General features: G+C 53.8%; 262 protein-coding genes, 9 tRNA genes, 1 other RNA gene and 2 pseudogenes (2 of these 274 only partly in view). 161 read left to right on the top strand and 113 right to left on the bottom strand.

What is annotated here, in order from left to right; genetic code table 11:
• The 20 genes from ACZ47H_RS06715 to ACZ47H_RS06620 form a co-directional block, all read left to right on the top strand.
• A protein-coding gene (locus ACZ47H_RS06715) for a 30S ribosomal protein S3 (RefSeq protein WP_464932918.1) crosses the window boundary here: on the top strand, positions 1-291 show its 3' end. The gene continues 417 nt to the left of window position 1, outside the view; the window shows 291 of its 708 coding nt (coding positions 418-708); its start codon lies beyond the left edge, outside the window; it ends in the stop codon at positions 289-291.
• Positions 278-478 (top strand): 50S ribosomal protein L29, encoded by a 201-nt coding sequence (rpmC, locus tag ACZ47H_RS06710; RefSeq protein ID WP_464932917.1) that lies wholly within the window; start codon positions 278-280, stop codon positions 476-478. Before ACZ47H_RS06715 ends, rpmC begins: the two co-directional genes overlap by 14 nt.
• Positions 479-496: 18 nt before the next feature.
• Positions 497-634 carry a ribonuclease P protein subunit gene (locus ACZ47H_RS06705; RefSeq protein ID WP_464932915.1) on the top strand — a complete coding sequence of 46 codons (138 nt, stop codon included), beginning with the start codon at positions 497-499 and terminating at the stop codon, positions 632-634.
• Entirely contained in the window at positions 600-779 is a 180-nt protein-coding gene (locus ACZ47H_RS06700) for a ribonuclease P protein subunit (protein WP_464932913.1), read from the top strand. Before ACZ47H_RS06705 ends, ACZ47H_RS06700 begins: the two co-directional genes overlap by 35 nt.
• Before the next feature lie 8 nt (positions 780-787).
• The gene (locus ACZ47H_RS06695; RefSeq protein ID WP_464932912.1) at positions 788-1,132 is read left to right on the top strand and encodes a 30S ribosomal protein S17; all 345 of its coding nucleotides are present in this window, start codon (positions 788-790) and stop codon (positions 1,130-1,132) included.
• 40 nt (positions 1,133-1,172) lie between these two features.
• Positions 1,173-1,592, top strand: a complete 420-nt coding sequence (locus tag ACZ47H_RS06690) for a 50S ribosomal protein L14 (RefSeq protein ID WP_464932911.1) — start codon at positions 1,173-1,175, stop codon at positions 1,590-1,592.
• A gap of 13 nt (positions 1,593-1,605) precedes the next feature.
• Positions 1,606-2,013 (top strand): 50S ribosomal protein L24, encoded by a 408-nt coding sequence (gene rplX / locus ACZ47H_RS06685; RefSeq protein ID WP_464932910.1) that lies wholly within the window; start codon positions 1,606-1,608, stop codon positions 2,011-2,013.
• On the top strand, positions 2,013-2,774 hold the full coding sequence (locus ACZ47H_RS06680) for a 30S ribosomal protein S4e (protein ID WP_464932909.1): 762 nt from the start codon (positions 2,013-2,015) through the stop codon (positions 2,772-2,774). The genes rplX and ACZ47H_RS06680 overlap by 1 nt, the downstream gene beginning before the upstream one ends.
• Positions 2,765-3,334, top strand: a complete 570-nt coding sequence (locus ACZ47H_RS06675) for a 50S ribosomal protein L5 (RefSeq protein ID WP_464932908.1) — start codon at positions 2,765-2,767, stop codon at positions 3,332-3,334. The genes ACZ47H_RS06680 and ACZ47H_RS06675 overlap by 10 nt, the downstream gene beginning before the upstream one ends.
• A 14-nt stretch (positions 3,335-3,348) precedes the next feature.
• Positions 3,349-3,513, top strand: a complete 165-nt coding sequence (locus ACZ47H_RS06670) for a 30S ribosomal protein S14 (RefSeq protein WP_464932907.1) — start codon at positions 3,349-3,351, stop codon at positions 3,511-3,513.
• A 13-nt stretch (positions 3,514-3,526) separates the two neighbouring features.
• Entirely contained in the window at positions 3,527-3,928 is a 402-nt protein-coding gene (locus ACZ47H_RS06665) for a 30S ribosomal protein S8 (RefSeq protein WP_464932906.1), read from the top strand.
• A gap of 168 nt (positions 3,929-4,096) precedes the next feature.
• Positions 4,097-4,648: a 50S ribosomal protein L6 gene (locus ACZ47H_RS06660; protein ID WP_464932905.1), complete on the top strand. Its 552-nt coding sequence runs from the start codon at positions 4,097-4,099 to the stop codon at positions 4,646-4,648.
• A complete protein-coding gene (locus ACZ47H_RS06655) occupies positions 4,645-5,049 on the top strand; it encodes a 50S ribosomal protein L32e (protein WP_464932904.1) in 405 nt (134 codons plus the stop codon). The genes ACZ47H_RS06660 and ACZ47H_RS06655 overlap by 4 nt, the downstream gene beginning before the upstream one ends.
• A gap of 25 nt (positions 5,050-5,074) precedes the next feature.
• Positions 5,075-5,242 (top strand): 50S ribosomal protein L19e domain-containing protein, encoded by a 168-nt coding sequence (locus ACZ47H_RS06650; protein ID WP_464933968.1) that lies wholly within the window; start codon positions 5,075-5,077, stop codon positions 5,240-5,242.
• On the top strand, positions 5,172-5,540 hold the full coding sequence (locus tag ACZ47H_RS06645; protein WP_464933967.1) for a 50S ribosomal protein L19e: 369 nt from the start codon (positions 5,172-5,174) through the stop codon (positions 5,538-5,540). The genes ACZ47H_RS06650 and ACZ47H_RS06645 overlap by 71 nt, the downstream gene beginning before the upstream one ends.
• A complete protein-coding gene (locus tag ACZ47H_RS06640; RefSeq protein ID WP_464932903.1) occupies positions 5,540-6,175 on the top strand; it encodes a 50S ribosomal protein L18 in 636 nt (211 codons plus the stop codon). The genes ACZ47H_RS06645 and ACZ47H_RS06640 overlap by 1 nt, the downstream gene beginning before the upstream one ends.
• Entirely contained in the window at positions 6,172-6,810 is a 639-nt protein-coding gene (rpsE, locus tag ACZ47H_RS06635) for a 30S ribosomal protein S5 (protein WP_464932902.1), read from the top strand. The genes ACZ47H_RS06640 and rpsE overlap by 4 nt, the downstream gene beginning before the upstream one ends.
• Positions 6,811-6,829: 19 nt before the next feature.
• Positions 6,830-7,312, top strand: coding sequence for a 50S ribosomal protein L30 (locus tag ACZ47H_RS06630; protein WP_464932901.1), 483 nt, complete (start codon positions 6,830-6,832; stop codon positions 7,310-7,312).
• A gap of 21 nt (positions 7,313-7,333) precedes the next feature.
• Entirely contained in the window at positions 7,334-7,795 is a 462-nt protein-coding gene (locus ACZ47H_RS06625) for an uL15m family ribosomal protein (protein WP_464932900.1), read from the top strand.
• 72 nt (positions 7,796-7,867) lie between these two features.
• The gene (locus ACZ47H_RS06620) at positions 7,868-8,869 is read left to right on the top strand and encodes an acyl-CoA thioesterase (RefSeq protein ID WP_464932899.1); all 1,002 of its coding nucleotides are present in this window, start codon (positions 7,868-7,870) and stop codon (positions 8,867-8,869) included.
• 21 nt (positions 8,870-8,890) lie between these two features.
• Here ACZ47H_RS06620 and ACZ47H_RS06615 read toward each other — a convergent pair whose 3' ends face one another.
• From ACZ47H_RS06615 to ACZ47H_RS06590, 6 genes are all read right to left on the bottom strand, one after another.
• Positions 8,891-10,018, bottom strand: coding sequence for a saccharopine dehydrogenase family protein (locus ACZ47H_RS06615; RefSeq protein WP_464932898.1), 1,128 nt, complete (start codon positions 10,016-10,018; stop codon positions 8,891-8,893).
• A gap of 227 nt (positions 10,019-10,245) precedes the next feature.
• A tRNA-Val gene (locus ACZ47H_RS06610) sits at positions 10,246-10,323 on the bottom strand.
• 56 nt (positions 10,324-10,379) lie between these two features.
• Positions 10,380-11,060: a UMP kinase gene (pyrH, locus tag ACZ47H_RS06605; protein ID WP_464932897.1), complete on the bottom strand. Its 681-nt coding sequence runs from the start codon at positions 11,058-11,060 to the stop codon at positions 10,380-10,382.
• Positions 11,061-11,073: 13 nt separating this feature from the next.
• Positions 11,074-11,469, bottom strand: coding sequence for a CBS domain-containing protein (locus ACZ47H_RS06600; RefSeq protein ID WP_464932896.1), 396 nt, complete (start codon positions 11,467-11,469; stop codon positions 11,074-11,076).
• A 74-nt stretch (positions 11,470-11,543) separates the two neighbouring features.
• A tRNA-Ala gene (locus tag ACZ47H_RS06595) sits at positions 11,544-11,619 on the bottom strand.
• Between the two features lie 53 nt (positions 11,620-11,672).
• Positions 11,673-12,755 carry a prenyltransferase gene (locus ACZ47H_RS06590; RefSeq protein WP_464932895.1) on the bottom strand — a complete coding sequence of 361 codons (1,083 nt, stop codon included), beginning with the start codon at positions 12,753-12,755 and terminating at the stop codon, positions 11,673-11,675.
• Positions 12,756-12,933: 178 nt separating this feature from the next.
• Here ACZ47H_RS06590 and ACZ47H_RS06585 point away from each other — a divergent pair.
• Positions 12,934-13,011 (top strand) — tRNA-Val (locus ACZ47H_RS06585).
• 62 nt (positions 13,012-13,073) lie between these two features.
• Entirely contained in the window at positions 13,074-14,450 is a 1,377-nt protein-coding gene (locus ACZ47H_RS06580; protein ID WP_464932894.1) for a dihydrolipoyl dehydrogenase family protein, read from the top strand.
• On the opposite strand, the gene ACZ47H_RS06575 is transcribed toward ACZ47H_RS06580, so the two are convergent.
• Positions 14,447-16,672 carry an alpha-amylase family protein gene (locus ACZ47H_RS06575; RefSeq protein WP_464933966.1) on the bottom strand — a complete coding sequence of 742 codons (2,226 nt, stop codon included), beginning with the start codon at positions 16,670-16,672 and terminating at the stop codon, positions 14,447-14,449. The genes ACZ47H_RS06580 and ACZ47H_RS06575 overlap by 4 nt on opposite strands.
• A 219-nt stretch (positions 16,673-16,891) precedes the next feature.
• Here ACZ47H_RS06575 and rnpB point away from each other — a divergent pair.
• Together rnpB and moaA are read left to right on the top strand one after the other, a co-directional pair.
• Positions 16,892-17,210, top strand: an RNA gene (gene rnpB / locus ACZ47H_RS06570) — RNase P RNA component.
• 30 nt (positions 17,211-17,240) lie between these two features.
• Positions 17,241-18,323 (top strand): GTP 3',8-cyclase MoaA, encoded by a 1,083-nt coding sequence (gene moaA / locus ACZ47H_RS06565; protein WP_464932893.1) that lies wholly within the window; start codon positions 17,241-17,243, stop codon positions 18,321-18,323.
• Here the strand turns inward: moaA and ACZ47H_RS06560 are convergent.
• Entirely contained in the window at positions 18,253-19,011 is a 759-nt protein-coding gene (locus tag ACZ47H_RS06560) for a hypothetical protein (RefSeq protein WP_464932892.1), read from the bottom strand. The genes moaA and ACZ47H_RS06560 overlap by 71 nt on opposite strands.
• A 16-nt stretch (positions 19,012-19,027) precedes the next feature.
• Positions 19,028-19,900 (bottom strand): heme o synthase, encoded by an 873-nt coding sequence (gene cyoE / locus ACZ47H_RS06555; RefSeq protein WP_464932891.1) that lies wholly within the window; start codon positions 19,898-19,900, stop codon positions 19,028-19,030.
• A 104-nt stretch (positions 19,901-20,004) separates the two neighbouring features.
• Between cyoE and ACZ47H_RS06550 the strand changes: the two genes are divergently transcribed.
• A complete protein-coding gene (locus ACZ47H_RS06550; protein WP_464932890.1) occupies positions 20,005-20,772 on the top strand; it encodes a rhomboid family intramembrane serine protease in 768 nt (255 codons plus the stop codon).
• Between the two features lie 140 nt (positions 20,773-20,912).
• Here the strand turns inward: ACZ47H_RS06550 and ACZ47H_RS06545 are convergent, their stop codons facing one another.
• Positions 20,913-21,743, bottom strand: coding sequence for a hypothetical protein (locus ACZ47H_RS06545; protein WP_464932889.1), 831 nt, complete (start codon positions 21,741-21,743; stop codon positions 20,913-20,915).
• 91 nt (positions 21,744-21,834) lie between these two features.
• Here ACZ47H_RS06545 and ACZ47H_RS06540 point away from each other — a divergent pair, with 91 nt between their 5' ends.
• Positions 21,835-22,164, top strand: a complete 330-nt coding sequence (locus tag ACZ47H_RS06540; RefSeq protein WP_464932888.1) for a hypothetical protein — start codon at positions 21,835-21,837, stop codon at positions 22,162-22,164.
• On the opposite strand, the gene ACZ47H_RS06535 is transcribed toward ACZ47H_RS06540, so the two are convergent.
• The gene (locus tag ACZ47H_RS06535; protein ID WP_464932887.1) at positions 22,093-23,319 is read right to left on the bottom strand and encodes an amidohydrolase family protein; all 1,227 of its coding nucleotides are present in this window, start codon (positions 23,317-23,319) and stop codon (positions 22,093-22,095) included. The two genes, ACZ47H_RS06540 and ACZ47H_RS06535, sit on opposite strands and share 72 nt — an antisense overlap.
• Before the next feature lie 124 nt (positions 23,320-23,443).
• On the opposite strand from ACZ47H_RS06535, the gene ACZ47H_RS06530 reads away from it, so the two are divergent.
• Positions 23,444-24,829, top strand: a complete 1,386-nt coding sequence (locus ACZ47H_RS06530) for an FAD-dependent oxidoreductase (RefSeq protein WP_464932886.1) — start codon at positions 23,444-23,446, stop codon at positions 24,827-24,829.
• Positions 24,830-24,948: 119 nt separating this feature from the next.
• On the opposite strand, the gene ACZ47H_RS06525 is transcribed toward ACZ47H_RS06530, so the two are convergent.
• Complete coding sequence (locus ACZ47H_RS06525; RefSeq protein ID WP_464932885.1) at positions 24,949-25,356, bottom strand: DUF120 domain-containing protein; 408 nt, start codon at positions 25,354-25,356, stop codon at positions 24,949-24,951.
• Positions 25,357-25,443: 87 nt separating this feature from the next.
• Here ACZ47H_RS06525 and ACZ47H_RS06520 point away from each other — a divergent pair, with 87 nt between their 5' ends.
• Positions 25,444-26,667 carry a hypothetical protein gene (locus ACZ47H_RS06520; protein ID WP_464932884.1) on the top strand — a complete coding sequence of 408 codons (1,224 nt, stop codon included), beginning with the start codon at positions 25,444-25,446 and terminating at the stop codon, positions 26,665-26,667.
• Between the two features lie 8 nt (positions 26,668-26,675).
• Here the strand turns inward: ACZ47H_RS06520 and ACZ47H_RS06515 are convergent, their stop codons facing one another.
• The gene (locus ACZ47H_RS06515) at positions 26,676-27,056 is read right to left on the bottom strand and encodes a hypothetical protein (RefSeq protein ID WP_464932883.1); all 381 of its coding nucleotides are present in this window, start codon (positions 27,054-27,056) and stop codon (positions 26,676-26,678) included.
• Positions 26,947-28,050, bottom strand: coding sequence for an MmgE/PrpD family protein (locus ACZ47H_RS06510; RefSeq protein ID WP_464932882.1), 1,104 nt, complete (start codon positions 28,048-28,050; stop codon positions 26,947-26,949). Before ACZ47H_RS06510 ends, ACZ47H_RS06515 begins: the two co-directional genes overlap by 110 nt.
• Before the next feature lie 142 nt (positions 28,051-28,192).
• On the opposite strand from ACZ47H_RS06510, the gene ACZ47H_RS06505 reads away from it, so the two are divergent.
• Entirely contained in the window at positions 28,193-29,212 is a 1,020-nt protein-coding gene (locus ACZ47H_RS06505) for a hypothetical protein (protein WP_464932881.1), read from the top strand.
• Here ACZ47H_RS06505 and ACZ47H_RS06500 read toward each other — a convergent pair.
• Both ACZ47H_RS06500 and ACZ47H_RS06495 read right to left on the bottom strand, forming a co-directional pair.
• Complete coding sequence (locus tag ACZ47H_RS06500; protein WP_464932880.1) at positions 29,187-29,795, bottom strand: tRNA-wybutosine modification methyltransferase TYW3; 609 nt, start codon at positions 29,793-29,795, stop codon at positions 29,187-29,189. The two genes, ACZ47H_RS06505 and ACZ47H_RS06500, sit on opposite strands and share 26 nt — an antisense overlap.
• On the bottom strand, positions 29,770-30,651 hold the full coding sequence (locus ACZ47H_RS06495; protein ID WP_464932879.1) for a class I SAM-dependent methyltransferase: 882 nt from the start codon (positions 30,649-30,651) through the stop codon (positions 29,770-29,772). The genes ACZ47H_RS06500 and ACZ47H_RS06495 overlap by 26 nt, the downstream gene beginning before the upstream one ends.
• Positions 30,652-30,721: 70 nt before the next feature.
• On the opposite strand from ACZ47H_RS06495, the gene ACZ47H_RS06490 reads away from it, so the two are divergent.
• Positions 30,722-30,991 (top strand): PolB1-binding protein PBP2 family protein, encoded by a 270-nt coding sequence (locus tag ACZ47H_RS06490; RefSeq protein WP_464932877.1) that lies wholly within the window; start codon positions 30,722-30,724, stop codon positions 30,989-30,991.
• Here ACZ47H_RS06490 and ACZ47H_RS06485 read toward each other — a convergent pair.
• The 3 genes from ACZ47H_RS06485 to ACZ47H_RS06475 form a co-directional block, all read right to left on the bottom strand.
• Positions 30,975-32,066 carry a hypothetical protein gene (locus ACZ47H_RS06485; protein WP_464932876.1) on the bottom strand — a complete coding sequence of 364 codons (1,092 nt, stop codon included), beginning with the start codon at positions 32,064-32,066 and terminating at the stop codon, positions 30,975-30,977. The two genes, ACZ47H_RS06490 and ACZ47H_RS06485, sit on opposite strands and share 17 nt — an antisense overlap.
• Before the next feature lie 63 nt (positions 32,067-32,129).
• On the bottom strand, positions 32,130-33,014 hold the full coding sequence (locus tag ACZ47H_RS06480) for a hypothetical protein (protein WP_464932875.1): 885 nt from the start codon (positions 33,012-33,014) through the stop codon (positions 32,130-32,132).
• Positions 33,015-33,039: 25 nt separating this feature from the next.
• Complete coding sequence (locus ACZ47H_RS06475; protein WP_464932874.1) at positions 33,040-33,489, bottom strand: hypothetical protein; 450 nt, start codon at positions 33,487-33,489, stop codon at positions 33,040-33,042.
• Between the two features lie 88 nt (positions 33,490-33,577).
• Here ACZ47H_RS06475 and ACZ47H_RS06470 point away from each other — a divergent pair, with 88 nt between their 5' ends.
• Positions 33,578-34,717 (top strand): tRNA sulfurtransferase, encoded by a 1,140-nt coding sequence (locus ACZ47H_RS06470; RefSeq protein ID WP_464932873.1) that lies wholly within the window; start codon positions 33,578-33,580, stop codon positions 34,715-34,717.
• 52 nt (positions 34,718-34,769) lie between these two features.
• On the opposite strand, the gene ACZ47H_RS06465 is transcribed toward ACZ47H_RS06470, so the two are convergent.
• Positions 34,770-35,642: a hypothetical protein gene (locus ACZ47H_RS06465; protein ID WP_464932872.1), complete on the bottom strand. Its 873-nt coding sequence runs from the start codon at positions 35,640-35,642 to the stop codon at positions 34,770-34,772.
• 121 nt (positions 35,643-35,763) lie between these two features.
• On the opposite strand from ACZ47H_RS06465, the gene ACZ47H_RS06460 reads away from it, so the two are divergent.
• A complete protein-coding gene (locus ACZ47H_RS06460) occupies positions 35,764-37,302 on the top strand; it encodes a PINc/VapC family ATPase (protein WP_464932871.1) in 1,539 nt (512 codons plus the stop codon).
• Here the strand turns inward: ACZ47H_RS06460 and hjc are convergent.
• Positions 37,299-37,739 carry a Holliday junction resolvase Hjc gene (gene hjc, locus ACZ47H_RS06455; RefSeq protein WP_464932870.1) on the bottom strand — a complete coding sequence of 147 codons (441 nt, stop codon included), beginning with the start codon at positions 37,737-37,739 and terminating at the stop codon, positions 37,299-37,301. The two genes, ACZ47H_RS06460 and hjc, sit on opposite strands and share 4 nt — an antisense overlap.
• A 123-nt stretch (positions 37,740-37,862) precedes the next feature.
• Between hjc and ACZ47H_RS06450 the strand changes: the two genes are divergently transcribed.
• Together ACZ47H_RS06450 and ACZ47H_RS06445 are read left to right on the top strand one after the other, a co-directional pair.
• Positions 37,863-38,666, top strand: coding sequence for a slipin family protein (locus ACZ47H_RS06450; protein WP_464933965.1), 804 nt, complete (start codon positions 37,863-37,865; stop codon positions 38,664-38,666).
• A 3-nt stretch (positions 38,667-38,669) separates the two neighbouring features.
• The gene (locus tag ACZ47H_RS06445; protein WP_464932869.1) at positions 38,670-40,100 is read left to right on the top strand and encodes an NfeD family protein; all 1,431 of its coding nucleotides are present in this window, start codon (positions 38,670-38,672) and stop codon (positions 40,098-40,100) included.
• On the opposite strand, the gene ACZ47H_RS06440 is transcribed toward ACZ47H_RS06445, so the two are convergent.
• The 5 genes from ACZ47H_RS06440 to ACZ47H_RS06420 are packed head-to-tail and all read right to left on the bottom strand — an operon-like array spanning position 40,097 to position 43,943.
• Positions 40,097-40,294, bottom strand: coding sequence for a hypothetical protein (locus ACZ47H_RS06440; RefSeq protein ID WP_464932868.1), 198 nt, complete (start codon positions 40,292-40,294; stop codon positions 40,097-40,099). The genes ACZ47H_RS06445 and ACZ47H_RS06440 overlap by 4 nt on opposite strands.
• A 2-nt stretch (positions 40,295-40,296) precedes the next feature.
• Positions 40,297-41,070 carry a hypothetical protein gene (locus tag ACZ47H_RS06435; RefSeq protein ID WP_464932867.1) on the bottom strand — a complete coding sequence of 258 codons (774 nt, stop codon included), beginning with the start codon at positions 41,068-41,070 and terminating at the stop codon, positions 40,297-40,299.
• A 51-nt stretch (positions 41,071-41,121) separates the two neighbouring features.
• Entirely contained in the window at positions 41,122-41,835 is a 714-nt protein-coding gene (locus tag ACZ47H_RS06430; protein ID WP_464932866.1) for a polysaccharide deacetylase family protein, read from the bottom strand.
• Positions 41,777-43,072, bottom strand: coding sequence for a glycosyltransferase family 4 protein (locus ACZ47H_RS06425; protein ID WP_464932865.1), 1,296 nt, complete (start codon positions 43,070-43,072; stop codon positions 41,777-41,779). Before ACZ47H_RS06425 ends, ACZ47H_RS06430 begins: the two co-directional genes overlap by 59 nt.
• Complete coding sequence (locus ACZ47H_RS06420) at positions 43,059-43,943, bottom strand: lysylphosphatidylglycerol synthase transmembrane domain-containing protein (protein WP_464932864.1); 885 nt, start codon at positions 43,941-43,943, stop codon at positions 43,059-43,061. Before ACZ47H_RS06420 ends, ACZ47H_RS06425 begins: the two co-directional genes overlap by 14 nt.
• A 118-nt stretch (positions 43,944-44,061) precedes the next feature.
• On the opposite strand from ACZ47H_RS06420, the gene speD reads away from it, so the two are divergent.
• Entirely contained in the window at positions 44,062-44,448 is a 387-nt protein-coding gene (gene speD, locus ACZ47H_RS06415) for an adenosylmethionine decarboxylase (protein ID WP_464932863.1), read from the top strand.
• A 178-nt stretch (positions 44,449-44,626) separates the two neighbouring features.
• Entirely contained in the window at positions 44,627-45,865 is a 1,239-nt protein-coding gene (locus tag ACZ47H_RS06410) for a M20 family metallopeptidase (protein ID WP_464932862.1), read from the top strand.
• 99 nt (positions 45,866-45,964) lie between these two features.
• Here ACZ47H_RS06410 and ACZ47H_RS06405 read toward each other — a convergent pair whose 3' ends face one another.
• Both ACZ47H_RS06405 and ACZ47H_RS06400 read right to left on the bottom strand, forming a co-directional pair.
• On the bottom strand, positions 45,965-46,567 hold the full coding sequence (locus ACZ47H_RS06405; RefSeq protein ID WP_464932861.1) for a hypothetical protein: 603 nt from the start codon (positions 46,565-46,567) through the stop codon (positions 45,965-45,967).
• A 92-nt stretch (positions 46,568-46,659) separates the two neighbouring features.
• On the bottom strand, positions 46,660-46,929 hold the full coding sequence (locus ACZ47H_RS06400; RefSeq protein ID WP_464932860.1) for a hypothetical protein: 270 nt from the start codon (positions 46,927-46,929) through the stop codon (positions 46,660-46,662).
• Between the two features lie 188 nt (positions 46,930-47,117).
• On the opposite strand from ACZ47H_RS06400, the gene ACZ47H_RS06395 reads away from it, so the two are divergent.
• Together ACZ47H_RS06395 and ACZ47H_RS06390 are read left to right on the top strand one after the other, a co-directional pair.
• A complete protein-coding gene (locus ACZ47H_RS06395; RefSeq protein ID WP_464932859.1) occupies positions 47,118-48,992 on the top strand; it encodes a CBS domain-containing protein in 1,875 nt (624 codons plus the stop codon).
• Positions 48,993-49,175: 183 nt separating this feature from the next.
• A tRNA-Ile gene (locus ACZ47H_RS06390) sits at positions 49,176-49,252 on the top strand.
• Positions 49,253-49,708: 456 nt separating this feature from the next.
• Here ACZ47H_RS06390 and ahcY read toward each other — a convergent pair.
• A pseudogene (gene ahcY, locus ACZ47H_RS06385) lies at positions 49,709-50,958 on the bottom strand (adenosylhomocysteinase).
• A 110-nt stretch (positions 50,959-51,068) separates the two neighbouring features.
• On the opposite strand from ahcY, the gene ACZ47H_RS06380 reads away from it, so the two are divergent.
• Both ACZ47H_RS06380 and ACZ47H_RS06375 read left to right on the top strand, forming a co-directional pair.
• Complete coding sequence (locus ACZ47H_RS06380; RefSeq protein WP_464932858.1) at positions 51,069-51,407, top strand: hypothetical protein; 339 nt, start codon at positions 51,069-51,071, stop codon at positions 51,405-51,407.
• On the top strand, positions 51,358-52,107 hold the full coding sequence (locus tag ACZ47H_RS06375; RefSeq protein WP_464932857.1) for a phosphoglycerol geranylgeranyltransferase: 750 nt from the start codon (positions 51,358-51,360) through the stop codon (positions 52,105-52,107). The genes ACZ47H_RS06380 and ACZ47H_RS06375 overlap by 50 nt, the downstream gene beginning before the upstream one ends.
• Here ACZ47H_RS06375 and ACZ47H_RS06370 read toward each other — a convergent pair.
• On the bottom strand, positions 52,094-52,387 hold the full coding sequence (locus tag ACZ47H_RS06370) for a MazG nucleotide pyrophosphohydrolase domain-containing protein (protein WP_464932856.1): 294 nt from the start codon (positions 52,385-52,387) through the stop codon (positions 52,094-52,096). The two genes, ACZ47H_RS06375 and ACZ47H_RS06370, sit on opposite strands and share 14 nt — an antisense overlap.
• A 153-nt stretch (positions 52,388-52,540) precedes the next feature.
• On the opposite strand from ACZ47H_RS06370, the gene ACZ47H_RS06365 reads away from it, so the two are divergent.
• Positions 52,541-52,702, top strand: a complete 162-nt coding sequence (locus tag ACZ47H_RS06365; protein WP_464932855.1) for a preprotein translocase subunit Sec61beta — start codon at positions 52,541-52,543, stop codon at positions 52,700-52,702.
• On the opposite strand, the gene ACZ47H_RS06360 is transcribed toward ACZ47H_RS06365, so the two are convergent.
• The 6 genes from ACZ47H_RS06360 to ACZ47H_RS06335 form a co-directional block, all read right to left on the bottom strand.
• Positions 52,643-53,119 (bottom strand): hypothetical protein, encoded by a 477-nt coding sequence (locus ACZ47H_RS06360; RefSeq protein ID WP_464932854.1) that lies wholly within the window; start codon positions 53,117-53,119, stop codon positions 52,643-52,645. The two genes, ACZ47H_RS06365 and ACZ47H_RS06360, sit on opposite strands and share 60 nt — an antisense overlap.
• Positions 53,061-53,705: a ribose 5-phosphate isomerase A gene (rpiA, locus tag ACZ47H_RS06355; protein WP_464933964.1), complete on the bottom strand. Its 645-nt coding sequence runs from the start codon at positions 53,703-53,705 to the stop codon at positions 53,061-53,063. Before rpiA ends, ACZ47H_RS06360 begins: the two co-directional genes overlap by 59 nt.
• Positions 53,706-54,122: 417 nt before the next feature.
• The gene (locus ACZ47H_RS06350; RefSeq protein ID WP_464932853.1) at positions 54,123-54,383 is read right to left on the bottom strand and encodes a hypothetical protein; all 261 of its coding nucleotides are present in this window, start codon (positions 54,381-54,383) and stop codon (positions 54,123-54,125) included.
• Position 54,384: 1 nt separating this feature from the next.
• The gene (locus ACZ47H_RS06345) at positions 54,385-55,506 is read right to left on the bottom strand and encodes a TiaS agmantine-binding domain-containing protein (RefSeq protein WP_464932852.1); all 1,122 of its coding nucleotides are present in this window, start codon (positions 55,504-55,506) and stop codon (positions 54,385-54,387) included.
• 37 nt (positions 55,507-55,543) lie between these two features.
• Positions 55,544-55,789 carry an Lrp/AsnC family transcriptional regulator gene (locus tag ACZ47H_RS06340; RefSeq protein WP_464932851.1) on the bottom strand — a complete coding sequence of 82 codons (246 nt, stop codon included), beginning with the start codon at positions 55,787-55,789 and terminating at the stop codon, positions 55,544-55,546.
• A 42-nt stretch (positions 55,790-55,831) separates the two neighbouring features.
• Positions 55,832-56,434: a hypothetical protein gene (locus tag ACZ47H_RS06335; protein WP_464932850.1), complete on the bottom strand. Its 603-nt coding sequence runs from the start codon at positions 56,432-56,434 to the stop codon at positions 55,832-55,834.
• A gap of 136 nt (positions 56,435-56,570) precedes the next feature.
• Here ACZ47H_RS06335 and ACZ47H_RS06330 point away from each other — a divergent pair, with 136 nt between their 5' ends.
• The 6 genes from ACZ47H_RS06330 to ACZ47H_RS06305 all read left to right on the top strand — a co-directional run bounded on the left by ACZ47H_RS06330 (position 56,571) and on the right by ACZ47H_RS06305 (position 64,918).
• Positions 56,571-57,695 carry an ABC transporter permease gene (locus ACZ47H_RS06330; RefSeq protein ID WP_464933963.1) on the top strand — a complete coding sequence of 375 codons (1,125 nt, stop codon included), beginning with the start codon at positions 56,571-56,573 and terminating at the stop codon, positions 57,693-57,695.
• Positions 57,696-57,709: 14 nt separating this feature from the next.
• A complete protein-coding gene (locus tag ACZ47H_RS06325; RefSeq protein ID WP_464932849.1) occupies positions 57,710-59,326 on the top strand; it encodes an ABC transporter permease in 1,617 nt (538 codons plus the stop codon).
• A 111-nt stretch (positions 59,327-59,437) separates the two neighbouring features.
• A complete protein-coding gene (locus ACZ47H_RS06320; protein WP_464932848.1) occupies positions 59,438-60,349 on the top strand; it encodes an ABC transporter substrate-binding protein in 912 nt (303 codons plus the stop codon).
• 1,855 nt (positions 60,350-62,204) lie between these two features.
• A complete protein-coding gene (locus ACZ47H_RS06315) occupies positions 62,205-63,170 on the top strand; it encodes an ABC transporter ATP-binding protein (protein WP_464932847.1) in 966 nt (321 codons plus the stop codon).
• A gap of 8 nt (positions 63,171-63,178) precedes the next feature.
• On the top strand, positions 63,179-64,321 hold the full coding sequence (locus tag ACZ47H_RS06310; protein WP_464932846.1) for an ABC transporter ATP-binding protein: 1,143 nt from the start codon (positions 63,179-63,181) through the stop codon (positions 64,319-64,321).
• A 135-nt stretch (positions 64,322-64,456) separates the two neighbouring features.
• Positions 64,457-64,918 (top strand): hypothetical protein, encoded by a 462-nt coding sequence (locus ACZ47H_RS06305; protein WP_464932845.1) that lies wholly within the window; start codon positions 64,457-64,459, stop codon positions 64,916-64,918.
• Between the two features lie 59 nt (positions 64,919-64,977).
• Here the strand turns inward: ACZ47H_RS06305 and ACZ47H_RS06300 are convergent.
• Both ACZ47H_RS06300 and ACZ47H_RS06295 read right to left on the bottom strand, forming a co-directional pair.
• Positions 64,978-65,055: transfer RNA gene (locus ACZ47H_RS06300), tRNA-Val, on the bottom strand.
• 50 nt (positions 65,056-65,105) lie between these two features.
• Positions 65,106-65,591 (bottom strand): Fur family transcriptional regulator, encoded by a 486-nt coding sequence (locus tag ACZ47H_RS06295; RefSeq protein WP_464932844.1) that lies wholly within the window; start codon positions 65,589-65,591, stop codon positions 65,106-65,108.
• Positions 65,592-65,750: 159 nt separating this feature from the next.
• Here ACZ47H_RS06295 and ACZ47H_RS06290 point away from each other — a divergent pair, with 159 nt between their 5' ends.
• From ACZ47H_RS06290 to ACZ47H_RS06275, 4 genes are read left to right on the top strand one after another with little or no spacing between them, the layout of a single operon-like run.
• The gene (locus tag ACZ47H_RS06290; protein WP_464932843.1) at positions 65,751-66,758 is read left to right on the top strand and encodes a methylcobalamin--homocysteine methyltransferase; all 1,008 of its coding nucleotides are present in this window, start codon (positions 65,751-65,753) and stop codon (positions 66,756-66,758) included.
• A 6-nt stretch (positions 66,759-66,764) separates the two neighbouring features.
• Entirely contained in the window at positions 66,765-67,754 is a 990-nt protein-coding gene (locus ACZ47H_RS06285; protein ID WP_464932842.1) for a methionine synthase, read from the top strand.
• Positions 67,735-68,751, top strand: coding sequence for an AIR synthase-related protein (locus tag ACZ47H_RS06280; RefSeq protein WP_464932841.1), 1,017 nt, complete (start codon positions 67,735-67,737; stop codon positions 68,749-68,751). The genes ACZ47H_RS06285 and ACZ47H_RS06280 overlap by 20 nt, the downstream gene beginning before the upstream one ends.
• 7 nt (positions 68,752-68,758) lie before the next feature.
• Entirely contained in the window at positions 68,759-69,022 is a 264-nt protein-coding gene (locus tag ACZ47H_RS06275; protein WP_464932840.1) for a hypothetical protein, read from the top strand.
• Between the two features lie 36 nt (positions 69,023-69,058).
• On the opposite strand, the gene ACZ47H_RS06270 is transcribed toward ACZ47H_RS06275, so the two are convergent.
• From ACZ47H_RS06270 to ACZ47H_RS06260, 3 genes and pseudogenes are all read right to left on the bottom strand, one after another.
• Positions 69,059-69,982: a malate dehydrogenase gene (locus ACZ47H_RS06270; RefSeq protein ID WP_464932839.1), complete on the bottom strand. Its 924-nt coding sequence runs from the start codon at positions 69,980-69,982 to the stop codon at positions 69,059-69,061.
• Between the two features lie 71 nt (positions 69,983-70,053).
• Positions 70,054-70,611: an endonuclease dU gene (locus ACZ47H_RS06265; RefSeq protein WP_464933962.1), complete on the bottom strand. Its 558-nt coding sequence runs from the start codon at positions 70,609-70,611 to the stop codon at positions 70,054-70,056.
• A pseudogene (locus ACZ47H_RS06260) lies at positions 70,608-71,828 on the bottom strand (Cdc6/Cdc18 family protein). The gene ACZ47H_RS06265 and the pseudogene ACZ47H_RS06260 overlap by 4 nt, the downstream one beginning before the upstream one ends.
• A gap of 170 nt (positions 71,829-71,998) precedes the next feature.
• On the opposite strand from ACZ47H_RS06260, the gene ACZ47H_RS06255 reads away from it, so the two are divergent.
• Positions 71,999-72,075 (top strand) — tRNA-Ala (locus ACZ47H_RS06255).
• Between the two features lie 7 nt (positions 72,076-72,082).
• Here ACZ47H_RS06255 and ACZ47H_RS06250 read toward each other — a convergent pair.
• Complete coding sequence (locus ACZ47H_RS06250; RefSeq protein WP_464932838.1) at positions 72,083-72,889, bottom strand: ZIP family metal transporter; 807 nt, start codon at positions 72,887-72,889, stop codon at positions 72,083-72,085.
• A 56-nt stretch (positions 72,890-72,945) separates the two neighbouring features.
• Positions 72,946-73,033, bottom strand: a tRNA-Leu gene (locus ACZ47H_RS06245).
• 90 nt (positions 73,034-73,123) lie between these two features.
• Here ACZ47H_RS06245 and ACZ47H_RS06240 point away from each other — a divergent pair.
• Complete coding sequence (locus ACZ47H_RS06240; RefSeq protein WP_464932837.1) at positions 73,124-74,089, top strand: isoaspartyl peptidase/L-asparaginase family protein; 966 nt, start codon at positions 73,124-73,126, stop codon at positions 74,087-74,089.
• On the opposite strand, the gene ACZ47H_RS06235 is transcribed toward ACZ47H_RS06240, so the two are convergent.
• The 11 genes from ACZ47H_RS06235 to ACZ47H_RS06185 all read right to left on the bottom strand — a co-directional run bounded on the left by ACZ47H_RS06235 (position 74,075) and on the right by ACZ47H_RS06185 (position 80,775).
• Positions 74,075-74,692: an XTP/dITP diphosphatase gene (locus ACZ47H_RS06235; protein ID WP_464932836.1), complete on the bottom strand. Its 618-nt coding sequence runs from the start codon at positions 74,690-74,692 to the stop codon at positions 74,075-74,077. The two genes, ACZ47H_RS06240 and ACZ47H_RS06235, sit on opposite strands and share 15 nt — an antisense overlap.
• Positions 74,655-75,350: a Kae1-associated kinase Bud32 gene (locus ACZ47H_RS06230; RefSeq protein WP_464932835.1), complete on the bottom strand. Its 696-nt coding sequence runs from the start codon at positions 75,348-75,350 to the stop codon at positions 74,655-74,657. The genes ACZ47H_RS06235 and ACZ47H_RS06230 overlap by 38 nt, the downstream gene beginning before the upstream one ends.
• The gene (kae1, locus tag ACZ47H_RS06225; RefSeq protein WP_464932834.1) at positions 75,323-76,342 is read right to left on the bottom strand and encodes a KEOPS complex N(6)-L-threonylcarbamoyladenine synthase Kae1; all 1,020 of its coding nucleotides are present in this window, start codon (positions 76,340-76,342) and stop codon (positions 75,323-75,325) included. Before kae1 ends, ACZ47H_RS06230 begins: the two co-directional genes overlap by 28 nt.
• A 1-nt stretch (position 76,343) precedes the next feature.
• Entirely contained in the window at positions 76,344-76,526 is a 183-nt protein-coding gene (locus tag ACZ47H_RS06220; protein WP_464932833.1) for a 30S ribosomal protein S27ae, read from the bottom strand.
• A gap of 19 nt (positions 76,527-76,545) precedes the next feature.
• Positions 76,546-76,884: a 30S ribosomal protein S24e gene (locus ACZ47H_RS06215; RefSeq protein WP_464932832.1), complete on the bottom strand. Its 339-nt coding sequence runs from the start codon at positions 76,882-76,884 to the stop codon at positions 76,546-76,548.
• Positions 76,885-76,945: 61 nt separating this feature from the next.
• Positions 76,946-77,464: a GTP-dependent dephospho-CoA kinase family protein gene (locus tag ACZ47H_RS06210; protein ID WP_464932831.1), complete on the bottom strand. Its 519-nt coding sequence runs from the start codon at positions 77,462-77,464 to the stop codon at positions 76,946-76,948.
• A gap of 1 nt (position 77,465) precedes the next feature.
• Complete coding sequence (gene spt4 / locus ACZ47H_RS06205) at positions 77,466-77,714, bottom strand: transcription elongation factor subunit Spt4 (RefSeq protein WP_464932830.1); 249 nt, start codon at positions 77,712-77,714, stop codon at positions 77,466-77,468.
• Positions 77,714-78,259, bottom strand: coding sequence for a DNA-directed RNA polymerase (locus ACZ47H_RS06200; RefSeq protein WP_464932829.1), 546 nt, complete (start codon positions 78,257-78,259; stop codon positions 77,714-77,716). The genes spt4 and ACZ47H_RS06200 overlap by 1 nt, the downstream gene beginning before the upstream one ends.
• 78 nt (positions 78,260-78,337) lie before the next feature.
• Positions 78,338-78,790 (bottom strand): PIN domain-containing protein, encoded by a 453-nt coding sequence (locus ACZ47H_RS06195; RefSeq protein ID WP_464932828.1) that lies wholly within the window; start codon positions 78,788-78,790, stop codon positions 78,338-78,340.
• Entirely contained in the window at positions 78,754-80,001 is a 1,248-nt protein-coding gene (locus tag ACZ47H_RS06190) for a translation initiation factor IF-2 subunit gamma (protein WP_464932827.1), read from the bottom strand. The genes ACZ47H_RS06195 and ACZ47H_RS06190 overlap by 37 nt, the downstream gene beginning before the upstream one ends.
• Before the next feature lie 57 nt (positions 80,002-80,058).
• Complete coding sequence (locus ACZ47H_RS06185; RefSeq protein WP_464932826.1) at positions 80,059-80,775, bottom strand: 30S ribosomal protein S6e; 717 nt, start codon at positions 80,773-80,775, stop codon at positions 80,059-80,061.
• A gap of 130 nt (positions 80,776-80,905) precedes the next feature.
• On the opposite strand from ACZ47H_RS06185, the gene infB reads away from it, so the two are divergent.
• Positions 80,906-82,753 carry a translation initiation factor IF-2 gene (gene infB, locus ACZ47H_RS06180; RefSeq protein WP_464932824.1) on the top strand — a complete coding sequence of 616 codons (1,848 nt, stop codon included), beginning with the start codon at positions 80,906-80,908 and terminating at the stop codon, positions 82,751-82,753.
• Here infB and ndk read toward each other — a convergent pair.
• Both ndk and ACZ47H_RS06170 read right to left on the bottom strand, forming a co-directional pair.
• Entirely contained in the window at positions 82,750-83,178 is a 429-nt protein-coding gene (ndk, locus tag ACZ47H_RS06175) for a nucleoside-diphosphate kinase (RefSeq protein WP_464932823.1), read from the bottom strand. The genes infB and ndk overlap by 4 nt on opposite strands.
• Positions 83,179-83,267: 89 nt before the next feature.
• On the bottom strand, positions 83,268-83,456 hold the full coding sequence (locus ACZ47H_RS06170) for a 50S ribosomal protein L24e (protein ID WP_464932822.1): 189 nt from the start codon (positions 83,454-83,456) through the stop codon (positions 83,268-83,270).
• A 96-nt stretch (positions 83,457-83,552) separates the two neighbouring features.
• Here ACZ47H_RS06170 and ACZ47H_RS06165 point away from each other — a divergent pair, with 96 nt between their 5' ends.
• Entirely contained in the window at positions 83,553-83,789 is a 237-nt protein-coding gene (locus tag ACZ47H_RS06165) for a 30S ribosomal protein S28e (RefSeq protein ID WP_464932820.1), read from the top strand.
• A gap of 7 nt (positions 83,790-83,796) precedes the next feature.
• On the opposite strand, the gene ACZ47H_RS06160 is transcribed toward ACZ47H_RS06165, so the two are convergent.
• Entirely contained in the window at positions 83,797-84,696 is a 900-nt protein-coding gene (locus tag ACZ47H_RS06160) for an MBL fold metallo-hydrolase (RefSeq protein ID WP_464932819.1), read from the bottom strand.
• Between the two features lie 150 nt (positions 84,697-84,846).
• On the opposite strand from ACZ47H_RS06160, the gene ACZ47H_RS06155 reads away from it, so the two are divergent.
• A complete protein-coding gene (locus ACZ47H_RS06155; protein WP_464932818.1) occupies positions 84,847-86,076 on the top strand; it encodes an acyl-CoA dehydrogenase family protein in 1,230 nt (409 codons plus the stop codon).
• On the opposite strand, the gene ACZ47H_RS06150 is transcribed toward ACZ47H_RS06155, so the two are convergent.
• Positions 86,073-86,429 carry a hypothetical protein gene (locus ACZ47H_RS06150; protein WP_464932817.1) on the bottom strand — a complete coding sequence of 119 codons (357 nt, stop codon included), beginning with the start codon at positions 86,427-86,429 and terminating at the stop codon, positions 86,073-86,075. The genes ACZ47H_RS06155 and ACZ47H_RS06150 overlap by 4 nt on opposite strands.
• Positions 86,426-86,827 carry an NfeD family protein gene (locus tag ACZ47H_RS06145; protein ID WP_464932816.1) on the bottom strand — a complete coding sequence of 134 codons (402 nt, stop codon included), beginning with the start codon at positions 86,825-86,827 and terminating at the stop codon, positions 86,426-86,428. Before ACZ47H_RS06145 ends, ACZ47H_RS06150 begins: the two co-directional genes overlap by 4 nt.
• A 74-nt stretch (positions 86,828-86,901) precedes the next feature.
• Here ACZ47H_RS06145 and ACZ47H_RS06140 point away from each other — a divergent pair, with 74 nt between their 5' ends.
• Both ACZ47H_RS06140 and ACZ47H_RS06135 read left to right on the top strand, forming a co-directional pair.
• Positions 86,902-87,642, top strand: a complete 741-nt coding sequence (locus ACZ47H_RS06140; protein WP_464932815.1) for a hypothetical protein — start codon at positions 86,902-86,904, stop codon at positions 87,640-87,642.
• A 13-nt stretch (positions 87,643-87,655) separates the two neighbouring features.
• Positions 87,656-88,207: an HD domain-containing protein gene (locus ACZ47H_RS06135; protein ID WP_464932813.1), complete on the top strand. Its 552-nt coding sequence runs from the start codon at positions 87,656-87,658 to the stop codon at positions 88,205-88,207.
• On the opposite strand, the gene ACZ47H_RS06130 is transcribed toward ACZ47H_RS06135, so the two are convergent.
• The 6 genes from ACZ47H_RS06130 to ACZ47H_RS06105 form a co-directional block, all read right to left on the bottom strand.
• Positions 88,196-89,479 (bottom strand): alkaline phosphatase family protein, encoded by a 1,284-nt coding sequence (locus tag ACZ47H_RS06130; RefSeq protein ID WP_464932812.1) that lies wholly within the window; start codon positions 89,477-89,479, stop codon positions 88,196-88,198. The genes ACZ47H_RS06135 and ACZ47H_RS06130 overlap by 12 nt on opposite strands.
• A gap of 69 nt (positions 89,480-89,548) precedes the next feature.
• Positions 89,549-89,657, bottom strand: a tRNA-Met gene (locus ACZ47H_RS06125).
• A gap of 40 nt (positions 89,658-89,697) precedes the next feature.
• Positions 89,698-90,015 (bottom strand): hypothetical protein, encoded by a 318-nt coding sequence (locus ACZ47H_RS06120; protein ID WP_464932811.1) that lies wholly within the window; start codon positions 90,013-90,015, stop codon positions 89,698-89,700.
• The gene (locus tag ACZ47H_RS06115) at positions 90,012-90,185 is read right to left on the bottom strand and encodes a hypothetical protein (protein ID WP_464932810.1); all 174 of its coding nucleotides are present in this window, start codon (positions 90,183-90,185) and stop codon (positions 90,012-90,014) included. The genes ACZ47H_RS06120 and ACZ47H_RS06115 overlap by 4 nt, the downstream gene beginning before the upstream one ends.
• A gap of 142 nt (positions 90,186-90,327) precedes the next feature.
• Entirely contained in the window at positions 90,328-90,729 is a 402-nt protein-coding gene (locus ACZ47H_RS06110) for a hypothetical protein (protein WP_464932809.1), read from the bottom strand.
• Positions 90,730-90,891: 162 nt separating this feature from the next.
• A complete protein-coding gene (locus ACZ47H_RS06105) occupies positions 90,892-91,179 on the bottom strand; it encodes a hypothetical protein (protein WP_464932808.1) in 288 nt (95 codons plus the stop codon).
• Between the two features lie 173 nt (positions 91,180-91,352).
• Between ACZ47H_RS06105 and ACZ47H_RS06100 the strand changes: the two genes are divergently transcribed.
• The 4 genes from ACZ47H_RS06100 to ACZ47H_RS06085 all read left to right on the top strand — a co-directional run bounded on the left by ACZ47H_RS06100 (position 91,353) and on the right by ACZ47H_RS06085 (position 92,960).
• The gene (locus tag ACZ47H_RS06100) at positions 91,353-91,676 is read left to right on the top strand and encodes a hypothetical protein (protein WP_464932807.1); all 324 of its coding nucleotides are present in this window, start codon (positions 91,353-91,355) and stop codon (positions 91,674-91,676) included.
• Positions 91,670-92,005: a hypothetical protein gene (locus ACZ47H_RS06095; protein ID WP_464932806.1), complete on the top strand. Its 336-nt coding sequence runs from the start codon at positions 91,670-91,672 to the stop codon at positions 92,003-92,005. Before ACZ47H_RS06100 ends, ACZ47H_RS06095 begins: the two co-directional genes overlap by 7 nt.
• 45 nt (positions 92,006-92,050) lie before the next feature.
• Positions 92,051-92,596, top strand: a complete 546-nt coding sequence (locus ACZ47H_RS06090) for a hypothetical protein (RefSeq protein ID WP_464932805.1) — start codon at positions 92,051-92,053, stop codon at positions 92,594-92,596.
• 166 nt (positions 92,597-92,762) lie between these two features.
• Entirely contained in the window at positions 92,763-92,960 is a 198-nt protein-coding gene (locus ACZ47H_RS06085) for a chromatin protein Cren7 (RefSeq protein ID WP_464933961.1), read from the top strand.
• 238 nt (positions 92,961-93,198) lie between these two features.
• On the opposite strand, the gene ACZ47H_RS06080 is transcribed toward ACZ47H_RS06085, so the two are convergent.
• Both ACZ47H_RS06080 and cdd read right to left on the bottom strand, forming a co-directional pair.
• Positions 93,199-93,633: an OB-fold nucleic acid binding domain-containing protein gene (locus tag ACZ47H_RS06080; RefSeq protein ID WP_464933960.1), complete on the bottom strand. Its 435-nt coding sequence runs from the start codon at positions 93,631-93,633 to the stop codon at positions 93,199-93,201.
• 161 nt (positions 93,634-93,794) lie between these two features.
• Positions 93,795-94,211, bottom strand: a complete 417-nt coding sequence (cdd, locus tag ACZ47H_RS06075; protein ID WP_464932804.1) for a cytidine deaminase — start codon at positions 94,209-94,211, stop codon at positions 93,795-93,797.
• A 90-nt stretch (positions 94,212-94,301) separates the two neighbouring features.
• Here cdd and ACZ47H_RS06070 point away from each other — a divergent pair, with 90 nt between their 5' ends.
• Both ACZ47H_RS06070 and ACZ47H_RS06065 read left to right on the top strand, forming a co-directional pair.
• Entirely contained in the window at positions 94,302-95,453 is a 1,152-nt protein-coding gene (locus ACZ47H_RS06070; RefSeq protein WP_464932803.1) for an AAA family ATPase, read from the top strand.
• A 15-nt stretch (positions 95,454-95,468) separates the two neighbouring features.
• Positions 95,469-96,776, top strand: a complete 1,308-nt coding sequence (locus tag ACZ47H_RS06065; RefSeq protein ID WP_464932802.1) for a vWA domain-containing protein — start codon at positions 95,469-95,471, stop codon at positions 96,774-96,776.
• Here ACZ47H_RS06065 and ACZ47H_RS06060 read toward each other — a convergent pair.
• The 3 genes from ACZ47H_RS06060 to ACZ47H_RS06050 are packed head-to-tail and all read right to left on the bottom strand — an operon-like array spanning position 96,748 to position 100,524.
• A complete protein-coding gene (locus ACZ47H_RS06060; protein ID WP_464932801.1) occupies positions 96,748-97,605 on the bottom strand; it encodes a TatD family hydrolase in 858 nt (285 codons plus the stop codon). The genes ACZ47H_RS06065 and ACZ47H_RS06060 overlap by 29 nt on opposite strands.
• A 17-nt stretch (positions 97,606-97,622) precedes the next feature.
• Positions 97,623-100,328 (bottom strand): leucine--tRNA ligase, encoded by a 2,706-nt coding sequence (leuS, locus tag ACZ47H_RS06055; RefSeq protein ID WP_464932800.1) that lies wholly within the window; start codon positions 100,326-100,328, stop codon positions 97,623-97,625.
• On the bottom strand, positions 100,297-100,524 hold the full coding sequence (locus ACZ47H_RS06050) for a hypothetical protein (protein WP_464932799.1): 228 nt from the start codon (positions 100,522-100,524) through the stop codon (positions 100,297-100,299). Before ACZ47H_RS06050 ends, leuS begins: the two co-directional genes overlap by 32 nt.
• A 158-nt stretch (positions 100,525-100,682) precedes the next feature.
• Here ACZ47H_RS06050 and ACZ47H_RS06045 point away from each other — a divergent pair, with 158 nt between their 5' ends.
• Positions 100,683-101,018, top strand: a complete 336-nt coding sequence (locus tag ACZ47H_RS06045) for a hypothetical protein (protein ID WP_464932798.1) — start codon at positions 100,683-100,685, stop codon at positions 101,016-101,018.
• 23 nt (positions 101,019-101,041) lie between these two features.
• Here ACZ47H_RS06045 and ACZ47H_RS06040 read toward each other — a convergent pair whose 3' ends face one another.
• From ACZ47H_RS06040 to ACZ47H_RS06025, 4 genes are all read right to left on the bottom strand, one after another.
• Positions 101,042-101,908 carry a PhoH family protein gene (locus ACZ47H_RS06040; RefSeq protein ID WP_464932797.1) on the bottom strand — a complete coding sequence of 289 codons (867 nt, stop codon included), beginning with the start codon at positions 101,906-101,908 and terminating at the stop codon, positions 101,042-101,044.
• A 19-nt stretch (positions 101,909-101,927) separates the two neighbouring features.
• Positions 101,928-102,197, bottom strand: coding sequence for a PhoH family protein (locus tag ACZ47H_RS06035; protein ID WP_464932796.1), 270 nt, complete (start codon positions 102,195-102,197; stop codon positions 101,928-101,930).
• Between the two features lie 70 nt (positions 102,198-102,267).
• Positions 102,268-103,041: a carbon-nitrogen hydrolase family protein gene (locus ACZ47H_RS06030; RefSeq protein WP_464932795.1), complete on the bottom strand. Its 774-nt coding sequence runs from the start codon at positions 103,039-103,041 to the stop codon at positions 102,268-102,270.
• Positions 103,013-104,125: a glycosyltransferase family 39 protein gene (locus tag ACZ47H_RS06025; protein ID WP_464932794.1), complete on the bottom strand. Its 1,113-nt coding sequence runs from the start codon at positions 104,123-104,125 to the stop codon at positions 103,013-103,015. The genes ACZ47H_RS06030 and ACZ47H_RS06025 overlap by 29 nt, the downstream gene beginning before the upstream one ends.
• 190 nt (positions 104,126-104,315) lie before the next feature.
• On the opposite strand from ACZ47H_RS06025, the gene ACZ47H_RS06020 reads away from it, so the two are divergent.
• Together ACZ47H_RS06020 and ACZ47H_RS06015 are read left to right on the top strand one after the other, a co-directional pair.
• Entirely contained in the window at positions 104,316-104,642 is a 327-nt protein-coding gene (locus ACZ47H_RS06020; RefSeq protein WP_464932793.1) for a hypothetical protein, read from the top strand.
• A 36-nt stretch (positions 104,643-104,678) separates the two neighbouring features.
• Positions 104,679-105,287, top strand: a complete 609-nt coding sequence (locus ACZ47H_RS06015; protein WP_464932792.1) for a hypothetical protein — start codon at positions 104,679-104,681, stop codon at positions 105,285-105,287.
• On the opposite strand, the gene ACZ47H_RS06010 is transcribed toward ACZ47H_RS06015, so the two are convergent.
• Entirely contained in the window at positions 105,259-106,323 is a 1,065-nt protein-coding gene (locus ACZ47H_RS06010; protein ID WP_464932791.1) for a geranylgeranyl reductase family protein, read from the bottom strand. The genes ACZ47H_RS06015 and ACZ47H_RS06010 overlap by 29 nt on opposite strands.
• Before the next feature lie 81 nt (positions 106,324-106,404).
• Between ACZ47H_RS06010 and ACZ47H_RS06005 the strand changes: the two genes are divergently transcribed.
• Genes ACZ47H_RS06005 through ACZ47H_RS05995 form a run of 3 tightly spaced genes read left to right on the top strand, consistent with a single transcriptional unit; the run spans position 106,405 to position 109,118 of the window.
• Positions 106,405-106,830 carry a hypothetical protein gene (locus ACZ47H_RS06005; RefSeq protein WP_464932790.1) on the top strand — a complete coding sequence of 142 codons (426 nt, stop codon included), beginning with the start codon at positions 106,405-106,407 and terminating at the stop codon, positions 106,828-106,830.
• Entirely contained in the window at positions 106,820-108,856 is a 2,037-nt protein-coding gene (locus ACZ47H_RS06000; protein ID WP_464932789.1) for a DEAD/DEAH box helicase, read from the top strand. Before ACZ47H_RS06005 ends, ACZ47H_RS06000 begins: the two co-directional genes overlap by 11 nt.
• The gene (locus ACZ47H_RS05995) at positions 108,792-109,118 is read left to right on the top strand and encodes a Zn-binding domain-containing protein (RefSeq protein ID WP_464932788.1); all 327 of its coding nucleotides are present in this window, start codon (positions 108,792-108,794) and stop codon (positions 109,116-109,118) included. Before ACZ47H_RS06000 ends, ACZ47H_RS05995 begins: the two co-directional genes overlap by 65 nt.
• Positions 109,119-109,159: 41 nt before the next feature.
• On the opposite strand, the gene ACZ47H_RS05990 is transcribed toward ACZ47H_RS05995, so the two are convergent.
• A complete protein-coding gene (locus ACZ47H_RS05990; protein WP_464932787.1) occupies positions 109,160-109,864 on the bottom strand; it encodes a peroxiredoxin in 705 nt (234 codons plus the stop codon).
• 198 nt (positions 109,865-110,062) lie between these two features.
• Here ACZ47H_RS05990 and ACZ47H_RS05985 point away from each other — a divergent pair.
• The 8 genes from ACZ47H_RS05985 (at position 110,063) to ACZ47H_RS05950 (ending at position 116,948) form a co-directional block, all read left to right on the top strand.
• A tRNA-Gly gene (locus tag ACZ47H_RS05985) sits at positions 110,063-110,141 on the top strand.
• A gap of 212 nt (positions 110,142-110,353) precedes the next feature.
• Positions 110,354-110,812 carry a 30S ribosomal protein S15 gene (locus ACZ47H_RS05980; RefSeq protein WP_464932786.1) on the top strand — a complete coding sequence of 153 codons (459 nt, stop codon included), beginning with the start codon at positions 110,354-110,356 and terminating at the stop codon, positions 110,810-110,812.
• Between the two features lie 70 nt (positions 110,813-110,882).
• Positions 110,883-112,160, top strand: coding sequence for a hypothetical protein (locus tag ACZ47H_RS05975; RefSeq protein ID WP_464932785.1), 1,278 nt, complete (start codon positions 110,883-110,885; stop codon positions 112,158-112,160).
• Positions 112,130-112,387, top strand: a complete 258-nt coding sequence (locus tag ACZ47H_RS05970; RefSeq protein WP_464932784.1) for a KEOPS complex subunit Pcc1 — start codon at positions 112,130-112,132, stop codon at positions 112,385-112,387. The genes ACZ47H_RS05975 and ACZ47H_RS05970 overlap by 31 nt, the downstream gene beginning before the upstream one ends.
• Positions 112,388-112,445: 58 nt before the next feature.
• Entirely contained in the window at positions 112,446-113,102 is a 657-nt protein-coding gene (locus ACZ47H_RS05965; RefSeq protein WP_464932783.1) for a 30S ribosomal protein S3ae, read from the top strand.
• 27 nt (positions 113,103-113,129) lie between these two features.
• Positions 113,130-114,269 (top strand): SPOUT family RNA methylase, encoded by a 1,140-nt coding sequence (locus ACZ47H_RS05960; protein WP_464932782.1) that lies wholly within the window; start codon positions 113,130-113,132, stop codon positions 114,267-114,269.
• Entirely contained in the window at positions 114,199-115,437 is a 1,239-nt protein-coding gene (gene glmU / locus ACZ47H_RS05955; protein WP_464932781.1) for a bifunctional sugar-1-phosphate nucleotidylyltransferase/acetyltransferase, read from the top strand. Before ACZ47H_RS05960 ends, glmU begins: the two co-directional genes overlap by 71 nt.
• Positions 115,431-116,948, top strand: a complete 1,518-nt coding sequence (locus ACZ47H_RS05950) for a radical SAM protein (RefSeq protein WP_464932780.1) — start codon at positions 115,431-115,433, stop codon at positions 116,946-116,948. The genes glmU and ACZ47H_RS05950 overlap by 7 nt, the downstream gene beginning before the upstream one ends.
• Here ACZ47H_RS05950 and ACZ47H_RS05945 read toward each other — a convergent pair.
• The 3 genes from ACZ47H_RS05945 to ACZ47H_RS05935 form a co-directional block, all read right to left on the bottom strand.
• The gene (locus ACZ47H_RS05945; RefSeq protein WP_464932779.1) at positions 116,935-117,570 is read right to left on the bottom strand and encodes a hypothetical protein; all 636 of its coding nucleotides are present in this window, start codon (positions 117,568-117,570) and stop codon (positions 116,935-116,937) included. The genes ACZ47H_RS05950 and ACZ47H_RS05945 overlap by 14 nt on opposite strands.
• Complete coding sequence (locus ACZ47H_RS05940) at positions 117,567-118,010, bottom strand: RNA-binding domain-containing protein (RefSeq protein WP_464932778.1); 444 nt, start codon at positions 118,008-118,010, stop codon at positions 117,567-117,569. The genes ACZ47H_RS05945 and ACZ47H_RS05940 overlap by 4 nt, the downstream gene beginning before the upstream one ends.
• Before the next feature lie 62 nt (positions 118,011-118,072).
• A complete protein-coding gene (locus ACZ47H_RS05935; RefSeq protein ID WP_464932777.1) occupies positions 118,073-118,750 on the bottom strand; it encodes a 50S ribosomal protein L15e in 678 nt (225 codons plus the stop codon).
• A 105-nt stretch (positions 118,751-118,855) separates the two neighbouring features.
• Between ACZ47H_RS05935 and ACZ47H_RS05930 the strand changes: the two genes are divergently transcribed.
• The gene (locus tag ACZ47H_RS05930) at positions 118,856-120,079 is read left to right on the top strand and encodes a redox-regulated ATPase YchF (RefSeq protein WP_464932776.1); all 1,224 of its coding nucleotides are present in this window, start codon (positions 118,856-118,858) and stop codon (positions 120,077-120,079) included.
• A 2-nt stretch (positions 120,080-120,081) separates the two neighbouring features.
• Here ACZ47H_RS05930 and ACZ47H_RS05925 read toward each other — a convergent pair whose 3' ends face one another.
• Entirely contained in the window at positions 120,082-120,567 is a 486-nt protein-coding gene (locus ACZ47H_RS05925) for an Rpp14/Pop5 family protein (RefSeq protein WP_464932775.1), read from the bottom strand.
• A gap of 158 nt (positions 120,568-120,725) precedes the next feature.
• On the opposite strand from ACZ47H_RS05925, the gene psmA reads away from it, so the two are divergent.
• The 27 genes from psmA to ACZ47H_RS05790 all read left to right on the top strand — a co-directional run bounded on the left by psmA (position 120,726) and on the right by ACZ47H_RS05790 (position 142,604).
• Positions 120,726-121,502: an archaeal proteasome endopeptidase complex subunit alpha gene (gene psmA / locus ACZ47H_RS05920; protein WP_464932774.1), complete on the top strand. Its 777-nt coding sequence runs from the start codon at positions 120,726-120,728 to the stop codon at positions 121,500-121,502.
• Positions 121,503-121,566: 64 nt separating this feature from the next.
• On the top strand, positions 121,567-122,271 hold the full coding sequence (locus tag ACZ47H_RS05915; RefSeq protein ID WP_464932773.1) for a ribosome assembly factor SBDS: 705 nt from the start codon (positions 121,567-121,569) through the stop codon (positions 122,269-122,271).
• Positions 122,271-122,972, top strand: a complete 702-nt coding sequence (gene rrp4 / locus ACZ47H_RS05910) for an exosome complex RNA-binding protein Rrp4 (RefSeq protein WP_464932772.1) — start codon at positions 122,271-122,273, stop codon at positions 122,970-122,972. Before ACZ47H_RS05915 ends, rrp4 begins: the two co-directional genes overlap by 1 nt.
• On the top strand, positions 122,972-123,706 hold the full coding sequence (gene rrp41 / locus ACZ47H_RS05905; protein WP_464932771.1) for an exosome complex exonuclease Rrp41: 735 nt from the start codon (positions 122,972-122,974) through the stop codon (positions 123,704-123,706). The genes rrp4 and rrp41 overlap by 1 nt, the downstream gene beginning before the upstream one ends.
• A gap of 2 nt (positions 123,707-123,708) precedes the next feature.
• Positions 123,709-124,563: an exosome complex protein Rrp42 gene (gene rrp42, locus ACZ47H_RS05900; protein WP_464932770.1), complete on the top strand. Its 855-nt coding sequence runs from the start codon at positions 123,709-123,711 to the stop codon at positions 124,561-124,563.
• Positions 124,564-124,579: 16 nt separating this feature from the next.
• Positions 124,580-124,843 (top strand): 50S ribosomal protein L37ae, encoded by a 264-nt coding sequence (locus ACZ47H_RS05895; RefSeq protein WP_464932769.1) that lies wholly within the window; start codon positions 124,580-124,582, stop codon positions 124,841-124,843.
• 24 nt (positions 124,844-124,867) lie between these two features.
• Positions 124,868-125,419 (top strand): Brix domain-containing protein, encoded by a 552-nt coding sequence (locus ACZ47H_RS05890; RefSeq protein WP_464932768.1) that lies wholly within the window; start codon positions 124,868-124,870, stop codon positions 125,417-125,419.
• Positions 125,416-125,664, top strand: coding sequence for a KEOPS complex subunit Pcc1 (locus ACZ47H_RS05885; RefSeq protein WP_464932767.1), 249 nt, complete (start codon positions 125,416-125,418; stop codon positions 125,662-125,664). Before ACZ47H_RS05890 ends, ACZ47H_RS05885 begins: the two co-directional genes overlap by 4 nt.
• 45 nt (positions 125,665-125,709) lie before the next feature.
• Positions 125,710-126,087: a prefoldin subunit beta gene (locus ACZ47H_RS05880; protein ID WP_464932766.1), complete on the top strand. Its 378-nt coding sequence runs from the start codon at positions 125,710-125,712 to the stop codon at positions 126,085-126,087.
• Positions 126,074-126,376, top strand: a complete 303-nt coding sequence (locus ACZ47H_RS05875) for a hypothetical protein (protein ID WP_464932765.1) — start codon at positions 126,074-126,076, stop codon at positions 126,374-126,376. Before ACZ47H_RS05880 ends, ACZ47H_RS05875 begins: the two co-directional genes overlap by 14 nt.
• Positions 126,288-127,328: a DHH family phosphoesterase gene (locus ACZ47H_RS05870; protein WP_464933959.1), complete on the top strand. Its 1,041-nt coding sequence runs from the start codon at positions 126,288-126,290 to the stop codon at positions 127,326-127,328. Before ACZ47H_RS05875 ends, ACZ47H_RS05870 begins: the two co-directional genes overlap by 89 nt.
• On the top strand, positions 127,321-128,028 hold the full coding sequence (locus tag ACZ47H_RS05865; RefSeq protein WP_464932764.1) for an ERCC4 domain-containing protein: 708 nt from the start codon (positions 127,321-127,323) through the stop codon (positions 128,026-128,028). The genes ACZ47H_RS05870 and ACZ47H_RS05865 overlap by 8 nt, the downstream gene beginning before the upstream one ends.
• A 78-nt stretch (positions 128,029-128,106) precedes the next feature.
• On the top strand, positions 128,107-130,326 hold the full coding sequence (locus tag ACZ47H_RS05860; RefSeq protein ID WP_464932763.1) for an elongation factor EF-2: 2,220 nt from the start codon (positions 128,107-128,109) through the stop codon (positions 130,324-130,326).
• A 158-nt stretch (positions 130,327-130,484) separates the two neighbouring features.
• Positions 130,485-130,898 carry an NADH-quinone oxidoreductase subunit A gene (ndhC, locus tag ACZ47H_RS05855; protein ID WP_464932762.1) on the top strand — a complete coding sequence of 138 codons (414 nt, stop codon included), beginning with the start codon at positions 130,485-130,487 and terminating at the stop codon, positions 130,896-130,898.
• Between the two features lie 6 nt (positions 130,899-130,904).
• Entirely contained in the window at positions 130,905-131,495 is a 591-nt protein-coding gene (locus tag ACZ47H_RS05850; protein WP_464932761.1) for an NADH-quinone oxidoreductase subunit B, read from the top strand.
• A 2-nt stretch (positions 131,496-131,497) separates the two neighbouring features.
• A complete protein-coding gene (locus ACZ47H_RS05845) occupies positions 131,498-131,971 on the top strand; it encodes an NADH-quinone oxidoreductase subunit C (protein WP_464932760.1) in 474 nt (157 codons plus the stop codon).
• 14 nt (positions 131,972-131,985) lie between these two features.
• Entirely contained in the window at positions 131,986-133,233 is a 1,248-nt protein-coding gene (locus ACZ47H_RS05840; protein ID WP_464932759.1) for an NADH-quinone oxidoreductase subunit D, read from the top strand.
• Between the two features lie 15 nt (positions 133,234-133,248).
• On the top strand, positions 133,249-134,274 hold the full coding sequence (gene nuoH, locus ACZ47H_RS05835; RefSeq protein WP_464932757.1) for an NADH-quinone oxidoreductase subunit NuoH: 1,026 nt from the start codon (positions 133,249-133,251) through the stop codon (positions 134,272-134,274).
• Positions 134,275-134,292: 18 nt separating this feature from the next.
• On the top strand, positions 134,293-134,847 hold the full coding sequence (gene nuoI, locus ACZ47H_RS05830) for an NADH-quinone oxidoreductase subunit NuoI (protein WP_464932756.1): 555 nt from the start codon (positions 134,293-134,295) through the stop codon (positions 134,845-134,847).
• Complete coding sequence (locus ACZ47H_RS05825) at positions 134,844-135,326, top strand: NADH-quinone oxidoreductase subunit J family protein (protein ID WP_464932755.1); 483 nt, start codon at positions 134,844-134,846, stop codon at positions 135,324-135,326. The genes nuoI and ACZ47H_RS05825 overlap by 4 nt, the downstream gene beginning before the upstream one ends.
• A gap of 6 nt (positions 135,327-135,332) precedes the next feature.
• Complete coding sequence (locus ACZ47H_RS05820) at positions 135,333-135,647, top strand: NADH-quinone oxidoreductase subunit K (protein ID WP_464932754.1); 315 nt, start codon at positions 135,333-135,335, stop codon at positions 135,645-135,647.
• 3 nt (positions 135,648-135,650) lie between these two features.
• Positions 135,651-137,216, top strand: coding sequence for a complex I subunit 4 family protein (locus ACZ47H_RS05815; protein WP_464932753.1), 1,566 nt, complete (start codon positions 135,651-135,653; stop codon positions 137,214-137,216).
• A 7-nt stretch (positions 137,217-137,223) separates the two neighbouring features.
• Positions 137,224-138,492 carry an NADH-quinone oxidoreductase subunit 5 family protein gene (locus tag ACZ47H_RS05810; RefSeq protein WP_464932752.1) on the top strand — a complete coding sequence of 423 codons (1,269 nt, stop codon included), beginning with the start codon at positions 137,224-137,226 and terminating at the stop codon, positions 138,490-138,492.
• Complete coding sequence (locus ACZ47H_RS05805) at positions 138,401-139,279, top strand: proton-conducting transporter transmembrane domain-containing protein (RefSeq protein ID WP_464932751.1); 879 nt, start codon at positions 138,401-138,403, stop codon at positions 139,277-139,279. The genes ACZ47H_RS05810 and ACZ47H_RS05805 overlap by 92 nt, the downstream gene beginning before the upstream one ends.
• 5 nt (positions 139,280-139,284) lie before the next feature.
• Positions 139,285-140,676: a proton-conducting transporter transmembrane domain-containing protein gene (locus tag ACZ47H_RS05800; protein ID WP_464932750.1), complete on the top strand. Its 1,392-nt coding sequence runs from the start codon at positions 139,285-139,287 to the stop codon at positions 140,674-140,676.
• A 129-nt stretch (positions 140,677-140,805) separates the two neighbouring features.
• The gene (locus ACZ47H_RS05795; protein ID WP_464932749.1) at positions 140,806-141,852 is read left to right on the top strand and encodes a pyridoxal-dependent decarboxylase; all 1,047 of its coding nucleotides are present in this window, start codon (positions 140,806-140,808) and stop codon (positions 141,850-141,852) included.
• On the top strand, positions 141,849-142,604 hold the full coding sequence (locus ACZ47H_RS05790) for a hypothetical protein (RefSeq protein WP_464932748.1): 756 nt from the start codon (positions 141,849-141,851) through the stop codon (positions 142,602-142,604). The genes ACZ47H_RS05795 and ACZ47H_RS05790 overlap by 4 nt, the downstream gene beginning before the upstream one ends.
• On the opposite strand, the gene ACZ47H_RS05785 is transcribed toward ACZ47H_RS05790, so the two are convergent.
• From ACZ47H_RS05785 to ppa, 4 genes are all read right to left on the bottom strand, one after another.
• Complete coding sequence (locus ACZ47H_RS05785) at positions 142,521-143,081, bottom strand: hypothetical protein (protein ID WP_464932747.1); 561 nt, start codon at positions 143,079-143,081, stop codon at positions 142,521-142,523. The two genes, ACZ47H_RS05790 and ACZ47H_RS05785, sit on opposite strands and share 84 nt — an antisense overlap.
• Positions 143,078-144,085 (bottom strand): MBL fold metallo-hydrolase, encoded by a 1,008-nt coding sequence (locus ACZ47H_RS05780; RefSeq protein ID WP_464932746.1) that lies wholly within the window; start codon positions 144,083-144,085, stop codon positions 143,078-143,080. The genes ACZ47H_RS05785 and ACZ47H_RS05780 overlap by 4 nt, the downstream gene beginning before the upstream one ends.
• Positions 144,086-144,152: 67 nt before the next feature.
• On the bottom strand, positions 144,153-144,785 hold the full coding sequence (locus ACZ47H_RS05775) for a hypothetical protein (protein WP_464932745.1): 633 nt from the start codon (positions 144,783-144,785) through the stop codon (positions 144,153-144,155).
• A gap of 2 nt (positions 144,786-144,787) precedes the next feature.
• A complete protein-coding gene (gene ppa / locus ACZ47H_RS05770) occupies positions 144,788-145,333 on the bottom strand; it encodes an inorganic diphosphatase (protein ID WP_464933958.1) in 546 nt (181 codons plus the stop codon).
• A 92-nt stretch (positions 145,334-145,425) separates the two neighbouring features.
• On the opposite strand from ppa, the gene rpl7ae reads away from it, so the two are divergent.
• The 21 genes from rpl7ae to mptA all read left to right on the top strand — a co-directional run bounded on the left by rpl7ae (position 145,426) and on the right by mptA (position 161,312).
• Positions 145,426-145,809, top strand: coding sequence for a 50S ribosomal protein L7Ae (gene rpl7ae, locus ACZ47H_RS05765; protein ID WP_464932744.1), 384 nt, complete (start codon positions 145,426-145,428; stop codon positions 145,807-145,809).
• An 89-nt stretch (positions 145,810-145,898) separates the two neighbouring features.
• Positions 145,899-146,348 (top strand): 30S ribosomal protein S13, encoded by a 450-nt coding sequence (locus tag ACZ47H_RS05760; protein ID WP_464933957.1) that lies wholly within the window; start codon positions 145,899-145,901, stop codon positions 146,346-146,348.
• Between the two features lie 16 nt (positions 146,349-146,364).
• Complete coding sequence (locus tag ACZ47H_RS05755) at positions 146,365-146,871, top strand: 30S ribosomal protein S4 (RefSeq protein ID WP_464932743.1); 507 nt, start codon at positions 146,365-146,367, stop codon at positions 146,869-146,871.
• Positions 146,872-146,890: 19 nt separating this feature from the next.
• The gene (locus tag ACZ47H_RS05750; RefSeq protein ID WP_464932742.1) at positions 146,891-147,292 is read left to right on the top strand and encodes a 30S ribosomal protein S11; all 402 of its coding nucleotides are present in this window, start codon (positions 146,891-146,893) and stop codon (positions 147,290-147,292) included.
• Positions 147,293-147,323: 31 nt separating this feature from the next.
• On the top strand, positions 147,324-148,184 hold the full coding sequence (locus tag ACZ47H_RS05745; protein WP_464932741.1) for a DNA-directed RNA polymerase subunit D: 861 nt from the start codon (positions 147,324-147,326) through the stop codon (positions 148,182-148,184).
• Positions 148,181-148,543, top strand: a complete 363-nt coding sequence (locus ACZ47H_RS05740) for a 50S ribosomal protein L18e (protein ID WP_464932740.1) — start codon at positions 148,181-148,183, stop codon at positions 148,541-148,543. The genes ACZ47H_RS05745 and ACZ47H_RS05740 overlap by 4 nt, the downstream gene beginning before the upstream one ends.
• Positions 148,544-148,555: 12 nt before the next feature.
• Positions 148,556-149,017, top strand: coding sequence for a 50S ribosomal protein L13 (rplM, locus tag ACZ47H_RS05735; RefSeq protein WP_464932739.1), 462 nt, complete (start codon positions 148,556-148,558; stop codon positions 149,015-149,017).
• Positions 149,014-149,463 carry a 30S ribosomal protein S9 gene (locus ACZ47H_RS05730; protein ID WP_464932738.1) on the top strand — a complete coding sequence of 150 codons (450 nt, stop codon included), beginning with the start codon at positions 149,014-149,016 and terminating at the stop codon, positions 149,461-149,463. The genes rplM and ACZ47H_RS05730 overlap by 4 nt, the downstream gene beginning before the upstream one ends.
• Positions 149,464-149,470: 7 nt before the next feature.
• Positions 149,471-149,731, top strand: a complete 261-nt coding sequence (locus ACZ47H_RS05725) for a DNA-directed RNA polymerase subunit N (protein ID WP_464932737.1) — start codon at positions 149,471-149,473, stop codon at positions 149,729-149,731.
• The gene (gene rpsB, locus ACZ47H_RS05720) at positions 149,728-150,348 is read left to right on the top strand and encodes a 30S ribosomal protein S2 (protein ID WP_464932736.1); all 621 of its coding nucleotides are present in this window, start codon (positions 149,728-149,730) and stop codon (positions 150,346-150,348) included. Before ACZ47H_RS05725 ends, rpsB begins: the two co-directional genes overlap by 4 nt.
• Before the next feature lie 59 nt (positions 150,349-150,407).
• Positions 150,408-150,683, top strand: a complete 276-nt coding sequence (amrB, locus tag ACZ47H_RS05715; RefSeq protein WP_464932735.1) for an AmmeMemoRadiSam system protein B — start codon at positions 150,408-150,410, stop codon at positions 150,681-150,683.
• Positions 150,661-151,272 carry an AmmeMemoRadiSam system protein B gene (gene amrB, locus ACZ47H_RS05710; protein ID WP_464932734.1) on the top strand — a complete coding sequence of 204 codons (612 nt, stop codon included), beginning with the start codon at positions 150,661-150,663 and terminating at the stop codon, positions 151,270-151,272. Before amrB (ACZ47H_RS05715) ends, amrB (ACZ47H_RS05710) begins: the two co-directional genes overlap by 23 nt.
• A 29-nt stretch (positions 151,273-151,301) precedes the next feature.
• Positions 151,302-152,081, top strand: a complete 780-nt coding sequence (locus tag ACZ47H_RS05705; protein ID WP_464932733.1) for a hypothetical protein — start codon at positions 151,302-151,304, stop codon at positions 152,079-152,081.
• 6 nt (positions 152,082-152,087) lie between these two features.
• The gene (locus ACZ47H_RS05700) at positions 152,088-152,879 is read left to right on the top strand and encodes an isopentenyl phosphate kinase (RefSeq protein ID WP_464932732.1); all 792 of its coding nucleotides are present in this window, start codon (positions 152,088-152,090) and stop codon (positions 152,877-152,879) included.
• On the top strand, positions 152,863-154,026 hold the full coding sequence (fni, locus tag ACZ47H_RS05695; protein ID WP_464932731.1) for a type 2 isopentenyl-diphosphate Delta-isomerase: 1,164 nt from the start codon (positions 152,863-152,865) through the stop codon (positions 154,024-154,026). The genes ACZ47H_RS05700 and fni overlap by 17 nt, the downstream gene beginning before the upstream one ends.
• Positions 153,993-155,018: a polyprenyl synthetase family protein gene (locus ACZ47H_RS05690; protein ID WP_464932730.1), complete on the top strand. Its 1,026-nt coding sequence runs from the start codon at positions 153,993-153,995 to the stop codon at positions 155,016-155,018. Before fni ends, ACZ47H_RS05690 begins: the two co-directional genes overlap by 34 nt.
• Positions 155,019-155,522, top strand: a complete 504-nt coding sequence (locus ACZ47H_RS05685) for a DUF2118 domain-containing protein (RefSeq protein ID WP_464932729.1) — start codon at positions 155,019-155,021, stop codon at positions 155,520-155,522. It abuts the gene before it with no gap.
• Between the two features lie 24 nt (positions 155,523-155,546).
• Positions 155,547-157,253 carry a glutamate--tRNA ligase gene (locus ACZ47H_RS05680; protein WP_464932728.1) on the top strand — a complete coding sequence of 569 codons (1,707 nt, stop codon included), beginning with the start codon at positions 155,547-155,549 and terminating at the stop codon, positions 157,251-157,253.
• A gap of 99 nt (positions 157,254-157,352) precedes the next feature.
• Positions 157,353-158,816 (top strand): phenylalanine--tRNA ligase subunit alpha, encoded by a 1,464-nt coding sequence (gene pheS / locus ACZ47H_RS05675; RefSeq protein WP_464932727.1) that lies wholly within the window; start codon positions 157,353-157,355, stop codon positions 158,814-158,816.
• A gap of 10 nt (positions 158,817-158,826) precedes the next feature.
• Positions 158,827-160,485 (top strand): phenylalanine--tRNA ligase subunit beta, encoded by a 1,659-nt coding sequence (gene pheT / locus ACZ47H_RS05670; protein WP_464932726.1) that lies wholly within the window; start codon positions 158,827-158,829, stop codon positions 160,483-160,485.
• Entirely contained in the window at positions 160,452-161,312 is an 861-nt protein-coding gene (mptA, locus tag ACZ47H_RS05665; protein ID WP_464932725.1) for a GTP cyclohydrolase MptA, read from the top strand. Before pheT ends, mptA begins: the two co-directional genes overlap by 34 nt.
• 4 nt (positions 161,313-161,316) lie before the next feature.
• On the opposite strand, the gene ACZ47H_RS05660 is transcribed toward mptA, so the two are convergent.
• Positions 161,317-161,832 carry an N-acetyltransferase family protein gene (locus ACZ47H_RS05660; protein ID WP_464932724.1) on the bottom strand — a complete coding sequence of 172 codons (516 nt, stop codon included), beginning with the start codon at positions 161,830-161,832 and terminating at the stop codon, positions 161,317-161,319.
• A gap of 90 nt (positions 161,833-161,922) precedes the next feature.
• Between ACZ47H_RS05660 and ACZ47H_RS05655 the strand changes: the two genes are divergently transcribed.
• Positions 161,923-162,843 carry a BUD32 family EKC/KEOPS complex subunit gene (locus ACZ47H_RS05655; RefSeq protein WP_464932723.1) on the top strand — a complete coding sequence of 307 codons (921 nt, stop codon included), beginning with the start codon at positions 161,923-161,925 and terminating at the stop codon, positions 162,841-162,843.
• A 75-nt stretch (positions 162,844-162,918) separates the two neighbouring features.
• On the top strand, positions 162,919-163,824 hold the full coding sequence (locus tag ACZ47H_RS05650) for a DUF2797 domain-containing protein (RefSeq protein ID WP_464932722.1): 906 nt from the start codon (positions 162,919-162,921) through the stop codon (positions 163,822-163,824).
• A 15-nt stretch (positions 163,825-163,839) separates the two neighbouring features.
• Here the strand turns inward: ACZ47H_RS05650 and ACZ47H_RS05645 are convergent, their stop codons facing one another.
• Complete coding sequence (locus ACZ47H_RS05645; RefSeq protein ID WP_464932721.1) at positions 163,840-164,547, bottom strand: phosphorylase family protein; 708 nt, start codon at positions 164,545-164,547, stop codon at positions 163,840-163,842.
• A 40-nt stretch (positions 164,548-164,587) separates the two neighbouring features.
• On the opposite strand from ACZ47H_RS05645, the gene ACZ47H_RS05640 reads away from it, so the two are divergent.
• The 6 genes from ACZ47H_RS05640 to ACZ47H_RS05615 all read left to right on the top strand — a co-directional run bounded on the left by ACZ47H_RS05640 (position 164,588) and on the right by ACZ47H_RS05615 (position 172,603).
• On the top strand, positions 164,588-165,547 hold the full coding sequence (locus tag ACZ47H_RS05640) for an ROK family protein (RefSeq protein ID WP_464932719.1): 960 nt from the start codon (positions 164,588-164,590) through the stop codon (positions 165,545-165,547).
• 236 nt (positions 165,548-165,783) lie between these two features.
• Positions 165,784-168,873, top strand: a complete 3,090-nt coding sequence (locus ACZ47H_RS05635) for an N-6 DNA methylase (RefSeq protein WP_464932718.1) — start codon at positions 165,784-165,786, stop codon at positions 168,871-168,873.
• 297 nt (positions 168,874-169,170) lie between these two features.
• The gene (locus ACZ47H_RS05630) at positions 169,171-169,728 is read left to right on the top strand and encodes a hypothetical protein (protein WP_464932717.1); all 558 of its coding nucleotides are present in this window, start codon (positions 169,171-169,173) and stop codon (positions 169,726-169,728) included.
• Positions 169,700-170,956, top strand: a complete 1,257-nt coding sequence (locus ACZ47H_RS05625; RefSeq protein WP_464932716.1) for a UbiD family decarboxylase — start codon at positions 169,700-169,702, stop codon at positions 170,954-170,956. The genes ACZ47H_RS05630 and ACZ47H_RS05625 overlap by 29 nt, the downstream gene beginning before the upstream one ends.
• Positions 170,957-170,964: 8 nt before the next feature.
• Positions 170,965-172,179 carry an aconitase X catalytic domain-containing protein gene (locus tag ACZ47H_RS05620; RefSeq protein WP_464932715.1) on the top strand — a complete coding sequence of 405 codons (1,215 nt, stop codon included), beginning with the start codon at positions 170,965-170,967 and terminating at the stop codon, positions 172,177-172,179.
• Positions 172,180-172,195: 16 nt separating this feature from the next.
• Positions 172,196-172,603: an aconitase X swivel domain-containing protein gene (locus ACZ47H_RS05615; RefSeq protein WP_464932714.1), complete on the top strand. Its 408-nt coding sequence runs from the start codon at positions 172,196-172,198 to the stop codon at positions 172,601-172,603.
• On the opposite strand, the gene ACZ47H_RS05610 is transcribed toward ACZ47H_RS05615, so the two are convergent.
• A complete protein-coding gene (locus tag ACZ47H_RS05610) occupies positions 172,575-172,823 on the bottom strand; it encodes a hypothetical protein (protein WP_464932713.1) in 249 nt (82 codons plus the stop codon). The two genes, ACZ47H_RS05615 and ACZ47H_RS05610, sit on opposite strands and share 29 nt — an antisense overlap.
• 7 nt (positions 172,824-172,830) lie before the next feature.
• The gene (tmk, locus tag ACZ47H_RS05605; protein WP_464932712.1) at positions 172,831-173,235 is read right to left on the bottom strand and encodes a dTMP kinase; all 405 of its coding nucleotides are present in this window, start codon (positions 173,233-173,235) and stop codon (positions 172,831-172,833) included.
• 55 nt (positions 173,236-173,290) lie between these two features.
• Between tmk and ACZ47H_RS05600 the strand changes: the two genes are divergently transcribed.
• Positions 173,291-175,711, top strand: coding sequence for a DNA-directed DNA polymerase (locus ACZ47H_RS05600; RefSeq protein WP_464932711.1), 2,421 nt, complete (start codon positions 173,291-173,293; stop codon positions 175,709-175,711).
• On the opposite strand, the gene dnaG is transcribed toward ACZ47H_RS05600, so the two are convergent.
• From dnaG to ACZ47H_RS05585, 3 genes are all read right to left on the bottom strand, one after another.
• Positions 175,708-177,006, bottom strand: a complete 1,299-nt coding sequence (gene dnaG / locus ACZ47H_RS05595) for a DNA primase DnaG (RefSeq protein ID WP_464932710.1) — start codon at positions 177,004-177,006, stop codon at positions 175,708-175,710. The two genes, ACZ47H_RS05600 and dnaG, sit on opposite strands and share 4 nt — an antisense overlap.
• A gap of 160 nt (positions 177,007-177,166) precedes the next feature.
• Positions 177,167-178,270 (bottom strand): tyrosine--tRNA ligase, encoded by a 1,104-nt coding sequence (locus ACZ47H_RS05590; protein ID WP_464933956.1) that lies wholly within the window; start codon positions 178,268-178,270, stop codon positions 177,167-177,169.
• Positions 178,271-178,359: 89 nt separating this feature from the next.
• On the bottom strand, positions 178,360-178,581 hold the full coding sequence (locus tag ACZ47H_RS05585; RefSeq protein WP_464932709.1) for a hypothetical protein: 222 nt from the start codon (positions 178,579-178,581) through the stop codon (positions 178,360-178,362).
• Positions 178,582-178,660: 79 nt separating this feature from the next.
• On the opposite strand from ACZ47H_RS05585, the gene udp reads away from it, so the two are divergent.
• Complete coding sequence (gene udp / locus ACZ47H_RS05580; protein ID WP_464932708.1) at positions 178,661-179,512, top strand: uridine phosphorylase; 852 nt, start codon at positions 178,661-178,663, stop codon at positions 179,510-179,512.
• Positions 179,440-180,381 carry a carbohydrate kinase family protein gene (locus ACZ47H_RS05575; protein WP_464932707.1) on the top strand — a complete coding sequence of 314 codons (942 nt, stop codon included), beginning with the start codon at positions 179,440-179,442 and terminating at the stop codon, positions 180,379-180,381. The genes udp and ACZ47H_RS05575 overlap by 73 nt, the downstream gene beginning before the upstream one ends.
• A 7-nt stretch (positions 180,382-180,388) precedes the next feature.
• Here ACZ47H_RS05575 and ACZ47H_RS05570 read toward each other — a convergent pair whose 3' ends face one another.
• Positions 180,389-180,688, bottom strand: coding sequence for a hypothetical protein (locus tag ACZ47H_RS05570; protein WP_464932706.1), 300 nt, complete (start codon positions 180,686-180,688; stop codon positions 180,389-180,391).
• Positions 180,689-180,765: 77 nt separating this feature from the next.
• On the opposite strand from ACZ47H_RS05570, the gene ACZ47H_RS05565 reads away from it, so the two are divergent.
• Together ACZ47H_RS05565 and ACZ47H_RS05560 are read left to right on the top strand one after the other, a co-directional pair.
• A complete protein-coding gene (locus ACZ47H_RS05565) occupies positions 180,766-181,041 on the top strand; it encodes an HTH domain-containing protein (protein ID WP_464932705.1) in 276 nt (91 codons plus the stop codon).
• A gap of 169 nt (positions 181,042-181,210) precedes the next feature.
• A complete protein-coding gene (locus ACZ47H_RS05560; protein ID WP_464932704.1) occupies positions 181,211-181,426 on the top strand; it encodes a hypothetical protein in 216 nt (71 codons plus the stop codon).
• 5 nt (positions 181,427-181,431) lie between these two features.
• Here ACZ47H_RS05560 and ACZ47H_RS05555 read toward each other — a convergent pair whose 3' ends face one another.
• The 3 genes from ACZ47H_RS05555 to ACZ47H_RS05545 form a co-directional block, all read right to left on the bottom strand.
• Positions 181,432-182,778, bottom strand: a complete 1,347-nt coding sequence (locus ACZ47H_RS05555) for an acetyl ornithine aminotransferase family protein (protein ID WP_464932703.1) — start codon at positions 182,776-182,778, stop codon at positions 181,432-181,434.
• A gap of 86 nt (positions 182,779-182,864) precedes the next feature.
• The gene (locus ACZ47H_RS05550; protein ID WP_464932702.1) at positions 182,865-183,587 is read right to left on the bottom strand and encodes a molybdenum cofactor biosynthesis protein; all 723 of its coding nucleotides are present in this window, start codon (positions 183,585-183,587) and stop codon (positions 182,865-182,867) included.
• A gap of 14 nt (positions 183,588-183,601) precedes the next feature.
• Positions 183,602-183,844 carry an eL24 family ribosomal protein gene (locus tag ACZ47H_RS05545; protein WP_464932701.1) on the bottom strand — a complete coding sequence of 81 codons (243 nt, stop codon included), beginning with the start codon at positions 183,842-183,844 and terminating at the stop codon, positions 183,602-183,604.
• Positions 183,845-183,971: 127 nt separating this feature from the next.
• Here ACZ47H_RS05545 and ACZ47H_RS05540 point away from each other — a divergent pair, with 127 nt between their 5' ends.
• The 3 genes from ACZ47H_RS05540 to ACZ47H_RS05530 are packed head-to-tail and all read left to right on the top strand — an operon-like array spanning position 183,972 to position 187,963.
• Complete coding sequence (locus tag ACZ47H_RS05540) at positions 183,972-186,800, top strand: DEAD/DEAH box helicase (protein WP_464932700.1); 2,829 nt, start codon at positions 183,972-183,974, stop codon at positions 186,798-186,800.
• 31 nt (positions 186,801-186,831) lie between these two features.
• On the top strand, positions 186,832-187,479 hold the full coding sequence (locus tag ACZ47H_RS05535) for a hypothetical protein (protein ID WP_464932699.1): 648 nt from the start codon (positions 186,832-186,834) through the stop codon (positions 187,477-187,479).
• Positions 187,460-187,963 carry a small multi-drug export protein gene (locus ACZ47H_RS05530; RefSeq protein WP_464932698.1) on the top strand — a complete coding sequence of 168 codons (504 nt, stop codon included), beginning with the start codon at positions 187,460-187,462 and terminating at the stop codon, positions 187,961-187,963. The genes ACZ47H_RS05535 and ACZ47H_RS05530 overlap by 20 nt, the downstream gene beginning before the upstream one ends.
• An 8-nt stretch (positions 187,964-187,971) precedes the next feature.
• Here the strand turns inward: ACZ47H_RS05530 and ACZ47H_RS05525 are convergent, their stop codons facing one another.
• On the bottom strand, positions 187,972-188,349 hold the full coding sequence (locus ACZ47H_RS05525) for a class II SORL domain-containing protein (RefSeq protein ID WP_464932697.1): 378 nt from the start codon (positions 188,347-188,349) through the stop codon (positions 187,972-187,974).
• Between the two features lie 206 nt (positions 188,350-188,555).
• Here ACZ47H_RS05525 and rgy point away from each other — a divergent pair, with 206 nt between their 5' ends.
• The 3 genes from rgy to ACZ47H_RS05510 all read left to right on the top strand — a co-directional run bounded on the left by rgy (position 188,556) and on the right by ACZ47H_RS05510 (position 194,619).
• Positions 188,556-192,173, top strand: a complete 3,618-nt coding sequence (gene rgy / locus ACZ47H_RS05520; protein ID WP_464932696.1) for a reverse gyrase — start codon at positions 188,556-188,558, stop codon at positions 192,171-192,173.
• Between the two features lie 65 nt (positions 192,174-192,238).
• On the top strand, positions 192,239-193,780 hold the full coding sequence (locus ACZ47H_RS05515) for a UbiD family decarboxylase (RefSeq protein ID WP_464932695.1): 1,542 nt from the start codon (positions 192,239-192,241) through the stop codon (positions 193,778-193,780).
• Positions 193,696-194,619, top strand: a complete 924-nt coding sequence (locus ACZ47H_RS05510; protein ID WP_464932694.1) for a UbiA-like polyprenyltransferase — start codon at positions 193,696-193,698, stop codon at positions 194,617-194,619. Before ACZ47H_RS05515 ends, ACZ47H_RS05510 begins: the two co-directional genes overlap by 85 nt.
• Here the strand turns inward: ACZ47H_RS05510 and ACZ47H_RS05505 are convergent.
• Positions 194,616-194,894 (bottom strand): AlbA family DNA/RNA-binding protein, encoded by a 279-nt coding sequence (locus ACZ47H_RS05505; RefSeq protein ID WP_464932693.1) that lies wholly within the window; start codon positions 194,892-194,894, stop codon positions 194,616-194,618. The genes ACZ47H_RS05510 and ACZ47H_RS05505 overlap by 4 nt on opposite strands.
• A gap of 70 nt (positions 194,895-194,964) precedes the next feature.
• Entirely contained in the window at positions 194,965-195,723 is a 759-nt protein-coding gene (locus ACZ47H_RS05500; protein WP_464932692.1) for an NAD-dependent protein deacylase, read from the bottom strand.
• Between the two features lie 317 nt (positions 195,724-196,040).
• On the opposite strand from ACZ47H_RS05500, the gene ACZ47H_RS05495 reads away from it, so the two are divergent.
• Genes ACZ47H_RS05495 through ACZ47H_RS05480 form a run of 4 tightly spaced genes read left to right on the top strand, consistent with a single transcriptional unit; the run spans position 196,041 to position 200,493 of the window.
• Complete coding sequence (locus ACZ47H_RS05495) at positions 196,041-196,862, top strand: DUF169 domain-containing protein (RefSeq protein WP_464932691.1); 822 nt, start codon at positions 196,041-196,043, stop codon at positions 196,860-196,862.
• Complete coding sequence (locus ACZ47H_RS05490) at positions 196,855-197,382, top strand: C-GCAxxG-C-C family (seleno)protein (RefSeq protein ID WP_464932690.1); 528 nt, start codon at positions 196,855-196,857, stop codon at positions 197,380-197,382. The genes ACZ47H_RS05495 and ACZ47H_RS05490 overlap by 8 nt, the downstream gene beginning before the upstream one ends.
• 5 nt (positions 197,383-197,387) lie before the next feature.
• Positions 197,388-198,779, top strand: coding sequence for a dihydrolipoyl dehydrogenase family protein (locus tag ACZ47H_RS05485; RefSeq protein ID WP_464932689.1), 1,392 nt, complete (start codon positions 197,388-197,390; stop codon positions 198,777-198,779).
• Positions 198,780-198,786: 7 nt separating this feature from the next.
• The gene (locus ACZ47H_RS05480) at positions 198,787-200,493 is read left to right on the top strand and encodes an AMP-binding protein (RefSeq protein WP_464932688.1); all 1,707 of its coding nucleotides are present in this window, start codon (positions 198,787-198,789) and stop codon (positions 200,491-200,493) included.
• 282 nt (positions 200,494-200,775) lie between these two features.
• Here the strand turns inward: ACZ47H_RS05480 and twy1 are convergent, their stop codons facing one another.
• From twy1 to ACZ47H_RS05460, 4 genes are all read right to left on the bottom strand, one after another.
• On the bottom strand, positions 200,776-201,852 hold the full coding sequence (gene twy1 / locus ACZ47H_RS05475; protein WP_464932687.1) for a 4-demethylwyosine synthase TYW1: 1,077 nt from the start codon (positions 201,850-201,852) through the stop codon (positions 200,776-200,778).
• Between the two features lie 47 nt (positions 201,853-201,899).
• Positions 201,900-202,922 (bottom strand): thioredoxin-disulfide reductase, encoded by a 1,023-nt coding sequence (gene trxB, locus ACZ47H_RS05470; protein WP_464932686.1) that lies wholly within the window; start codon positions 202,920-202,922, stop codon positions 201,900-201,902.
• Positions 202,923-203,196: 274 nt separating this feature from the next.
• Positions 203,197-203,508: a hypothetical protein gene (locus ACZ47H_RS05465; protein WP_464932685.1), complete on the bottom strand. Its 312-nt coding sequence runs from the start codon at positions 203,506-203,508 to the stop codon at positions 203,197-203,199.
• 78 nt (positions 203,509-203,586) lie between these two features.
• Positions 203,587-204,132: a hypothetical protein gene (locus ACZ47H_RS05460; RefSeq protein WP_464932684.1), complete on the bottom strand. Its 546-nt coding sequence runs from the start codon at positions 204,130-204,132 to the stop codon at positions 203,587-203,589.
• Between the two features lie 237 nt (positions 204,133-204,369).
• Here ACZ47H_RS05460 and ACZ47H_RS05455 point away from each other — a divergent pair, with 237 nt between their 5' ends.
• Positions 204,370-204,645, top strand: a complete 276-nt coding sequence (locus tag ACZ47H_RS05455; RefSeq protein ID WP_464932683.1) for a CDGSH iron-sulfur domain-containing protein — start codon at positions 204,370-204,372, stop codon at positions 204,643-204,645.
• Here the strand turns inward: ACZ47H_RS05455 and dps are convergent.
• Positions 204,642-205,196, bottom strand: coding sequence for a DNA protection during starvation protein (gene dps / locus ACZ47H_RS05450; protein ID WP_464932682.1), 555 nt, complete (start codon positions 205,194-205,196; stop codon positions 204,642-204,644). The two genes, ACZ47H_RS05455 and dps, sit on opposite strands and share 4 nt — an antisense overlap.
• Positions 205,197-205,414: 218 nt before the next feature.
• On the opposite strand from dps, the gene sucC reads away from it, so the two are divergent.
• Positions 205,415-206,551, top strand: a complete 1,137-nt coding sequence (sucC, locus tag ACZ47H_RS05445) for an ADP-forming succinate--CoA ligase subunit beta (protein ID WP_464932681.1) — start codon at positions 205,415-205,417, stop codon at positions 206,549-206,551.
• A gap of 13 nt (positions 206,552-206,564) precedes the next feature.
• On the top strand, positions 206,565-207,437 hold the full coding sequence (gene sucD, locus ACZ47H_RS05440) for a succinate--CoA ligase subunit alpha (protein WP_464932680.1): 873 nt from the start codon (positions 206,565-206,567) through the stop codon (positions 207,435-207,437).
• 26 nt (positions 207,438-207,463) lie between these two features.
• On the opposite strand, the gene ACZ47H_RS05435 is transcribed toward sucD, so the two are convergent.
• On the bottom strand, positions 207,464-209,086 hold the full coding sequence (locus ACZ47H_RS05435) for a DEAD/DEAH box helicase (RefSeq protein WP_464932679.1): 1,623 nt from the start codon (positions 209,084-209,086) through the stop codon (positions 207,464-207,466).
• A gap of 26 nt (positions 209,087-209,112) precedes the next feature.
• Complete coding sequence (locus ACZ47H_RS05430; protein WP_464932678.1) at positions 209,113-209,574, bottom strand: hypothetical protein; 462 nt, start codon at positions 209,572-209,574, stop codon at positions 209,113-209,115.
• Between the two features lie 181 nt (positions 209,575-209,755).
• Here ACZ47H_RS05430 and ACZ47H_RS05425 point away from each other — a divergent pair, with 181 nt between their 5' ends.
• On the top strand, positions 209,756-210,664 hold the full coding sequence (locus tag ACZ47H_RS05425; protein ID WP_464932677.1) for an Mrp/NBP35 family ATP-binding protein: 909 nt from the start codon (positions 209,756-209,758) through the stop codon (positions 210,662-210,664).
• Positions 210,665-210,712: 48 nt separating this feature from the next.
• Here ACZ47H_RS05425 and ACZ47H_RS05420 read toward each other — a convergent pair whose 3' ends face one another.
• The 4 genes from ACZ47H_RS05420 to ACZ47H_RS05405 form a co-directional block, all read right to left on the bottom strand.
• Complete coding sequence (locus ACZ47H_RS05420; RefSeq protein WP_464932676.1) at positions 210,713-210,973, bottom strand: 50S ribosomal protein L23; 261 nt, start codon at positions 210,971-210,973, stop codon at positions 210,713-210,715.
• Complete coding sequence (gene rpl4p, locus ACZ47H_RS05415) at positions 210,970-211,794, bottom strand: 50S ribosomal protein L4 (protein WP_464932675.1); 825 nt, start codon at positions 211,792-211,794, stop codon at positions 210,970-210,972. Before rpl4p ends, ACZ47H_RS05420 begins: the two co-directional genes overlap by 4 nt.
• 2 nt (positions 211,795-211,796) lie before the next feature.
• A complete protein-coding gene (locus ACZ47H_RS05410; protein ID WP_464932674.1) occupies positions 211,797-212,828 on the bottom strand; it encodes a 50S ribosomal protein L3 in 1,032 nt (343 codons plus the stop codon).
• A 62-nt stretch (positions 212,829-212,890) separates the two neighbouring features.
• A complete protein-coding gene (locus ACZ47H_RS05405; RefSeq protein ID WP_464932673.1) occupies positions 212,891-213,733 on the bottom strand; it encodes a putative RNA uridine N3 methyltransferase in 843 nt (280 codons plus the stop codon).
• A 269-nt stretch (positions 213,734-214,002) separates the two neighbouring features.
• Here ACZ47H_RS05405 and prpB point away from each other — a divergent pair, with 269 nt between their 5' ends.
• Genes prpB through ACZ47H_RS05380 form a run of 5 tightly spaced genes read left to right on the top strand, consistent with a single transcriptional unit; the run spans position 214,003 to position 218,835 of the window.
• Positions 214,003-214,911 carry a methylisocitrate lyase gene (gene prpB / locus ACZ47H_RS05400; RefSeq protein WP_464933955.1) on the top strand — a complete coding sequence of 303 codons (909 nt, stop codon included), beginning with the start codon at positions 214,003-214,005 and terminating at the stop codon, positions 214,909-214,911.
• A 57-nt stretch (positions 214,912-214,968) separates the two neighbouring features.
• A complete protein-coding gene (gene cedA1 / locus ACZ47H_RS05395; RefSeq protein WP_464932672.1) occupies positions 214,969-215,217 on the top strand; it encodes a DNA import protein CedA1 in 249 nt (82 codons plus the stop codon).
• Between the two features lie 6 nt (positions 215,218-215,223).
• Positions 215,224-216,600, top strand: a complete 1,377-nt coding sequence (locus ACZ47H_RS05390; RefSeq protein WP_464932671.1) for a hypothetical protein — start codon at positions 215,224-215,226, stop codon at positions 216,598-216,600.
• 19 nt (positions 216,601-216,619) lie between these two features.
• Positions 216,620-218,083, top strand: coding sequence for a helicase HerA domain-containing protein (locus ACZ47H_RS05385; protein ID WP_464932670.1), 1,464 nt, complete (start codon positions 216,620-216,622; stop codon positions 218,081-218,083).
• 35 nt (positions 218,084-218,118) lie between these two features.
• Complete coding sequence (locus ACZ47H_RS05380; protein WP_464932669.1) at positions 218,119-218,835, top strand: 50S ribosomal protein L2; 717 nt, start codon at positions 218,119-218,121, stop codon at positions 218,833-218,835.
• Between the two features lie 6 nt (positions 218,836-218,841).
• Here the strand turns inward: ACZ47H_RS05380 and ACZ47H_RS05375 are convergent, their stop codons facing one another.
• The 4 genes from ACZ47H_RS05375 to rnhB are packed head-to-tail and all read right to left on the bottom strand — an operon-like array spanning position 218,842 to position 222,127.
• The gene (locus tag ACZ47H_RS05375) at positions 218,842-219,519 is read right to left on the bottom strand and encodes a 16S rRNA methyltransferase (protein WP_464932668.1); all 678 of its coding nucleotides are present in this window, start codon (positions 219,517-219,519) and stop codon (positions 218,842-218,844) included.
• Entirely contained in the window at positions 219,507-220,379 is an 873-nt protein-coding gene (locus ACZ47H_RS05370; RefSeq protein WP_464932667.1) for an MBL fold metallo-hydrolase, read from the bottom strand. Before ACZ47H_RS05370 ends, ACZ47H_RS05375 begins: the two co-directional genes overlap by 13 nt.
• Positions 220,351-221,415 carry a tRNA (guanine-N1)-methyltransferase gene (locus ACZ47H_RS05365; protein ID WP_464932666.1) on the bottom strand — a complete coding sequence of 355 codons (1,065 nt, stop codon included), beginning with the start codon at positions 221,413-221,415 and terminating at the stop codon, positions 220,351-220,353. Before ACZ47H_RS05365 ends, ACZ47H_RS05370 begins: the two co-directional genes overlap by 29 nt.
• Before the next feature lie 25 nt (positions 221,416-221,440).
• The gene (gene rnhB / locus ACZ47H_RS05360) at positions 221,441-222,127 is read right to left on the bottom strand and encodes a ribonuclease HII (RefSeq protein WP_464932665.1); all 687 of its coding nucleotides are present in this window, start codon (positions 222,125-222,127) and stop codon (positions 221,441-221,443) included.
• Between the two features lie 86 nt (positions 222,128-222,213).
• On the opposite strand from rnhB, the gene ACZ47H_RS05355 reads away from it, so the two are divergent.
• Entirely contained in the window at positions 222,214-223,137 is a 924-nt protein-coding gene (locus ACZ47H_RS05355; protein WP_464932664.1) for a hypothetical protein, read from the top strand.
• A 3-nt stretch (positions 223,138-223,140) separates the two neighbouring features.
• Positions 223,141-223,912: the 5' portion of a phosphoglucosamine mutase gene (gene glmM, locus ACZ47H_RS05350; RefSeq protein ID WP_464932663.1), read on the top strand. Its footprint extends 602 nt past the window's final position; the window shows 772 of its 1,374 coding nt (coding positions 1-772); its start codon is at positions 223,141-223,143; its stop codon lies off the right edge, out of view.

Raw genomic sequence — 223,912 nt, 5'->3', positions numbered from 1 at the left:
AGCGAGAGGGCTAGGTTCGAGAAGTACTCGGCCGGCAAGGTTTACAAGTCAGGGCACAACGTCGACACTCTAGTCGACAGGGCAGTCGCCCACGCCAAGCTACCCAAGGGAGTCATTGGAGTAAAGGTAGTTATAGCCAAGCCCGGGAAGCCCGCGGACTATATTAGGATAAAGGATGAGGACGAGGTAAGGGACCTCCTAGCCCAGCTTAGGGGAGGAGAAGAGGAGGGAGAGCTGCCCTCAGAGCTAGAAGAACTGATCGAGGAGGTGGAGGAAGGTGGCGAAGCATAAGGTCCCAGCAAGAGAGCTCCGAGAGAAGAGCAGGGAGGAGCTGGAGGAGCTCCTCAAAGAGTTTAGGACAGAGCTGATAGTACTGAGGCACAAGGCCGCTGTAGGGGTGCTAGAGAACCCCGGCAGGCTGAGGGAGCTGAAGCGCAACATAGCCAGGATACTAACAATCCTCAGGGAGAAGCAGTAGGTCTAAGGGTCCCAATCCTTGAAGAGGAATCCCAGAAACATTATTTTCCACGAGCTTATAGGTTTAAACGTTGAAGTAGTAAACCACCCCGACCCCAGCCTCATCGGGGTTAAGGGGAGGATTGTTCTGGGAGACCCGCAACACCATCCACGTTGACACGGGTGAGAAGGTCCTGGTAATACTTAAATCCGGAGCACTATTCAGATTAAGCTTACCAGACGGGAAAACCACGCTGGTGAGGGGAGACCATATATTGGCTTCCCCTCCAGATAGGGCACGGAGGATAGTAAGGGGGAGGTAGGAGAAGGAATGCCTGCACCCAAGCCTGTAAAGGCGCTGAAGATACCCGGAGTAGTGCCGCCCGAGAAGGAGTGCAACGACCCCAACTGCCCATGGCATGGGAGCTTAAGGGTAAGGGGCATACTCCTGGAGGGCACAGTAGTCAAGGTTAGGGCTAAGAGGATGGCTGTAATAAGGCACGAGTACCTATACTATGATCCAAAGTACAAGAGATACGCTAGGAGGAGCAAGAAGATCCACGCCCACCTACCAGACTGCATAACGGTTGAACCCGGAGACAAGGTGGTAATAGGCGAGACAAGGCCGCTGTCGAAAACCGTCAAATTCGTAGTGCTAGGGAAGAAGTCCGGTTAAAACCCCCGTCATACCCGTGTTGATTGGAGGGAGGTAGAAAGTGGCCAAGAAGAAGTACGGGGCAGTGCTCTCGAGGACAGGAGTAAACGCAGGACTCCAGGTTGGAAGCTATGTGGAAGTAGCAGATAACAGTGGAGCAAGGGAAGTAATGATCATAAACGTTCCCGGCATCAAGACTAGGGTGAGGAGGCTCCCCTTCGCCGGGGTCGGGGACCTCGTGGTGGTTACTGTCAAGAAGGGGACCCCTCAGATGAGGAGGCAGGTAACCTACGCCGTAGTCGTCAGGCAGCGCCGCCCGTTCCGGAGGCCCGACGGCACCTGGGTGTCGTTCGAGGACAACGCTGTAGTCATCGTGTCACAGGACGGGACCCCTAGAGGAAGCGAGATAAGGGGTCCAGTAGCCAAGGAGGCAGCAGTTAGGTGGCCCAGGATAGCCAAGCTGGCCACAATAATCATATAGGGGGTGTAGATGGATGGCTAGGCTAACCATAAGCAAGCAACCTAAGAAGCAGAGGAAGGCCTACTACAACGCCCCCCTCCACAAGAGGCAGAAGCTAATGACAGCCCCCCTAAGCAGGGAGCTCAGGGAGAAGTATGGTGTCAAGAGGCTGCCTGTCAGGAAGGGGGACAAGGTAAGAGTTGTTAGGGGAGACTTCAAGGGAACCGAGGGAGAGGTTGTAAGGGTAGACCTCAAGCGCTACCGCATATTCGTTGACGGAGTAACAATCGAGAAGGCAGATAAGACCCCGGTCTTCAAGCCAATCCACCCCTCGAAGGTTGAGATTATAGACTTGAAGCTTGACGAGTGGCGTAAGAGGATTATTGAGAGGAGAAGCGGCACCGGAAGAGTAGAAGAGGAGACTGGTGAGGGTGAAGAGTAATGGCTAGGATGGGTGGACAGAGGAGGCTTAAGGCTCTAGCAGCCCCAAAGTTCTGGCCCATACTTAGGAAGGAGTACAAGTGGACAGTGAAGCCAAGGCCCGGCCCCCACCCGGCAGAGTTCAGCCTACCCCTACTACTGATAGTGAGGAATGTGCTGGGCTACGCCAAGACCGGGAGGGAGGCTAGGAAGCTAATAGGAGAGGGCCACTTCAAGGTAGACGGTAGGGTTAGGAAGGACTACAAGTACCCGGTAGGCTTATTCGACGTCATCGAGATAGTAGATACCGGTGAAGCCTACAGGGTTATACCATACCCTGTGAAGTTCTTCAAGCTACACCCAATACCGAAGGAGGAGGCAAGCCTCAAGCCCGTCAGGATCAATAATAAGACTACTGTGAAGGGAGGCCACATCCAGCTCAACCTACACGATGGAAGAAATATACTGGTGAAGGTGAAGGATCCAAGGAACCCCGTAGAGGACAAATATAAGACGATGGACACGCTCCTCATCACGATCCCAGAGCAGGAGATAAAGGACCACATAAAGTTCGAGACCGGCTCCATAGCCATAATCACTGCTGGTAGGAACGTTGGGAGAGTCGGCAGGCTAGTAGGACTGCAGCGCGGCTGGGGCCGCACGAGGAGCATAGTGACGATCGAGGACCAGCACGGAAACAAGTTCCAGACAAGCATGGAGTACGTGTTCATAATAGGCCGCGAGGAGCCCGTGATAAGTCTCCCGGAGGGTGCATGGTCATGAGCCTGCCGATAGAGCCTGAGAGGGTGGCCCAGATACTCGAGGAGTGGGAGAAGAAGCCTATGAGGAAGCCCCGGATAGCGAAGGTAACCGTCAACATAGCGCTAGGCTACAGCGGAGAGAGGCTGCAGAAGGCGGCACAGGTGCTGGAGGAGCTGACAGGTCAAAAGCCTGTGTTCCGGAGGGCGAAGAGGACTATAAGGGCATTTGGAGTTAGAAAGGGAGAGAACATAGCCGTAATGGTCACACTGAGGAGGGAGAAGGCGCTGAGGTTCCTTGAGAAGGCGCTTGAGGCTGTAGGGAAGAGGCTGAAGGCATCGAGCATAGACGAGCATGGAAACATAGCGTTCGGTATAGAGGAGCACATACTGATCCCCGGCGTCAAGTACGACCCAGAAGTCGGTATACTAGGCATGGACGTGATACTAACCATCGAGAGGCCCGGCCACAGGATAGTAAGGAGGAAGAGGATGCGTAAGAATCACATACCAAGGAGGCACAGGGTCACTAGGGAGGAAACAATGGTATTATTAAACCAAATGTTCGGAGTCACATTCATCTAGGAGGTGGAGACAGAATGGCTAAGATAAGGCCGCCCAAGCCCAAGAGGATGGGCAGGGGAGCGCAGAAGTGCCAGAGGTGCGGCACGCGCGATGCTGTGATTCAGAAGTATGGCTTATACTTGTGCAGGCAGTGCTTCCGCGAGATAGCACCATTGCTCGGCTTTAGCAAGAATAGGTGAGGTGATGCGAGGAGTGGTGATGCTAGATACTCTTGCAAACGCTCTGGCAACGATCCAGAACGCGGAGATGAGGGGTAAGAAGGAGACCATCATAATGCCCGCATCGAAGCTTATAGCGGCGGTTCTAAGAGTCCTCCAGCAGGAGGGCTACATTGGAGAGTTCGAGTACATAGACGATGGGAGATGGGGCAAGTTCAGGGTGCAGCTCCTGGGAAGGATAAACAAGACCAACGTGATCAAGCCGAGGATCCCCGTCTCTTATAGAGAGTTAACCGCGATGCCCGAAGCCCTCAGGAAATACCTTGCTAGCAGGGACATAGGTATACTGATACTATCCACAAGCCAGGGTGTAATGAGCCACAGGGAGGCCATAAAGAGGAAGATCGGCGGGGTCCTACTAGCCTACGTATACTAGCGTAGCAGGGACCCTCCCAATCCCAGACAGCGGCGTATTTTAAAACTCTTCTCCTCTCCACTGATAAGGAAGTATTATAGCCTCCTCGTATTACCTTCCCTCATCGAAGCAAATAGCCTATAAAGGGGGATTGCAGGGGGTAAGAAGAGGCGGGTAGGTGAAGGTAGCATGGCAAAAGACGTCCACGTAGAGAAGATAGTAGAGATACCTGAAGGAGTAGAAGTTGACATAGACGGGTTAAAGGTGACCGTTAAGGGTCCCAAGGGAACGCTGACCAGGGAGCTCCCCTCGGTTAAAGGGGTCTTCATTAGGAAGGAGGATAACAAGGTCATTGTTGAATCCTATTTCGCAGACGCCAGGAAGAGGGCTATGGTGGGCACTCTAGCCGCTCATATAAGGAATATGATTACAGGTGTCACTAAGGGGTACAGGTATAAGCTTAAGATCATATACAGTCACTTCCCCATAAACGTTAAGATCGATGGCGACAAGTTCATAGTCAGCAACTTCCTGGGAGAAAAAGCTCCCAGAGTAGCAAAGATCCTCCCCGGGGTAAAGGTAACCGTTAAGGGGAGCGACGTGATAGTGGAGGGTATTGACATAGAGGCTGTAGGGCAGACTGCCGCAAACATTGAAAGGGCGACTAAAATAACCGGGTTCGACAGGAGGAAGTTCATGGACGGGATCTACATCTATGAGAAGGGGGTGGCTGAGGCATGAGCAGTGGAGAGGCTGTAGCGAGGCTGAAGGAGAGGAGGAAGCTGCAGAGGAGGATAGCTAAGAAGAGGGGCAAGCCGGTATTCCGCAGGTACCTCTCATGGAGGTTCTGGAAGTTCGAGAGGAGAGAGTACTGGAGGAAGCCCAAGGGTAATGACAGTAAGATGAGGCTCCAGCTAAAGGGCTATCCGCCGATAGTAAAGGTCGGCTACGGCAGCCCCGCTGAGGTGAGGGGCCTCCATCCAAGCGGCCTCATACCCGTGAGGGTAGCCTCGGCTAAGGACCTAGAGGGCCTAGACCCAGGGAAGCATATAGTCATTATAGCCTCCCAGGTCGGACTCCGTAAGAAGCTGGCGCTCGCCAGCGAAGCCAGGGCTAGAGGGTTAAAGGTGGCAAACGCTTAGGAGCCGTAGAAAAGGGGTGTATGGTATGGACTACCGGTTGCAGAGGAGGCTCGCCGCCCAGGTATTCGGCGTGGGCGAGAGCAGGATTCTGGATAAACCCCGACCCAGAGTACGAGGAGGACATCTCCCAGGCAGTCACAAGAAGGGATATAGTGGCGCTGGTCAAGAGAGGCCTCATAAGGATAGAGCCTAAGAAGGGCAACAGTAGGGAGAGGTGGCTTAAGAGGCACATCCAGAGGACGAAGGGGCGCAGGAGGGGCTATGGTAAGAGGAAGGGAGCCTCCACAGCCAGGACCGACCCCAAGGAGCAGTGGGTGAATAGGATAAGGAAGATGCGCCGCTACCTGAAATGGCTGAGAGACCACGGGGTTATCGACAGGAGTACTTATAGAAGGTATTACAGGCTAGCTAAAGGCGGGTCGTTCAAGAGCCTCGGCGACCTGAGAAGGCATATGATAGAGGCTGGTGTATTGAAGGAGGGTGGAAGGTAATGGGTCACGGACCACGCTACAGGGTACCCTGGCGGAGGAGAAGGGAGGGTAAGACTAACTACTATAAGAGGCTAAAGCTGATACTCTCGGGAAAGCCAAGGATGGTTGTAAGGCGGTCGCTCAAGTACGTGATCGTACAGTTCGCTGAAGCACAGCTCAACGGCGACAAGATCCTAGCAGCGGCCCACAGCAGGGAGCTCGTCAAGAAGTACGGGTGGCAGGGCGGAACCTCCAACACGCCCGCAGCTTACCTGACAGGGCTCCTAGCAGGATACAGGGCCAGGCTGGCGGGGATAGAGGAGGCTGTACTGGACATAGGCCTAGCGGATCCCGTACCAGGCTCAAGGGTATTCGCGGCGTTGAAGGGCGCTTTAGACGCTGGGCTAAAGATCCCGCACGGCGAGGGCATATTCCCCAGCGAGGAGAGGATAAAGGGGGAGCACATAGCCCTCTGGGCTGAGGAGCTCGCTGAGAAGGACCCCGAGAAGTATAAGAGGCAGTTCTCAAAGTACCTGGAAAGGGGCTTTAAACCCGAGGCACTACCAAGCCACTTTGAAGAGGTGGCGGAGAAGATCCGGAGAGAGTATGAAATTAAACTCGCCCGTGCGAGCGCCACTGGGGGTGTTGAAGAGTGAGCGTGGCTAGCCAGGGACTAGAGAACTGGGTGCCAAGGACAAAGGTTGGAAGGCTCGTATTAGAGGGCAAGATCACGAGCCTAGAGGAGATCTTCCGGAGGAACCTCCCCCTACTCGAGCCAGAGATCGTAGACTACCTGATAGGGGACCAGCTCCAGCACGAGGTAATAGACGTCACGATAGTCCAGAAGATGACCGACGCCGGCAGGGTCACCAAGTTCAGGGCTGTGGTGGTAGTAGGTAACGGTGACGGCTACGTGGGGCTAGGCAAGGGGAAGGCCAGACAGTTCAGGGAGGCGATAAACAAGGCACTGAGGAACGCGAAGCTCAACATCACACCGGTTAGAAGAGGCTGTGGTAGCTGGGAGTGCACCTGCGGAGAAGCCCACAGCGTCCCCTTCACGGTAAGGGGGAAGAGCGGGAGCGTGGAGGTCATACTAAAACCCGCCCCGAAGGGTACAGGGCTCGTGGCAGGAGACGTTGCAAAGAAGGTGTTGAAGCTCGCAGGGATAAGGGATCTGTGGACCTTCACCAAGGGGGAGACGAGGACCAGCTACAACTTCGCCAGAGCAGTATTCCTAGCACTGAGGAACACGTACAGGTTCATGACGCCGCTAGACTGGTACAGGTCCTAGACTGTGGAGGTGTGACGTGATGCCATTATACCTCGTGATAAGGTTAAGGGGTACAGTCGACGTCCACCCAGACGTGGAGAAGACCCTATACCTGCTGAGGCTGAGGCAGAGGTACGCTGCGAGCCTATACCACAGCAGCCTCCCCGGCATACAGGATATGCTGAGGAAGGTCCAGGACTGGGCGACGTGGGGAGAGATCGAGAGGGACCCGCTGATCCAGCTCCTAAGAACCAGGGGCAGGCTAATCGGAGACAAGCCCCTCACCGACGAGTGGGTCTCGCAAAACCTCGGACTATACGGTGGCATCCCCGAGCTCGCGGACAAGCTGCTGGCAGGAGAGATCCACTACCACAAGCTGGAGGAGAAGGGGGTCAAGCCCTTCTTCAGGCTCCACCCGCCAAGGGGCGGATTCAAGAAGACTATAAAGAGGCACTACACCAACGCTGGAGAACTCGGCTACAGGGGATCCAGTATAAACCAGCTAGTAATACGCATGCTCTAAGCCAGGTGGAGGTGAAAGGGGATGGTTGTTAGGAGGAGGAAGAAGACCAGGAAGCTGAGGGGCAGGACAAGGAGCATGAGCTGGGGAAGGATAGGCCAGCACAGGAAGAGCGGATCACACGGTGGAAAGGGAGCCGCCGGGCTTGGAAAGCACGAGTGGACCTGGACCATAAAATACGCTCCAACATGGTATGGGAAGCACGGCTTCAACCCGCCAAGGATAAGGGTAGGGTTCAAGCCCAGACTACTAAACCTAGACGAGCTAGCGGAGCTCGTAGACAAGCTCTCTAGGAAGGGAGGCCTAGCATACGAGGGAGACACCCCAGTAGTAAACCTGGCCGAGATGGGATACCACAAGCTACTAGGCTATGGCAGGATAACCAAGCCCGTAAAGGTGATCGTGCCAAAGGCCAGCGAGCAGGCTGTGAAGAAGATAGAGGAGGCAGGAGGCAAGGTACAAGTCCTAGAGGAGACCGAAGAGTAGCTATCCCCATACTACAACCATTCATCCTAAAATTCTACTCGCATCACAATACTCTTACCCGGTTGAAGCTTCATGACTAAAAGGTGCTTGAGAGAACTGAGCATATCAGACACACTCATCGAGACGATCCACCTAGTAAGCCCGAGCCACATCAACCCCCTCGGGATCCTCCACGGCGGCGTGGGGTTAAGGTGGATGGTCACAACTGCCAGCATGGCTGCCGCGAGAGTCGCCCGAGGGCCAGCATTCATAGTACACCTAGACCACGTCTTCTTCCTCAACCCAGTCCACCTCGGCATGAACGCTGTAGTAACGAGCTGGGTCGAGTACATTGGGAACACGAGCATGGAGCTAACCACCCTGATGGAGGAAGAGAACCCTATAACCGGGGAGAGAACCCTAACCACCGCGGCCCACATGACCTACGTGGCTGTGGATGAGGGGATAAGGCCCAGGCCAGTGCCAACATGCTTGAACCCGCGTGGAAGCCTGGAGGAGGAGCTCTATGAGAGGGCTGCTGAGAGGAGGAAGATGAGGGGCCCCCGGTTAAGCCCCGAGGACCTGGAACCACCCAAGCCCCTACTACCTGGGATGAAGCTGACCTCCTACAAGCTAGTCAACCCCGAAGACACTCTAGCATTGAACGCTATGCACGGCGGGAGGCTGCTATACCTCCTAGACGAGCTGGCAGGGATAACGGCGATAAGATACGCCCATGGAACAATGGTGACCGCTGGAATCGATGCCACAGACTTCGTATCACCAATATGGGTATCAGACATACTAGAAATCCATACAGCGATAACCTATGTGGGTAGGACTAGTGTAGAAGTGACTGTGAAGGCAATAACACAGGATCCAGCAGGGGAGCGTAGGAGGCATGCCACGACAAGCTACTTCACACTAGTACACCTGGGGAGCGATGGGAGGCCGAAGAGGGTCCCGCAGTTCAAGCCAGTAGAAGAATGGCAGAAGAAGCTGTTCAGGGAGGCAGAGGAGAGGAGGAGGAAGAGGATGGAGCTACTAGAATTCTTCAAGAGGGAAGTAGAATACATAAAACCACCTAAGAGGTAGAGGGTATTTCTTAATAAGACATTAGAGCTTCAAAACCCTCCATTCGCCCTTGCTCCACTCAAGAACATTAACCCCTCTATTCTCCAGCTCTCTTATGAAATCCACTGGCTCTATAATGCCCTCCGGCGGGAACACCCCGTATTCGTTGATTCTATCCCTGGACAGCCATGTAGCGCCAATAGCTGCGGGGAGACCTGTCAACTTATACATTCTATCAATCACTGCGTATGATAGGTTTAGAGTAGACCCGCCGTGCTCCCCTAGAATATCGACTCTAGCCGCGCTGACGGGCTTCCCTCCCGCCCTGAATATTGATTCGATGCGGTAGATTAGCTTCGCCAACCTAACTCTTCTTTTATGTGTTTTGGTGAGCCCTAGCTTGGCGAAGGCCTTAGCGAGGAAGTTCTGGTATTCTGGAACGAGAGCTCCTCTCAAGGTTACCCTATCCCTCACACTAATGTATTTGGGTATAGTGATAGGTTCCGGGTGGCCTGTGTAGAATACCTTAACCTTTCCTATGGGTGGGGGGAACTCCACCGATATCGTACCTCCTCCAGCATCGACAAGGGTCTCCCTACCGTTAAGGTACATGGGGACTTTACCCGTCACGGCATAGAATACATGTATTATTACTGCGAACCCTTTAGAGTCAGCAGCGGAGCCAACCCAAGAAATGTCTATAGCAACTGTGTCTTCGAGCTGTTGTGAACCATACCTTGCAATTACGTTCGTTATTCCAGGCGTCCATCCTAAACCTGTTATAATGGTTACTTTTCTCCTGGATGCCTCTTCTGATAGGGCCAAAACACGTCTTGCCCCCTCGTAATCGTCGCATATATCCACCAGGTGTACCCCGGCCTCTATTGCTGCTTCAGCGATTCTTTCAGCCCAGTAATAGAATGGGCCAATAGCATTAACCGTTACATCATATTTCTTCATAACCCTTACAAGACTCTGTTTCTTCGAGGCATCTACCTCGAGATACTCTACTTTACTACCATAATCGCCGAGACCTTCTATTACTCTCTGTGCTCTTGCTTTAGAGATATCACCTATTACCACCTTATCTACTTGTTCGTCTTCTGCCAGGAATCTAACTATACCAGAACCCATATCTCCAGCTCCACCAAGAACCAATATGTCCGGCAAACATCTCACCCACTAATATCCCATTAATTAATTTAATTGAAAATCTAAGGTAAAATACCTTTTGCTTAATATGAAGAGTTCTCACGGAAATATCGGGAGAACTATCCTAAAATCCTAAAACCACACATAAACTATAAAATTTTGAACATTAATTATAACTACTTTACTATAGATCACTGAATTGGATTTTAGTGATCTTAGAATTCATTTAATTCATCCAATTGTATTGGTGGGCCCGCGGGGATTTGAACCCCGGACCTCCGCCGTGTAAGGGCGGCGTCCTAACCAGGCTAGACGACGGGCCCTCGGGCCGCCGATAACAAGACTTTGCGGGCTCGGATCTTATAAGGGTTGCCTTAGTCTAGCCTGGGACAACGATGGTCCCTATCCTCTCCCCCCTGAATGCCTTGTAGAGGTTGCCCGGGTCGGAGCCGTCTATGAAGTGTATTGTTATCCTGCTACGCCTCGCTATCTCGACCGCCATGTGATCTATTAACGCGTATTTCCCGGCCTCCTGCTCGTAGGACGAGACTATTTCTTCGAGTTTAGAGAGTGTAATTTCGTCTAGGAGCCTAGCTCCGGGAGCCTGGGGATGCCTATCGTATACTCCCTCGACCCTGTTTAGGAGGTTGAACACTCGACTCGCTCCTATAGCCTCGGCTATTATGAGGGCTACCGCATTTGTGCTCTGGCCCGGCTCGAACCCCCCCGCTACCGGGATCCTGCCCGTGGCTATGATCTCTAATACCTCCTCGACTCTCTCGGGGACCCTCAGTGGGCTCAGGGGGTAGAGGAGGCTTGATAGGAAGTAGGCGTTGAGCCTGGAGGACATTATTCCGGCTAGGTCTTGAAGGGACTGGTTCGCCCCCAGCTCCCTCAACACCCGGATATACTCTCTGGCTAGGGGGCCTCCCCCCACAACCACAGCTACCCGGGTGCCCGATTCGTGTATCCTGGCAATCTCCTCTACTAGCCTGCCAACATACTCCTTCCTCGGCGGGTATACTAGGGAGCCGCTGACCTTCACCACTACTGCTTCCAAGCTCTACACCGCTTCAAGCCTCGACATACTCTATATCCTTTATAGAGATGATTCCGATCAGCCTCCCCTCCTCATCCACCACGGGGAGGTGTCTTGCCTTGATCTTAGCCATGAGCCTCCTAGCAGTTTCAATAGGCTCATCAGGCCCTATGGTGACGGGGTTGGGGGTCATAACCTCCCTGATCCTAGTAGTCTCGGGGTCCCTCCTCTTCGCTACAACCCTCCTAAGGAGGTCCCTCTCCGTGAATATCCCTACAAGCTTACCCTCATCGTTAATCACGGGCATGGCGCCTACTCCAAGCTTGTCCATCTTCACGACGGCCTCCCAAACAGTCGACTCAGGCTTAACAGCTACAACGCTAGTAGTCATTACATCGCGTACCCTATATTTTATAGTCCCATACGTCATGCTAAGCACCATTCAATGCTTAGAGGAGGTGGTTGTATTATTTTTGAGGTGGGGGTTTGGGCCGCTCGACCGCTTGGTGGACCGGCCGGGATTTGAACCCGGGGCCTCCGCCGTGCGAGGGCGGCGCTCTTCCAGCTGAGCTACCGGCCCATCCCCCCACGGGGCCGGTATCTGGATCTTGCGCGTCCAGGGTTATAAAACCACTACCGGCTCTCGTTTCGCAGCATCTTTATCCCGGAAAGGATCTCGAGGAGAGCTAGCAGCCCTGCCGCTATTAACGCTGCCTGGGGGTGTCCGTGGAGGCTCAGGCCGTAGGCTAGAAGGGACCATATTGTAGTCCTCCCGAGAGCGTCCATCACCATGTACGCGGCTGCGACGTACCAGAGGGGCCACACATCCCATCCCTTAGGGGGTTCTCTAGGCTTTTCGCGGGATAGGATCCTGTACGCGTAGAAGTAGAGTGGCAGGGATGCCAATGGGAGGAGTGCTGCGGGGCTGTGCTCGTACATGTAGAGGGCTATGACCCCCGCGATAGGCAGGGCTAGTGCTAGGAATGAGGCAACAATCCTAGTTGCACCCAGCCCCAGCCTAACTGGTAGGGTTCCAACACCCTTCACGGAATCGTACTCGTACTTGTCCATGTGCTTCCCGATCAGCACCAGTGAGACGGCGATGGCGAAGGGAGCGTATACTAGCCCCTGTAGGAGAGTATGCCTCCCTGTAAGGGCTATGAGGGTCCCTCCAGCCATAACGGGGCCCCATACTATTGCTACGAGGAGCTCTCCTAAACCCAGCTTCTTAGCGTCGAATGGGAACCCCGCGTATAGGAGCATAATTATACCGCCAGCCACTGCTAGCAGGCCTATCAGGGGGGTTCTAGTGAGACTCAAATAGACTGCGAGGAGCGCATCGTATAGTATGATGGCGGCTGTGAAGGCTGCTAGGGAGCCCGTGCTTATAATGTTGTCGAGGATCGGGTGCGGACCGTAGAGGGCCCTGAAGTAGCTGGGGTCATCTAGGCCTCTCCGGTAATCGTAATAGTCGTTTATGAGGTTGTCTAGAAGGTGCGCTCCGGAAAACCCTACAAGCAGTGCTATGTAGAGGTATGGGTTGAAGTCCCCGCTTGTCCAGGCTAGCAGGGCTCCAATAGTGACAGCGTATATTGTCATAGGGAGCACGCATAGCCTGCTGGCAGCTATGAGGCGCGCCGCCGGGGATCCCTCTCCCCGCTCGGGGACCCTGCACTTCCTGAAACTATACCATAATATCCGGAGGGAGCTAGCCATGGAACCACCATTTAGTGGTTTCACCAGGAGATAAAGGTATATCACCTTTTACTATGCAGGCGCGCGTATCCCCCCAGGTAGAGGTACCGGTTAAACCCCATCAAAGTAAGCTAAAGGAAAAATACCCCCAGCCTCCATTACGTGATTCAAGGCAGTAGGCTCCCCCGCAGGGTGGGGAGGGCCCGTCGTCTAGCCTGGTTAGGACGCCGCCCTGACACGGCGGAGGTCCGGGGTTCAAATCCCCGCGGGCCCACCATATGATTCTAAACTAGTATAATCCACTATGCAGGTTTACTCTGGAATATGAGGGACCCTCCGTTGAGCTACGATGTAATCATCTTGGGCGGCGGCCCCGGCGGTTATCCTGCCGCTATACGGCTCGCTAGGGCGGGGTTGAAGGTTGCACTGGTTGAGGCTGATAGGGTTGGAGGCGAGTGCACCAACTATGGCTGTGTGCCCACGAAGGCTCTAGTCGAATACGCTCATACTCTTTCATCTATGCGGCAGTTCGGGATAGAGCCTGCTAGGGACCCTGTGGAATACCTCAACCATGCCCTCGAGCATTCTCGCTCGATAGCTGGCGAGGTGTCGAAGAGCATAGAGGATCTGCTCTCCTCGAGCGGGGTGAGCGTATACTATGGCGAGGGCGTAGTCTCTGGGAGGAATACTGTAAGCGTTAATGGTGAGAGGCTCGAGTGGAGGAGGGCACTAGTCATCTCCACAGGCAGCGATCCCTACAATCCATTCAACACGCCGGTAGATGGGAGGCGGGTTCATGATAATAGGAGTATACTGGAGTGGGACTCCTCGAATGCGAGCCGCGTCGCTATCATAGGTGGAGGGTATATTGGGGTCGAGTACAGTTTCATATTATCCTCGTTCGGCCTCGTCGTCACACTGATAGAGGCGTTTAACAGGCTCCTCCCAGTTATGGATCGGGACTTCGGACTCCTGGCCCGGAGGCTCCTAGCTAAGAGGGGGGTTAAGGTGAGCCTCGACTCTCCCGTGGAGTCTATAAGCCCCATTGACGGCGGGGTGAAGATCTCGACGGGTAGAGGCGAGATCATTGCAGACGCAGCCCTAGTAGCGATTGGGAGGAGGCCCCGTAACAGGGAGGCGTTGAGGCTTGGGGTCGAGGTTGACGGTAAAGGCTATGTGAGGGTTGATGACTGCGGTAGAACTAATGTTAACGGGGTCTACGCTACCGGGGATCTAGCTGGCCCACCACTGCTCGCCCACAAGGCTATACACGAGTCGCTTAGGACTGCTGACTGCATACTCGGCGAGGGACCCTCTCCGTTAAAAGCGGTGCCTTCCGTCGTCTACGGGCCCTTAGACCTTGTCAGCGTGGGCTATACGCTTGATGAAGCCTCCAGTAGGGGGGTGAAGGCTGTGGAGGTTAGGATACCTACGGGGGCGCTGGCTAGGTCCAGGATCCACGGGGTGCCCGAAGGATTCGTTAAAGTGGTGTATGAGAAGGGATCGAGGAGGATCATTGGGGTGCACATGGCTTTCCCCTCAGCCTCCGAGGTTGCTGCATCCGCCACTGCCCTTGTGAGCCTAGGGGTAACCCTGGAGAGGGCGTTGGAGGTGGTATTCCCCCACCCGACTATGAGTGAGGCGCTCCAAGAAGCTGTTAATGCTGCAGTGGGGAGAATGGTTCACGTGAAGAGTGCTAGGGTGAGGGAGAACTAGGCTCTCGGCTCCACCACAACCATAGCGTGGACTTGGACTTCGGGGACCTCCACCTTCAGCCACCCATCCTCCCGGCGGGTAGCGTATTCATCGCCGCTGAGGGGGTTCCACGCCCTCACATCTCCATCAAGGAGTTTCTCGTCGATCATGAGTGTGAGGCCCCTCACCGGTATAATTGTGCGGGTTGGATGTACTCTGTATGCTGGGTCGAAGCCTGGAGGCGACTGTTTGCTCGGCCCTGTGGGGGCGCTTAGTATCCTCTGATTAGTGGTGTGGTTTACGAGGTGTACTATTATGGAGTCCTCTTTCCTGTAGGCCTCCATATGGACGGTCTCAGGGCCCTCCAGCCTTACCGGGGGCTTTGGCGCGTGCCTCAGCAGGGGTCGCAGCAGGAGGTGGGCGTAGTCTGGGAGGCCCAGCCTGGAATAGTGGGCTCCCAGCCTGAAGGAGTAGTAGAGGGTTCGCCCTTCACCGTACGTGTTGTAGGCTATCGCGGCGAGGCTGAGTACTGAGTCGGGTGCGGGGGTGCTCTTTCCGAGAGTGTATTCGTAGCCGTAGGCGCTCCTCCCCATCCTGGTGTAGGCGAGGGGCTTCCCAGTTGTAATCCTAGCCCTTACCACCTCTCCAAGCCTGGGCTCAACCCTCTCCCTGGCGAAGACTACGCTATGGTCTCCTATGGGTACTGCTTGAGGTAGCCCTTCCCAGTAGTCTCTAGCCTCTCCCGTATCAAGGTGTATGTAGGCGAAGCCGAAGCGGAGGGTCCCCTCATAGTTGAATCCTAGAATATCCTGTAGGATTACTGCCTCCCTGTAGGTGAAGTCGGGCCTCATGGTCCCGAACTCGTGGGTTGCAACAAGGAAGCCGCCCTCCGAGATATAGGCTCTCAGAGACTCCTCCACGTCATCCGGGAGGATCGTGGTGGCTCCGGCTATGAGCACCGGGTTCTTCTCCGGGTCGGCCTCGCGGTCGATGTCCTGTGTCGAGACTATGCTCCACGGTAGATGGCTGTGCATGAGCATTAGGGCGAAGCCCTCGACCTCCCCTATGTAGTATTCGGGCTTGTTCCAGTAGTGTTTATCGTGAGTGTCGGGGTCGAAGATTACACTGATATAGCGGATCGGCTCCCTACCCACCAGGTAATCCTCTACCCTTTCAAGCTCCTCGTAGACGCTTGCAACAACATCTACCGCCCTAGGGTCTGTGAAGAACTGCGAGGAGAAGATCGTGGCTTGGGGGTAGCCTCCGGCCGCAACGATCTCCCAGACCCCTAGCTTTATCGTTGGGTCGGGTGGGCTCTGGACCGGTCTTAGATCATAGAATAGGTTCCTGCTCACGAGAACGGGCTTCCCCGGATCGCCTAGCAGGGCCCTGGTGAGCTTTGTTATAATGGAGAGCATTCCGGGACCGCGCACATCTACCTCGCTCGCCTCTGCGAAGACTCCGTCAAGTATATTCCTAGCCCTAGCCACTACAATATTACCCCTACCCGCCCATCCAGCGGGATGGCTGTTGTAGAGGTATAGGGCTTCAGGGTTAGCCCTCTTGACAGCTTTCCTCATCCTCTCAATGGCTCGTAGGTTAACCTTGTACCTCCACTCCCAAGCATGTCTGGATGCCTCATCCTCCATGTCGATCTTGGAGGGCAGCTCCTCCCCGTACTCTGCCTTGAACTTCGCCCTGCAGTACTGGCAGAAGCAGGCCCTCTGGGGGTCGGGGAAGTAGCGGAAGCTGTCTAGGAGGAGGCCGTCTGCACCCGTTAGCCTCACAGCCTCCTCGACTTCTGGCACAAAGAACTGGTCTAGGGCTGGACTGTTGGGGCAGATCTGGGGCCAGTGGGGGTCCACGATCCTCGTCGCCCTAGGATAATGCTCGAGGACTAGGACCTCTCCATCAATGTTCCTCTGAGCCCAGCTTGGATGGAGCCTGTATATATAGCGGTTAGCAGTATGCGCGGCCATCACTATTACCCGGATCCCCTCCTCCCTGGCGAGGGAGACTAGCTCCCCGACATCGAGCGCGCTATTATGGTGTCGAGGGTAGAGCCTGCTGCCCTCGTAGAATACTCGGCCCCACCCGTCTCTAGCGAAGACAATCAATACGTTGGCATGCACTTTCTTCGCAAGACTCACTAGGCTCTTGGCAGTGATCTTGTCGGCGAAGAAACCATAGGGGTCCTCTATGTTGAATTGTAGCACTCTAAGGAAGCGATCACGCCACCACATCAATTAACCACCAGCCCGGATATACTGGCACGGCCCGTACCCGCTCTCTCACACAATCGCCGTTCTTCACCTATACAGTGGATAAAAGCCTTAGCATGATACAATATTGGGCCCAGGGCCATGAATATGTTTAACAGTCTTTTTAAGGAGATCCCTGCTCCCCCGCAAGATCTAAACAAACCTAGAATAGCCCTCCAGCATAATACAGAGAAGGGGGCCGGCCCCGGCTGGCGGCCCACGGGCGTATAGCCCGAGGAAACTCCGCCCTCCCCGCGGCAGCCAGGCCCCGTAAGGGGCGCGGGTGAGACCCGCGGCAACGGCACAGAAACGACACGGCCCCTGGTCTATGAATATGAAGCCTGGAGGCCCGCCAGGCGACTGGCGGGCAGGTAACCGGCGTAGGAGGCCAGGGGATGCGGTGAAACGGCCGCCCCTGGCGGAGCAAGGCCCTGGCCCGGTGAGGGCCGCGCGATGGGCTGGGGGGATACCGCTGAGTCGGATGCCGCCGTAGTACATAAGGCGGGTTATAGCCGGAGCCGGCCCCTGATAGTACGGGGAGGAAGCACGTATGAAGCTCTACGACGCGTACATGAGGCCCCTCGACAACCTGAGAGTAGTTGTGACTGTCGAGTGCAACTATCGATGCATATTCTGCCATATAGAGGGAGAGGATGTAGGCGGCCCTGTCAAGCCGGGGACCCTAAGCCCCCTCCTAACCCCGGAAGACTACTATGTCATAGCCAGGGCTGCTGAAGCTGTAGGTGTCACGAAGGTCAAGATTACTGGGGGAGAGCCCCTGATCCGAAAGGATATAGTAGATGTTGTCGGGGCCTTCAAGGAAGGAGCCCCAGGCCTCGAGCTATCAATGACTACAAACGGCTACCTCCTATCAAGACTCGCGGAAAAGCTGGCAGAGCAGGGACTGTCCAGGGTAAACGTTTCGATCCACAGCCTGAGGAGCAGCGTATACAAGTTCATAACGGGAGTTGATGGGCTTGAGAGGGCAATAGCGGGGCTTAAGGCCGCTATAGACGCTGGACTGGGACTCAAGATAAACATGGTCGTATTGAAGAATGTGAATGACAAGGAGGTGTGGGATCTCCTCGACCTCGCCCATAGGCTGGACGCAACCCTACAGTTGATAGAGCTCCACCCTGTTGGGCTTGGGGCTAGGTTCTTCCGGGAATACTACTATCCACTCTCCCGGATAGAGAAGCAGCTCCTCGAGGCTGGTGCGAGGGTGGTGAGGCGGAGCCTCCACAACAGGCCAGTCTATATACTACCCTCCGGTGAAAGAGTGGAGGTTGTCAAGCCCTACGGAAACCCCGTATTCTGCATGGGCTGCCAGAGGGTTAGGCTCGGCCCCTTCGGCAATCTATGGCCCTGCCTCAACTGGAGGGGGCCTAGGCCAAGCCTCCTACCCGGGATCCGGAAGGGGAGCATAGAGGAGAGGATAATCGCTGCGGCCGAGGCCCTGGTGAGAGTTAACATGATGAGGAGACCCTTCTTCCTACCCCGGATCGGGGATGGGGATACAAGCCTCGCCAGCAGGCATCCAAGCCTTACGAGGCTAGGTATCCCTAAGAGGAGGGTTTACGGTGAATTCCTTGAGGAACTAAGGCGCCGGCTTCAATATAGAGGAAGCCGGTGAGCCACACTATCAGCCAATAAGCCGTCCAGGGCCCAGTGAAGATGCCCATCAGCACTCCTATTATTGAGAGTGCCACTCCTATGAAGACTAGGCCAGAGTCCTGTGTAAAGGGGCACCCAAACCTCTCAACTATGCCAGCCAATACCCCGGCGAGGGCTAGAGTCGAGGCAGCAGCTGCTAGGGAGACAAGCGGGTTCACCATCAATGCTATGGGTGAGACAGCGGTTATCATTAGGGCATGGCCCCTCCCACCTTCAAGGTAGGCTAGCACAGAAGACAATAGTATGATCGAGGATGAGAATACACCCATCCACCCCAACCCTCCATACGCGTACGCAGGCACTGACACTATGGGCCAGTAGCTTAAGACCACCTCCAGGGAGCCGCTCCTAGCCATTAGCCAGGCGAGACCCGCGTAGGAGAGCGTGAGCCCCAGCTCGAGCCCGGCGAGGCTCCTAGGCATTATAATAGAGGTCGCTATAACTGCGACAGCCAAGAACATAGATACTAGCGTGTCCCTTAGAGTCTCAAGCTTGTAAACAGTAAGGCCGAGGCCCAGCAGGACTATTGAATACAATACTGGGACTGCGGCGTCATCGGCGAGCAGAGACGCTAGAGCTACACCCCCCGATGACGCCAGCATTATGCACCCAGCATAGTGAGCACGGCATTCACGCCTAGCACTCAAACCCTACACCCCAGGATCACAGGGTTAGAAGGTGCATCTCTATTGGCAGCAGTATGAATATTATCCCTACGAGTGGGCTGGCAAATTTTATCATTGCGAGTGCCATCTCCCTTCTAGGAGACCCCTTAAACCTCATAACAGCCCGCAGCGCTTGAACGCCTAGTAGGGTTGCTATACTAGCGGTCAGGTACCCCTCTCCAAGGTATGCTACGATCCCCCATATCAGTATAATTGTTGATGAGATGGAGAAGAGCGCCAGGTCTGCGAAGGCCTTGTGGCCGAGTCGCAACGGTATAGTCGGTATACCAGCCTCACTGTACTGGTCCTCGTAATAGTAGTGTATGAAGGCGACGTGGAGGGGCTGCCATACATAGACTATCCCCGCTAGGAGGACCCCTATAACACTATAGCCGCCTGTAGCAGCGGCCCAGCCCCCGAGAGCAGGCATGCTGCCAGCAACGCTTCCGAAGAGCAGGGCCCACTCGGTCCTCCTCTTAGCGAGCTCTGTATACGCTATTATGTCGAAATAGAGCCCGATGAGCGCTGCTAGTGCTACATACTTGTTGATGGCCGCCCCCGCCAGGGTACCCAGTACTATTAGTGCTGAGACGCCATAGAGGGCCTCCCTCTTGGAGAGGGCCCCACTAGGCAGCGGCCTGTCACGGGTTCGGGGCATTATGCTGTCGATGTCCTCTTCGAGGTACATGTTTAGGGCAGTCACTCCCCCGGCTGAGCCTATCCCGGTTAATGTGAGGAGGCCGAGCAGGACCGGGTCTAGGCCTCCCCCTCCAGCGAAGTATGCTCCATACATTGTTATCATTAACAGGGCTAGCTGCTTTGGCTTCGTCATCTCGAGCAGTAACCGCGTCTTACGCAGTACTCCTCTCATCTCAGGCTCTTTCCCTTGGTGAGGAGAATGCGGTGCGACTCTTATAAAAAGCCAATAAATATACCGTAGCTCCTGGACCATAATGTGGGAGAGGAGGCTACTATATGCTACCAGTAAGCGACACCGGGATTGAGGGGAGGAGAGGGTTCCCCCTAGTCAACACCACTCTGATACTCCTCAATATAATCGTGTACTTCATAGGGGTATCGGCTCCCAGCCTCCTCGTCCCAGGCGCGGTATCCTATGATGAGGTAGTGTATAAGCTTGGCATGGTCCCTGCCCGGTTAATGGCTGGGACAGGCCTCTACACAGTGTTTACCTCAATGTTCCTCCACGCGGGCCTAGTCCATCTATTTGGCAACATGCTCTACCTCTATATCTTCGGCGACGATGTGGAGGCGGCTATGGGTAGAGCTAGATATCTTCTATTCTACCTACTATCAGGGGTCGGGGCAACAGTCTTCCACTTGATGAGCCTAATCATTATGCCAGCCTCACTAATAGGTAACGCCGCACTAACTACGGGAATAAACCCCTACCTAATCCCAGCCATTGGAGCGAGCGGAGCCATAAGCGGGGTTCTAGGCGCCTACTTAGTCCTCTTCCCCTCGAGCGAGGTCGAGGTCCTCACCTTCTGGGGTTACCTCCCAATACCCATCCGGCTGCCAGCGAGCATCTACATACTCTTCTGGTTCATATACCAGCTCATACTCGGACTCTTCGTGGTGTTCACCGGCGTCCAGGCGGGAGTAGCGTTCTGGGCCCACATAGGAGGCTTCCTAACAGGGATGGCCCTCCTCCCCCTATTCGAGAAGAAGACTATGAGGAGCCCCCAGGGATACTATGAGGAACTTGAATGGTACAATTATTAATGAATGTAAAAATATATTTTATCATGGTCTATATAAAAGTTGGACTGGGTGATCCCCCTGTTGCTCTATCAAAATACGTCAGAGCTCCTGGGTAGCCTCCGTTAAAACGGACTTTGATTCAAGAGCATCCACGTGAGGCTCTAGGGTAGTGGGAGCCCTTTAGCAATGTGGACTAATCCGACGCTGAACAAGACTGCTCCTAGAAGGCGGTCGTTATCATACTTCTTCTTATACTCTCCCCTGTCAAGCTGCATGAAGTACCTCATTAGGCTGGCTCCTTCACTGAGCTTCTCGAACACCCCAAGCCTCTCACCGATATAATAGTAGGCTCTCAGTATGGCCTCCACCAGGTTCCCGCTTGAGGTTATTGTATTGGAGATCTCTTTTAGTAGGCTGTAGCCTCTAAGGTTGAATAGGAACCCCTTGTCTATTGAGGCGAGTTTCTCTGCGAGGTCGCCGATGGATAGGGCGTGGAGCCTAATACTATTCCTACTGATCCCCTCGCGGTCGAGGGCTAGAAGGTAGTCGCTCGCGCTTACCCCCTCAAGACCCTCTACAAGCGCTACTGCATCCTCAACGCTACTACCATAGGGGACCAGCCTCACTAGTTTATTCGCCTCCGAGACGGGGTCCCTGCCGGTCTCCCTCGAGTATCCAACTACTATGGAGAGCATGAGTCCCGAGTAGAATAGTCCTGGTATAGGGGGCTTGCCCGTGAACTCGAATGCGTCGATTAGGGCCTGCGAGTAGAGTCTTCCAGCACCCACGCCCTTAGTATCTATATCGCCCCTCGCGAGCTGAGAGCCCCTCTTATACGCCTCCTCCATGTACCTCGATAGGACTACTGCCTCCGAGAGCCTTGACTCGAACATGGCGTCGAGCTTCAGCCTGTGGGTCGCTCCCGGCTTTACAGGAACCGAGAGCGTGAGTAGTAGGGTCTGCCTAAGCTTGTCGAGATCCCTCTCCGGCAATTCTTCGAAACGCCCCCACACCACATGGTGTTGCTGAGGGCATAAAATTGAGTAAGCAATCAGACTCTGAAAGCGGAGGTCCTGACGAGGGTTGAACACGTGCCACAGTATTGGTTTAGAGCTTGAGTCGAGGGACCCCACCCTAATCCCAGGGATCCTTAAGAGCATCAGCGAGCTACTCCAGATCGAGTGTGATAGGAGCGTCCAGACACCTTCATGGTCCATACACGCTTGCATGGACTTGCTCGTCAGAGTGACCCCATTCTTCCCGAGCGGCGGAAGCCTGACACTGTCTGCTCCAGTAGTAAGAGTGGTTCTCGAGGGCCGCGATCCGCAGGCTATCACGAAGCTAGTATCGCTGATCCTGGGCGGGCTGGAGAAGGAATTCCCGGGACAGGTCTATTCTAGGCTCTCCCCCTAACCCTTCAACAATATCCCAAACATACTGGGGGCCCGGAACTAGCGGCGGCGTTCCATCCCCATAGACTTCTCCTACATACTTCGAGACCTCTAGGGTCTCCTTCTCCACATCATGCAGGGCCTCCCCAGTCTCGACAAGGACGCCCTCATCTACCACCACGCTTCCGGCAACCATTACTAGCTTGGGGATGGGCTTCCCAGTGAGTACTCTTCCAAGATCCTCGTCATAAGCCACTAGATCCCCAGTATGCGATACCCCGTAGTCCTGGTACCCGCCGGTCGTCGCCCTCCGAAGAACCTCTCCCAGCCTGCCGGGGTACAGCTTCATTATTAGGCCTAGGTGGCGGGGCACAGTCCCCACCAGGTGGGGCCAGTCGCTACCGAAGCTCGTAACCCCTCTCAGGCTCCTCCTAGATCTATTGTAGAGGAGCATGTTGGAGGCGGGGCACGATGAGCACCTTACCCCCAGGATATCAGGGTCATCGTCTATGCAGTGAACTGCAACGATCCTCGGCGGCCTGTCTATATGGGAGAGCCTGGCTAGGAACTCGCCGCCCTCACTCACCCCCTCCGAGAGGTGGAGGCCCAGCGGCATACGGCCCTTCGAGGCCAGCTCTACAGCTCCACGGAAGGTCTCTGGCCCAGCCCATTTAAGGCTGTGGACAAAGACCCCGATCTTAAGCAAGCTATCAGCGATGTACTTCCTATACTTGGCGTAGAGGCGCGAGACGTCCCTTGGAGTACTCCACCCCTTCTTATCCATGAGTGTGGGCAGCAGAACCAGTCTTGGACCGGAGGGGAATCTAAGCCTGGCTTTGAGGTTAGCCTCTAACACCCCTGTGAAGGCTATCAGGGTGACACCCTCAAGCACAGCCCTCTTTAACGCGAGCTCCGCGAGCCTCGCGGATAACCCGATGTCCTGCCTAACCATTACCTCGTCAATGTGGAGCCTTCGCTCGTCCAGCCACTCGTAGCTGTTCCTCCAATAGGATTCCTGGCTGTCGAGGCCCGCGTCAATGACTTGGGGGTGGGCGTGTGTATCGCTGAAGCCCGGGATGAAGACGGTCTCGAAGTATACGTCCTTGTAGAACGGGATCCTGAGGCCCTCAACTATTCTCCCATGAACTACTCCAACTCCTGCTTCCAGGTGCGGCAAGCGCCACAGTACCCCCCTTTTTGTTATCCCTATCGCTATCTCCGGGGCTAATTAACCCTCCCTAAGAACTCGTATTGAATAAATACAATAAACCCGTACCCCACTACTACTACATGGTGATTCCATGGCTAGACTAGTAGTTATCGGCGGCGGAGCCGCTGGGATGGCTGCTGCCTCTAGAGCTAAAAGGCTCAACAAGTCCCTCGACGTCGTAGTCTTCGAGAGGACCGGATGGGTAAGCTTCGCTCTCTGCGGGATACCCTACCATGTGGGCTGCATCGTCAAGAGGCTCGATGATCTCCTCTACTATCCCCCCGAAGAATTTATTAAGAAGAGGGGGATCGACCTCCGCCTCTACACTGAGGTCACAGGAGTAGACCTAGACTCTAAGACGGTATACTATAGGAACCTTAAGACCGGGGAGGAGGGGAAGATCGAGTTCGACTATCTACTCCTCGCGACCGGGGCGAGGAGCAAAGCACCCAAGATCTGGCCCGAGATAAACGAGGCTGAGAACGTCTTCTACATAAAGCACCTAGACTCGGCTAGGGAGATACGGGACTACGCTCTCAAGCTGAAGACTGGATCCAGGGCCGTAGTAGTAGGAGCCGGATACGTGGGCCTAGAGCTTGCAGACACCCTGAGCGGCCTAGGCTTGAAGGTAACGGTGGTTGAGGCCCTCGACCACGTGGCCCCGAGAACCCTGGACCCCGACCTAGCAGAGCAGGTTGAAGAGGAGCTGAAGACCAATGGGGTGGAGGTATACACGGGGACCCCTGTTAAGGAGTTTAAGATAAGCAATGGGAAGGCCACCGCTATAGTCACTGATAAGGGTGAGATAGAGGGGGACCTCTTCATAGTCGGTGTCGGTATAGAGCCCAACGTGGACCTCGCAAAGGAGATGGGGCTAAGGATCGGTGAGACCGGAGCTATATGGACCGAGGAGCACATGAGGACCAGTGTAGACTATGTATATGCTGTAGGCGACGCAGTGGAGCACAAGGACCTGGTAACAGGCAGGATGGTGTGGAGGCCATTCGCCCCCATCGCTAACAAGCAGGGATACGTGGCCGGGAGCAATATAGCTGGGAGGGAGGCGATCTTCCCGGGAAGCGTTGGCACCAGCACCTTCAAGACCTTCAACATGGTAGTGGCGAGGACGGGCCTCTCAAAGGCTGAGGCCGAGAAGCTAGGCTATAATGCCATAGAAGCCAAGCTAAACGCTAGGACTAAGGCACACTACATGCCCGGTTCAGCCCCTCTAACCCTTAAGGTGGTAGCAGACGCGGATACAGGAAAACTCCTTGGAGCGCAGGCTGTTGGAAAGAGCGATACGATCCTGTGGAGGATCAACGTTATAGCATCACTGCTCACCACAGGCGGCACAGTGTGGGACCTCTTCGCATCCGACATAGGATACGCTCCCCCACTAGCACCGGTCTGGGACGCCCTGATAGTCGCGGCGAGGCTGCTCATGAGAACGCTGGGGGAGAAGCCGAGGAAGCAGTAATTAGGAGGATCCCAAAGCTATATACTCTCTTAACCGGTGGCCGCGGCCCCGCCCTCCCACGACGACCCAAGCTGGGGTGGATGAATGGGAGGTTCCCCGCGGCCCCCACTCCCCTCTCATCACCGGGGATCATCGAGGTAGATCTCTATAGTGGATCCATCGCTTAGGCCGAGGAGGTCCCGTAGCCTAACATCGGCTATTAGCTCCACTACATCTCTCTTATACACCGTTATCATTGGCCTCACGATCCAGGCGGGATAGCCGCTGACACTAGCCTTGTAAGCGATCACTGGAGCCAGCTTAGCCCCTGGGATCGGCGGAGGATCTACGCGCACCCCCCTAATCCTGCTAAGGCAGTCGTTGAAGTCCCTTACATCATCCTCGACTAGCCTCGCGTTCAATGTTCCAGGATAGGGTGTAATGCCTAGCTTCAGCCGGAACCCCCGGCTATAGATGCTTACATAGAACTCGCCCTCGCCTAGACCGCTGAACACTACCGCCCTGAAAGGCCTCCTACACTCCTCCAAGACGCCTACTCCACCACTACTAGTGGAGTGGCTCTTCTAAACAATAATAAACCAGATAGAACTCCCATTCACTCCCCGGTGTAGATGTTGAAGAAGGGTGCGGCTCTCCTAACAATACTGGTGCTTGCGGGGCTGGTTGCGAACGCGCCGGTATCGATGGCTCAGGGCTCCAACCCTGTGCAGGTAGAGACGATTCCCAACCCGTACCTTTACATTAATGAGACTAACCAGACCATCATAATTAACACTACCTACTACGAGATAATTGTAGGCAAGACCTCCCACACTGTTACCGCAATATACTCGCTCAAGGACACGAACCCCCCGCTGGAGGTCAACCCGGCAAGCCTGCCAGCCCTAGACGTCATCTACGTCCAGAATGGTGAAGTCTATAGAGTTAACTGGACAAACCACCAGGTAATCCAGAGATCCCAGGACCTCGTAGAGGTAGACCTAACCGGGCAGGTTAGCAATGGAACACTTACCCTAAGGCTCATAACTGGCAGCCTAAAGCCGTACATTGACGTCGTACTCACCGCCCCCCAGGGGCCTACAATGTACTATCTAGCAGTCCCGGTTAGCGAGAACATATCCGGGAGATGGGTGCAAGCAGTATCATATTACTCTGGTGAAACCCTATTATCTCAGGTTATGAACGTCTCACTAACCTCCACAGGCCTAGGACTAGACTCGATAGCACTCCTAGGCCTCACAGGTCCGAACGAGACAACCCTAAGCTTCATAGCGGGATACTCCAACCTGCCAGGCTACCAGAGCCCCGCCGAGGCGGGAGGACTCTACCCAAGCCAGCTCGAGAAGAACCCATACAATTCCACCGAGGGCTACATACTGTTAACCGCGGCCTACCCCGGCGGAGCACCCCTCCTAGCAGGAGTAAGACTGGTTCTAGCCAAGTACGATCCCTTCTCAATCCTAGCCTCGGGACTCGAGGAGCCGGTTAAGGCAGCATACCCCGGCGCCGCCGACGACTTCAGGGCAGTGATATACTCTAAAGACCTCCTCAGCCAGCTGAATAGGACCATAAATGTGATCCGAGAGAGGCTGACGAACCTGACCGAGGAGAACGAGAACCTCACAAAGAAGCTCTCCGAGTACCAGGGCTGCGAGTCATACTGGAAGAACGAGGTGAAGGTTAGAGACTATCAAATCGATAGACTCAACAGCAGGCTGCAGAGAGAAGGCGCATTGGCGGTTGCAGTATTCTTAGTGGGTGTAATACTAGGCGTTGCTGGAGGATACTATGTAGTAGGGGTTCAGAGAAAAAGAATTGTTTCCAAGAGAAGGAGATAGCCTATCTGCTACTCCTCTATAGCCAGTAGCCTGATTAGGCCCCCGATATCCTCTATCTTCTCGAGATTCCATGCGCGGAGTAGGAACTCCTTCGCCCTCTCCTCGTCAACGTACCTTGTGACTAGGCGGAGGAACTTCTCCTCGACCCCTCCCCTGTCTAGCGGGTTCTTGAAGTGGCCTGGCGGGTAGATGCTCTCCTCAGTGATCGTCTTGCCGTCCTTGAACTTTACTGTGATCCTGTTGAGTATGCCTTCTGGGTAGATCTCGTCTGCCTTAGGGTCAACCTCGACCTTCATCTTCCCCATAAGCTTCCTTACATCGTCTGCCAGGTACCGTTCGGGCTTGAAGGTATCCAGCCAAACCTTCCCGTCTATGAGGGCTCGCAGCAACTATGTATGGGAGGCTGTGGTCCGCGGTCTCCCTTGTCTTCGGATCCCACTTCTCCGGGTCCTTTACTATGATCTTGTAGCTCACCGTGAACGTGTCGATCCTGACCTCCTCCACCTGGTCGGGGTCGATCCTGCCAACCTTGTCAACTATTCTAAGAGCCGCTTCAACCGCTGACATAGAGTGGTACTCTACCGGCCAGTATTTGATGCTGGTCCTCATTATCCTGTACTGATGCTTCCCAAGCTCTGGCAGCTCGAACTTATCTCCACATAAGGCTACGTTGAAGAAGCCGAACTCTCCCTCGAATACGGGTGAGGGGCCAGTCATACCCTTCCATGCTAGCAGGGCGGAGAACAGGCCGTTTCTCGATGCGTGGGCCGCGGCGCACCCCTTCCACATGGAGAGCTCTCCAGCCCTGGTCTGCCTTAGGGCGAGGCTCGTGTTAGTCGCAATATTCACCGCCTGCTCGAGCTTGTCGGCGTCTAGCCCTAGTACTTTCCCGGCCCCCACAGCGCTTCCTATGTTAATGTAGACTGTGTGGTCGAGCCCCCTAGACCTTACACTGTACGCGTCTGCAAGCGCTCCTATAACCTCGTAGGCGGCTACTATCCCCTCGATTACTCTCTCGGCCGGTGCATCCGCTATCTCGGCGGCTGCGATAACGGCGGGTATAGAGTCGCTGGGGTGGAGGGCCTCCTTGGATAGGTAGGTGTCGTTGAAGTCGAAGTACCTGGTTGCGCATCCATTAGCGAAGTCCGCGTGGTCGGCGGCTGCGAAGCTCCTCGTACCCCATAGGGTTGCCCTTATACGCGAGCCCGCAGTCCCCCTGGCCACGCTCCTAGCTATACTGACCGGCTCCTCCCTGTAGGCTCCAATAGCGACTCCGAGGCTGTCAATGAACCTCTTCTTAACCTCCTCGACGACTTCGGCGGGGAGCTGGTCGTAGGAGAGCGAGGACGCCCACTCAGCGATCCTCCTAGCAATGGTCTTCAAGTTAAGATCACCAATAGACAATAGCCCTTTTAACGGAATATAACGTTACTATGCCTTCCCATAAATTATCCTAGCTACGTAGATCAATACAACCATTAACCCTCCAATAGAGTCTTTATGAAACCCTGGAGGCATGTGAGAGTTGCTATGGCATGCTAAATACCCCTTCACCGTACGCCTCGAAGACTACGCTAGGAAGGAGGACTACCACGGGCCCGTGGAGGAGCTTCTCGAGTCCGATGAGGCACTAGAGCTCGCGGAGAAGAGGCTCGATCAGGCCCTCACTCAGGAAAAGAATCGGTCCAATGAAAGCATTGGAAGGACTGCCTGGGAGGAAGTGCTCTCATTCCACGCCGCCCTAGCAGCAGCTGCTAAGTCAGGGAGCCTCCGCCTCCTCAGGAGGCTCTCCAAGTTCGAGGCTGAGAGGGCTAGGATGCTGCTCGATGGGGAGACTGCTGAGGGATTAATAACTCTAGCAAAAAGGCTGGGCTTAAGAGCCTCCTATTCGCAAGAGTCCCCCCTCACTATAAACTGGCTGTATAGTGAGAGGAGGGGAGTGCTGCCGCGAATGCTCCACTACTCCATGCCGGTGAGCGATTACCTCCAAGTAGCCAGCAGGCTTGAGGACCCCTACTGGAGGCTGGTCAACTCCCTACTTCTCGGGGGCAGAGTCTACATGGATGCTCCCACATTCAAAGAGCTCCTAGCCGCCCGGGTGATGCTGCACGTAGAGGATCTGGCGGAAGATTATGCCGAGCTAGAGCTACCGAGGCTATCAGAGCTTGGGCGTAGGATGGCCTCCAGGCTCGAGTGGGGAGTGCTGGGGGAGTTCGACCCAGACAGAATCCCGGGCTGCATAGGGGAGATCCTGGAGAGAGCTAGGGTCCAGGCATCTATTACTCCCGAGGAGTTCTATACGATTGCAACTTTCCTAGCAAACACTAACGCCCCGAGAGAGTATGTTGAGGAGACCCTATACTCTATAGGCTTCCGCCCCAGGAGCGTTGCGACAATCCTAGCCGAGGCAATACTGGACGTGGGGAGAAAGTACAAGCCCTACACCTGCAAGGTCTTACTGGAGAAGAACCTGTGTAGAGAGTGCCACGGCAGGGGCCCCCTCGCCATCTACTGGTCCATTATCCGCAGGGGCCGGGGTCGGTGAGGAGAGAGTCCACGAGTAGCCTAAGCCTCCTCCTACCCTCCTCGACGGTGGCGTTAGCCCTCCCCGCTAGGGCTTCTAGGTAATCCCTACCCATCCTGACCACCACCACCCCGCCAACTATGAGTGGAGCCGACAATTGACTGGCGCTCATGATCTCCACGACGCTGCCGCCGGGACCCCCATGCGAGATGACCCCGCTGTGCTTGAACCCGCTCTCCCTAGCCTTGCCTAGCAGGTGGAGTGCACAGTCCAGGCTGCTAGTCCTTGCATGGAGGATTGGGCCTGTTGCTTTAAGCCAGAGGTCGGTGAAACCCCTGGACATTACCCTGAGTATTGCTTCCGGGGTTATCCTTGAATGCGTCTTATAGGCTATTCTGGAATCTTCGTCTCTACCCCAGTGGAAGGGTCCCTCTACGAGGGCGACCCTCCCTATACAGCTGCTCGTGGTGGCAACGCCCTTAAGGGAGTTCAGGGACTCTAGTATGGGGGCGATGCCCACATCTAGGTAGCCGATGTCCCGTTCAACGAGTATCGAGTTTACTGAATCCTCCTTCACTCTAGCCCAAGGCTTCCTCCTTGACACTCTCTACCACCACGTCTACTACAGTCTGCAGGGTCCTGGGGCCGACGGGTCGGACTCTCCTAGACCCCACCACCTTATACCTCACTCCTAGAGCTTTCAGCGCTTCCCCGACAAGCCGCTCGGAGGTCTTAAGCGGATCGGTCCCTCTAGGATAGTGGACGTGTAGGTATACGTGTACAGTGCCTCTCCCCCTAAGGGCCTTTACAGCGTATGGTAGGTACTCTAGAGCGAGCTCGGGGAGGGGCATCAATACCCTATCAGCGACTCTTACAAGCCTCTCCTCCACCACCCTCGCCGCATCCCCTAGTATAGGGACTACTACATCCTCTACCCTGTTGAGCCTTACATTCTCTACCATGAACCTGTAGGCGTCGGGGTTGACATCGATACTGTAGACTGTGCGGGGCCTCGACTTGCATGCGGCTATGATCGAGAATAACCCTGCGCCCGCGAACATGTTCACCACAACCTCTCCTGGCTCCACGAGCCGAGCGATCCTGATGTGCTCGTAGTTCAGGCGGGGCGTTATGAACACCCGGCGGATATCGACCCTAAACCGGCACCCGTGCTCGACGTATACAGTCTCGCTTCTAGGCTCGCCTGCTAGGTGGATGAACTCCCTAGTCTTATAGGGTCCCTCGACGGGAGAGTACGCTAGCCACACGCTCTTAATATAGGGGAGCCTCCTGACTAGCTCCGCTGCGACGCGCTTGAGATCCTCTAGGTCAACCCCTCCAGTAAAGGGCCTCTTAATGACGGCTATATCTCCGATAATATCAATCCTAGACCATACTAGCCTAGCCTTCTCTCCCCCCAGCACCTCCTCCGCTATGCGGCGCAACAGCCTATTAGCCACCGCTAACGCATCCCTATAATGGCCGGATATACCAGCGGGGCCCGATAAAAGGTAACTGGGGTGTTCTACGGTGGGCGTCGACGAGGTCATGGCTCAGGCGGGGGAGCTGCTTGATAAGGCTAGAAAGCTGCCGAAGGAGCTGGCAACGGTCTTCCAATATTTCTACAAGAACATCTCAGTTGGAGACCTTAGAGCGTTGAAGGAGCTGGAGCGGATAGGGGTCAAGGATCCCAAGGAGAAGATCGAAGCCTTGATCGAGATGGGTCTCCTCGAGAGGGGGCACGATTGCTATAATCTAGCTAAGCCTCTGAGAGAGTATATTTTCAGGAGGGGCCGTTAGCGGGGATCTCGACCTCACTCGAGACGAGCCTCGTTTCCCCCAGCCTCCTCCAGATCAACCTTATGCTAGCTCTCGAAGGCCTTATCGGTAGCCTCGACACGTCGAATTCTAGGGTGAACTCAGCCTTCCCTCCAGGCTCCACTGGGGGGAGAGTTTTCCTCGCAAGCCTCGCCCCCAGTGCTAGGACTACTAGCATTGTTGAATCAAGCACATCATCCCCCACGTTCTCCACCACCCCTCTAACAGTAATCTTCGACCCTTCAGCCTCCACGCTCTCTATGTATAGTCGGGGCTCAGGGGCGGGAGCTAGGATCTCTGCTGCGATAACCTCGGTGAGGACCGCTATTCTGGGATAGAATTTGAAGCCTGGATCAATGTATTTGAGGTAGACTGGGACAGGCGACCCCGTGTAGCTGAACGACGCCTCAATGTAGTGTGCCCCCTGCCCTACCGCCCTCTCAGGCTTCGACCCGCCAGCTACCAGCTCGAACGCGGAGTCGTGGTATGGTGAGTGAACTAGTACTCCCGCAGTCCTCTTACCACCGAACCCCCTCCCAAGGTTAGCGTCGACCTTGTAATGGTCCCCCGGCTCCATGGCGACTGCTCCAGTATAATAGGAGACAGAGTACCTGGCCTTCTCGTTCTCGAACCTAGCGTATAGGAGGGCGTCGGCGATCCTTATCGGGTGGACTGCGTCCCTGAACACAAGTATCTTATGGCTCTCCTGCCTCACAACCCTCCCCGCCAGGACTGGCTTTACATCATAGATTGCCTTCATATAGTACCCGTCATCCGTCTCAACCATGAACTGGGGCCTCAGCTCCCTGGAAACAGATACCCCGTCAACCACGAGCTTCCATGATATAGGAGGCCTGGTCTCCCTATCGGTGAAGACGCCTATAGAGAGAAGTAGCCTCTCCACGCGCTGCCCAGCGACAGGCAGGTTAAGCCACAGTGCACCCTTAGAGGAAGCCCCAGGGCCGGAGCCAACCTTAGGCCCTCCCAGGGCATACCCCCAGGCGGGCACACCGCGGCCCTGGACCTCCTCCACTACCTCGAGCCTTCCCGTCACCATTACCCTTCAACTCCCCCTTCTTAAACACCATGATATCCGTGGATAAACATGCTTTCCCTGAAATTAATCCCACCATGAACCCCTAGGCGGGTGGGGGTCCCTAACCCATAGCATAGGCGTCCAGCGGCCGGCGCAAGGCTTCTCATCAAGCTTTACAAGATCATACCTGCAGTACCTCTCATAGATTACCCTTAGTGCCTCGTCAAGCGTGAAGGGGTCGAGCCCGGCCTCCAAGGAGACCATCCTGTAGGCGGCGTATACATACTCTCTCAGCACCCTATCGGTCCACGGATCCAAGGGGATCCCTGCAGCGATTCTCTCCAATAGATCCACGTCAACACCTACAAGCCCATACCTTACAGCGAGGCCCATGAGGGCTGAATCTACTGAGACCCCTGCATTCCAGAGGTCATGGGCTGGGAGGATGCCTAAACGGTACATGCGGGAGGCTAGCCTGTAAGCCTTCGAGAGGGCGGGGGTGCGGTAGGCTTGGAAGTCCTGTATCCTGTCAAGGAAGCCCCCGTTCTTGTGGCGGAGCATTCCGTGAGACTCTACCACTATAGCATAGTAGGAGCCCGAGTAGAGTTCCCTAACCTTAATGGCGATGTCTCGGAGGAGCATAGCTCTAAGCTCCGGGTCTGGAAGCCTAACGCCGCTCCTCCCAGCTATGGTGGAGAGCCTTGCTCCATTTATTCCAGCTAGCTCGCCGGGCCTTCCCCCTCCCTCCACTACTAGATCCCACAGCGCGGCTGAGAGACGCCTCCTATCATCGGCCTCCAGCCCATAATCCACAGCGTAGAGGAGGATAAGGTATGCGGCCGCCTCCTCCCTAGTGGTCGATGCCGGCAGGCTGGGTTGGCGATCCGGGAGCCCCTCCAAGGATATGGATCTGGCTAGGATTGCAAGGCTCTTAACAGCATCCTCGTCTACTGAGAGGTCTAGGGGCAATGGGAGGGACCCTCCCCCTCCACCCTTACAGTAGTATGATTTTCCTAGTATTATCCTCGGCCATCACGTAGACCTTTCTCCTAGACAGCATCCTTAAAGCGATACCATCATCATAGACCACGCCGTGATCGTAGAGTGAGCCTGGGGGAGGATACACTGTCAGGTAGCTGCCTACCCCCTCTAGACTGGTATAGCTTAGCCCGTAGGAGCCTACGTATGTGTCTACTTTGCCAGAGAACGCCACATCCCTTGGCCTCTCAACTCCCTGGAGGGGGAATGCTAGGTCTATGTATACGATCTTCCACTCGCCCCGGCCTCCTTCCACGTATTCCCTCATACCTTCGTATAGTCCCTCGATCCTGATCTCTCTCGGAGAGAAGGCTATCCTGGAGTTGGCGGCCTCAACCATCAAGTCGCCTCTCTCCTCGTAGACTATCAGGTATCCCTCCCCCCACTTGAAGGAGACCCTCTTCAAACCTCATCCTCCACGACACCAGCGGTGGGGGTGGGCAGGTTAATGAATCCCCGCTGGCAACTTATTCGAGGGGTGAGGGTAGTCGGGCTTGGATGAGGCGGTTATAGTAAGGTATGCGGAGATAGCTGTGAAGGGGAGGCATACCAGGCCGAGGCTCGAGAAGCTGCTTGCAACCCATATAATGGAGGCCCTTGAGAGGCATGGTGTCTCTGGCCAGGTTAAAAGGGAGCCGGGGAGGATCTTCATACTGGAACCCAGCGATGCTAGGAGTGCTGCTGAGGCGGCTTCACGAGTATTCGGTGTAAAATCAGCATCCCCCGCGAAGGTAGTGGTTTTCCAGAGCCTGGAAGAACTAGTTGAGAAGGCGGCAAGCTACTTCGCTCAAAGGGTTAGGGGGAGGGAGTTCAGGGTTACGGCGCGCAGGACTGGATCCCATGACTTCACCAGCCTAGACGTTGAGAAGCTGCTCGGTGCTAGGCTCCTCGAGCTTGGAGCGGGGAGGGTGAACCTCCATACTCCCGAGTACATCGCTTACGTCGAGGTGAGGGGGGACAAGGCATACCTCTACGACGAAGTGATCCAGGGTCCCGGCGGGCTCCCGCTTGGGAGCGAGGAGCCCTCGCTAGTCCTTTTCAGCGGGGGCTTCGACTCTACGGCCGCCGCCTGGCTTGTTATGAGGAGAGGGTCCCCCGCGGACCTTGTATACTTCGATGTTGGAGTCGAGGAGGCGAGGGAGAACATGTATAGGGCCGCCTCGGAGCTGGCTAGATTATGGGTCTATGGGAGGAGGCTCAACCTATACATTGTTGACTTCCGCGACGCCGCGAGGAGTGTTAGCTCGCTCGTGAAGCCCAAGTATAGGGTTCTAGTCATGAGGAGGCTTATGGTGGAGGAGGCTGAGAGGATAGCCCTGGAGAACGGCTATGAGGCCCTCGTTACCGGGGATAGTATAGGCCAGGTTGCAACCCAGACTATCCGGAATATGAGGCTGATCGGCTCCCGGCTGAGGCTCCCAGTCATCCGCCCAGTCTCCGGTATGGATAAGGATGAGGTCATGGAGCTTGTACGGAGGATCGGCCTCTACGATATAGTTAGCAGGCAGATCGAGGCCTGCAGGATAGGAATCGATCCCACTCCCCGAGGGGATCCCAGGGTGTTTGAGGAGGAGCTAGCGAAGGCCCGCGGGAGTTATAGGGTTGAGGTGAGGGTATTGAGACTGGGCGGATGAGCGCGTGTTCACGCCCGAACCCTTATCAGCCCGGGGATGTGGAGGCCCTCGATCAGCGACGCTCCAGGATCCTTAGCCCTGCCCTGCGCGCCTCAGAGAAGTGCTTCTCCACAATATACAGGTGCTCCCCCTGATCCACGAGGATAGCGTCTCCCACCATCAAGGTCTCGAGCCTAGCCCCCGAAGAGTATATCCTCCTCAAAGCCTCCTCTCCAGCCCTGTCCAGGAACATCCCCGGAGGCCTAGAGGCGTCGTACACTGCTATCTCCGCCCTAGCATCCCTCTCTATAACCGCTGGGCCGAGGCCTATCGCCCTCCTCAGCCTGTTGCTCTCCTCCAGGGGGTCCCCCTCCAGCCTGGTATAGCTCAACCTATGATATAGTGCGAGGACTCTCTCGCCCCCCGTAAAGCCCGAGTCACCCCTAACCTCTACAATGCCGTCCCCTTCACAGTCCTCCCCGTAGACTGGTACCACTCCCGGGGGCTCTCCTGGAGGCTCGCCGAGGCAGGAGGGGTAGGCTAGGCTATACACGCCCCCGATCATGGAGCGAAGGGTGTTTGGGAGCTCTATGCTGGAGTACTCGGTTATAACATGGCCTACCCCTGCCATGTGAGCCTCGTATATGGCTGGGAGTGACAGGGTAGCTGCTAGTGATGGCGGAGTCTCCTGGTAGAAGCGGGCCCTCTCCCCCAGGCTTAAGCGTCTTATCCTCACCGGGTAGGCGGGGGCGTCTATTACAGCGGTTAGGCTTGGAACTATGATCCTGCCCTGACCGCCTAGCACTAGATTCACGTAAGTATAGTCTTCTGGGACCGGGCTAGGCCCGTAATCTATGATCTTCCCGTTCTTCACGTAAACATAGCCGTCCCTTATGATCTCGCGGCCCGTGTAGAGGACCGATCCAGTCACTAGCACGTCGAACAAGGGCATCCACCACTATTAAGGGCTCGTCAACATGAGGGTGTGATAAGCTTATACGCTCCAGACTCCGCCCGGGTATGATCCCGGGACACTGGTATAGGATCGACGCCCCCGGGGATCGCGTTTGGACGGCAGGGAAGGAGTATATGTGGTCGACATCGACGCAGTCGTCGATGGGAGTGCTAGGCGGCTCATAGGCGAGGGCAGGATAACTGGAAGGATACTGGTCCACAAGGCGATAATAGAATACCTGTACTCTGAGGCTAAAAAGGGCCTCTCCCATGGATTCACGGGGCTAAGCGAGCTCTCCAGGCTCATAAACTCCTCAGGCGAGATCGTAGAGGTTGCTGTCGTAGACGATGAGACAAGGTATCCGAGGGAGCTCAGCCTAGACCTTGTTAAGAAGCTTGTAAGGGACTATGCCTGGAAGACTGGAGCCGCCTTGATAACGAGTGATAAGGTGCAGGTTGAGGCCGCGAGGGCTATGGGTATACCTGTAGTCTCTCCGGCTGGGGCTAGAAGGGGCAGGTTGAAGCTTGAGGAGTTCTTCACCGATAAGACTATGAGCGTCCACTTGAAGGAGGGGGCTCCTCCACTAGCGAAGATCGGGAGGCCTGGAAAGTGGGCGTTCGTTGCGATATCAACCGAGCCCCTATCTAGGAGGGAAGTAGAGGAGATCGCTAGAGAGGTTATAGAGGCCGCCTCCCTCCAGGAGGATGGATTCGTAGAGATAGATAGACCCGGATCAACCATAGTCCAGCTCCACGACTATAGGATAGTGATAACTAGGCCGCCTCTAAGCGAGGGCTGGGAGATAACTGCTGTGAGACCCGTTGTAAAGCTTAGGCTAGAAGACTACAATATCCCAGAGAAGCTCTTGAACAGGCTCATGGAGAGGGCTGAAGGCATACTCATAGCCGGAGCCCCTGGGATGGGTAAGACTACTTTCGCCCAGGCCCTAGCAGAGTTCTACGCCAGCAGGGGGAAGGTTGTAAAGACTATAGAGTCTCCCAGGGACATGAGGCTCCCGCCTACGGTGACACAGTACTCTAAGAACTACGCTGACCTCGGAGAGCTCCACGACATACTCTTACTCTCCAGGCCAGACTACACCTTCTACGACGAGCTCCGCAGCGACGAAGACTTCCAATTATACGTTGACCTGAGGCTGGCGGGAATCGGTATGGTTGGCGTTGTACACGCCACGACGCCTATAGACGCTATCCAGAGGTTCATTAGGCGAGTAGAGCTGGGAATGATCCCGAGCATCATAGACACAGTGATATTCATAAACGAGGGTAGGGTTGACAAGGTCTATGAGCTCTCAATGACTGTTAAGCTCCCAACAGGCCTACGGGAAGCCGAGCTGTCAAGGCCTGTGGTTGAGGTGAAGGACTTCCTGACGGGAGAGCTAGAGTATGAGATCTACACGTTCGGAGAGCAGACCATGATCGTCCCAGTTAAGGAGAAGGGGAAGAATCGTGCGAGGGAGTTGGAGAAGAGGATACTAAAGATCATACCCGACGCTACAGTGGAGGTTGAGGACAACATTATCATAGTAAAAGTCCCCAGGTATAGTCCAAAGCTCACTGCTAGAAGGGTTAAGAGGCTGAGGAGGCTCGCTGAGAAGGCAGGTTACGAGTTGAGGATAGTGCCCTTCTAACCAGTCCACTCAGTAATCCTCCTAGACTTGGGGAATAGAATCTCATCGAAAACCTCCAGCTTCAACCCCGACTCCGGCGACTCGATCCTAGCGCTCCCCGCCTTTGTATAATCTAGGTCGTCAAGCTTGTGGATCCTCCACCCTAGGCCAGGGATCTTGGCAGCGATAATCGCCTGGCCCCCCGCCCGAGAAGCAAACTCTCTAAGCCCTCTAACCTGCCTCTCCGGCACGTAGAGGACCTTACCTCTCCTAGCCTTCTTAACCTCTATGACGAGCACAACCCCATTCTTTATCGCTACTAAGTCGGGCTGATACCTCTTCCTCGCACCAGAGCCGCTAGAAGGCCCCCTGACTACGGCGTAGCCCATCGACCAGAGAGTGTTTGCCAGCTCATTCTCGAGCCTAGAAGCGATCGCCTTACCGGGGACCCCTGCCAAGCCTGGATTCCTCCAGAAATACAGGGTATCTGCACGGCGATTATATCTTAACTATTAATAAGGCTAGAATACTAAGTGGAACCATGAGGGTGCAGGATTTTGTTAGATAAACTATTATTCCTGATGCAAACCGGAGGAGCCTCGGGGCTTAGCACAACCATAACAGAGGCTCTAATAATATTAATCATTATACTGATATTCCTCTCAATGAGTATTAAGGTTGTCAAAGAGTATGAGAGGGCCGTCATCTTCAGGCTCGGTAGACTGTTGGGAGCGAAGGGTCCCGGCCTCTTCTTTATAATCCCTTTCGTCGATAACTTCATAAAAGTCGATCTAAGAATCGTCACTGTAGATGTTCCAGAGCAGAGGACAATAACAAAGGATAACGTTACCGTCGGGGTAGACGCTGTAGTATACTATAAGGTGTTCGACCCAGTAAAGGCTGTTACTAAGATAGAGAACTACAACTACGGAGTCATAATGCTTGCCCAGACAACCCTGAGAGACGTCATAGGCCAGGTCGAGCTAGACGATCTCCTCACAAAGAGAGAAGAGATAAACAAGCAGCTCCAAGAGATACTAGACGTTCTAACAAACCCGTGGGGGATAAAGGTCACCGCAGTCACCCTAAAGGAGGTGAAGCTCCCCGAGTCAATGCTGAGGGCCATGGCGAAGCAGGCTGAGGCGGAGAGATGGAGGAGGGCCAGGATTATAGAGGCTGAGGGCGAGAGGCAGGCTGCCCAGATAATGGCTGAAGCAGCCGCATTCTACGAGGCTCACCCAGCGGCTCTAAGGCTGAGAGAGCTTCAGACAATGGTGGAGATAGCGAAGGAGAAGAACCTTATAGTGATAAGCTCCACCGGGAGCACCCTTCAAGCCGCTGAGTTTACAGGCATAGCCTCGGCGCTGGATAAGAGAAGGGAGTGATCGATGAGAGGCGTCGGGGCTCGGAGACCCCTATTCTTCATCCTCTTATCGGCTATACTTGTATTATCGACTGCCTCAACGCTAGCTTCTGCAAATGACGGCAATGCAACAGTTGGGAGCCAGGTTAGCCTCGGCCAGAAGTACTGTGGGAACGTTGAGAAGAAGTATGGCCTCATGCCTCAGGGTACGAGCTATGACAGGATCGTTGGGCCCAAAGTCTACGTTATAGACGTGGATGGAGTGATAGATGCAGCTACAGCAGACTATATCAAGGCTGGGATCGAGAAGGCGGAGAGCGATAACGCTGTCCTTATTATAAGGTTGAACACTCCTGGCGGCTACCTTGACGCCGCCCTCAGCATAGTCACGAATATAAGCAATGCACGGGTCCCGGTCGTGGGCTTCGTAGTCAAGAGATGGGCTGAGAGCGCAGGTACACTAATACTGGTCTCAACGCACGTGGCCGCTATGCAGCCTGGAACAATAATAGGATCCCTGCAGCCCGTAGAATACAATCCTACAACCGGAGCCTACGAGCCCGTCAACGAGTCGAAGATCATAAACCCTATAATCAAGGTCCTCTGCGAGCACGGGGCTACCCGGGGGAGGAACTCGACCGCCCTAGTACGATTCATCCTTAAGAACGACAATTACGGTGCGGATGAGGCTCTCAGGTACCACGTCATAGACTTGATCGCTAGAGACGTCCCCGACCTCATCGGGAAGCTTAACGGGTCAGTAGTGAGTCTCCCAAGCGGGGGGACTGTTAAGCTCGTGTTAAACGGGGAATACGAGGAGATCCCTCCAGGGCCCAGGATCACCCTACTACACACCCTCTCAGACCCGATCCTCTCCGGCCTGCTAGTATCACTGGGGATGCTCATCATACTATTCGGCCTCGCCTCAGGCCACTACGCTTCAGCGGCGATCGGAGTACTACTCCTACTAATGGGGCTAGTGGGCACAGGGTTCAACCCCAACAAGGCGAGCATAATACTGTTAGGGCTAGGAGCACTGCTACTCCTCATCGAATTCTACACTCCCGGCTTCGGGATCGTTGGGGGAACCGGTATAGCGATGATCGTGCTAGGAATAGCGCTACTCCCCCTCGGCAGCTCCGGCTTCGCCATATCCCCGGAATACGCGAGCTCCATACTGAAGGCAGTCTATGGTATTGGCGCTGGATTCGCGGTATTCACCGCATTCATAGTATACAAGATCATCCAGGTGAGGAGGAGGAAGCCCATCGTATGGACGATAATCGGAGAGGTGGGCAGAGCAGTCGACGAGATAAGCGAGGATAAGCCCGGCTTCATAATAATCGAGGGAGAGTACTGGAAGGCGGTTAGTAGGAGAGGGGTAATAAAGCCTGGAGAGAGGGTCAGGGTGGTTGAGAAGAGAGGGCCGATACTCGTGGTTGAAAAGGCAGACTAGTCCCCCGACGCCCTCTTAAGCTCTATGAGTAGGTCATGGATATCGTCTACCCAATCCCTTATCCTAGCGATCCTCCCCTTATACTTCTCCTCTCTCGAGAAGGAGTGGAGCTCTCTCTCGAGCATCTCGAACCTCACTAGTATATCATCTATTATATCCCTCATGCTCCTAGACCTGTTCTCCGCCTCCACCATTCCTAACCCTCCTCACCCCTAGACGCTAGGGCCTCTAAAGCCGCCGCGTAGAGGACGCTCTGCACTTTCGCCTCCTTCTCCAGGAGCCTATTATAGGACTCCGCAGGCGACTCTATAGGCGAGGGGACCCTATTATACTGTCTAAACGCAGTGATCAAGGCAACCGCATCGAGATTCCCATACTCGTATTGGAGAGCATATAGTGGAGCCACCATAGAGTCTACAGCATACACTCCCCGGGTCCCTACAAGGTCCTCTGCATCAGGGAGCACCCACTTCATCCTCAAAGAGTCTATTGTAACGGTCAGGCCGGGGAGCCAGTCTATGTCAGGGAACCTTAAACCTACAATGCTCCTAACCCTTGCCAGTAGCTGCTGGGAAGCCAGGAGAGGGGCTCCCTTCGGGGCGATCCTCCTCGAAAACGAGTCCCTGGGCACCGATGCAACCGGTATGAGCACAGTGTCTGGTGGCAGCCTCCTCGAGAGCTTATACCCCCTCCCTATCAATATGATTCTCCTGGCGCCTAGGAGGTAGAGTTCCGTAACAGTTTCAACTACCGCCTGGGGGTAGGGTGGTACTAGGACTAGTGCTAGCCTAATATCCTTGTAGCCCCCTACCACCGCCCTAGCTCCAGCATAACCCTCTCTCTCCGAGGACGCCGACTCGAGGCTCTTCTTCACACTATCATATACAGCCTTGTTATCTATGAGTATAGCCGACTGGAACGAGTAGGTAGAGTACAATCCCGTAACAGCGCCGAGACCCACAGACGCCAACTCCTCCAACCCTCAGACCTACACCTTATGCTCTGGAGGGATTATACGTTGTTAGCCGCACAGTCTAGGAGCGTTCCCTACCAGTTCGAACCGGAGACCGCGGTCGAGGGCAAGCCTAATTACCTCTTCGAGCATCCTCCTAGCATAGCCTCCCGTCCTAGCCCATACGTCTGGCCTATAAAGAGGCCTCCTCTTCACGCGTGTGAATTCCCATGGATGATAGAAGAGCACGTGGAAGCTCCTCGACTCGGGCAGCGTCATCCTCCTCGCCAGGCGCGCCGGTAGCCTGATAGTGCTACTCGTAACGGTGGCTGGAACCCTTAGGACTCCATTAACCCAAACCGGCGCCTTAGGATGCCCCGGTTTATAGGCGGCTATGCTGGAATCGACTACTACCCCGTTCTCCGCCAGGCGCGGGACTAGATCCTCTGGCAGTTGAAGGTTGGGGGCCCTGAAGCTCCTCACCGGGTAGAAGCTTCTTAGAATGCGGAGGCTCTCGACAATATTATCTAGCGCCTCCTCTCTACTCATCTTGTCGAGCCTCGAGTGGTCGAGGCCGTGGCTGCCTAGCTCATGGCCTCTTTCAACTATCTCCTCGACTAGATCAGGGTACCTCTCTGCAACCGTTCCCGTAACGAAGAAGGTTGCCTTGACGTCGAGTTCCTCTAGGAAGTGGAGGATCCAGGGGAGCCCCTCCTCAACCCCCCTATAACTGCTTGACTGGTATGGCGGCGCGTCTGGCTCTACGTCGAATGTGAGGAACACCACTCCTCTTAGGCGGCAGTCGATGGTACTCGTCCCTCCTACCCTCACACCATTCACCAGGCTTTACGGGGTCCAGTTTAATGAGGCGGAACAGCCTATAAAGTAGGAGCCTCTTCTCCCTGTAACAGTTTTCAAGGGCCATCTTGTAGACCTCAATATATCTGTGGTATAATACGTCGCAGTCGAACCTGGAGGCGGCTATCCTAGCGTTCCTCGACATCCTCATCCTCTCCATCCCGTCATAAGAGAGTCTCACAGTTCTCTCAATGAACTCCTCACGGGAGGTAGCAAGGTACCCGTTCTCTCCATCGACTATGATATCTTCCAGGCCCGTCCCCTGGAAGCCTATAACCGGTAGTCCGTGGGCCTGGGCCTCTAGAGTTGCTAGCGAGAAGGCCTCCTTCATCCCCGGCATTAGGAACATATCCGCTGCGGCCATGTAGTTCTTAACCATCTCCCGTTCTAGGGGCCCGACTAATACTGCTTTCCCCTCGAGACCATTTATTGAGATGTACCTCTTAACCTCCTCCTCCAGGGGACCCCACCCTATAATATAGAGGCGGGCCTTAGGAGCTTCCCTAACCGCTTCCCTAAACACCTCTAGAGCTAGGATCGGATTCTTCCTCGGAGTCAGCCTAGAGACGAATAACAGGATAGGATCACCATCTAGATCAATATAGTCGTGATCCAGCCACTCTCGCAGGTCGATGCAATTATACGTGACCTCTACGCTCCTACCAACTATCGACTCCAAATCCCTCTTTGAAAGCGCTGAGACAGCTGTTAACACGTCTATCCTGGAAACACCATACATCACCATAAGCCTTTGTACGGGATTCACCTCATCTGATATGAGGCTGTGGTGCGTCCCTACAGTCGGGATCCCGAGGAGGCCCTTAGCGACGTGCATGGCTAGCATTGCGAAGGGAGAGACTATAGAGTGGCCATGGACTATGTCTACAGCGTTATGCTTTAGGAAGTCGTGTAGGAGGAAGCCAGCCTTCCTACTCGTAGTGTAGTCATCCCCCTTTAATGGCACCTTGAACCTTACCACTGGAACCCCATCATCAAAATCAAGCGGATCCGGGTCTGGAAGCTCCCTGTTCTGGTGGGTGACAATAATCGGGTCGTGGCCGTGCCTTAAAAGGGTACGAGCTATATTGTATATCGCTATCTCGACGCCGCCCTTCCTCGGCCTATACCAGTCTGAAGCCAGCACTATTCTAAGCGGATCCAATCCCTTCCTCCTCCCCAGCCATCCTCGACGCCTGTTTGAATAATTTAACACCTCCCCTAAGCATGACAAGAATTAAACCAACTAGGCTCGACAATACACTAGAGACTAGCCTCTCCCCCAAAACTACTAAGCCCGCCCTCTCCAGGGGGACTCCTAGCCCGACTAGGAGCCCTGTCATACCTCCCTCGACAAAACCCACTCCGGCAGGTGTGGGGCCGAAGCTGAGTATAAGATAGGAGATGGAGAGTAGTGACGCATCGCCGAAAGACAATGCCGCCCCCACAGCATGGGCGATGAGGTAGAACCTGGTTATGTCCATAAGCCAGAGAAGTATGCTCAGCGTGGTGGTCTCGAGGGTAAGCCTAGTGTCTTTTAGAAGGCTGGAGACATCCCCATGAAGCCTCCCCTTAACCTCCTCTAGCTTGTCGCGGAGCCAGGATGTCGACAATGCGAGGGGGGCGAGGAGAGCAAGGTTTGGTATACCGAGGTAGCCGCCGAGACCGTATAGGATCGCGATTAATGCAACAACTACTACACCGGGGACCTCCGTGATCCTCTCATAGAGTATTGATAGGAGGGATCTCTCAGTAGGCACTCCCTCGGTGAGGCGGAGCCAGGCAGCCCGGAATCCTTCTCCGCCCATCTTAAGGGTGGGCGTTATGTTATTGAAGAGTATACCTCCCATTATAGCAGTGTAGACGTTGCTGAATGACGCCCTGCTCCCGAGCCTCCTCAGTATAATATACCATCTCGCCCCCCATACGAGGGAGCTCGTGAAATAGACGGCGATGGCGGCGAGGTATAGGGCTAGCCCACGCCCCTCCACGGCTCCACTGAAAGATACCATGTCGCTCCATAGCCCGCCCAGCAACTACCAGCACCAGTGATCCACACTTCACGCCCAATTTTTCTGCTTCACGCACTCCTAGGGGGGTCAAACTTTAATTTCGCACAATAACCCCCCATCTACTGCAGGGGGTTATAAGGGGGTGATTAATATGGAGGTGCAGCTGCCAAGGTATGAGGATGCAAAGGTAGTGGGAAAGCACGTATACGGAAACCTCATAGGCTGCCAGAACAATGAGGCCTTAAGGGACCCCCGCAGGCTCGAGGAGATAGTGAAGACTGCCGCCGAGAAGGGCAATATGACCGTGCTCGACGTCAAATCGTGGAAGATAGGTGAGGGTGTAAGCATTGTGGCGGTGATCCTTGAGAGCCACATAACCATACACACGTGGCCAGAGTATAACTTCGCGACAGTAGACGTGTATAGCTGTGGGAGCCACACAGACCCCTACGCCGCATTCAACTATATCGTGGAGGAGTTGAAGCCTGTGAAGGTGGAGACCGGCTACTTCGACAGGAGCCTGGAATAGGAACAGCCCCCGGGGGGAGGCACGCGCCTCCCGGGGGCTTGGCTATGGAGGCGTGCAAGCCTCTACCCGAACTAGTCTTAACTATCCTTCCCACTGCATCGTAAATCCTGTAATGCGTTTATACGGGGACAGGGCCCCTTGAACACATCATGGGATCCTGTAATTGGGTGGCCCCTGGTTGAATGGGCATCTAGTTAAAGGGTTCGAGTATGCTGTGGACTTATTGAAGAGAATGATCTCGATCCCCAGCGTCTCCCCCAGCGGGGAGCACTATGGAGAGATAGCTGACCTCCTCCACCGAGAACTATCCCGGACAGCCGATGAGGCTCAAGTCATAGAGGTCCCGAAAAGCTACCAGTCCAAGAACTGCCCCCAGGCGGGCGAGAATCCACGCTACATAGTATTAGGGAGGATCCGTGGAAGAACTGGCAGGAAGCTCCACTTCAATGGACACTACGATGTCGTCCCTGGAGGGCAGGGGTGGACTGTAACTGAACCCTTCAAGCCCGTCATCAAGGAGGGGAAACTCTACGGTAGAGGAGCCATCGATATGAAGGGTGGAATAGCCGCAGTAATGGGAGCAGTCTACGCCCTCCACGAGGCAGGAGAGACCCCCCACCACACTGTGGAGCTGGCATGGGTTCCCGACGAGGAGATAGGTGGAGAGTGCGGGACCGGCTACCTCGTAGAGGAGCTTCTCAAGTTGGATCTCCCAGACTACGTGGTGATACCTGAGCCAAGCGGGCTGGATCATCCCTGGCACGGGCATAAGGGCCTGTTATGGGCTAGGGTTAGGGTTAAAGGAGTGAATGCCCACGCCAGCACCCCTTGGAGGGGGAGAAACGCCTTCCTCCTAGGAGCCAGGCTCGCCTTAGAACTCCACTCCGCCTACACACCTATCCTCTCTGAGAGGAGGAGTAGACACAAGACTATACCAGAGGAGTCGATGCACCCTACAGTAATGATAGGTGGGGAGGCAGGAGTCCCTGGAGGTGGGAAGACTAACCAGGTTCCCGGAGAGTTCCAGTTCACCATTGATAGGAGGCTAATACCCGAGGAGACCGTTGAAGGTGTAAAGAGGGAGTTGGAAGCACTGCTCAGGTGGGTAGGCTATGGGCTCGGAGTAGATTATGATGTAGAGTACACGGCGATGATGGAGCCCGCTGTGAACGATCCGGGAGAACTACTTGATGCTTTGAAGAGAGCGGCCGCCATGATTGGTGTGAGTGTTGGAGAACCTATTATATGCCCAGGCGGCCTAGATCTGCGATACTATACCGTTAAAGGTGTGAAGACCATCTCATACGGGCCCAGCGGGGAGGTAGCGCATGCCCCCGACGAGTATATCAGGCTTGACGAGCTAGAGAATCTGGTCGCCATATTCTATAACATGATAGCTGATGAAAGCGTCTGGTAGAGATTACTCTACAAGATAACCCTTTAGGCATCCCCCTTCCTATTTCCACCCCTTCAAGATTAGGGTTGGGATAGGATAACTGCTCCCTAATGTAATCGGCTACGCTACTGCCACCTTGAGGAGCGATACTAATAGTATCGCTAGCACGCCCATAGCAAGCGTCCTGGCAACCGAGTGGAGAATGTTCTCGCCGCTAACCTTGCCCAGGTATACTCCGAGGATCCCCATTGATAAGAGGCCTACTCCCAGGGACCCATAGTATGCTGTTAAACTTGAGAGTATTCCCATCCTGGATAAGATGAATGGAAGAGCAATTAATAGTGGGAAGACTACGGCGCCGAACCCGCTCCAGAGGGCGACGTATATTGGTATGAGTCTTGCAGCCTTCCAGTAAATGCTCCCTCTGAGGCTCGCCGCCATCTTCCTCTCCATCTCCCTGTACTCTCTAAGCCTCTCAGCCCTCTCAGAGAGGTATACTCCGAGCATAGCGCTTATGAAGCCCATCGCAACCCCTCCCCCTATAATGCTCATTGCCAGAGTCCTCGGCTCCACTCCCGGCGAGTAGCCGCCAACGCTCACTCCAAGCGAGGCGATTATACTATCCACGGAGTTGGTGATGAACATTCTCCTCGCGATCGACTTTACATCACTGTATATGCTCGTAGCGGCTCTCAGGTCGTTGATCCACGATCGCAACCCCAACCCTACACTATACACCTCCGTCAGAGAGGCGCTCGTCCACAAACACAATAGTCGTGTAGAAGATAAAATAGAATAAAGGATGGCCTACTGAGCTATCTGTGCCTCCTCTCCCGCCTCTGCCTCGCCTGCGGCCTTGCATATACTATCTCCTTGTCCTTGACCATGAGGTTGTATATCTTCACTTTTCCATCCACATATTTGACTAGTAGCTTCTCCACTATGATCTTGGTCCCACAGGCCGGGCACTTGTAGTATCTCGTTATCCTCCTCCCGCTACTGTTCTTCTCAGCCTCCATCATGTATACCATGGGCACCTTGCATCTTGGACACAGCACGGGTCTAGCACCGTTTCCTCCAGCCACTCTCGTCCACCTCTCCTACTCGTCTCTACTCGCACACTATGCTCTCAACGCGCTACTGGCCGCGTTGGGGTATGGTGTACTCCCCTACCCTCTACTTCAAGTAATTAATCCTGGAGAGACCTTTATTATATCTTGGGTTTAACCTCCTCCATAACCTTAAAGGAGGGATGGCCTCAACTCTGCAAGGGGTGACATGGTTGAAGGTCTGGGAAGTAATGCGGGAACCGGCTAAGAAGGTGTTGCCCAACACACCACTCACTAGGGTGAGGGAGCTATTCCGCGAAACCGAGGAGAGGATTATACCCATTATTAAGGATGAGAAGACGGGTAAGATAAGCGGGTTCCTAACTAGGATCGAAGCGATTATACCAACTAGTGCCAAGTCTCCCCTGCGCGTGATCGACGTTGCAAGAGACCATCCAGTCTTAAGGATGGATCAGAGCGTTGACGAGGCCTTCCGCCTTCTCGAGGAGTTCAAGACAGACTCTGCCCCCGTTGTAGACGAGGATGACAGGCTGGTTGGAGTTGTATCTCTCAGGGACCTAATCGCAGCATTCCAGGCGAGAGGCCTCCTCCCTCTTGCAGAAACGGTTTCAGAGGCCATGACCGTGGATGATCTGGAAGAGTACCTGATAACCCCCGATACCACGATAAACAAGGTGTGGAGCAAGTTCGTCTTCAAGGGGCTCCCAGCCCTAGTAGTAGTGAGGAGCCGCGAGGATCCCGTCCCCATCGGGATAATCACTCCCTTCGACCTGATAAGGAAGGGTAGGTGGAGGTTCCACAGGGAGATCAGGGCTGGAAAGATAGTGACCCCGGCCAAGGTTAAGAGGATCATGACGAGGGGAGTAGTGGTAGCCACCCCCGACACGCCTATAGAGGAGGCAGCCAAGGTGATGGTGAGGAACGACTTCTCAATCCTACCCGTCGTGGACGAGGAGGGCAAGGTAGTAGGAATACTGACGCAGGCAGACGTAGTGAGAGTCTACCTCAAGGGCGCGAAGCCTGGAAGGGTCCCCGTCAAGCCACTACCAATGCCCAAGCCCGTCGAGAAGGAGGAGCGCGTCACATACCGTACAGAGCAGAGCCTCCTACAAGAGGTTGTCACCAAAGCCCCGGAGGGAGCCTACAAGGAGCTCGGAGTCACAGCTGGTGACATCGCTAGGGAGGAGCTCCCCGCCATCACGATAAACGATACAGTCGAACACGCTAGGAGAGAGATGCTGCGGAGGAAGACCAACTACCTCCTAGTCCTAGACGATGCCGGAAGGATAGTTGGAGTGGTATCGAAGTGGAACATGCTCAAAGCTATAGCGTTGAAGGGACCCATATGGAGGAGGAGAGTCTATGACAAGTTCTTCATAGACTACGTCATGAGCAGGGTCGTCCCCAGGGTTAAGGCGAACGAGCCCCTCGAGAACGTGGCCCTCACAATGCTCTCCAACAACTCGGAGGTCGCAATAGTAGAGGATGAAGAGGGCAACACTATAGGCTTCATAACAAAAGACGACCTCGTGGAGGCCTACGCAAAGCACCAGACCGGCAAGCTCTACGTAGAAAACGTAATGGTCCCGGCGAAGACTGCCAGGGTGCACCCACACCACAGCCTAGCCCACGCCATAAACAAGATGAGCACCTACATGCTAGACGCCCTAGTGGTAGCGGAGGGCGACAGGATCTTCGGCGTCGTAAGCGCGAACAGGCTCCCATTCGTAGCATACGAAGACTCACTAATAGCTAGGAAGAGCAGGCGCCTCGTATGGGTTAGGAGGCTTATAAAGGGCGGTAGAAAGATGGGCAGGTACGTGAAGGTCATGCCCCTAATAGTAGCAGACGCCACAACACCCGTCAAGACAACCCTCTCGCCAAGAGACACCGTGCTCAAAGCAATACAAGCCATCAGGGAGGAGAACGTTGACGGCCTGCCAGTAGTGGACGAGGAGGGAAGGCTAGTAGGCCTAGTATCAAAGAACACGATACTCAGGGAGATGGCAAGACACGCCAGAATCAAGCCCCCAACCCCCGCCGAAGAAGTCAAAAAGGAGGCTCCAAGACAAGAGTAACACAAAAACCCTGCCACTCCTACACTAACAGGCTGCAATGAGGATGGTGGAGCGACGCGGACCCAGAGAAAAGGGGATGAAGACCGACTTTCCACCGAGCACCCTAATACAAGGTGTAAATGCTTAATTACCCTCACCCAAGAACCACATCCATAAAGGGAGGCTCTCACCTGGCGCCATCGAGGGCCCGTAGCTCAGCCAGGTAGAGCGCCCGGCTCATAACCGGGTGGTCGGGGGTTCAAATCCCCCCGGGCCCACCACCCACCAAAAACCTGCTAATCTATTATGGAGTATGTGAGGGTCCCTCTTCGATTGTTTTATAAGCAACGATACTCTGGGCTTCCCAGGGTTCGTGATCATCCGTGGCTAAGGTATGGTGTGGATGCTTAAATATTAACAATGGAAATAATTTAGTCATTAGATAGGTGACGGGATCATTGCCTGGAGCAGTAAGTCTGGGGGTTTAACTAGAGTCTACATTATCCTAGGGCTTGTGACGGGCCTCCCTCATCGCGGGCGCTGGATTAATGCATCATCCAATCCTCAGCTGGGATAAGAGGATTCTAGAGGTCCATGTCCCTAGCACTACTAGAGGCTGGAAGAATAAACATAGAGAAGTATGAATTAAACAGTTGTACCCCAATGAACGCCCCTAGAAAAGATTGCAAAGGGACTCTAGCCGGAATGGATAAAAATACCAGCAGATTACGCCTCTTCTAGACTTTCCAGCTCTCAAGGTACCTCTTCTGCTCTTCCGTGAGCTCGTCGATCCTTATGCCCATTGATTCCAGCTTGAGTCTAGCTACCATCTCGTCCTGCTCGTGGGGACCCTGTAGACGGCTGGCCTCAGGTTCCTCCCTTCCCTCTTGAGGCGTAGGAGGCTTAGGGCTTGGTTGGCGAAGCTCATGTCCATTACCTCGCTGGGGTGTCCCTCCGCGGCTACCAGGTTTACCAGTCTACCCTCTGCTAGTAGGTATAGGCGCCTTCCATCCTTGAGCTTGTATTCTTCCAGGTATGGTCTTATCAGCCTCTTACCGGTGGAGATCTCCTCGAGATCCCTGACGCTCACCTCTACGTTGAAGTGGCCGGCGTTTGCTAGTATTGCACCATCCTTCATTTTGAGCATGTGCTCCTTCCTAATCACGCTCGTGTCCCCCGTAGCTGTGACGAAGACGTCTCCTATGCTGGAGGCTTCATCCATGCTCATGACGTCGAAGCCGTCCATCACTGCCTCGAGGGCTCTTATAGGGTCTACCTCGGTGACTATCACCCTGGCACCCATCCCCCTCATCCTCATCGCTATTCCTCTCCCAACCCAGCCGTATCCTGCTACTACGACCTTCTTGCCGGCGATGAGTATGTTGGTCGCCCTCAATATCCCGTCAACAGTGCTCTGCCCGGTCCCGTACCTGTTGTCGAATAGGAACTTTGTGTACGCATCATTCACTGCGATTACAGGGTATAGGAGGCGGCCCGACTTCTCAAGGGCCCTCAGCCTTATCACGCCAGTCGTTGTCTCCTCCGTCCCGCCTATGATCTTCCCGGCTATATCCCTCCTCTTCTCATGTATGTGTACGTGGAGGTCTCCGCCATCGTCAACTACTAGGTCTGGGTTGGCTGAGGCGACTCTATCTATAGCCCAGAAGTATTCTTCCTCACTCATACCCCTCCAAGCGAAAACGTTCACCCCATCCTCCACAAGAGCCGCGGCTACATCGTCCTGGGTTGAGAGCGGGTTGCTTGCTGCAAGGTAGACCTCCGCGCCCCACGATTTAACAGTCCTCGCGAGCACCGCTGTCTCCTTGGTCACGTGGAGAACCATTGATACAATGTACCCGTCGAGGGGCTTCTCGCTCGAGTACTGCTCCCTCAGCTTCATCATGACAGGCATGTGCATCTCGGCCCATTCAATCTTCTTCCTCCCCTCCCCTGCCAGGGTAGGGTCCCTCACCTTGTACTCGACCAATACACTACACCCAGCCTACACTTGGATACCTAGCGTACCGCGGTTATCAAAATAAATAACGCTGCAGGCGACTGAGTCGCTTCTGGACCATTAGAGCGGGTGCCTGTGGATTGGGGAGAAGGAGGAAGAGGAGGAAGAAGATAGTAAAAAGGAGGACGCTCCCACCGAGGTACTTCGAGTGCCCCCGTTGCGGTAGCAAGACGTTGACAATAGACTTCAAGAAGTCGGGTAAGCTTAGGACGAAGATTGCAGTGGTGAGGTGTGGGACCTGCGGCCTCCACTGCGAGTTCGAAGTGCCCGAGATACTTGACAGGGTCAACGTCTACAATAAGGTAGTCGACCTAGTATACGAGGGAAGACTAGAAGAGTGCATGCAGGCCGGGGAAGAGGGAGTCGGTGGTGAAGAGGAGGCTCCTGGAGAAGCTGGAGAGTATGAGGAGGAAGAGTAGGATCCACTTCACCCTCATAGACCCCGAGAAGGATGGCCCCACGGAAGCCTATGAGAGGGCCAGGGTCGCCCGCGATGCGGGCACCGATGTTATACTTGTAGGCGGCTCCACGGGCGTGCACGAGCCTGTCTTATCGGAGACTGTTAGGAGGCTCAAGAGCCTAGGCCTCCCCGTAATCCTCTTCCCGGGAAACCTAAACGGGCTCACCCCGGAGGCCGACGGGGTACTCTTCATGGTACTCTTGAACAGCAGCAATCCATACTATCTCGCGGGAGTACAGGTTCAGGCGGCTCCAATAGTCCTCAGGATGGGCATAGAGCCGATACCGACATCATACATTATAGTAGGATACGGGGGTGCAGCAGGCTATATTGGGAGGGCTAAGCCAATACCCTACGAGCACCCCGAGCTAGTAGCAATACACGCGCTAGCCGGTGCAATGATGGGCTCCAGACTCATATACCTGGAGGCTGGCAGCGGAGCCCCCAAGCCTGTACCGCCAGAGGCTATCAGGCTCTCAAAGAAGCTCCTGGAGGAGGCGGGCCTAGACCCCATACTAGTTGTAGGGGGCGGGGTTAGGGACCCCGACGCCGCGAGGGCTGCGGCTGAAGCTGGCGCTGACGGGCTAGTCACAGGGACCCTTGCAGAGGAGGACCCCCACAGGCTCTCCGAGGTCATCGCCGCTTTCAAGAATCCTTAGCCCCACCAGTGCATCCGGCATCTGCAAGGTCTCCCCCATACTTCATAGCTAGAGCCTCCTCGATATCAACGTCTACGAGGTTGGCTATACTCACAGTCCACGCTATCACGTCCGCGATCTCCTCCATAATCCTAGACTTATCCCCGGACCTGAGGGCTTCAGCCAGCTCTCCAACTTCCTCCACAAGCCAGGAGAATGTCTCGAAGAGCCCTCTCTCCCTATCCCTCTCCAGATAGGCCCTCCTCATAGCCTCGGCGAGGCACTTTATGGTGAGAGTCATCATGCTCTCCCACTAAGGCGTTGGAGAGGGACCCTCGCCTTATACATATGTATTCATGGAGGGTCCCTTCCCCAGGGAGGATTGCGGAGAGGGGGATCAATGCTTAATTCCCTCTAAAGGCTACCTTCTACTCGAACAGGGGGTGTATAGGTTATGGCTAGGAAGAAGAAGAGGGAGAGCGGGCCGATGAGCGCTGCCGGGCTGATAGCGTTCTACGACGAGTATGAGGGAAAGGTTAAGATGTCGCCGGTAACCCTAGTCCTCGTCTCCACCGCCTTCACCGTGATCGTTGTTCTCGCCCACCTCCTCGCCTAACGCTAGGATCCTGCGCAGCGTGAAGGCGTAGGGTCCCGTTAGAGCCTCCCACGCGATCTCCGCGACCATTCCCGCGGACAGCTTGCTGGAAACGTCTCTCACCCTCCCATTTCTAAGGGCCTCCCTCAACGCGTACACGTGGCTGCATCCACCCAGCCCCCTCCTGGTAGTCCTCATGGTGAATCCTGGGCAGCTGCAGTAGTAGGAGTCTACCAGGACGTAGTCGCCGTTCTCTCCCAGGTAGATGGTGATTAGAGGGTCCCTCCACACTACTACGAATCTGTTGGAGAATGCAAGGGTCCTAACGCGGTCCTCCCACTGGGGCGGGGGGTTCGAGCCGCGGAGCTCCCATGCCGTCTCATGGTAGCCTGCTCCGCTCGTACCTGTGCACCTCCCACGCGCAGTCCTCCCTGCCAACCACCACGTAGTCGGTGTATCCTATGAAAAGCCCTGTCTCGACAACGCCCGGGATGCTCTTCAAGTATGCCTCGGCCTCTTCGGGGTCCCTCAATGGACCCGTGTACACATCTACTATTACCCCGCCCCAGTCCGAGACTACCGGCCCATCCTTCCCAGACCCCATCCTTATACTCGCCCTCGGATACCTCTTCCTTATCAGCCTCACAGCAGGTAGCAGAGAGTCCCTTACAACCTCCACCGGTACAGGCTTCTTCGAGCCCAGCAGGTCCACGAGCTTCTCCCTGGTAACAATTATAATGTTGACCCTGCTCTGCGAGGCTAGTATCTTCTCCCCCAGCAGCGCGGCCCCGCGCCCCTTAATGAGCCTCCCCTCAGGGTCAACCTCGTCGGCGCCGTCCACGTATGCATCCAGCACTGGGGCCACGCTGGGATGCACGATCTTATACCCCCTCTCGGATAGTGAGAGGGCTGTATCGAGGCTCGACGCAGCTATGAGCCCGGGCTCTAACCCCTCCTCACTCATTAAGTCTATGAAGCGCGCCACTGTAGAACCGGTTCCTACCCCCAGCTTCTCAACCCTCATGCTCCTCAAGAGCTCCAAGGCCCCTTGTGCCGCGGCCCTCTTAGCATCGCATTCCGGCAGAAGCCTTCACCCATCACCAACTATGCGGTGCTGTAGGGGTATTAATGGGGAGAGTGGGCTCCACTGGAAACCAAGGGGTCTATTTAAACCTGGACCAGGGAGGGACCCTGCCCCCACACCCCACTCCTTCAACTGGAACCTGTGCTATGGGACCCCATAAACCCGGGATGCGGAGGGACCCCACTTGTAATTGGATGAGGTATCCACTCATTCTCCAATATACAAACATCATAGAAGAATACTACTAGATCAAATAGAGGGAACCGACCCATACCCAGACACTTCCACTTGAACCCGGGGGGTGCGCGGGGTACCAGACGAGACTCCACTTGAAACTGGGGGGTGTTTTACCAATAGTTAACAGTCAATGCCCTGCGATAGGGGAGGAGGGTCCCTCCCATAAGATGCAACACAATCTACCCTCAGGAGCCTGGGAGTGTACCCGGTCCTTGGAGGCCACCAGTTGAACCTAGTAAGATGCCTAGCGGAGGAGACGCTGGGCGTATACCTTCCCGGGGATAGCCCCCTGGGGAGCGCGACCTCTACCGGTCTAGCATTGGGGTCCCTATACCCGCATCTTGGACACCGGTACCCCTTACCCCTCCCCATACTCTTCATCCTAGCACCGCACCTTGGGCATCGTGGCGCGGCCTTCACGATCCGCGGTGCGAGCTTCTCCACGACGAGGACGTCTCGCTGCTAGAGTGGGTCCCTCGCTCCTAGGAACTACTCCGCCCTCGACCACCACATGGTCTCCTACAGTAAGCATGCGGGCGGCATCCCTTAGGGGCCCCGTCTCCCTGTAGAATGCAACAGTGAGGGTCCCCTGGAGAGACTCCACTATAACGAATACATGGCCCCCAGCCATCTCCCAAGGCCCCCTCACTACCCGGCCCCTCACACTCACGTAATTGTATGGCCTCGGCTTGGGGGACCCCGCTATGCCCGCGATCCCAGTATGCTGATTGCTCCTGTAGAGCACCCACCCCGCGGGCTCCTCGCATAGGAGCTCAGAGAGTCGCCCCAGGCATGAGGCATCCCACCCCCTGAACCCTGCTAGCACGGGGTCGGGGCCTCCGGGTGCTGAGGCGAGCTTCCCGGCTAGGAGGTCATAGTTTGCCATAGAGCACAATGGCTCTGAGCTGGAATGGTGAGGGTCCCTCTTAACGCATCTCTCGCGTGCCAGGTTCTCCCTCCTCCGGTAGGCTATGAGCTCGTAGGTGTAGGGGTCTCCTGGTGCTAGGGCGGCTAGCGATGATACCGCCCCCACAACTCCACTACCGCCCCTAGCTATTACGCCCGCCTTAGATGCCCAGTCGCGGGCTAGGTCTCTGGGGATATAGGTTGAGAGTGCCTTATGGTAGAGCCTCCTAAGGCGAGGGTCCCTCCACGCGTCAACGCCGGGGTAGAGGGCTACTCCCGGATTCTTACCCGGCGGCCTCCTCTCCGCGTAGGACTCTGCCAGGTTGACTGCAATCTCTAAGAGGTCGGTTTGAGGCTTCTTAGAGTAACCCCTAACCACCACCGCCGCGTTTCCCCGGGTCTTCCTGGGGACTACTGGATTGAGTCGTACGAGGAGGGGGTGGTCCGCGAACAGTACCTTCTCGTCTAGTTCCCGGAGGAGGATCCATGCTAGGTGTGTTGTGCATCCTCCCCATGGAGTGTCTGAATCATCTAATCCCAGCGTGAAAGGGTATGGGAAAGAAGAGGGTGGTCCTCCAGTGCCTATCCCGCTGCCCACTCCAGGGTCCCAGGGAGGAACTTTGTTGTGGCCGGGTTTACTCTTTCTTCTTATGCATGACTACTATGCTCGTCATACTGCTTTTTACTCCATCCATCTTCCTTATCTTCTCTGTTATCAGGGACCTTAGAGCGTCCATAGTGTCGGCCTCTATCACGGCTATAACATCGTGTACCCCGTAGACCATGTATACCTCTTTGACCTCTGGGAGCTCGTAGAGCTTCTCAAAGATCTCGTTCTCCTTACCTACCTCGACGTTTATCATAACAATGGCTAGGGCCATCTAATACACCTCGCCAATTACATAATGTATTATTGTCCCACTCTATAAAGCTTTCCAGCCCTCCACAGCAGCCTCCAGGAGAGCCCTGCGGACCCTCCCATCTATCTTAGCGAATTTCGTTAGGAGTGGGTATTCTATTGTCTTGGAGGGTGAGATGATGCGTGCCCCCATGATCCTCTCCCCTCTAAATTCTAATTCGACGGGAAGCCAGAGTGTCTCAGGGTATGCTCTAAGCTTCTCCCCCGGCTCGACTCCAAGCACCTCTACTGCATAATGGATTATGAGCCTAGCCTCCAGCTCCGGGCCCGCACCGGCCTTCCTCCCACGGAGCCCATCGTAGAGTAGCTTGAGGAAGCCTCGCACCCCACCGATTTTGAAGGCGGGCTTAGAGGAGTACTCGCTCATAGCCCTCTCTAGAGCCTCCTCGATCCTGGAGGCGTACTCAGAGGGATCCGCTAGAGGCTCAAGTACGGGTGCTCCAAGAGGGATCTTCTCGAACGGGAGCCTCTGCGGGGTCGCGAGGACTAGGATCCTATACCAGTCAGTTAGCAGGCTCAAGTGTGCTTCTCCATAGAATCTCCTCCCACCACCAGCCTCTAATGGCTCAACCATGTAGTATGGGAGGTATATCTTCGCTGCTGGCAAAACCCGGTCCCCTCCACTGTATAGGGTCTGGGGCTAATAATTTTAGACTCAGATGGGGAGGGTTAAAGGGGGGTAGCGGGTACAGGCCGGCTATACGCCCGGCCTGATGACCAAGTGCATAGATTGGTGATTGGGTGTGCGCTGGCTTGCAGTGAAGCTAGTCAACTTCGTCATAGTGCTAGTAATAGTAACCTTCATAGTCGCCGCTATATTCGCTGGGCCACTAACTGATAGGCAGAAGCAGGCTATAAGGCAGGAGATGCAGCAGATGATTATTGGCCAGCTGCGTCAGCCTACAGGTCCTCAGCTCAAACAACATATTATAAACGAATATATTCAATATCTAGAAAAGAATAATTTATCAGTCAACAATGAGACTCTCGAACAGGATGCGTTGCGTTGGTGGATTGACAAGCTAACAATGCAAGAGATACATAACAGGGGTCTAGACAAGCCATGGTATATAATTGCCGGCAAGTATACTAAGAGAATGCTGCTATTCACCCCGGTCAACTCAAGCTCAACCCTAGAGACGAGAGGGTTCTTCTTCTACAAGCCAGGAGATAAGAACGCTTACCACATTATATTCGAGAGGGTCCCCTTCAGCGTACTATTATTCACAACCTCATCCACCCTAACCCTACTAATAGCCATACCATTAGCATTATACGCCGCCCGCAGGCCAGGAGGGATCCTCGACAACACGATAGTAGGGTGGAGCGTTTTCAGCGTCAGCATGCCGTGGTGGTGGCTTGCAATGGTATTCATCTACTTCTTCACGCAAAAATACCACTTCTTCCCAAAGGTTACAGAGAATATTAACCCCCACGACTTAGGGAACCTCTTATCAAAGGCTGCTCTACCAGTGATAACAGTCACCGTGCTCAGTATTGGAGACTCAGCCTATAGGATGAGGAACATTCTACTCGACGTGTTCAACGAGGACTTCGTCATGGTTGCTAGGGCGAAGGGATTGCCTGAAAGGATCGTGTTAAGGAGGCACGTTCTAAGGGCAGCCGCACCACCTATAGTGACCATAGTACTCTTCTCCATCGTACTGAGCGTGTTTGCTGGAGCAATAATCACAGAGCTAATATTCGAGTGGCCAGGGCTCGGTAAACTCTACTGGGACGCTATAACAGCGAACGACGTGGCGGTGCTGACAGTGCTGACCTATGTAACCACTCTACTCTACCTGCTGACTAGGCTCATCCTGGACATACTCTACACGCTCCTGGACCCGAGGATTAAGAGGGCATGAGGGGGTGAGGGAATGTGTTTGATAACTTTAAGAGTAATATGAGGATCGTACTCCGGACCTGGAGTGGTAAGATAGGTATCGCCCTCCTCCTAATACAACTCATCCTAGCACTCTACGCGGTGGCAGCATACTATCCTGAGGGAGTGAACTTATACGGTAAGGGCAAGCAGTCCTACTACCCCTACATGTACCCTTCAACCGTTCCTCCATGCTGGTCTGTAAAGGAGAAATTCCACACTAAGACCCTGACTTTTGATTCGCTCACCAAGAATTACCAGGTCATGGATAGAATCCCGGAAGACTTGAGAGTAGTAGCGCCAGATGTATACAACTTGCTAAACACCCAGTTCACCCCGATACTTCAGACCGGCCTTTACAAGGTCGTCTATGAGAGCTATGATGGAACGATAGACTTGGACAGTAAGGCGTTGCCCAGTGATGTAAGAATGCTCCTGACACTAAGAGTACCGTCTGATCTCCAGGCTAACGGTACAGTTGTCTTGAGCTCTGCATGGATGTATATTGAGAGGCCTGATGGTCTAGTTGTAAAGATGTTCTATGCGGGCCAGCTGTACAGTCAAGGCGGCCAGAATCAGTCTAACATCATAACTGTATATGGCTCGGTGACCAAGCAGGGATCCGGTGGGAACACTACTGTAAAGGCTAGACCCGAGACGCTCTATAACTTCAAAAACTCTCAATGGTTTAGCAACACACTGAGCAGCGCCCTAGAGGAGATATATAAGAGTATAGGATTAAACGTCACCAACACTACTAGGCTCGATCCAAGAGCGATCTTTGCTACAAGCGAGAACGGTAAACTAGTAGGGCTCCCCGGTACATATAAGGTGCACATAGCCGTTTACTCTGTTGTTCTTTCAAACTTCGTGGAGAAGCTTAGGGGCAACATGGGTGTAGAAGACTTCGAGTTAAGGCTTATGGGCAACTGCTATGGATTCTTTGGAACAGACGTCTACTCCAGGCCTATAGGGTTAGGCCTTCTCCTCGGCCTGCCCTACGCGTTCCTACTAGGCTTCACTGTAACCTTCGTTTCAACCTTCATTGGAGCAATCTATGGCACAATCGCTGGCTATTGGAAGGATATAAAGGGAGAGATACTGATGAGGATCGCTGATATAATGCTCTCACTACCATTCCTACCCATACTGATAGCTATCTCATATGCTTTCGGGACCATAACCCTCTTGAAGCTCGCACTCTTGATGATCGCGCTATCATGGGCTGGGCCAGTTATAGTTGTGAGGAGCATGGCGCTGCAGATCTCGGAGCAACTCTATATTGAAGCGGCTAAAGCGGTGGGGGTGCCCACTAGGAAGATCGTGTTCAAACACATCTTCCCCCAGATATACCCATACACCATGGCGATCGCAGTCCTCTCAATACCTGGAATTATTGTGGCGGAGGCTAGCCTCGCCCTTCTAGGCTTCGGAGATCCAGCTGCACCCACGTGGGGTAAGATGCTCCAGCTAGCCTATGATGTGAAGGCCGTTACGACGGGATGGTGGTGGATGTACATCTTCCCAGGCCTCGCCCTAGTAATATTCTCGGCCACGTTCCTGTTGGTTGGGAGGGCTATTGAGCCCATAGTTGCGCCGAAACTTCAGAGATAGAGAATTAATTATAACATATTTCTTTTATTGATTGGTTCTATTCCCAAATAATTTATAAAGGTCTTCCCACGATAATGTTACTATGACCCGTAATATAGGGTGATGCGTGTCTTGAAGAAGCCGATAGCGATACTCATGATTGCACTGTTCGTGCTCCCAGTAGCTACGGCTCTGGTGAGCAACGCTGGAGTAGTGCAGACGATCATCACTAAGAGGATCGAGGAGGACAACAACGCTATAGGAAGCCTAATAACAGGTGACACCCAGGCTAGGCTGTTCCCAATCGACAACCCCGACGCGGCCCTGAAGCTGCAGAATGCTGGCTTCAAGCTGATCACTCCATACAGTGGAATGGACAACCTCCTAATCAACCCCAACCACTGCTCCGACGGTAGCCTCAACATATTCACCAATAGGAAGGCTAGGTTCGCCCTCCAGTTCCTCGTCCCCAGGAGCGACATTGTAGCCAACATACTGAAGAGGTACGGGATCCCACAGTACATCCCATGGACCCCCTTCGACCCAGACTACCCCTACCTTGTAGGCACAGCCCTAAAGATCCAGTTCCTGATAGAGAATAAGGGAGAGCAGTATGGTAAGCAGCTCCTAGAGGAGGCCCTACAAGAGCTCGGTGCAACTAAGGGCAACGATGGCAAGTGGTATGATCAAAACGGTAACCCTGTCACCGTGAAGTTCGTCATTAGGGTAGAGGACGAGAGGAAGGATATTGGAGAACTGGTAGCCCACAAGCTGGAGGAGGTAGGGCTGACCGTCGACTACCTCTACAAGGACTTCTCAGGAGCAATCCAGATAGTCTACTACGGAGACCCCACTGCCTGCGAGTGGCAGATCTACACTGAGGGCTGGGGCATTACCGGTATGGCTAAGTACGACTATGGAGAGTTCGTGTGGTTCTACAGCGGCTGGTGGGGCGGTATACCAGAACACCAGCTGGGGCGGAGACTATTCCAACTCAACAATCGACGAGATAGCCAAGAGGCTCGATACAGGGAACTACTCTAGCATCGACGAGTTCTGGCAGCTGGTGAACGAGGGAACCTGGCTAGGCTTCCAGGAGTCCATTAGGGTCTTCGTTGTAGCTACGAGCGATATATTAGTGGCTTCCAGCGACCTGAGCGGTATAATACAGAGCCCCAAGGCGTCCCCATGGAACCAGTTCACCTACGCCGCCCTACAGTATGCTAAGGGCGACGAGGTCCACTTCAGCAACAGGTACGTGTACAAGGAGGGATGGGTCTGGAACCCTGTAGGCGGATTCGCAGACATGTACAGTGCGGTAGCAGTGAGGGCTGCAGTGTACTTCACCTTCGGCCCACAGACAAGGATTACTGACGGAGAGCCTGGCTGGAGCCCTGCAGGCACAACCTGGAAGGTGGAGAAGAACGCTACCATACCCGCAGATGCAATACTCTACAATGCCACCGCGCACAGGTTCCAGACCGCCGGAGAGGCGGGCATAGCAGGTGAGACCGTCGCCAACGAGGTGATCCTCAACTACAAGATACTACCACATGTGAAGTTCCACGATGGAACACAGATGACTGTCGCCGATATGCTAGCTCCACTCGCCGTGATATTCGAGTGGGGAACCAACACGACGAACGATCCATGGTATGAGCAGAGGATTTCAAGCGACTACGCTACCCTACTATCAACCTTCAAGGCAATCAAGATAATCAACGACACAGCTATAGCGGTATACACTGACTATAACCACATCGACCCTGGAGTCGTTGCTGACACCGCAAACATGTGGACCAGCACCCCGCTAGAACTCTACGCTGCAATGGACCTATTAGCTAGGAGCGGTCAGGGCTATGTATGGGATTACCAGGACCAGAACCCAGACCAGGGCATCTACGCGATCCACCTCATAGACCCGACCCAGGTCCAGAAGATGGTTGACCTCATCCAGCAGGCTAAGAACAACCCGCCGAGCTGGGTACAGGACCTCATTGACATGGGCCTACTCACAATGCAGGAGTGGCAGCAGAGGGTTGACAACCTAGTAGCATTCGCAAACGCCCACAACCACCTACTGATCGGTGAAGGACCCTACTACCTAGACAGCTATGACAGTGTAAACGACCAGGTCACCCTGAAGAGGTTCGCAGAGTTCCCGCTAAGCCCAGAAACCATTGTGAGCCAGCTGGCACCTAAGAGCGTCTCCCTAACCACCACTGTACTCCCCGTAACCCCGAACACCGCTGGTAGTGTTGTCGCAACCCTACAGGTACAGGTCAACGGGCAGCCCGCTACTATGGATGACATTATACCCTTCGCCGTATTGATAGACCTCAACACGTTCAACAGCACATTCCTGAACATAACCCAGGCCAGCGCAGGCCAGTTCCAGGTGATACTACCGCAGGACATGCCTGAAGGCTACTACCAGCTGAGCATCATGATCTATCCGAAGGGCTACTCCAACCCAGCGCTCGACAGCCAGGTAGTCCACCTTGTTGCAGCCCAAGCAACTACCACCACTACAACTACAACTACCACCACTACTACTACGACTACCACCACTACAACTCAGACCACTGCAACCACAACTACAACCACCACTGCGCCCGCAACCACTGCAACCACGACCCCGACCCAGACAACCACTACCACTGGAGGAGGAGTCAGTGGCGCGACTGTCGCGGCGATAATCATAGTAATAATCATACTAGCCGCTGCCTATTACTACCTAAGGAAGTAGCGGAGACAATACACCTCTAATATTATTTTAATTATATTTTTACTTTTTTATTAATGTTATCTGGGGTCTCTTTACTTATACCTCCTCCAGACATATATCCCCAAACGCTCGACTACAGGTTGGTTGGGCTATAGATCCGGTGAGGGATGGATGTCAACGCTATTAGAGGTCGACAACCTGCGAACATACTTCTTCACCCTACGAGGAGTAGTACGGGCCGTTGACGGTGTATCACTTAAGTTGAACAAGGGTGAAACCCTCGGTATCGTAGGCGAGAGCGGTTGTGGAAAAAGCACGCTAGCATGGAGCCTATTGAAACTAGTACCTCCCCCCGGTAAGATTGTTAGTGGTTCCATAAAAATCGATGGATTAGACGTTACAAGGATGAGTGAGGCTGAGGTTAGGAGAAAAATCAGGTGGCGTAAGATAAGCATGATCTTCCAGGGCGCAATGAACGCCTTAAACCCAGTGTATAAGGTGGGCGACCAGATAATAGAACCACTTGTATATCATGCAGGGTTGGAGAGGGAAGAAGCGCTTGCAAAGGCTGAAGAACTCATAGAGGCAGTAGGGCTGCCCCCAGAGATCCTTGAACGCTACCCCCACGAGCTGTCGGGGGGCCAGAAGCAGAGAATAGTTATAGCAATGGCTATAGCGATGGAGCCTGACATAGTTATTGCTGATGAGCCCACAACAGCCTTAGACGTCGTGGTCCAGGCCCAAATCCTCAATCTTATGAAGAAGCTGCATAGGGAGAAAGGCATTAGCATAATCATTATCACTCATGATCTCGGAGTTGTAACCGAGCTGGCAGAGAAGATCGCTGTAATGTACGCCGGTAAAATTGTGGAGTATGGATCTGCAGATGATATATTCGAGAAACCCCTCCACCCCTACACACAGTCTCTAATAAGAGCAGTGCCCAGGTTGAAGGGAGACATTCATAAACTAGAGTATATTCCAGGAACTCCTCCAGACCTAAGGAGGCCCCCGAGGGGATGCAGATTCCACCCCAGGTGTCCAAAGAGATTCGAACCATGTGATAAGGAAGAGCCCCCGTTCCAGGAGGTGGAGAAGGGTCACTGGGTGGCATGCTGGCTACATGCTAGGAGGTGAGTATGGATATGAGCTACTATAGGATTGAGCTGGGAGAGGAGATTCTAAGGGTAAACGACCTCCACGTGTGGTTCCCGGTTAGGAGGAGTATAATTGAGACCATAACAGGGAGGGCCAAGCTCTTTGTCCGAGCTGTTGATGGAGTATCATTCAATATGAGGGAGAGGGAAATATTCTGCCTAGTAGGCGAGAGCGGCTGTGGTAAGACGACCACCGGGAAAGCCCTCATGAGGCTTGTACCAGTTACCCGGGGAGAGGCCTACTTCAAGCCCCGCGAGGAGACCGTGGAGGACTTGAAGAGGGTAGGGGTCGAGCCGAACGGGGATGGCTGGGTTGAAATACTCTCTCTACCTGAGAAGAAGTACAAGCCCCTCCGCAGAGACATACAAATGATATACCAGGATCCATTTGGGAGCCTAAACCCGAGGTTTAGGATCAAGGATATTCTAGAGGAGCCCCTCCTAGTCCATGGTATAGGAGAGAGTAGAGAGGAGAGGCTCGAACTCATATCGAAAACCCTGGAGTACGTGAAGCTAGTCCCTGCATCCGACTTCATAGACAGGTACCCGCACCAGCTCAGCGGGGGCCAGAGGCAGAGAGTCGCAATTGCAAGGGCTATAATATCTAATCCAAGACTCATAGTCGCGGACGAGCCGGTGTCAATGCTCGATGTCTCAATAAGAGCGGAGATCCTAGAAGTCCTCTTAAACCTAAGGAAGATCACGGGGGTCTCATACATATTCATAACACACGACCTCGCAGTTGCAAGGTACATTTGCGATAAGATCGCAGTCATGTACCTCGGTAAGATAGTCGAGATGGGAGATGCTAGAGAGGTTATCGCAGACCCCCTACATCCATACACTAAGGCACTAATAGCAGCGATCCCAGACCCCGATCCAAAGAACAGAATTGGTTATAGAGAGTTGCCGATAAAAGGAGAAGTACCTAACGCCGTCAACATACCTCCAGGATGCAGATTCCACCCCAGATGCGTCGCATACGACGCTGAAGTGCAGAAGGGTAGCGAGATCGCGGATCTGTGCCCCAAGCACGAGCCGCCATTGACTGAAGTTGAGAAAGACCATTACGTAGCCTGCTGGTTGCATGACGCGGTCAGGAGAGCCTTCCAGTCAAACCAGGCAAAGTAGAGGCGGGCCTCATTTAAAGGAACTCGCATCACCCCCTCCCCTGTGGTTGGGGAGGGTCCCTGACTGGGGAGTATATTTCATCGGCCCGATCCGATCAAATCCTGGATACCGGGAAATAAGGAGGGTGGATTACTATTGAGGGTGAGGAAGCAGGCCGGCTACCTGCCGCATTCAGTAGTAGAGAATGTTCTAGGGCTCCATCCCGCGATAGACCCGGATACAGGACATATACTCTGCCATTATAAGCCGTTGAACTTAGGCCTTGCAGAGATCAATGGCAACCCCTATCCAGCATTAATAGTAAATGACTGCATAATCATCATAAATGATAATAGGGCAGTTAAGGAATTGATCGAAGAGACCATCCCCCTAAAGACATCTATGCTTCCCCCAAAGGGCGAGGATCACGAGGGGATACCTATATATGAACTAGCAGACACACTATCCCTCCTCAAGGATTATTCAACTCTGGAATTACGGAGGTTCAAGGAGGGTGATAGCAGGCTGGTATTAATATTCGGGGGCGAGCAGGTTCTCGCTATAATCATGGAGAAATGTAGGCAAAGCGATGATAGGGGAACGATCCTTCAAGTATAATGATCTTCTAATGCTATTTAAGGAATTCCTCTATCGAATTATGCACTAGATTTTATTGTTGGTGGGCCCGCGGGGATTTGAACCCCGGACCTCCGCCGTGTGAGGGCGGCGTCCTAACCAGGCTAGACGACGGGCCCTCCCCACCCTGCGGGGGGAGCCGGTGATCAGTGTCATTCGCCACGGATTTTTAGGGTTTATCTTTTGACCCACCGTTACAGAGGCCTTTAACAATAATAACTGGGTTCTCGAGGTTTATCCCCTGCTTCCTGGCAGCTTCCACTATAGCTTCAATTATCTGACTCGTAGCATCATTGAGGGGTAGGTCTATTATGGCATTTGTATCCTGACAGACAATGTTTACGTGGGGGTGTGGACTATCAATATGAGTTTCACCGTTGGCTTCGAAAGTCGTTATAACACCGGCCTCCTCCAGCATCTTCATTATCATATAGGTGGTTGAGATCCCCAGGCGTGGAAGCTGCTTCGCGGCCTTCTCATGGATTTGTTTGAACGATGGATGATATTTAACATTATCCATGATTATCTTTGCAACAATTATCCTTTGAGGAGTGAGCCTATGCCCTAGACCCTCCAATAGTTTGACTATACTTTCAACACTAGTCTCTTCATACTGCTTGTTACCGTCACTCATTTTCCAGACCTTCCTTTCCACTCGAACTCCCAAAGCTAGTATGTCGCCGTGCGAAAGATATATGCTTTATCACAGGGTTCTATATAATAATAGTTTCACATTATGTATGAGTAGAGTTTAGAGATGCAATAATAAACTACATATTCTCGTCCCAGTCGGTTAAGTATCTAGGGAGTTATTTTGAGAATATGGGCGATGGTTCTAGGCGGATACCCGAGGTCCAGGCTTGCAAGATATAGCCTCCGGGATAGGGAGAAGGGGAAGATTGGGCTCACCGAATACCATTCAGGCGTCATCAAGGCTCACAGTGAGGTCATAGGGGCTCAAAAAACTGCTGGCCTCCCGGTAGTTGTAGATGGAATGATAGACTGGCATGATATATTCCGCCCCTTTGTAGAGTCTTGGAGGAACGTCTCCGTCAACGGCTTACTCAGGTATTTCGACAACAACTTCTTCTACAGGATCCCAGTGTTTACCGGGGAGCCCGATGTAGTGAATCCAGTTCTAGCAGGACGGGTAATTGAGTACGCCCCGCTAGCAGATCCTGCGGTGTTAAAGGTTGTCGTCCCAGGCCCAGTTACTATGGCTAAAATGTCAATTAATAGAACAGAGTACAGGCTTGAGGAGCTCGCCGAGAAAATAGCGTATGCCCTCAGGATTGAGGTGGAGAAGGCATTCGAGCATGGTGCGGGAATGGTTCAGGTCGACGAGCCTATACTGGCGGACCTAGACGCCTCACCCGACGATGCAGCGCTCTCTGTAGACCTTGTAAACAATATCATTAAGGGATTCGAGGATAAATCGGTGCTGGCAGTCTATTTCGACGCGCCCAAGCAGAGCGTATATGAGAGGATGCTCGACTCTAAGGCGAGATACCTCATGATAGACGTTGCAGATGCCCGTGAGAGAGCCCTCAAGCTGGTAGATGAAAAGGGGTTTGGAAACCACGTGCCAGTGCTTGGACTAGTAGATGCTAGAAGGATCCATGACGACAAATATGAAGTTATAGCCTCGGATCTAGACAGGGCCAGGAAGATAATCGACGCCGACGAAATAGTTCTCACTACGACAACTTGGATGGACCTAATACCCTACCGGTATAGTCTTAGGAAGACCTTCCTACTAGGGTCCCTAGCTGAGAGGTATGCTGCAGAGAGGGGTCTGGAACTCTACAGTATATGGAGGTGAAGAGTGATGTATGAGGTGCCCAGGAAGTTCCCAACGACCGTGGTGGGAAGCTATCCTAAGCTCCCCCCAGCCTCGAGGGCTTTGAAGCTGAGGAAGAAGGGGGAGATAAGCGGGGAAGAGTTCAGGAGGCTGATAGAGGAGGCTATCCGCGATGTTGTGGAGGACCAGTTGTGGGCTGGGGTTGACATAATAAGTGATGGAGAGCAGAGTAGAGAGGACATGGTAGTCTACTTCGCCGAAATAATGGAGGGGTACACTCCGGGCGAGTGGGTCAAGATATTCGACAACGTCTACTTCCGCAAGCCAATAATTATTGGCCCCGTCGAGTGGACGAAGCCCATGACCCTTGAAGACTGGAAGACCGCCGTAAAGTACTCGCAGGGGAGGCCTGTTAAGGGTATACTGACAGGCCCCTACACCATGCTCGAGTGGAGCTTCGACCTACACTACGGTGACAGGTACGAGGTCATAATGGAGCTGGCGAAGGCCCTCCGGAAGGAGATCGAGGCCCTGGTGGAAGCGGGGGCCAAGTACATCCAGGTCGACGAGCCGGCGCTCTCCACGAGGCCCTGGAGAGAGGAGGCAGAGATGCTGGGAGAGGCATTGAAGGTCATGCTCAGTGGGGTCGAGGCTAAGAAGATAGTACACATATGCTTCGGGAGGATTGAGAAGATCCTACCCTACATCCTAGACTATCCAGTCGACCAGTTCGACTTCGAGTTCAAGAACAGTGACTTCCGCCTACTACCATACCTGAAGGAGTATGGGTTCAACAAGGAGCTGGGATATGGTGTGATCAACGTCCACTCCCTCCAGGTCGAGACTGTTGAAGAGGTGAAGGAGGCTATAGACAGGATCATGAAGCTCGACATACTACCGCCGGAGAAGATATACGTCGACCCAGACTGCGGATTGAAGAGGCTGCCCAGGGATATAGCGAAGATGAAGCTGAAGAACATGGTAGAGGCTGCCAGGCTTGCGAGAGAGGAGTGGTGAATGGATAGGGAAACTCCCATATAGTAAACTATCCAGGCTCATCTCAAAGATAACAACCATCCACTACCCAACAGTAGTCGCTGGACCCGGCCCAGGAGAAGACGCCGGGATAATAGACCTTGGAGAATGCATGCTAGTGACCCATGTCGACCCCATAACGGAGGCTGCAGAATCTATAGGTAGACTCGCAATCATAGTGGCTTCCAACGACGTAGCGGTAACAGGCGCTAGGCCAAGGTGGGCGCAGCTACTGATACTCCTACCACCAGGCTACCCCTGGGAGAGGGTTGAAGCCCTCGCATCGGAGATAGGAGTCGCCGCGTCAGAGCTGGGGATAGAGTTTATAGGTGGCCATACAGAGTACGCTCCCGGACTAGAAAAGCCCATTATAGCAGTCTATGCAGCCGGATGCGCTTGCAGGGAGTGTATAGTTCCTACCGGCAACGCGAAGCCAGGAGACGTTGTGGTTCAAGTGGGGTACGCAGGCCAGGAGGGAGCCTATATACTGGCAAGAGACTTCAGGCACCTATTAGCTGAGAAGGGGATCCCCTTAGAGGTACTAGACTATCTAGGCAGGGAGCCTAGACTGTCAGTTGTAGATGTCGCCGTGGACCTAGCTGAGGAGGGCCTAGTCAACTCGATGCACGACGCGACCGAGGGCGGGATTATCGGGGCCCTAGTAGAGCTAGCTCTAGCCTCCTCTAGAACTGTAAGGGTTGATCGTAGAAGGATACTTGTGGATCCCAAAGCGTCAGAGGCACTAGGCAGGCTCGGGGTCGACCCGTTGAAACTCATTAGCAGCGGGGCTCTCATTGCATCGGTTCCTCCAGAGACGGTTGACAGGGTTATCAAGCTAGCTGATAAGCACGGGTACCCCGCAGCCCCTATCGGGGTTGTAGAGGAGGGGGTGGCGAGGCTGGTCGTGGAGGAGGATGGGAGGGTCGTAGAAGAACTATATGAGCCGCCCCGCGACGAGATATCAAGGTTCTGGGGGTGATCTCTGGGTGCCTGGGGAGCAGAGGAGGTACGAGTGTAGGGACCCTCCTTGCCTCCATGTTGTTATTGATGAGCGGAGGAAGATATATGCTGTATTCGTAGAGCTGGATGAGGAGAACATATACCAGGTGGGGGCCCGCGAATTAGAGAAGGCCTGCAGACTCCTAGAGGAGATAAGAGGGCGTAGGTTTAGAGAGGCGGGGTTGGACGAGACGGATTACCTTGCTACCAGGTATCTTGGGGCGAGTCCTGCACCGGAAGAATATGAATAATAATAAAAAATAGAGATTATTTATATTACTCTTTGATTACTTATACTCCTCTGGCAGCTGGTCTATAAGCTTCTTAACAGAGGCGGCACTCTCAGCTAGACCCTTCTTCTCCTCCTCGGTCAGGGGTAGCTCTATTATCTTCTCAATACCGTTCTTACCCAGTATTAGTGGGACCTCGAGGACTAGGTCGTTGTAGCCGTACTCTCCCTTGAGTACTGCGCTTGCTATGAAAGCCTTCTTCTGGTCCTTCTTGATCGACTCCACCATTACTGCGAGGCCCGAGCCGGGCCCATAGTTGCTGCTGTATCCCCTGAGCTCTGTAATGGTTGCTCCAGCCTTTACTGTCTGCTGCACTATCTCGTCGATCTCCTCCTTTGTGAGAAGCTCCGTCAGCGGGGTCCCCAGCACGGTGGAGAGCCTGGGTACAGGGAACATTGCCTGGCCGTGCATCCCGAGGACTACGGGGACGATGCTTGCTGGGCTTACTCCTAGCTTCTTGGAGGCGTAGTAAGCAAGCCTACCAGCGTCTAGGACTCCGCTGAAGCCAATCACCCTCTCCCTCGGGAATCCCAGCTTCTTATACATGACGTAGGTCATCGCGTCTAGCGGGTTGGTTGTGAGGAGTACTATGCTGTTGGGAGCGTACTCCTTTATCTTCTCGGCTATATCTGCGATTACTCCAGCGTTCTTGGTTAGGAGCTCCTCCCTGGTCATGCCGGGCTTTCTGGGGAAGCCAGCCGTCACAACTACTATGTCGCTTCCAGCCATGTCCTTGTAGTCGTTGGAGCCCCTGATATCAACGCTTATGCCCAGGATGGAGGCGGCGTGGCCAAGGTCGAGTGCCTCGCCCTGGGGCTTGTTGGGTATAATGTCGATTAGGAGAATGTCATCGAGCTCCTTGAGCATCATGAAGGCGGCAGCGCTGGTACCAACCTTTCCTGCCCCGATTATAGTTATCACTCTACAACACACCTCATACTACTATTCATTATAGGAGGAGTAGTATTCCGGGATAATACGGTTCTTAATTATCAATGTATAACCTGGGATAGTGCAGAGGAAATATAGTGCGCCAAGCGTAGGGGCGCTGGCCTCCTATCCCTCACCTGAGACCCCTCTATTATCATGGCTGCCTCCTTCAATCCAGCCCCCCAGGATATAACATATAGTTCGCCGAGGGGTGTAGTTATTCTCTCAGCAGTGTCCACGAGCTCCAGGATCCTCCTCCTGATGTTCAAGTGGGGAAGGCTCCCTGCCTCCAGCCCCCTCGCCAGCCTCTCGTAGCTGGGCTTGTACGAGTAGACCACTATGACCGGGGCCCCTCTCGCCCGGTACAGGGTGGCGGGTGAGACAATATTGAAGCCGGCGAACGTGAGCGAGTCCAGGAGGATGGCATCTACTCTCACACTAGGTGAGACGACCCTGGCGAGGTATGAGAGGATAGATGTGGCATCCAGCCCGTCTACGTGGACGGGTAGGAAAGCGAGGTCCACGAGGCCTAATCCGCTCTCCCAGCTTATACAGGTGGCGAGGGTTACGCCTTCCCCCAGCTTCTCAACCCTCCCATCATCACAGGCTATAACCCTCACCAATCCCCGACTCGCCTCAGGATGCTCTGGAACTCCTCCACCCCGAGGTCCTTCGAGAGCACCCCTATGATCGCCTGCGGGTCCGCCGCCAACTCTATGATCCGTGTCTTGCCATACCTCCCCCTGCTGATCGTCCTAGCCCTTATAATGCCGAGCATGTCCAGCTCAGCTATTATACCGGAGACCCTCCTAAACGTTACCTCCTCCAACGAGACTCTCCGGACAAGCCTCCTATATTCATCATACACCTCCCCAGTAGTAGCCTTACCCTTTCCAGCCGAGACTAGAACTGTGGCGGCGAGGACAAGCTTTCCGTGTAGGGGTAGGGTCTTAACCACTTCTGCAACCCTATCCCGCTCGATCTCACTCCTAGCAGCCATCACATGCATCCGGGTAACCCTCCCCTCCCCCTCCTCTCAGCAATCTCCCCAGCCACCCGGAGGAGGTCGAGGGCCCTCCTCGCATCCCCATGCTCTCGGGCCGCGAGGGCTGCGCATAAGGGTATAACGTCCTCGTCCAGCACCCCCTCGTTGAAGGCCTGCCGCGCCCTCTCCTCAAGTATGTCTCTCAACTGCTCGGCATTGTATGGTGGGAAGACAATCTCCTCCTCCCCAAGGCTGCTCTTCACCCGCGGATCGAGGCTGTCGACGAGTGTGGTGCTGTTAGTTATGCCTATAAGGGAGACACGGGACCTGGAGAGCTCCTCGTTAACACGGGTAAGCCTGTAGAGGAGGTCGTCGCCATGCCTCCTAACCAGGAAGTCAATCTCGTCCAACACAATAATATAGACTCCAGGCCTCCTGTTGAGGCGGGATACAACCCTCTTATAGACCTCTCCAACAGAGAGCCCCGTGAAGGGGACCCTCAAACCAATACCCTCAGCAATATCAGCCATAACCCTGTAAGGGGTATCCCTATGCCTAACATTAACATAGATGGGGGTGACCCGTACCCCCCGCTTCTCAGCCCTCTCAACAAGTCTTCTCAAGAACGAGCCTGGTAACAGCAGTCTTACCAGTCCCAGTAAGCCCATAGATGAAGACATTATTCGGCTTCTCCCCACGAAGGCTCGGGGCCAGAACGAGGGCTAGCCTCCTAATCTCATCCTGCCGATGCGGGAGCACGTCGGGCACATAGTCTGGCAGCAGCTTCTCCCTGTCCCTGAAGATCCTAGACTCCTCGGCAGCGTCGAAGATCTCGTCGACAACGTCAGCCATGGCCCCACACACTCCACATGATCCAAAGGAAACTATCACATCAACCCGGGCATATAATGGGGGATACCCGAGTATTATCCTCCCGGAGAATAAACAGTCCCCCTTCAAGGAGAGACTTTAAAAACCCAGCACGGGATAACACTAGAAGCCGGAGCCCAAAAGGGAGGGCTGGGCCGGTAGCTCAGCCTGGAAGAGCGCCCGGTTGGCATCCGGGAGGCCCCGGGTTCAAATCCCGGCCGGTCCACCATACATCCTTATCCCAGCACTGTGTCGAGGAGCAGCATGACTATGAACCCGGTGAAGAATGCTAGGGTAGACTTACCCTCATGCCCGCTCCTATGTGTCTCCGGTAGGGCCTCATGGCTCACGACATACACCATGGCCCCGGCCCCGAAGCCCATCATATATGGTAGCAGAATTAACGCGTAGTCCGATAGAATAGCTGCTAGGAGGGCAAAGACCACCTCCGAGAAACCGCTCAGCCACCCGTAGAATATTCCCTTCGCCAAGCTACCGGTGCTCGCGTACACGGGGATGCTGACTGCCAGCCCCTCAGGTATATCCTGAATCGCTATAGCAAGTCCCACCGTGACACCGCTGATGCCAGAGTAGACGCTAGCAGCTCCAATAGAGAACCCCTCTGGTAGATTGTGGATGATTATCGCGAACGCGACAAGCCAGGCAGCCTTCAGCTTCCTCAATCCCCCAATCGGCCCCTCATACCCCTTGACAAAATGCTCGTGTGGGACCGCCTTGTTGATTACGTGAACACTTACAGCCCCCAGCACGAGACCGATGATAGGCTTCAAAGCTCCATAGGAGTCTATAGCGGGGAGTAGGAGGCTGGTAAAGCTCGCGACAATCATGATCCCAGAGCTGAAGCCTAGACCCAAGTCGATAACAAGCGAGAACCTCCTAGTATCCATGGAACCCTTGACGAAGACCGCTCCAAACCCTCCCAGAGTAGTCAAAGCCATAGCCACACTCGACATGATTAACGCTAGCTTCACCGGGTCCCCTCCACTAGCCGCCACTATAGCCTCAGCAAATGATGACGCCAAGAAGACCCCCAAGAAACATGTGGAGTGGAGTTACATAGAATTAAGTATGTTAATTATGGTGCGGGGGGTGGGATTTGAACCCACGCAGGCCTACGCCAACGGGTCTTAAGCCCGCCCCCTTTGGCCGGGCTCGGGCACCCCCGCTCCTTATTTATTCTGGTCTCTCTAAGGGGAAATAGGTCTTTCCTCCCATGCAAGGGGTATAATTGGTTCCTCGTAATGGTGTCCTATGGGGTGGTTAATGTGGAGCCCCTTGTGATAGTTCATGGTGGCGCTGGCCGGTGGAGCCTTGTTTTCGAGGCGAGCCGTGAGAGGGGTCTAGGTATAAGTGAGGAGTCTGTGCTGGATGGTGTTAGGCAGGCGGCCCTCGCAGGCTATAGGGTTCTGGAGAGTGGTGGGTCTGCTGTCGACGCTGTAGTCGAGTCTGTTGCTTGGATGGAGGGGTCTGGATTATTCAATGCAGGCATCGCTGCGGCTTTGGCTGCGAACGGCGAGGTTTTAATGGATGCTGGCATCATGGATGGCTCCTCTAGAAGGGCTGTGGGGGTCTTCTGCCTCAAGTATCCCAGGCATCCTATTAGGCTAGCGCGCCTCCTCCTCGGAAGAACCCGCCACGTCCTCCTCGGGTGCGAGTATGCTGATAGGCTTGCTAGGGAGTATGGGTTGGAGAAGCACCCTGGCCCTCATCCGAGAGCCCAGGCCCTCTATGATGCTGCAAGGAGGAAGGCTTTGGAGGGTTCGGGATACACGGATAATAGAGAGCTGCTAGAGAGGCTCGGAGTAATTCTTAGCGATACTGTTGGAGCCGTGGCGTTGGATAGGGATGGGAATATTGCGGCTGGCGTGAGCACTGGAGGGACAACCTTCAAGGTGCCGGGTAGGGTTGGAGACTCCCCTATTCCCGGTGCAGGATACTATGCGCTGAACGGTGTAGGCGGGGCCGCCGCCACAGGGCTTGGGGAGGCAATACTGTTATCGAGCCTCACCTCTAGGATAGCATGGTATCTTAGAGAAGGGTATGACGCCGTGAAGGCTGGCTGGAAGGCCCTAGGCGAACTAGAGGAGGTTGCCGGTGGCGGGGCGGGTGTGATAATCATCGACTCCAACGGCGGCTATGCTGCAGTCTTCGATACCGAAGCAATGCCGTGGGCCGTTGCGGCCGAGGGTGGAGTTAAGGATTACGGGTTATGGCGTCGATGAACCGGGGCATTTAACCCGGCCTGTCCTTATCCATTCCCCTAGCTTTGAGAACGCCTTATACCTGTGTGACACCCTGTTCTTTTCCTCCAGGGTCATCTCAGCGTATGTCTTAGTGTATCCTTCCGGGACGAATATGGGGTCGAATCCGAAGCCTCCCGTGCCGCGTGGCTCCCTTGTGATCACGCCGCAGGTCTCGCCCACGAATACTTTCTCTAATGGCGGGTAAATTAGGACGGCTGCTGTCCTGAAGCAGGCCCTCCTATTATGCACGTTATGCATGAGCCTCAGTATCCCCATCCAGCCTATGGTTTTGTAGACGTAGCTGCTGTAGGGCCCCGGGAACCCTTTTAGGGCCTCGATGAATAGGCCGGAGTCGTCGACTATTAGGGGCTTCCTCAGCCTCCTGTAAGCGTCTCGGGCGGCGTAGAGTGCTATCTCCTCGAGGCTATCTGACTGGATCTCCAGCTTCCCCTCTAGGGGGGCCTGCTCTAGCCTTACCCCGTATTCCTCTAGTATGCCCTGTGCCTCCTCGAGCTTGTTCCTGTTCCCCGTTACAAGGTAGAGTCTACATTCTCCAGACACTCTTCCTCCTCTCCTCAACATACCTCCCACGCAGCTCTATCTCTCTAGCCCTCTCCAGGACCTCCCCCGCCTCGGGGCCCAGCCCTTCCCTGTAGCCTTGCCTGAAGCTCCGGTAGAGCTTGTCGGCTACGCCCGCGTGGGTTGACATGACAGCCCTCCTGAAGAGGTGGATGTCAACCGCCCTATCCTCAATGCTCGATGTGAAGTCTGAGAGGCCATAGTCTATGAGGACGAGGCCCCGGTTGGAGACTATGTAGTTGGAGGTGGTAGGGTCCCCGTGGACTATGCCGAGGGAGTGGAGGGATCCAAGTATGAATCCTGCATCGTATCCTGCCCTGGAGGGGTCTATGAGTCCCCGCCACAGGGCGTTCTTCAGCTGGGGTCCCTCAACATACTCCATAACGATCAAGCCCGCGGATGGGAGGACCATGTAGAGCTTGGGGGCAGGGACCCCTCCCTCTAGCGCAGCAGCTATAACCCTGGCCTCCCTAGCAGTCCTTATCCTGCGGAGCCTGGAGTCGAGCGCTGGATCCATATAGGGCTTCCTGGTCCTCAGCTTGTAGACTACTTTAGCACCGTGGAAGAGGCCTAGCCTCAGCTCCGACTCGGCCCCCCGGGCTATGAGTTCAGCCTCCTCCTGTATCGCTCCTATTATCCTGTTAGGGTCATAGGATACCATGGCACGTCTACCCTGTCAATCCTCCACCTCTGCCTTATAACAGCCTCCTCTAGAGCGACCGGTTCAACCCCACTCTTATAGGCGAGTAGCCCCGTTACCGCTATCATTACCCCGTTGTCGCCAGCGTATTTCGCCGGGATCGGCTTGAACCTGGCCCCGTGCATTCTCGACATGGCCTCCACCTTCCAGTTCAACAACTTGTTGGCGGCAACACCCCCGGTTAGCACTACCTCCCCCTTACCGGTGTGGGCTAGCCCCCGCTCTGCTACTTCTACAACGCTGGAGAATGCTATCTCGCGAAGCGTATAGCACACGTCGCTCTTACTCCTCCCTTTACCTACAAGCCTTACTGCAGCAGTTAGGAGGCCCGAGTATGAGACGTCCTGCCCCTTAACAACGTATGGCAGGTCTTCTATGAACGAGCCGCCCTCAGCGCACCGGTCGACGGCGTGCATTCCACCAGTCACGTAGGGGGGAGCTATACCGATCTCCCTCGCGAAGGTGTCGAGCAGGTTTCCCAGAGCTATGTCTAGGGTTTCCCCGAAAACCCTGTAGCGGCCCTCCAGGTAGCTGGCTATAGTGGTGGTGCCGCCGGATACGTAGATCACGAGGGGGTCCCTCAGCCCGGTTAGGAAGCGTGCGATCTCGATATGAGCTATCCCATGGTTGACCGGGTATAGGGGCTTATTGTACTTGGAGGCAAGGGCTCTAGCCACGGTTGCACCAACCCTGAGCGCAGGCCCCATCCCGGGCCCGAGGGCTACAGCTATCAGGTCTACTTCCCTCATCGAGACCCCTGCTTGGCGGAGCGCTTCTCCAACCACCTCCCCCGCTTTCTGCGAGAAGAACTGGGCGACTTCGCGGGGGAGGATCCCGCCCTTAACAGGCCTGTATCTAGCTCTTGCATCGGAGAGGATATAGGGTGGCTTATCGGATACTATGCTGGCGCCGAATGTGTGGGCTGTCGACTCTATCCCTAAGGCTAGGGTCATCTCACTTCTTGCGCCCGACGAACTCGGTGTAGCCGCAGTTGCCACAGTGCCACCTCTCCACGGGCTTCATGTGGTGCGCCATGAAGCTCCCGCACCTGGGGCACTTCTTGTTCTTCCTCTTTATAGTCCAGGATTCATAGTCTACCTCGTAGAGCTTCCATATCTGGACCTTCCTCTTACCCATCCCGTCTCACCCTCCAGCGTTACTCTTCCTCGAAGGGGTTCACTCCCCCATTCCTATCTATTATGTACTGCGGCTCGAATGCTAGGGCGCGCTCAACGGTATCGTATATGTGGACCTCGGCCTTTGAGAGTCCTATGCCGTACTCTGTCAGTATCTTCCTAACGTAAACCCTCTGTATATCTACCCCATACTTCTCCGCGAGAGTTAAGCGGATGTTTATCCTCATGGGGGTTGACTTGAACTCGTGGTGTATTAGCAGTGTTAGCTCCCTCCTCTTAACCAATGGGTTATACTTGTCCTCTAAGACTTCAGCCCAGACACCTTCTCCGAGGTCGATCCTTGCAGCCTGCTCGCTCATACTCGACACCCGTAATACCCTCCCGGCTAACAGCATTGGTTTGCGGGTTAAAAGGATATTTTCACTCTAGCCTTATTAGGCTCGGGGATAGCTCTAGGAACCTCGCCTGCGCTTCTCTGGATGTTTCGAGGCCTACTCTTATCAAGGTTGCCCCTCTATGGGGGACCCCGTAGACCACTGTTCCCCCTCTATGGAGGCAGGCTATGGAGGGGAGCGCGAGCATGTCCTCCTCCCCATCTACAACGATAGCCCACCTGCCTCTCTCATCGGCGGCACGGCAAACGGCCTGGTGGGCTTCTACTGTTATAGTTCCCGGAGGGTTCCGGACCCTCACAACATTATAGTCCGTGGGAACCCCCTCTTGGAGGGAGACGCTCCTACGGGTCTTCCCATCAACGATTATGACAACGTGCTTCTTCCCAGCCCTGGAGCAGTATTGAGAGACAACGTCTCCAACGCATATGAGGGGTTCCCCCACTCTCTCCAGGACAGGTGTTATGTCTCCACTGTATACTGTGCCCCGGGGCCTCGAGAAGTCCCGCCTGGCTCTAGGAGGGAGGCGGAAGGCTGGGGCCAGCAAGCTAGGCCCCCCTCCTTTTAACCACCCTACCGGCCACCCTGATGGCGTATGCTCCCGCCTTTGTTATCATGAGTTCTCTGGCGAGCTCTGACCTCTCGGGATCGATTATGATAACCATACCCTCCCAGTTAGTGGTGAATTCCGTCGATCCGCATACAGGGCAGACGTTGGCATCACTGGATACTAGTGCTCCGCACTTCTTACACGCTTTCAGCTTGGGCTTCTTGCTGGGAGCCCTCCCCCTAGCCACTATTCTCCACCTCTGATCCATTCTTCCTTGCCAAGGTAGGGCTGGCGCATGGTGAGGCCTACTCGGATCCCATAGCCTCTCTTATCCTTTCCTATCTGGGTTATCCTAGCCCGTACTACATCGTTTATCTCAACCATCCTGTTGGACTGTACTCCCCTGAAAGCCCTCCTCTCGGGCACGAATTCTACTGGCTCATCCATTATCTGGTTCCTGAATACGAATCCATCTATGGGACCCATGTCTACGAATATGCCGATCTCCCTAGCCTCCCGCACGACTCCACGTATCACTTCCAGCAGGACAGGCTTGTAGACGAGCATCTTGTAGCGGACGATATAGTAGGTTTGAGGGTCGCCGGGTAGGGGTAGCAGGACTCCCTCGCTCACCACCTTCGCGTTTAGCACCGATACTATTATCCCCTTCAGCTCCTGGTCCAGCTTCCCCTCCAACTGCTCCCTGAGCTGGACTAGGGCGGCCTTGTCAACGTCCTCTCCCGGAGCCGTCAGCAGTCCAATCCACTCCTCAGCCTCTACTTCAACGTACAATCAGTCCACCTCGTCAAGCGTACTCCCGTCTAACTCGTTATCAAGGTGATTACTGCGATTAAACGGATATTTATACGGTTATGGAGGGAGCCAGTCGGCTTCGACCAGTCCCTCGCTCTCCCTATAGTAGAGTGTTGGAACACCATGGCTCCTCAGCCTCCTCCTCAAGCCCCGATCGCTTGTAGCTACTACGACCCTCGCCCCCGCGGCTTTAAGATCTAAGGCAATAGCCAGTATATCGTCGTCTACACCCCCCTCGACTCTAGACTCTATAATCTCATAATCAATGCTCCCCCTGGAGAGCATGTCTAGGGCTCTCCTAGCGGCTCTTGAGAGGGACTGGCGGGGAGCCTTCTCAGCCAATAAGCGTAGTTCTCCTAATACAGATGAGGGGACTATGATCCTGTAAGAGGATTCTAGGGCCTCCAGTATATGGGTTGGGGCTATAAGGCCCGTTGCGAGGGCTATCACCATATTGGTGTCCATTACGAGGGCTATTCTCTTACGTGCCCCCAGCCTATCAGCCTCCATCTTCCATGGATCCTCCTGCTAAACGCCACCCTAGCTCCATCCCACGCCACTACGGGCCTCCTAAGCTTAGCCTCGAAGTAATCCTTTGACACAGACTGGAGTACTCCAAGAGTTATGGCTGTTCCAACGGTTATCATCAGCATCTCACCCTTCCTCAGGGGCTCGACCTTCACCTCCTCCTTCAGCCCGACAACCCTCTCGAGCAGATTGTACTCCACCCTTATAGTGTCGAGTACTGGGGGTAGCTGGCCCGGCTTACCCACAGCGTTCCCTACCAGGTTGTCGGCCTTAGTCACTGAAGGGTCAAGCTCGGTTCCTATCGCTACGAGGCCTCCTGGCTTGGCCTCATCCACGCTTATCCTGCCGAACTTGAGGCTCGTTATCCTAGAGTGGATGGGCACGTACTCCATTCTCCCGCCGGGCTTCCTAACCGGCACGCCGGGTAGGATCTCGATCTCGTCGCCGACGCGGAATACTCCCTGCAGTATTCCTCCCCCGATAACGCCGCCCACCAGGCGCTCCGGCGGGGTCCCTGGCTTGTTAACGTCGAAGCTCCTAGCTATGAACATTAGCGGGGGCTTGTCTAGGTCCCTCTTAGGGGTGGGGATCCTCGCCTGTATTGCTGCTAGCACAGCGTCTATGTTGGCGCGCTTCAATGCGCTAACGGGTATTATGGGGGCATCCTCAGCTATTGTTCCCTCTATGAACCTCTTGATCTCCCTATAGCTCTCCCGAGCCCTCTCTGGGGATACGACGTCCACCTTGTTCTGGACTATTATGATCTTGTCTACACCGATTATTTCAAGCGCCACTAGGTGCTCCCGGGTCTGTGGCTGCGGGCAGGGCTCGTTGGCCGCCACAACCAGGATTGCGCCATCCATGAGGGCGGCCCCGGAGAGCATCGTAGCCATAAGTATCTCGTGCCCGGGGGCGTCGACGTAAGATACTCTTCTAAGCAGCTCTGGCTGGGCGTTTGGATCGCACTCGCAGACGGGCTCCGGAGAGTACTTCTCGGGGAAGCCGCACCCCTTGCACTCCCAGATCTCGCCGTCAGCATAGCCCAGCTTGATAGTCATGCCCCTCCTTATCTCCTCGCTGTGCCTCATAGTCCATATACCGGTTAGAGCCTGTACTAGCGTTGTTTTACCGTGATCCACATGGCCTACAACTCCAATGTTAACCTCTGGCTGCCTTCTATCCTCGCTGCTCAACTTCCTCGAGTCACCCCGAAAGAATGGTGTAGTGGGAGGATATTAGGGGTTTGGTGGCTACTCGTAGTGCACCACTACGTTAAGCTGTGCTAGAACGGTCTTCCTCCTCTCTCCCCTGGGATCGGGGACCATCCTGCCCCTGACAGTCTTCTTCCTCCTCTCTCCCTTCTCCCTCGGCCTGAAGCCTGGGGGTCCCGAGAGCAGTATCTTCTTCTTAGCTGACCCAGGTACTCCCGGGTGCATTGGGAAGCCTGTGGCGTCGCTACCTCCCCTGATCTTAAGCCTTATCCCTGGCATTCCAATAATGGTTCCATCGAATACGTCGCCAATCTCTAGGCCGGCAAGCCTCTCAACCATCTTCTGCGGCACTGCTATCTGCCAGGCCTTGGCCCTGAATACTTCTCCCTCCTTCTCTAAGTCTCCTACCAGTTCTCCTAGGTGTTCCATGTTCACGTGCACTTCTCCATCGGGCACGTTATCGTCGATTATCACCTTGAAGGTGTCGTTTACTCTTCCATCCTCTGTCTTAAACCTTATAGTTATAACCGGGAACTTCTCGTCGAGCCCCAGCTCCTTGGCTAGCTTAGAGTTGAGCTTTGCAAGGGGTAGCTTTAATCTCTCCTTCCTGACCCTACCCTTCTCCTTCTCACGCCTCATCTCATCCCTGTACTCGAGCTGCTCGTCCTCTACTCCCTTGACCTTAACCTTCACTATCTTCTTCCCGCCCTTGGGATCCGAGATCACTATTCTAAGTGGGGGTGCTTCCTCAGCCAATCCCTTACACCTCCGACCGGTCTGCCGAGGGCGGAGCCCTCGGACCGCCGACCAGCCGGTGTAGATGAGCCTTCACCACACACCTAATAACGTTTACCGGGACAGTAGCATTCCAGGGGGAGGATATAGAATGGCTGAGAAAGAAGAGAGAGGGGCTGAGAAGCCTAGGCTGAGGCAGCCAATAGTAACTGTGCTGGGCCACGTCGATCACGGTAAGACGAGCCTCCTCGACAAGATTAGGAAGACTGCGGTGGCGGCAAAGGAGGCAGGCGGGATAACGCAGCATATTGGGGCCAGCTTCGTCCCAGCCGAGGTTATAGAGAAGATAGCTGAGCCCCTCAAGAAGATCATCCCCGTAAAGCTGATCATACCTGGACTCCTATTCATAGACACGCCAGGCCACGAGCTCTTCTCCAACCTCAGGAGGAGGGGTGGAAGCGTAGCCGACTTCGCAATAGTAGTTATAGATATCATGGAGGGATTCCAGCCCCAGACCTACGAGGCGGTGGAGCTCCTAAAGGAGAGGAGGGTGCCCTTCCTAGTAGCGGCTAACAAGATCGATAGGATCCCCGGGTGGAAGCCGAACCCCGACGAGCCATTCATATTCACTATAAGGAAGCAGCCGCCGGAAGTCCAAGCCTTACTCGAGCAGAAGGTGTACGAGATCATAGGTAAGCTCTACGAGCTAGGGCTCCCCGCGGAGCTCTTTACGAGGATAAAGGACTTCACGAAGGCTATAGCAGTAGTCCCAGTCTCGGCGAGGACTGGCGAAGGAGTCCCTGAACTGCTAGCGGTCCTAGCCGGGCTGACGCAGCAGTACTTGAAGAAGAGGCTGAGGTATGCTGAGGGGCCGGCGAAGGGGGTTATACTGGAGGTTAAGGAGCATCCCGGCCTGGGGAAGACTATAGATGTCGTAATCTATGATGGAGTAATAAGAGTCGGGGACACGATAGTTTTAGGAGGGAAGAACGGGCCGATAAAGACCAATGTCCGTGCACTCCTAATGCCCAAGCCCCTGCAGGATCTAAGGGCTAGGGAGGCGAGGTTCACCAATGTAGACGCCGTGTACGCGGCTGCTGGAGTGAGGATAGCCGCCCCCAACCTAGACGAGGCCCTGGCAGGGTCACCAGTATATGTTGCTAGGAGCGAGGAGGATGCTGAGAGGCTTATGAAGGAGGTAAAGAGGGAGCTGGAAGAGATAAGGATTAGGACGGACAAGGTAGGGGTAGTTGTTAAAGCCGACACTCTTGGAACACTTGAAGCCCTTGTAGCCGCGCTTAAGAGGAAGAATATACCAGTAAGGATCGCAGACATAGGCCCTGTATCGAAAATAGACGTGATAGATGCCTCCATAACTAGGAAGGAGGACCCATACCTAGGCGTAATCATAGCCTTCAACGTGAAAGTGCAACCCGACGCTGCCGAAGAGGCTAAGAGGCTGGGGGTTAAGATCTTCCAGGACAACGTGATCTACAGGCTCCTAGAGGACTATGAGAAGTGGATCGAGGAGGAGAGGGAGAGGGAGAGGATGAGGCAGCTATCAGAACTCGTTAGGCCCGGGAAGTTCAGGATCCTGCCCGGCTTCATATTCAGGAGAAGCGATCCAGCAATAGTTGGGATAAAGGTTGAGGGTGGAGTGATCAGGCCCGGCTACCCGGTCATGGACGAAAATGGCAGGCCCCTAGGCAGGATCCTAGCCATAAGGGATAGGGATAGGAGCCTCCCGGAAGCCAGGCTCGGCATGGAGGTAGCAGTATCGATCCAGGGCAGGATCCTGATTGGGAGGCACGTAGACGAGGGAGACGTGCTCTATACCAACGTGCCAGCCGAGCATGCGAGGAGGCTGGTGGCGGAGTTCAAGGACCTCCTAAGCAAGGACGAACTAGACGTTCTGAAGGAGATAGCCGAGATAAAGAGGAGGCAGGGAGATATAGGTTACGCCGGAGTACTCTTGAAGCTAAAGAGCAGTAAGAGCTAGTACTCCGGCACAACCTCCTCCTCACTAAACACTACCTTGAACTCCCTCTCAAAGCTCTCTGGGCTATCGCTCGCGTGGACTACATTGTCCTGTATCGAGAGGGCGAAGTCCCCGCGTATGGTGCCCGGGGCAGCCTTTCTACCATCTGTGGCGCCTATCATGAGGCGGACCACGCTTATCGCCTGGTCCCCCTCGAGGACCATCGCAACGATGGGGCCGCTGGTTATGAAGTCGACAAGGTCATTGTAGAACGGCTTATCCCTGTGGACGCTGTAGAACTCCTCTGCCTGGCTCCTCGTCATCCAGAGCATCTTTAGAGCCCTAATCTTTAAGCCCTTCCTCTCAAACCTGGATATGACCTCCCCGATGAGGCCCCTCTTGACACCGTCAGGCTTCACGAGCACTAGGGTCTTCTCAACAGCCATCCATATTCACCGGTTGCTAGGAGGGGATTGGTTAAGGGTATAAGAGGATGCTTAACGCACCTCTACGGGCTCTCCTTCTCCCTATGGACTTAGGCTAGCTTCTTCTTCATCTTCCTTATCCACGCTAGCCTGTCGGGCCTCCTCCTCAGCTTCATGAAGTTCTTGTAGCACTTGCTGCTGCAGAACCAGAGCACCTGTCCCCTCTTAGTCACGAACATTATACCTGTACCTGGCTCTATGGGGCGGCCGCAGTAGTCGCATGTCCTCATCTTTGGCACTACACCTACACCCCAAGAGGTGAAGCCGGTGGGGAGAGGAATTAATACCTTTAACCCCCATCCCATAGGAGTACGGTACGCAAGGGGTGCGGTTGGATGTCGGAGGAGAAGAGCATAATCGAGGAGATCGGTTACCCCGCCGAGGTAATACAGATCATTGGTAGGACTGGAGTGGCGGGAGAGGTAACCCAGGTTAGGGTTAGGATACTAGAGGGTAGGGATAAGGGTAGGATCATAACCAGGAACGTCATGGGAGCGGTTAGGCTCGGCGATATACTGATATTGAGGGAGACGGAGAGGGAAGCCCGGAGGCTCAGCAGGAGGAGGAGGTAGTCCTGGACTACTCGCTCCTATACTCCACCCTCCAGGGTCTAGCCTCACGGTCTACTACAACCATCCCGTAATCCTCTAGAAGCCTTAGATAGCCTATCAGCGTCCTAGCCTGTACATAGGATTGTGGCGAGGGCTCTACTCCATACACTCTTCTAAGTAGATCGTTGAAGTCCTCAACACCCATTGGTATGATGGCGAGGGCTCTCGCCATCCTCTTATTCTTCCTTTCAATAACACCCTTGAAGTACTCGAGCGCCTCCCTCCTACCTATAATACTGCCATGCCCAGGGGCTAGGCGCCTCCACTCCCTACCCATGATCTCGTATACAGTGAGCATGTAGTCCCTATAATTGATTGTAGTAGGGGACTCGCCTAGCACTGCATTATCGCCGGCAAAGAGGTAGTCGCCAACAATTATGCACTGGTGGTCATCAGTATGACCAGGGCAGGAGAACGCCTCTAGACCGAGATCAAGCGGGCACGAGCCTATAGGATACCTTTTAGCCGAGTTGTATGATTCAACGATTTCACCATACATACCCTTAATCATATTGAAGAACTGTGCCAGCACGCCATGGGATCCCGTAGGCTCAATACCCATTGCCCGGAGGGGTGTGTAGACATGGTCCAGTACAGTCTCTAGAGACGAGAGCACCCGATCCGTCTCCTTCCCAGCGCAGATTATGGGGGAGTCGAGCCCTGTTATACCGAGTGAGTGGTCCCAGTGCCAGTGGGTGAGTATAACAGCAGAGACCTCGCCTACCCTGCTGGGATCCAGCCTCTCCCCTCCAGAGTCGACTAGGAACCTCTCTCCACCAGCATCCACTATATAGAAGTTTGAGGGAGTTGTTAGAGGGAACCTGAACGTCTCCCGCCTCTCAACCTTAACACTGGTTGGACCGCTCATATGCTCTAAGCCACCATGTGATCCCTGTTATGCGGACGCTATTGCTTATAGATACTTCGAGGCATGTATGTATCTTCGATTGCCCCCACCTTTATACCAACCAAGCATCACATAGCTAAACGAGCACGAGAAGCCTGGGGTGTAGGACTATTGCATTTTGAGTTTACAGAGGACCAGAAGATCTTCAGGGAGGCCGTAAGGGAGTTTCTAGCGAAGGAGCTCCAGCCCCGTTGGGATAAGATCGATGAGGAGCACTGGATCCCCACAGAGCTGATCCATAAGATGGGAGAGCAGGGGCTCTTCGCAATACCAGTCCCCGAGGAGTATGGGGGACAGGGAGGCGACTTCACCACTACCGCTATAGCTGTTGAGGAGGTGGCGTACCACGACCCCTCGGTAGCGGTAGCGGTTTTCACCCTGCTCAACAACGCCTGGCCCTTCATACTCTACCTCTACGGTAACGAGGAGACGAAGAACGAGATCCTCCCGGTAGTGGGGAGGGGGCGGGGCTTCTTCGGCATAGCGTCTACCGAGCCCCATGGGGGGAGCGACGTAGCTGGGACTAGGACTAAGGCGGTCAAGTCCGGCGACAAGTACGTTGTTAATGGAGAGAAGATATTCATAAGCGGAGTCCGCGAGTCCATGCAACAGCTCGACCTAGGCTCATGGTACTTGATCACGAGGACGGGGCCCGAGGAGGCAAGGCATCGGGGGATATCGGCGCTAGCATTCATAGGGAATAAGAACGGCAAGATCCCCGAGGGATTCGAGTACACTATTCTAAACACTATTGGGAGGCACGGCATCTCTACAGGACAGCTCATATTCAAGGACGTCGAGGTTCCCGCTAAGTACCTGATAGGAGAGGAGAACAGGGGCTTCTACTATGCAATGGAGGGCTTCACTCTAGCAAGGATACTCGTCGCAGCGGCAAACATCGGGGCTTCAAGGTGGGCGCTTGAAAGGATGGTGGAATGGGCCAGGGAGAGAGAGCTATTCGGAGGCAGGCCGATCGCCTCATTCCAGGGCGTCAGCTTCCCTATAGCCGAGGTTGCGATGGAGCTCGAGGCTGCCAGGCTACTAGTATACGAGGCTGCATGGATGGCCGACAAAATCTATATAAAGAAGGAGCCAGGTCTTAGGCCGAAGGACCTCAGCTTCTACTCCGCCTCAGCCAAGCTGAAGGCTGTAAGGACAGGGTTCAAGGCCTTCCAGACCTTAATGGTCGTATATGGAGCCAACAGTTATGTGAAGGAGACCAACGTTGCCAGAGGCTTCCTGGGAGTACTCTCATACCTGGTAGGAGCGGAAGGAGCCCAGAACATTATGAAGTACATCATAGCGAGAGAGGTAATAGGGAGAGAATACGTGAAGGACTAACACCCAGACAATATCTCCTCCACAAGACCCCTACACATCTCATATTTCTCCCTTGCAACCCTCGAGCCCCGGTTAGAGGCTTCAATAAGAGACTTTGCAGCCATACATACGAGATCCTCCTCCGTAACCCGTAGGACTACTCTGTGGATGAAGCCGGGGTCGACGCGCTTCATTAAAGTCCGTGTGAATGGGAGCGTATCATCTAACACGATCTGCCTGGTGAATATTCCCTCACTGTTAATTACGAGACTATTATTCTTAGATAGTTCCACTTCAACCTCGTGCTCGCCGGGGGGAGGAGCAAGGCACATGGCTAGATCGATTCCCCTCTTCCCAATACAGGGGCACGTCATCTCTCATCTGGCACCCGCTCTACGATTAGAGTGAGCCCTTTAAAGGATGTGACACGTACTCGCTCCCCAGCCCGGATAGTCTCACCGCTCCTCGAGACAGCGTTCCAGATCTCTCCCTCGAGAAGGATCTTCCCCTCGGGGTCAAGGTCCTCTATGACCTCTCCAACCAGCCCGATCAGAGCCTCCGAGCCCACCTTTACGCGAGACGCCTGAGCCTCCGCCACCCTATACGTTAGAATACCAACCACCGCGATGAACACTGCAGTGGCGGCGACGATCCCCTCTAAGCCTATAACGCCTTTATCGTATAGCAGGTAGAGGATAAAGTAGAGTATAACTGTTATCACGATTATCTCGTCGAGGAGGGCGACGACAGCCTCAACATACTTGCTCCTCAACCCTACCCCCACTATACTGTTAAACGCGGAGGCATAAACCAGATAATCAAAGCGTAACTAGAAGGTGTATGGAATTGAAGGAACAGTGGATGAAAGTCACCACAGGGTCAAAGCTGCTTGCAGCATACTACGGGATTATCGCGGCCATTGAGAGGATATCGGGGGAGGCGGACGTCTCGCCTCTCGAATACTATGTAGGAGAGGAGGTGCTAGACGCAACCTGGATCCAGGGAGGGATCGAGTCTGGTAAGCTGGTCGTAGAATATAATGGCCCCCGGGAGGGTCTGGAGGAGGTCGAGGACGAGATTGAAATAGGCGGGAGGACAGTTACCTTACAGCTGACCCCGGTAAGGGAGCTTATGGGGGTTCCATTAACCGCCCTCTACGAGACTGCACCGGAGAAGACTCTACGCTCGGACTCCCCCGAGTTTAAGCGGCTAGCGTTCGAGACAACTAGGAGCGGTATCGAGTATATGTCGCTGTATCTTGACGATGGAAGGATCCTATTCTTAGAAGGAGAGTACCTACGTGTATCCCTACCCTTCGTCAGGGCTGCAGGGAGCGTCCACACCCACCCGGAGGGGTCCTGTATGCTTTCATTAAAGGATCTGGAGTCTGGCCTCGACCTCCTAGCAGAGGGAGGCTTATTCGAGGCGGTAGCTACGATCTCCTGCTCCTTCATAATGTACAGGATCGGCCTTGTTACAGAGGACGATTATTTCAGGGTCAAGGAGGCGATCCTCAAGGCTAGAGGCGGCGGGCTCGAACGCCCTATAAGGCTGGATAGCATAAAGTTCTACAGCCTCTCATACTAGGAGGGTGGACCCTGTGAGGAGCCTGGAGGAGATCGTGGAGGCTCTAACCTCCCTATCGAGGACAGGGTGGATGCTGCGAGGGATCCCCCACACTATAGCTGAGACTGTCGCCGAGCACTCCTTCCACGCATCCCTCCTAGCACTTGAACTATCACTGAGACTCCGCGACATGGGGTACCATATCGACCCCTACAAGGCCGCGGTCATAGCGTTAGTACACGATATTGGAGAGTCGATTATCGGTGATATACCTAGGACCGCCGGGATACATGATGCTAAGAGGAATGCGGAGGCTAGAGCCGTCTCAACACTCCCCATACACGATACTATCAAGGCCCTTGCCTCCGAGTTCGAGGAGCTAGGGTCAGATGAGGCTGTCATTGCTAGAGTAGCAGAAATGCTCGCCACTGCCGCGAAGGCTAGAAGGTATAGGCTGCTCGGCTATGAGGGCGTTGCCGAGATCGAAGACAACATGGTTGAGAGTATTAGGGCCATGCTGAATGGAAGAGTGTATGGGCGTGCTTTGAAGGAGATCGCTTCAAGCCAGCTAGGATTACCCCTCTAGCCTCCGCTTATACTCTAGAGCCGTTGGTACTATGAGGGACCCCTTCTCCAGCAGTCCTAGGGAGCCGTTCTTACACGACTCTTCGCTGAAGGACCTCCTACCCTCACCTAGCCGTGGATGAGAGAACATTAAGGGTACGGGGTCGTCGCTGTGGGATTTCATGTACCAGGGCGTGGCGTGATCGCTGGTAACTATGAACAACACGTTATCCCTATCTATCCTGTCGAGGAGCGGTCTTACAAAGTACTTGTCTATCTCCTCTATAGCCTTCACCTTCCCCTCAAGGTCGCCGTCGTGGCCGGGTTCATCGGGGCCCTTCAAGTGGACGTACACACCGTCATGCTCCTCCAGCGCTTTGACTGCGAGTTCAACCTCCCTCTGGAGTAGCGTAGGTTTATCCACCAGCTGAGGATCCAGGCCTAAAGGCACATCTGCTAATCCGAGGGCTAACGCTATCCCCCTCTCAACAACCATCTCCACAATACTAGCCAAGTCGACTCCATACTTCTCCTGGAACGGCTCAGCCTCCGGCAGTTTATCGCCTGCGTCCCGGAGGAGGACAGCGTTGGCTGGGAGGAGTCCCCGCTGCCTCCTCTCCTCGTTTACCGGGTGCTTGTCTAGGATCTCGATAGCCTTCATGGTGAACTCGTTGACGAGTTCGGCAGCCTTCTTAGCGTTGGGGGTGTCAGTGAGGGGCTTGGCTTTCTGGATATACGGTTCAAAGCTGCTCCTGGCATGACTTATCCTCCCTACCCGTTCATAGGCTGGATCAGTATTCGTTATGTCAGCGGATAGAGGCATATCGCTGTGCTTGATTACAAGCACCCCCCTATGACCTATCGTTGCACGGAAAAGCGCCCGTGCTCTGCCACCATCCAGCTCCATTCCATCAATAGCCTCGGCGAGCAGCCTAGCCTCCCTGGTGGTAACGCTCCTTCCAGCCCTCCTATCAATTATCCTGAGAGTAGCAGGGTCTACGGTAGCATAGTTTGCTCTCAGCGCGAGCTGGCCGCTGGAGAACCTAATCCCCGCCCCCAGAGCCTCCAGGGGGCCTCGACCGGTATAGTACTTCTCTGGGTCATAGCCAAGGAGGCTCATAACTGCCACATCGCTCTCCGGCGCTATCCCCTTCCCAACCGTGTAGACGAGCCCGCATACACTGTTCTCGGCGAGGCTATCTATACCAGGCTTCTCCGCCAGGGCCAGACTCTTCTCCCTGCCCTCAGCGAACCCGTCTGCAGCACCGTCCAGGACAATGTACACGAGCTTCACTACAGACACCAAATTTGGTTGCTGAGAGCCTGAGAATATAAAGCGGAAGGATGGCGGCGGGGCCCCCACTGGTAGCGGGGGGTGGATTTGAACCACCGACCTCGGGGTTATGAGCTTCGCGGGGCGGAGCTATACGCTACCAGCCCTCCCGCGGGCTGCCAGGCTACCCTACCCCGCTGTCTTACCCCGCCATCTTCCATCATCTATAATGGCGGGGTTTATATTTCTTGGCTACCCATCACGGCGACGGCTTTTAATTTAATCTCAATAGATTTAAGTAACAGGTCCACATCTCCTGCATAGGGTATAACGTATAGCCCCTGAGGCGATAGCAAAGCTTCAACACAGCCTCGAGGGACCCCCATGATCCTCAGTATAGGGGCTTCCGAGTATCTACCCCTATATACGTATATAAAGAATGGTTCCCCGTTAAACGTGCCCGTTATCTCTCGGCACTGGGGACCCGTATCTCCTAGAACGGCGTTTTCAACGCCGGGGACCCGTTTAATTAATTCAAGTAATTCCTTCTCGTTCATTTCTTGACCCTCTTTCCAACACCTTCACAATTAATATCATAATTAGTTATTATTAAGTCAAAATTTATTACCAGATCGCATAGAGACTCTATTGGAACCACTGCTCTCTGACCATACTCGGTCTCGACTATAGCCAGCTTTCCTGCCTTCTTGATAGTTGCTTTAGGCATATAGCGGCCCCCTCATCTCTTATATAGATTAGGACGTAACTTATAAGATGCTACGGGGTTCCACTTTCTCCAGCGTTCATAGATATATCTAGCTTTGGGATTTCGCCTTAATTAGGGGAGCTTTAGGATTAGTGGGGTAGTGCTACTGTATGGTTGTCCTCCTCAGGATCTTGGCAAGGACTCTCGGGTTCTTTACCTTGTTGACCTCATTTAGAGGTACGTACTCGGGAAGGCTGTACCTTGTCCTTGTAAGCTCAGCTATTACGTCTCTAGCCTTCAGGCTGGCTAGTATTCTCCTAAGCCTATCCTCTCCAACGATCCCGGCGAAGATCTGCTTGAACTCGCGCCATGATATGGGCTGTCTGGCCTCTCTTAGAGCTTCTAGGACTAGCTTCTCTATCTCCTCGTCGCTCAGTGCTAGTGTTATCTCTATGCCTAGTTCGTCGGCATTTATTGTTTGACGCATTGACTCGAATTCCTCTAGTATCTTACGTCTTACCCTCTCTACTAGTCTTGTATCCACTGTGGCTTTTACTGGTACCATTTTAATCACCTCCTTTACTCATCTATATATGGGGCAGGAAAACTATATAAACTCATCGTACATAATCTAGGGGTTAAAGGTGTTAAGCCAGCTTTGTATAGTATTCGTTCAAAGAATGGATAATCCAGTAAATAATATTTATATAATTAAATTATATTTGTATCAGTAAGAATAACCGTACGCCTCTTCTGCCTGCTCTGATTTTGCCGGAGCCTGCGACTCTAGCCCGAAGAGATATGGGTCTCCGCTGAAGCCTCCCAGCTCTCTAAGGTCACTCACCAGATGACTCCTGAGGGATGAGAGTAGTATCTTCTCGATCCTCGCCTCATCAGACTGGTCCCCCTCCAGCTCTAGCAGCCTCTTATCGATCCACGCTATTTCATCCGCGATCCTCTGTATCTCGTGGGAGAAGACCCTGTTAATCTGTTCGTCTAGCCTACTGTACTCCATGACCCGCACCAATCAAGATTATTGGACTTATTGGGGAGATGGGCGGGCATAGATAGTAATCACGGGAGATTACCCTCACAATACTGGGATAATACTTGTGAATAATATTATAATAGATTATCAGTAGTACATAATACCCCCCACCCAGCAATAGACCATAGGGAGTGGTCTTCATGAGAGAAGATGTACCGGATATACCAGAAGACGTACTAGAAGACCTGATGGAGACTGCTCGCGAGATCGAGAAGAGTATAAGCCCAAAAGAGAGGGCGAGGCTCAAGCTACCCTCCACCCGTGACCTGGCGGAGGCCGTGAGGGAGGCGGCCTACAAGGCTAGAGGAGCCAGCCCCGAAGAGTTCCCCGATATAGTAAGGGAGCTATTGGAGGAGAAGGGATTCAACACTAAATACGTGAACGACAGGAGGATTTGGAGGACATACGAAACCCTCGTCAGGAGGGGGATAATACCGGACACGCTAGGGGTAGTGGAGTGGTAGAGGCCTGTGAGATCTGCGGTGAAAAGCCGGCAGTAGCAACGTGCAGGATCTGTGGCCGCCACGTCTGCAGCGGCCACATATCAGAGGACGGCGTCTGCAGCGTGTGCATGGAGACGTTGTGTTCGATTTGCGGTAGGAGATTATCTATAGGATATTGTGTAATCTGCGGCAGGATCGGATGCGACCAGTGCCTCATACAAGTCGACAATGTCAGGAGGGTATGCGTGGATTGCCCCAGAAAACTCGCCCCTCGGGGAGAGTCGCTCCGCGCTAAGGTACTCGAGGTCGTGAGGATGGGTTTGAGGCTCGAGGGCGGGGAACCAATTTAAACGGACCCGGCTCCGATCGCCATGGGGGAGAAGGAGGCGGCGAAAATGTCGGCGCAGGAGCAGATAATGATACCCGGGAGAACCCTGGCCTCTAGGCTAGAGGGTATTGTGGACTCGCTGCCCAAGGAGGGTTACAAGGCGGCTGTAGCGGTGGGAGTCGTCGAGAGGTCTCTTGAGCTGCTGAATGAGGTAAGAGATCTAGCATCGAAAGTCGCCTGTGTAGCTCGGAGCAAGGGAGGCTGTAAGGGGGAATTCTGTGATGCTAAGTGTGGAGGCTTATTCTTGGAAAGGGTTGAAGATGAGATTGTTCTAGCAAAGCACGGATCAAACCCGTTCTCGGCAAGGCTTGCTCCTGGAAGGCTGGAGGTAAAAGTTAGGGACGCTAGGCTTGTATTAGAGGGTAGTGAAGCCAAGGCAGGTATATCGGGCGTGAATGGTATAGTATGGACTACTATAGACCTCAGCGACGTGGACAGCATATTCGAGAACAACTATACGCTGAAGTATGTGTTAAGGAGGGTGGGAATACCCCTGATAAGGGCTAGAACAGCTATCCAATACTGTATGGCCATGTCAGCAATCACTTGCTAGCCCCCATCCTCTCAATCAATAGGGTTAAAGGAATCCTTTAATGATACCTTTAAAGATCCTAGATCCTAACAGCGTAGTAAAACTAAAACTCGCCAATAACATATATTACCTTAAATCACCATTTAGGGTTAATTGACAAGAACCGACTTTGTGGAGGTGGTCAAGAATAGCGAGGAAGAAGGCTAAAACACTCCCACCGGTCAAGGTGAGGGACCCCTACACTGGCAAAGAGGTAGAGCTGGTGCCAAAGAAAGTATGGGAGCTGAAGCCGAAGAATAGGAAGGGCGTGAAGATCGGGCTCTTCAAGAGTGAAACAGGGAAGTATTTCAGGGCAAAGGTTCCAGACGACTATCCTGTCAGCTAGCCAGCCTAGCACCCTTATACAAATAAACTAAAAATCTTTATTTTTATTTATTATGGGGTCGTGTCCGGTGGAGGCCGGTCATCGGCCCAGCCTCTCAGACGTGCAAATAAAGTCATCCCCCGAAAGACAGCCTGTATACTCCCGGGTAATTTTAATACATCTAAATAGACGATAAATCAATGATAATAAATATTAAAAAGACTAATATATTGATGATTGTCCGGTCTAGGCTACAAGCCTAGAACCGGGAACCTCCTCTATAACCGCCTGCGCCCTTTCTATAGAAGGTCTTCTGCCTCCTGTAACCTCCGCTAGGAGACTGGGCTTTAGGCACATTCTCTGGAATCTCGGATTCCTGGGCTACCTCATCGTCGTCTAGCTCCTTTATCTCTCCCCTGTACCCAACGTTCAGCTGCACTTCGCCCCTGTAAGCAGTGGTCCATGCTCCCTTCACTTCTATAGCCTGACCCTCTTCTAAGGTTCCAGCATGCTTGCCCCAGAGGGTCATCTTTATCCTACCAGTCTCGTCTCCAACTATTGCCTCGCTTATTGTTCTCGGTCCTTTACGCGTCTCCACAACCTTGGTGTCCATGGTCTTTAGAACCCTTACCTTCACGTTCACGTTATCTTCTCCTTCGCGGAGAGAAGAGATCTTCCTAACTCCTTCCTCCATTCCCAATACAGTTCTCCCTTTCTTCGCTCGTATGACCCGGTGCTGCGGGTCGGGGATAACGCATTCATCAGGGGGTATTATAGTATATGTATTGGCTTATAGAGTGTAATTGGAGGGCGGGATGAGAGAACTGGTTTCACCCGAGCGTGCATGAGGACTGGTTACTCCTTCGACCGTCCTCCCAGGCTGAATCTTGAGGGTAAGAGCCTGCCTAGCGTGGAAGTCTTAACCCTGCCAGTCCTCCATGAAACCATGTGGATTACAAGGTTCTCGTCGCCGAACTCCGAGAGCACCTGGAGGCACGCGCCACAGGGGGGTATCGGCTCATCACTGTCCAATGCGAGTACGAGCACCTCTCTGATCTTGCGTGCTCCATGGGCGACTGCGTTGAAGACTGCTGCGCGCTCAGCGCATACAGTGAGCCCGTAGCTGCTGTTCTCCACGTTGACTCCGGGATAGATTCTCCCCCTCTCGTCTCTAACCGCCGCAGCTACCCGGAAGTTAGAGTATGGAGCGTAGGCGTTCCCTGCAACAGATAACGCGGCCTCCAATAGGTCTCTGGGAACCCCTGCCTGCAATATTATACACCCTCTCCCGCTAAGGGTATTACGGGAAATAGATAAGCGTCGATCCACAATTGGGCTTAGCTGGGGACTGGGTGCCATCTCATGCAGAAACACGGACTAGACGAGGTAGTCAAGAGCGTCTCCCTACTATACAATGAGCTGAAGGCTCCATTCGTGAACAGGGATGAGGAAGCGAAGGTTCTGGTTTTAGCCCTAATCACGAGAGAGCATGCCCTCCTACTAGGCGAGCCTGGCACTGCTAAGAGCGCCCTAGCCAGGAGGCTCGCTAGTCTTGTGAAGGCTAGGTTCTTCAAATACCTGCTCACACGGTATACCGAGCCCAGCGAGCTTCTGGGCCCCCTCGACATAAGGGCGCTGAAAGAGGGGGAGTATAGGAGGATCGTGAGAGGGAAGCTTCCCGAGGCCGAGATCGCCTTCCTAGACGAGATCTTTAATGCTAATAGTGCGGTGTTGAACAGCCTCCTCAGCATAATGCAGGAGAGAATAGTATACGATGGCTACTCTGAGATAAAGACTAACCTATGGACTATAATAGCGGCGTCGAACAACGTGCCAGAGGAGCAGGAGCTCCAGGCCCTCTACGATAGGTTCCTCTTCCGGCATAGGGTTGAGCCCCTTCCTCCAGAGTACTGGGATCCCCTCCTCGAGGCCGCGTGGAATATTGAGAGGAGCGGCTATGAATCTCCCTCTCCAGTAATGGATCTTGAGGGGGTGAAGCGGGCTTATGAAGCGGTCCTAACTGGGGTCGACGTCTTCACAATTAAAGATAAACTCATAAAGATATTTATGGTATTAGATGATAAGGGATTCCACGTAACTGATAGGAGGAAGGGGAAGATCCTGAAGGCTATAGCGGCGCACGCCCTCCTAGAGGGTAGGAGCCAGGCTATGGAGCAGGACCTGGTTGTCCTCAAATACACTGTTCCAAGGGACCCGGAGGACTTCGAGAAGATAAACACTATACTCATGGAGGAGTTGAAGACTAAGGACAGGATTCTGCGGGAGCTGAACGCTATAGCCTCAAACCTAGACTCTACAACAGACATCATTGACAAGGCAGCATCCTTCGACCCCAGGCTGATAGACTATTACAGGAGCCTCAAATCAACTAAGACGAAGGTGCAGAGCCTAGTAGAGGGCATAGATGACCCCGAGATCATAAGGCTAGCGAGCGAGATCATGGAGAAGATAGACTACCTCATAGACAAGGCCCTCTCAAAGCTCAACGTCTAGCCCGGGTGTACGTGTATGAAGCTCCTTGTAAAAGCCCCTGAGATCCCGGGAGTCGTGGCAGAGTATCACGGGGAACTCATAGTTAGACTAGTGGGAAAGCTCCTAGGAGGATCAAGTCTCCCAGACTGGATGGACCCCCAACTGGCGGCTTCAATATACTATGCGTTCTACCTCCCAATACCCATACTAGACGCTGAGGTAGGGAAGGGGGAATCCAGCCTCAAGGAGGCCATTATAAGGGCTGTAGTTGAGGACGCTGGCTTCTGGCGAGTGAAGCCAAAGACCGTAGTAGATCGTGTGACTAGCCTGGTAGCTTCGGCTTCTCTCCTTGAGAGGGTCATAAGGAGCCTCCCTAAGGATGGCGGGAAGAGCGGTATGGGGGGAGAAGCCGAGGCGTCAGACATGGTTAGGAGGGCTGTATCGGCTGCACTGCAACAGGCAGAGAAGGATGCAGAGACTGCTAAGAGGATCGAGTCGCTAATCAGTAATAGTATGATAGGCAATACCTCGGAGCTAGCGTTTGAAGACGTGTTGGAATCAATGCTGAACCTCGCTAGGAAGACTGATGTCTCCAGGGTGTTGGAGAAGCTTGAGGGGATCAAGATGCCAGCGTTGTTCGCGAGGAAGACCAGCAGGTTCACTAAGGGGTGGATCGAGGGGGTGGAGCTGGGAGGCAATCTTGAGAGGGTTCATCCAAGCCAGCTCGCCCTGCCAGACGAGGCATTCTACCTCCTCTACGCAGAATCCAGGCTCCTTCTCTACAGGAGGGTCTTCACATCCTATGAGGGACCCCTATACGTTCTACTAGACAAGAGCGGGAGCATGTCTGGTAGCAAGATAGACTGGGCTCGGGCTGTCGCTATAGCTCTATTCCAGGCCGCCCTAAGGGAGAGGCGCCCCTTCTATGTGAGATTCTTCGATGCAATGCCCCACAGTCTACTAAGCATAAGGGGGAGGCCTAAGCCGAGGAGTGTCGTGGAGCTATTAGAGTACCTTGGTACTGTTAAGGCGGGGGGAGGAACCGATATTACTAGGGCCCTAGCAGCGGCGGCGAGCGATATAGAGGGTAGGAGGGTTAAGAAGGCTTCTGAGGTCGTCCTGATAACTGATGGGGAGGATAAGCTTTCAGAGTCCATCGTCTCCGAGATACTCTCTAGGGCTAGGATGAACCTCCACACTGTGATGATCGGTGGCGATAACAAGTCCCTCAAGACTGTCTCTGCAAGCTACATGCGGGTGGCGAAGCTTTCAGGTGGGGAGCTATTAAGGGTAGTGGATATGGTTGGGAAAACCTCTAGGGGGGCTCGACGCGGTAAACCTTAACAATATTGTCAACGTTCACCTTGTACATGTACTCTTCACCGTGCTTCTTCGCGAGCCTTTGCACGTGGTCAGCCATTACCCATGGGTATACTACTGCACCGGGCCTCATAGGGTCGTCGATGTGGTCGCTCTCCAGCATGTATACGGGTGGAACCCTCCCCACGACATGGGATAAGAGCTCTGGCTTGCCAGGGACTGTTGCAGGGTAACCCATGTCTGCAACCATTACTGCATGCTTCGGCTTCATATGATGGAATACTATACGCTCTCTTACCATGCCAGCGCCCAGCCTCTCTACAGCCATGTCGACGAGTCTAGCTGTTATCGACCCCTGGTTCTCAAGATGCATATGGACGAGGCACCCGTTGTCCCTAGCGATCTCGAGGGACCTCTCAAGGATCAACTCGCTTATGAGCACCCTCTCAGCCCCAGTCTTGTAGTGGGGCCTGCCTACCTCGCCAATGCCGTCGGGGAACCCGTTACTGCAGGATTTCCCGATCTCTTCAACTACTCTCAGCCCGAGGTCCAGCACATCATCGGGCTTCATACGATACTTGTCTATAAGTCTATCCACGTCGGCGGGGTGGAAGCCGGCTAGGCAAGCAGTCTTCAAACCTGCTCGTTCAGCCTCCATACATTCCCTAGCGAGTATGTCGAGCACATTCTTGTAGGATTCAAACCCGTTGAACTCTATACCATAAGCCCAAGGCGACAGGGCTACAATAGCCATAAACCAGCCTCCGCTCTCCTTGAACTTCTCAGCTATCTTAGCGGCTCCCATGCCGCGAACAGGGTTCGTGTGGGTATGTGCATCTCCTACAGGTATCACAGCCCCTCACCACCAGGTTATTCTAGTATTATAGCGGGTTTAGCTGGTAGTGCCGTCTTCTTCAGCCCGCCGGCATCCTCTTCGAAGACAACCTCTACGCTCTCGAGCCCCGCCTCCCGGGCTAGGAAGTCCGCGGCCTCTCTTAGAGCTTTGGCTTCCAGCTCTCTATCGACTAGGAGCGAGAGTATCTCGGGGTTCTGCATTAACTGTTTGACCAGCCGGCCCGCCTTGCCCTTCACCTGTCCTGGTAGCTCTTTAATGGATTCTTGGATCGCGGTCTTCAAGTCTAGCCCAGAACTCCTCTTCTCGGCTATCTTCTCCGCGAAGTCATACTTCCACTTGGCGGCGATTATTATCCTAGCCCTCCTTGCTTCTCCGGCGAACTTTTTGATCTCTCTTATGTCCTCCAGCACCCTCTTAACCAGCTCCTCAGCCCTCTCCACCATGGGCCTTATCTTATCCTCCTCCGGCTCCGGCCACGGGGCGGTCGCTATGAATGGTTCTTTACCGATCCTCTCCCACACCTCCTCAGCGGTGTGCGGGGCGAATGGTGCTATCATTAGGGTCACTACCTCAATGTATCTTTTGAGGAGGTCTCTGTTGGGTTCTCCAGCCCTCTTAATATACCATTTATAATAGTTTTGCATATTATAGTATGCTTTGACTAGAGCAGTCTTGTAATTGGTCTCCTCCATATCCTTTGTAACCTCCTTGATGGTCCTGTTGAGCACGCTCTCGAACCAGTCGTCTATGCTGAGCCTCGTAGTCCTCCCCTTGCCATAGTTTGACTCGGCGAATCTTATCCAGCCGAGCAGCTCCTCGGCCGCAGCCTCGGCTACCTTAGGCTCGAAGTTAGCGTCGTCTAGACCGGCGTCGGCTCCAGCGAGGATCTCTGCCCACCTGGTTGCATCGGCTCCCCACCAGTCTAGGGCTTGGCGGAGGAGTATGAAGTTGCCCTTGTGCTTGCTCATCTTCTCCCCTTCTACCAGTATCCACCCGTTCACCCCGATTCCCCGGGGCCAGTGCTCTTCGGGGAAGATGGCGACGTGGTGGAATATGTAGAAGGTGAGGTGGTTCATTATCAGGTCTTTACCGCTTATCCTGAGGTCAACGGGATACCAGTAGAGGAACTCTCTCCTCATCTCCTCCAATAGATTGACAGGTATGCCGCTCTTCTCGGACACCTCTCCAGGGTCCCCCTTGCCGAGGAGGACGTAGTCGAAGACCTCGGGGATGAGCTGCTCAGGCTTTACACCGTACTTCTCCGGGTGCTGCAGGTATTTCGCTAGAGTATAGTATGCCATGTATATTGTTGAGTCGCTTAGGCTCTCGATAACCCACTCCCTATCCCATGGTAGCGGGGTTCCCAGCTCCCCCTTGTGGGTGCAGGCCCAGTCCTTCAGCCAGTCAATATTCCTGTGGAAGACCTCCCTAAGGGTGACGGGTAGGAACCTCATCCTATCCACGGCCCTGTGGGCCAGCCTCTTCCACTCCGGCTTACTGTAGAGGAGGAACCACTGGTCTGACACAATCTTCACATGCGTCCTAGCACCACATCTACAGTAAACCCTCTCGGGGAGAGTGTAGACCTTCACAGCGGCACCCTTCCCCACCAGCCACTCGATTATGGAGTCTTTGACCTCACTAACCCTCCTACCAGCCCAATCTCCCGTATTCTCAAGTAACACGCCGGTATGATACTCTTTAGCGTATATCTCCTTGGTTGCATCCTCCAGCTTATCCCTCTCCTCCTGGCTCCTTATACCACGCCGCCTCACCGCGTCCCTAGCAGGTATCTTGGAGTATCCCTCTACCCGGATCAGGGGGATGGGTTCTAATCGTGCAACGAGGTCCTTATCGAGCCCATACTCCTCTAGGATGCGGGGGTCCCTCTTCAAGTCTTCCAGGGCAACGTAGTCATATGGAGCATGGGCTGGGACGCTCATGACTATACCCGTACCCAGCTCTGGGTCGACAAACTTGGCTGGGAGAATAGGGACCCTCTCGCCCGTCACGAGGTTAACGACCACGCGGCCCAGGAGGTCCCTACCCCTTATCCTACCCTTTACCCTCACCTCGTGCTTCTGGTCGGCGAGCTCGCTCGCCATATAGTTGTTTACAACCCACTCCTCTCCGTCAACCTCTGCTATGAGATACTCGTGGTCCGGGTGGATCCAAATGTTCGTTACACCGAAGATCGTTTCGGGGCGGAAGGTTAACGCCGGCACCACTAGTCCATCATCGCTCCTAAACTTTATGATAACAGCCTCTACAGGGCCGATCCCCGCATACTCATCGGGCCTATCATGGTCTCCTACAACCTTCTGCTCTCTGGGACACCATACGACAGGATGCTCACCCTTACCCACCAGGCCCTTCTCCCTTAACTTGATGTACTGCCACTCGACGAACTTGCTATAGTATGGGTTGAGCCTTGTAGTGTAGAATTCCCTCCTCCAGTCAATGCTCATGCCATACCTTTTGAGATCCTCCTTCCACCCTCTCGTGAAGTACTTCACCCAGTACTCTGGATTCTTGAAGTTCTCCAGCTCGTCTTCACTAACACCCATGGACTTGAGGGTCTCAATGATCCTCTTATCACCCTCTCTCAAGCGGAGAGCTGATGCGACGATGGGGCCCCCGGTCGCATGCCATCCCTGGGGGAAGAGCACGTTGTAGCCGCGCATCCTCTTATACCGGGCAGTGACATCGACTCGGAGCACAGTGAACGCGTCTGCCCAAGTGAGGGTAGGCGTTAACATAGGGGTACGGGAACGTGACGAAGAACTTAGGCCTAGACTCGTCGGGGTCGGCTTCGAAAACGCGGGCCTTCTCCCACCTCGCCTGCCACTTGCTCTCTATCTCCTTCAGCCTAGCAACCAGCTCGTTCTCGCCGCTTCTCCTGGGTTTAAGCGCCAAACGCCACACCTGGAATTCCTAAGAAGCCTGGCAGGGCAAAAACATTTAGGTGCTAATCCACATCCCCAGGGTCCCTACCAAGATCTCTCTTGAAGCACTCGATTACAGCCAACACATAATACTTGTAACGGTTTCAAAAATACTAGGCGAGGTGTACTGTGTTGGAGGAGCCGGAGTTCGAGAGATCCTTTAATGGCAAGGCTAGGATCGGGAAGGTTATGGGTGGAATGCAGAGTATTGTCTTAAAGCCAGAGGACTTGTCGAGCCCAGTCGCGTTCCAAATGGCTCTGTCAAGGATAATGGAAGCAGCGATGAAGATGGTTGAGTCGGGAGGTCCGAAGCCACGGTATGTCGCGGAGATAAGGTTCACGGATGACCTCGGCAATAACGTGGTCTTCGCCGTGGATCTGGGGGAGCAGATCCCCCCATTCTCTAGCGAGACCGTGAAGGCTAGGATCAAGGTTGAATTATTCGATGTAGAGGAGGAACCATAAGCCTGGGAAAACCCCTTCCCAGCTCACCTCCTCCGCCTAGCCCTCTTCTCCTCCCTAGCCTCCTCCACGTATACTCCGAAGCCAAAGAGGTTCTTGAAGAACTCCTCCACGAACTTGATATAGTATCCCTTCTGCCCCAGTATTGGTCCAAGGTTCCCCCTCGCAACTAGTATTCTAAGATCTGGCCCCGCGAAGTCGAAGTCTATGATGTGCTTATGGATCCATGCTACCGGGTGGACCGCTCTAACATACTCCTTGAAATCGAGGGTTAACGGTACAGCTCTAAGCGTTAACCCTGTCTCCTCCTCGATCCTCGATATCCTCTCCCCGCCCTGCCCTATGAGCCTGCCAAGGTGACCCTCCTTCACCACTATTAGAGCGTCTGGCACGTGGCTACTATCGATCCCCCACTTCTTCTTCGTGTCCACAAGATAGACTACAGTGATAATGTCGGCGTCGGGGGAGATCTGCTTCGCCACCTCCAGTATGTTCTTCTCCCTATCATCCATTGTCCTCCTGCGGACCTGGAGCTCTAGCAGGAGGCGCAGACCCCTGCGGGCGCCTGGTCTGACTATATCCTTAACACCCAAGTCTATGATGGCGGCGTTCTCCTCTCCCCGCAGCACCTCCCTGGCTAGGATCGCCCCTTGCCTGGCAGGGTCCCGTTGGAATACGGGGTCCCCCGCTATGATCAGCCTCGACCCCCTGCCCAGCCTCGTCACTATCTCCACTATCGTCTCGGGGGCAGCGTTCTGAGCGTCGTCGAGGATTATGAGGGAGTCGTCGAAGGTCCTGCCCCTTAAGAGGTGGGGGTCTATCAAGACCAGCTTCCTAGACTCGATCAGGCTCCTCACAGATGCCTCGTCGGCTATTGAGGAGGCTATGTCCAATACGTATTCTCCAGCCAGCTTAACATAGTGGTTCTGGATCACTGGTTATCGTGAGCTCTCTTCCACTAGTTATGTCTATAATCGGCCTCGCTATGACCAGCTTCCTATAATCGCCCCTAGCTACGCCCTGGAGTCCGTAGGCGAGGGTGACGAAGCTCTTACCAGTGCCGGTGGGGCCGAAGACCCCTATTATCTCGAAGCTCTTATCCCTGAGTGCTTCTATCAGTTTCTTCTGGCCTTCACTCATCGGCTGGATGATTTCGAAGACGTTCTCCAGGCTCTTACTCATCCTCCAGCACCTCCAATTAATTGAGTAGCATGAAACGCGGGGTTTAAGCGTTTGAATCGGCTAGAGGAGTTCAGGGGAGATACAGGTTCTTCAGCTTAGACTCTAGGTCCTCGCGGAAAGCCCACCTCTCCATAACCCTCTCGAGCTCGTCAAGGTCAAGCTCATACACCAGGGCTCCACCTATAGGCTCGGCTGGCACCAGAGAGCCGTCGGGAGAATACACTCTACTCCCCCCACCAGTGATCCGCCCGTCTGGGTAGCGGACGCCGATACTGTTCACTCCTATAGTGAAGGCCACATTCTCCGCCGCCCTAGCCTGGAGAACGCTCCACCATAGGCCAAGCCTATCACCCGGTATAGCAGCAGGGTTATACAGTACATTCGCACCCATCACTGCAAGCCGGCGGGAGACCTCTGGGTAGAATATGTCAACGCACGCGACACAACCTATCCCAGCCTCGCCCACCCAGACTACTCTCGAGACCCTTCCCTCAGCGATCCACCCGCGCTCCCCCACAGCCTTACTAGGAAACCTCTTCTCGCATACAAGCTCTACACGCCCATTAATGACCGCGTAGCCCCTGCTCCTCACGCCATCAGGGAGGTTAATGTAGGCGAGACCGGCGAAGAAGTCGGTGCCAGTTGATTCATAAACTTCCTCCAGGAGCGCGGTGTAATCCTCCTCATCCAGGGGGTCCCTGGAAAGCCAGTTCTCGGGGAGGAAAGCCACTATCCCCTCACGGGCCTTCCCTACTCTTTCAAGCACCCTTACTATGATCTCCCGGTTCCTCTCCGGCGAGGGGTCCCTTGGAGCCTCAACCACCGCTACCCGTACCCTGCCCATACTGGTTCACCTTCTCGCCCGCTAGGAGTATTGAGGCGATAATCCCCGCCATGGCTGGGGTTAACTCTACAGCGTAGAAGCTATAGAACGTCCTGTTTCCGAGAAGCCATACTAGAGCGTATACTGCGAGGGTCCCGATATAGAAGAAGGGGGCCACCGTCACCGTCCTGTAGCGGTCGAGTGTGGAGCCTAGGATCACCAGGGGTATTATGCTAGCGACTGCTAGCGCGTGGAGAGACGTAGCAACCACGGCCGGCTCTATTATCGGGTTAAAGGAGTAGTAGAAGGGGTTCTCGTTCAATATCCATCCTATAGGTGTAGACGTAGGGGGTCCCGGCGGCCTCGAGGTCGTATGCCATTTCAATGCGTTTATGGTCTCCCTCACTATGTCTACTGGCCCAAAGTATGCGATGAGGGGGATCATGACGATAACGTAGACTAGGAGAGGTAGAAGTATGTCCTCGGACAGCCTCTTCGCCCTCTCCCTAAGGCTCCCATAGAGGAGGTCGTACAACATTATAGCCAGGATCCCAGCTACACCGCTCATCTTCACAGACGAGGCGAGCCCAGCAGCTATGAGGGCAGGCCTCCTCCGCCCTGCCACCAGGAGGGCGAGGGAGAGGGATAGGAAGAATGCTAGATGTATATCGAGCATTGCTAGGGATCCCGCGTACACTAGTATGGGGTCTGCAGCGGCAGCCGCCGCGGCGGCGATGGCGATTAGGATTGAGAGCATAGTTCTCCTGGATGCAGCCCAGAATGCCAGCCCTAGTATGAGCGGGATCATCCCTGCTTCCAGGATGCTGGGTAGCCTCCACCCAAGCGGGTTATCACCGTAGAGGAGCATGGAGAGCGCAATAATGTACTTGCCTAGGGGAGGGTGCTCTAGGTTGAAATAGTCCGGGTTGGTCTTATTGCTATACATTGACTCGTTTACTTGAACGTGAAATATCTCCTGGAGATAGCGTCTAGCGGTGTCTACATAGTAGATCTCGTCGCTGACGTACAGGCTCCCACGGTGGTAGTTAGCGATTGCTAAACTATAGGACTTGTATGAGACGTAGGCCGAGATCGGTAGAATCAACAATATCACTATAATGGTTGAAAACGCTTTCATAGATCCGGTGTGAGAGCGAGCGGTCAGCGTAGCTCAGCCTCCTCATGCCTGGGTTCAGGCGCCTCTTCTCCTCATCCCACTACAATAGGTTTAATCTATGGCACGTTTTAAATCCCCCGCTGCGAACAGGTATCCTAGAAAGGACCGGTGGATCCGTGTGTCTAGAAGCGCTAAGAAGAGGAAGAGGGACCCCTATTCTACAAACCTTGAAAGGCTCAGCGTCTACCCATCGTATAGGAGAAGCGTGAGCAAGGCTAGGGAGGCTGAGCGCGAGCAAGGGTTGAGGGAGGGCTCCATAATCCGTGTTAGGATATCGGGAATCGACGACGAGGGTAAGCCTACCGGCTTCTACAAGGGGTACGAGGTATCCATAGAAGTTAGGGGCAGGGAGCCTGAGCCAGGAGAGTCTGTAGCTGTTAGGGTGAAGAGGATTTCGGGTAGAAAGGTTTCCGGAGAGCTGGCAGAGGGTGGAGAAACAGATTAACTCGCTAGGATAAGCTAGGGGTAGAGGGGAGACGCTGTGGGACAGGCCTCTAGGAGCAGCCTCGAGGAGGCGGAGAAGTGCCGGCGCGGGAGAGACTTCTTAAGGCATATAGTAAACCATGTCCTCTCGGAGACGGCCGATAAGATACCTTTGAGTGTCTTCAACGAGATAAGGAACAGGTTCTCCAGGGCCGAGGAGACTTACAGGTTCACAAAGTTCGGCGGGAACCCTATAAGGCTTAAAGACTATCTTGAAAGCCCCGAGTTCCAATCTCTACTAGCATATGCTAAGGCCATGAACGCGCAGTGGGTGATCGAGAGGATCCTAGAGGCCACTATAAGGGAGTATAGGGACCTGTGCCCCTCAATAGCTGAGACGGCTGAGAGGATCCTAGAAGAGGCTAGGAAGCAGGTGGAGGAGGCCGGGAAGACTAAGCTCTCCCCCGAAGTGGTTTATAGGACGCTGAAGATGAAGGGCTATAAAGCCACTCTCCGCGACGATGGAGTAGTATTCATTGAAGGCACCAACTTCACGGTCACGTTGAAAGTGACAGAGTCAACGATATCCTACACCATATGTAGGGAGGGGAAGGCTACAAACCTCGCATCCATAGAGGCTAAGATCGAGAAGATAAGAGAGCTCTAAGCGCCTCCAATCCAACCCCTGGCTCCGCCGAGAATGTTTTAAGAAGTAGCCGTATACTGGCACCCTCCGCGATGAACCCCCTCCAGAAGCTGTCTGGAAGTCTATATAGGAGTCTGGCTCCCCGCTCGGGCTCGAGATTCTCTATTGCTCTCAAAAGCCTCCTAGTTAGTCTAGCCTCGCCTGCAAGGGGTGCTACCAGCCTACTATACTCCCGTACAGGGTCTGCGCTGTCAAGGGACCTGGATGCTAGGAGGGCTGACAGGAGGGCCATCCGTATCCCTTCGCCTCCAGCACTATTTATCAAGCCAGCGGCCTCGCCCAGCCTGATTACCCCGTCGCCTGCCGGCTCTACCCTAGAGTATACTGCTATGGGAGCGGCTCTCTCATCTATTATCCTCACCTTTCCATTAAACCTCTCTCCTAGAATCCTCTTGACATAGCTTTTTACCTCGGCTAGACTAGACCCCTTGAGGCCTCCCCCCGCATTCACGATACCGTCGCCCATGTGGGAGGGGAAGATCCATGCTAGACCCGCCCTCCTAGTCTCGAAGTGGAGTAGAGCGGTATCCTGGTCCCATGAGTCTACGCGTGCGAGGATACGATACGTGATGATGTAGGTGTCTCTTCTAGGATGAGCGTAGGGTCCCCTGGCGTTGACCCTAACCCAGCCCTTCTCCCTAAGGGGATCAGCATGCCTAATCCTTATCTCTGCCCCTTCAGCTTCAGCCGCCTCCCTGAGGAAGCCTACGAGCCTAGTCTTGTCAACAATATACCATGCGGGCCGCTCATGCTCGATAGTCTTAACCCCATAGCCTGGTACCTCGACTATGTGGCGTTTAACCGTACCGGATATGCTTCCAGACCTCCTTAGAATGTCATCGTACTCCTCCCTGATAATAATGGCGTCACCGCAGGGCTTGATATAGGTCTTCTGGAAGTCATAGGCTCTAACCCTATACCCTTTACCAGCGGCCTTCCAGGCGAGCAGGGAGCCTCCTGGCCCAAGGCCCACGATCACGATCTCCGGCTTGCCCAACTCCTACCCCATCCTCTACGAGGAGTCTAGGAAACCTGATTAAAGCCCCGGTTAATACGGTTCGAGAGAGGGTCTCCGAGGGTGGCTAGACTACAGCTTCCAGTAGAGGCTACTAAGAGTAGGAGCGGCCTCCACGCCGCCAGATCAATCATACTAGTGATCCATGGGGATAGTGTGAGGGTGATAGATAAACCCACGCATCCAGGCAGGGGGACCTACTCGCGGGGTACGGCGGGGCTGGCGGAGGTCGATGTGCCTGAGGGAGGAGTACTCGTACACGCCTGGCTCATCCTCAACCCTAGAGGACACGTTAAGGGCTTACTCCGGGTCTACGATTCCAGCGGGAAGCTCGTCCTCGCAGCTAGGCTCTCGAGGAGGAAGATACGCAGGATAATGGGGGACTCCAGCTATGCATGGGCTGTGGAGAAGGCTGTTGATTACCTGAAGCTCTCCAAGCACGTTAGACGATACAATTGGAGGACGGGTGTCCAAGAGGTTGGAGCATAGCGAGCCCGTATCAAGCTATGAGGAGGCCCTGAGGAGGCTAGACCTAGTAGCTAGAAGGCAGAAGGGCCAGGTCATATACGTGTACCGGGAGGAGAGTAGGGAGGAGTTCCGGGACGAGGTGCCTCTATCACGCCTCGGCCTGCCGGATCCGCTGGAGAGGGCCCTCGAAGCCTACGGTATTAGGGGCCTCTATAGGTTCCAGGCCGATGCTCTAGAACGGTATAGGGGTGGAGAGGACCTTGTTATAGTAGCGGGGACGGGTACCGGGAAGACTGAGGCGTTCACCATACCCCTGCTTGAAGACCTCATAGGGAGGAGGGAGGCTTACACGAAGCCATACGCGATCCTAGTCTATCCTACAAAGGCTCTTGCAAGGGACCAGTATATCCGGTTGAGGCGCTTAGCTGAGGGGCATCTAGGCTTCAGGGTCGCCGTGCTCGACGGGGACACGCCGAGGGACGAGCGTTCCCGGATCTACTCGAGCCCACCGCACATACTAGTAACCAACCCCGACATGATCCATTACGGCCTCATACACTCCCAGCAGATCAGGAGGCTCCTCTCAAACGCCAAGGTCCTGGTACTGGATGAGATGCACGTCTACAAGGGGATATTCGGGACCCACGTTAAGTGGGTGGTCTATAGGCTCCAGAGGCTGGCGGGAGACCTCCGCTTCATAGGTGCTGGGGCTACTATAGGCAACCCGGAGGAGCTGGGGTCGAAGCTATTCGGCAGGAGGCCCAGTATAGTATGGGGGCCTAGGAGGAGGAAGGGTGAGGCAGTACACGCGCTAGTAAGCATAGGCTCTGGTAGCAGGTGGACGCTCTCCGCAGCAGTTATCGCGGCGCTTACTAAGATGGGGTTGAAGACCCTCGCGTTCGTTGATAGCCAGCAGATGGCTGAGCTGGTAGCCAGAATCGCCGGGAGGAGTTATGGTGTAAGGGTTGGAATCCACAGGGCCGGGCTCCCAGCAGATTATAGGAGGAGGGTTGAAGACGAGTTCCGCGAAGGGACCCTCAAGGCTGTCGTGGCGACCCCCACAATGGAGCTTGGAATAGATCTCGGAGACCTCGACGCTGTCCTCATGGTTAACCTCCCCCATAGCTTCTCAAGCTACCTCCAAAGGGCTGGAAGGGCTGGGAGGAGAGATAACCCCGGCCTTATAGTAACGCTCCTCGGAGACAACCCTATAGAAGCTTACTTTACAAGGAGGCCCAGAGAGTTCTTTGCGCAGAGCCCGGACCCCAGCTACATCGAGCCATCCAACAGGGAGGTTGCGAGGGTACACCTCGTTGCACTAGCCATGCAGGAGGGGTTGCTGGACAAGTCGACGCTCCCCCCGGAACTAGCTGCTGTGGCGGAGGAAGCGGAGTCACTGGGTCTTGTAAGGGATGTGAGGGGAAAGCTCTACCCCGACTGGGGGAAGGCGAGGCAGTACATCGAGGAGCAGGGCGGGTTGAGGAGCGTAGGCCCTCAAGTCACGATACTAGAGGATGGAAAGAAGAAGATCGGGTACCGGGAGATGCCAGCTGCCCTCTACGACCTCTACCCTGGAGCCATATACTATCATATGGGTAAACTCTACCTCTCAGTCAAGCTCAACCTGGAACGCATGGTGGCGGAGGTTAGAAGGCTGGGGGCAAACGTCAACTTCTACACGAAACCCCTATACACTGTCAACGTAGTAGAGATACTCCCATTAGAGTCGAGAGACCTAGGCCCCCTCCACCTAGTATACGCTGATGTGAAGCTAGTCATAATGGTTACAGGGTATATTGTTAGAGAAGAATACACTGGCAGAAAGCTCTACGTGAACGACTACAAGGAGCCCCTGAAATGGTCCTACTACACAAAGGCAATGGTGACAAGGTACCCGAACCCAGGGATTACTTCGCCCACAGCCCTCATAAGCGGCTACCACGCTCTAGAGCACGCGATTATAGCGGCGGCTAAGCCGGTGGTTGGAGCATCAGAACACGGACCTCGGAGGAATAAGCTATCCTTCAGGGCACATAGTTATCTATGACTCCGCCCCCGGAGGCCATGGAGCCTCGAGGCTAGTGTACGAGAGACTCGACAGGATCCACGAGGTCGTCGAGAAGATCCTGGTGGAGTGCGACTGCGAGGACGGCTGCCCCAAATGCGTTTACAGCCCGTACTGTGGAAACAACAACATGTTCCTCTCTAGGAAGAACGCCTACAAGATACTAAGACACGTATTCAAACTGGAGAAGCCCACGTCTGCTAAGATGAAAGCTATGAAGCCAGAGGGCAAACCGATAGCATAAGCTCAATATACTTTAAAAACAATAAAAAGAAGTTATAGTGGTTACTGGGCCTTCTCGCAGGCCCTCTTGAGGAAGCTCTTCGCCAGCTCCTTCTCCTCGGCGGTGGCCTTGTCGTCGTAGCAGAACCACCAGTCCTTGCAGGTGTAGTTCTTCAACCTCTCTTCAGCCTCGGCTACAGTTGATGCGGGCGGTACAATCAGGTTGTCTCCTATGATCTCGTTGTTGGGCCAGTTGGCTGGAACCGCCCTACCGTACTTGTCAACCAGCTGTAGACCGAGCACCATCCTGAGTATCTCGTCTATCAGCCTGCCAAGCTCCTGTGGATAGTAGAGTATCGCCCTAACGATGCCCTTATCATCCACTATGAAGACGGCTCTCACAGTGTGGGTGGAGCTCTGGGCGTGGAGCAGGCCGAGCTTCTTGGACACGTGGCCCTGTGGGTCGGCTATGATCGGGAAGGGTATCTTCACACCCAGCTCCTTCTCGATCCACTCCTTCCACTTAATGTGGCTGAAGGTGCTGTCAACGCTGAGGCCTATGAGCTCGGTGTTGAGCTTCTTGAAGTCCTCATACCTCTTAGCGAACGCTACGAACTCAGTGGTGCAGACTGGCGTGAAGTCCGCCGGGTGGCTGAAGAGGACGAACCACTTCCCCTTGAAGGCGTCTGGCAGCTTGATGACGCCGTGATCGGTTACGACCTCCATCTCAGGGAACTTCTCTCCGATTAACGGTATTTCTCCGGGCATATCCATCCCCTCTTGTCCGAAATGATTTCGTATTAGTAGGGATATAAAAGCTTGTCTATAATGATTTAAAAAGTCCCGTTGATACTTGTAAAAGTAATGTTCCTCTAAGTGCTTTTCCTGGAGAGGATAGCCTTCTATGACCCGGCTACGGAACCCTAATAAACCCCTCCGGCGATTCAATGGATTACAGGAGTGTATGCGGCGGTCGTTTAGCCTGGACTAGGACGCCGGCCTGCCAAGCCGGAGGTCCCGGGTTCAAATCCCGGCCGCCGCACCATAATCGCTAATAACAACTCCAACAATATTCTACAAGTTATTAGTTAATCTATTGTTATACAGTATTTGGTGGGGTACCTCCCAGAAAAAAATTATTTAAATAATAATATAAGAATAAACGGGAGTATAGGCTAGCTAACCATTTTTTAACCTGCAGGGGGAGGCTTCATATCTCTGTGGGAAGGAGTAAAGGGTACTACCGGGTGAATTACGTTGAACAAGAGGAGGGATAAGGGGCAGTCGCACTCTACGAGGCCCGCCAGGCCCACAGTGCCAGCATGGATAGTGTATACTCCGGAGGAGATAGAGAGCATTATTGAGGAGCTGGCTAGGAAGGGCTATGGTCCCAGCATGATTGGCATAATCCTCAGGGACCAGTTCGGCATTCCTCTAGTGAAGCCTCTACTTGGCAAGACTATCACGGATGTTCTCAGGGAGAGAGGGGTGGCCCCACCGCTGCCGGAGGACTTGATGACCCTGATAAGGAAGGCCGTCAACCTGAGGCGCCACCTGTCGGAGCATCCGAAGGACGTGCATGCTAAGAAGGGCCTGCTCGACCTAGAGTCGAAGATTAGGAGGCTGGTGAAATACTATAAGAGGAGGGGAGTGCTCCCTCCAAACTGGAAGTACAGCCCGGAGAGGGCGAAGCTACTCGTCGCGGAGTACAGCTGATCCCCTCCTCTAGGACTCCCCACCCATTAAATTCTCCCCTACTAGAACACTATAGGGTAGGATGGGATAGTTGCTTAAGCTAGTGCTGAAGCCGGGGGACGGCCTGGAGAGGAGCCTATCCGCTGGGGCCAGGCAGCTTGAGAGGCTAATCGAGGATGGAATAAGGGAGGGCTACGTTAGGCTAAGAGTATACCCGAGGGCCGACCTCTTGATAGCCTCCGCCGCCTTCCTCTCCCTCCTCTACTCGTTCAACATCCGCCCACTCTTCAAGGTGTCTGTTAAGCCCCCCTCAGCCATCGATGTCCCAACGATGATCCTGGGATACAATAACCCCTCGTATAAGACGGGGGATGTCTCTTCAACGCTTGTATCCATCTCCCTACAGGCAGACAACCCGCCTCCCCCCAGCGCCACCTATATCTCTGGCGAGGGAAGCGTGCCCGCGATGCTGGGGCTCCTGCTAGCGAGGGCTGGAGCCAGCTATGCTAGGACTGAGTGGCTCCTCCTACTCCTATCAGCGGCTTACTGGGGAGAGTATATTGAGAAGTCGGGGAAGATGCATGGATTAGATGCTCTCCTATACAGTGAGCTCTCGAGGATGAATACTGGGCTGGAGATTGTGAACACGTTGAAGGTGTACAAGCCTACAAGCACGCCGCTCTGCCAGGCAGTGGCTAGAACCATAGACCCCTACTACCCCGGCCTGACGGGGGACCCCGACGCCTGCACTGAACTCCTCCAGGGTAGCGGGGTGGGGGAGCTAGCGGGTAGGATTGCAGCGAGGCTGTCACCAGAAGAGCTTGAGAAGACTGCTCTAGTGATCCTTTCCCATTTGAAGGATGAGGTTGGGCAGAGCATAGATGTCAGCGAGTATGTCGCCGGCCTGGTAGTTTCTAGGACGCTGGGCTTCGACCCTAGGCTGAGAGCTAACAGCATACTCTACGCGGCGGATTCCATAGGAGACCCCTCCCTAGCAGTCTCGATAGCGTCACAGCAGGATACTGTGGCTGAGAAGCTCGAAGAGCACCACATGGACTCCGCGCAGGCCTTCGCCGCCATAGTGGGAGAAGCAAGGCTGGTTAAGACCAAGGTGCAGCCATGGATAAGAGGGTATAAAGTGATGGATGAGGTCAGGGTTTCACCATTATTCCTCTGGCGGGCCCTGAAGCTGAGTGGAAGGATCAATGATTCCCACCTCCTATTCGACTATGAAGGTAAGCTCTGCGCCTCATCCCTCCAGGTGGAGGAGGCCCTAGGCTACGGGGAGGCTAGGAAGCTTGTAGAGGTGAAAGCTGCGGTCGAGGAGGGGCTCCGTCTATGCGTGAGGGAGAATGCGTCGCGAGGCTGAGGATCGAATCCCCAGACGCCCTCCACATAGTTAGAGCAGTGCAGCCCGATAATCGCGAGACGCCCCCACACATAAGAGTATCATGCCAGCCCCTAGGGGGGAGCGTTGAGTGTATTGTGGTGGTGGAGGGCTGCAGGGACCCTAAGAGGATAATGACCCTGAGAAACACGGTTGACGATCTCCTACTAGCCGTGAGGGCGGCTGTTGAATCGCTGGATAGCGGGTAAAAACACCTTTAAACTCGGCCGAGAGCACCATCCTAGGAAGGGTAGCGGTGGATGAGTAATGGCTAGAAGGAGGCGTGGAAGGCCCTCTGGCGACACGTGGAGGCTAAAGAAATGGTATAACGTCGTAGCACCCCCAGTCTTCGGCGAGGCCCCGCTGGGGACGACGCCTGCGGATGATCCGGACAAGCTGATCGGGAGAGTAATGGAGGTAACACTCTTCGACATAACAGGCGACTACGCCCACGTCCACATAAAACTATACTTCCAGATAGTAAGGGTGGAGGGAGACACCGCCTACACGAGGTTCAAGGGCCACGAGCTCCTCAGGGACTATATAAGGAGCCTCACCCGTAGGAAGAGCAGCAAGATTACAGGCATATTTGATGTATGGACCAAGGACGGCTACGGGCTGAGAGTCACCAGCATGGTATTCACCAGGTACAGGTGCAAGACTAGCCAGAAGAAGCTGATAAGGAAGAGGATGAAGGAGATCATCGAGAAGCGCGCGGCTGAGAGCACCCTAGACGAGTTCATACAGGCAATGGTCTTCAGCGACCAGGAGGGAAGCCTGGCCCAGGAGATCGATGAGGCGGCGAGGAAGATCTACGCTATAAGGAAGGTTGAGATAGCCAAGTCCAAGCTCCTCTGGATCCCCGGACCCGAGGGCCCGCAGAAGGCCGTAGTTGTCTCGCCCCTCCAGCTGAAGGCTACCTAGCGATTTTAACGCGAGGGAACACCCATATTGTCCTCCCCCAACCCAAAACCCTGCATCCTAGTCAAGACAAGCCTAGGCATGGAGAAGATAGCAGCGGCTAGGATCGAGGAAGAGTTCCCCTGGCTAAGAGCAGAGCCCCTCCCCAGGGGCTTCAAGGGGCTAGTCCTCGTATACGGGTGCAAGGGTGGAGAGGAGGAAGCTATAGGGGAGAGGATCGTAGAGGCTGACAGGATCATACCCGTGGAATCAGTGGTTGAGGCTGACCCGGAGAAGATAGCCGAGGAGGCTGCAAGGCTTGCAAGGGAGCGTATTAGTAGAGAGGAGTGCTTCGCCGTGAGAACAGTGCGGAGGGGGAGGCACAATTATACCAGTATCGACGTGAACGTGATCGTTGGCGACAGGGTTAGGCGTGCTACAGGTGCATGTGTAAACCTCACCCGCCCCGACAAGATCGTTATGGTCGAGATAATACAGGATAAAGCGTTGATCTCGATACAGCCCGGTACGATAGAATGGAGGAAGATGAGGCCCGGCAAGAACGACGTCACAAGACTATTCAGGAGGCTCAGTATAGTACAGATGCCCTACCTGGGCCCACTAGAGGCTTGCAGGAAGATGGGTGTAAGGATCGGGAGGGAGGTCCAGAACTTCGAGGTAAGAGAGCTCGTTGTGGCACCCACGGGCAGAGTCAACACGTGGCAGCTGGCAGAGTTCCTAAACGGGCTGCGGGAGGGGATAGAGTCTAGGTATAGGATACAGTTGAAGAGCTATCATAGAGGAGCTAGGAGGGTCCCCGTATACGTGCAGGACCTCCACCAGCTCGTGAGGGAGAGGAGGAACGAGGTCATAATAGTCCTGGAACCAGAGGGGGAGCCCGTCTCGAAGGTGGCTGACCAGCTCTGGGAGCTAATCAGGAGTGGGAGGAGGATAAACGTCCTAGCAGGGTCCCGGGAGGGGATCCCGCTGGGAGTATACCGGTACGCGGACCTAGTAGTCGATATAGCGCCGGGCGTAACCCTCTCAACCGAGTACGCTGTAGCGTCCGCGTTAATAGCCTTCGCCACCCTACTCCACGATAGGCTCGGAGGGCTGGAAGTTGAAGAGCCTCCTAGTACTAGCGGCGGGGAAGGGGGAGAGGCTGAGGCCCATCACAGAGACGAGGCCTAAGCCCCTAATACCCGTAGTCAACGAGACCCTCCTCTCCAGGCACCTCAGGCTCGCCGCAAAATACTATCACCCAGACGAGATCGTCATTGTATCATCCTACATGAAGGAGAAGCTCGAGCAGTACCTGTCGGAGATAGGAGTCGAGGCGGAGGTAGTGGATCAGGGTGGAGAGCTGGGGACGGGTCACGCGATAAGGGTCGGGCTCGAGAGGGTTGAGGGAGACGAGATACTAGTAGTATACTCCGACACCTACGTTGGGGAAGGAGTATACAAGGCTGTGTCAGGGGCAGAGGCACCCTCTATACTGGCATACTCGACCGATAAGCCCTGGGAGTACGGAGTCATAGTTGTACGAGACGAGGGATTCGCGGGGATCGTTGAGAAGCCGGAGCCTGGAAAAGAGCCCAGCAACCTCATATTTGCAGGCATGATCAAGATATCCAGTGAACACGCCAAATACTTCCAAGAACTACCATTATCCCCCCGGGGGGAGTATGAGGCGACCGACGCCCTCACCGCTATGGCCATGGACTACACTGTAGGGATAGTTAGGGTCCCTGATGGAGAGGTATGGATGGATATCGGCAGGCCCTGGGACCTGCTCGATGCCTCAAGGCACAGGCTCGAGGAGCTGTTGAAGACGGGTAGGAGTATTGAGGGAGAAGTCTCCCCCCACGCTCACCTAGAGGGGCCCGTGATCGTGGAGGAGGGGGCGAGGATTAAGCCCTACACTCTAGTAGTGGGCCCCGCATATATAGGGGCGGGCGCCGAGGTTGGGCCCCACGCCTATATCAGGCCCTGGACTGTCATGTTGAGGGACAGCAAGGCTGGCCACTCCACGGAAGTTAAGGCTTCAATACTATTCGAGGGGGCGAAGGCCCCGCACCTAAGCTATGTTGGCGACAGCATAGTTGGAGAGCACGTTAACCTCGGCGCGGGCACTGTTACTGCAAATCTGCGCTTCGACAAGGGCACCGTGAAGATGACGGTGAAGGGGAAGAGAGTGGATACTGGAAGGAGGAAGCTGGGAGCTGTAATAGGAGGCTACGCCCAAACCGGTATAAACGTATCAATATATCCCGGGGTGAAGATAGGCTCCCACGCCCTAATCTACCCGGGATGCACTGTGAAGAGGGACGTTGAGAGAGGCGGTGTCCTTAAGTGCTAGAGTCCCCCGACATAGCACTACTCTACCTCGGAGACAGGAGGGTCGCTTACTCGAGCCTAGCCTTCCACCTCCTCCGAGGCTACCTGGCAGAGCTGGGCGCGAGGATAGCGGTGTACTTCCTCGAGGATAACGGGGTGGTTGCTGAGAAGGAGTCTCCCCACCCTTCCAGGGCCAAGTTGATACTCACAAGCCTACCCTACGAGATACTCTATAAGGACCTTGTGCAAGCCCTGGACATACTTGGAATACCGGTCTGGAGGAGGGATAGGAGGGAGGGACCCCTAATACTCGCCGGCGGCCCCGCCGTAACAGCGAACCCGGCCCCGCTACTAGATATACTCGACCTCATACTGGTGGGGGAGGCGGAGCCGGTCCTCGAGGAGATAGTAGAAGCACTCCAGTACGACTCCAGGGAGAAGATACTAGCCAAGCTCTCGGGGGTAGAAGGAATACTAGCACCGGAATACAAGGAGAGGGCGAGGAGAGTCTACGCTCCAAGCCTCGACGACGCATGGTATCCTGTGGACCAGAGGATCCCCAAGGACGTAGAGCCCGTTTGGGGCAGGGCCTTCATGCTCGAGACGACACGTGGATGCGCCCGGGGATGCAGGTTCTGCATGGAGGGCATGATCTTCAGGCCCAAACGGGACAGGTCCTACACCAGGCTCAGGGGACTCCTAGACGAGGGCATAGAATACTCTGGTGTGGGTAAGGTTAGCTTCTACAGTCTAGCCTTCTTCGACTCCCCCCACGCCGAGAGGATCCTCGAGTACGCGGTCACCAAGGGATTGGAGGTGTCGGTGCCGAGTATAAGGGCTGAGACTCTAACCCGGGAGCGGGCTGAGCTGATAGCGGCTGGAGGCCAAAGGACCATAACCATAGCCCCCGAGACGGGGAGTTGCAGGCTGGGGAGAGCGATCAACAAGTGCATAGGAGTGGAGGGAACCCTTGCAGCGATCAATGAAGCATTGGAGGGGGGAGTGAGGAACGTTAAACTCTACATAATAGTGGGATTCCCCGGGGAAACCAAGGAGGACTTCATGGAGACCGTTAGTCTAGTCGAGGAGGCCTCCACCATCGTGGCCAGGGGTGGAGGGACCCTCAAGGTTGCCGTGAACCCCTTCATGCCCAAGCCAGTCACGCCGCTCCAGTGGGCGGGCGCTCCAGAGAGGCGGCTCGTCGAGGATCGGATTAGGGTGCTGAAGAAGAGGGCCTCCATGAGGGGGGCTAGAGTCTCAGGCTATGATCCAAGGTGGGGTGTTGTCCAAACCGTACTATCCCGTGGGGATAGGCGGGTCGGTAGGCTTATCGTAGAATGGGCTAGGAGGGGTGGGAGGCTGGGCTCCTTCAAGACTGTGGCCCGACTGCTCGGCCTAGACCTCGACGAATACCTGGGAGAGAAGCCCTTGGAGTGGACTCCTCCATGGCACGTGCTCGTTGAACACCCCTACGCTAGCTTGAGGATGCTGAGGTTCGAGTACGAGTCGTACAGGAATGCTATCTCCTCATGAGGTCGATCAACCTAGCAGGGCTGCTGGTCAGCCAGCTTGAAGCGTATTCCGCCGGGACCCCGAAGAGCTCGCCTACACCTATAGCTGAGAGGGGATGCCATAGCTCCCCCGCAGTCCTAGCTGCGCTTACAAGTGCGAGATCGACCCTGTAGGCGTATGCCCTCCTCAATACTAGATAGTAGTAGCGCCAGACACTCCTCCCCCTCCCCATTATAAGGAGGTCTAATGGAACTAGGACCAGCCCCCACCCCCTCTCATGGAATAATGTGCGGGTGCTTCTATCAACCAGCCTCTCCATCCCAGGGACTGCTACGAAGCCTGCGAATTTCTTGTTGGAGCTGGAGTAGCGTGCGACGTCCTGGTTAACCCCTTTCACGAAGAGGAGGGAGCCTCGAGGCTCCCCGGCGAGCTTGGAGGCGACCTCCCTTCTACTAGCCCCCTCAACAACAGCTACTCTAACGATATCGACCCCGGCCTCCTTGGAGATCCTCTTAGCCTCCCCCCAGTCGCCGGCATACTCTACTCCTACGAGGCAGTAACCCATGCTACCAGCAGCCTCTAGGATCTCGCGGAGGGACCCTGCGTCACGGGGTCTAGTGTAGAGGTCTATGTAGCACTTCACTCTCCGGCTTCCTCCAGCCTCTTCCTATATTCTTCGAGGGCCTTTCTCCTCCTGCCCTCGAAACCTACAGTTATACGCACCACGTCGTCGGCCTCGTAGAGTATAAGCCTGCCCAGGTATGCGTCTTGCTTGCTCAGGCGGAAGTATAGTGTCCCATTCTTATCAACTCTCTCCTCGAGGCTGTCTAGGAGCATGGAGACGTCGCCCTTACCCAGCCTAGAGAGTATTGATTTGAGAGCCTTAGAGGCGGCTTGTGGGTCCCTAATCCTAGCAGTCACCACTATAACCGGGTTGCCGTAGTGCCCCTCATACTTCTCCTCTACCACCTCGGCACTGCTCCACAGGTCTTCCCCTAGGATCCTCCTTAGGGCCTCTAGGACTCTCTCCCTCTCCTCGGTTGCGTGGACGTATGCTCTCAGCTCTAGCGTCTTGACGCCCAAAAGAGACCACTCTCCACATGCTCCTCTTAGGAGGGAGTTTGTTGGAGAGGGATATGGTCTTTTTACTGCAGGTCTCCCTTGTGGTACTTCTCCCTTATCTCGTCGGGCTCTATCAGCCTCGCCCCTCTGCTCGCCTCATGCCTCTTCTTCAGCAGGCGCTCCTTCATCTTCTTCTTCCACTTGTACTTGTGTGTTCCCTTCAGGCCCCTAGTCTTCCTGAGACCCCTCATCTTCTTGCCAGCACTGGTTAGGCCCCTGAAGGGCCTCCCCTTGTGCTTGCCGCTCGCTACCCAGGAGAGCTCTGGATCCAACTTGATCGCTGGGTGGTTGGGGTCTACCAGTATGACCTCGTACCACTTGTAGAGGCCATCTTCTCCAACATAGTAGCTGTTCAAGACGATCATGTTGGGGTACTTCCTCTGAGCCCTCTCCTCAGCTATAAGCCTAATGCTCTTCGCGGGGGCGAAGCCGTATACGCCCATCCTCTTGGGCCTGCGGCCCTTGTTGGGCCTAGGCTTCCTCCTACCACCCTTTCTAACCCTAACACGGACTACTATTACACCCTGCTTCGCCTTATAGCCTAGGCTCCTAGCCCTATCCAGCCTGGTAGGCCTGTCTATCCTTACTATGGCAGGCTGCCTCCTCCACTCTATGAGCCTCTGCCTCATCAGCTCGCCGTGCTCGCCATCGTAGGGCCTCCTCCAAGCCTCGGCGATGTAGTGATACACTGACTTAGCCATCCATCGCACCCCTATATCCGCGTCTACCCGGAGACTGGTAGGGGTTGCTCCGAGGATTTTAAACTGTCACCCGTCAACCCGGTCTCCCTGGGAGGGTTAAGAGTCTTGGAGGCATCCCGCATACTCATAGGCGTTGTTGGGAAGACTAATGTGGGAAAGTCAACCTTCTTCGCCGCAGCCACAGAGACGGTTGTGGAGATAGCTAATAGGCCATTCGTCACTATCAAGGCTAACGTTGGAGTCTCCTATGTTAGGAAGAGGTGCGTCCACGTCTCCCTGGGTCTCCCGAAGTGCGACGCCCGGAACAGTATCTGTATGGAGGGGGAGAGGTTCATACCTGTCAAGATGATGGATGTCGCTGGCCTTGTGCCGGGGGCCCATGAGGGGAGGGGGCTTGGGAACAGGTTCCTAGACGACTTGAGGCAGGCAGACGTGCTGTTGCTAGTGGTGGATGCGAGCGGCGCCACTGACCCCGAGGGGGTCCCTGTGAAGCCGGGCTCCTATGACCCGGTCGAGGAGGTAAGGGAGATACTGGTGGAGATAGACGAGTGGATGTACTCTATCGTGTCGCGAGACTGGTCCAAGTTCGCGAGGACCGTGGATACCAGCGGGGTCCTAAACGTCCCAGGCGCCATAGCCCAGAGGCTCTCGGGCCTCAGTATTAGAAAGCAACACGTTGTCGAGGCGCTAGAGGTGACTGGGCTCTCTGATAAGAAGCTGTCCAGCTGGACCAGCGATGAGCTCAGGAACTTTATGGCGACCCTGAGGAGGATTGCGAAGCCCATCGTTATAGTAGCGAACAAGGTTGATGTCCCAATCGCGGAGGAGAATGTTGGGAGGCTTAGGGAAGCCTACCCCGACTACCCCGTAGTCCCGGCTAGTGCTGCAGCCGAGCTCCTATTGAGGAGGCTCTCAAAGAAAGGCGTGATCAAGTACATCCCCGGCGACAGCTCCTACACGGTAATCGATGAAAGCGCCCTGGACGAGAAGTCCAGGAGGCTTCTAGCAATAGTCGACAGGGTGCTGGAGAAGTGGGGGTCGACTGGTGTCCAGCAGGCGATTAATAAGGCTGTATTCGACGTCCTCGACCATATAGTAGTGTATCCTGTCGAGGATCCGAACAAGTTTACCGATAAGGAAGGCAGGATCCTGCCGGACGCTCTCCTGGTCCCGAGGGGGACGACTGTTAGGGAGCTGGCGTACATGATACACACGGATCTAGGGAGGACTTTCCTCTACGCCATAAACGCTAAGACGAAGCAGAGGATAGGGGAATCATACGTGCTACAGGATGACGATGTGGTTAAGATAGTGGCGGCAGCCAAGTAGAGCTACTTCTTCCTTACCCCAGCCCTCTTCAAGGCCTTCTTAAGGGTGCCGCTGGTATAGAGGGGGACCAGCCTGACCTTTTCACCGCGAATATCGCGGACAAGCCCCAGTATGGCGAGGGCTCTATACTTGTAAGTGTTCCTTACTCGGAGAATCCCGATCCTTCGTTCTGGATAGTATGCGATCAGGTGGAGGCCTGAGTCCACGAGGCCCGTCTCCCCGAGCACTTCTCTAGCAGCTCCAATGATCGCTTTAGCAACCTCCTTCTCACTATATTCTCTAGTGGACTGGACCTCGAACACAATGTACCTTTTCCTGGGCTTGCTCGCAGCCTCCCTAAACCCCTTGAGCACCCTAGCCTCAGAACTGGCGGCTGAGATTAGCCTAGAGATCCTCCGCGCTAGAGATTCCACCCTGTAGAGTGTATAGAGGGATACGAGTAGGGAGACGCTCGACACCGCTATTGCCACTAGATAGCCTATGCCCACGCCATTCTCACCCCTCAGCGGAGAGAAGAGCTTCGATCACCCTCTCCGTCACTGGTCGGTCTCTTCATCATCGGTCGTGTAATGGAGGGCATTAACTGTATTATTTAAAGCCCTTCCACACCCTCTATCGCCTTGGGATAATTGAGGGTGTTGGAAGGATGGCAATGCTACCCCAGACAGCGTATGATAGAGCGACGATAATATTCTCGCCCGAAGGCGACCTATACCAGGTAAGGTATGCGTTCGAAGCTGTCAGGAAGGGATGGACTAGTATAGGGGTAAGGGGGAAGGACGCGGTAGTCCTAGCGGCCGAGAAGAGGAAGCTGACCAAGCTCCTAGATCTTGAAAGCATCGAGAAGATATACAAGGTCGACGATCATATCGGAGTAGCCTTCGCCGGTATGGGGAGCGACGGCAGGGTGCTCATAGATCAGGCGAGGATAATTGCCGTTAGACACAGGCTCCTCTACGGGGAGCCCCCGACAGTAGACTATGTCGCCAAGACCATATCCGACATTAAGCAGATCTACACTCAGCACGGTGGGGTTAGACCCTTCGGCGTCTCACTAGTATTCGGAGGAGTCAACCCCGACGGTAGCGTGAGGCTCCTCAAGACCGATCCGGGAGGCCAGTACTTCAGCTACTACGCCGTAGCTATCGGGTCGGGAGAATCATTCGTGAGCCAGTTCCTAGAGGAACACTACAGGAAGGATATGAGCTTCGACGAGATAGTAGACCTGGCGCTCGAAGCCCTATTCAAGAGCAAGCTCGAGACTGCGGGGGAGAAGCCGTCCCCCGAGGAGCTCTTCAAGGAATACCATAATCTGGTAGAGATCGGGTATGTTAAGGCCGACGAGAAGGTCTTCAAGAAGATGAGCCCGGAGGAGCTACGGGAGAGGATAAACGCGTTAAAGGATAGGCTTTTGAAGAAGTAGCCGGGTCCCGCCTTCTAGTTTTTACCCCTTCAATGGTAAACCTGTATATCTTGGGGGACGATTAGTGCCAGGTAAGAAGCCAGACTATGTCATCGCCTGGATCGAGGTAAAGGGGAAGCGGTTCGAGATCCTGGTTAGACCCGACCCGGCCTTCAAGTTCAAGGAGGGCGAGAATGTCGATATAGAGGACATACTATGGACGGATACAATCTACAGGGACTCGAGGAAGGGGTTAAAAGCCAGCCCCGCCGAGGTGAAGAGTGCATTCGGCACCGAGGATCCAAGGAGGATAGCTGAGAAGATCCTGCGTGAGGGCCAGATCCAGCTGACGGAGGAGCAGAGGAGGAAGCTGATAGAGGCTAAGAAGAAGCAGATCATAACCTACATAGCGAGGAACGCGATAGACCCGAAGACCGGGAAGCCTATACCAGAGACTAGGATAGAGACTGCGTTCGAGCAGCTGAGAATAGGGGTAGACCCCTTCAAGGACGCTGAAACCCAGGCTGTAGAGGCTGTGCGCAGGATTGCTACCTTAATGCCGATAAAGCTGGCTAAGGCGGTGGTGAGGGCTGAGATACCAGCCCAGTACTCGGGGAGGATCTACAGGGAGCTCCAGAGGCTGGGGCATCTGCTTAAAACTGATTGGAGGCACGACGGGACCCTAGTAGCAGAACTAGAGATCCCCGCTGGTTCACAGGTTGAGGTGGTCTCTAGGATACAGGGTCTCACCAAGGGACAGGCTAGGGTAGATGTTAAGGTGGTGAAGTAGTGTCCGGAGAGCTTAAGAGCAGGAGAATAGTGGTACCCGGTGAGCGGTTGCCGGAGGGTGTTGAGGTCCGGGAGCCGTATGTTATCGAGGAGGGAGGAGCCCTCATAGCGACAGTTATGGGTATCCTAGACACTCACGGGGAGAAGCCGAACTTTATCCCCCTCCAAACAGTCTACGTGCCCAAGCCGGGAGATGTAGTGATAGGAATGATCCAGTCGATAGGAGTGATGAACTGGCAGGTCGACATAAACTCGCCATACATAGCAGTGCTTAACGCCCAGGACTTTCTCGGGCGCCCCTATAACCCTCTAACAGACGATCTCACCCAGTACCTCGCGGTGGGGGACTACATTAAAGCTAAGGTCGTAGCATTCGACAGGAGCAGGAGCCCCCTCTTAACAGTACAGGAGAAAGGGCTCGGCAAGATAACCGAGGGGAAGATAGTAGAGATACAGGCGGCGAAGATACCGAGGGTTATAGGGAAGAAGAGGAGCATGATCTCGATGCTAGAGGAGGAGCTCGGCTGCGAGATATTCGCTGCAGTTAATGGTAGGATACACATTAAGTGCTCCGATAAGGAGCGGGAATCCATACTGGTGCTCGCGATTAAAATGATCGAGCGGGAAGCCCATAAGGTGGGGTTGACTGCTAGAGTGCAAGAGTATATTGAGGAGTTGAAGAAGGTGAAGGGTGTAGAGTGATGGCGAAAGCATCTGGAGTCAAACTGATAGACGAGTTCGGTCGCCGGCACGATGGCCGGTTACCTGAGGAGATGAGACCCGTAACCATGAGGGTCAACGTCCTCGACAATGCAGACGGGTCGGCGCTCGTAGAATTCGGCAGGACTAGGGTCCTCGCCGCAGTCTACGGGCCCCGAGAGCCTGTTCAGAGGTTCATGATCCTCCCGGATCGAGCATTGCTAAGGGTTAGGTATCATATGGCTCCCTTCTCCACGGCTGAGAGGAAGAGCCCCGCTCCCTCCAGGAGGGAGATAGAGCTTTCAAAGGTGATTAGGGAGGCCTTTGAAGACATAATACTGGTCAAGTACTTCCCGAGAACAGCGATCGATATCTTCCTAGAAGTACTCCAGGCAGATGGAGGGACGAGAACCGCCGCGGTCACGGCCGCATCACTCGCCCTCGCGAACGCAGGGATACCCATGAAGGCCCTAGTAGCAGGGATAGCGGTTGGCAAGGTTGAAGGAGTACTGGTGCTAGACATAGACGAGGTCGAGGATGGAACGGGAGAAGCTGATATGCCGGTAGCGGCTGCTCCGGATATAGGTAAGATAACACTATTCCAGCTAAACGGGGTCCTAACAAGAGAGGAGATTGAGAGGGGGCTAGACATGGCCCTAGAGGCTATAAAGAAGCTAGTCGAGCTCGAGAAGAGAACCCTAGTGGAAGAGTACGTCTCCACTGAAGAGGAGGTGTGATCGTGGTGAGCCTAACTCCATTCAGGGTACCCATAGTTCCAGAGCTCAGGAAGTCCACTATCCTATCCCTCATCTCTAAAGGGCTGAGGGTTGAGGAGAGGGACCTCTACACTCCAAGACTTGTCAAAATCGAGACTGGAGTAATAGAGAGGGCTGAGGGATCCGCTCAGGTAACGCTGGGTAAGACTAAGGTACTTGTAGGCGTGAAGGTAGATGTCGGCTCCCCCTTCAAGGATACTCCAGATGAGGGAGTCGTAGCTGTGAACGCAGAGTTCGTACCAGTAGCCTCGCCTATGTTTGAGCCCGGCCCGCCGGACGAGAACGCGATAGAGCTGGCTAGAGTTATTGATAGGAGTATTAGGGAGACGAACGCTGTTGATAGGAAGAGCCTAGTGATAATACCCGGCCTAAAAGTATGGGTGGTCCACGTAGACATATACGTGTTGAACTATGACGGGAACCTCTTCGACGCCAGCATGCTGGCGACGATGGCTGCCCTGATAGATACAAGGCTCCCAGACTACGAGGAGCTAGAGACCGGCGAGATAATTATTAAAGAGGGTGAGAAGAAGACTCCCCTCAAGATCAACAAGCTAGTAACCACGGTGAACATTGCAAAGATCGGGGACTATCTAATAGTTGACCCAAACCTGGACGAGGAAACCGTAGCAGATACTAGGATAGTGGTGGCGTATGACCACGAGGGTAACATTGTAGGTGTACAAAAGACGGGTCCTGGCTCAATGACTAGAGAGGAAGTCTTGAAAGCGATAGACATCGGGGCTAGAGCGGCGCGTGTATATTTTAAATCCCTACAAGAGGCCCTAGGTGATCGGTTGCCGGTGAAAATAGGCTGAGAGAGGGCGGTCAACGATGGCGAGGAGGACTAAGATAGTGGGTCCAGTCGGCTCATATGGGCCGAGATACGGTGTAAGCGTCAGGAAGAGGGTTAGGGATATCCTGGAGAGGAAGAAGGCGCCACACGCATGCCCATTCTGTGGGAGGACGGGCACAGTATATAGGGTTGCGGTAGGAATATGGGCTTGTAAGAAGTGTGGTAACGTATGGGCTGGTGCAGCATATACTCCAAGGTCTGGTATAGCGCCATACTTCAAGAAATATATAATAAAACAATAAAATACTTTTATCAGTGGGAGAAGGATGACAGGGATCCTGGTAACTACTAGCAGGAGGCCCACTCCACGTATCCGTTCTCTAGTGAAAGACCTTGCATCCATCCTCCCCAGGGCAGAGAAGTTTACCCGGGGCCACTACTCAATGGTAGAGTTATCAGTGGAAGCACGCCTCCGCGGGGCTGACAAGGTCGTAGTGGTGGGAGGAAAGAGGGGAAACCCGAGTATAATAAGGATCTACAAGGTTACAGATGAGGGGCTTGAGAACACTGTGTCCTTCATAGTCAAAGGGGTAGCGCTCTCTAGAGAGCTTAAAAGGCCCCTTCCAGAGATGAGCCCTTCCCGCATTATAGTTGAGACTGATGGTAACCAGATCTCAAACGAGTTCGCAGACGCCTTCATAAAAGCCTTCGACGCTAAAGTCTTCGAGCGCCCCAGGGAGACGGATATCGTAGCAGTCCTCGCCGCCGAGTCTGATTCGGTCGTGAGGGTAGAGTTTAGGTTTAGAGGGTCGCCGGTAGGGCCAAGGCTGCGCCTCGCCAAGCCCAAACGGATGGTTAAGGGGGAACCCGAGGAGTGAACGCCGAGTACAAGTTATGCCTAGGCGAGGACTCTATCCACGTGTATAATTCTCTAAAGGCGGAGGAGAAGTCTAGGGGCCCCGAGAAGGGTAGCGTTAAGATAATGCTGGATGACGACTGTGTAGTCATCGTAGTGGAGTCGAGGACCCTCTCGGGCCTCCGAGCACTATCAAACTCTTTCCTCCTCCTAGCCCACTCGGCATATAGTGCTATAAGGAGTGCCGGGCGCTCTTCCCGGGTCTAGCTTTTAATAGCGCCCCACTCCGCCCAATCCCCGGTGACAGGGGTAGTGGGCGCGATAGAGAGAATACCACCCCAGGTAGAGGCCAAGTACAGGAAGTTCCTCCAGGCCAGAGAGCTCCTCGCGAGGGTTGTCCAGGAGAAGGCCCTATTGGAGGCTCAACTAGCTGATGTCGAGAAGCTCCTTGACGAGTTACAGAATGTAGGCGACGACACAGAGCTCTATAGGATGAAGGGTTTCGTTCTAGTAAAGACCGATAAACAGTCGCTCGTCAAAGACCTCGAGTCGAGGAAGGAGAACCTCGAGCTCAAACTGATGGCGCTGAAGAAGCAGGAGGAGAGCCTCCAAAAGGAGGTAGAGAGGCTCAGCAAGGAATTAGCCGCTATGCTGGGAAGCACCGGTGGAAGCCCTGTTGGAGCCGGATGAAGAAGTCATAGAGAGGGCCCTTGAAAAGGCGGAAGAAGCAGCCCGCAGAGTGATAGAGAACGCGCTAGGCCCGAGGGCCCTCAACTACAACCTCCAATTATCAACAATATACGACTCTCAGGGAGTGGTGAGACTCATAGTAGACATCTCGATAACAAGGCCCCGAGCCCATAAAGGGATCCTAGACGAGGTGATCGAGGCTGCAATCGCAGTGGCAGAGAGGGTATTCGAGGCGGAAATCAATAAGGCGGTGGGCAAAGGAGCTAGCAGAGGCGCTGAGAAGCGCTGACACCGCCCTGGTAGCGGGTCATTCTAACGCCGATCCAGACGCGGTCGGCTCTATGCTGGTAGCGTCAAGGATACTGAGAGAGTACGGGGTAAGGGTATGCCACTATATCCCTGAGGGACCCTCAAAGGCGGCTCGAGCCATTCTAGAGGAGCTGGGTGTGGAGCTGGAGCCCTGTCAGCCTGAAGGAGCCGGGCTAATCATAGTCGTGGACTCCTCGAATCCGGCGCAGCTAGGGGCTCTGGGAGGGAAGCTGGAGGGTTCAAAGATCATACTAGTAGATCATCACAGTCCCGGCGGGCTGATGGAGATAGCGGATCTCCCGATAGTGGATCCAGAGGCAGCATCTACGTCGGAACTCATAGGAGTACTAGCCGCTACACTTGGGGTGAGGCTCAACGATAAGGAGGCCTCCGCCGGCCTAACAGGGATAGCCTATGATACAAGGAGATTCCGGATAATCGGCGCATACACGTTTGATGCGGCCTCATACTATTCAAGCCAGGGGGGAAGGATAATCGAGCCCCCCAGCGAGGAGATAGGGTTCTCAGAGCGCTATGCAAGGGTTAAGGCGGCGTCTAGGGCTAGGGTAGCGAGGATCTGTAAGGAGCTCATACTGGCAGTGACCCATGTTGGAAGCTACGAGTCCAGCGCAGCCAGGGCACTACTAGACGTGGGGGCCGATATAGTAGTGGTAGTGGCTGGAAGCGGTAGAGCCAGGAGGATCTCGGTTAGGGTCTCTGGGAGGGCGGTGTCCAGTGGGGTCGCGGCGGACGAGCTAGCCCGATTCATAGCCGAGAAGCTTGGGGGAGAGGGAGGAGGCCATGCTCAAGCGGCTATGGTCCACCTGCCAGAGGAGGGAGGGGACCCCTCTAATATAGCGGAGGAGCTGGCGAGGAGCTTACAGGGTAAGGCTGCTAGGCTATGCGTTAGGGGGCGGGAGACTCGTGGCTAAAGATGATTGGAAGAGCAAAGTCATAGTCTACGCTGACGTTAGGGAGGAGAAGAGTGGCATCCCAGACCTGCTGCGATCATCTAATCTAATGGTTGTGGTGAAGCAGCTGAGCCTAGGAGACTACATAGTTTCGGACCAGATTGCAGTTGAGAGAAAGTCTGCGGGCGACTTCGCCCGCTCCCTCTTCGATGGGAGGCTCTTTGACCAGGCTAAGAGGCTGGCAGAGCATTACCCGGTAGTAGTATATGTGGTTGAGGGGAACCCCCTCCGCCTTTATAGGTATAGGAATAGGGTAAAGCAGCTGACTGCGGCTATCACAACGCTTGTTGTAGACTTCAACGCTAGGGTCATCTATAGTGAGGGTCCCTGGCACACCGCCATGATAATAGAGTCGCTTGCGAAGAGAGCCTCTCGCGAGAGGAGACAGGTAGTCCTACACAAGAAGCCAAGGCTCTCCTCCATCAGAGACTGGCAGTTATATATTGTAGAGTCATTTCCTGGTATAGGACCCAAGACTGCCGAAAGGATACTCGAAGAATTCGGGACTATCGAGAGGTTTGTGAACGCAGGGATCGTTGAGCTCTCAAGGATACCGGGGATTGGAGAGAAGAAGGCGGAGGAGATTAAGAGGATACTTAAAACCCCATACAAGCCCGGGGAGCGGAAGAAGGGAGGGACCCTCGAAGACTTCGTTGGATGAACCCAGCTTTACCCTTCTTCTGATTTTATAAACCCTACTCTAAACCCCTCAACCAACGGAGTTGAATGACAGGGGTGTATGCAAGTGGGAGCAAGAGTTAAGATGGTTTCAGAGATCGAGAAGATAATGAACAACATCGAGCACATAAGGAACATAGGCATTATAGCGCATGTCGACCATGGGAAGACCACGCTCAGCGACTCCCTACTCGCTGCCGCAGGCATTATTAGCGATAGGATCGCTGGTGAGGCCCTGGTTCTAGACTTCCTGAGCGTTGAGAAGCAGAGGGGTATAACCGTTAAGTCAGCGAACATAAGCCTGTACCACGAGTACAACGGTAAACCCTACGTGATCAACCTAATCGACACCCCAGGCCACGTTGACTTCTCGGGCAAGGTGACGAGGAGCCTTAGAGTTCTGGATGGCGCAATAGTTGTAGTAGACGCTGTAGAGGGAGTGATGACTCAGACGGAGACTGTAATACGCCAGGCCCTAGAGGAGAGGGTGAGGCCGCTCCTCTTCATAAACAAGGTGGATCGTCTCATAAAGGAGCTCAAGCTGCCTCCAGAGAAGATAATGGAGAGGTTCATAGAGATCATAAGAGAGGTTAACAACCTCATAGACATCTATGGAGAGGACGAGTTCAAGAAAAAGTGGAAGCTCAAACCACAAGATGGAACAGTTGCGTTCGGCAGCGCCAAGGACAGGTGGGGAATCAGCATACCAATGGTGGAGAAGAAGGGTATAACCTTCAAGGAGATCATAAAAGCATATGAGACCGGTGATAAGAAGGAGATCGCCAACCTCGCTAAGCTAATGCCTGTCCACGAGACTGTGCTGGACATGGTCGTTAGGTTCGTACCCAACCCGAGAGAGGCGCAGAGGTACAGGATACCCAAGATATGGAGGGGAGACATAAACAGCGAGCTGGGCAAAGCCCTCCTAAACGCTGATCCGAACGGTCCACTAGTATTATTCGTGAACGACGTCAGGGTTGAGAAGACAGGGCTAGTAGCTACTGGGAGAGTCTTCTCCGGAACACTAGAGCCTGGCAAGGAAGTCTACATGCTAACTGCCGGGAAGAAGGCCAGGATCCTCCAAGTAAGCCTCTACATGGGACCCTTCAGGGAGATCACAAAGAAGATACCCGCAGGCAACATTGGCGCAGTCATGGGCCTTGAAGATGTGAGAGCCGGCGAGACAGTAGTAGACCCCAGCGTCCTAGAACAGGCAGCACCATTCGAGCAGCTGCGATACGTGAGCGAGCCCGTTGTGACAATCGCTGTTGAACCAGTGAGGGTACAGGACCTACCCAAGCTCATAGAGGCGCTTAGAAAGCTGACCATTGAAGATCCCAACCTGGTTGTCAAGATAAATGAGGAGACCGGGGAGTACTTGATCTCGGGTATGGGCCCGCTTCACCTAGAGATCGCTCTAACATTCCTAAAGGAGAGATACAACCTCGAAGTCAAGGCGAGCCCGCCAATAGTAGTCTACAGGGAGACTGTAAGAAAGGAATCCCAGATATTCGAGGGCAAGAGCCCCAACAAGCACAACAAGTTCTACATTAGCGTGAGCCCACTCAACGAGGAGACCCTGGAACTAATACAGAAGGGGGTAGTTACTGAGAACATGGACCCACGTGAGAGAGCCAGGATCCTGAGGGACCAGGCTGGATGGGACTATGATGAGGCCAGGAAGATCTGGGCTATAGACGAGGGCCTCAACATATTCGTTGACAAGACGAGCGGTGTACAGCACCTGAGAGAAGTAATGGACACCATACTAGCAGCGTTCAGGCTAGCAGTCAAGGAGGGACCCCTAGCAGCAGAGCCGGTGAGGGGGATCAAGGTAGTACTACACGATGCAGTGATACACGAGGATCCAGTCCACAGGGGACCGGGACAGATCTACCCGGCTGTGAGGAACGCCATATGGGCTGGCATACTCAACGGCAAGCCAACCCTGCTCGAGCCCCTACAGAAGCTAGATATTAGGACGCCAATGGAGTATGTGAGCACCATAGCAGGCGTAATAGCTAGGAAGAGGGGCAGGATACTCGAAGTCCAGAGCGCGGGTCTAGCGGCGAGGGTTATAGCTGAGGTCCCGGTATCGGAGAGCTTCGACCTAGCAGCTGAGCTGAGGAGTGCCACCGCAGGCAGAGCCTTCTGGGGCGTCGAGTTCAGCAGGTGGGCTCCCGTACCCGATAGCCTACTGAATGATCTCATCAAGAAGATCAGGGAGAGGAAGGGTCTGCCTCCGAACCCGCCAAAGATAAGCGACTTAATCGGATTCTAGCCCCCTTAATGGGGATTCCAACACTCTTCCCACCATTTTCTCAAGGACTTTAAAAAGCTCCTGTATAGACTCTCATACTAGGCGTCGGAAACTACTATATATATGTATACAGAACTATCTGCTATTCTACGGGGGCTATCGCCCCACGGTGGGTAACCATGTTAGAGTATCTGTCTGACACACTGGTAAAAGCGTCCACGAGCCTAGTAATACTACCAGTAATACTCATACTGATACTAGCAGCAGTAGTGGTCCTGCTAGACCGTCTCACAAGGGCGAGACCAGACATCGTCGCACAGGAGAAGTATAGGTATGAGAGGTTCGAGGCAGGCAACCCTCCTCCAAAATCCGAGGCCAGGGGGAGGGTTTCAATGCAGTACCTTGGCTACCTTATAATCTTCCTAGCGGTGGAGCCGGCTGTAGTGATATTCGCCATACTCCTAGCAGTGCCGGGATCTCTTCTCGGCAGCCTCCTATGGCTATACGGCGTATTAATAGCAGTGTACGCCCCCCTCCTAGCCTATGCCGTCAGGGAGGCTAGGAGAGTAGAGTCTTGGATGCTGGAGGGGTGAAATCTCATGGCACAGGAAGAGGGCAAGGTTTACGTTGGGAATCTCGATGTTTCGGCTAAGAAGGCACGGAAGGTGCTCATGGGTAAGCTGAGGCTTGGAAAGCTGGTTGACTGGGGGACAGCCTTCTCTCTCTGGCCAGTACACTTGACAACAAGCTGTTGCGGGTGCGAGTTCGCAGCGGCGTGGAGTCCAAGGTACGATAACGAGCAGCATGGTGCTCTCCCATGGGTTGGTGCAAGGCAGACTAACATGATCTTAGTGGAAGGGACTGTTTCAAAGAAGATGGCGTGCGCTGTCAGGGTAGTCTGGGAGCAGATGCCACAGCCAAAGTTCGCCATAGCAATGGGGGCCTGTGCTCTTGACGGTGGAATATTCTACAACAGCTACAATATTGTGAGGCCATGGGAGATCATACCTGTAGATATCTACATACCAGGCTGTCCGCCTAGGCCAGAGGCTGTTGCTAGGGCTATCATTGAGCTCCAGAGGAAGATTAGGAAGGAGGGTGTAGCCGGCAAGTTCGTTGAAGAGGGATGGAGGCCCGATAAGGAGTATGTTAAGCCGAAGGAAGACGTCTGCGCCTGGTGGAGGGGGTAGCCGTGGCAAGCGAGATTATTGAGAGGATTAAGGCGGTCTTAGGCGATATGGTAGAGTCTGTCGAGGAGGGTAAGGGAGTAGTACACATATTCGTACCCGTGGATAAAGTGGTTGAGGCCGCGAAGAAGTTGAAGGAGATGGGCTTCGACCACGTCAAGGATGTGACTGCAATCGATTACCCCAAGGAGAACACGATAAAGATAATCTATCACGTATCTAGCTACGGCGATCTAGAGCTCTCCAAGCACATAGTAGGCCTGGGATACAGCGTACCCAGGGATACCGTGAAGGTTCCATCTCTCTACTATGTCTGGACGTCGGCAGACTTCCAGGAGAGGGAAGTCTACGAGGGCTTCGGGATACTCTTTGAGGGCCACCCTGACATGAGGCCTCTCCTCCTCTCACCACCGGTAGCAGAGCAGAGACCGCTCCGCAAGGATTTCGTTGTAAAAGAAGACTCAATATTCAGGCAGTAGGGGGTGTTTAGTGGATGTCGGGATTCATTCAAACAAAGGGGAATGTGGGCTTCAACGATCTCAACCTCCCCGGAGCCTGGACTAGGAAGATAGGGAAGGACCTCTACGAGGTCTTTATAGGACCACAGCATCCGGGCTCCGGTCACATGAGGATAGTCATAAGGATTGATGGAGACGTAATAGTAGAGGCAGACCCCGACATGGGGTACGTGCACAGGACAATGGAGAAGCTTGGAGAAGTTAGAACCTGGATTAAAGGGATCCCCCTCTACGAGAGAATGGCCATTCACGACGCCTGCAATATAACCCTACCATACGTTAGGGCGGTTGAGAAGCTACTCGGCATTGAAGCGCCTCTAAGGGCCCAGTACCTGAGGGTACTGCTGTGCGAGATCGACAGGATCGCGGCATACCTCTACGGGTTCGGGATCTTTGGAGTATTCGTCGGGCACTCTACAATGTACATGTGGCCCTTCGGGGACAGAGAGGTATGGGTCGAGCTAGCCGACTGGCTGACGGGAGCGAGGCTAACTCACTCCTACCCAGTCTTCGGCGGTGTTAGGAGGGATGTTCCAGCGGGCTTCACAGACCAGCTAAGGAAGGCTATAAGGTATATGAGGAGGAGGCTCGAAGAGTACAGGAAGATATACGTTGATAACCCTGTAATAAGAACAAGGCTAGAGGATGTGGGAGTCATACCGAGGAACCTCGCCATCGAGCTAGGTATCACCGGACCCAACCTGAGGGCGAGCGGAGTCCTCTATGATGCAAGGTACAATGATCCGTATGAGGTCTACGACGAGCTTGACTTCGAGATACCAGTCTTCCAGGAGGGAGACGCACTAGCGAGGGTATGGCAGAGGGTCGAGGAGATAAAGCAGAGCCTAAGGATACTAGAGCAGGTGGCGGACTGGCTAGATAAGCACCCGAGAGAGCCTATACTACACGAAAGGTTCTGGAAGACAGCCCCACCCTTATACAAGAAAGTGTTCGAGGCTGAGGGAAGAGCTAAGCTGATGCCGATATACGCTATGCTCAAGGTTCCCAAGGGGAAGTCCTACGCTAGGGGCGAGACTGCTAGGGGCGAGATAACCTACTACGTGGAGAGTGATGGGGGCCAGACCCCCTACCGGGTGAGGATCGTGTCAGCCTCAGCTAGGAATGCTATTGTATTCAAGTACATCCTCCCAGGCCATAGAGTCATGGATCTCCCCACGATCTATGGTAGCATCGACTACTTCCCACCGGAAGGTGATAGGTAGGAGGGGGTGTTGGATATGGGATGGCTTCATGCCTTGATTGAGATAATAATATGGCCTCCTATATGGCAGCTTATAGTTTTGGGTCTTATCGCTCCGCTCGCAGTAGTCATAGGGATACTCTGGTTCGAGAGGAAGACGGCGGCGAGAGTTCAGAGGAGGTTCGGCCCCCTCCAGATAGCTCCAAGGATTGGAGGGGCGATACAGCTCATCGCTGATCTAGTTAGGTACTCTTTCCAGGAGATCATAATACCGAGAACAGTGGATAAGGGAGTATTCATCCTCGCCCCTCTAACAGCGCTTGTCTTAAGCATACTGCCCGTTGTGGCAATGCCTTTCACAAGCATCTCTAGATGGTGGCCTATACCGATGCAGTATAGCGTCCTCATATCGCTTGCACTTACAACGGTCTCCGCGATATTCCTCGTCGCGGCGGGATGGGCTAGCAATAACAAGTTCTCCATAATAGGCGGTATGAGGGAAGCCTACATGATCACTGCGTATGAGCTCATGATAATACTCTCCATACTCTCTGCATCGGCGATGACCATGTCATACAACTTCGTCGACATAGTGCAGGCGCAGGCAGGGTGGAAGTGGTTCATAATACTCAACCCGATAGCCTTCCTCGCAGTCTTCATAGGAGTCCTAATGGCGACCAGTGGATTCCCGTTCGAGATACCTGAGAGCGAGAACGAGCTGGTAGCGGGACCCTACACCGAGTACTCGGGCCTACTCTACGGGATCAACATGGGCGCTGCTTACATCAAGAGGTTCGTCTACTCCCTGCTGATAACGCTGGCCTTCCTAGGAGGATGGCTACCATACCAGCCCGGCCCCGGCTTCATTAGCGGTTACCTGATACCATCAATAGTAGTTATAGTTAAGGCGACGATCTTAATGGCGATATTCAGCTTCCTCAGAGCAGTGTACGGCAGGTATAGGCTGGACCAGGCGCTCGACTTTGCATGGAAGATACTTTTCCCATTGGCCCTGGCCGGCTTCGGCCTCGGCCTACTCGAGGCATATGCGGGGTTGATATAGGATAGGAGGTGATCTATGGTGCCGCCCAAACCCGTTCCAAGGACGAAGCCTAGGAGAGGAATATTCCACGCCTTCAAGGGTAACCTTGAGGCTATAATGATAGGGGTCAAGTACTTCTTCGACCCTAAGAGGTACACTCTAGTATATCCGAAGGAGTACGCTAAGTTGCGTGAAGGATACAGGGGCTTCATAGTACTCAAGAAGGAGAAGTGTATTAACTGCGCCAGCTGCGCTAGGATCTGTCCTGCAGCCGCCATGAAGATGGTTAGGATACCCGAGGTTGACCCGAAGACGGGCAAGCAGAGGGTGAAGAACTGGCCAGTTATAGATTATAGAAGATGCATATTCTGCGGGTATTGTGTAGATGTATGTCCAACCGAGGCATTGTACCATGTACCGTATCACGATGTTGTATATGAGAACCTGGCGGAGATGTACCTCGACCTAGAATCCTTCCAGAAGCCGCCGGAGTACAAGACCGCCGAGGAGGGGATACCGGTCAAGTACATTGTCGACGAGGAGCGCGGGCTGGTCAAGGTCCCAGTCCGTGAAGAAGGGGGTGAGGAGAAGTGATAGAGGAGTATGTTCCCTTAATGGGGGGAATATTAGGCATCTTAATGATACTGGCAGCATACTTTACGGTAAGGCATAGGGATCTAGTGTACTCTAGCGTATCCCTTGCACTTCTAGGATCCCTCAACGCAGCGCTCATAGCTCTACTAGGATACACGCTGGTAGCAGTCTTCCTAATCATAGTATACGTTGGAGCAGCCGTAATGTTCATCATCATAAGCGTCTCCATGCTCGGCGGGGGAGGCGAAGAGGCTAGAGACGAGGCATCGGGTTTCTTCGCAGGCTCTGCAGTGGCAACGTCGCTCCTCCTACTATTAGTTGGCAGCGGCCTCTACAAGGCCTTCACCCGGGCATCCACAGTTCCCGTTTCTAGGGTATCCGAGACCCTAGCATCAGGCTATGGACTGGTACTTGCATTAGTCTTCGTCGCCCTTGCAGCTACGCTGGTTGAGGCGATATCTATTGCTAGGAGGGGGTGATCGAGCGTGTCGTTTGTAGATGCATCCCTGGCGGGAGTCGCAGTGGTGAGTGCTTCAATAATCGCAGGTCTAGCTGCCTACGGAATGGCATCTTCTAGGAACTTCCTAAGGCAGCTCCTGTCAATAGAGGTCTTATTTAACGCCATCCTGCTAATAATACTAGTCCTCGCAGGAGTAAACCCAGCTTATACGACAGCCTTCGCCATCCTGCTAATATCCATTGTTTCGGGAGAGGTTATTGTACTCGTCTCGATCGTAGTAGCCTTCTACCGGGTGGCGAGGGAGCTGAAGTCGACCTCGATAGAAGAGGAGGGGGTGTAGAGTATGCAGGCAGGATTCCCGATATGGTGGACCTCAGTCCTACTCCCTATACTGGTTGGCATCGTAGCCCTTGCAGCGAAGAATAGTGAGAAGGCTATCGGGTGGATAACTGCTATTGTACTACTAATTCCGGGAGCGGCAGTATTTGCCTACTGGGTCAGCGGCGATATTAAAACTGGAGTCGTTGACCCAGTAGTCCTAGACCTTACCAAGTACGGCATAGGTAAATTCTACATGTTGGTGGATGGTCTCTCCGCACCAGTGGTTGCCGGGATAAGCATAGTAACCGGTCTAGTGGCATTATATAGTATAAAATACATGAAAACAAGGATAAAGGAGATGATGGAGGAAGGAGATGTTCCTCCAAGCATGGGCGCATACTACTTCCTATACAATCTCTTCGCGGCTACAATGCTAGGCATGGCCCTCTCGACAAACCTCGTCGAATTCTACGTATTCCTAGAGGTCTCCCTCATATCATCATTCCTACTAATAGCCTACTATGGATACGGGGATAGAAGGAAGATCTCACTGCTATACTTCATCTGGACGCACGTGTCGGGAGCGCTATTCCTAGTGGGTGTGCTATACTATGGGATAAACGCTGGCTCCTTCGACGTTGTCGAGTTAACCCAGGCAGGGATAAGCTACGTGTCACCAGCTTACACTGTACTGGCTCAGAGCGCTGAGATAGCGGCTCTCCTCATAATAATAGGGCTATTCATAAAGATGGCGGTGCTTGGAGTCCACATGTGGCTACCATACGCTCACGCTGAGGCGCCAACTCCAATCTCAGCCCTACTATCACCCAACCTCATCGGGATCGCCGGCTACGCCCTCGTGAGGTTCGCCATACCCTTATTCCCCGACATATTCCAGCGCCTGCAAGGATACCTCATAGCCCTAGGCCTAGCAACCATAATCTACGGCGGCCTTGTAGCGTTGAAGCAGACTGACTTCAAGAGGCTTCTCGCCTACTCCAGCGTCAGCCAGATGGGCTACCTCCTACTAGGGATAGCTACACTGACAGCATATGGTATAGGGGGAGCAATGCTCCACTATCTCAGCCATGCTATCGGGAAGGCAGTCCTCTTCATGACGGCAGGAGTATTCATAACGGAGCTACATGGTCTCAGAGACCTCAGGAAGATGGGTGGGCTTGCTAGAGCGTACCCCTTAACGGCAGCGGCGGCCTTACTAGGCTTCATGCACCTAGTAGGGATGCCGCCCTCGCTTGGAATGTGGAGCGAGATCCTCATAACGCTGGGCGTGGTTAAGGTTTACGCCGGGGCCTCTGCAGGGACCCTGGTTGCAGTCGCCGCTGCACTTATAGTAGCTTTGGGTGTAAGCGCGGCTTATGCATTCATAACAATGAGGAGGATATTCTATGGCCAGTTCACCAGGGAAGAAGTAGAGATGGGAGTAAAGCCCGGCATGGAAGTATTTGATGCATTCAAGGCCATAGTACTACTGGTAGCGGTTATCGGAGTCTTCTATTTCATAGCGGTGACCCCCGTGATGGACTCTCTCAAGCCAGCCTCAGAGTTAATCGTATCCTTACTGGGGTGATGATGTGATGGATGCATCGGTTACGATGACAGGCATGATGCCCTGGTCCCTCATCTGGGCTTTCCCATACCTTGGGGCCGCGGTACTGGCCCTCCTCTACCTAATAGGAGTGAAGAATGAGAAGGTGTACGCCTGGGGGAGCGTATTCAGCATACTAGTATCAGCCATTATCGCAACCATGGCTGCTCAGAAAGTCTACTCGACAGGGCCAATATACAGTCTCTACGGGAAAATATGGGTCCCCTGGCTCAACATTACAGTGGGCACCTATCTCGACGGTCTAGGCGTAGTAATGACCCTGGTGGTCTCGTGGATCAGCCTCCTGATAGCAATCTACAGCGTTAAGTACATGGAGGGCGACTGGGGTGTAGCGAGGTACTTCTTCTTCATCACATTCTTCGTGGCAAGCATGCTGCTGCTAGTGACCGCTGACAACCTAGTTCTAATGTTCATTGGATGGGAAGGTACGGGGCTAGCAAGCTACGCGCTCATCGGCCACTGGTATACCGATGAGGAAGAATACTGGGTCGGAGTACCAGGTAGGAAAGCGCTGGGCCAGCCAATGTACTTCGAGCCAAGCCACAGCGGTGTAAGAGCCCTACTATTCACCAGGATAGGAGACATCGGCCTCCTCATAGGCATGTCCATGATATACCTCCTAACTGGAACCTTCAACATACCAGACCTAGCCGCAAGCGCCAGCACATGGATCGCCTACCTAGCCTCGAAGGGAATACTCGTACCGGTCCTCATACTATTCAGCCTCGGAGCGCTTGCGAAGAGCGCTCAGTTCCCGTTCCACGAGTGGCTTGTAACAGCAATGACCGGTCCAACACCGGTCTCCGCCCTAATCCACGCCGCCACCATGGTGAAGGCTGGAGTATACTTCATGTTAAGGTTCGTCCCAATAATCTTCGCAGGCGCCTACGCACTCCTACACACAAACCCAGTAGCCGTTGAGGCTGTGAAGGAGTACTTTACGATAATGGCCGGCTTGGGAGCAGTGACAGCCTTCATGATGGGTACAATGGCCCTAGTCTCCAACGAGCTCAAACTCATACTAGCCTTCTCAACGGCGAGCCAGCTAGGATACATGTTCCTAGGCGCGGCTCGCAGCTGGACTGCTGATAGAGGAGGGCTACGAGGGACTCTCACTGGGAATAAGCGCGGGGCTAGCTCACCTAGTGAGCCACGCCCTCTTCAAGGCATCACTCTTCCTCATAGCAGGATGGCTACTGCATGTAGCCCACAGCAGGTTCATAGACCAGATGGGTAAATATGCCAGCGTAATGAAGATCACGGCAATATCAGCATGGCTAGCGGGTTTAAGCCTAATGGCGATACCGCCTCTAAGCGGCTTCTACTCTAAGGAGCTCGTACTCAAGGCGGCTGAGGATGCCCACTTCACCTGGGGCTACACGCTAGGATTATTGACAGCAGCGCTCACAGCGGCTTATACTCTAAGGATGCTGCTTAGAGTGTTCCACCTCGAGCCCTACGAGAAGCACGAGGGTCACGAGGTTCACGAGGCACCCGGCCTCATGCTATGGCCCTACACAATACTGGCAGTAGCAACGCTCGTCCTAGGACTCTACTGGACAGGGACGGCTAGAGCCATTTCTGAGGCGATCTCAGATACCCTGAGCGTTGGAGAGGCAGTACAACTCTCAGTAGGACTTACCGAGAGCGTGATAATAGCTCTAAGCCTCGTAGGAGTCACCCTACTAATAGTGGCTGGACTATACGCTGCAGGGGTAGACTTCCCAGGATTGATCAGGAGGTCGACAGTGGCGAGGGCAATACACGACTTCCTCTATGATAGGTGGTACATTAACTCGATATACTATATAGTGATAGTAGGCGGCTTTGCAGCACTAGCCTCTCTACTAGCCATTGTAGACCTAGGCATAGACCTCTTCTACCACTTCGCCATACCAGTACTATTCGCTCTAGGAGCAGCTGGACTGAGAGCGTTGCATAGGGGTAGAACGGACTACTATATGATGCTCTACCTGTACTTCGCAACCGCTCTACTACTCTTCTTGTACCTGGCGTGGGGGTGACGTAGATGGACGTGGTACTCGGCGGACTATATAGTGTGCTTGCGATAGCGATCCTCATCCCACTCGTGTCCATGTTCACATCGAGGACAAGCAAGGCGCTGCCTGGACTAGCATGGCTGGCAGTAATAATCTACTTCCTAGTATCATATGATACCTATGAGAAGGCGCCACTCACCCTATATAATGGACTCGTACAGCACGACCACTTCACCAGCCTCCTGCTGATGGCGATAAGCCTTACAGCATCGATATCCCTGTTGGCCGCTGGGAGGGACCCTGCATTCTGGGAGAGCAGCCCGGCGTTCTACAGCCTGCTACCACTAGCCCTCTTCGGCTCATACTACCTTCTGGGAGCCACCGATGCGCTAGTAGTACTGGCAACATGGCTGCTTGTATCAGTAATCAGCTACGTCTTGATAGCACTCCCCAGCGACAAGAATAGCAGGGGAGCCGCTATCCAATACATATTCATCGGAGCAATAGCCACGCTCTTCCTCGCAGTATGGGCGGGGGGAGAGTATGTTATCTCCTCCCAGGAGGGAGCCCTAAGCTTCGCTATAAGCGCCCTGACTATAGACAAGTTCAGCGCCCTCGTGCTCCTATCATTGCTGGTAGCACTCGGATTCAAGGTGGGAATAGTCCCGTTCCACTGGTGGCTGCCAAGCGTCTACTCCAAGGGCAACGGGTACATGGTTGGAGTCGTAGCTGGCGTGATAAAGATCGCCTTCGTAGGAATCCTAGCAAGGATAATACTCTACTCTTCTCAGAACCCAGTCGTCGCTGGAAAGATAGCAGTGATCCTAGCAGGATTCGCCGTAATAACAATGACGTACGGAAACCTTGCAGCACTAACAACAAGAGACCTCAGCAAACTATTAGCATACAGTAGCATAGCACAGGTTGGATACATACTAGTAGGTCTAGCGGCACTCGCATACCTGGCCCCACAAAACACGGTCATGAAGACAATAGCACTAGCAGCTGTAGCAATCCACGCCACCGCCTACGGTCTATCTAAGGCGGCGTTATTCCCCATAGGAGTTGATGAATCAAACATTGATAAGCTGAGAGGCCTACTCTCAGACAACAAAGCAGTCGCGGTCTCAGCTGGAATACTGCTTATGAGCCTACTAGGGCTACCCCCGCTACTAGGATTCTGGGGCAAGCTATACCTATTCTACGCCGCCTCAACGTATTCGGTCGTTCTAGTTGCAGTTGCACTGGTAAACAGTGCGATAAGCTCAGCTTACTATGTGAGGGCGATAAGAGACCTTGTAGCTTCTGGGAAGCCTGCTGTAAGCCTGAGATCACATGTTGGAGCCGCCATAATAATAGCTGCGGTAGCGATACTCGTGCTCGGCCTAATTGCACCCATATATGTTTCGGGTCTAAGCTAGCACGCCTAACTATACCTTCTTGTAATTTATTTACCAAATCCCTATTCTAACCTGTTCCTCTACGAGTCGTATAGTATAGATATTGTATAATCTCTAAGGGCCTACTCGCTACTCTCGGGGATGAATGAGTTGGCTACTGGGCGAGTTATCGGCGGTATGATCCCGGATCCCCCTTGGCCTGCAAGGGAAGCCTGTGCTAGATGGGCTCATACCAATAAGGGCGACCTAGGCTCATATGAAGGGTTGAAGGAAGTACATGATGATGTGATCGAGAGGTTCTCGAGAATAGTATTCGGGGGAATCTATCCCGGTATGATGACGAGCGGGGCTACGGAATCAAACCTCCTCTCACTCCTCTACTGGAGGAATCGGGGAAAGAGGAGGGTCGTTGCCTTTCCCCACACACACTATAGTGTTAGAAAGGCCGCCTATATTCTAGGTATGGAGTATGTTGAGACAAGTTATAGCAGTATTGAAACCCTGATAGAGAATACAGATGTAGTTGTAGCGACGCTCGGAACTACAGAGATGGGAAGAGTAGATCCACTAGAATATATAGTTGAAGTTGCGAGGGCTAAGGGCGCTTCAGTCCACATTGATGCAGCCTATTATGGCACTATAGCCAGGCATTCAAAGGCGAGTGGAATAGATAAGCTGGAGCTAAACGATACAGTCGCGACGTTGGCAGTAGACCTCCACAAGATCCCCGAGTCGCCTCCACCTGCCGGCGCCATCTATGCTTGGGACGAGAATGTACTTGAATCCCTCTGGTTCGAGTCGCCGTATATTCCGGGGAAGAGACAGTTCGGCGCCCTGGGTACTAGGCCTGGCTGCGTGGTTTACGCGGCGAGCATCTCGCTAAGGCTTGTTGTAGAGGAATGGCCATCTGGCCCTGAAGGGCTAGCCCGGGACCTCGAGGATATGATAAGGGATGTAGAGGTGGAGTTGGGGGATTATGGATATTCGAGTATAGGGGGTCCCGCTCCCATAAGGTGCCTCATGCATCAAAATATAGATAATATAATAGATTATATTAAGAGGAGAGGCTATTCGGTCTACAGGTGTAGCAACGGGGGTTTGAGGATTGTCGCTATGCCTCACCTATTATGGAAAGGGTATAGATGGATAATTAGAATACTCCAGGAGGCATCAAGTAAAGGTGTTGGTGTAAAATGAGCAACTGGGTCGATAAGAGGCTAAACGAGTTCAAGCGATCACTAGACAAGTACCTCCACCTCCTAAAGGGTGGAAGGATAGATGTGGATAAGGCGGCTCTAGTTGAGAGGGTGGAGCTCGAACTAGTAGAGGAATTGAGGAACACTGGTAAATGTAATGGAGGCCTCCAGGACATTCTAGGAAGCCTAGAATCGACCGGATGGTTGGAGAAAGCCTTCCATAAAGTAGCTGAGAGCCTAAACGCTGAAGTGCCAGGAGGAATCAATGTGAGGGATGCCCTCCAGAGCTTCCTAACGGGGAATATGGAGGATGCTGGGGCAAACATTATAGCAGTAGTGGTCCAGGCTGTAGCGAGATGCGTAGCTGAGAAGAGGCTAGAAGAGGAGGGAGTACGAGACGCCCAGACACCCTTCTGCCCGGTCTGCGGTGCGGAAAGCAAGACAATGGTGGTGAGAGATGCCGGCTATCATATGGTCTGCCCCTTCTGCGGTTACGAGTGGAGGGTGTCAAGAGACAAGGTTATATGCCCCTACTGTGGGAACTCGAACCCCATCTCTATAGGCGTGTTTACAGATAAGGCCAGAAGGATAGGGCTAATGGTATGCCAGGAGTGCGGGGCTACCTGGAGGACCATTATGGATAGAAACATTAAGGCTCCAAGAATACTTCTACCAGTAATCAGTTTGGGGGCCGAGGCCTTCAGGAAGTTCCTCCATGAAGACATGCTTGGGGGAGGCGAGAAAACCAGCTAGAGCCCTGGATATGCATGACTGCAACGGCATCAGCCAAGCACCTAAGCTTGCAACTATCATTACGCTCTTATAGAAGCGAGAGCAGAATAGGTCCTCGATAGGTTTCTCAGTGGCGTATTCAACAGCATCCTTGAACGTTGATGCTATTAGAAGGGAACCTATCACAGTGTAGTAGAGGCCCGTGAGAAGAGCAGCCTTACCAACGTATCTTAACAGAGAGGGCTCTACCCCCAGCACTAGGTCTTTAACTCTCATAACGACTAGGAGCGAGTGGAATTCGAGGTAACCCCCTATTACGCCTATGGAGACAGCGGCCGATACTATCGCCGAGTTGAGCCTTAGAGGTCCAGGAATCGATGATGCAAGGGCTAGCAGCATTGCGAGGGTCATGAGCAGGGGGCCCATGCTTATATAATTCTTTTCTAGATGCTTTATTAGAGCCTCGACCAGCACCGGGTCATTTGGTTTCGCACTCATTTCCGTTTCACCGGCATGTATACTGCCGGGATCCCGAGCATCTTCTCAATGTACTTAGCCGTGAACCAGGCGTCTCTTCCACGATACCCGTCTACGATGACCTGCCTAGGCATAGCCTCCCTAACATACTCTATTATTTCCCTGAAGGTGGCGTGGTCGCTGAATGATACCCGGAAGACGTTGTCTCCAACCATCCTAACTATAGAGCGGGTCTCCCAGCCTGTTAGTTTAACATGAGTCCCCCTCATCCTCATCTTGCCATTTGATTTAGAGGTGTGGATGAAGACGACTGCGCTCTCATCAACCTCTCCCCCTAGGTAAGGCCGTATATCGCCCAGCTCAACCCTGTACTCTCGCGAGGAGATCTTCGCCATCTCTATCGCTATGGGTTCTGCTAGGAACGGGTAGTCGACGCCCCTCTTCCTTAGCTCGATCATAATTTCCTGGATCTTACCGTTGAATGCGTAGATCCAGACGGGTCCCTGCTGGATCTTCTCGTCGATCAGGGAGATTAGAGCTGAGAGTGCCTCCCAGTCGCTCCACCTCCTCTGATACTTTGGACTGCCATAAGTAGCGTCTATCACCAGGATGTCTAGATCTTCGAGGGGTGGGGTGCCGGGAAGCTTGAAGTCCCCTGTATAGCCTACCCTATATGATGGAGACTCTACCACGACCTGTGCGCTCCCGGCTATATGCCTTGCAGGGAATAGGGTTATTGTCTCGTTCTCGATCGTAACGGGAGCCCGGTATCCTAGTGGTAGCTTCTTCTCCTCTGGTATCCTGTAGCCCAGCAACTTTAGAAACTCGAAGGTCACGGGGGTCGCTACTATGTAGATGCTCCACTTTACGCTACTAGGGAGCCCCCTGGTATGATCGTGGTGGGCGTGTGTGACAACCCTTATTATGCGCTTATAGAATGCATCTGCCACGACATTCCTGCCTAGCAGTATCTCTCCCTTATCCCCTACGCTAGCGTATCGGCAGCAGTGGCGGGTTACCTCCATATCTATAACCCTCTAACCTCCAGCCTTGCACTAACCATTAGCAGGCCTGCCAACTAATAAGGGGTTGTCATCGGTGGTCGAGGTAGGATTTCACCGAGAATATGAGGGCGAGGACCGCTAGGAGTGTAGTCGAGTATGATACCGCCCTAACATTGACGGGTTTTCCACACACTGGTCCAGAGGCTTGTAGAATGTTGAAGACAATAGCAACCTTATACCCTTCCCCGGAGCCTACCTCAACTACTCCTTTAACCGGCACTTGCCCGTAAGCTATCTGGTAACCAGGCCCCTCATCCACCACAGCCCTATCACAAGCGTAAAGCATCTCACTAGACTCGCTGTTTAGGTAGTATACTTCGATATTCTTCTCATTTAATGAGCTCCTAGGGGATGACATGTCTTTGAAAAGACCTACTATCGCCTTCTTCAATTCTGGAGGAAGATAGTTGTTGGGAGCATAGTATTCGGGGAAGGATACCGACCCCCTCCCATAATCCACCTCTACGAGTGCAGCGTAGCCGGGGTACTTGGCTAGACCATAAAGTTTCCCGCTATCGCTTATATTGAGGGGGTACCAGGATGGAGTCTTCACTATGATGACAGAATAGTATACTGTTAGCCCTGAGGCATGGATTGCACTAGCCAGGTAAGCACCGGCTAGAGGGAAGAGTATTAGTGGGAGTAGTAGGAGCCCCTTCAACTTCAGCCACTCTTGTACCGTTCGATCGCCTTCAGTATTTGCTCCCTAGCCTCCGAGGCGCTCCTCCACTCCCTTACCTTGACCCACTTTCCAGGCTCGAGCTCCTTATAGTGCTCGAAGAAGTGCTTGATCTTGCTCTTCACTATTTCGGGCAGGTCGTTGACATCCTTTATGTCCTGGTATAGCGGGTCCAGCTTGGCCTTTGGGACTGCGACGACCTTGTTATCGATTCCAGCCTCGTCCTCCATTATGAGGAGTGCGACTGGAACAGCCTCTATAACGCTCCCAGGAACTACAGGTTCCCTGCTAAGCACTAAGACGTCTACCGGGTCCCCATCCTCCTCAAGGGTTCCCGGTATGAACCCGTAGTTGAAGGGGTAGACCATGCTAGTGTAGAGGAAGCGGTCAACCTTGACAAGGCAAGCTTTCTTGTCGAACTCGTATTTAACCGAGCTACCCATAGGTATCTCCACGACAACGTTTACGATCTCAGGGGCTTTCTCACCGGGGCCGAGGACTTCTAGACAACTCACAGGTAATCCCCCCATGTTGCCACAACTAGTCCAACTAGATAACTTAAATATCCTTGCCAATCCCCCTAAGAGCCCGAGACGACCCAGAAAGGGGAGGAGGATGAAGGATGAGTAAGCCGTTCTATGTGAAGTTCGAGGTCCCGGAGGACCTGGCTCAGAAGGTTTACGAGGCGGTTGAGAAGGCTGCTCAAACGGGCAAGATAAAGAAGGGTACAAATGAGACTACGAAGGCGTGCGAGAGGGGCATCGCTAAGCTAGTAGTGATAGCAGAAGACGTCGACCCGCCGGAGATAGTAGCCCATCTACCAGTCCTCTGCGACGAGAAGAAGATCCCCTACGTATACGTGCCGAGCAAGAAGAAGCTGGGCGAGGCTGCGGGTATAGAGGTGCAGGCTGCCTCCGCTGCGATAATAGACCCTGGAGAAGCCGAGGCCCTTGTAAAGGAGATAATAGAAAAGGTAAAGGAGCTAAGGGCTAAGGCTGGAGCCTAGCCCCGGCCACACACAATTTTATACCCTTAGAATGGGACGCTTTCCAAGGTAGCTAGAGGTATAGAGGAAGGGTGAAGTAAGGAGTGTCGCTGGAGGGGAGGCAATTCAAGTATATAGTAAGGATTGCGGGGACTGATATAGACGGCAAGCTCAAACTGCCATACGGGCTTGCCGAGATCAAGGGGATAGGATACACGACCGCCCTTGCAATTATACGGTTCCTAGGCCTAGACCCCAACATGAGAATAGGGTTCCTCACAGAGGAGGAGATAAGGAAAATAGAAGATGCTGTAAGCGACCTTACAAAGCTCGGGCTCCCATCCTGGATGTATAATAGGAGGAAGGACTATGATACGGGGCTAGACAAGCACCTTATCGGCCCTGAACTCATATTCCATGCCAGGAGGGATATTGAGAGGGAGATCAGGATAGGATCGTGGCGCGGTGTAAGGCACAAGCTGGGCCTCAAGGTGAGAGGGCAGAGGACGGCCACCACTGGAAGGCTCGGCCTAACGGTTGGAGTAAGGAAGAAGAGGTAGTACGGGGTGAAGATGCGTGGGTGATCCTAGGAAGCCGAGGAAGAAGTGGATAGGCCCCAAGCACCCTTGGATCAAGGAGAGGCTGCAGGCTGAGATAGAGCTTGTCGGTAAGTATGGGTTGAAGAACAAGAAGGAGCTGTGGATTGCGGGGACCCTTGCAAGGAACCTAAGGCATAGGGCAAGACAGCTTCTAGCCTTGCCCGAGGAGATAAGGGAGGAGCAGACGAGGTCTCTCCTCGAGAGGCTATATGCTATGGGACTAGTAGAGAAGGATGCTACGCTAGACGACATTCTGGGAATAACTGCTGCGGACATACTCGAGAGGAGGCTCCAAACGATAGTATACAAGAAGGGCCTCGCCAAGACAATATACCAGGCGAGACAGCTGATAGTGCATGGGCACATAGCCATCGGGGGGAGGAGGGTAACCTCCCCAGGATACCTGGTGTGGCGCCACGAGGAGCCACTTGTAGACTACGCTCCGGGAAGCCCATTTAAGGAGAGGGCTAAGGAGGCAGAGTAGATAGGGGGGTGAGTAGGATATGGCCATGCCTATGAGAGAGCTTAAATGGGGGGTAGCCCACATCTACAGTAGCTTCAACAACACCATAGTTCACATAACAGACCTGACAGGAGCTGAGACAGTTGCACGCGTTAGCGGAGGAATGGTTGTAAGAGCTGATAGAGAGAAGCCCTCGCCATATGCGGCGATGATCGCCGCGAGTAGGGCTGCGCAGCAGGCTATGGCTCGTGGAATAGTGGCGATACACATAAAGGTGAGGGCTCCAGGAGGCCACGGGCCAAAGACGCCGGGCCCGGGAGCGCAGGCTGCTATAAGAGCACTAGCTAGAGCAGGCTTCATTATAGGCAGGATAGAGGATGTCACGCCGATACCGCACGATACGACGAGGCGTCCAGGCGGCAGGAGAGGTAGGAGAGTCTAGCCCCCACTATTATTTTAGAGGTGTCAATATATTGCCCGAGGGCTCTGATAGGAAGGTGGTAGTCTCAGAGAAGAAGGAGAACGCGATAACCCTAGAGGCTACTGGATTCCCAGTGGTATTATTGAACGCTATTCGAAGACTAGTCCTCTCAAACGTTCCCACCCTTGCAGTAGACTTCATCCACGTCTACGATAACACCTCGAGTGTCTTCGACGAGATACTAGCCCATAGGCTCGGCTTAGTGGTGCTCGAGAGCAGCACTGCTCTAAAGAAGCTCAGGTCTCCAGAGGAGTGTAAGGATGCAGACGAGTCAGACGAGTCATGCTTCGTTACCCTGGTATTAAACGTCGAGCTGAGCGAGAAGGAGCAGCAGGGCCGCTACGTTCTAGCGGGAGAGATAAGCGTCGACCCCAATATTACCAGAATAGTATACCCGGAGACGCCACTCCTCTACCTTATCCCAGGCCAAAGGGTTCACACAGTAGCATACGCTAGGCTAGGAAGGGGGAGAGAGCACAGTAAATGGAGTCCCGCCTCCGTATCAGTGCTCCGATATACAACCCGTGTGAGATATGACGGGTCAAAGGCCACCAAGGAGTGCATCGAATGTCTCGCCCACTACCCGGAGCTCGTGGAGAAGCTGAAGAGTGGAGAGTCGGGCGTTCTAGAGGTTTCTGGCATGGTGAACACCAGCGGGCTCCTCTACTGCTCTGAGGCGAAATGCAACGGGGCAGTAGAGGTAGAGTATAGTCCCGAGAAATTAATCCTCCACATAGAATCGACGGGGGCCCTACCCCCAGAGAAAATAGTTTTAGAATCCATTAAAGCCCTAGAGTCTAGGGCTAAGGCGCTGCTGTCGAGCCTAAAGGAGGCAAAGGGTGAGGAGAAGTGAAGAGGACGGGGCCTACTAGCATATTGGCTAGAAAGCTCATAGACGAGCTGCACAGTGCAGCTCGAAAGAACAAGGCTGGCGTATGGGAGGCTGTAGCCGAGAGGCTGGAGAAGCCGACGAGAAGAAGAGTCGAGGTCAACCTGTCAAAGATCAACCGTTACGCGAAGGAGGGAGAAATGATAATAGTGCCAGGTAAAGTTCTTGGCGGCGGATTCCTCGAGAAGAAGGTGACTATAGCAGCATTCTCCTTCTCAGAGTCTGCCCTCGAGAAGATCAAAGCCTCTGGTAGCCGCGCTATAACTATATCTGAGGCTCTCAGGGAGAACCCTAGCGGGAAGAATACCAGGATAATAGTGTGAGGTGGGGATGTGATGTCTGAGGCTGTGGAGTCGAGGGAGATAGTGGTCGACGGGACAGGGCAGATACTAGGTAGGCTGGCCAGCATTACTGCAAAGAAGCTCCTAGAAGGCTACAGGGTAGTTGTTGTAAACGTGGATAAAGTAGTTGTGAGCGGTAAGCCCAGCGAGGTAGTGAAAGCCTATAAGAGAACAATTCTCTCAGTTAGGAGCCACCACGCCCACAAGTGGAGGCCTAAAAGGCCAAGGTCGCCGATAAGGCTCTTCAAGGACACTGTCTGGGGAATGCTACCCAAACACAACAAGAGGGGACGAGAGGCGTTGAAGAGGCTGAGGGCCTACATAGGCATCCCAGAAGAGTACAAGGACAAGGAGCTAGTTAGATTTAAGGAGGCAGACTCGAGCAGGTTATCTAGGAGCTACGTAGAGCTTGGGAGAATAGCCAGGGAGCTTGGATGGAAGGGTGAGGTCGAGTGAAGGGTAAAATCGTGATCGCTAGCGGGAAGAGGAAGACCGCAGTAGCCAGGGCTATAGTGAAGCCTGGGAAAGGAAGGGTATGGATAAACTCCATTCCTATAGAATTCGTTACCCCAGAGCTAGCGAGGGCGAAGATGCTCGAACCTCTACTACTGGCTGGAAGGAAGATAAGGTCTATGCTAGACATAAAGGTTAAGGTGGAAGGAGGCGGCTTCATGGGCCAGGCCGAGGCAGTTAGAATGGCTATCGCCAGGGGTATACTAGAGTTCTTCAAGTGCGAGGGTTCGGGCCCCGATTGTGAGAAGATGAACGAGTTATACATGGCGTTAAAGCAGATCTTCGAAGAGCACGACAGGACTATGATTGCAGGTGACCCGAGGAGGACAGAGCCGGAGAAGTACATGAGGTATAGCGCTAGGAGGAGATGGCAGAAGTCGTATAGGTGATCTCATCATGCTCCAGCCATTAAGATGCTTTACATGCGGAGCCCCCCTGGGCCACCTCTGGAAGCCGTTTGTCGAGAGGGTTAAGGCGGGAGAGGACCCTGAGAAGGTACTAGATGATCTCGGGGTTAAGAGGTATTGTTGTAGGAGGATGCTCTTCACCGCCGTAACGTATATTGATAAGGTGGCCCTGTTCGATTCCCCCAAAACCAGAGAGCTTAGAGTTAAACTATACTCTATCCCTGCTAAGGGAGTGGGTGGTGAGATATGAGCGCGCCTGCACAGAGGGAGCTGCTAGTCCCGGCGGAATTGTATAGGAAGGCTGGCGTGGTCTTCGGGACCCAGATATGTACTAAGTACATGAAGAGATTCACGTATAAGATACTACCAGACGGTTTCTACCTACTAGACGTAGCCAAGATCGATGAAAGGCTTAGGATCGCCGCCAACTTCCTATCCAAGTTCCCACCGGAGAAGATCGCTGTTGTCTCAGTAAGGCTCTACGGACAGAAGCCAGCCCGCATGATGTGTGAGAGGGTAGGATGCAGGGCCATAACTGGCAGAGTCATCCCTGGAATATTCACCAACCCCTACCTAGAATACTATATGGAGCCCGACGTGGTCCTCGTCACCGACCCGAGAACCGACAGGCAGGCGGTAACAGAGGCTACTAAGATAGGGATACCTGTAGTAGCCTTTGCCGATACTGATAATAGGATCGAGAACCTAGACCTGATAATCCCGGCCAACAATAAGGGGAGGAGGAGCCTAGCCCTACTATACTGGATCCTCACCAGGGAGATCCTAAGGGCTAGGGGAGAGATCGGCCCCAACGACTCCCTCGACGTGGAGTATGAGGCCTTCATGGCCAGCAGGATAGGGAGGTAGAGGGACCCACACCGTTATTCTACCCTAGAGCATCCTATTTTTAATAAGGGTGAACCTAGATGGCTGTAGGCATAATTAGGAAGCCGGCCCACGCCGGCACATTCTACCCCTCAAAGAGGGAGGAGCTTATAAAGGCGATAGAGGACTCCTTCCTCCACCCCCACGGACCAGGGAGGTTACCTATTAAGGGGGGCGGTGGCGAGAAGCACTCCATAGGCTACATTGTCCCGCATGCTGGATACATGTATAGCGGGCCTGTAGCGGCTCACGCATACTACGATCTCTCAGTGAGGAGAAAGCCAGAACGCCGTAGTGATAGTCGGCCCGAACCATAACGGTATAGGCCTGGGTGCAGCCGTTTACAAGGGAGATGCCTGGGAGACTCCCCTCGGCCTTATCGAGGTTGAGAAGGAGGTTGCTAGGCTCATAGTCGAGTATACCGAGTACTACTCGTTCGATAACGAGGCCCACGTATACGAGCACAGCCTAGAGGTCCAGGTCCCCTTCCTCCAATATATCTATGGAAACGTGCCGATAGTGCCTGTAACCGTCTACGTGCAGACCCTCGACGTTGCAAGGGACCTGGGCTCTGCACTCGCCAGGATCAGGGAGGAGAATGGAGTGGACATAGTGCTCCTAGCCAGCTCCGACTTCAACCACTACGAGCCCCACGACGTCACAGTTGAAAAAGACGAGCTAGCCCTCTCCAAGATAATGGAGCTAGACGACGAGGGATTATACAAGGTGATTGAGGAGTACAATATCACAATGTGCGGTCCAGCCGCGGCCGCTGCACTCATTAATTACGCATTAAAGCTGAACGCTCCAAAACCTGTCCTGTTAAAGCATGCGACCTCCGGAGACATAACGGGGGAAAAGGACTGGGTAGTAGGCTATGCATCGGTAAAGTTCCCTCACCCGTAACCATGAGCAGGCAAGGGCAGTGATGCAAGATGAAAGAGTACAAGCTGTCAGCGAGAGCCCCAATCATACTGCTGGGGGTCCCCCTAGCGGAAAGCGAGAACCCCTTCCTAGCACTCCCCACAAAGAAGGTTACTGCGTCATTCGCCGTCGACGAGTGCGGCGAGCCAGGGCTAGAGGCGAATGGGCTCCCAGAGAGGCTTGAGGCGAGGGTCAAGGGATTCTACTCTAACCTGGAAGAGGTGGCCAGAGAGCTGTGCATCCGGTTAGAATCCGATATCGGCAGGGACCTGAGCCCCTCGGGCTCATACGCTCTTCTCACAACACTACTCACGTATGCTATCGCTAAGTATTACGGGGAGAGGCTAGATACCTGGGAGGTTCTAGAGCTGGCCAGGTACGCGGACCCCTTCGATAAGCCTAGCGGCTGGTCTTACGTGGTCGATGCTCTCCGCTACTCGGTCTTGACTGGTAAACCGGTGGTTTATAGAAATGATGAGGAATACGCTAAGTTGGAAGTTGAGAGAACAGTCGAGCCAGAGCTGAGAGAGGTGGTAGAGGCTGGCTCCCAGGCTCTCGAAAGGGAGAGTCTCGGGGGAGATGTCTATAACTCGCTCGTACACCTTGTGGGGGCAATGGTTTTGGAGGGGACTGTGAGGGTTAGGGACAAAGAGTCTATCGAGTCTATAATAGGGACGCTTGGAAGGCTCCAGAATAGCATAGTGGCGGGGATGTGGAGGATTCAATATCCTCCCCCAGACTGTTTACTCGTACCCGGAATACCCCGGGAGTTCGAAGTATACTGTTGGTGAAGTGGAGTGATTCACGGGAAGGAGCTAGTCGAGCCCATAGTGATCAAGCTGGGCGGTAGCGTGATCACCTTCAAGGATAACCCGTATACTGTTAACGAGGAGGCGATAAAGAGGCTTGCAGGGATCATATACGAGAACTACAAGGCTGGCAAGCGCATAGTACTGGTCCACGGCGGAGGAAGCTTCGGGCACGTTGCAGTGAGCGAGATAGATGAAAAGAAGGGTATCCTAGACGCTGTAGACGTCGCTTACGTCCAGTACAGGATGCTACAGCTCGCAACAATTGTTGGAAAGGCTTTCATCAACGCAGGGGTCCCTGTAACAATATACCCGGGACACGTCCTCTGCAGGAAAGAAGCCAGGTGCAACTTCGACCTATTATACGAGGACCTAGAGAATGGACTAGTACCAATGACCTACGGGGATATAGTGTATGATGATAGAGGATACACAATTATAAGCGGAGACGACATAGCCCTCTGGCTCTCCTCTGCAATAGGAGCCAGAAAGATATACTTCGTAACAAGCGAGCCAGGCGTTCTAGACGAGAAGGGTAACGTGATAAAGAGGGTCTCCGCGGGAGAGCAGGTAGTAGACCTGGGCGGGAGAGGCTACGACGTTACTGGTGGAATGAAGAGGAAGGTGGACGCCGCCCTCGAGTATAGTAGCAGCCATGACGCGGAGATTAGGATCCTCGATATAAATGGACTCGAGAAAGTGCTTCGGGGCGAAGAAGCAGGCTCTGTGATAGGAGGAGACAAGGCTAAGAGGAGGGTAGGCCGTGGAAGTAGAAAATAACATGACGCCGGAGAGAAAGCTAGACCATATAAAGGCAGTTCTCGATAAAGGGGTTGAAAGCCTCCACCCAACCCTCCTAGATGATATAAGAATAATCCATAACCCCCTCCCCGAGATCAACCTGGACGATGTAAGCCTGGAGACATCCTTCTGTGGCAGGAGGGTCCCTACACCTCTCATGATAACCGGTATGACTGGGGGCCACCCTGATGTAGCAGGTATAAACAAACTGCTAGCGGTGGTAGCTGAAGAGTATGGCCTCATACTAGGGGTGGGGAGTCAGAGGGCAGGAATAGAGGATCCCAAGCTCGCCTACACCTACAAGGTTGCCAGGGAGGCTGCGCCAAACGTATTCCTTGTAGCGAACCTCGGCGCCCCCCAGCTCGCAATGGGCTATGGGGTAAGGGAGGCTGCGAAGGCGGTGGAGATGATAGATGCCGACGCTATCGCTATACACCTTAATCCAGCACAGGAGGCGTATCAGAGGGAAGGGGACCCCTACTATCGCGGTGTAGTCGAGAAGATCGCTGAGATAGCAGATGCTCTTGGAAAGCCTGTGATAGTGAAGGAGACCGGCACCGGGCTATCCTATGAAGCGGTAAGGGAACTCTATAATCTCGGAGTGAGGTGCTTCGACGTCTCCGGCCTCGGGGGGACCCACTGGGTTAAAGTTGAGGTTGTCCGCTCAATTCTTAGGGGAGAGAAGCCCCTCCCAGCAGGCCCCCTGGCAGACTATTGGGGGAACCCAACAGCAGTGTCAGTCGTTGAGGCGAGAACCGCCGCTCCAGGAGCATATATTGTGGGGAGCGGTGGTGTGAGAACCGGCCTAGACGCTGGGAAGGTACTGGCGCTCGGTGCAGACGTTGCAGGCGTAGCCCTCCCGGCTCTCAGGGTCCTGTTGAAGAGCGGTGTGGTTGGGCTTAAGGGTTACATTGAGAGCATACTATACCAGCTGAAAACCATCCTCTTCCTCACCGGGGGAAAGGAGCCCGTAGACCTCTGGAGGACCCCCATAACGGTTACCGGCAAGCTCCGCGAGGAGCTGGAGGCTAGGGGAATAGATATAGAACGATACATTCAACTCGTCAGGCTGGAGCCACTGAGGGTTAGAGGATGGAGTCTTACAAAAACCTTGCGAAAGCCCTAGAAAGGTACCCGGCCCTCGTCGACCTCTTCATATATAAGGAGCTAGTGAAGGGCAGCCCCGAGGAACTCTACAAGGCAAGCCTCCACCTGATAAGGGCTGGCGGAAAGAGGCTGAGGCCAACCATCACACTCGCCGCCGCCAGAATGCTTGGAGGGTTCGAGGCGGAATCAAGAGCTCTCCCTCTAGCCGCCGCCACCGAGGTCTTCCACACCTTCACATTAATCCACGACGACATAATGGATCAGGACGAGTATAGGAGGGGCGTGAAGACAGTCCACACGGTTTGGGGGGAGCCGATGGCTATACTCGCCGGGGACCTCCTCTTCGGCCTCTCCTACCAGTCAATACTGTTGGGAAGGGAGAGGGGGTTATCCGACGAGCAGATCCGCGCGGCATTCGAGGTCCTAACAGAGGCAAGCATTAGGGTCTCCCAGGGCCAGGCATATGACATGGGCTTCGAGGGAAGGGAGGAGGTAGACTATCACGAGTACCTCAACATGATCTACCTCAAGACGGGAGCCCTCATCGAAGCCAGCGCCAAGCTTGGAGGGATTGCCGCAGGAGCCCCTAGTACTGTTGTTGAGAAGCTTGGAGAGTACGGGGCCCTTGTAGGGGTAGCATTCCAGGTGAGAGACGATATCCTCGGAGTATTCGGGGACCCCAAGAAGACCGGTAAGCCCGTATACAACGACTTGCGGAGGGGGAAGAAGACTGTACTAGTACTGTATGCGTTAAAGCATGGGTCAAGCGAGCAGAGAAACATAATTATGGAAGCACTGAAGGGGAAGCTACCGGAAGATAAGCTTCCAGAGGTGGCCGAGATAATAAAGGAGACGGGAGCCCTCGACTACGCTATGAACCTGGCCAGGACGTATGCTAAGAACGCGGTCGCAATAATAGATGACATCGAGTCCTCCGGGCTAGTAGTTGACGGGGAATACGCCCGTGTATTAAAAGAGCTCGCCCTATTCTCCGTGGAGAGGGAGAAGTAAGTGGAGGAATACACTCCGGAAGACTACAAGTTCCCCATAGCATACGTGGAGGGCTTGGAGTCCGAAGAGTACCTAGTACCAGACCTTGATAGAGGCAAGTATAGGATTGTTAAAGCCCCTGTGGAGGGCGGGCTAGGTAAGGCAGTGTATGAGAGGGTCCCCGAGCTAGCCGTCGACTTGGAGGCCGCCAAGACAAGGCGAGGGGTAGCGGTGAGGGTTCCTTGGAAGGGCGACAGGGCAATGTACCTGGCGAGCGGAAGCCCCATCCATATATACGAAGTGGGTGGGGTGCAGACCATATTCTACTCTCATGAAGGAGATGATCTAGAAGAAGGCGACGTTCTAGCATATGTCTTAACCGGGAAGGGGGAGACCAGGACTATAAGAGTAGACCGGAAGGGGACAGTCTTCTACATAGGATGGCTCCCCGGGAGCCATCCTCCCCGATACATAGTCATCCTCGCAGGCGAAGAGAACCTCATAATACTCGATCCTGAACAATAAGGGAGCCGGAGGGGATTATGTGGGTTGGAGTTAGAGAAACTAGTAAAGGGCTATGTGCTGAAGAACGCTGTCAAGCATGGAGGGAAGGCTAAAGCGGGAAGCGTAATGTCAATGATACTAGGGGATCATCCCGAGCTAAAGCCGAGGGCGAAGGAGATAGCAGGCCTGGTTAAAAAATACGTGGAGGAGGTAAACAAGCTCTCCCTCCAAGAGCAAAAGAGGATCTTGGAGGAGGAATACGAGTGGCTCCTTCAGGAAAAGGAAGAGGAGAAGAAGGAGGAGGGGAAGCTCCCCCCACTACCCAACGCCATCCCCGGAAAGGTGGTTACCCGCTTCGCCCCTAACCCCGACTTCGTCATACACCTTGGCAATGCGAGGCCTGCTATACTCAGCGACGAGTATGCTAAGATGTACAAGGGGCGTATGGTGCTGAGGTTCGAGGACACTGATCCAAGGACTAAGACCCCGATGATCGAGGCATATGATCTCATAAAAGAGGACCTGAAATGGCTCAACGTAGTATGGCATGAGGAGTACATACAGAGTAAGAGGATGGAGATATTCTACTCGGTAGCGAAAGAGGTCATAAGGAGGGGTTGCGCCTACGTAGACTTATGCGGGGAGAGGTCTAGGGAGCTCCTCAGGTCTGGGAAAGCCTGCGAGACTAGAAACAATAGTATAGAGTGGCAGCTTGAAGAGTTCGAGAAGATGCTGGAAGGCTACTATGGAGAGGGCGAGGCCGTGCTTAGGATTAAGACAGACCTAAATCACCCCAATCCAAGCGTTAGGGACTGGGTGGCCTTCAGGATAATAGATACAGAGCGCTACCCCCACCCTCTAGTCGGGTCGAAGTATGTGGTGTGGCCCACGTACAACTTCTCGGTGAGCGTCGACGACCACATGATGGGGATAACCCACGTGTTGAGGGGGAAGGAGCACCAGGTGAACACTGAGAAGCAGCTATACATATACAGGTGCATGGAGTGGGAGCCGCCCGAGTTCATACACTTCGGAAGACTCAAGCTAGAAGGCTTCATAATGAGCAAGAGCTACATTAGAAAGCTGCTAGAAGAGAACCCGGACAAGTTCATGGGATACGACGATCCACGCTTCGGCACCATAGCAGGGCTCAGGAGGAGAGGCATACTGCCGGAGGCGATAAGACAGCTAATCCTAGAGGTTGGAGTAAAGAGGGGGGATGCTAGGATCAGCTGGTATAATCTAGCAGCTATTAACAGGAAACTCCTCGACCCCGTCGCGGATAGGCTCATGTATGTATGGGAGCCTGTTGAACTCGTGGTTGAAGCTGACGATTGCATCACAGCAAGCATACCCTACCATCCAGACAAGCCCGAGAGGAAGAGGACTATACGCGTCTGCCCCGGCGACAAGCTCCTAGTGAACAAGCAAGACGCTGCGGCGGGAGAGGTTAGGCTCATAGGCCTAGGAAACTTCATTGTCGAGGAGAGCAAAGCCATACTGGTAGGTACTGAGCTAGAGTACGCTAGAAGTAAGAAGCTTCCAATTATACAATGGGTGCCCAGCCAGGGTGCCATGAGACTCAACGTGCTAGAGCCCAATGGATTAGAGTTCAACGTCTACAATGGATTCGTAGAGCCTGCGATAAGCGAGTATGGAGTCGACGATAGACTCCAGCTTATGAGGTTTGGCTTCATACGAATTGATGAAGTTAAGGGGGAGGAGTACACGGCTATACTAGCCCATAGGTAAACTCTCTCCAGGCATTTAGAGCTACACTTCACTTAGAATATTTGAGCGTTTAAGCCTTAATTCTCACCTATAACCCAAGGATTCTAGGGAAGACACGAGTTGGACGAGGAAGCATACAGTCTCAGCAAGGGCGAGTACGAGCTACTCAAAAAGATGGCCGAGAGGGGTGTAGTTGAGGGCTACATTGACGAAGCTGCCGAGAAGCTGGGAGTCGATAAGGCCACGCTCGCTAGCCTGATAATGCTCCTCAAAAGCAAGGGCCTTGCAATTGTAGAGGAGGAGACTACCCGCTCCTGGCACCTCACCGAGAAGGGATTGAAGGCTGTTGAAGAAGGGCTGCCGGAAGAAAAGTTGGTGAGGCTTCTAGCAGAGGGGTCCGGCGGGGCAAGTGTTGATGCTGTGAGGGACAAGCTGGGAGGCGAGGCAGGAGTCGCGATCGGCCAGGCTAGGAGGAAGGGCCTAGTATCGATAAGGGATGGAATTGTAGAGTTGAAGGGCGATGCCGACCAGATCCTGGCGGAGCTGGAGGATCTTAGGAGCGCTCTCGAGAGGGTTAAGGTCGACCCCAACGCGGAGCCTCCAAGAGAGCTGGTGAAGAGGGGCCTAGTGAAGCCCCGGGAGGTTAAAAGGATAAGATTCAAGCTTACCGTAGCGCCAAGTGCAATCCTTGAGAAGGCTAGGGTAGAGGTGGCTAAGCTTTCCTCCAGCCTTATCGCATCGGGGCTCTGGAGGAGGGTCGCTCTTAGGGAATACGATGTGACCGCGGAGCCTCCAAGGATTTATCCTGCTCGGAAGCACTTCCTAGTAGACTTCATAGAGATGCTTAGGGATATAATGAAGGAGCTCGGCTTCGTAGAGGTAAGGGGCCCAGTTGTTGAGATGGAGCTATTCAACTTCGACGTCCTATTCCAAGCCCAGGACCATCCAGCTAGGGAGATACACGATACCCTGTGGATAAAAGAGCCCCGAAGAGCAGACCTCTCAGGCTACAGGGAGCTAGTGGATAGAGTAGCGAGGATACACGAGAAGGGTTGGGGCTACAAGTGGAACCCAGATATAGCTTCAAGACTCCTCCTGAGGAGTCAAACAACGAGCGTCTCAGCCAGGATTATAGTCCAGAGGCCGGAGCCCCCTATAAGATACTTCACGATAGGCCGGGTTTACAGGAGCGACGTTGTAGATGCTACACACCTACCAGAATTCCACCAGCTAGACGGAGTGATGGGATGGCCCGGATACACCTTTAGAGACCTTATAGGAGTACTCGTGGAGGTTGCAGAGAGGCTCGGATTGAAGCTAAAGCTGAAGCCCGGATACTTCCCCTTCACAGAGCCTAGTGTAGAGGGCTATGTTCAGCTACCCAACGGTAGGTGGCTTGAGCTGTTCGGCGCTGGCCTCTTCAGGCCCGAAGTACTGGAGGCGGCCGGCCTCGACTATCCTGTGGGTGCATGGGGCTTTGGAGTGGAGAGGCTCGCCGCAGCAGTCCTTGGGATAACGGATATTAGGGAATTATATACGAGAGATATTGAAAAGATTAAAGAATTTAAAATTAAATTGATTTAGGGTGGTGGATATGCCGGTACTAAGATTCAACACTGAAAAGCTTACAAGACAAACGGGGCTCAGCGTCGAGGAGTTGATCGAGGCTCTTTTCAAGCTTAAATGCGAGAGCGAGATCGTAGATGACACGCTTGAAGTCGAGGTAAACCCTGACAGGCCAGACCTATACATCAGCGAGGGTTTAGCGCGAGCAGTTAACGCCCTCAACGGGAGGAGAAGAGGATGGAGCCTGCCAAGGACCGAGGCTACAAACTATACTCTAAAGGTAGACCCGCCTGAAACGAGGCCCTACATCGCCGCAGCCATAGTCTACAATGTTAATGTAGATGAGGACTATCTTGAGGAGCTGATCCAGTTCCAAGAGAAGCTCCACGACACTATTGGCAGGAGGAGGCGCAAGGTAGCCATAGGGCTTCACGATCTTGAGAAGCTGCCAAGCAACAAACTATACTATAAGATGGCTTCCCTCAATGAAAAGATGACGCCGCTAGATGAGAGCGAGGAGTACACTATAAGTAGGGTATTAGAGGAGACACAGCAGGGCCGGAAGTATGGGAGGATCTCGCTTAACGTCGAGCGGGGAGTCCACCCAGCCCTCTACTCCGGAGACGAGATCATAGCGCTGCCACCCGTGATAAACTCAAACATAACCAGGATAGAGCCCGGGACTAGGAGCTTATTCATAGACGTTACAGGCACCCATAAGGAGACTGTTGAGAAGGTCCTCGATATAATAGTCACAGCTCTAGCAGAGAGGCCAGGAGCCTATGTTGGAAAAGTACTCGTAGAGGACCCCCACAGTCACTGGTGGACTCCGAAATTATCGGGGAAGAGAATGGAGCTATCAAGAGAGGAGGTCTCGGGAACTCTTGGAGTCACCCTAAGCCTAGACTCCATAATAGATGCATTGGAAAGGACGCTTCACAACGCACGGAAGGAGAGCGAGGATAGTGTTATTGTAGAGGTAGCCCCCTTCCGAGTAGACATATTGAGGAATATAGACCTGATCGAGGATATAGCGATAGCCCTCGGCTACGAGTCACTCGGTTATAATAAGCCTATAGTCGAGGGTCCCGGAAAGCTTCTCACAGAGACAAGGATCTCCAGGGTAGTGAGAGATCTAGCAATAGGCCTAGGGTTCACAGAGGTAACCCAGCTCACCCTTACAAGCCCTAAACTACTAGATGCTACGGGCTTCAAGGATAGGGTTGAGGTACTCAACCCCGTACAGTACGAGTACAGCGTCCTCCGGCCAAGCCTGATACCATCCCTCCTCTCGGTGGCAGCCGGGAACCTGCATGCTAAGAAGCCGGTGAAGACCTTCGAGATAGGCGTTGTAGTAGAACCGGATCTGCCCCCCAGAGATAGGATGCGCATGGGGCTAATGATAATGGATGACGAGGTAGGCTACGAGGACATACAGGCAGCGGTATACTCTATCCTGAGGATACTAGACGTTGAATTCACGGTTGAACCCTACTCCCACCCAGTCTTCATAGAAGGGAGGAGTGCGAGGATAATCCTACCCGGTATGGGGGCAGCTGGTGTACTGGGAGAGGTGAGTCCAGAAGTATTACAGAGGCTAGAGATATCATTCCCGGTGGCGGTTGCTGAACTCGACCTAGAGGTGCTGTCAGAGTGGTGGAGATCCAAGACCTCGAGCCAGCCGTGAAGATACCTTTAGAGAAGATCGGATTCCGCAACATTAAACGGAGGGTAACCTTCAAGACACCGAAGGGGGAGATAATACTCGACCTGACAATGGACGTTACCGTAGCTATAGACGGTGACAGGAGAGGCGCCCACCTCTCACGCAACATAGAGGCCCTCTCAGTGCCAGAAGTACTCTCCCATACGGAGGCTCACAGTATAGAAGAGTACCTTGAGCGGGTAGCGGATAAGCTCCTAGAGCTCCATGATTACGCGTTCAGGGTTGAGGCTAGGGCTAAGACAACATACTACATGGAGATCTCATTCAACGGGATAAGGGGAACCGAGCCCATCGAAGTGGATATTCTGGTACGCAAGGGGAGAGACGGGTCGAGGCTATGGACGGTATCAGTAACTCTAGCTGGAATGAGCGTGTGCCCCAGCGCCCAATCTACTATAGCCTCCATGCTAGGGGTTGAAGGGGTAGCTCCCAGCCACGTTCAAAGAGTGCTAGTTACGGGTAGAGTGACGACTACCGGCGAGATGGTTAGGATCGAGACTCTAGCTAAAGCGATAGCTAGAAGCTTCTCAGCACCCGCATTCACGCTCCTAAAGAGGGAGCAGGAAGCCCGCCTTGTGCTAGAGGCTCATAGGAGGCCGAAGTTCGCAGAGGATATAGCGAGGGAGGCGGTATGTAATATAGCGAGGGATCTATTGGGCACTGTTTCCGATGATTCCCTGATTGAGGTTGAGGTGGAGAGCCTGGAATCAATACACCCGCACGACGTATACGCTTACACGAAAGGGAGGCTAAGAGACATAGCGGGGAGGGAGTCTATTTGCTCTTAGCCCTCTAATCTAGAGGGACCTCCACATATATCATTGAAGAATAGTAGCTCTTAGGCTTCCCTCCAAGCTTCTTCACGAGCCTATAAGCTTTAATATTATCCGCGAGAATATACCCGTAAACCATCTTGACACCGTACTCCCTGGCAACCCTCTTAAGAGCCAGGGCCATAGCCGACCCAATACCCTTACCCTGCATGCTCTCAAGCACAATTATACCACCCTCAGCCACCCCATCCCTGTCAAGGACAAGCTCAGCGACACCGACGATCTCTCCACTCTTGGCATCCTCCGCTACTATCGCCAGGATACCTGTTGAGGAGACGAGTCTCTCAACGTAGGGATTAAAGTACCGTATAACCGAGAAGAAGCGGGTGTATATGGTCTCGTCCCTGAGCTTCTCGTAGAACCGTAGCAGATTATCCCGGTCCTCCGGACACAGGCCCCTAATAATTATCTCCCGCCCATCTACATTTAGCTTATCAAGCACCCTCCCGCAGAGAGGACAACGTTTCACAGACATGCCTCTACCCACATTATACTCTCGCGCCAAATATACCATATGCCCGTGAGAGTATAATAGTAGGGGAACCGCGTATAAGGGATGACGGGCTTGAACATATACTATATAACCAGAGATGGAACGAGATGCCACGTTGACCCCATCATTGCCTCAAACAAGAAGGGCCTTGTTTATGCTTGTGGAGGGTTGAATAAGGTTCTAGTTTACGGCTTAGATCCCAGTGACGTAGACGCCTACCTATCATATTATGAGGTATGCTCGAGCCGAGTACCCAAAGCATACCCCGTGTATGTTGGAAGGGATAGCTTGTGCCTGGAGATGGTAGAGGGTCCCACAGCCGCAGACCTGCTCATAGAGGCTCTCGCCAATAAGGACGTAGAGCTAGCACTGCACCTTGTAAGGAGGATAGGGAGGGAACTGCGCGGCTTCCATGAGGAGCTAGAGAAATGCCCTCGAAGAATTAATGCATCACCCATCAACATCATTGTGAGGGAGCGGTGTAGCCTCGCAGGCAGTCTCTCCAGTGGTGGTCGGGGGCTAGCAGCTAGAGCCTGCAGCTTCCTCGGGCGGAGGATCCACGGCAGGGAAGAGTGCACCTTCATTGCAGGACACGGCGACCTCCACCTTTATCAAGCAGTGGTTGGTGAGAGGAGAATTTACTTCCTAGACCCTGGAAGAGAACCAGATACCCGGAGCAATCCCTGCCTCGAGTACGACCTCGCTAGTCTTATTAGAAGTATTGAGTACGCGGTTGACATGGTATCAGTTGTACTGGGGCCTATAGAGGGGCTTAAGGAGGCACTAGCCTACGAGGCGCTCTCCTTCTACGGATTAGACAGGATAGATCCAGGGGCTCTCGCCATCCTCTATACGGCCCGGGCCCTCTACGAATACTATTATGAAGTGTCCCGCAACACTGGTCTTGAATGGATCCCCGCTCGAGCCCTCCAGGCTCTTGTCATCGATGGGGGGACGCTGGTGGACAGGATACTGGGAGAGGACAGGGGTTGAGGGACCCTTTCTCAACATAGCTGTTAGAGAAAAGTACTCGGGCCCACCCATCAACAAGTTGTGGGTGTGGAGGAGTTGGGGAACAGGGTAATACTAAGGCTCGTGAAGAAGAAGCTTACACCGCTTGGGGAGGTCGAGGTTGAATATACAGGACTCTTCGGCAGAGAGTCGTGGAGAGTCGAGGTGTACAGGGTTGAACCCGACTACCTGGTGCTTCAAACCCCCGATAAGCCAAACGCCTTCAAAGGCGAGGCCTCAATTGTAAGGGTGGCGCCTCCCCCATGGAGGAGGTTCTGCAGATGGCACGATGGCCCCCTATGGGAAAAAGACGAGCCATGGAAGCGGATATACTGTGTAGTTGAGGCTGAATCCTATTGCAGGCAGCATAAGAGGAGCCTTAGAGCCCTATACGAGTTCTGCCTTGGAACCAACTCTCCCAACGCTCTAGAACTATGTAAAAAGATTGATTCAATGGGCCGCACTAACTACGTCGTATACCTCACTGATGCTGGCGCTGGGAGGGTTAAAGTGGGGGTTACAAGGGAGTTCCGCTTCCTAGAGCGTCTCTCCGAGCAAGCACACAACGCCGCTACCATGCTACACGTCACGGATAGCCTGTATGAGGCGAGGAGGCTCGAGCTGGAGGTGAGCAGGAGAAACCTGGCCTCACAGGTGAAGTCTAGGAAGCCTAAATCAGTCCCCCTGTCTAAGGTGGCCCCGCTGTTAGCGGGCGCCGCTGAGAGGATATCTAGGGAGATGGGCCTTGACTGGAACGGTAGGCTAGTGAGGGTTGTAAGCGACAAGCAGAGTATCGTGTTGAATGCTAGGGAGGCGAAGCGGGATCATGTAGAGGGGAGGAAGTTTAGGATAGTAGGGTACTGGGGAGGCCACCTCATACTTGAAGGCGAGGAAGGCCGCATTACACACATAAGTGACAGGGTCCTCATCCACTCCGACTCATTGATAGTAGGGGAGGAGTAGGAGGGCCCGAGGCTTCTAAGCCTCGATTAGAGCGTCGAAGATCGCGGAGCCCACCTTCTCCACAGCAAACTCCAGCCTCTCCCGCGGTAGGAAGTCCCTTGAGCCAACCCTGTTCGAAACGATGAGTACGGATGCTGCCTCGAAGCCTCTAGCCTTTGAAAGAGCGTATAAGATGGCTGTCTCCATATCTATTGCAGCGACACCCATAGCCTCTAGCCTCCTTGATAAGGACTCGTCCTCAGAATAGAAGGCGTCGCTGCAGAAGACGGGAGCTACTACCGGTTCCCGCACCCGCCTGATCTCCTCAACCAGGCGGGTAACAAGGTTTAGTGACGGAGCCATAGGAGGGATATAGCGGTCGAAGTACTGTGATAATCCACACGCTCCTATAATAGCGGAGGCAGAGTCTGCTACTATAACTGAGCCTACACTGACTCTCTCGCCTATCCCGCCGGCAGTGCCTAGTCGGACTAGCCTCTTCGCCCCCAGCATGGCTAGCTCCTCGAAAACGATCGCGGCGGATGGTGCTCCTATGCCGTGGGTTGCGATTGTTATGGGGACCCCCTTCCACCTTCCAGTATATACTAGGAGGCCCCTGTTATCATTGACGAGCCTGGCATCCTCTATCAGCTTGGAGAGAAACACTGTCCTACCAGGGTCCCCTACAACGACAACGTTCTCAGCAATCTCTCCTGGCTTAGCCTTAATGTGGACGCCCGACAACCTAATACCCTCTTTTACCCGGAGGAGGGCGTAGGATAAAATGATTGGAGGCGCTCGGCGCTTGGAGAAGCCGATTCTAGCCGTGGATATAGGAGCTACCAAGATGATCGCCGCCTTATTCTCGCCCAGGGGAGAAATGGGCGGGGCCGAGAGAGTAAGCACACCATCAAGGGGTATTGAGGAGGCCCTCGACGCCCTGGTTAGGAGGGTCCTAGGCAGAGCCGGGCTCTCTAGGGTGAGCGTTGCCGGCGTGGCTGCTCCTGGACCAATAGACTACTCTACAGGAGCAATAGTGGGGTCCCCAAACCTCGGCGAGAAGAAAGTAGAGGTTGCGAGGGTGCTCAGCAGGTACTCGGATCGTGTAGTAATAGAGAACGATGCCGTCGCCGGTGTGTGGGCCGAGAAAGTCCTCGTGGACCCCCGTCTCGAAAACGCAGTCCTAGTATCGATAGGTACAGGGATTGGCGGCGGCGTTATAGTAGATGGACGGCTCCTGCATGGAGCACGCGGCAACGCCCATGAGATAGGCCACATAGTCTTAGATGCGAGCTTAAACGCTGTATGCGGCTGCGGTGGAGTAGGCCATTGGGAGGCTATCGCCGGCGGGAGGTGGATCCCGAGAACCGCGAGGCTACTCGCCCGGAGGATGAAGGAGGAGACGATATTTTATCAACTAGCCACTTCAGGGAGCATTACTGCAGCGGACGCCTACGAGTATGCTAGGAGGGGAGACGCTTATGCAATACGGGTTGTAGATTATATTAATAGGATCCATGCGGCAGGGATAGCGAGTATCACCGCAACATATGATCCAGACATAGTATTCCTGTCGGGAGGATTATATGAAGGAAACAAGGACTTAATCCTAGAGGGGGTGAAGAGATATCTGCCCAGATTCCTTGGATTACATTCAAGGCCTGTTGTTAAGGACTCCACATTCGGAGGCCTTCAATCCCTCTACGGGGCCTATGCAATAGCTCGTAGGCCACCCAAAGTTTAGTTAATCGTGGTTCCCGAGATCTCGGCCAGATCCCGACTGGCTCCACCGACGAGTATGACCTTATGCTAGGAGAGGAGCAGATAGGATTTGGGTTCTCACGGTAATACGCGGCGACAACCTCTACACTATGGTGGCTGCTTCTTTTACTTTGATTTATAATGGTTAAGGTGAATCGGCAAAGACAGGGGGATCGTTGCTGTACATATATGGAGGCCTAACTCGTTGGGGATGCTGTTGTGGCTGATACGACGTCGCGTAAAGTGGCTGATTTTATTAGAAACGCGTACAGTGAGATGGTCGAAGAAGTATATTCTCGTGAAAAGTCAGCAGAGTACGAGCATCTCTTAATTTTTCTAAAAAAGAGCATATCACCGGTAATCCTGATGCCCCAGGAAATATACATGCCTCATGGGGAAAAGAAACGAATTATCACGGCGTTTGGTGGGGAAGTCGTTATAGAATTGAAAGAGGTTGCGTCGGATTTCGACGAGGCTTGCCATGATATAATTGATAAATATCTAACCGCGCCTGCATCTTCTAAAATAAAATTCTTTATAATAACGAACTATCATTATTGGAGGATTTATTCCATGGAAAAAACCGAGGATGGAGCCAGATTAAAAATAATCTATGATGGGGACAGGGGTCATGCTAGAGATGTGCTTAAAGCCAAGATCCTGCCTCGGGTCTCCCATAAGATCCCCCCTCACCCGGATAACATAGAGATGTTGTTCAGAGTTGACGCGGATGAAATAGTCAATAAAATAAAGAATATATTGATTTTATTAAGGGATAATGACAGAGTTAGACCATTATATGAGGCGTACAAGCAGATTATGGCTTTACTATATGGAGAAGCCAGTGAAGACTTCTACCTCGATCTATTCTCGAAGCATACATATCTGCAAGCTGTAGTCATGGCGTCCCTGTCAAGGGCACTGAACATAAACGGTAAACCGGAAGATATGTGCAGCGGGGCCATACTGGATGTTGATGTAGCATCACCTTATCTTAGATGGTGGAGAATTCTATATATTGATGAAAACCTTGCTGAATACAGAAGCATTTTTAATAGCATATTAAATAAAATTATGATCAAGGTTAACTTAATTGATTGGGAGCAGGGAGTAACAATAGACGTATTCCGATCTCTTTATGAGGCATTATTGGATCCAGAGACTAGGAGGAAAATCGGAGAATACTATACACCTATATGGATGACCCAGCTGATTCTCCGAGAATTCAATCTACGGGGCAAGATACTGTTGGATCCCTTCTGCGGGTCAGGTACATTTTTGGTAGAGGCTTTTAACAAGAAAATCGATGAGGGCGAATCACCTGATGACGCATACAATTCACTAATAGGATATGATATTAATCCTATAGCAGTCACCATAACTAGAGCCGAGCTAATAATGGCTTATTACATGAGAACAGGTAGGATACCGGGGAAACCACCGTACGTATACCATATAGATACTCTCGCAGCATGGTTCAATGGAACCTCTTCCAATCTACCAGAAGTGCAGGAGATCTCAGGATTAGCTAGAGAATACTTGGATCTCGTTGCCTTCTCCAACTTTACTGCGGGTGGGATCCGAGAGATCTTAGAACTGCTCTCTCATATAGAAGAAAGGATAGAGAGGGCAATAAGAAACTCGATAGCGGAATGCGGGATTGACGAGAAATGCCTAGCGAAGGATATTGAGACGAACCTCGCTTCAAGCCCTCCTGATAGCAGTAATCAGCTCATAAGATTATTCAATATCCATATTAATATTAAGAGCCACGACCTCTCGGAGTCACTGGCTAAGATGATCGTTAAATACGGCGGAGATTATGCGTGGGGGATGGTTTTCGCCTCAGTATACATGCAGGCCTTATCGGCTATGATGAAGCCAGATATAATAGTTACGAATCCTCCCTGGATACATATTACTGAATTTAAAACCAAATACGCGAAGAAATTGCGGAGTGTTCTCATTGATTATATCTCAAAGGTAGTTTCTTCCAGGAAAAGGCGTCAAGTGCTTTCTGGTTCGGACGTAGCTACTGCGGCTCTTGCTAAATCACTCTCTATAGCTAGTTATGGAGTCGCCTTTATAATGAATAGAGAGCAGTTATTTTACCATAAAAATCCGATGCCGTCTGGCATCCTAGCAACCTACTCTGTTATACGAAGTCTTAGAAAGGGGTACCTAAAACTTGTAGACGTTGATTTCGATGCATTTCAGCATGGTATCTTCCCATCAATTATAATAACTAGAAAGGGAAGTGGAGAAGAACTCCAGGTGCTGAAGATAAATAGCAAATATAGGGGGCAATATAGTAAAAATATGCCTCTGAACGATGATATGTTTGTGATAGAAGATTTAGAGGAGTCGTACTCGGATTATATTCGGCCGAGTCTATTGTACTTCTCAAACGACGCGAGGAGCATTTCTAAAGCATTAAACGCTCTCGAGGTTCAGCCGATGGGACTTTATATAAGGGGGACACTAGGTGGCGAGAAAAAGAAGGGTAAAACTCGTTATGCAGGCTTAACTCTAGAAGAATATTATTATAAAGATAATAAATTTATATTTAAACTTCATAATACAGAGGGATCCTTAACTGTTCCCTTAGAATGGTTGAGGCTCTATGGTATTGAAGTGTATAAGCTGGTTTATGTGGGGGAGATAGACCCTTTCAATGTGAAAACGATGCCAGAGGTATTGTTATCGAGTTTGGGAGTGGAAAAATTAAAGAATTTTCTGGAAAAAGCGGTGAAAGTGAATGAAAATAGACTAGACTTCAGAGATGTTGGGAAGATCAAGCATCTTATAAGAGAAGCTAAACAGCCACGGTCCATTAGGACGCTCGATCCAAGGTATTTCTATGTCGTCTACAGGGCGGATAGAATATTCACGGCAAGCGTGCTGAAACCAGAGGGGAAAACCATACTGCATTCTACATGTTCCGCTATTAAGTGTGATACTGAGGACAAGGCCTACTATTATGCGGCCGTGCTCAACTACCTAGTTTACAAAGTCATTGAAATGAATAGGAGGTTCATTCATCATCAATACGCGAGACCGTTAACGGCTATTATAGTGTCCAATTTGACCTGGGGAAATAATAGTATATCTGAGGAAGACAGGCGTAGAATAATCGCTCTGAGCAAGGAGTTGAGCAACTCGATTCCTATAAGGCGATATCCAAACCAGAAGTCGGCTATCATAGATATGGTCGGATATAGTGAATTTTCAGAAATAATAAATATACTAGATAAAGTGGTGGATAAAGATAGACTAAATGAAGCGCTGAGATTTGTATCTGAGAGGTAATCAAACGCTGTCTAGCTGGTTAAAGACCCCTTATCTTCAAGGGTGTCCAGTAGAAAATGGACTATTAGCAGGCTCCCTAGAGTTCAATGGACTATAAGGGGTCTTTGCTCATTTCATTATTTAACCACCAAGCAATTCTATAGTCCTCGGTAAATAACCAAGACTCGAGGAGGTTAACCTCCAGGCGCGGGAGGGTGATGCCTGTCGAAGAGGGTAATAGCATGGCTCCGCGGGGACCCGGAGTCCATAGCATGTGTTAGGAGTGTTAGGGAGCTGCTCAACGCTCAGGGTATAAGAGTGATCCTCCCCAGGGGAGACGAGTATCTTGATGCCTCGATCCTAGTGTTGCCGGTGAGGGGGTCCCCAGAGGAAGAATATTTCAGGGAGGCTATTGAGAGCTTCAATGGCCCGATGGTTCGGGAGGAAGACCCGCTTAGGGCTCTTGTATACGCGATAACATATCCGAGGAGGGGTTTCAGGAAGCTAGTCTTCGGCGTGGATCCTGGTAAAAAGTGCGGCCTCGCAGGATTAGGGGATTCGATAATAATTGCCGCGTCAAAGGTCGACTGCGATAAGCTAGGCTCTGCTATAAGGGAGCATGCTTCGCGCATCCCCGCCTGGAAGGTTGAGGTTTACGTTGGGAACGGCTACGGCTTCTCCGAGGCTGTAGACTCCCTAGCAAGGGAGGGTATAGGGTTCCGGGTTGTAGACGAGTCTGGGACCACGGGCTCGCAGGGAGTGGGTAGTGTGGCTAGGATTATTAGGGACAGAGACATAATAGCTGGGATTACAATCGCCTTACGCGGTGCCTATGGTGTCAAACGCGTTGATAGCAGCTTTTACAAGGAAGTATAAGGTTGAGTATCTGGGGGAGGTAGAGCCAATATACCGTGTAGCCAGGCTTCTAAAAGACTATGAGGCGAAAGAGAGCATACCAGCCTTCACAGTTAAGGGCACCGATACAAGGAGCGTGGGCAACCTCGTCTCCACACGGGAGAGGCTCCTTGAAGCGATAGGGGCTGAGAGTGAGGAGGAGGCCTATAAGAGGCTTCTCGAGGCAATGGAGAATCCTGGGAAGCTCACATGGGTAGGTGACCCCGGGGATTACAGGGTAGCCGGGAAGGGATTGAAGAGCCTTCCCTTCGCAAAATTCTATGAAGGTGACGGTGGCCTTTACCTCACGGCCGCCTTCATAGTAGCCTGCTGGAAGGGAGTATGCAACGCCAGCATACATAGGATGATGCTCCTAGACGAGAAGAGAGCTGCCGTTAGAATAGTTCCCCGCCACCTATACAAGCTCTACAATGATGCATTGAAGGAGAAGGGCAGGCTCCCCGTGACCGTGGTGCTGGGAGTGCACCCCGCCGTCCTCCTAGCCGTATCAACCTCCCCGGGATTCGGGAGGTTCGAGCTCGAGGTAGCATCGAAGCTCATGGGGGGGCTCGAGGTATTCCCCAGCCCCATCCACGGGAACCCTGTGCCCGTAGGAGCAGGGGCTGTAGTGGAGGGCTACCTTACGGGGGAGAGAGTTGAGGAGGGTCCCTTCGCCGACATACTCCTCCTCTATGACAGGGTTAGGCGGGAGCCCGTTCTAAGAGCTGAGAAGGTGCTCGTCTCGGATAACGACACCCACGTAATACTCTCCGGCGGGAGGGAGCACATACACCTCATGGGATTCCCACGGGAGGCGCAGATATGGGCCTCCGTCTCCAAGGTTGTGCCCCGAGTATACAAGGTTAGACTGACCCCTGGCGGTGGCGGGTGGCTTCACGCAATCATATCGATCGAGAAGAACCATGACGGGGATGGTAAAAACGCCATACTCGCCGCCTTCGCAGGGCATCCCAGCCTAAAACACGTAGTGGTGGTGGATGGCGATATAGACCCTGACGACCCTGTTATGGTGGAGTGGGCTATCGCCACCAGGTTCCAGGCCGACAGGGATCTAGTGATCATTAAGAATGCCAGGGGCTCCACTCTGGATCCTTCAGGAGGCGACGGCTTCACCTCTAAGATGGGCCTCGACGCCACGGTGCCCAGGAAGGGGGATCCGCACTTCGAGAGAGCAAAGCTACCGGGGTGACGTGTAGATTGTACCTTACAAGGATCGAGGAGAGGATCCTTTCCGGAGAGTACGGGGAGGCTAAGCAGCTGGCGTTGAAAACTATAGTTAAGGTTGGAGAGGCCCTCGGGGCAGAGAGGCTTATCCCTATAAAACACGCCCATGTATCCGGTATCTCCTATGGTACGATCGGTGACCACGGTCTAGCACTCCTGGAGGATCTTGTGGAGAAGGGGGCTCAAGTCTCGGTCCCTACAACGGTGAACCCGATAGGCTTTGACAGCGAGGATCCCTACCTGTTATCCACCGTCGGCGTTAGGGTCGACGAGGGCTTTGTTAGGGGGCAGCTGAGGATCATTAAGGCCCTCAAGGCAATGGGGGCGAAGGCGACTCTAACTTGTACACCCTACTATCTCCCAGATACAAGAAGCCTGAGTCCAGGAGACCACGTATCATGGGGCGAGTCCAGCGCCATACTCTATGGGAACACGGTGATTGGGGTGAGGACTAACAGGGAGGGGGGACCCCTAGCATTAATGTCTGCTATAGCTGGCCGCACCTATTACTGGGGCCTCCACCTGGACGAGTACAGGACTCCCAGAGTAGGCTTCAAGCTTGAATCACCCGAGCCGCTCGACGAGGTCATGGCGGGGTTGCTGGGCAAAATAGTCTCCGAAAGATACGTTGGGCTTAGACCCCCATATGTGAAGGCTAGGCTTAGAGATGAACTGGCAGTGAAGGAGATGCTCGCAGCAATAGGCGCGGCGGGGTCCCTCGCGATGATACACCTGGAGGGAGTAACCAAGCCGCCTATAGACGAGGGTAGGCTCGAGAGTGTTGAGGAGGTGGATTGGAGGGAGCTCCGCGACCTGTACGAGGAGCACAGGCCCTCCTGGAGGCCGGACATCGTCTTCTTAGGATGCCCCCATTCCCGAGCCGAGGACCTAGCGAGGCTCGCCAAGCAACTCGCCGACAAGCCTGCTCCAAGGTCAAAGATAGTTGTAACAATGTCTAGGTACGAGTACTCGCGGTTTAGGCGTGAATACCCCGACTACTACAATGTGCTGGAGAAGAAAGCGGTAGTTGTAAGGGATACCTGCCTAATAGTAGCTCCCCTAAGAGGGGAGAATGGGAGCCCCAAGATAGTGACGAACAGTTACAAGGCGTACTTCTACCTATCGAGGAAGGGGCTGCAGGTAGGACTCTCAACCATAGAGGACATGGCACAACTCATATACCAGTGAAGCGGGGTGCAGTGCGTTGGGAGTTGCGAGATTCCATGGGAGACCCCTTAACCCGGGGAGTGGTAGGGGGCCCGCTGTAGTAGAGGAGGCTTTGAGCTTCTATGGAGAAGTGGATCCGAGGACTGGGCGGACCGTTACTGGAAAGGAGCTGGCTGGGAGGGTTCTAGTCCTAGGCAGGCCCCGGGGATCGACGGTGGGCTCATACACTCTCTATGGCTTGAAATACTATTCTAGGAAGCCCCTCGCTATAATAGTAGAGTCGGAGGCGGACCCCATACTGGTGGCGGGGGCTATACTAGGGGAGATCCCCCTATACGATAGGGTTGAAGGGATCCTCGGTGTCGTCGGGGATGGGGCTATAGTATCGTTTAACGAGGAGGGAGAGATAGCGGTCTCTATCCTGGAGGAGGAGGGAGATAGCTGAGGACCCTCTCAAGGATCTCCCGTGAGACATCCCCTATACTCCTCTCTCCCCGAGAGTCTACACCCTTAACCCTAATCACGGGTACACCTTCCTCCTCCGCCCTCCGGAGTACGCCCTCATAGTTATCCCTAATCCTCTCCAACAGCTCCCTCGCCTCGTACCGCTCCCTGACAACCCCGTTCCTAGACCTAGCCTCTATCCTCCGGAGCGCAACCTCCACCGGGACTTCAATGTATACTATAAGGTTCTGAGTGGGGGACCCTACTGTTAACTATCCAAACCCATTCTGGGTCGGTGAACGCTCCCTGGTAGGCGGCGCTCGAGTACTTGTACCTGTCGCTTACAACGATATAGCCCTCCTTTTTCAATAGGGCCACGGGCTTATCTGAGGAGTGGTAGTTCCACAACCTGTCAGCGGCGAAGAGGAGCGCGAGGATATCGTGGCGCACCCTCCCCTCCCCTCTTAGGAAGGAGCGGATCAATACTCCAATAGGCCCGTTCGTAGGCTCCTTAAGGTACTCCGACCTATACCCCATTCTAGAGAGTTCCATTACTAGACGCTTCGAGTGCGTGGTAAGACCGCTGCCATCTATTCCCTCGAAGGCTATGTGAAATCCTCTACTAGCATTCAAACTCATCGGCCCCCGACAGTAGCATTAGCCTACGGCTCACCTATATGGGTCTTGGATGCTACTATATCACAGGCGGGGGACCCTCTTGGAGATAGTATTCCAACTCCTAGATGTGAGCTACGAGGTTATAGGCAAGGAGCCGGTAATAGACTTGTGGGCCAGGACTGAGGATGGGAAGAGAGCACTAATTCATGTAAAGGGGTTTAGGCCATACTTCTACGCTCTCCTCGAGGAGGGGGCCAGCGAAGAGGAAGTAGTGAGGGCTGTTAAGGCCCTCTCGAAGCCGTCGAGCCCGATAACAAGAGTAGATCCAATGGTGAAGAGGTATATCGGGAGAGAGTCTAGGACACTTAGGATCGAGACAATGATACCGGCGGCTGTTAGGGAGTATAGGGAGGCGGTATCAAGGATTCCAGGGGTAAGGGAGGTACTCGAGGCTGATATAAGGTTCTCCATGAGGTATCTCATCGACGTGAACCTCTACCCTATGAGATGGTATAGTGTTGAGGTTGAGGAGGGGAGGCTTCCGGGCCTCCGTGCTGACGCGTTCTATGTTGCTAAGGGACCCGTAGGGGAGCTGGAGGAGTATGCGAAGAGGGACCCTCTGGAAGGCCTTAGGATGATGGCCTTCGACATAGAAGTCTACAACCCGATGAGGAGCCCCGACCCGAAGAGGGACCCAGTCATTATAATAGGATATATGACCGACCGCGACTCTTCACCCACACTCCTGGTTGCTGAGAATAATAATGATAGGAGGATCATAAGCGAGTTCCGTCAGGCAATACTAGACTACGACCCCGACATTATAGTGGGGTATAATCAGAATGGGTTCGACTGGCCATACCTGGTGGAGAGAGCGAAGTACCTGGGGCTCAAGCTTGATCTGGGTAGGAAGGCGAACTCTCAGCCGCAGCCAAGCGTCTACGGGCACTACAGTATACCTGGAAGGCTGAACGTTGATCTCTACGATTTCGCCGAGGAAATGTACGAGGTGAAGATGAAGACGCTTGAAGAGGTAGCGGACTATCTCGGCGTGATGCCGAAGGATAAGAGGGTTGTGTTGGAATGGTGGGAGATCAGCGAGTACTGGGATGACCCAGAGAAGAGGAAGATACTCCTAGACTATGCAAGGGCAGACGTGCTCTCAACCTACGGATTGATATGGAAGTTCCTCCCATTCGGAGCCCAGCTCAGCCAGGTCAGCGGTATGCCAATGGACCAGGTGATGGCTGCGAGCGTCGGGTTCCGGCTGGAGTGGAGGCTGATAAGGGAGGCCAGCAAGCTGGGAGAGCTCGTCCCCAACAGGGTCGAGCGGAGGGAGGAGTCGTACACTGGAGCCATAGTGCTCAAGCCAAAGCCAGGACTCCACGAGAATATAGCTGTCCTCGACTTCGCCAGCATGTACCCCAACATAATGGTGCGGTACAATGTCGGCCCAGACACCCTCGTCAAGCCTGGCGAACCCGTTGATCCAAACAAGGTTTACAAAGCCCCAGAGGTAGGCCACATGTATAGGAAGGAGCCTCCGGGCTTCTTCAAGAAGGTTGTCGAGAAGCTCCTCACTATCAGGAAGCATATCAAGGAGGAGATGAAGAAGTACCCCGAGGGGTCACCAGATTACAATCTGCTCAACGAGAGACAGAGGGCTGTTAAGGTGCTTGCCAACGCCTCCTACGGCTACCTAGGCTGGCCCCATGCAAGATGGTATTGCAGAGAGTGTGCAGAGTCGATTACCGCATGGGGGAGGGAGCTTATAACGAGAGCTATAAGGAAGGCGAGGGAGCTGGGTCTTGACGTGATATATGGTGATACAGACAGCCTCTTCGTGACCAACAATGAGGCTAAAGTCCAACAATTAATCTCCTGGATCGAGGAGGAGCTGGGGTTCGAGGTCAAGATAGACAAGGTCTACAAGAAGGTCTTCTTCACGGAGGCTAAAAAGAGGTATGTGGGTCTCACAGTTGATGGAAAGATCGATGTGGTGGGCTTCGAGGCAGTAAGGGGTGACTGGAGCGAGCTAGCCAAGGAGACTCAGATAAGGGTGGCAGAACTAGTGTTGAAGACGGGTAACGTTGAGGACGCGGTAGAGTATGTTAGAAGGGTTATAGAGGACCTGAGGCATGGCAAGATTGACTTGAGAAAACTGGTAATATGGAAGACCCTAGCGAAGCGCCTAGAGGAATACGTGGCTGAGCAGCCGCATATAGTCGCCGCCAGAATGATGAAGCAGATGGGGATCAAGGTAGGCCCTGGCAGTAAGATAGGCTATATAGTAGTAAAGGGTAGCGGCCCCTTATCCAAGAAGGTTAAACCATACTTCATAGTAAAGCCTAGCGAGGTCGACGTGGAATACTATATTGACAAGCAGATAATACCGGCAGCGCTCAGGATACTCTCGTACTTCGGCGTCACGGAGAAAAGGTTAAAGAGCGGAGGGAGGCAGACAAGCCTCCTCGACTTCATCGGAGGCTAGGTTAAGTCGCTGAATGTGAAGAACAACACGTCTTTAGGTCTGCTAGCTAGCTTAGTCCCTGTCCTCGCCCCTATAAGGACCTTTACTCCCTTCTCAGCCGCGACATCTATGATCCTCTGAGTTATTATCCCGTCGAAGAGGACTCCATAGATCTTTCCGGGCTCAGCCTTCTGGAGCTCAGGGTAGAGATCCCGGACACTCACTCTCTTGATGGGCTTCCAGTTCTCATCGTAGAGTATCGCTTCCAGGCTCCCCTTGAGGTTCGCTATCTCATCTATAACCTCCTTAGGGATAGCGGCTATCTCAACAGGCTTCTTCTCCTCAACTACAGCGGGCTTCTCCTCAGGGGGCTTTGGCTTCTCCTCAACCTCGACTACCTTCTTTTCCTCCTCGACGGGCTTCTCCTCCTTTACCTCTTTCTTCTCCTCCACTACCACTTTCTCCTCAGCTGTAGGCTGGACTTCCTCCTTAGCCTTCTCGAGGCCGAGCTTCTTCTTGTAGGTCTCCGCTGGGACCATCTGCTCGAGCGCTTGGGCTATCTCCTTACCAGTAAGTTCTTCTACCTCCATACCCTTCGGAGCTCTAGCCACATAGTCGATCTTGGCCTGGTCGAGGAGGGTCTTGAGTATTAGTTCTCCTCCCCTGTCGCCGTCTACAAGAGCGATGGTTTTCTTCTTCTTCGAGAGGTCTACAATAGTCTTTGGTATCTTCTCCCTAGCACCTTCTAAAGCTATTGCATTGGTGTACCCGTATCTTAGAAGGTTTAACACGTCCGCGCGGCCCTCTACTACTATTATAGTGTCGGATTTATCGATGTCGGGTCCAGCGGGGAGCTTCTCGGGCCCATACTCTATTATCTTCGGCTTCTCCTCCTCTACCGCTTGAACCTCTCTCAATATCTCCTTGATGTCTGGCTCGGTCTCCTTCATCATTTTCAGTATCTCCTTGCTCCTCTTCAGCACCTGCTTTATCTTCTCGGCTCTCAGGTCCTTGATCTCCTCGATCGTGATCCTTGCATTGTAGGGTCCTATCCTGTCTACAGTCTCTATCATTGCTGCGAGAATAGCGGTTTCAACCCTATCAAGGTTGCTGGGGATCGTTATGCGCCCGAGCGTCTTCGTTCCCTGGTATCTTATCTCAACGTGGACTCTCCCTATCTTGTCCTTCTTCTGAAGCTCTTCAAGGTTGAACTCGCTTCCCAGGAGCCCTTCAGTCTGGCCAAAAATAGCCCCTATGACATCGTGCTTGTCAACCCTGCCATCCACCTCGAGCCTTGCCTTGATCAGGTATTTCACCTCGCTTCACCCCTAATCGTATTCTCACGCTATCTTTCGCAAACCCCGATCGACGCCAGCATCGTGGGGTGCGACCCCGCAGGGGGTCCTCATCTATATAGATTGTCCTGAGTGACCTCTTTTTATCTATACTTTCCATATCAGCTGCGAGGGGGATTGATTAGGATTCCGGGGTTATGTTTAACCCATAGAACCTCTCAATGGATATGATGGTTTCCCTAGTCTCTTTATCGGAGAGGAGCCTCTCCCTTATAGGCTCGAGTAGCTTCACCAGGGCTTCAGCAGTAGCTTTCTTCAGGTCTGCGGGGTGGAGTTTGCCTTCAATATAGTCTTTCTCTAGCTCCTCGTAGCTCGGGTAGACTACTGTCCCCCCATACTTTGCGGGCCTCTCTACTACTAGCTGGAAGCCGGGCTGTGGGAATAGAAGGTACTTGTTGATCTCCATGATCGGGTTGAACTCGACCTGTCTCGGGGGGCAGTAGGCTTTCCTCACCACCTCCCTTATCTTCTCCGGCGGGTAATGAACGAATATGGTGTATTCCGGCTTGCTTTTGCTCATTTTAACCATTGCCAGGATCTCATCCTTATCCTTCCCGGCAACGTCCATCCTGCCTACTCCCTTAAGCCCGGTTAGTATGGGTGTGTGTATTGCTATCGGCTTCTTGACCCCGAGCTTCTCGGCTGTATCCCTGGCCAGCATGTGGGCCTTCCTCTGATCCATCCCGCCAAGCGCTAAATCCAGGTCGAGATAGTATATGTCCGATACCTGCATCATTGGGTAGAGTAGTTTTGAAGCATCTATCTCGGCGTCCTCCGCCCGCCTCCCCATGATCGTCATGGCCCTCCTTACACGGTGGAGTGTATTCTTCTTCGCGACCCTGATGAGGAGGCCCCAGTACTCCTTATCCGAAGCCAGATCCTCGGCGTCTACGTATTTCACCATTCCAGGGCTTACTCCTATAGCCTCGAGGACAGCCCTAACTATCTTGGTAGAACTCCTAATCAGGTTGAGGTCTCCGCCAAGCTTATCGTTTATGTGAGCGTGCCATGTAGCCTCCAGGATCGTGAAGTCTACTCCAGCCTCAACTAGATCCCTCACCTTATACATCCATATGAGCCATCCTATGTGTACTAGGCCGCTCGGTTCGTAGCCAATGTATCCCTTGAGCTTCTCTCCCCTTTCAAGCTTCTCCCATAACTCCTCCCTAGTGACGACTTCCTGGGTGTTCCTCACTATCAGGTTGAATCTATCCTCGACGCTCATAGTCAACAGCTTCAGCCCCGCGGGGAGAATTCTAGGGATCTGCTTTAATTATGCTTTGTAGGAGCCTACGAGAGGAAAGGGCTTATTCCCTACTCTACTTCCTCCTCCCTCTTAGGCCAGCCAGAGAGGATTATTATGCCGGTTGCGGTGAGGAGGGAGCCTATGATTACGAAGATGATTAGTGTAAGGAGTTTCAGTATTTTTATGAAGGTCTCATCGCTCGCAACGATAACAGCGTAGGCTAGGGGTACGGCTAGGATGAAGCCTGTTAAGGCTAGAATTATCCCTGTAAGTCCTCTCTTGCCACTCATCCTGTAGGGACCCTCCAGCTGGCAACGCCACCCGAATTTATCCAGGTGCCACCTAGTTTATAGTTGTGGTGGACTAGTTTTGGCTGGTGATGGGTTGAAGAGCGCCGCTCTCCCCGTGGATCAGGCGGGTAGACAATACCACTTGGAGGTCGCGCCGGGAGATGTGGCCCGCTATGTTCTCCTCCCCGGTGATCCCGGGAGGGTTGACTTGATCTCCAGCTACTGGGATGAGAAGAGGCTTGTCGCCTACCACAGGGAGTTCAAGACTGTCACTGGCCGGTATAGGGGTGTCCCTGTTACCGCTACAAGCACTGGTATAGGGTCTCCCAGCGCTGTAATCGCGTTAGAGGAGCTCCTTCGCGTGGGTAGCGACACCTTCATACGGGTTGGCACTATGGGGGCGATCAGGAGCGATCTGCCCGTAGGGACTGTTGTGATAGGCTCGGGGGCTGTGAGGCTGGAGGGAACTAGCAGGCAGTATGTCATACCAGAGTATCCCGCCACAGCTCACTACGAGGTCATAATGGCGCTGGTGGAGGCGGCTGAGTCGCTGGGTGTAGAGTATAGGGTTGGACTGGTGGCTAGTACCGACAGCTTCTACCTTGGGCAGGGGAGGCCGGGGTATAGGGGGTACATGACGTCCTCATCATCCCAGCTGATCCCATTGCTCGCCAACGCTCGCGTGCTTGGGTTTGAGATGGAGGCGAGCGCCATAATGACGGTCTCCTCGATCTACGGTGCACGCGCTGGATGCGCTTGTGCAGTGGTAGCAAATAGAATAACTGACGAATTCATACCCGGTAGGGGCGTGGATGAAACCGTTAGAGTAGCCAATGAAGCTGTAAGGGTGTTGTCGGAGTGGGACGCTCTGAAGGAGGAGAGTGGAAGCAAGCTATTCTATCCGGGGCTGCTGCGGGGAAGACGCACGTAGCGGTCGGGAATATTAACATCGACATAAGCGTTGAGGTGGAATCGTACCCGAGAGAGGATACAACGAGCTTTGCTAAGAGGGCATGGATAGGCCCCGGTGGGGCTGCAACAAACTATGCCGTGGCAGTGGCTAGGCTTGGTCAACGAGCGATACTAGTAGCTAGGGCTGGGGACGACCTGGTCCGCCTAGGCATACTCGAGGAGCTAAGGAGGATGGGGGTTAACACGGGATACGTCTACGTCGCTAAAGGCGAGCCTCCAGGGATCGTGGTCGTTATAGTGTCGCCGAGCGGATCCTCTAGGACTATGATTACTGTTAGAGGGGCTAATGAGGGCCTCACGGGCTCCATGGTTCCAAGCCTCGGGGACGTGGTGCACTTCGCCAGTGTGAGGGGGAGGGTGGTTCTAGAAGCAGCTGAAGCCGTTAGAGGGCGCCTAGTATCCTATGATCCCGGGGGAGAAGTGTATAGGAGGCCCACCGAGATCATCCGGGCCCTGGAAAGCGGGCTAATCAAGACCTTCTACGCGAACGAGAAGGAGATCCAGGCCCTCACGGAGAGGACTGGGCGGACTATAGAAGACTTCCTAGCTGGAGGGGTAGATGCTGTAGTGGTTAAGAAGGGAAGGGGCGGGGCTAAAGCCTACTCGAGGACAGGAGTGTACGAGGTTGACCCTCCAAGGATCCCGGAGCCCGTAGACGTTACGGGCGCGGGCGACGCCTTCGACGCCGCCTTCAACACATGCACGCTAATAGGTTGCGGGCTTGAAGAGTCTCTTCGCTTCGCTGTAGCGGCGGGGGCCGCGAAGGTGCTGCGCAGGGGGAGCTCCAACATGCCAGGCCTCGAAGATATAATTGGGATTGCCGAGTAAACCACTTCTAGGAGGCTTCACTCGCTTCCTCGCGGGAGAAAGCCTCTCTGAGCTCGTTTACCTTACGCTCCGGGAGCGTGACGCCGTTCTCGCTGGAGGCTTTTACAAGTGCTTCTAGGAACTCTAAGGGCTTTACAGCCTCCCTTATCCTGCCAAGGTCTATGGTGAACACCTTGTTGGTTGTGGGGTCCAGTATCCTTATAACGTCCTTTAACCCTCCCTTGCCATCCGAAACCCTGTAGACGTCAAGCTGCCTGAGCCCCAGCTCCTCAACGATCCTCTTATAGAGGGTCAGGGTCTTCACCATACCGCATACACCAATACTTCCGGGGTGGACTCCCTTCCGCTTAAAAGGTGTTTTATCCGATACGGTGATACGTGCTTATGGAGGGCTTAATAAGGGTGACAATCGACCTCGAGCAGCTCGCGGCTGAACTCTACAAGGCTAAGAGGTATGTAACGGTAAGCGAGATCGCCAGGAGGCTCGGTGTTTCAGAGAAGACTGCTGGAAAGGTTCTAGCCAGGCTGGAGAGTCTGGGCTATGCGAGGAGATACAGTTACAGAGCCTACGAGCTGCTCCCTCCGTGGCAGGGTAGCGATGAATATACCCTTATAGCCGTGAAGGAGAGGACAGCCCATACAAGGGTCATTAACAGGTAGAAGACTCTATGAAGCCTCACGTATGCGAGGATGCTTAGAGCAACGCTTAACAACGACACCAGTATAGCGGAGACGCCCAAGAGCCTCACTCCCCTACTGCATCCCTCCGTCAATTCAATCAACCCTTTAACCCGCGACCGCTGAACTCGTAGCATTCTCGGTGGAGAATATGGAGGAGAACCTACTAGAAAAGCTGGTACGCGTGCTCTGCTCCTGCAACAGGGCATGCACGGTTCAAGAGATAGCTGATCACATTAATGGTGAGAAGATGATCGATGTGAGGAAAGCTCTGAGCGAGCTCCATAGGAGGGGAGTAGTCTCTAAGGAGCCAGATTATGAGAGGAGAAAACTGGTATTCAGGGTGAGGCCAGAGTACTGTGAGTGAGAGGCTTAGCTCTCTCGGGAGACCTCCTTAATTACCGACCCCAAGATGTCGAGGGCCTTCCAGAGCAGCTCTTCCTCTATCGTTAACGGGGGCGCTATCCTTATCGTCGAGAGCCCGGCGGCGATCACAAGCACCCCTCTCTTGAAGGACCTCGTCAGGATCTCTGCCAGCTCCTTCTTAGCAGGCTCCTTGGTATCCTTGTCCTTCACTAGCTCTACTCCTATCATGAATCCCTTGCCCCTAACGTCGCCGATGAGTTCTGCCTCAGACGCGAGGTCGTTGAAGTACTTCTTCACCTCCTCTCCCAGCCTCGCGACCCTGTCAGGTATATTGTTCTTTTTCATAAAGTCTATTACAGCGCTCATGGCTGCTAGTGCTACAGGGTTGCCTCCGAACGTGTTGGCATGGCTCCCTCTAGGGAGATCCATTACCTCTCTCTTACCGATCACAGCGCCTAGCGGGAGGCCGTTCGCGATGGCCTTAGCAGTTGCTATAAGGTCTGGCTCTACGCCCCAGTTCATTATGCCAAACCATTTACCTGTCCTCGCAAACCCAGCCTGGACCTCGTCGCTGGCGAGGAGTATGCCGTGCTCGTCGGCCAGCTTCCTCAGCTTGGGGAAGAAGTTGTCTGGTGGTACTATGTAGCCCCCCTCACCCTGTATCGGCTCAGCTATTATGAGTGAGACCTCGGTGGGGTCGACCATCTTACCGAAGATCCACTCTTCGAGGAAGCCTATCACTGCTTCTCCGCACTCTTCGGGGGTCTCTGATTTGAAGGGGCACCTGTATGGGTAGGGGTATGGTACGTGGATCACCCCAGGCACTAGTGGGGAAAAGCCCTTCCTCTGTACGGGCTTGCTTGCTGTGAGGCTCATAGCACCATAGGTCCTCCCATGGAAGGCGCCTAGGAATGCTATTACGTAGGGGCGTCTGTTCTGGAAGTGTCCTCTAGCGATCTTGAGGACTCCCTCAATGCTCTCCGCACCGCTGTTGGTGTAGAATACTTTCCCATCACTCACGGGAGATATAGAGAGGAGCTTTTCTGCTCCCTTCACCGCCTCTTCATAGTAGAAGTCGGTGAGAGAGTAGTGGATTAGCTTGTCAACCTGCTTCTTGATGGCTTCTACAACCTCCTTGTTTCGGTGGCCGGAGTTAACGACTGCAAGTCCACTATTCAAGTCGATGTAGATGTTTCCGTCTACATCCTTTACTAGTGCCCCCTCCGCCTCCTCAACTACTAGAGGATACCATCGGCTGAAGGACTGCATTATGAGCTGGTGATCCTTCTCGATGATCTCCCTCGCCCTTGGACCAGGAGGCTCCACTACTATTCTAGGTGCATCAAACACCACTGGATCCCACCGGTTGATGGGGTTCTTTTGAGAGATTAATAATAGGTTCGAGATATCCAATACTGATTTAGCTCGTTCTCATACCGTCACGTTCCACGATTCTTGGGGTAGTAGGGTTTACCGCCTAGTATGTAGCTGTAGGATCCGTCGGAGTAAACCTCCTTCTTCCATATAGGTAGGTTCGTCTTGATATTCTCTACGAGCTCTGCCAGGGCGGGGAATACCTCGCTCCTCCCCCTACCTCCAACCACTACGATCATAGTGGTGTCTCCAGGCCTCAGCTTGCCCGTGTAGTGGTATGCCGCCACGTATGTTAGCCCGTGCTTCACTGCAATATCCTTGGCGATTCTCTCTAGCTTTTCCTCGGTTATCTTGCCGGCATCTTCGTATATGAGTGCCTCTACCCTCTTCGAGTAGTTCTCCTCTCTCACGACTCCTATGAAGACTGCTACTCCCCCCAGGCTGTTCGAGGTTGTGGAGGCCTCTCTGACTAGCTCCTCAAGCGATACCTTCTCCCCTCTAGCTAGTATCCCGGTCCTTACGAGCACGTTGCCTCCTTCGGGGGGTGGCATTAGGTGGTAGGTGTTATCGTCGACTGGATCGTTGATCTCAACTCTCCTGCCTCTAGAGTCTAGTATGAGAAGGTTATCTCGACCCACAATGGCGACGGCCTCGGCAAGCCCTCGGCTGGACTCGATCGCTTTATCGACTAAGTCTCCCACACTATCTCCTCGATTAGATTCTACGATGACTTCTCTATCACCATGCATGTCACGTAGTATACTGTAGAGGATTATGCGGACCCTCAACTCCATGCACCACATCATATAACTTTCCTGGAGGCTTTTCTCTTAGCCTCTATAGCTTCCCGGAACTCGTTCAGGGTCTCCCTAGCCGCCTTTAGGATGCACTGGTCGTCGGCGTTCTCTATCAGCCTCTTGAGAAACTTGGCGGCGCACCTGCTACTATGGAAGTGGAGGACTAGGCCCCCCTTAGCTATCACGATACCTTGCCCCTCCGGGAACTTCCTGCCGCAGACCACGCACTCATAGAGCCTCTTGGCCATTCTTTTGAGCCCTCTCCGAGTATGTGGGGAGCGGTAAATTAATAAGCCATGATCGCCTCTCTCGTTGAAGGTTACCGGCTAGGCAACGAGTGTATAGAGAAGCGTATCGATGGACGGTGCCAGGGACATGGCGAGAGAAAGCGTAATGGTCGACGTGCTGGACCAGAGGGTTAACATGCTTATCGCCGAGCGAGGCTGGGGTAGCCTCACCCCGGTCCAGGAGGCGGCTCTACCCGCGATACTCGAAGGGGATAATGTATTAATCATAGCCCCTACAGGCGAGGGTAAGACAGAGGCCGCTCTACTACCAGTGCTCTCCATGATGCTCCAGTCGCAGGCTAAGCCAGTATCACTACTCTACATCACCCCCATGAAGGCGTTGATCAACGACATCTACGTGAGGATTAAGTGGTGGGCTGACAGGCTAGGCTTCAGAGTGGCGAGGAAGCACGGGGATACCAGCTCCTCCGAGCGTAATAGGAGGTTGAGGGAGAAGCCCCACATACTAATCACGACGCCGGAGAGCCTCGAGATCGACCTGGACTGGGCCTCCAAGTTCCGGAGGAGCTATAGCAACCTGAGGTGGGTCATAGTAGACGAGGTCCACGAGCTCCTCGCGAGCAAGAGGGGCGCACAGTTCGTGATCCAGCTTGAGAGACTCAGGGAGCTGGTAGGAAGCGACTTCCAAGTCATAGGATTATCGGCCACCGTGGGCGACCCAGAGTGGACGATCACACTGCTATCCGGGTCGAGCAGGAGGAGGAAGAGGATAGTCAAGCCTCCAGCCTCGAAGAAGCCAGAGATCACAGTGGTATACGCTGGAGGAGATGGTGTCAGTGATCCCTGGCTCGCGGCAGCCAAGAGGATCGTGGAGGAGGTTGAGAAGCCCTCTCTGATATTCGTTAACAGCAGGTATGTTGCGGAGAGGGTCAAGGGAGCACTCGAGGAGCTGGGAGTCAATGATGTATACGTTCACCACTCTAGCGTTGCCGCGGAGCTGAGGGAGGAGGCTGAGGAGAGGCTTAGGAGGGGCGAGCTGTCAGCAATAGTGTGTACTAAGACCCTGGAGGTCGGAATAGACGTTGGAAAGATAGCAAAGGTAATACAGGTGAAGTCGCCCGGGAGGGTTGCAAGCCTACTCCAGAGGATCGGTAGGAGCGGCCATGTTAGGGGAGGGACCCCGCGTGGAGTGATCACGGCGACGGAGCCGCTCGACCTATTAGAGTCGATAGCAGTGGCTGCACTGGCAATTGACGAGAAGGTGGAGAATACCACGATAGGAAGGGTTCCGTTAGACGTTATAGCTAGGCAGATACAGGGTATTCTCTTATCGAAGAAGAAGGCTGGCATAGATGAAGTATACGAGATCATAACTAGGAACCCGGCCGTCAAGCTCTCACGCGAGGAATACGAGGAGCTTATCTCATACATGGCTAAGCTGGGCACTATAAGAGTGGAGGATGGAAGCATAAGGCTAGGCTCGAACTTCTACAAGATCTGGAGGTTTAGGAGCGACAAGGGAGCAAGGACATGGTGGAGTAGAGACTTCAGCGAGTTCTTCTCCATGATAAACGAGAGGGATAGCTTTGTAGTCAAGTTCAATGATAAGGTGATAGGCTACATAGACTCGGTATTCGTGTACAGGCATCTTAGAACAGGCGATGCTATTAGGCTCGCGGGCGGGAGCTGGCTTATCAAGAGGATCGACGAGAACTCTGGTAAGATAGAAGTGGAGCCGAGCGATTCCCCCGCCGAGATCCCGTTATGGAGGGGTGAAGGGCCAAGGAGGAGCCCCCAGATCGCTAGAGTTATGGCTGAGATACTAAGAGATGGGATCCCCGCTACAGTTAGGGTTGGCTCCCATGAGAGCGGAATAGTAGCCGAATGGGTCAGGGAGTACGAGAAGAGGGGTATAGGTCTACCATCACCCACCAGGATCATCTATGAACAGTATAATGACGAGCACATAGTAACTTCGCTCCTAGGTAGCGGGGCCAACGAGGTCCTAGGATTAATCGTGTTCCACGAGGCGATGAAGAGGCTGGGCCTAAACGTATACTATAGGGCTTCATTCTCGGGATTCAGCGTGAAGGCTCCCGGTGTGAACCCGCTAGACATACTCTTAGAGATCGATCCAAGCCAGCTGGAGGAACTAGTGTGGGTAGCGCTGGACAAGAGCCCCTACCTCCACCAGATAGCGAGAGACATACAGTTATCCTTCGGGAAGATAGGCTCAATAGATGCTGAAGAGGACAAGCTAGTAATAGATGAGGCTAAAAGACAGATAATAGAAGAGTACCTGGACATCGACACAGCGAGGGAGTTCATCATAAGACTCCAGGCTGGAGAGGTAGAAGTAGAGACGCCGATGGGAGGAGGACTCACCCCGATAGCAAGAGAGATCCTAAGGGTCCCTCCAATCAAGCCCTGGATGCCCGACCTAGCCCGCAGGATAGCAAGGATGCTGGAAGGCTCGGCCCTCACAGTCTTCGAGCTAGCAGATATACTGGAGCTAGCCGAGAAGACGGTAGAGGCTAAGATAAAGGACATGAGGAAGCCAGACTATGGAGAGTACAGGGTAATAGGCTTCATAGATGTCGACGAGGACGACTGGAGGTGGACTCTGCTGAGAACGCTGGAGGAAGTAGTAGGAATGGAAGAGTTCGAGGCGAGCTTTAAGCCCTTCCGGGTCCGGGAGCCCCTAAGAGTCTACATAAAACCCTCCCCAGCACACAGGCCCAAAGAACTCATAGTGACTCCGGAAACCGTGATGAATAATTTTGAGAGGATAAGGCAGATGCTCCCCTCCGAACTATACAATGTAAAGATAATGAGCGCCTACAGCGAGAATAGGAAGGACGATGTGGTAGTAGTACACTACTATGTTCCAGCCGACTCCCTCAAATACCTACTCTTAAACGCGGCCAGGTATATCGAAGGAAAATACTATTACTAGCCAACACCCCTCTTCCAAGGGTGACCCGTGATTGGCAGTGAGCCGAGGAGTCTACGATGAGGCAGCCCCCCTATACAAGGCCCTCGCGAGGGCTTCTCTCAAAGCACGCGAGGACCCCGACTGGGCCTATGTCAGAGATAGGCTAGATGAGGTAACAGGGAGCTATGAGGAACTGATAAGGCTGGAGAAAAGCCTGGGCTGGAGGAACTACGAGAAATACTCTGTGACGGTAAAGCGCTTAGCGAGTTTTGATGAGAGGTGGCTGGTTCTAGAAGAGATGCTTAACTTTGAGGAGGACCTTAGAAGAGACCTAGCGGCCGCGAGGGTCGCCTACAACTATACATTAAAGACCAGGGCCGCCTCCTTTACAGCACTCCTCCTTGCAGCCATCCTGGTAGCATACCATGCTAGTAGTTTAGAACTACTCATAGCATCCCTTACCGCTACCGGCCTAGCGCTTGCAGGCCTACTACTATTACTCCACAGGCTAGCGCCGGTACCAGTTATCATAGGAGACGCCATCCTCCTATTCTCTGCATTCTCAACCACGCTACCATCAACTACCATCCTATCAATCCTTGTAGCTGTAATAGCAACAGTGCTCGCATCCCCTCTGCCGGCGGCGTTATACAGGATGATAACACCTAGGGGGTCACGAGTTGCCGGTAGACGCCTATAGCATAGCAGCCTGGCTGAAGGGAGTTAACCCTATATTAGCAACGCTCCTAGTATCCCTCCTACCCGTCGTAGAGCCCAGGTACGGGGTCGTGATAGGAGTAACCCTCTACGGGGCAAGCCTCTTCGAAGCCCTAGCATCCTCGATCGCCGCACTCCTCATATTATCAATCCTCCTCACAACAACGATCGATAAGATACTGGATTCTGGAAAGAACGGGCGCCTCTCCCGTATAAGCTTAGTTAAGAAGCTGGTCACATGGGTGGAGGAGCGGAGTAAGAGTAAGGCGTCAGGGCTGGTTGAGAGGTACGGGTGGCTAGGACTCATACTATTCGTAGCAGTACCGCTACCGTTAACGGGGGTCTATACTGGAGCGGTAGCGGGACTCCTACTTGGGATTAGAGGGAAAAAACTATTCTATGCCCTCCTAATCGGGGGCGGCTTGAGCCTCCTAATTACAGGATTGAGTATTGGGCTAGCGGTTTAGTGGGATGGTTACTCTACTACCTTTATCTCCTTCCTAGCCTCCCAGAGCCCGTGGAGGTTGCAGTAGCTGATAGCGTAGAGGGTCCCGCTCTTCTGCAGGGTTACAGCCACGCTGGCCTCGGCGACCGTGTACTCGGGCTCCCAGACTATCTTGGCTACCCTGACCGGGTTGAAGGGCCTGCCCTCCTCGTAGAACCATAGCTCGACATACCTTATCGAGTGGTGGGTCTTCATCTCGTGTGGGCCGACAGTTATCTTTACGGTGAAGGGTTCTCCCTTCTTAACGGTATCGGGTGCCTCGATCTTGGGAGTGTGGGTTTCAGCCTTGGAGATGGCCTGTCCACTAGCCTCTTCCGGAGTGTATATTAGGTCTCCGAACTTCGACATGCTAGTTCACCATATAATATATGATTGAGGGGGGAGTTAAAGGTTAGCATCAATATTCTGTAGTGCAGAGTATAGGCTCACCAAGCGTTATTAACATGGTATCACCGGGTATGAACTCCATTATCTAATCTCCACGGTAAATGCGGGAATGGGTGCTGGAGTAAGGCGATCGATAGGCCTGCCTCCGGCAAGATGGTGGATGCGTTATGAAGAGGCTCGACCCGGTCTTCAAGAACAGCTGCCCCAACTGTGGGGGAGACATAGCTGCAGAGAGGCTCGAGAAGGGTCTCCCATGCGCCAAATGCTTGCCAGAGCCAGTAGCCGGCGGGGTAGTCGAGATAGCCGAGGCCCTGGCCCGGAATGGGAGGCTGAAGGCTTATCTCTGGCTCTATGATCTATGGGATAGATTCAACGACTTCAAGGTGTTCTTTGAGTCGAGGATCGGGTCGAGCCTCTGGAGCGCGCAGGCCAGTTGGGCTAAGAGACTCCTATCCCTGGAGAGCCTAGCGATCATAGCCCCAACGGGTGTGGGGAAGACAACCCTCCTCCAGGCTTATGCAGCCTACAGGATTAATAGAGATGGGTGGAGGGTCCTCTACCTAGTCCCTACACAGAACCTGGCGCGGCAGGTGTCCTCTAGGATCGAGGCTCTGGTAGGGGATAAGCTGGCATACTATTATGGCAGCATGCCGAGGAAGAAGAGGGAGGAGATGCTGGAGAAGATAGCAGGAGGGGACTACGGTATCCTAGTGGCTACTACGAGCTTCCTACAGAGGCGGTTTGACCTCTTAAAGAACAGTGGATCCTTCAACCTAGTGCTGGTTGATGATGTTGATAGCCTCCTAAGAAGCAGTAAGAATGTTGACAGAGTACTATTACTACTCGGCTTCAGCGAGGAAACGATCTCTACCGCGGAGCAGCTGGTGAAGACCAAGCTCAAACTATACGCCGCGCTGGCAGCGGGGGCCGAGAAGAAGGTCGAGGAGTTGAGGAAGAGGGTCGCAGAGCTAGAGGCGTGGCTGAGGAGTAGCGTGAGGGGTGATGAGGGTCAGCTAGTCATAGCCTCAGCAACGGGGAGGCCTCGTGGAGTGAAGCACCTCCTCTTCAAAGAGCTATTGGGCTTCGAGGTGGGAGGCGGGACAGACTACATGAGGAATGTCCTAGACGCCTACAAGGTAACCGGGGAACCCCTGGAGGATGCTGTTAGCCTCGTTAAAAGGCTGGGGGCGGGAGGAGTAGTATTCGTCTCCCAAACCCTAGGGAAAGCCTATGCGAAGCTCCTCTATGAGAGGTTCCGGGAGGCTGGCGTTGAGGCCGCCCTTGCCCTGGCAGGGTCGAGGAGGAGCATCGAAAAGCTCGCCTCCGGCAAGGTGAGCGTCCTCGTTGGAGTGGCGAGCAGGTATGGAGTTATAGTTAGGGGCCTGGATTTGCCGGAGAAGGTCAAGTACGCTGTATTCGTGGGGGTCCCGGCAAGAATTCAAGCCTTCGAGGACTCAGTAGCCAACCCTAGGAGGCTCATAGCACTCCTGTACCATCTAGCCGACATGGGTATGGAGTGGCCTGGAGAATACATAGAGTCCATCAGGAAGCTGCTGGACAAGCTCCCCGACACAATGCTGGTCTCCGCCGCCTACAAGGGGAGGATCAAGCCCGAGGGGGTGCTAGAAGAGCTGGTCAATACCATGAGGGAGGCTGCAGAGAGGGCGGCGGGAGAGTATAGGTCCCTCATCCCCCCAGGAGGCACACTGAGGGTTGGAGGAACAGTCCTGGAGAATAGGGGAGGGACCCTCTACGTGATCATCCCAGACGCCCCAACATACCTGCAGGCCAGCGGGAGGACCAGCAGGCTGTTAAAGGGGGCCATGACCTACGGGCTGAGCATAATATTAGAGAAAAGACTCCACCTGGTCGAGGCATTATGGGAGAGGCTCTCCTGGTACACGAGTAGCAAGCCTGTAGAGCTCGACCGCGTGGACTTGGAGGAGGAGATGGCGAGGGTAGAGGAGAGCAGGAAGGGCGGGGGCAAGAAGGTATCGGTGAAGTCAGTGCTCCTAGTGGTAGAGTCGCCCACTAAGGCCAAGACGATAGCATGGTTCTGGGGCAGGCCCAGTAGGAGGAGGAGGGGGCGCCTAACAATATACGAGACGAGCGCAAGCGACCCAGAGACGGGCACAGTATACCTGCTAACAATAACGGCGACCAGGGGACACCTCTACGACTTATCCATAGACGGGGAGGGCACTCACGGAGTCATAGTCGAGGGAGCCAGGATCACGCCAGTATATGCGCCTGTGAAGAGGTGCCTGGACTGCGGCTACCAGTACGCGGGATCATCAGCCTGCCCCAGGTGCGGCTCTACGAACGTACTCGACGCCTCAAGGGTGGTGAGCCTCCTCAGGAAGCTGGCTACAGAGGTAGACGAGGTAGTGATAGCCTCAGACCCAGACAGGGAGGGAGAGAAGATCGCCTGGGACGTATACCTCGCACTGAAACCCTACAACCCCAACATTAAGAGGGGGAGATTCCACGAGGTCACGAGGGATGCGATACTCAAAGCCCTCAGGGAGGCGGGGGGAATAGAGGAGAAGCTGGTCAACGCGCAGATCGTGAGGAGAGTAGAGGACAGGTGGATAGGCTTCCACCTCAGCAGCCACCTCTGGAGCATCTACGGGAAGCACTGGCTGGGAGCTGGGAGAGTCCAGACCCCTGTACTCGGATGGATAATCGACAGGTACGAGAAGTACAAGGAGGAGGCAGGATATAGGGTTAGGGCGAGGATAGAGGGGGGAATCGTATACTTCTTCACAAAGAACCCCGAGGAGGCGAGGAAGGCTAAGAGTGAAGAGTGGCTCATAGTGGAGAGCGCAAAGTATTGGAGGGAGGAGCACAACCCCCCTCCACCATTCACAACCGACACCCTACTATACGAGGCCTCTAAGAGATACGGCTACAGTGCGAGGCTGGTTATGAAGCTCGCCCAAGACCTCTTCGAGAGCGGCCTAATCACATACCATAGAACAGACTCCACGAGGGTCTCCGCTGCAGGGATAGCGATTGCCCAGAAATACCTGGAGTCGAAGGGGCTGGATAAGTACTTCAAGCCGAGGAGCTGGGGTGAGGGGGGAGCACATGAGGCGATAAGGCCTACGAGGCCAATAGATGCTGAGGAGCTTGAGAGGAGAGTATATGACGGCTCCCTGAAAGTCCCCATAAAGCTCACGAGAGCACACGTGAAGCTGTACGACCTCATCTTCCGCAGGTTCATCGCGAGCCAGATGACCCCATCAACAGCCATAGTGGGAGAGATCCTGGTGAGGCTGGGGGAGCTAACCGAGAAGATCGAGGCAGTCGTGGGATACGAGGGCGAGGGATACCATCTAGTATACAAGCCCAGGGTGAAGGCGTGGGCGGCGGGGCTCAAGCCCGGCCTCAGGATACCCGTGTTACAGGTTGAAGCGTTCAGGTCGAGTAGGATCACACTCTACAAGAGCGGTGACGTGATCAGGCTGATGAAGGAGAGGGGGCTGGGGAGGCCAAGCACATACGCCAAGATACTCGAGGCCAACAGAAGGCACGGGTACGTGATCGAGAGCAAGAGGCTCGGCTACCTCATACCCACAAAGACTGGTATCACAGTGTATAAGTACCTCTCAGAGAACTTCGCCGACCTCGTCTCAGAAGAGACTAGCAGGAGGCTGGAGGAGGAGCTCTCACTGGTAGAGGCTGGGAAGAGGGACCCTGTAGGGGTGCTGGAAGAAGTCCACGAGCTGGTGTCGAGCCTACTCGAGAAAGCCGGCACGGTAGGAGCCGGAGTGCAGGCCTAACCATCCAGCACCCACGTACCATGAGATTTAACTCTCCCACTCCTCCCGCCTAGCAGGGGTATATCGTGGCCATACAGGTAGGGGACCTAAGAGAGTACCTCGAATGGCTCGACGCTCAAGGACTCTTAGCTAGGGTGGATGAGCCGCTCTCACCGATACTGGAGATCCCGCACCTGTTGAGGAGGGTTATGTACGCTAAGGGACCCGCAGTGCTCTTCGAGAATGTTAAAGGCTATCCTGGCTGGAGAGTCGCCGGCAACGTGTTCCCCAGCATCGAGGCCTTCACAAGAGTCCTAGGGGTTGAGAAGCTCGAGGACGTTGGAATGCGGCTGACCGAGTCCCTGGCAAGCGTCCCCCCGGTGGGGTTGAGGGAGAAGATCCGCCGCCTCCGAGAGGTTAAAGAGCTGGCAACGTATCTGCCGAGGCGCGTGAGGAGGGCAGGCTTTAAGGAGAATGTTGTGGAAGAGGCTCCCCTAGACAGTATCCCAGCTTTCAAGACTTGGCCTCTAGACGGGGGGAGATACATAACTCTAGGCCTCGTGGTAACTAGGGACCCCGCGGCGGGTATAACCAACATGGGAGTCTACAGGGTGATGATCAAGGACTCGAGGAGGGCTGTTGTCCACTGGCAGATCCATAAGAGGGGGGCGCGAGCCTATAGGGAGGCGGTTGAGAAGGGAGACGGTCTACCGGTAGCGGTCGTGATAGGCTCGGACCCGGCGACCATGTTTACAGGTGTAGCCCCCGTCCCATACCCGCTGGACAAGCTCCTCTTCGCCGGCATATTGAGGGGCAGGGGGCTGGAGGTGGCTGAACTCGATAATGGGCTCCTGGTGCCCGCGAATGCCGAGATAGTGTTGGAGGGGAGGGTTAAACCCGTCCTGGATGAGGAGGGGCCCTTCGGAGACCACTGGGGCTTCTACGATAAGCCCCGGGAGAAGTATCCGGTTCTGGAGGTTGATAGGGTATACTATAGGAGGGACCCTGTCTATGTTGGAACAGTTGTTGGACTGCCGCCTCTCGAGGATGCTGTGATCGGGAAGGCTGTTGAAAGAATATTCCTCCCCATAATGAGTGCTGTCTTCCCAGAGATTGTTGATGTAAGCTTCCCCGTATACGGGGTCTTCCAGGGCCTCATGATCGTCTCGATAAAGAAGAGGTACCCGGGCCATGGGAAGAAGGTGATGATGGGCCTCTGGGGTGTGGGTCAGACCAGCCTCACTAAGATGATAATAGTAGTAGACCACTTCATCAACCCCCACGACTTTAACCAGGTCATATGGGCGGTGACCTCATTCGCCGATCCGGGGAGGGACGTGGTTGTCCTGGAGAATACTCACACGGACTCCCTAGACCCGGCCTCTAGAGAGCACGGAGTTGGCGGGAAGCTGGGGATAGACGCGACCGTAAAAATGGAGGAGGAGGCGGGAAGAGAGCCCCCGTTAATAGTCTCCCCGGACCCTGAGGTTGAGAATAGGATAGCAGGGGTCATGGAGAAGCTGGGCTTGAGGGGCGAGGATCCGTGGGAGAAGGTGGTGAAAGGATACCTCGATACGATCCAGGCATGGTCAAGGGTGAGGGGAAGCTACACGCCCTCTCAAGACTGATAAGAGTAGAACACACGCTCTTCAGCCTTCCATACGCCTACCTTGGAGCCTTAATGGCGACACCGAAGATCACGCTGAGAGAGGCCGTCTTGATCTTCCTAGCAGTACTAGGCCTCCGAACCGCTGGGATGGCCTACAATAACATCGTTGACCTCCCCATTGACAAGCTCAACCCCCGCAGCGCTAAGAGGCCCCTCGTAACTGGAGCCCTAACCCTTAGAGACGCATGGCTCACTGTCCTGGCGGGATCACTACTATACTATGCCTCGGCCGCCCTCCTCAACTGGTACGCTCTAGTACTAAGCCCAATACTCTGGATAGTCGCGTTAACATACCCATACGCTAAGCGGATCCACCCGCTCCCCCACCTCCACCTCGGCTTCACCCTAGGACTAGTAGTATTCGGGGGCGCAGTAGCCGCTATTGGAGACGAGGCCGGTAGCATGCTAGCCCTACTGGAGAGGATACCGTGGGAGATGGTGTTCGCCGTAACCTTCTGGGTGGCGGGCTTCGACATACTCTATAGTATAATGGACTACGACTTCGACGTGGAACACGGCCTAGGCAGTGTACCCGCATGGCTTGGCGTGAAGCGGGCGATCTGGGCGGCGTTAGGCTTCCACATCACGTTCCTAGCCCTCCTATACTATGTGATCATAAAGTATTACATGGGAGCCATAGCATTTGCAGCATTCACTCTCACAACTGTGCTTATCGCCATCCAGTACTATATAGTGGCGAGGAGGGGCCTTGAAGGGATCCCCACCGCCTTCAACCTCAACCTCGCTATAGGACTTATAGTGGGTATAGGGTACTCTCTAGACATCCTCCTATGCTAGAAGGAGGGCTTGTACTCAAGCTCCACGTACAGGTACGACTCCCTCCTCCCGCGAACCTTCCTATTATCTATCTCCCACGCCACTATATGGATGGAGTCCCCCAACCTCTCCCTGATGCCGGCTACTACGTCGGCAAGCTTGCACACGTCGCGGCCATAAGCTATCAAACCTATCCTATCCATACCCCGGTTGAAGTCCACTATTATCTGGAGGACGTACTCCATCACATTGCCTCGGCGTCCGACTGTTATCTTGGGGACTCCCCTGCTCTTCACTTGAACCACCCATGTGTCCGGCAGTGGAGAGTATTACCATAGGAGTAAATAACAGTCTAGCCTACCATCCTTATGACACACTCTCCCTGATCCTTTCATGGAGTCTACTGAAGAAAACCGTGCTCCTCCCATAATAATTCACGGCCGCTATACTCGAGTACCTATTCTCCTCCAAGTTCACGTTGATGAGGGACCCTCCCCTCCTAACAGTAATGAGCGGTAGGCTCCCAGCAGGCTCGACGACGCCACTAGTACCCACCACTATTACGAGATCAGCCCTAGAAAACTCCCTATAGGCAGCCTCAAGCGCCCCCCTGGGGAGGGGCTCGCCGAACCAGACCACGTCGGGCCTCGCCAGTCCACCACATCTTGAGCACTTCAATGGCAGTTCATCGTCGCGTGGCTTCCTCTCAATACTCCACTTGTACCCGCACACAGTGCACCTAGCCCTAAGAATAGACCCGTGCAGCTCGATAACGTTCCTGGATCCGGCTCTCTGATGGAGGCCGTCCACGTTCTGCGTGACTACAGTCTTCAATAAGCCCATCTCCTCGAGAGACGCGAGGACCCTGTGGGATATGGTTGGTTCGGCATTGAGTACGAGGCCTATCCGCCAAGCGTACCACTTCCAAACCCTAACAGGGTCCCTTGCGAACGCCTCGGGAGTGGCGAGCTCTTCAGGCCGGTACTTCTTCCATAATCCATCTGGGCCCCTAAATGTCGGGATCCCAGCCTCGGCCGAGATACCGGAGCCGGTGAAGGCCACAGCGTATTTTGATTTCTTGAGGAGCCTCCAGGCCTTATCCACGGCCTCCTCCAGGCTAGCCAAGGCTTACTCACCAGAGCCTGCTGGACGCCTCAGATTCCGGCGCACTCCCTATGATTATCGGTGACGAGGTTGGTCTTCATCGAAATCACCTCTAACCCGGGCAGTGAGAGTATTTCCTTAGGAGTAAATAACAGTCGGGCCTTGGAAGATGATATTATCTTATTTATCCGAGATCCCAGGGATAATAAGATGATTCTTGGGATTCATATATATCCTTCTTTTTCTGAAGGCATTTATATCAATCACTATCTTGATGTATTTTGTAGGGAGACAGTAGTGGTCTCTCATCTATAATTAAAGCCTTTAAGGTGTATTGTATGGGGAGTGTAGATTATTCTAGGAGAATATATGAGATTCTCCGCTTGAGGACTTTCCCTGTCGGGGTTAAGTTATTAGAAGTGGATCCAGATGAGAGTGAAATCCCCGGCTTTCGTCCTCTAAGGGATTTTAGGAGGAGGATGACATTCTGTCAGGCTGCCGCGCTCGCCAGGTATTATGGGATGCCTATTCTTCTAGGTATTGATGATCTATCATGTCCTGGTGCTATGGTTGTTTTCGGGCTAGTAGAGGCGCCCGAGTACTTCCTCGATGGTAGCATTAGCGCGGGTCTCTACGCGCCAGACAAGGAGACCGGTAAGAAAATAGACCATAAGATACCCATGCTTCCTCCGGGAAAGTTTAGAGGATTTGCGTTATACCCGGCGATCAAAGAAGTCGAGGAGCCAGACGTGGTCCTCGTCTACCTGACACCGGGTCAGCTGACGAAACTGGCAGCAGCCATCTCCTATTCTACTGGAGAGCCTCTAGTAATCGAGAGTATTGGAAAAGCTGGTAGTTGCGGTGGGGTTGCAAAGGCTTATTCTACCGGAAGGCCTGTAGGGATACTCCCTGGGCTAGGAGACAGGACTCTTGCATGGACAATGGAGGACGAAATGGCGGCGGCAATCCCAGCCAGCATCCTAGGAGATATTGCGTCTGCCTTAGAAAAACAGCAAGAGCAAGGGGTACTCACATACCCGCCGAGACCCTTCCTATTCTATGAATTCAAATTCAAGAATATACCCGTTATCGGCGTCCACTATGACAGGTTCCTCAAAGAAGTCAAGGCTATGAGGGAGGATGAGGGGAAGGTTGAGTAACCTCACGCTCGATGAATTCATAAAACGCGTCAAGGATAGGGCTTCAGAGGTCCTCCTCCAGACATGGAACTGCGCCTACAGCCCCCTAACAGCCCTCTACGAGTATCTAGGACTAGAGCTGACCGATGAGACGCTAGGAGCAGCAATAGGCTTCGCGGGAGGGATTAGTGGCAACGGATACATCTGCGGAGGTCTCTGGGCGGCGGTTCACGCTGTCGGAGCGTATGCTAGGAAAAGGCAGAAGCAAGAAGGGCGTATTGTTGAGGCTGGCGGGGGAATGAGTTTCATAGAGGCTAATAACGAGATACACGAGCTCGCCTCGCGAATCTATAGGGAGTTCGTCGCGCTGTGGGGTAGCCCCAACTGCAGAGACCTCAACCCCGGCTTCAATTTGACGAGTCCAGACCAGCAGAGGAAGTGCAGGGCTATTGTTAGGAAAAGTACTGAGATAGCTGTCAGGGTTCTCGCTGAGAAGTACGGCGCCGGGGCTCTTCTAGGAGAGTCTAATCGCAAGGGGTGAATAGTGTGGTTGTGGAGAAAGAGTACGATGTAATCGTAGTGGGTACAGGCATGGGTGGCGCCGCAGCCGCTATGACGGCTGCGGCTAGGGGGTACAGTGTAGCGATCATAGAAGGGGGAAAGATTGGTGGAACATGCGTGAACAGTGGTTGCGTGCCTACGAAATACCTCCTAAGGCTCTCAGAGATGCATAGAGACCTTTTAAAACTTACAGGTAAAGGAGTGTTTAAGGGCTCTATAGAAGCAGACCTGAAGCGCATTATGTCTGAGAAGGACTCGATAACCTGGCAGGTGATAACTTGGTACAAGGACGTTGTCTTCCCAAGCTATGGCATAGAACTGGTAGAGGGTTACGCTCACCTGATCGATACCAGGAGGGTCAAGGTTGACGGTTACGGCAATTTGAGGGCGAGGCTAGGAATAGTTCTTGCCACCGGGAGCCGGGAGGTCGTGCCAGATATTCCAGGCCTGGCTGAAGAGGCCTCTAGAGGGTGTGCTATTACTAGCAATGAGGCATTGAGCCTAGAGGAGACACCCGGTCACCTGCTGGTTATCGGGGGCGGGCCCATAGGAGTGGAGCTATCCACGGTGTGGGAGGGTTTCGGCAGCAAGGTCACTATCGTTGAGATGAAGGAGCGTCTACTCCCCAGCATGGATCCTGATGTTAGTAAAGCCATGGAGAACATACTACGTGAGAATGGCATAGAAATCCATACTAGCACGACGGTTCTAAAGGTAGACCCAGGAAAATGCGAGGCTAAGCTATCTAACGGTAAAAGTGTTGAGGCGGATCGCATCCTCATCGCAGTAGGGAGGAAGCCAAACACGCAGGGATTAGGGGTAGAGAGAATTGGTATAGAGCTAGGTGAGAGAGGAGAGATCATAGTCGACGACCGTATGCAGACCAGCCAGCCCCGGATATATGCTGTAGGCGACGTTACAGGAGAGCCAATGATAGCAGGGAAAGCCAAGTTACAAGGTATAGTTGCTGGGGAAAACGTTACTGGCGGCAATCGTAGGTTAAAGCTAGACCTCGTCCCTCAAACAGTTTTCAGCGATCCCGAAGCGGCTGGCGTCGGCGTATCGGCTCAGAAGGGTGACCCCGGCTATATAGTTAAGAGGTTCCCTGTCGGAGTGAACTACAGGTCCATAGTCAATGAGAGGCTTAGGGGTATAGCTAAGATCGTGGCAGATAAAAATACGGCGAGAATTGTAGGGTTCCACATGGTCGGCCTGTATGCTAGTGAGGTTGTTAATACTGCTGTATTAGCAATACGGAGCGGATTACCATTAGAAGAGGCGGCAGAAATCCTCTTCACACACCCTGTTATGAGCGAGGTGTTCCTAGACGCCGCCCACCTAGCGATGGGATATAATGTATACCTCCCCAGGAGGTAGTCGATTATTGACAGGGCGAGCTCCATTCGACCTAGAAAACCCTTTATGGGTTAAGAACTACGATCTAGGTGTCCCTCCTAAGGTGAAGGTTCCCGATATAATGCTCCACGAAATGCTAATAGAGACTGTAAGGAAGCACAGGGATAAACCCGCTGTCACTTTCTATGGTGAGACTCTATCATACCGGGATCTTTTAGAGCATACTAAAAGAATAGCCGATGGCCTAAGGAAAGAGGGTATCGGTTATGAAAACTGTGTAGGTATAATCCTAGCGAACACAGTCCAATTCATAACAGTCAGCTATGCGGCCATGATGATTGGTGCGAGAGCCTGCCTCCTAAACCCATTATGGAGCGTGTTTCAAGCCGAGGAGGCACTCAAATTCATAGACGCCGACATCGTCTTTGTCCAGGACATCTTCCTAGATAGGCTAGGAGGCTTATTGGATAAATGGAATGTGATAGTTGCATCAATCGATGACTATGGTGGTCTCCATTGGAAGCTTAAGGTGGGAATAGGAAGACTCACCGGAAAGCTAGCGAGGATACCACGCCAGGCTAAACGGTATGACAGGTTGCTAAAGAGCGGCGGATCCGAACTCCGTATAACTAAGGGAGGCGATCCCGACGATAAGGTGGCAGCCCTCCTATTCACGGGGGGTACTACTGGGAAGCCTAAGGCGGTGATGCTCACACATAAGAACATAATCTCCAATATACTCTATCAAAAACTCTGGTTCCATCGAGAAGAAGGAAGAGACAGGGTTCTAGGACTTCTACCGTTCTTCCACGCCTATGGTTTCGGAAGCATACTGGGTTTAACCCTAATGCTGGGGGCCCACCTAATATTACAGGTGAGATACGATCCTAGAGAGCTTCTAGATCTCGTTAAAAAGTATAGGATAACGCTCCTACCTCTAGCCCCCCCAATTTACACTAATCTCTTAAAAGTATTCTCTCAAGAGACTCTAGGACAGATAAAGGGGATACCAGAGATCTGCTTCAGCGGAGCAGCGCCCCTCCCAGTCGAAGTAATGAAGAAATGGGAAGAGATAACTAAGTGCCCCATAGTGGAAGGCTATGGCTTAACGGAGACCAGTCCCGTCGTTGCAGCTAATCCAATTAGGGGAAAGAAGAAACCGGGAAGCATAGGACTACCAATGCCTAATACCCTGGTTGCGATAGCGGATCCCATTGAGCCCAGGCTAGTCGACGGTGTAGGAGAACTAGTAGTCTCTGGGTTCCAGGTTATGAAGGGATATTATAGGGTGGAGGAAGAGAATGAAAGAGCGTTCTTCCAATGCTGCGGTCGTAAATGGCTTAGGACAGGTGATATAGGATACATGGATGATGAGGGGTACTTCTTCATAATAGATAGAAAGAAAGACGTGATAAAATACAAGGGGCACAGCGTATTCCCTAGAACAGTGGAAGAAGTACTCTACAAGCACCCTTGCGTAGCGGAAGTAGCAGTCATAGGAGTTCCAGATCCAGACGTGGGAGAGAATATCAAAGCCTTCATAGTCCTCCGGGACGAATGCAAGGACAAAGTAAGCGAAGATGAGATTAGATCCTGGACGAAGGAGAGGCTGGGCCCACTCGAGTACCCACGACTCATAGAGTTCAGAGAAGAATTACCAAAAAGCAGGACTGGAAAAATCCTTAGGAGAGTATTACGAGAAGAAGAGTTAAAGAAACAAGGCTTAAGCCCATAATAATATTTTATATAAATAAAGTATACAGTCAACCATATAACCAACTACTACTGATAAGGAACACGTTAGTTATAATGTAAGAATGGAGGCCGAGGAGCGGCTATAGATAATAGAGAGGAAGGTAATAATCAATAAATAATTCAGTTATAATTTAATTTCTGGTTTTCCTAGCATCTATTAGGCGCCTCAGCTTCCGGCGCACTCCCCATAGAGGGTTCGGTGACGAGGTTGGTCTTCATCGGCGCCCTTCCTGGTAGCCGAGTAGGAAGTTTGAGGGCTGGGCTAATATGTTAGCTCGGGGTCTTCTACGTCGTACTCTCCTTTCCCTGGGGGTTCTGGGGCTTCTGGTCCCTCGGGGCATCCTTTTCCATGCCTTATCGGCTTCTCTATGCTGCTTAACAGGACTACCCTGCTGGCCTTGACTTCTCCCAGGACCTTGTAGCCTGTTAGCTCTGCTAGCTTCCATGCGTAGGAGCGTACCTCCTCGTGGCTAGCCATGTTGCTCTTGCTGAGCCTCTCCCTGCTCGCTCCAACCCACATGTAGGATTTTACCTCCACGTAGGTTGGCATAGCCATCTTTACTAGTTTTGCGAAGCCCTTGAGAGCCTCCTGGCTGTCGTTGAAGTTCTTGACTAGTGTTATCCTGAGCACTGTGGGGCTGGAGAAGCTTGGCAGCAGGCTGAGCGTCTCCAGGGTGAGGTCCCAGGCTCTCGGTACTAGGGGTCTGTTGAAGTAGTTGTAGCTCCTCCTATCCCAGGCCTCCATGCTAACGTAGAGCTGGCTTGGCTCCTCGTTTAGGTTGCCCAGGACATCTGGCCTCACGCCTCGTGTTACGAGGAATGTGGTCATCCCCCTCCTGTGGATCTCTCTTATGAGGTCTTCCAGCATCTCGTAGAGTGTGGGTTCACCGGTTAGGCTCATTGTGACGTGCACAGGGTTCATCGCCTCCTCGATACGCTTCGGGTCAGCCTTCGGGTGGCCCTTGTAGCCGCTTATGATCCTCCTATGCTCCCTTATGATCCCGTCAACTATCTCCTTCGGGTCGTCGGTGAAGGGCATCTTTGTCTCATCCACGTCTATCCCTACATCCTGGGGCCTTATCCTCCAGCAGTGGAGGCAGGCGTTCCAGCACCAGAAGGCTACGGGGCTCATCTGTATGTCCCTGTGGCTCTCGATCCCGTAGAATTTACACTTGTAGCAGAACCTGTTCTCAACTATCCCCGTATGGGTCCAGTAGCACTTCTTCACAACAGTGTGTCTTCCCACGAAGTGGTACTTCTGCTTCGCCATGATTTCTGCTAGGGGCTTGTAGGGGTCTGGAACCCTTGCTATAGCATCCCTAAGCCTAAGATTGGACATGCCCCGGTACCCCTCTCACAAGAGTATGGATTTGGAAGGGAGGCCTATTAACGCTCGAATATAGTTCCTCCGACATCCGCTTTCTGGGGTTTGTAGAGGCCTTTCTCCACTAGATAGTTATAGGTGCTATAAGCGGCTACCGCGCCCATCGCAGCGGCTGTGACCACCTGCCTGAAACCAGGCCACTGGCTAGTGCAGTCGCCGGCAGCGAATACTCCCTCAATGTTTGTCCTCATCCACTCGTCAACCTTTATGTAGCCTGCCTCGTCAGTCTCTAGCCCCAGCTTGTGGAACCATTCCTTTGGAGGCTCGAACCCTATCTCTATGAATATACCGTCGACCTTGATCTCCCTCGTCTCGCCTGTCTTCTTGTTCTTCACTACAACGGACTCGACCTTATCCTTCCCTTTAATCTCCGTGACTACACTGTCGAGCACGAACTCTATGTTGGGCTTAGACTTCGCCACCTCTACGAAGAAAGGCTTCGCCCGGAACTCGGTCCTCCTATGGACGAGGTATACCTTCTTAACATATCCACTTAGGAGTATGGCGCCTTCGAAGGCCGCGTCGCCGCCTCCAACAACAACCACCGAGTCCTTCCCAGCGTAGAATGGAGCATCGCACACGCTACAGTAGCTTACTCCCTTGCCTGCGAACTCCCTCTCTCCAGGGACCCCTAGCTTCCTCCTCACCGACCCGACAGCCATTATTATAGCCTTAGCGTAGACGTCGAGGCCCCTCTTACCCTTAACCCTAAACCTGCCATCGGGTAGCCTCTCCCACCCCGTTACTTCCTCGGGATAGTATATGGTTGCCTTAAACATCTCCGCGTGGCGCTTAAACTTGTTAACTAGGTCCGAGGCTCTAATCCTGCCTAGGCCGGGATAATCGTCTACCGAATCGGTTAGGTTCAGCTGCCCCCCGATCTCCTTCGCAACCACTAGTGACTTGAGGAGGAACCTCTGCGCGTATATAGCGGCGCTGAGGCCTGCCGGCCCCCCGCCGACTATGACGACATCGTACTCTTCTCCCCTGGGGATCTTCTTAGTCGCCCTCAGCCTCAGTGACATCGTTTAACACCGCTACATAAGAGTCGGGAGTAGAGGGTTTTAGCCTATAGTTTAAACGATAAGTTGGGCTATGATATCATGCTGGCTTGGTAGGTGGCATACCTTTTAGGGTATAGAGATATTATCTAGGACAGCGTCTTATATGAAGGGTTCTCACCTATAACACTGGAATTCAGCGTTCTAGCAGTCCTCTATAATACTCCCACCAGCACTTATTGGATAAAAGCTGACCATGGTTTAGAAGGAGGGTGCTGGTCCGATCTTAAAGGCTTCATCATCGCCTACTGGAGGCTAAGTGAGTACGGCCCTCTTCATCCCTACACCTCTCCCTCCTAGCACTTACGTATCCGGAGGCAATTAACCATAAGAGGCTCTCCGGGTCAACTAGCCCCACTCCTATATGCTCTCCCCTCTTTTCAAGCGATAAAGCCCCTATCCTCTTTAGCCTCTTTATGATATTACGTGCGGTCTTCCTACTCGTGCATAACTCTTTTGAAAGGATGTCTATTGCCTCTCCATACTCTCTGACGCCGTGTTTGTAGAGTATCATGTAGGCTGCCAGCTCCCTCTTTCTTGGCACGGGCATGCCGATACACCCCATGAGGGCTCATGGTATAGGTCGGTGCTCCTCATCCCCTTGAACGGTCAGGGTAGGGTAGCTTACTCATCGCCCCTGGCATGATCTGTAGAGGGAGGATAAATATTCGAGGAAGCCAACCACGCTCTTATCAGTGATGCTGGTACAGTAGGAGCCTTCCTCAGAAACCCCCACTACTGGTGATCCTCCCAGTTCAACTATTGGAATACAGCCTCTAACCGCTCCAGTAATGTGGAATGAGCCCTTCAACCCATTCAAGGCTAGCGCGACGGGATCATTATAGTCTATAGCGATGAGCCGACCCTCAACAGTATTCGCCTCACCATCCTGTACTGTAGGTTGACTGGCACCGCTGGCTGCGATCCTACACCCTTCAACCCATTCGGGGCTAGTCAGCTTGGGCCCCTCAATGCCAGATGCTGGCTCAACCAGTAGGGCTCCTATCGAAAGGCTTACCCGGAGAGAACGGAGACTCCTCCTAACAGTTACTATGCTAGGCTTAGTCACAAGTATAGAATCATAGCTTAACGCGATCTCTCTAGCCCTGCTGTAGCCGAGCCCGTCTATCACAGGCCGGTCAAGCACTATCCATCCAGCGTCTACTCGGGGCACCGCCTATCCCAAGAGATGCCTGCTGGGGAGGGAATCTATATGCTTCTCCTCAACTCAGAATCCTGCATTGGCCGATGAACGGGCGTGTAAGGACCGACTAGTATGGGGATGAGGAGTAACCAGGCTCATGAGGCCTCTATTCGGGCTCGGGAACATCCAGTAATAGTCTAGACTATTAATAATATATACATGTATATAATTAACATAATCATAGCAGTAGGTGAGGGGCGTTGTATATTGGCTAGACTCGTCTTAACGGAAGGAAAAGGGCCTCTGATATTTAGATTAGAGGATGGATCCACGATATCTATATGCACGTGTGGTCTTTCAAAGACGTTCCCGCTGTGCAGCGGTAAGCACATCATGATCCAGGACGAGGATTCCGAACAAGTCTATGTATATGGAGATGACTATAGGAGGCTTGGTGCAGTCAAACTTATAGTTACCGAGGATGGTAGAGAAATAAATCCTAAAAATATTAAGAAATTGGATTTTATTAGTGGCCAGGTTTAGGTCTTTAGGAATCTCGAAGTATAGGGGCTCTCCCCCGGAGCCCTACGCCTGAAGTGGCCACTGGGTTTACCAGTTAGTAACTCTTCGAACCAGGACTCGTGCTCGATCTCTTCGTGAAGTATTGCAAGGGCTATATCATATGTTCTAGGGTCCTTTCCATGGACATACTCTAGTATCTCCGTATATACGCCTACAGCGCATCTCTCAGCGTCAAGTAGTACCTTCAGGAGGTTTTCAACTGTGGGCTCATCGGGGAGTTTCGCGTTGGAGCACGCGGCTAGATTCGAGAACTCCCTTATGTCGTTGGGCAGCTGACCTCCCAGCTCATATATTCTTATAGCTAGCGCCTCGAAGTGGTTCCTATCCTCTATTCGTGCGTCTTCTATTATCTCCTTGATTGCTTCTCCTTCCAGCCCGGTGGCATTCATCCTTAGGATTGTATAGTAATAGTATGTCGTGAACTCTGCTGACGCCGCTCTTACAAGAAGGTCTAGGAGCCTATCAACGTCTACTCCCGCCCTCTTTATCAACTCTACGTTTCTTCTAGCCAAGGACTATCTCCTCTCTTCAACTCTATAAGTTTTTTTAACTAATTAAAACTGTGAGCATATATTTATTAATAATTCGTTCCTATTAGAATATTTTCTTTTTAGAAATGACTTCGAAGACAACGATTAATGGCTTCCACGGTTTACATCAAGATTTCGCTATGCATATGTATCTATAAATGGAAACTATTACTCCTGCGGAATGTGGAGGGTGATATTGATTGAAGCTCTTCGAGTACGAGGCTAAACAAATCCTATCTGGTAAGGGGGTTAAGATCCCGCGGAGCATCCTCATAGCTCCCGAGGATGATCCCATCGCTAAGATGAAGGAGGCCGGCCTTGAGCCCCCAGTAGTCGTTAAGGCCCAGGTGCTTGTTGCTGGCAGGGGGAAGGCTGGCGGTATAAAGATGGCTAAGACTGAGGAGGATGTGAAGAAGTATGTTCAGGAGCTGTTCAATAAGCCGATCAAGGGCATAGTGCCTAAGCTGTTACTAATCGAGGAGGCCATACCCCACGAGCAGGAGCTCTACGCTGCTATAGTTATGGATAGGAGTGAGAGGAAGCCGGTCATACTAGCCAGCAAGTATGGCGGGATGGACATCGAGGAGATATCTAGGGAGAAGCCAGAGAGCATTGTGAGGCAGCATGTAGATCCCTTCATTGGATTGAAGGGCTACCAGGCAAGGCTTATAGGCAAGAGGATTGGCTTGGCAGGCAAGGCTCTCTCCAGCTTCTCCAAGTTCCTAACCGCCCTCTACGAGGCTTTCATGGAGTACGATGCAGAGCTCGCCGAGTCCAACCCACTCGCCCTGGTAGGGGATGAGGTTATACCACTAGACGCTAGGATGATTGTAGACGACAACGCCCTATACAGGCACCCAGAGCTGGCAAAGGAGAGGCTGGAGGAGTCTGGAGAGTACACGGAGTGGGAGATAAAGGCTAGGAAGCAGGGGCTTGGATTCGTAGAGCTCGACGGCGACATCGGTATAATAGGGAACGGTGCAGGACTCACAATGACTACCATGGACTTAGTGTATGAGTTCGGCGGTAAGCCCGCGAACTTCCTCGACATCGGCGGCGGGGCGAGCGCCGAGCTTGTGAAGAAGGCTGTCTCGTTCCTCATAGAGTATCCTAAGGCGAAGAAGATCTTCATAAACATATTCGGAGGCATCACGAGAGGAGACGAGGTTGCTAAGGGTATAGTTAAGGCCCTCCAGGAGCTGGGCGATGTCTCGAAGCCGATAGTGATAAGGCTGGCCGGCACTAAGGCGGAGGAGGGTAAGAAGATCCTTGAGGAGGCCGGTATAACGGCGTTCACGGACCCGATTGAGGCCGTGAAGAAGGTTGTCTCGTTGTAGGAGGTGGTTGTGGATGGCAGTGTTATTGGATGAGAACTTGAGGGTAATCGTCCAGGGTATTACTGGAAGGGAGGGCTCCTTCCACACCAAGCTCATGCTCGACTATGGGACCAAGATAGTGGCTGGCGTGACGCCTGGGAAGGGAGGCCAGAGCGTCCACGGAGTCCCAGTATACGACACTATGGAAGAGGCTGTCGCAGAGCATCCAGAGGCTAACACTTCGATAATATTCGTCCCTGCCAGGTTCGCGGCAGATGCTGTATACGAGGCTGTTGATGCAGGAATGAAGCTAGTAGTAGTCATTACAGAGCACATCCCGGTTCATGAGACTCTCAAATTCGTAAACTACGCCAAGCAGAAGGGCACAGTGATCATAGGACCCAACTGCCCCGGAATTATAAGTCCAGGAAAAGCCAAGGTAGGCATAATGCCAGGAGAGACCTTCAAGCCCGGCCCTGTTGGCATAATCTCCAGGAGCGGGACCCTAACCTACGAGATAGGCTACGCGCTGAGCAGGGAGGGGATAGGCCAGAGTACAGTGATAGGGATCGGTGGAGACCCGATAATCGGTCTATCATTCACGGAGGCTATGGAGTACTTCGAGAAGGACCCCGAGACAAAGGCGCTAGTACTGGTAGGAGAGATAGGTGGAGACATGGAGGAGAGGGCCGCCAAGATGATAGAGGAGGGCAGGTTCACCAAGCCCGTAGTAGCATTCATCGCTGGGAGGACTGCTCCGCCAGGGAAGAGGATGGGCCATGCCGGCGCAATAATAATGATGGGCACCGGAACATATCAGGGCAAGGTGGAGGCGCTGCAGAAGGCCGGGGTGAAGGTTGCCAGAACGCCCTTCGAGATACCAAAGCTGATAAGGGAGGTCCTCTAGCCCCCCCCCCCCCCCCCCCATCCATCCTAGAACATACGCATTCTCCTCCTTCTTTTAGCCTGGTACTCCTCACTAGTACCGGCCATAACTATCTCGTATAGAACCGCCGATGTCTTCCCAGCCTTCGGCCTCAATAATCTACCTAGTCTCTGAACGAACTGCCGAGGCGAGCTTGTCCCCGATAGGAGCACGCCCACGTTAGCGTCGGGTATGTCGATCCCCTCATCCCCAACAGTCGTCACCACGAGGACGCCCGTCTTAGCCCTCTTGAATTCATCTAATACCATCGCTCTCCTCCTCTTATCAATATCGCCGTGTAATAGGAGGCCTCCTACTCTCCTAGCGAACTCCTCGGCTTGCGACTTTAGTTGTGTAAACACTATTATCTTGGAGCCCTTCATTAGCTCGCTTCTAACGATCTCCTCAGCCTTCTTCAACTTAGCCTCGCTATGCTGGACTATCCTTTGCATCCGCTTGTGGATTCTGAGAGCCTCTATGGCGTCCCTGTCGCCCTTTCTTGCAGCCTCTAGTATCTCGTTGAACGTCCTCCCCCTTGCTAGGGCATGATACTTCTTGCGTAATTGTTCATACTGCGACTTCTCCTTCGGTGTAAGGTCTACCTTTACAGTCCTTATAATGTAGGGGGCCAGGTACCCCTTCTTAGTTAATTCTCCTGGAGAGGTGTGGTAGACTATTCCTCCCAGGAGGGGGAAGAGGTCGACGTGCCTTCCATCCTCTCTCTCAACAGTGGCTGATAAGCCGAGCCTGTAGGGGCTCGCCATTCCAACAGCGATGGTCCTAAACTTGTTAGCCGGCAGATGGTGTGCTTCATCGTAGATTGTTAGGGGGAAGTATCTTGTGAAGAGCTTCACGTACCTGGAGGCGGTCTGGTAGGTAGTCACTGTTATCGGTGAAAGCCTCTTCTCGTCACCATAGTATCCTCCGACAAGGGCTCCCGCATCCGTGAACCTCCTTATCGACTCGATCCACTGGCGGACCTGCTCCTTCGTATACACTACAATGAGAGTCCTTACTCCCAGCTCCGCGATTCCAGCTATAGCTATAACAGTCTTCCCTGCCCCGGTGGGGAGTGCGACTATCCCCTTGTACCCGTTCTCCCTCCACTTCGCAAGGGCTTCCTCCTGGTAGGGGCGGAGTTCTCCCAGGAACTCTATCCTTCTGGGTAGAAGACCCTTACTCCCGAGGAGTCCCACCTCGTCTTCAACGATGAGCCCACGGGATTCGAGGGCTGAGACGACCTGGCTGTAGAGGTGGGGTGGAAAGCGGAATGCTCTCTCGTTCTTATCATAGGGGAGAGTGATGCCTTGCTCGGTGAGTATGTTCTTCAAGTACATCCTCGACTTTAACCGTAGCCAGCCGTCTTCGCCAAAGTAGATGTGTACTTTTCTAGACTCCATTATATTCTTTATGACTTCATCGACGTCCTCTCCTTCAACTCCCTCGATGCTCCTCAGTATCGCCGCAACGTCCTCGGGGCTTAGCTCGTTCTCCCTTATTCTATCCGGGTCGAGCTCGAACACGGAGTATCCGTCTCCCCTACCAGTATACCTGGCTATTCTTGTAAGCATCCTGAAGTCCTCTTCTGGTATCCAGCCCTTAACCCTGAACCGTATCCTAGGTATCCTCATCTGAGCCATGCACACCTCAACGCACTCTATTCAACAGGCCTGTAGGCTATAATGTTGAAGTGGGTGGTGATACCTATTTTTTCTAACAGGGCTTCAGGCTTCACTGGAGGGTTAAAGTCGGCTACAAGCTCGACGCAGTCTCTACCCCCCTCCCTCTTAAGGATTACTTTTTGGACTTCGGGCTCGTCGGATACATTCAGACCTTTTGAGGAGAGGTCACCGCATAAGTCTACGTGGAGCTCAACCGGCCTTATACAGTCATCGCCCACTAGAGCCCTAGCGTATATCGCGTAGTCTCCACCGTTGGCGAGCAGGATGTCTACGATATTGTACTCGCGCCTGGATAAGGTTACCCAGAGCTCTCTAAGGGCCTCGGCATCTAGCCTCAAGTAGTCGATGTCCTCCAGGCAGGGGCCGGCTCCTTGCGTGGGTTCTAGATCATCGCCTGCACGGGCTCTCATCTTAAAACCCTCTTCACCGCCGGCCAATCCTTCTTCACCCATACTGCTTGAGTCCGTGCTGGATTATAGGGTCGGAGAGGTCACCACTCTGCATCGCCCCACTTCCCGGGGGGCTTAAGTACTCGGCAAATTCCTCATCCCTGTAGCGTAGGCTATACTGGAAGTTAAAATGGCTAGGTTAACCACGGATAAAACTGGTGCTTAAGATATGTCGTCAGGTATAAGGATAAGCAAGAGCGAGTACAAGGCTACAGCGCAGAGGATGAAGGCGATCCAGGAGCAGCAGAAGAGGATCGTTCAGAAGATGACTAAGATAAAGTACAAGATAGCAATAATGAGCAACAAGGGAGGCGTAGGTAAGAGCCTGGTAACCGCGAGCCTCGCAGCCGCTCTCGCCCTATCTGGGAGGAGAGTCGGTGTTCTAGACGCAGACGTGCACGGTCCGAGCATACACAAGCTCTTTGGTCTCCCCACAGGTTTGGGGATGCCCGCTAAGCCAGATGGTACAATCATGCCCGTGGAAGTACCCCCTGGTGTCAAGATCGCGAGCCTAGGCCTACTACTACCCGAGGATGAGACTCCACTGATATGGAGGGGTCCAATAAAGACTAGCGCCCTCCGCGAGCTCCTAGCCTATACTGATTGGGGCGACATCGACTACCTTCTAATAGATCTCCCCCCAGGCACGGGAGATGAGCAGCTGACTATAGCTCAGCTGATCCCGAAGCTAACCGGTGTCGTACTCGTTACAATACCCAGCGAGCTCTCGAAGGCCATAGTTCTTAAGGGTCTAGCCTTCGCTAAGAGGCTGAACGTGCCAGTTCTTGGGATTATAGAGAACATGTCCTATTTCAAATGCCCCGATGGATCAATCCACTACATCTTCGGTAAGGGTGCTGCGGAGGAGATTGCCAAGAAATACAATATTCCCTTCCTAGGCTCCATACCCATAGATCCGAGGATAAGGGAGGCAAACGATAAGGGTAAGGTGTTCTTCGTAGAGTACCCCGACGCTGAGGCCAGTAAGACTTTCATGAAGATCGCTGAGAAGGTAATAGAGATAGTGGAGGGGATAAAGGCCTCTCAGAGTAGTGGTGGACAAGAGGATACCGCATAATTATTAAATTAACAAATATAATTTAATATGAGATTTTAAAATAGAGGTTTAGATTAGGCCGAGCTTGGATGCGAGCTCTGAGGCACTGTGCTCTTTACTCAGCTTCACATAAGCCTTCTTCTCGCCCTTAGGAGTCACCAGCGTGCGGACCCTCTCAACCTTTACGCCATAGAGTACTTCCACCGCCCTCTTTATGTCTGGCTTGGTAGAGTCCTTCCTCACTATCAGTGTGATCGTGTTCTCCTCCTCGAGGAGCCTGGAGGCCTTCTCGCTCATATGGATCCTAATTATAACCTCTTCCGGCTTCATGGCAGATCCACCCTAAACCTAGCCTTCAACTGGTCTAATGCGCCTGTTGTAGTTACGGTTAGCCTGCCCGGCACGCCCCCGGGAGCTAGATGGAGGACGCTTACATTCCATGGCTCGGCGACACTGACGCCTGGGAATCCCTTGACCGCCCTCGCGAAGGGAGACTCGTGGTCCTCTACTATGAATAGTATGCTGACTGGCTGCTTGTACCTCCTACCCCTCATCTTACCCTTACCAGCTCTCCACCTCCTACCCGTCTTAGCCCTCAGGATGTCATCGTATACGCCTAGCTTCTCCAATAGGCTTCTAGCCTCGCTCGCCTTCTTTACAGCCTCGAGAACACTACTGTCCAGTACTACCGGGAGGTATTCTGCTGTGAACCTGTGCCCGCGCTCCCTTACAAGCTCCGGTATCGATGTCGCTGCTAGAGCGCTCATTGTTGCTAGCCTCTTCTCCCTCTTATTGATCTCCTCGTGGATCTTCTTCTCAACCCTGGGAGGGTGAGCCAGCCGGCCCCCACGAGTCATGTTTACCAGGGCTGCCCTCATGCTCCCTCTAATCCTCGGGACCCTCGATACTCCATGGTTTACTCCAATGCTACGGGCGCTCGTCCTCTTACCAGCCATGGGGTCCCTTCCCTTAGGCTGCAACCTCGCCGTGAACTCGCTGTAGAACGCTCTCCTTATCAGGTCCTTCCTAACGGGCACCCTGAACACGTCTGGTAGCACTACTTGGCCAGCATCCTCCCCGTTGGGGCCGTAGACTGGGACGGAGACCGGGTCTCTAAGATACAGGAATAGCGCCGAGTACACTCCTACCACCCCTAATTACCCTGCTTAGACTGGAGGCTCACATACACTATCTGTGGCTCCTTAACGCCCATCTTAAGGTACCATGTCGGAGGCCTCACCGGGTACCTCATAACAATCGGCCTCTTGGGAGTACCAGGAAGGCTACCCGCGATTAGAGCGTATGGAGCCCTAACCAAGCCGTAGTGTAGGAAGCCGCCTGCGGGGGTGATCTCCAATCCGTTCTCTCCATACGCCAGCACCCTCTTATTGTACTCGGTCCTCCTATGGAAACCTGTCTGGCCCGCTGCCGGTATCTCCCACCACGTGCCCCTGCCGTGGCTCCTTGCACCCGTCCTCCTGCTGCCCTTCCTGTGCTTATGCCATCTCGGAAGCTCCTTGACGCCCCACCTCTTAACTGGGCCTTGGAAGCCTTTGCCTCTCGTCACAGCTATCACGTCGATGAGCTGGCCGACTGAGAATACCTCGTTGAACGGGATCGTCTTTCCCAGTTTGGACGTTGCGTACTCGAATATGGCCTTGAGATCGCTGGTGCCCCCTATCTTAACTTCTAGCAGGTCGGGCTTCTTCTTGCTTAGCCCTCCAACCATCTTTGGCTGGGTGGCGACGATTACCCTTATCTCCCTAAGCTTTTCTATCTTCTCCTCGAGCTCCTTGAGCTTGCTCTCCTTGAACTCGCCTAGAGTGGGGATTTTGCGCCACAGTTCAAGCTCGCTCGGAGGGTTTACCCACGCCTCCCCTGCAGTGTAGAGTCCTCTGTTGGGGTCGTAGGCGTATCCCCTCACAGCTATAACGTGTACTGGTGGAACCTCTACCACAGTTGCTGGAACGAAGATCTCCTGGCCGAAGGTCGGGCTACCCTGCCTATCGTCTACTATGTAGACGTGCGTCATACCGGCCTTGTAGCCTATGAACCCAAGTGGGACAGGCTTGCCCAGGTCTACCTCGGGCCACGTCTTGACACGTGGCACTAGCCTGGCCGCCCTCTTCCTAGGCGAGTAGCCTAGGCTCCCCCTCCTCGGCGCGCTGTGTTTTCTGGCTCCCAACGCAAACACCCATCCGTGATCGTGCCGTCTCTACCCCTCTAGCCCAAGTTATCCTACGGGTTTTAAAGTATCTTCATCCATTCATAAGCGTTGAGGAGTGAGAGAGTAGCCGCTACGGCCTCCTCGGTCCTCACGGTCCTCGTACCCTGGACTGGTATAGTGTTTATTATGATATCGTAGAGGCTGGGGTCCGCGTCTATTCTAACATCGCCTCGGGGCCCGCTGAATACTAGGAGCACCCTGTCCTTAGAGGTTATGGCTTCGAGTAGCTGGCTCCGAAGGCATTCCCCCTTCCTACTGGTCCCGACTATAAAGAAACCCCTCCTACGGAGCCTCGCAAGGAGGCGGGGGAGGCTTTCCTCAGCCTTAACCTTATAGCCGAGGTAGATCCTAGTATCCCTCGCATCCCTGAGGAGGAGCTTCCCAGGGTCAATTATCTCGACAACAATCCTATCACCCACCCTATAATCGCCTCTCGGCAGCCTCCCGACCCCATACCTGCCCAGGTAAACGTTGCACCACTCCTTAGTGCACGACTCCACGACACCCTCCATCACCAGTCCCTTCACAGGCTTCTCAGGCAGATCGTGTCCTGGGAGGCGTAGTGGCGGGATGAGGCCCACCGCTCTCAGCTCGCGGCGTAGTGGAATGAGCTTCCTCCTAAGGTGTGGTGGGGTCGCAGCGTATTCAAGGAGCAGTTTCATGGTCTTATGGTCTCGGAGGCTGGAATGCCTATCCCTGTATACTATGATAGAGTCGACCCGGTATATTGAGGCGAGCCTGGCGATAGCCCCCGCCTTTATTGTTTTGAGTTCAAGGGTTTCTTCAACGCTCAGGATGCTGGAGGCTATAGCGAGATACAGGGTCCTATCACGCTTCGGAGGCGGCCAAGGATTACACTCCAAGACAGGCTACCCTTCCAGTCGAATCTAGGGCTGGTAAAGAATATGGGTCGCTCCAGCTATTTTTTCTTCTTAAACCCCTTCTTAGTGGGCTGCTTCTCCTCCTCCTTCTTGCCCTTCTCCATGAATAGGGTCGTTCTCTGCCTTCCTCCCATACCGGTTCACCACTCCAACCACAAGCTCCCTCGGGAATAAATAGTGTTAACCATAGTACCCTAGAAATGGTGGTCTGAGTGGCGTTCCTGTACTCGTCCCCCCTCAACGACCCGGGCATGGCGCTCAGGAGGCTCCTTAAGGAGAACGATATCATAGTCGCCCCGGGAGTATTCAATCCAGCGGTAGCCCTCCTTGCTGAGAGGATGGGCTTTCAAGCAGTATACCTCTCCGGGGCAGCTCTCACCGGGAGCCTTGCTATGCCAAACCTAGGAATCATAACCCTCACGGAGCTCTCAATGTTCACATCCTACATATCAAGAGTCATATCAATACCCGTAATAGTAGACGCCGACACAGGCTTTGGTGAAGTGATAAACGTTCAGAGGACCGTGAGAGAATTGGAAGCCGCAGGTGCCGCAGCGATACAGATAGAAGACCAGGTCCTCCCTAAGAAGTGTGGGCACCTGTCTGGCAAGAAGCTTATCCCCCCGGAGGAGATGGTGAAGAAGATTATAGCCGCTGTGGAGGCTAGGAAGAAGAACACCGTGATTATCGCGAGGACCGATGCCCGCGCAGTCGAGGGCTTAGAGGCCGCCGTGGAGAGGGCTAAGCTATACGTTGAGGCTGGAGCCGACGTGATATTCCCGGAAGCCCTCCGCAGCCTCGAAGAGTTCAAGGCGTTCGCTAAGGCCCTTCCAGGAGTCCCGCTGCTAGCTAATATGACAGAGTTCGGGAAGACCCCCTACTTGACGGTGGACCAGTTCAGGGAGGCAGGATATAAGATCGTCATATTCCCAGTCACCACATTCAGGTATGCTATGGGGGCTGTCAGGGAGGCGCTAGAGGTTCTGAAGAGGGAGGGGACGCAGAAGAGCCTGCTAGACAGGATGATGACGCGGTGGGAGTTCTACGAGCTCATAGGTTACAAGACGTACGAGGAGAGGGACTCCAAGATAGCAGAGAGGGCTGAAGAACTGGTAAGGAGGTTTAGAAGCGTAGACGTCTCCGATGAGAGTGTTGAGTAGAGCCGGACACCTCCCTCCACCATTTATTACACGCTCCCCATTACCTCCGGGGTAGAAGTGGCAGTCGAGGATTTACTGCAGTTCATCCAGGATGCTACCCAGAAGGTCTCGCTGCTAGCCTGGGCATTATTCCTCCTAACCTGGAGCATAGGCTGGACCCTGAGAGGGGCCCCAATACCTCTAAGCAGGCTGAAGAGGGCGGGGTCGGGATTCATAGAGGACTCGATATGGGCTGCCCTATGGCTTGCCCTCGGCAGCACAATATTCAGTCTAATAACATATATTATTCACATATTGACGGGTTGATTGGGGTTGGAGGCAGACTACCTCCTAGCCGCCTACAAGATAGCAATGTTCACCTTCTACCTAGGCGTACTGCTGTACGCCCTACCAATACCATGGCCTCCGCTGAAGAGGTGGGCGCCCCGCCTCCTAGCGGACTCAATACTAGCCGCGGGGCTCTCGATAGCCTTCTACTCCCTCCTCGAGGCGAGCGACTATATAGCCCGCCTCTTAGGGGGCTCGTGGCCACTCTTCTATACCTGGTACCGGGAGAGCCTAGGGAGCCTCCTGAGCATGAAGGCGTTCATATTCATTGTTGAGTCCATAACTGGCCAGCTACCTTTTGGTGACGCTGTAAGAGTAGTCCTCAGGCCCCTTGACAGGGTGGTTGACGTTGGCCTCTTTGTAGCCGGCTGGATAGGGGCGATAACCTACATAGTCCAGGATTTCGGGAAGGCGCTAGCAGCTATAGGGGTAGCGTTGATATCTGTCCCCTTCCGGATATCCAGGGGTGCAGGGGCCTGGCTCCTATCATTCATACTAGTATTCAACGTCGGCCTCCAAGTAATGCCAAGCTTCCTCTCATCTATAGCAGAGCAGCCCGGAGGCCCAGACCCCTCCGGGCTGGAGGAGATGGGGCTCGCATTCGCCCAGGTAAGGGTTGAAGGCTATCAAGCTGGAATTGGGGGAGGAATCCTCTACCTCAAGGCGGGCGACTCGGATATCACAGCCAACTATACAGTAGTAGCGGGAAAAGCCTACGATACGGACTACGGAATGAATATACCCGTGCCCAGCAGGGTGCCAGCCTACTATACTCTAGAAGTAGACGGGGTTAGGGTGAACCTCAAGCCATACCCTGCCAGGCCAGAAGACTACTCCTCCCATGATGGATTATGGAGTATAGTATTAAGGACCACCTACATGGAGTGGCTGGGAGACTATGCAATAGCCTACACGAACTCATCCATTACAGGACTAACAGGGGGTAACGATACCAAAACCATAACCCTAAACATGGAGAAGGGGGAATACCTTGCAATCCGCTATCCCAGCTCCTGCAGTGTAAACATAACCCACACTGGCGTGATGACTGTTAATGAAGGGAGCTGGGAGTGGAGAGGCATATCTGGAAGAGAGTACAGGCTCACCGCCGCCGCGGACGGAGACTACAATGTAACGGTTAACATGGAGGACTGTGGGAGAGTACGGCCATCTCTAGGTAGAACGATCGACTACCTCGAGGTGGCAGGCGGCATAAGTGCCTTTGCCGATGCAAACCTCCTAGCTTCGATACTCCTCTATTATGCAACCGTCCCAATGATTTACGTATTCACGCTCTTCTCCATCACCTTCGGCCTCTCTAGAGCCCTAGGTGGAAGAGACAGAATCCCTGTAAGAATATGACTGTCCAGGGTGGGTCCCCATGCTGTTCGAGGCAATACTGGGCGGGATGGCGGCGGCGAGCCTCATACTGATAGCCAGGAACACTCGGGGCTCCAACGGTTTCAGGGTGGCTATCGCAAAGATGGCTCCGGGAGACCGGGATGGCGAGGTAGTATTCGATGGGAAGAGCTATGAGCCTATAGTATACTACAGCGAGGATCCGGTGAGAGACGAGTCTGGTAGGCTGGGGGAGAGGCTTACTAATCTAGCCAGGAGTGTAAGGGTTAATGTTACATATGCAACCACGCTCTTCAAGGTCGACAAGGGTAGGCTCCTATCATACCTCGAAGACCAGATAAGCAAGGCCCAGTTCGGCTACCAGGCCACCAGGCACGTGAGGTACCAGGAGAGGATAAGGTTCCTCAGGAGATTATACGGTGAAGTCGCACGAACCCACACCCCGTACGTGCACAGGCTCCTAGTGATTGTGTGGGCTCCAAAGGGGGACCAGGCGGCTAGAGCCAGGGCTGAGGCCTTCAAGTCCATGGTGGAGGCTGAGGCTGGAGTAAAGCTGGAGAGGACGGGAGAGTCAATAGTAGAGGCACTCCTACCCTCGACTGCATCAAATATAGTGGTTGAAGCTCCCCCATCCATGTTCGCAGGGAGCATAGAGGCGCCGGGAGTAGTTGTAGGTAGAGACGCGGATGGACGCCTCGTAATACTTGACTGGCCAAGGGACTTTGAGACCCATATAGGCGTATTCGGCCCCACTGGCAGGGGGAAGACTGTACTCCTAGTAGGACTAACACTACAACTAGCCTCTATGAGCGACTCCCGAATGGACCCCTACGCCGTGGTGGCAGTCGATCCTAAAGGAGACCTGGCGAGAATGCTGAGGGGACACGCATCTAAGACGATCAAGCTTAGGGAAGGCGACTGCATACCCCTGCCGAGGCTCGAGGGAGCTGTTGGAGAAATCATAGAAGAGATGCTATCAGAGCACAGGAACAGCAGTATAACACCCTGCATGGGCAGCGTAGTCAAAAGGGGCTTCACCCTATACGATCTAGAACACCTCCCCAACGAGGACCGAGACCTGGCGGCATCAATGATACTCTCCAGCCTAGCAGTCGAGGCAAGCGAGGGCCCCCTACCCGGGAGAGCAGTCCTCGTGATTGACGAGGCCTGGAGGCTCTCCATCGGGGGAGCAAGGCACATGGTGTGGGCCCTGAGAGAGGGGAGGAGCAGGGGACTCCACATAGTCTACGCCACCCAGAGCCCCACAGACCTGCCAGACCCCGTCCTAAACAATACAGGGACCCTCATAGTATTCGGAGGCTATACGAGGAGCTACACTGAGGCGGCGAGGAGGCTAGGCTTAGACGATACAAGGAGGCTACTAGAGCTTCCAGTAGGCTCAGCCTACATTAAGGTGAAAGACCTCCCCCCAGTCGAGGCTAGGGTATTCGGCTTCCACGAATACATTAAAAGGGCAAGGAGCTAGCTATTCACAGGACCGGAAAAGGGGAGTGGGCTGAATTGGGTAAAAGGCTAAGGCAGCAGAGGGCTGGAAGGGGCACGCCAACATACCGTAGCCCCGGGCACATACACCCGGGTCCCGCAAGGTACCCGCCCCTAACGAGTAAGACCCTGAAGGGCAAGATAGTGGAGCTAGTCCACGATCCTGGGAGGTACGTGCCCCTAGCAAGGGTTGTAACCGAGGATGGGAGGGAGTTCCTAACCCCCGCCGCTGAAGGAGTATACGTTGGCAAGATAATAGAGATCGGGCCCGGAGCCAAGCCAGAGCCCGGCAACATACTGCCTATAGGCAGCGTACCCGAGGGAACAATGGTCTTCAACGTAGAGATCGTGCCAGGCGATGGAGGGAAGCTTGCAAGGCAGGCTGGAAGCTACGCCCTCATACTTGGAAGAGCAGGGGGCAAGACAAGAATAAGGCTCCCAAGCGGTAAGGAGAAGGATATCCCCAACGAGTCCAGGGTCACCATAGGGATACCAGCTGGAGCCGGGAGGATTGAGAAGCCGCTCATGAAGGCTGGAAACGCCTACCACAAGTGGAAGGTAAAGGCTCGCAAGTGGCCACGGGTGAGGGGAGTTGCAATGAACGCTGTAAACCACCCGTTCGGCGGCGGAAGCCACCAGCACAAGGGCCGCCCGTCTACCGTGGCGAGGGAGGCTCCGCCCGGGAGAAAGGTCGGCCACATCGCTGCGAGGAGGACTGGGAGGAGGAAGAGGTAGTCCTCCCTACAGCATTTCAAATAGTCTTTCAGCCGCATACAGGAGCCTACCGGCAACCCCCCAAGCCTTCAGGGGGGTCCCTCCAAGTATCCTATACCTCTCCCTAGCCAGGCGGATCGTAGACCTCTTGAAGTCACCCCTGGGGAAGGCTCCTATCCCCAGCGGTAGCCCCGTGTATAGGCCCCTAACAACCACAGCCTCTGGCGTAGAGGGCCTACCCCTCTCCCAGAGGAGGATGAGTCCCCCCTTATCCCTAACAAACTCCTCTAGGGACCCGTGGGTCTCGTAGATGAGGGGCCTCCCCTCAGGGGGTACCCTTCCAACCTCTAGGAGCTGGGACATGAGGCCCCTGAAGCGCTCGTAGTTCTTCGGGATCCTCGTGTCTGCCTCCACCTTGAAGACTCTCCCGTCATAGACGTGAACGTATACCTCGAGGAGACCCCTCGCGGCTAGAGGCGTGTCGAGGAGGACTAGGAGGCTCGTATGAACTATGTCGGGCCTCCCCCTCCTCCACTTCTCGGCTAGGGAGGCCATGGCGTTATAGTGGAGGCTCTTATCTAGAAGCATATCCCCCGGGCGGACACCGTACCTCCTCGCCGAGCGGACTACTTGGGGGTGGCTCCAGATCTCCCTAGGGACCCTCTCCAGGGGGGACTCGAGGAGTATGAAGGCTAACGGCCCCAAAGCTCGCGCCTCCTAGCCTCCAGCTGGTTTATAGGCTCCCCCATATACTCCGCGGCGGTCAAGAGTTCTACCCCTGACTCCTCTGCAGCCTCGAGGTGCGCCCTTATCTTATCCCTATAATTGAGGTCTCGGAGGAGGTGGTGGTCTACTACTAGCTTCCTGGGCCTCACCTCCAATATTACCCTCAGCATATTCTCGAGTCCAGCCTCAACCGCCCGGACAGGCACCTTGAATCCTGCGAAGTACGTTGGAGGCCCGCCCAGGACTACGAGGTCCGGCCTAGGATTGCTCCAAGCCTTAAGCACTTCTAGGGCCTCCGGGTCGCCGGGTCCCTGCACATCGCTAGTATAGATCACAACACCCTCGTCGCTCACGACTCGGAGCATGAGGACCCTACCAACCTTGGTCCCAGGCTCCCCATGCCACACTGCAGGGGAGAACTCTAGCCTAACCCCCTCGACCTCGAAGACCCCGCCGTCAGCCGGTTTCACATCGGCCTCCCCCTCGACCCCGTTCTTCTTTAGGAAGACATAGCTCCGAATAGCCTGGCTCCTGTTAATGTTATGCCTGGGATCCTTCACTAGGAGGAGCTTCCCCTTGTACAGCTCCGGCTTATCCCTCATGTAGTGATCGTAGTGGTAGTGTGTGATCACAACAACGTGGCTCTGCATGAGCCAGTATTCAGCCTTCTCGAGAGCCTCCTCCAGCTTCTTATACTCTACCTCGTGCGGCGGGAGACCATATCTCCGAGGGGCGAGGCTGGCGCCCAAGTCTATACCTATGACTAGGCCCCCTACCTCTACCACCGTGGCGAGGCTTCGAACCCCCATACTATCCGCCGCTATTATCCTGACCCTCACAATCCCACCCTAGCCTGACACCAGCCTTCTCAGCCACCTCAACGTACTCCCTGCAGTCAATAGGGAGCCACCTGCGGAGCGACTCATAATGATCCCTGTCTAGAGGGACCCTCCCTCCACGGGACGCCCTCATTATTTCGACGTGTAGCCTCCTCCTCACATCCCTCCTGGTCATAGAGGCCAGCACCGCTTCCTCGATGCCGGCGTCCTCGAAGATGACCCTGAGTATTATCTCGATAATCCTGTTCAGCCTATCGGGTACGCCCACAAGGGACCCCCGAAGCTCTATCCTTCTCGCAACCCCCCATGGAACGCTGGCGTCGAGGAACCTGCTCACCCCCGGACGGGGGATCTTATCTACTATACCACCCAGTAGGAAGGCGTCGGCCTCTAGAACCTCCTCCCTCCGAAGGGGCTTCTCTGCGTCGGGCCTTAGGATAATGACCTTGTCAGCCCTCATATTCCACAGGATCTTCCCCGGCTTCTCCCCGCTAATTATCATCTTGGCGTCTCCAACCATGTCGGAGAGCCAAGGCCTAACACCCTCATCGGCCCCCGAGAGTATGAGGTGGGGGTCCCAGAGATAACGCCTCACGACGCTGAGGGAGAGGGCCAGCTGGACCTTAAGCGATCTCAGCTCCTCCTCTGTGTGCATAGACCTCCTGCTCAAGTCTACCACGAAGGCTGGGAGGGGAGGGTTGGGAAGCATCTCGTAGAGGTTCTGCCAGGACAATACTGGGGTGGTACACCTCTTTGAGACCTGGTAGCTGAAGCTCCTCCCCTCCCTGCTGGGGACTCCTATCTCGACTCCCATATCCGTGGTGAGAGTCTTACAGTAGAGTCCTCCCATAGCCCTGCATATGCCCGCTTCCTCTACAAGCATGTACACGGCTATCTCCTGGAGGCCCTGCTCTCTAAGCCTCCTCCTATTAACAGGCCGGGGGACGCAGACCTCGCTTATACCCTTCTCTGAGAGGAGGCGGGCCAACGCCTCTCGGGGTGATGTGGGTCGTGGTAGAGGCCTCTTGACATGCAACACGTATCCCCGGGGGGAGCCGATCCTATAGGAAGTCGTCGAGGGTTATACGGTGCTCCTCTCTCGCCTTGTCCTTCTTAACCCTTAGCCCGGTTCCCTCGAGGGTCCCCCACGAGTACCGTATTATAGGGGGCTTCCCTCCACCCGCTATGACACTCTTAACCCACTCGACAGTGCGGGGGTCACTAGGGTACCCGCTGCCCTTGACACCATAGAGGCTGGAGAGAACTCTTATCCTGGCGTCCCTCACGTGCTTCGCTATTATGCTCGCAGCGGCGACCTCGATATAGTTCTGGTCAGCCTTCTCCTCCACTATGATTGGCCCTCTATATCCGATCTTCCTAAGGTATATCCTGAGCTTCACCGGCCTACCGTACTTGTCTACTGTGAACCTCTTCACCGTGGACTGTTCGATCCTTCCAGCGATCCTCGAGTAAGCCGCCGCTATAGCCTCCTCTGTTAGGATCGTCAGGCTCCTCCTATCTATCTCGCTGGGTGGGACTGGGTGGACTGAGAACACCACGCAGTCCATCCTGGTGAGGTCGTGGTAGAGCCTCGCCCTAGACTCGGGAGTGAGCTGCTTGCTATCCTTCACCCCCATCTCCCATAACTCTTCGGCGCACTCCTCCTTCACGGCTGCGACTGCGACTATCATCTCTCCTACAAGGCTCCCCCTGCCAGCCTCGTCCGCGCCTACGAGCCACTCCGCCACTGTTGAGGGTCCCTCATAGAGGATTCTCCACCGAATAGTAATAATATAGGGACTATGACCTTTCCAGTAGTCTATGGAGGAAGGTCTTGATATTCGGGCGCTCAAGCCTCTTAGACTCCGCCAGCAAGTACTTAGAGGAGTATATAACATATGACCCCTTCGAGCTGGGATTATACCTGAGGCGGAAGCTGTTCGAGTACATGGCGGAGAGGGGTCCAGGAAACCTACTGCGCGATTTAGGCGAGATCACGGATATTGCAAAGATGTTCGCCTTCAACTCCATGATCTCTATGGCAGGCTTGCTGGCAACAATAATGCTCGATTACGGCTACCTTGACCGGCTCGATAAGAGAAGCTATGCTAGGCTAATGAAGAGGATACTAGATATAATCGAGAGAGGCGACATCGAGAGCCTGGAGATGCAGGCCAGGTCGCTTTCAACAGAGCTCCTCCCCGACTCGGAGCTATACCTTCCCGTCGGGGGGAGGATGCTAGAGAGGGTAGTAGTTAACGCGAGGAGCAAGCTAAGCTACGTCCGGATATCTGTTGGGGAGCCTTTGAAGCACGGGCTCCTTTTCAGCGAGAGGATGCTGAAGAATGGTATAAACGCGATGGCTGTTAGGGATGACTTGAAATTATGGGCCATTCGACGGTCCAACGCCGTGATTATACCTTGCTACGCTGCGACTAGCGATGCCATGATAGTCACAGACTACGGAGTAGAGCCCGTTATGCGGATAGCGTGGAAGCAGGGAGTGAGAGTCTACATTATACACCCGTGGAGCGGTCTAGTAGCGCCCTATACCTCCAGCGAAGTTGAAGCGGCTGGCTCCGGGTTCAAGGTGAGGCCCTTCGACATAATAGATCCCATTGAGGGTGAGACCCTTCTGGTCACCGACAAGTTCGTGGTGAGGCTCGACAAGGAGACCCTCCTTAAAACTATTGATGATGCTAAGAGGACATTAAGTGAAATAGTTAGTATAGCATTCTCTCACGTGGTGGAGGGATGACTAGTGGGTAGACTCTTCGGGACTGACGGGGTTAGAGGCGTTGTTGGCGAGACCCTAACCCCCGAGCTCGCTCTCAGGCTGGGGAGGGCTATTGGAGCCTACTTCGGCAAGGGAGCCAGGATCCTTATAGGTAGGGATGTAAGGGTTGGAGGCTCTATGATAAAGTCGGCTGTAATCGCGGGCCTCCTAGCAGAGGGCGTGAAGGTATACGATGCCGGCTACATCCCCACGCCAGGCTTACAGTATAATGTTAAGGTTGGACCCTACGATGGCGGCGTGATGATCACTGCCAGCCATAATCCTCCACAGTATAATGGGGTTAAGGTCATCGCCTCCGACGGGATCGAGGTCCCGAGGGAGGACGAGAGGGTTATTGAGGAGTACTACTTTAAGGGCCCCGGCCGCGGCCTCCCATGGCGCTCCTATACCAGCGATCCAAGAGTAGTCGAGGAGGCAATTGATGTTTACGTGAATGGGGTGCTGGAATCGCTCAAACCACTCCCAGGTGTAAGGAGGGAGCACACCGTCGTAGTAGACTGCGCCAACAGCGTAGGGTCCCTCGCAACACCAAGAGTGCTCCGCGAGCTGGGGGCTAGGGTTAGAACGCTCAACTGCAACCTAGACCCCCTCTTCCCCGGTAGAGAGCCCGAGCCGACCCCCGAAACCCTGAGGGAGGCGGCTAGGCTAGTGAAGAGTATAGGGGCCTCCTACGGTGTAGGCCACGACGGGGACGCAGATAGGGCCATCGCTATAGACGACGAGGGCACGGTGGTAT

The sequence above is a fragment of the Thermodiscus maritimus genome (genome assembly GCF_055382595.1).
This window is presented reverse-complemented; position numbering and strand designations above follow the sequence as displayed.

What these genes read in the sequence shown, in the direction of transcription:
- ACZ47H_RS06340 (WP_464932851.1), bottom strand. Translation starts at nt 55,789, where the DNA reads ATGGCCCTAGCCATTGTTATGATAAACGTCGAGGTAGGTAAGGAGAAC.
- ACZ47H_RS05790 (WP_464932748.1), top strand. Translation starts at nt 141,849, where the DNA reads ATGAGCAACTGGGTCGATAAGAGGCTAAACGAGTTCAAGCGATCACTA.
- ACZ47H_RS05565 (WP_464932705.1), top strand. Translation starts at nt 180,766, where the DNA reads ATGGAGGGCTTAATAAGGGTGACAATCGACCTCGAGCAGCTCGCGGCT.
- ACZ47H_RS06485 (WP_464932876.1), bottom strand. Translation starts at nt 32,066, where the DNA reads ATGGTGACGGGAAGGCTCGAGGTAGTGGAGGAGGTCCAGGGCCGCGGT.
- rpsB (WP_464932736.1), top strand. Translation starts at nt 149,728, where the DNA reads ATGAGCGCGCCTGCACAGAGGGAGCTGCTAGTCCCGGCGGAATTGTAT.
- ACZ47H_RS06160 (WP_464932819.1), bottom strand. Translation starts at nt 84,696, where the DNA reads ATGAGCGGTCCAACCAGTGTTAAGGTTGAGAGGCGGGAGACGTTCAGG.
- prpB (WP_464933955.1), top strand. Translation starts at nt 214,003, where the DNA reads ATGGCGCTCAGGAGGCTCCTTAAGGAGAACGATATCATAGTCGCCCCG.
- ACZ47H_RS06030 (WP_464932795.1), bottom strand. Translation starts at nt 103,041, where the DNA reads ATGGGCAGGGTACGGGTAGCGGTGGTTGAGGCTCCAAGGGACCCCTCG.
- ACZ47H_RS05540 (WP_464932700.1), top strand. Translation starts at nt 183,972, where the DNA reads ATGGCGAGAGAAAGCGTAATGGTCGACGTGCTGGACCAGAGGGTTAAC.
- kae1 (WP_464932834.1), bottom strand. Translation starts at nt 76,342, where the DNA reads ATGACCCTAGCCTTAGGGATAGAGTCGACAGCCCACACATTCGGCGCC.
- ACZ47H_RS05560 (WP_464932704.1), top strand. Translation starts at nt 181,211, where the DNA reads ATGGAGGAGAACCTACTAGAAAAGCTGGTACGCGTGCTCTGCTCCTGC.
- ACZ47H_RS05600 (WP_464932711.1), top strand. Translation starts at nt 173,291, where the DNA reads ATGCTACTATATCACAGGCGGGGGACCCTCTTGGAGATAGTATTCCAA.
- ACZ47H_RS06445 (WP_464932869.1), top strand. Translation starts at nt 38,670, where the DNA reads ATGAGAGGCGTCGGGGCTCGGAGACCCCTATTCTTCATCCTCTTATCG.
- ACZ47H_RS06370 (WP_464932856.1), bottom strand. Translation starts at nt 52,387, where the DNA reads ATGACTCTCACCATAAAGTGCCTCGCCGAGGCTATGAGGAGGGCCTAT.
- ACZ47H_RS06575 (WP_464933966.1), bottom strand. Translation starts at nt 16,672, where the DNA reads ATGTGGTGGCGTGATCGCTTCCTTAGAGTGCTACAATTCAACATAGAG.
- ACZ47H_RS05545 (WP_464932701.1), bottom strand. Translation starts at nt 183,844, where the DNA reads ATGGCCAAGAGGCTCTATGAGTGCGTGGTCTGCGGCAGGAAGTTCCCG.
- ACZ47H_RS05800 (WP_464932750.1), top strand. Translation starts at nt 139,285, where the DNA reads ATGGACGTGGTACTCGGCGGACTATATAGTGTGCTTGCGATAGCGATC.
- ACZ47H_RS05705 (WP_464932733.1), top strand. Translation starts at nt 151,302, where the DNA reads ATGAAAGAGTACAAGCTGTCAGCGAGAGCCCCAATCATACTGCTGGGG.
- ppa (WP_464933958.1), bottom strand. Translation starts at nt 145,333, where the DNA reads ATGGGGGGATTACCTGTGAGTTGTCTAGAAGTCCTCGGCCCCGGTGAG.
- ACZ47H_RS06620 (WP_464932899.1), top strand. Translation starts at nt 7,868, where the DNA reads ATGACTAAAAGGTGCTTGAGAGAACTGAGCATATCAGACACACTCATC.
- ACZ47H_RS05425 (WP_464932677.1), top strand. Translation starts at nt 209,756, where the DNA reads ATGTCGTCAGGTATAAGGATAAGCAAGAGCGAGTACAAGGCTACAGCG.
- ACZ47H_RS06350 (WP_464932853.1), bottom strand. Translation starts at nt 54,383, where the DNA reads ATGAAGAGTATGGGGAGGGGTAAGGGGTACCGGTGTCCAAGATGCGGG.
- infB (WP_464932824.1), top strand. Translation starts at nt 80,906, where the DNA reads ATGGCTGAGAAAGAAGAGAGAGGGGCTGAGAAGCCTAGGCTGAGGCAG.
- ACZ47H_RS06550 (WP_464932890.1), top strand. Translation starts at nt 20,005, where the DNA reads ATGCTACCAGTAAGCGACACCGGGATTGAGGGGAGGAGAGGGTTCCCC.
- ACZ47H_RS06105 (WP_464932808.1), bottom strand. Translation starts at nt 91,179, where the DNA reads ATGGAGTACAGTAGGCTAGACGAACAGATTAACAGGGTCTTCTCCCAC.
- ACZ47H_RS06655 (WP_464932904.1), top strand. Translation starts at nt 4,645, where the DNA reads ATGAGCAGTGGAGAGGCTGTAGCGAGGCTGAAGGAGAGGAGGAAGCTG.
- rplM (WP_464932739.1), top strand. Translation starts at nt 148,556, where the DNA reads ATGTCTGAGGCTGTGGAGTCGAGGGAGATAGTGGTCGACGGGACAGGG.
- ACZ47H_RS05785 (WP_464932747.1), bottom strand. Translation starts at nt 143,081, where the DNA reads ATGAGTGCGAAACCAAATGACCCGGTGCTGGTCGAGGCTCTAATAAAG.
- ACZ47H_RS05990 (WP_464932787.1), bottom strand. Translation starts at nt 109,864, where the DNA reads ATGCCCGGAGAAATACCGTTAATCGGAGAGAAGTTCCCTGAGATGGAG.
- rpiA (WP_464933964.1), bottom strand. Translation starts at nt 53,705, where the DNA reads ATGAGGGTTGAGAAGCTGGGGGTAGGAACCGGTTCTACAGTGGCGCGC.
- nuoH (WP_464932757.1), top strand. Translation starts at nt 133,249, where the DNA reads ATGGGATGGCTTCATGCCTTGATTGAGATAATAATATGGCCTCCTATA.
- ACZ47H_RS05860 (WP_464932763.1), top strand. Translation starts at nt 128,107, where the DNA reads ATGCAAGTGGGAGCAAGAGTTAAGATGGTTTCAGAGATCGAGAAGATA.
- ACZ47H_RS05590 (WP_464933956.1), bottom strand. Translation starts at nt 178,270, where the DNA reads ATGAGCGTCGAGGATAGATTCAACCTGATAGTGAGGAACACCCAGGAA.
- ACZ47H_RS05435 (WP_464932679.1), bottom strand. Translation starts at nt 209,086, where the DNA reads ATGAGGATACCTAGGATACGGTTCAGGGTTAAGGGCTGGATACCAGAA.
- ACZ47H_RS06100 (WP_464932807.1), top strand. Translation starts at nt 91,353, where the DNA reads ATGAGAGAAGATGTACCGGATATACCAGAAGACGTACTAGAAGACCTG.
- ACZ47H_RS06530 (WP_464932886.1), top strand. Translation starts at nt 23,444, where the DNA reads ATGGCTAGACTAGTAGTTATCGGCGGCGGAGCCGCTGGGATGGCTGCT.
- ACZ47H_RS06120 (WP_464932811.1), bottom strand. Translation starts at nt 90,015, where the DNA reads ATGAACGAGAAGGAATTACTTGAATTAATTAAACGGGTCCCCGGCGTT.
- ACZ47H_RS06035 (WP_464932796.1), bottom strand. Translation starts at nt 102,197, where the DNA reads ATGAGTAAGAGCCTGGAGAACGTCTTCGAAATCATCCAGCCGATGAGT.
- ACZ47H_RS06235 (WP_464932836.1), bottom strand. Translation starts at nt 74,692, where the DNA reads ATGTTGAGGAGAGGAGGAAGAGTGTCTGGAGAATGTAGACTCTACCTT.
- ACZ47H_RS06680 (WP_464932909.1), top strand. Translation starts at nt 2,013, where the DNA reads ATGGCTAGGATGGGTGGACAGAGGAGGCTTAAGGCTCTAGCAGCCCCA.
- ACZ47H_RS06070 (WP_464932803.1), top strand. Translation starts at nt 94,302, where the DNA reads ATGCAGAAACACGGACTAGACGAGGTAGTCAAGAGCGTCTCCCTACTA.
- ACZ47H_RS06630 (WP_464932901.1), top strand. Translation starts at nt 6,830, where the DNA reads ATGCCATTATACCTCGTGATAAGGTTAAGGGGTACAGTCGACGTCCAC.
- ACZ47H_RS05965 (WP_464932783.1), top strand. Translation starts at nt 112,446, where the DNA reads ATGGCTAGAAGGAGGCGTGGAAGGCCCTCTGGCGACACGTGGAGGCTA.
- ACZ47H_RS06440 (WP_464932868.1), bottom strand. Translation starts at nt 40,294, where the DNA reads ATGGTGGAGGCGGAGAACAGGTCTAGGAGCATGAGGGATATAATAGAT.
- ACZ47H_RS06640 (WP_464932903.1), top strand. Translation starts at nt 5,540, where the DNA reads ATGGGTCACGGACCACGCTACAGGGTACCCTGGCGGAGGAGAAGGGAG.
- rgy (WP_464932696.1), top strand. Translation starts at nt 188,556, where the DNA reads ATGAAGAGGCTCGACCCGGTCTTCAAGAACAGCTGCCCCAACTGTGGG.
- ACZ47H_RS06080 (WP_464933960.1), bottom strand. Translation starts at nt 93,633, where the DNA reads ATGGAGGAAGGAGTTAGGAAGATCTCTTCTCTCCGCGAAGGAGAAGAT.
- ACZ47H_RS06695 (WP_464932912.1), top strand. Translation starts at nt 788, where the DNA reads ATGCCTGCACCCAAGCCTGTAAAGGCGCTGAAGATACCCGGAGTAGTG.
- ACZ47H_RS05465 (WP_464932685.1), bottom strand. Translation starts at nt 203,508, where the DNA reads ATGCCCGTGCCAAGAAAGAGGGAGCTGGCAGCCTACATGATACTCTAC.
- ACZ47H_RS06150 (WP_464932817.1), bottom strand. Translation starts at nt 86,429, where the DNA reads ATGACGTGCCCCTGTATTGGGAAGAGGGGAATCGATCTAGCCATGTGC.
- ACZ47H_RS06660 (WP_464932905.1), top strand. Translation starts at nt 4,097, where the DNA reads ATGGCAAAAGACGTCCACGTAGAGAAGATAGTAGAGATACCTGAAGGA.
- ACZ47H_RS05895 (WP_464932769.1), top strand. Translation starts at nt 124,580, where the DNA reads ATGGCGAGGAGGACTAAGATAGTGGGTCCAGTCGGCTCATATGGGCCG.
- ACZ47H_RS06065 (WP_464932802.1), top strand. Translation starts at nt 95,469, where the DNA reads ATGAAGCTCCTTGTAAAAGCCCCTGAGATCCCGGGAGTCGTGGCAGAG.
- ACZ47H_RS05585 (WP_464932709.1), bottom strand. Translation starts at nt 178,581, where the DNA reads ATGAGTGGCAAGAGAGGACTTACAGGGATAATTCTAGCCTTAACAGGC.
- ACZ47H_RS05640 (WP_464932719.1), top strand. Translation starts at nt 164,588, where the DNA reads ATGATTGGAGGCGCTCGGCGCTTGGAGAAGCCGATTCTAGCCGTGGAT.
- psmA (WP_464932774.1), top strand. Translation starts at nt 120,726, where the DNA reads ATGGCAATGCTACCCCAGACAGCGTATGATAGAGCGACGATAATATTC.
- ACZ47H_RS05840 (WP_464932759.1), top strand. Translation starts at nt 131,986, where the DNA reads ATGTCGGGATTCATTCAAACAAAGGGGAATGTGGGCTTCAACGATCTC.
- ACZ47H_RS05690 (WP_464932730.1), top strand. Translation starts at nt 153,993, where the DNA reads ATGGAGTCTTACAAAAACCTTGCGAAAGCCCTAGAAAGGTACCCGGCC.
- ACZ47H_RS05750 (WP_464932742.1), top strand. Translation starts at nt 146,891, where the DNA reads ATGGCCATGCCTATGAGAGAGCTTAAATGGGGGGTAGCCCACATCTAC.
- ACZ47H_RS05890 (WP_464932768.1), top strand. Translation starts at nt 124,868, where the DNA reads ATGACAGGGATCCTGGTAACTACTAGCAGGAGGCCCACTCCACGTATC.
- ACZ47H_RS06285 (WP_464932842.1), top strand. Translation starts at nt 66,765, where the DNA reads ATGTATGAGGTGCCCAGGAAGTTCCCAACGACCGTGGTGGGAAGCTAT.
- ACZ47H_RS05525 (WP_464932697.1), bottom strand. Translation starts at nt 188,349, where the DNA reads ATGTCGAAGTTCGGAGACCTAATATACACTCCGGAAGAGGCTAGTGGA.
- ACZ47H_RS05935 (WP_464932777.1), bottom strand. Translation starts at nt 118,750, where the DNA reads ATGGCTAAGTCAGTGTATCACTACATCGCCGAGGCTTGGAGGAGGCCC.
- ACZ47H_RS05815 (WP_464932753.1), top strand. Translation starts at nt 135,651, where the DNA reads ATGCAGGCAGGATTCCCGATATGGTGGACCTCAGTCCTACTCCCTATA.
- ACZ47H_RS06365 (WP_464932855.1), top strand. Translation starts at nt 52,541, where the DNA reads ATGGCTAGGAAGAAGAAGAGGGAGAGCGGGCCGATGAGCGCTGCCGGG.
- pheT (WP_464932726.1), top strand. Translation starts at nt 158,827, where the DNA reads ATGCCGGTACTAAGATTCAACACTGAAAAGCTTACAAGACAAACGGGG.
- ACZ47H_RS06590 (WP_464932895.1), bottom strand. Translation starts at nt 12,755, where the DNA reads ATGGCTAGCTCCCTCCGGATATTATGGTATAGTTTCAGGAAGTGCAGG.
- ACZ47H_RS06650 (WP_464933968.1), top strand. Translation starts at nt 5,075, where the DNA reads ATGGACTACCGGTTGCAGAGGAGGCTCGCCGCCCAGGTATTCGGCGTG.
- ACZ47H_RS06165 (WP_464932820.1), top strand. Translation starts at nt 83,553, where the DNA reads ATGTCGGAGGAGAAGAGCATAATCGAGGAGATCGGTTACCCCGCCGAG.
- trxB (WP_464932686.1), bottom strand. Translation starts at nt 202,922, where the DNA reads ATGTCACTGAGGCTGAGGGCGACTAAGAAGATCCCCAGGGGAGAAGAG.
- ACZ47H_RS05420 (WP_464932676.1), bottom strand. Translation starts at nt 210,973, where the DNA reads ATGAAGCCGGAAGAGGTTATAATTAGGATCCATATGAGCGAGAAGGCC.
- ACZ47H_RS05570 (WP_464932706.1), bottom strand. Translation starts at nt 180,688, where the DNA reads ATGGTGAAGACCCTGACCCTCTATAAGAGGATCGTTGAGGAGCTGGGG.
- ACZ47H_RS06600 (WP_464932896.1), bottom strand. Translation starts at nt 11,469, where the DNA reads ATGACGTATGGGACTATAAAATATAGGGTACGCGATGTAATGACTACT.
- rpl7ae (WP_464932744.1), top strand. Translation starts at nt 145,426, where the DNA reads ATGAGTAAGCCGTTCTATGTGAAGTTCGAGGTCCCGGAGGACCTGGCT.
- ACZ47H_RS06315 (WP_464932847.1), top strand. Translation starts at nt 62,205, where the DNA reads ATGTCAACGCTATTAGAGGTCGACAACCTGCGAACATACTTCTTCACC.
- ACZ47H_RS06195 (WP_464932828.1), bottom strand. Translation starts at nt 78,790, where the DNA reads ATGGAGGCTGATAGGCTGGGGGCACGTAAGAGAATAGCCCTCGTAATG.
- ACZ47H_RS05970 (WP_464932784.1), top strand. Translation starts at nt 112,130, where the DNA reads ATGCGTGAGGGAGAATGCGTCGCGAGGCTGAGGATCGAATCCCCAGAC.
- ACZ47H_RS06625 (WP_464932900.1), top strand. Translation starts at nt 7,334, where the DNA reads ATGGTTGTTAGGAGGAGGAAGAAGACCAGGAAGCTGAGGGGCAGGACA.
- ACZ47H_RS06230 (WP_464932835.1), bottom strand. Translation starts at nt 75,350, where the DNA reads ATGGTATCCTATGACCCTAACAGGATAATAGGAGCGATACAGGAGGAG.
- ACZ47H_RS06110 (WP_464932809.1), bottom strand. Translation starts at nt 90,729, where the DNA reads ATGGTACCAGTAAAAGCCACAGTGGATACAAGACTAGTAGAGAGGGTA.
- ACZ47H_RS05780 (WP_464932746.1), bottom strand. Translation starts at nt 144,085, where the DNA reads ATGGAGGTAACCCGCCACTGCTGCCGATACGCTAGCGTAGGGGATAAG.
- ACZ47H_RS05810 (WP_464932752.1), top strand. Translation starts at nt 137,224, where the DNA reads ATGGATGCATCGGTTACGATGACAGGCATGATGCCCTGGTCCCTCATC.
- moaA (WP_464932893.1), top strand. Translation starts at nt 17,241, where the DNA reads ATGAAGCTCTACGACGCGTACATGAGGCCCCTCGACAACCTGAGAGTA.
- sucD (WP_464932680.1), top strand. Translation starts at nt 206,565, where the DNA reads ATGGCAGTGTTATTGGATGAGAACTTGAGGGTAATCGTCCAGGGTATT.
- amrB (WP_464932735.1), top strand. Translation starts at nt 150,408, where the DNA reads ATGGCTGTAGGCATAATTAGGAAGCCGGCCCACGCCGGCACATTCTAC.
- ACZ47H_RS06310 (WP_464932846.1), top strand. Translation starts at nt 63,179, where the DNA reads ATGAGCTACTATAGGATTGAGCTGGGAGAGGAGATTCTAAGGGTAAAC.
- rrp41 (WP_464932771.1), top strand. Translation starts at nt 122,972, where the DNA reads ATGGCGAAAGCATCTGGAGTCAAACTGATAGACGAGTTCGGTCGCCGG.
- ACZ47H_RS06670 (WP_464932907.1), top strand. Translation starts at nt 3,349, where the DNA reads ATGGCTAAGATAAGGCCGCCCAAGCCCAAGAGGATGGGCAGGGGAGCG.
- twy1 (WP_464932687.1), bottom strand. Translation starts at nt 201,852, where the DNA reads ATGTCCAATCTTAGGCTTAGGGATGCTATAGCAAGGGTTCCAGACCCC.
- ACZ47H_RS06220 (WP_464932833.1), bottom strand. Translation starts at nt 76,526, where the DNA reads ATGGGTAAGAGGAAGGTCCAGATATGGAAGCTCTACGAGGTAGACTAT.
- ACZ47H_RS06215 (WP_464932832.1), bottom strand. Translation starts at nt 76,884, where the DNA reads ATGAGCGAGCAGGCTGCAAGGATCGACCTCGGAGAAGGTGTCTGGGCT.
- ACZ47H_RS06675 (WP_464932908.1), top strand. Translation starts at nt 2,765, where the DNA reads ATGGTCATGAGCCTGCCGATAGAGCCTGAGAGGGTGGCCCAGATACTC.
- ndk (WP_464932823.1), bottom strand. Translation starts at nt 83,178, where the DNA reads ATGGCTGTTGAGAAGACCCTAGTGCTCGTGAAGCCTGACGGTGTCAAG.
- rplX (WP_464932910.1), top strand. Translation starts at nt 1,606, where the DNA reads ATGGCTAGGCTAACCATAAGCAAGCAACCTAAGAAGCAGAGGAAGGCC.
- ACZ47H_RS05850 (WP_464932761.1), top strand. Translation starts at nt 130,905, where the DNA reads ATGGCACAGGAAGAGGGCAAGGTTTACGTTGGGAATCTCGATGTTTCG.
- ACZ47H_RS05725 (WP_464932737.1), top strand. Translation starts at nt 149,471, where the DNA reads ATGCTCCAGCCATTAAGATGCTTTACATGCGGAGCCCCCCTGGGCCAC.
- ACZ47H_RS06450 (WP_464933965.1), top strand. Translation starts at nt 37,863, where the DNA reads ATGCAAACCGGAGGAGCCTCGGGGCTTAGCACAACCATAACAGAGGCT.
- ACZ47H_RS05495 (WP_464932691.1), top strand. Translation starts at nt 196,041, where the DNA reads ATGGGGAGTGTAGATTATTCTAGGAGAATATATGAGATTCTCCGCTTG.
- ACZ47H_RS05660 (WP_464932724.1), bottom strand. Translation starts at nt 161,832, where the DNA reads ATGTCTGTGAAACGTTGTCCTCTCTGCGGGAGGGTGCTTGATAAGCTA.
- ACZ47H_RS06115 (WP_464932810.1), bottom strand. Translation starts at nt 90,185, where the DNA reads ATGCCTAAAGCAACTATCAAGAAGGCAGGAAAGCTGGCTATAGTCGAG.
- ACZ47H_RS05385 (WP_464932670.1), top strand. Translation starts at nt 216,620, where the DNA reads ATGCTGTTCGAGGCAATACTGGGCGGGATGGCGGCGGCGAGCCTCATA.
- cyoE (WP_464932891.1), bottom strand. Translation starts at nt 19,900, where the DNA reads ATGAGAGGAGTACTGCGTAAGACGCGGTTACTGCTCGAGATGACGAAG.
- ACZ47H_RS06090 (WP_464932805.1), top strand. Translation starts at nt 92,051, where the DNA reads ATGTCGGCGCAGGAGCAGATAATGATACCCGGGAGAACCCTGGCCTCT.
- ndhC (WP_464932762.1), top strand. Translation starts at nt 130,485, where the DNA reads ATGTTAGAGTATCTGTCTGACACACTGGTAAAAGCGTCCACGAGCCTA.